Genomic DNA, 208,965 nt, shown 5'->3' on the forward strand with positions numbered 1-208,965 from the left:
GCGCTTGAGAAAGTACTGAGTACAACAGGAGTAGATGCTTATAACCTGGGCACAGGCATGGGCTATAGTGTACTAGAGATGGTTGAAGCGTTTGAAAAAGTTTCGGGCAAGAAAGTTCCTTATAAAATTACAGAGCGTCGCCCAGGTGATGTGGCAGTATGTTTTGCTGATGCATCGAAAGCAAAGCGTGAATTAGGCTGGGAGGCAAAACGTGGATTAGAAGAAATGTGTGCAGATTCTTGGAGATGGCAATCAAATAATAAAAGTGGCTATATGGATAGTGAAGTATAAAGAGTTTTGAGCTAAATGATTATGGTTTAATCTACTAGAGTTAATGATTCTTAATTTACAAGACTAGATGTATAGAAAGTAGGGGCAAAATGAATTCAATCTTAATCTGTGGCGGAGCTGGCTACATCGGTTCTCACGCTGTGAAAAAATTAGTAGACGAAGGTTTATCGGTAGTAGTGGTAGATAACTTACAAACTGGTCACGAAGATGCAATTACGGAAGGCGCGAAGTTTTATAATGGCGATCTTCGTGATAAATCATTTTTAAGGGATGTTTTTACACAAGAAAATATTGAGGCAGTTATGCATTTTGCAGCTGATTCTTTAGTTGGAGTTAGTATGGAAAAGCCCCTTCAATATTATAATAACAATGTGTATGGTGCACTTTGTTTATTAGAGGTAATGGATGAGTTTAAGGTAGATAAGTTCATTTTCTCTTCTACTGCGGCAACGTATGGTGAGGTAGATGTGGATCTTATTACTGAGGAAACGATGACAAATCCTACGAATACGTATGGAGAAACGAAGTTAGCAATCGAGAAGATGCTTCATTGGTATAGCGAAGCTTCTAATTTACGTTATAAGATTTTCAGATACTTTAACGTGGCTGGTGCAACTCCAAATGGTATTATTGGGGAAGATCACCGTCCAGAGACGCATTTAATTCCTCTTGTGCTGCAAGTAGCTTTAGGTCAACGTGAGAAGATTATGATGTTTGGTGATGATTATAATACACCAGATGGTACTTGTATCCGTGATTATATTCATGTTGAAGATTTAGTAGCAGCTCATTTCTTAGGGCTTAAAGACTTGCAGAACGGCGGAGAGAGTGATTTTTATAACTTAGGAAATGGTAATGGTTTCAGTGTAAAAGAAATTGTTGATGCAGTTCGTGAGGTTACAAATCATGAAATTCCTGCTGAGGTAGCACCGCGCCGTGCGGGCGATCCAGCACGTTTAGTTGCTTCTTCTAAGAAAGCGAAAGAGAAGCTAGGATGGGATCCTAAGTATGTAAATGTGAAAACAATTATTGAGCATGCTTGGAATTGGCATCAAAAGCAACCGAATGGATATGCTAAATAAATATAATAAGTGAAAGAGAGGGTATCGTCGACAAAATATGTTCGACAATACCCTCTCTTTTTTTATAAGATTTTTGCTATACTAAACTGTACTATAATACATGATGGAAGGAGGAGAATGATGAAAATACTTGTGGTTGATGATGAATCGAGTATTCGTAATTTGATTCGGATGCAGTTGGAGATGGAAGGTTATGAAGTGTTGGCAGCGGCTGATGGGAGAGAAGCTTTAGAGAGATGGAATGAAGGGCCAGATGTATTGATTTTGGATGTTATGCTTCCGGATACGGATGGGTATGAGTTGCTTCGTTTGTTCCGTGAGAGGGATAGGGATATTCCGGTGCTTATGTTAACGGCAAAGAGTCAGATGAATGATAAGTTGCTTGGCTTGCAGCTTGGTGCTGATGATTATGTGACGAAGCCGTTTAATTATGCGGAGCTTATTCTTCGGGTTAAGAATATGGCGCGGCGTGTAAAGAAGACGGAGGCGGCTGTAAGTCATGAAGTAATTGAGGCTGGAGAGATTGTGATTTGTCCTAAGGAAAGAAAGGTACATGTGAGTGGACAAGTGATTCAGTTAACGTACCGAGAGTTTAATTTATGTCAGTTATTTGTTTCAAATCCACAACGTGTGTTTATGAGGGATGAGTTACTTGAGAAAGTATGGGGATTTGAGTATATCGGAAATACGAGAGCAGTTGATATTATGGTGCAGAGACTTCGCAAGAAGCTTGGGACGAGCGGAGAATATATTAAGACAATTTATGGCGTTGGCTATAAACTGGATTGTTAAGTGGTGATGGTATGTCTTTAAAACGAAATATGGTGTTTGGAATAGTTGGGCTGTTAATTCCGATTTTTGTTCTTTTATATGCAGTTGTTTATATTACGTTAGAAAAGAATATGTATCATAACGCAGCAGATTCTTTAGAAAAGTTAAGTGTAGAAGCACAAATTTATACGATGAATTATTTAGAGAAGGAAGCAGAAGTGGATACGCTTGGTCCGAATTCACTTTTAATTGCGTCGTATTTAGCGAAGCGTATGGATGTCCGTGTGCAGATGATCGGGAAGAATGGCGATGTTGTTGCAGATACACAAAAAGGAGCATTGCTTCACCGTAACATCGACATTGAGAGTTCTTTGAAGGGGAAGAAGTCTTATGTTTTTGAGGAGGCGGATCCCGCTCCCATTCTTTTGTTTTCAAGCCCGGTTTATTATGGAAACGATGTCATTGGAAGTATTCGTTTTATAAATGAGTTAACGGGTGAGAAGGAAGTTTTAACAAATGTGAGCTGGACTTTCTTAATGACGTCTCTTTGCCTAGTAGCTACCGGTATTTTCTTTGCGATTCGTTTGGCGAAGTCTCTTCATAAACCAATTGATCAGTTGAGACAAATGGCACAGAGGCTCGCGAATGGTGATTATAAGAGTAAGATTGAGTTAAATGAGTACGTGGAAATCGCTCAGCTTTCAGCATCTTTTAACGCGATGGCTGATGGAATTGAACTGCATATTAAGCAGTTGCAGGAGGAGAAGGAGAAGCAGAAAGATTTCCTAGACCGCATTACGCATGAGCTAAAAACACCGCTAACGGCAATTATCGGTTATGTGGATTTAATTCCGAAGTTACAATCGAAAGAAGATGTACAGGAAAGTCTTCGTTATGTGGCTGTGGAAAGTGAGCGTTTATTATCACTTGTAGAGGAACTGCTTAAGTCTTCGAAATATGGGACGAGTACGTTTGAAGTGTCTCCTACAGTTGTGAACATAAAGGAATTGGCAGAAGAAGCAGTTTCAATTGTGAAACCTCGCCTAAATCAGTTTGAAATTGAAGTGATAAATGAGTTAACGGATGTACATGTTGTTGCGGATTTTGATAAGACGAAGCAAATTTTCTTAAATGTGCTTGATAATGCAATTAAGTATAGTGATGCTTCGCACATTCGTATGAATGTAATTGTAAATGAGCATGAGGCGAAGGTTTTTGTTCATGATGATGGGATCGGTATAGATGAAGGGGTGCTTGCAGAGTGGAATGAGTCTCCGAAAGGAAAGGCACTTCCGTCTAGTTACGGGAATGGTTATGGTTTGTATATTTGTCAGGAGATTATGAATAAGCAGGGCGGAAGCATGCGGATTGAGAGTAGTGAAGAAATAGGTACTACAATATTCATTACATTTTTGCTTCCGAGAAGGATGGAAGACATAAAAAACTTGAAAGCGGTTAAATGATACATTTATGAAACAATTATGCGGTATTTTCGAAACAACGTTTTTTTATCTTGGAGGTAGGCAGAAATGAAAAGGCTATCATTTCAAATTCTTATGTTTGTCATTTGTATGATTGTTTCTCTTGTTTTGTTTTATGTTATGGAGAAGCAAATCTATAATCGAATTAACATTGTAAATGATAAACAAGCCGTTTTACAAAGGGTGAATGAATCTCTTCCAATTGAAGTGAAAGTAAGACATGAAAAGTGGGGAGAAATTGTTGTAACGGATGAAGTTCGTTTGCATACGATTGTTTCATTCTTTGACCGAATTCGAATAGAGCCTGAGGGCGTTAAGAGCCAAGAACAAGTATTTACTGGAGAAGTAACGTACTTGAATGGACATAAGCGTACTTTTGCAGTAGGTGACTTGTTCCAGTATGGGGAAAATGTATACGGAAAGAATGGCATGGATCCGATGATTTCAGCACTTCAAACGTATTTATTAAGCCTGTATTACACGCCAGAGCGTATTAGTGATTTCTTTGCTTCAGCAAAGGATGTCGTAGTACGTCAAGGCGATGTGGTACGTACTATCAATCTTACGCACATACTTGATTCTATTCGATACGCAAAGCAAATTACAGATTACGGAGAGATTCAGAAGTTATTACAATCGCAGAATGAACCGATTGCTTATATTACAGCTTATAAAACAGGTAAGCGTGTAAAGAATGATCGTGAAGATATTCTTACGATTTCTGTGTATCCATCGTACTTTGTTGTGCAATATCTCGGTGATAATAACGGGAATGTCATGTATATGAAAGGCTCTCTAGCAGAGTTATTCGTAAAGGAGAATGCGTCATGAGAAAGATAGCCTTTTTCTTCTTTTTGCTAGTAATTGGAGGAGCGATGTCTAGTTGCTCTCGAGATACAACCTCTATTAAATATAGTAAAAATGGTCTCCCTATTTTGGATGATCGTCATATTGTTGCGTATGTGGCGGCTCGTGAGGAAGTTGGTGAAGCGTTACTTTCATCATTTTGTAAACCACGTGGATGTACGTATGAATTTATTCGTCTTTCAACAGAAGAACTTCTTCGTAGAGTGGAAGAAGAAGCTGGAAATCCGAAGGCGGATATTATTATTGGCGGTACAGTAGATGCGCATCAAATGATGAAGCAAAAAAATCTTTCTATTCCTGTGATAAGCCAACACGCAAATCGTATTTCAAAAACTGTTAAAGATAAAGATGGTTATTGGTACGGTTATGAAGTGGAGAAGCTGGCAATTGCGATTAATAAAGAGCGGTGGAATGAGGAAATAGCGCCGCTCGGTCTCTCGTATCCATTAAGATGGAAAGATTTATTGAATCCAATATATAAAGGAAAGATTGTCATGCCCGATCCAAATGTTTCAGGTACAGCATATACGTTTTTCCAATCACTGATTGATACGTTAGGTGAAGAGGAAGCGAAGGGATATGTGAAGAATCTGGCAGAACAAGTTGGAGAAGTAACAGTGAATGGTTACATCCCAGCAGAACTTGTTGCGAGCGGTGAATATATGATAGGCATCAACTTTATGGGAGATCAGAGAATGCTTCAAAAACAAGGCTTTCCGATTTTAAGTAACGAACCTGAGCAAACAGGGTTATCTGTTAATGCGATTTCGAAACTAAAACGTGCACCGAGTGGTATTATTGCGGATTTATTTATTGATTATTGTTTATCAGAAGAAGCGGGGCATATTTTAGAAAAAGTGTCGTTTGGCGTACCAACGATGTTTGCGAAGAATGAGAAAGAAATAGAAGGACAGCCGGTTAGAAGGACGAACCAAAATATATCAAATAGCGGAATAATCGAGATATGGAATAGACAGCGTCTCTCTCTGAAGTGAGAAAAGGAGACGAAAATATATGTTTAAATGGCTCAAGCCAGCACCTGCAATTGAAAGATTGCCAGCGGATATGATCGATCGTGTATATCGATTACTACGTATTCGTGTGTTAATCGGGATTTCAGTTGGATATGCTGCTTATTATTTAGTTCGTAGTAACTTTACGTTATCAAGTACGTATTTAGTACAAGAATATGGTTTTAGTACAGCTGAAATTGGTCTACTAGGCTCAGTAATGGCAATTGTTTATGGATTTAGTAAGTTCTTTATGGGTAATTTATCAGATAAAGCTTTCGCCCAGCGCTTTATCGCAGTCGGTTTATTCTTATCAGGGCTTGTAAATATTTGTTTCGGTTTTGCATCATCATTTGGGATGATTGTTACATTACTCGTTGTTAACGGTATTGTACAAGGTATGGGAGCACCACCTTGTAGTATTGTTATGACGAAATGGTTCTCGAAGAAAGAACGTGGTACGAAAACAGGCCTTTGGAATATTTCACATAACGTTGGTGGAATGCTTGTGCCACCACTTGTCGGAATTGGTGTAGGTATTTTCGGTGAAAATCATTGGCAAGGCGGCGTGTTTATTTTCCCTGCGATTATCGCAATGGTAATTGCAGTACTTGTTTGGATCAACGCGAAGGATACACCAGAATCTGAAGGTCTTCCTCCAATTGATGAGTATCGTAATGACTATGAAAATCTTGAAAAAGCAGATAATGCTAACAAGATGTCACCAAAAGAAATTTTAATGAAGTATGTAGTGAAAAATAAATTTGTATGGTTCTTATGTATTGCGAATGCTTTTGTTTATTTAATTCGTTTCGGTGTTATTAACTGGGTTCCACTTTATTTAACGACAGTTAAAGGGTTTTCAAAAGCAGAAGCGCATGCGGCATATGCAATCTTTGAAGGTATGGCAATTCCAAGTTCATTAATCGTTGGCTTTTTAAGTGATAAATTATTTAAAGGAAAACGTATGCCATTATGTATTATTAGTATGGTTGGAGTTGTTATTGGTACGTTTATATATTGGCAAGCAACTAGCGTACTTGTTGTAAGTATTGCAGTTTCTATTATCGGTTGTTTAATTTATGTACCACAGTTCTTAATCGGTTTAAGTGCGATGGAATTAGTACCGAAATTTGCAGTAGGTACGACAGTTGGTATGTGTGGTCTATTCGGTTATGTAGGCGGAAGTCTTGTAGCTAACGCAGCAATTGGTGTTATTGTTGATAGTTCTGGCTGGGATGGTTGTTTCATCTTACTATTAACAGGTGCGGTTTTATCAACAATCTTCTTATTTATTGTTCAACGTGGACATGAGAGAAAAGATCCTAAAGTAGCGTAATATTTTGTTTGAAAAGCTATCCAATTATTATTTGGATGGCTTTTTCTATATAATATAATCTTTCCTTAAATCTATCTTAAAAGATATAATGTCATATTTCTAATCATTGGAATTTTTGTTACAATATAAATGGATGTGTAAAACTTTGTAAAAACAATGTAATAATATGTAATCTATTTTCAGAAAGTTTTATACAATTTTTATATTAAACTATTAAGTTATAAAAAGGAGCGAGAATATGTTACCAAATACGGTTCGTACTCCAAACAAGAAGAAGAAATGGATTATTATTGGGGTTATTGCACTAATTGTTATTGTAGCGGCAATTAATATTTTTGTTATGCAAGGTAAGAAGAAGGGTGCATCAACAAATGCTGATGCTGTAAGTTTTGAGAAAGTGACAGAGCGTAAGCTGAATAATACGAAGTTAATTTCTGGTCAGGTGAAGCCTGGTAATATTGAAAGCTTCTATGCAGATCCGGCCAAAGGGAAAGTGAAAGATATTGAGGTAAAAGAAGGGCAAGAGGTAGAAAAAGGTACGAAGTTATTCTCTTATGATAATGAAGAGATTAATCTTCAAATGAAGCAAGCTGAGCTTGATCAGAAGATGGCAGATATGCGTTATGATCAAGGGAAAAAGAAGATTGATTCGTTGAAGAAAGAAATTAAGAAGGCGAAAGATAGCGGAGCTGGGAAAGAAGTAACAGATCCGATGGACGAGCAAGTAAATGAGTTAGAGATAGGGCAAAAAACAATTGACCTTGAGAAAGAAAAAGGAAAGTTGCAGAAAGAAGAGTTAAGTAAAAAGCAGAAAGAGCTTACGATTTATAGTAATTTCGCTGGTGTTGTTCAAAAGTTAGATAAAGATGCGGCACAAAGCTCATCTCAAGCGTTAGGTGGTCAAGGAAAAGCGTTTTTACAAGTAGCTTCTAAAGATCCATTCCAAGTTCAAGGTACGTTAACTGAGCTTCAGAAGTCACAAATTCAAAAAGATCAAACATTCACTGTAACGGCGAAAGCAAATAATAAGAAGAAGTGGACAGGTAAGATTACAGAGGTAAGTGAGTTCCCAACAAGTGCAGAGATGGCGCAAGCTGGCGGCATGGGTGAAGCAACTCAAAATATGTCTCAATATACATATAAAGCAAGTCTTGATAGCCAAGACGGTTTATCTCCAGGTTACCACGTTTCTCTGCAAGTAAACTTAGAGAATAAGAAGATGATTGCTGTCCCAAGTAAGAGCATTGTAGCAAAAGGCGATGATGCATTTGTTTATGTTGAGGATAAAGGTAAGCTTCGTAAACAAAATGTGAAAAAAGGTTCTACTGATGGGGACTGGACAGAGGTTGTAGAAGGCGTAACAGTGGGGCAAAAGGTGGTTAAAAATCCTTCCGACGATGTGTATGACGGAATGGAAGTGAAAGAGAAATGATTACGTTAAATAATATTGCTAAAACGTATTATCAAGGAAAGTTGGCAGTGCCGATTTTGCACGGTATTAGTTTAACGATTCAGAGCGGTGAGTTCGTTTCGATTATGGGACCGTCTGGCTCTGGTAAGTCGACGCTTATGAATATTATCGGTTGTTTAGATCGTCCAACAGAAGGCGAATATATGCTGAATGACGTGAATATCTTAACAGCAGACGAGTCAAAGCTTGCTTTAATTCGTAATGAATATATTGGCTTTGTATTCCAGCATTTTAATTTACTGCCTCGTCTTTCAGCAGTGGAAAATGTTGAGCTTCCGCTCGTATATGGTGGCGTGAAGAAAGCAGAGCGTCGCAAGCGTGCTTTGGAGGCGCTAGGTAAAGTTGGATTGGCAGATCGCGTGCATCATTTACCAAATGAGTTATCAGGTGGACAGAAGCAGCGTGTAGCGATTGCAAGAGCGATTGCAAATAATCCAACGTTTATTATGGCCGATGAACCGACTGGTGCACTTGATACGAAGTCTGGTGAGCAAGTTATGAATATTTTCACGAAGCTTAATGCAGAAGGTACGACGATTGTTATGGTTACGCATGAAGAGGAAGTGGCAGCGTATTCTTCCCGCCGCATTGTACTGCGAGACGGGAAAGTTACAGAAGATAGAAGGTGTGCGGTATGAGTTTACTAGATAGTATAAAAATTGCCTTATCTTCTATTTTAGCTCATAAACTGCGTTCAGCTCTTACGATGCTCGGTATTATTATCGGGGTAGGTTCAATTATTACTGTCGTTGCAATTGGGCAAGGCGGGGAAGCGATGTTGAAATCAAAATTCGCAGGTTCTGGTGGTAATAACCTTATGCCAATTCAATTTAAAGCAGATATTAATGATGAATTTGCTATAGGTGGATTTGAAATACCGAAGTTAACGGAAGAGGATATTTTGGAAGTAAAACAAGTGAAAGATGTTTCACACGTTATTACAACAAATTCGACAACAGAGACACTTGATGTAAATGATAAAAAAGCAAGGCTGAATGTTATTGGACTTGATAATGAATATTTTGCGGTTAATAAAGTAAAGGTTGTAAAGGGCCGCTCCTTAAATGAATCAGATATTTCTCACGCGAATAACGTTGTGATGATTAGCACAAAAACAGAGGAAACGTTATTTAAGGACGTAAACCCAGTTGGACAAATTATTGAGATGAAGGGACAGCCAATGCAAATTATTGGTGTGTATACATCAGATAATGAATTTATGGGATTTGAAATGGAAGAAGCGTTAATTCCTCTTACGTTATGGCCTGTTTTATATGGGACAGATGATATTCAAAATATCGCAATTCAAGCTAAAAATGTAGACAATTTAGAAGCAGCAGGGAAACGAGCTGTTGATGTATTAAATAGTCGTAAGCCAAGTGAAATCCCAGGTAAATATGAACTGGTGAATTTAAAAGAACTCCAAGAAAATGTTTCTAAAGTAACTAGCATCATGACGATGATTATCGGTGGTATCGCTGGTATTTCATTAGTCGTTGGTGGTATTGGTGTTATGAATATCATGCTCGTATCTGTAACGGAGCGTACGCGCGAAATTGGGATACGTAAAGCGCTTGGAGCAACGCGTAGTAAAATTTTATTACAGTTTTTAATTGAAGCTGTTATGTTAACACTTTTAGGTGGTTTAATCGGAATTGGTCTTGGGTATGGCGGAGCATATATCGTTTCTACATTCGCAAAATGGCCACCGCTCGTTTCGTGGGAAGTTGTCGTTGGAGGCGTACTGTTCTCGATGACACTCGGTATTATTTTCGGATTAATTCCAGCAAATAAAGCTGCGAAATTAGATCCAATTGAAGCATTGCGTTATGAGTAATTAATAGTGTAGTAGAACTACACATTACCGTTCTAGTGGGCGGTTCGTAGCCTCTATATGAGGAAGTGAACCGCCCGTTAGAACGGGTTATATAAATAGAAGGAGGCGTTATAATGGAAGCTAATATTAATACGCAAGATGTAGGTGCGAAGAAGCCATCATTATTAGGAATGATTACTTCTCCAAGTGAGCAGTTTGAGAGAATGAAGACGAGTAATGCAGTTTGGGGTGCATTTTGGTTACTTGTTTTAATAGCTGGGCTTGTTGGGGGATTTGCTGCTTATGTATATTCTCTAACACCTGAAGCAATTAAGCTTAATAAGGAATTAGGTGTTACTGTTTCAGCTGCAATGACATATGGTATGGGATTTGGGGTAATTGCTATTAGTATGGCATTTGTCTTTCTACTTAGTGCCGTGGTGTATAAAGTGTTAATGGTATTTATAAGCAATGATACTTCTTATAAAAAATTATTAGCGATTACTGTATATTCAAGTGTTATTTCATTACTAGGTTTATTAATAAATACGATTTTAGCATATATTTTAGGTGGATCAGGTCAAGAAATGTACACTGGCCTAGAGCCAATTTTTGCTTCAAGTAGTGGTGTTGTAAAAGGCATTGTAAGTAAATTTGAAGTGTTTACAATTTGGGGATATGCAGTTACATGGCTAGGTCTTCAAATTACAGCAGGTTTAACTAAAAAGCAGGCAACAATTATTACTATTGTTTTCTTTGTTTTAACTCTTGGAATGGGCGCTTTACAAGGTATGTTCCAATAAAGAAATAAAATAGAAAGGTGGCTCTTTCAAGAGTCACCTTTTTTTATTTTTACCCCTATTTCAAATACCACCAACAAAATTTCAAATACTAGCTGGTGTAATTTCAAATTCCGTCGGTAGTATTTGAAATTACTCACAGTGAAATCTTTTCTTTATTTTTATATTGTGAAGGTACCGCGGAATACTAGAAAGGTATACCTTTTAGAAACGGGTACTGTGTGAAGCCAGCCACTTTTAAAGAGGCAGTTGTTTTGTATGAAGGGATGATTGTAAATCAAATAAAGAAATTAGGTATTCGTCAAGATTATGAAGAGTATTATCAATGTGGTTTAATTGGTCTTTGGCATGCGTATGAAAGATTTGATGCAAAGAAGGGGTATTTCCCTGCATATGCACTTGTAACGGTGCGTGGTTATATATTAGAAAGATTGAAGAAAGAATCTACTTTGCAAGAAAGATGTGTATGTGTAGGTGAGTATGAGGAAATCTTTCATTTTGAAGATGTTGAAATAAGAGTGAAGGATTTTATGAGTGTGTTAGACGAGAAGGAGAAGTATATTATTTTTGAACGTTTTTTTGTAGGGAAGACGATGGGAGAAATCGCTTTAGAGACGGAAATGACATATTATCAAGTAAGGTGGATGTATCGGCAAGCACTCGAGAAAATGCGCGATAGTGTAAAAGGATAAAAATAGCAAATAGAATGGAAGGTGAGGAAATACTACCTTCCATTCTATTTGTTATTAAGGTGATGAATCTTGCATGTTCATTTGGGATAATACATATCCAGCTTTCCATAATTGCTGACTTAGCTTATGGGAACTAATTTGTATCGTTACGGTAGCTCCGTTTGAAAAATGAATTTTAGCTCGTTTAGCTTTTTTGAAAAACTCTATTGTATGAACATGTTTGAAGAAAAGCCAAATACAATTTGGAGAAGCAGGAGATTCTGTTGGGAAAGCACAAATATATTCTCTATGATTGATCGGAATTGGAACGTTTTGTTTGAATTTAAATTTTGTTTTTACAGCATTACGTCTCCCTTGATAAGTAGAATGAATATTTGTTAGACAAGATTTCTGTATAAGTTGGAGAGCAGTTTGACAGGAGTAAAGATGGTTTCCGCTACTGTCGATAATTTTTGTACGGTAATAAGGGTGTTTACATGGTTCAAGCATCATTGTAGAACTAGAAATAAAAATGTTGTTTTCATTATCCATAATTCTATAGCCTCCCTTATAATTTTCATTCCGAATATAATTATATATAAATTAAGTAAATTTACTGTTAATATTCTATTTCATATTGTAAATTTTGGCTATTCGTTTACAATCAATAGGTGATAGTCTTTCTAATTTGCATCGCTTGTACATATATATGAAAATAGAAAAGAGTAGGCGGTGATATAGTATGAAGAAAAAGTATATTATTATGGCTTTAGTTGTCGTTCTCCTAGTATATTTAGCAAACAGTAATCCGAGTAAGGGAGAATATACAGAATGGGCAGCGAAGCAGTTTATGAAGCGTAATGATGTGAGTAAGAAGCTAGATGAAGTTCAAAAAGAGAATGAAGAGGGTCTTCTTGGCGACTTGGCATCGGCCGGTAAAAAGTTAGCCAAAAAGTATGTTGAGCCACAAGTTGGGTTATTAATTGATCATTATACGAAGCGAAATGATTATATATTCTTCTCAACATATACGACTGAGTTTGATATAGGTGAAGAACATTATAAGTACGTATGCGTCGGTTTTTCAAAGATTTTTATCCCGATTGAAATGCCGAAGAAAAAAGACGAATCTGCAAAATGATGCAGATTCGTCTTTTTCATTTTATAGAGTAATGGGAACTTCAGATACATTTTTTTCTACAAGGCGAGCTCCCTTTTTTCTTGTATTTTCATCAATGGATGAAAATACAGATGAGGCAAGGATTGTATCCATTACTTGATTTACGACTTGTGCATCGATTGGTGTGATGGGCGTATCGATAGAAAAAACGACTGTTTTTCCATCTTCCTTCGCGAAAATCAACTCTAGTACTTGCATGTGTTATTCCCTCCTTTGTATTTATCCCGCTATTTACGGGATTTGGGTCTGCCGTTTAAATTGCGGGCTAATAATCAGCGGGGATGAATAAAATCCCCACTGATCCGAGTTTTACTTTATAGTTTAGAAAGATCTGATGTGCTTACAAGTTGTACAGCGTGAAGCGGTGATGCTTGTAAGGAAGCTAGAGCATGAGCTACATTGTGTACTTGATCTAAGCTCGCATTTGTTTTAACACGTTTAAATTGTTTGCTCTTGAAAACTGTTTTGCCGTTCTTATCTAATCCGTTGTTTAAGACAAGACGTAAAGTTAAATCCATTACGATTGTTTCAATTGCCATGTGTATCACCTCCTTTCACTTTATAAATAGGATGCAAATGTCATGTTTTGGCGTGAAATTTTTTCTTTTTTTTGGTACCCTTAAAAGATTAAGAGAGGAGAATTCTGGATAATGAATCGTAAATGGTTATTTTGGATTCCTGTATTACTATGGATGGGGCTGATTTTCTATTCTTCGGCACAACCATATAAAAAGCAGGATATGCGTTCAGATATTGAACAATATGTAAATGTTGAATTTGTGAAAGAGCATTTTTCATGGGTATCTATCGATTATGGTGGAGGAACCCCTGTTAGTATTGCGAATAAAGGTGTAGGCGGATTTATTGAGTTTTTCCTTCGTAAAGGTGCTCATTTTATGGTGTTCTTTATGCTAGGTTCATTGATTTATTACGCTTTTCATCGATCAGGTCATTCGAGGAAAAGATGTTTTATATATGCCCTTCTTTTCGTTGCGGGTTATGCAACATTTGATGAAATTCACCAATGGTATACGGGAGACCGTACACCAATGTGGCAAGATTCATTGCTTGATACGTGCGGCGGGTTAACGGGGATTATAATAAGTAATTGGTTTTGGAATAGAAAAAAGCGCTAATCTCATTTTGAGATTAGCGCTTTTTTTGCGGGTAGTAAAACTCTACGTGATTGGCCTAATTAAAGTTTCACTTTATACACCAAGTAATTCTTTTAGTTCGTCTGTTGATAGTTCAGTCATCCAACTATCGCTTGTGATGACCGCATTGTTTAGAGATTGTTTTCTTTCTAGCATTTCATCAATTTTTTCTTCTAATGTTCCTGTTGTAATGAGTTTGTGAACATGAACAAATCGTTTTTGACCAATGCGATATGCGCGGTCTGTTGCTTGATTTTCCACAGCTGGATTCCACCAACGATCGTAGTGAATGACATGGTTGGCAGCGGTTAAGTTTAATCCTGTTCCGCCAGCTTTTAAGGATAAGATGAAAATGTCATACGTTCCGTTTTGGAACTCCTCAATCATCTTGTCGCGATCTTTTTTCGGTACACTACCGTTTAAGAAGAGGACACGCTGGCCGAATTTTTCTTCTAGCACACGTTTTAGCATGTTCCCCATGCCGATATATTGAGTGAAGATGAGGCAACTTTCATTTTGATCTTTTATATTTTCTATGAGCTCCATTAACGTTTTTGTTTTCATAGAGCGTTCAACGACATTTTGTGGCTCTTCTTCTTTTAAATAAAGAGCTGGATGATTACAAATTTGTTTTAGCTTGTTCAGCATAAGTAATATAAAGCCGCGTCTTTCAATTCCACTTAATCCTTCGACATTTTGCAGTGTATCTTGAACAAGTTGTTCATATAAGGAAGCTTGTTCACCAGTAAGAGGACAGTAAGCTTTTTGTTCTTGTTTATCTGGTAAATTTAATGCGACTGTTTGATCTTTCTTCGTTCGGCGCAGTAAAAATGGTGAGATAAACCGTTGAACTTGCTGGATTTTTCCTTCATCACGATCTTTTTCAATCGGTGTGACGAAGCGGCGCTGGAATTGCCCTAAGCTTCCGAGATATCCATGATTAATAAAGTCGAAAATGGACCAAAGTTCAGCGAGGCGATTTTCCATCGGTGTACCAGTTAAAGCAATTTTGTGATTTGCTTGCAAGTTTCGTACTGCTTTCGACTGTTTCGTATGTGGGTTCTTAATATTTTGTGCTTCATCCAAAATAACAGCATCCCAGCATAATGAAGTTAGTTCTTCCTCATCGAGTTGAGCCAATGCATAAGATGTTAATACAACATCTGCCGATTGAAGGAAATCTTCAAAAGAATTGCCCTTATCTCTATTACTTCCATAATGTAATTGAACACGTAAATTCGGTGCGAAACGCTCAAATTCTTTTTGCCAATTTCCAAGAACAGATGTCGGCGCTACGATTAATGCAGGGCCTGTTTTGAGATTGTTTTCTTTTATATATAGTAAGTAAGAGATTGTTTGAATACTTTTCCCGAGTCCCATATCGTCAGCTAGCAATGCTCCAAATCCAAGCTTTCGTAAATATAATAACCATTCAATGCCGTGTTGTTGATACGGACGAAGTGTTGCGTTTAGTGAAGTAGGGACATCTACTTTTGGAATATCTCCAATATGAAGCAGCTTTTGGAATAGTTCTTCATAATATCCATCTAGTTCGATTTCAATATCAGTAAACGGACTATCATCTTCTACAATTTCTGTTTCAGCCGTATTTGATAAATGTTGCTGCAGGACATCTTTCATCTCTAGTCCGTATTTATCGGCACGGTTCATGAGTTTCCTTACTTCTTCGATAAAGGCTGGATCTAGTCGCATCCATTGACCATTTATATTAAATAGACGTTTATTTTGTTCAACGAGTTCAAAAAATTCGCTTTCTGATAAATCAATGCCGTTCGTCGAAATGCGCCAATCAAAATTAACGAGCGTATTCATACCGAAGAACGATTGTGTTTGTGCTGTATTTTGCTTCAGCTGGACACGTAATTTCGGTTTTGTTGCTTTTAAATTTTGCCACCATGATGGTAGTAAAATTGTAATGCCGGCTGCAAGTAACTCGTCGCTTGCTTCTGTTAAGAAGTTCCACGCTTCTGTTTCAAAGAGCTCATTTCGGAACGTATCTCCTTCTTTTAACCACGGTATGAGTTTACTAAAACCTTCTTGTGTTTCTGTAATCCGTTCTTCGTAATCGTGCCATCTTTTCGGTAAGGAATCGATGTTTTCATATACATATATGCGATGCGCCCCGCGCTTTGGTGTCACAATTGTTTCAAGCTTCCACATTTCAAATTCTTCTTGTGGTTCTTGTAGTCTTAGTCCGATTGTAAACGGAAGATCATCTTCAATATAACCAATTTTCCGAAGCCAATCTTCTTCATGTAGTGCTGTTTCCAGTTGTCTTTTCGTAAAGTCATAATGTTCATATAGTCTTTTAGCATCTTCCCAGCCGTCATTTGAGCGGTTGTCTTGTAATATGCTTTCATTTACTGCTGCTGAGAAAAGCGATGCTAATGTGTCATCTTCAATTGGTGTATTTTGAACTTTCCAAGATGGTTGTTTAGGCCAATGATTCATATCTGGTACGAAACTACCACTCGTAAAGGCATCCCATAGTTCATTTGCATCTTTCGTAAGTGCTGTAATCGTGCCGTTTATTTGAATATGTGCAAAGGAATTCATCGGTTTGTTTGCAATGTATTCAAAGGCTTGTGCATTTGTTAGCAGCACACCTTGTTTTCCTTCGAAGGTTGCTTCTTTTAGAAACGTACCGTAGAAAGAAGTGGAGTGCCATGTGAATGCATTTCGTTTCCAACTTGTTACGGATAATGGAGTACCGCTGTCATCTTCTCCCCAAAGGAACCAACCTTGACTAACATGCTGGAGCCTAATTGTTACTTCAGTTTGATTGATCATCGATTAATTTTCCTTTCCGTAATTCCTCTTGTAGTGCACGCAGACGTGAATGGAGATTGGCGATGTGAATAATGAAAGCATCCCATTCATCGGTGCGTTTTAATCGTTTATATAATGTACGTAATTTCTTTAAGTAACGAACTGCACGTTTATATGATTTACGATTTCGTTCTTCAATCGCCTCTACAGCAGCAAGATGGTAAAGAGGAAGTGCCACTTCTGGCGCTTCTTTTTCAATATCTTTCAGTGGCTCTTTCAACAGTTCGATTGCCTCAAATCCATATAAGAGATGAAGCTCTGCCCATGTGCGATACTGTTTTTTCGCGAGTACGTACTGTTCGTAGTTTGTGAAACTATACGGTAATAGTTCTTGTAAAATCATTTCAAAACCAGCTTGTTCATTTGTATGTGTTGCGTATGTTTCATACATGATTACAAATAGCCGAACGATATCTTTTATGAAAATCGTATTTTCGTGATCTTGGATCGTTTTCTTTACTTGTTTATACGTAAAGGAAAGCCAGTTTTTTGCACGATCCCATTGCATGGCACTTAATAGTTCTTCTAACCAATAGAAGTATAGACTCACAACAGAAGCAGGTTGTTTCTTTAGTAAGTCCATCGCTAGTAAATCTTCATCATTTAAAAAGAGAAGATGAGAAGACGCTAATGCTTTGGATAGTGGATTGATTTTCGTATCGATTCGTTTTTCTTCCTCTTGTATGTTCTCTTTATTGTTTAAAAGTTCACTCCATATGTGACGATAAATGAAAAATCGCTCTTGCGTATAAGCGTCGGTAGAGAAGAATACTTCATGAACGAGACGAGCTGTTTCTTGCAAAATTATTTCAGACTCTGAAGGAATCGCTTCTGATTGTAAGTCCCGAACGATGGATTCCACTTTATCGACAAATAGGCGAATAACATTAACAGGTTGGTGATAAGAATACGTTTTGTTTGCTTCGAATGCCTGAATTTCTTCTAATAATTTTTGAAAGCAGTAAATTGCTGCATGTAACCTGAATAATTCATGTATGGCGATGACGCGCGGAGCTTTCCGCTCAAGCTTCGTATAGAAATCTGTAAAGATACTCATAAGAAAATACATTTGTTTATAAGTAAGGCGAGCTTGTTCTTTTTTAAATGAATCATATTCTTTTTCAAAATATGATTCCCAACTTTTATAATCCGTTTCTTCAAAAGCTGATGATTGCAATACTTGTCTTGCAGTTCTAATAGGAGGAAGGGAAGGTTTCGTATTATTTTTAAATAAAGTTAATACATCTCCTACTTGCCCGAAACTAGACGCTGCAGATAGTAATACAGCGAGCATATGCTCACATTGTGTTGGTGCGAAGCAATCACAATAACTTTCAGCGACATTACGAATCGGAATATGAACGCTATATACGTTGCCTTCCGCATCTACAGTTCCTGACAGTGTATAACCATCAAAGTCAACGTTGTAGACAACACCACTACGATATAGGTGCCGAGCTGTAGCGACATGTTCCTGATCAGCTGTTTGCTGCGGATCTAGTCCTTGAACGAACTCATTCGCAATCATCATAATTTCATCTTTCGTAATTGAGTGTTGCAGCATAATATTCCTCCGTACACATATTTCTTTCCTTTACCATTATAAACAAAAAATGCTCAAAACAGAAAAAATGAAATTTGGATTACATAACTTGAAAATCATGGTAATATATAAAATGTTAATTTCATATATTAATATATACGTATAGGGGGAGAAATAATTTGTCAGATTTACAGACGAAGTTAGGTAGTGGAATGAATAAGTTACAAGAAGGAATAGAACAAGGGAAAATGAAGTTGCAAGTTGCACAAGAAATTGCTCAATTGAAAAAGGGAATGCAAGTGCAAATGCAGAAAAAAGCAGAGGTTCTATTAGAGGTTGGGCAGCAAGTGTATGTTCAATTAAGAGGAAGTGGAGTAAATGAAGCGAGCTTAAAAGAAATGATTGCTCCAGTTCAAGAATTTGATGTAGCTATTTATCAAGCAAGAAAGCGCATTGTTGAATTGCAAAAACAACAAGGTGAAAAAGCTACATGTGAATGTGGTGGACCTTTATCAATAAATGATAAGTTTTGTGGTTCGTGTGGAAAACCTAACCCGATGTTAGCAGTAGAAAATGAAGGTGAAACGGTAAATTGTATTTCATGTAATGAGCATATCGATAAAAACTCTACTTACTGTCCAGTTTGTGGAATTAAGCAAAGTGGGGAGTGAATTAAATGTATTGTCGCACATGTGGAAAACAACATGGTGAAGAAGTAAATTATTGCCCAAATGAAGGTAGTATGGAGATTGCAGGAGCTATAGATGCAGTAACATTAGAAAAAGATACTGCAAAATACTGCAAAGGTTGTGGCAGTGAAAATGCTCAAAAAAATTTATATTGTCAAAAGTGTGGGTATTCTTTATCTGTTGTGAAGAAAAAAGAACAATCTGTAAAATTGCCTACAATGGATGGTGCTCCTAAAGTTGAATTTAAAGCAGATAAAGCCGTTTTACAAAAAGGTTTTATTGGTGGGGCTGTTGCAAGTATTCTCATGTTAATTGCTGGTTGGATTGGTAGTTTATTATTTGCTTCTATGTTAAGTGAGATGTTTAGCAAATTTGCAAAAGAATTAGAAATGTTGCCAAGTTTTTATTCGAGTGCAACTTCTACGATGTTAAGTTACCATTTACTTGGTTTTACAGCTAACGATGATAGTGGATTGATATTTTCTTTATCTTGGCATACTCCATTTACATTATTATTAATCATTCCATTTATTATTTTCGCTGGTACAGGAATTTGGTTAGGGAAACAGCATGTTGCGAAAACGATTAAAGATCAAATCTTTATGGCAGCAACAGTTGGTATTATTTATGGCGTCTTTTTATTCATTATAAGTTTTATAGCATCACAATCTTTTGCAATTCCATTCTCAGAAGCAGGTAAGATTACGGTTGGCTATTCAGCGATTAAGAGTTTATTGAGTGGTTTTGTATGTGGGACATTATTTACCTTATTAGGATTTATTGCTCATACAAGCAAAAACAATATGGCAGTAGCATTTCAAGAGTTAATGCCATATGGAGCGTCTGTGTATTACGGTGTTTCAGCTATGATAAAAGGACTTTTAGTAACAGCGGTAGCGGTTTGTATTATGGCGTTAGTAAGTAAGGAAGACGGTATTGAGCCATTAAAAGAAATAACAACTTTAAAATCTGAAAGTACATTATTAGCATTAGAGTTAACACCTCAATTATGGAGTATGGCTCATTTTGCGCCGTTAGAAGTATCAAGTCCAGCACTTAGTAAAGAATTTACTAGAATTGGTAAGAAATCAAATACATATGAGAGCACACTATCGTTTTCATTTATATCAGGCGTCTCTGTAAATGGCGTAGAGCTTAGAGAGATATTGATTTCAAAAGGAGCAAATGAGGAAAGCCTTGCAGAATTCGATAAAGTGAATAATGTATTCCATTATGGTTTATTACTGCTTATTATTCCATTGTTCTTTATGTTTAGAGCGGGAAGAAAGTTAGCTAAATTACCGACTGCCAATATATATATTACATTAGCGGTATGTAGTGGTTCTTACACAATTATGATGATTGTAATGAATATGATTTCTAAGTTCCAAATTAATGTTTCAGGAACGGTAACAGGTTTATTTGGAACAAGTGGAACGGTATTATCTATGCAAAATTCATTTATATATTTAACTTTGTTTAGCTTGATTGTGACATATGTAGCGGCATTTGCTGGAATGAAATTAGCTAAAAAATAGGAGGAGAGCACGTTGAAGTTTTGTGGAACATGTAAAAAGAACGTTGCAGACCATTTGAACTTTTGTCCGGAGTGTGGGAGTAAAGTAGAAGTAATCGTTGATAACACTGCTGCTTCATATACAGAATTACAAAGCGAGACAAAATCAGTGAAAAGTAAGAAGAATTTATTTTTGATCATTGGTTTTGCTGTTATTGCTGCATTATTATTTGGGGCATATAAATTTGGAGCATATAAGTTTTCAAAAGAAAAGCAAGTAAATGTAATGATTGAAGCATTCCAAAAGAAAGATATTAATGCAATTGATGAGTTTGTAAAAGCGAATGATTCAAGCTTAAAGATTAAGACAGAGGATATTAAAGCGTACATGCGTTATTTAAAAGAGAATCCTTCTTACAACAAACAATTACTGTCTTATTTACAGAAAGAGACAGTAGATCAAAAGTTAAATAAAGATAAATCTTCATTTAAGGACGGGGAAATAGTAGAAGAGGGAAAAGAGTGGTTCTTATATCCAAAGTATAAGTTTAGCATGAAATCTTATTATATGAGCATTAGTACAACTGCAAAAAATGCAGAAATACATGTGAATGACAAAAAAGAAACAGAGCTTTCTAGTGATAAAACTTCGAAAGAGTTGGGGCCATACTTCCCAGGTACATATGTTGTAAAGGCAACGGCGAAGACAGAACTGACTGAATTAGAAACAGAGAAAGAAGTAGATTTAGCGGATGAACAGAGCGAGAAGGTGAAAGTGGATTTATCGCTTGAAGGTAAGTATGTAAGCATTTCTTCTGATGAAAGTGATGCAACTGTATTTGTGAATGGGAAAAAACGTGGAAAATTAAATTATGGAAGTTATAAGCTTGGCCCTGTATCCACAGATGAAACAGTAGAAGTACATTTAGAGAAAACTACTGATTTTGGTGTGATGAAATCTGAAAGTGTTAAAATTGGAGACCAAAGCACGTATTACTTAAAATTCCCGAAAGAAACATCAAGTTCAGCAGTGGGCGAATTTGTAAGAAATCATATTTATGATAACGTACGTGCAATTTCATTAAATGATTTTAGTTTAATTGAAAAGAATTATGATAAGAGCGGGAAATCGTATAAGGAAGACCGTGATTATATACAGTATTTACACAAAAAAGGAATTACAGAAGACTTATTAACGATGGAAGTTCGTAATGTAGAGCGTCAAAGTGATACGAAATATAAAGTAACGACATATGAAGAGTATCATATTCGTTACGGTGATGGATCTGTGAAGTTCAAAAGTTTTAATAACGAACATATTGTAACTGTGAATGGAAATGGAAAGATGTTGTATCATTCTCTTGGTGCAAATAATACGTTGAAATCAGAAGATGTATCTGGTCCAACTCGTTAATATGAGAGAAGCTGTTCAATATTTGAACAGCTTCTTTTTTGTAGCTAAATCGATATTTCGTGTCGAACCGTTGATATATCGTAAGTTATGATAGATATAATTGAAAAATCGTTGATATATTTTTTTACAATTATGAGTGTGTTTCCTTTAATATTTCTTGTACATATGGATCATGTAATATCTGCTCTATAATTGGTAACATGTTTTGTTCAAATGGAATGTCGATAGGAAATGGCTTTTGAGAGCCTGGTTTTACTCCGTATTGCACAATTTTGTAATGTGTATTGTTTTCAGACTTGAGCACAATTAACTTATAGCGGTTATCATCGCCAGCGAGTGAGAAATCAATAGACGTAGCGTTATATGTTACTTCATCTTTATATATGTACGGTTTTGGCGTACCGATCCAGTCTACTTTTGCTTGTACATTCATGGGCATAGCCTCCTTATATGTATTATAAATAAATAAAAGCCAGCTCTCAATAAAGAGAACCGGCTTGTAATTTAGCAGTCATTGGTTATTTTAAAATTTTCACTTTAACAGTTTTACGTCCCCATTTTTGAGCAGCGCTATCTGATCCAAGTAAGATATCGATACGGTTACCTTTAATTGCACCACCAGTATCTCCAGCGATAGCTTCTCCGTAACCTTCTACCCATACTTTAGATCCTAATGGGATTACTTTCGGGTCAACAGCGATCATTTTCATGTTTGGATTCGCAGTTAAATCATGACCCATTGCAGTTAATACACGGCCGCCATATGTGCCACCGTTTTCGCTCGGGTGAGCTGTATATGCTGTAGCTACAACTGTTAACTCACGACCACCAGATGGTTCGCTAGTTTCAGCAGCTTTCACAGCAGGCTTAGCAGCTGGTTTTGCTTGCGCTACAGTTGTTTGAGCCTTAGCTGGTGCTTCAGCTTTAGCGGGAGCCGTTGTTTCTTGTTTCTCAATTACAGGTGCTGTACCTGTTAAGAAAGGAACATGAACATAAGCTGTTTTCCCGTTATATTCAAATTGTAACCACTCATTTTGTACTTGGTTCGTTGTTTCGATTACATCGTCTTTCTTCAACTTTCCAAGAACCTCTGAGTTTGTGTTCGCTTCAGCACGTACGTTTAATACGTTAGCTGTTACGTAGTAGATGCTTTTTGTGAACTCTGCACTTACGAATGCGTCTTTACCGTCTAAAGTAACTTTTGACCATCCGTTCTCTGTATTTTGTACATCTATTTTATTACCGTTTAGTAATTTACCGACAACTTTTGATTCCGTAGTAGGGTTTTCGCGTACGTTTAGTACATCTGTTGTTACAACAGTTTCTGCATTAGCAGATGATGTGAAAATCCCAAGACCAAAAACTGCTGCTGTTGCTATACCAATTAATTTTTTCATGATAGCCTCCATTGCGTTTGTTTTCGTGTCCTCATTATAGCAACAGATTTTTTCGGATTTGGGGAAAACACACAATTACAAACCATTCGTAATAAGTCGTTAATATCCTGTAATATAACAAAAAATATAAGAAAGCGTTTTTCATTCTATATGAATCATAGGTTTCTAGTTATATTCAAAATATTTAATACAACATGTTTTTTTCGACGTAAATAAAAATGTTACAGTAATGTTACATGATGTTTACTAAACGATTACATTCCTTGAGTATTTTACCGTTTTATGGGTAATATAGTTATATAAACATAAACATTTTGTTTGTGAAGCTATAAACACGTGCTATATACTAGCAAAAAAACCGCATAATTGTTACAAAACGAAAGGGTTGCAAGGAAGAAATTTGCCCTTTTTTACATATGTAACACATCCTTTTTTAGGAAAATACATTCCTATCCGCGTTTTTCTCACACAATTTGACAGCAGTATTTCTAACTTGTAGCTCTTGCAGAGTGAAAAGGTTATACGAAAGGTAAGGCTGTCCATAAGAATTCGAATTGGTGAAGGTGAAAGTAAGAAAATCACCGCAAAATTATAGTTTTCTATCCGATTTTACATATCGGAATTTATGTTATTTACAAAAGCGAAACCTACGAAGGGGGATTTGATGAGGAAACTGACAAAAACATTCATCGTTTCATTAACATTATGTATTGCATTTACAATTTGGGGGATTATTCCCGAATCTATTATTGGAAAAGGTAGTTTAGGAAATGTAACAACCGCAATTCAAACTGCATTAGTTAGTAAGTTCGGCTGGTTTTATATTATTTCCGTTTCTATTATTTTAGGTGTGTCTATCTTTTTAATTGTTTCGAAATACGGTTCTATTCGTTTAGGTAAAGATGATGACGAACCTGATTATAGTTATATGACATGGTTTGCTATGCTATTTAGTGCTGGTATGGGTATCGGCTTAGTTTTCTGGGGCGTTGCCGAACCATTAAACCATTTATACGCACCTCCGTTTGGAGAAGGTGCAACTGAGGAAAGTGCGCGTCTTGCACTGCGTTTTTCATTTTTCCATTGGGGATTACATCCTTGGGGACTATATGCGTTTGTAGCGTTATGTATTGCTTACTTTACCTTTAGAAAAGGAAAAGCAAGTACGATTAGTGCGACAGTAGGTCCGTTATTTAAGGGCGGGGAACACGGGCGTATTGCTCATTCATTTGATGTGTTAGCTGTTTTTGCAACTGTGTTTGGTGTTGCAACGTCATTAGGTCTCGGTGCAAAACAAATTGCGGGTGGTGTTAGTTATTTAACATCTATCCCGAACTCATTAACGACACAGTTAGTTATTATTGCAATCGTAACGGTTCTTTTCATGTTATCTGCACAAACAGGTCTTGATAAGGGAATTAAATATTTAAGTAATACGAATATTATTTTTGCGTTTGCACTTATGATCATTGTATTATTTGCGGGTCCAACAAACTTTATTATGAATTACTTCACTTCAACAATCGGTTCTTATATTCAGGAATTACCAAGCATGAGCTTCCGTTTAAGTCCATTAGACGAAGGTGGAAACCAATGGATTCAATCGTGGACAATTTTCTATTGGGCATGGTGGATTGCATGGTCACCATTCGTAGGTACGTTTATTGCTCGTGTTTCACGAGGCCGTACAATTCGTGAGTTTGTTATCGGTGTGTTACTCGTACCGACCGTAATTGGTGCACTGTGGTTCTCCGTTTTCGGCGGAACAGGTATTCATATGGAGCTGTTTGGTGATGCACATATCTTCGAAAAAGTGAAAGAGATGGGAACAGAAGTAGGATTATTCGCTATGTTCGATCAGATGGGCAGCTTTGGATCAGCTTTATCAGTTTTAGGTATTTTACTTATTGCAACATTCTTTATTACATCTGCAGACTCTGCAACATTCGTTTTAGGGATGTTAACGACACATGGTAGTTTAAACCCACCAAATCGTATTAAAATGATTTGGGGTATCGTTCTAGCCGCGATAGCTTCTACGCTATTATATATTGGCGGATTAGAAGCATTACAAACGGCAGCTATCATTGCAGCATTCCCGTTCGTCTTTGTTATTTTCTTTATGATGGCAGCATTATTTAAAGAGTTACAAAAAGAAGGACGTATGAAGCGTCATTAATAATAGAAGGAAAAGAGCTGATTTCATATCAGCTCTTTTTTTATCCCTCTATTTGCTGAGCAGTAAGAACCCCACCTCAAAATTCAGCAAACGCAAATAAATCGAGCTGCTTGTAAAAGCCCGATTGGTGATGGCTAATGAAAGTTTCACTTTATATAGAAGGAATTTGAAATGCGGGTAGGGGAAATAAAATACTTTACCATATAAGTAGTATGCCTTTTATACGAAGAAAAAACGATAGGTTTCGACAATATTCGATCCCTTACGAATTCTATTCATATTTTTGACAAAAAATTGTCGGAAATGTGTTGTCACGTTTATATATATGTGCTATATTATTTCCTGTAAGCGATTTCAAATAGTTTTAAAGCGCATTCAAGGGGGACATCTAGAATAATGAAACGTTACGAAAGAAAGTGGAAGCATATTTGTTTGAAACGTGTGGCACATCGTAGTGTCCAAGAAAGCACGGAACCTAAGACTGAAACGCGCAAAGAACAGCAAGAGAAGCAATTGGTTCTACAAAAATAGCAATCACTTTTTCGTATATAAATGAAGGTCGATCGTTCGTTGGGGGATGGACGTGAAATTACTTTCAGCTAAGGGGTATTGTCTGATATATAATTTATACGGCAATAAATAAGCACAGAGCATACGGCGCTCTGTGCTTATTTTTATTATTTATCTTTTTTGAATCGAACTGTTTTATCCCAGCCAATGACTTGTTTCTTGCTCTTTGCACGTAAGTATAAGATTAAGCTACGAATAAATAAGTACGTAAAGAGCTGTGCGTACGTAAAGTACATAATAACGCTAATAAAAATATTAGTCGGTGTAAAGGTTCGTTCGACACTCTGGGCACTAAATAATTGAGAAACATATGTAATATATGCGACATACCACATAAATAGTAGCGGAATGCTATATTGAATTTGGAATATCCCGAGTAGCCCAATTACAAACCAAACGTTCGAAATGATTAGGAATAGCCAAAATACAACATACACTAGAACTTGTTGTAAGGAATGAACAAGCAGCTTTCCTTTAAAGAAACTTAATGATGAGAACATTTTTTCTAAAATATATAAATTTCCCTGGAGCCAACGTGTACGTTGTTTAATAAGAATTTTTAAATGCTCTGGTTCTTGTTCCCAAGTAACTGATTCTGGGACGATTGGTAAGAGATAACCTTTTTGTGTAATTCGTAATGTTAATTCAGCATCTTCTGCAATTGCGTAAGGGTCATAGCCACCAAGCTCTTCTAGTGCGGAGCGACGAAGAAGCATGTTTGTTCCTGTCAGCGAGCCCGTTTGGAATAGTAACCAGCGTCCAGATTGCATAAGGAGCTGGAAGATTTGGAATTCTAGCGAAATCATTCGCGTTAACCAGTTTCTGTTTTCGTTTACTGTACGAACGTGTCCAACAGCTCCAACAGCATCTTCAGTTGTTTCAGCGTGTTCTACAAGCATTCGCAGTGCGTGTGGTTCAGGTTGGTTATCTGCATCGTAAACACAGAAGTACTCACCATCTGAAATACTAAGCCCATAGTTTAGTACACGTGATTTACCCTTCGGTTCACCGGGAGGAACACGAATATGACGAATATGAGCATAAGCTTTGTCGAAATCATCTCCGATTTCAGGTGTTTCATCTTGAGAGTTATCATTTAATAAATAAATAGTTAGCTTTCCTGGATATTCAATCTTTGCCATCGCCTCTAAAGTATCTTTAATAACGACGCCTTCATTATGGGCAGGTATGAAAATATCGACGCTCGGATAATGTTCTAGCGTACGATCTTTTCGTTTACTATTTCGGTGAATTAAGCCCGCGATTGTTAAGAAAGAGTAGTAAACGAGTAAGCCAGAGAATAGAAAGGCCGTAAAAATAAGTACATATTTAATTGAAAATGTGATACTAATCCAAAAAACGAGTACGCAAAACAGAAGGAATAAAAGAAGTATAACGAGAGTCATCATAACAGTGTCTGTCCTTTGTTTCCAATTTGCTCGCGTGAAATTTTTATATCTTTGATTGCTTCAGCAGCAAGCCATTGCTCCATTTTTGGTTTTAGGCGGTTCATTACAATGTCAGCACCAGTTTCATTTGTGTTTTGTAATAAAATAACTAGCGTATTATTATCATATTCAGCAGCAAGGTCAAAATCATTCCTTACCGTTTCAACTAATAAAGAAGCTACACGGTCCATAACACTTTCCTTTGTATATTTACTAAAGGAAGTGAAATCAAAGTAAACAATAATGCCTGTTTCATTACGACGATTCATTGCAGTCGTTAATAACGCTTGGCGTCTCTCGAATTCTTGTCTTGTTAGTAATTTGGATTCTCCAATATATTGTTCCAATGTTCTCACACGCTCAGTTAAAGCTTTATTTTCATGAATCACTTTTTTCAATAGGTGAGTTGTTATATATACAATGAAGAAGTTAGCTGCCATCAGGAAGTGGGTAATCATATATTGCCATTGATCTGATGTACTCCATAAGTGAAGCCATGCTTGATAGAACAAATAAAATACGGAAATAATGGTTCCTAGTATGAAGAAAACAAATGCTGTTTTGTCAGCTAAAAATAAGAATAGTACATTTACGATTACGTATATTATTGTAAAAATGAGAGCATGCTCATATTTCGTCACATATACAGTAGTAAAATAAAATACAATTTGTAAAATCCACATAGAGAGGATTTTATAGAACTTATCTTTCACAAAACTTTCCTCCTTAAAGCTATTTCATCAATAGATACTTGTAGTATGCGCAATTATTAAGAAATTGACCATGTCGTTAAACTCTTTTGAAGGGCAACAACAAGTAGTATCTCTATTTTCATAAGAAAAATAAAAAGACTTAAACATTATTGTATCATAATGTGCTTATATTTAGGATAAATTGATTAATAGATACATAAAAGACGTTTGGATTGCATAAAAAAAGTCTCCTCTTGTAGAAAGAGAAGACTCTATATAAGTTTATAGGAACATCATACCTGCAACTGCTGCGTTTAAGAAGTTCGCTAATGTACCAGCGATAACGGCTTTAATCCCTAATTGTGCAATTTGTTTACGGCGAGTAGGAGCTAACGTTCCTGTTACACCTAATTGAATTGCGATAGAAGAGAAGTTTGCAAATCCACAGATTGCAAATGTTAAAATTAGATTTGTTTTGTCAGAGAACTCTGCCATGTGTGGTCCTAAGTTTGCGTATGCAACGAATTCGTTGATTGCAAGTTTTTGACCGATAAAGCTTGCTGCTTGTATCGCTTCACCAGGAGAAACCCCGATTAAGATTGCGAATGGTGATAATAAGTAACCAAAGATTAAATCAAGACTAAGTTTAATATCGAACAGAGAACCAACCCATCCTAATAATCCATTTAATAAAGCGATTAATGCGATGAAAGCCATTAACATTGCTGCTACGTTAATAACAAGTTGCATACCTTCAGATGCGCCGCGTGCAGCTGCATCAATAACATTTGCATCTTCACGTTCTGTAGAAAGTTCAACGTTATTATCTACTTTTTCTGTCTCTGGCATGATTAGTTTCGCAATTAATAAGCTCGATGGAGCCGCCATAATTGCAGCTGCTAATAAGTGCTCTAACGGAATACCCATTGCTGCATAACCGACAAGAACGGATCCAGCAACAGCTGTCATACCGCTTACCATAATAGTGAAGAATTCACTATTTGTTAAGCGTGCTAAGTAAGGTTTAATTAAGATTGGAGCTTCAGTTTGTCCTAAAAATACAGTCGTTACTGAGTTTAAGCTTTCTGCTTTAGAAGTTCCAAGAAGTTTACTTAATGCACCACCAACGATGCTAACAAATTTCTGCATAATACCGAAATAATATAAGATTGCTACTAATGAACTAATAAATACGATTGGAAGTAGTGCTTGAATAAAGAATACAAATCCCCAAGGTCCTTTTGCGTTGACTAAATCCCCAGTAACGAACTTAATTCCCTCGTAAGAAAAATTAATTAATCCTTGAACACCGTCAGCAGCGTGTTTTAAACCTGCTTTACCAGCATCCCATCGTAATACGATAAATGAAAATGACATTTGTAATGCTAGCGCGATTAAAATTGTGCGCCAATTAATAGCTTTGCGGTTGGAAGATAGTAGAAAAGCAATTGCTAATACTCCAATCACGCCGCCAATTCCCCATAAAAGATTCATGCAGTGTATGCTCCTTCCTCATAGTAAAAACAGTGTATAAACCAGTTGTCTATACGTTTACGAATATAACATCTTAAGTAACTTATCATAATGGACATCGGAGGTCAAACGTCTAATGAAAAGTTTAAATAAAAAGAAAATTCTTCAAAAAAACACATATAAAATAAATAGATATGAAATAGGTTATGTTTTTTATGGAAATATATACATTATGATAACGTTATGCATTGTTTTTGCAGAATAAAGTGTATGAAATGGAAGAATGGATACATTATTTTTATAGAGGGAAGCTAGGGGAAAGGGAGTAATGTGTTGAAATCGTACAAAAAAGCCTTCTAGTAAACTAGAAGGCTTTGAAACTATTAATTAAGGTGCTTTCGTGTATCCTAAGAAGTGGCTCTTCCAATAAGAGTTACTTAATGAAGCGATTGCGACACCTTTATCTCCAGCTTGGATAAATGATCCGCCCCCAAGGTAAATACCCATGTGAGAAGGACCAGATTTATAAGTGTTTTGGAAATAAATTAAGTCACCAGGTTGTGGACTTGAAGTTTGTGGTAGGCTACTCCAATATCCTGCAACACTTTGGCGGCTAATGTTATGACCAAATTTCTTAAATACGTGGTAGATGTAGCCACTGCAGTCAACACCGTTAGCAGAAGTTCCGCCCCAAACGTACGGTACACCTTGCATTGATTTTGCGTATGCAAGTACGGAAGAACTGTCGCCGCTATTGTTGCTTGTATTATTATTGTTGCTATTGTTTTGATTGTTATTTTGGTTATTGTTAGGCTTATTATCTACTGCGCCTCCAACTGGTGTTTTAGAAAGGTAACGTGTTCCGATATAACCAGTTTGACCGTTGTAGTTAATTTTGCTCCATCCAGAGTTTTCAGAGATTACTTGAACCTTCTGTCCTTGTGGAAGTGCGCCTATGATTCTATAATTTGTACCTTCGCCGCTACGTACATTTAGTGCAGAAGCATTAATGTAGTAGTCGCCAATTGCACCTTGGTTAGGTTTTTCAGGTTGTTTTGGTTGCTCAGGAGTAGTAGTGCCACCTTTAACGAATTTTACAAATTCGCTACTAACAAAGCCTGTTTTTCCTTGGTAATTTACTTTAAACCAACCGTTTTCAGATCCAACTACGTTTAATGTTGTACCGTTTAAAACGCCACCAATTACACTATGGTAAGCGGCAGGGCCTGTACGAACACGTAAAGACGTAGCGTTAACTACGTAAGAACCGCCAGTTTGAATAGTTCCATTATTATTGTTTTGCTCTTGTTTGTTGCCTTCTGTAACGTTTTCGTTAGAACCGCCTTTTGTTACATAGTCTTTGCTTACATAAGCAGTTTGTCCTGCGTAATTGATTTTGAACCAATCTTGAACTTCTCCAACAACTTGTACTACTTGTCCTTTTGTCACAGAACCTACAGTTGTGTGAGAAGTGCTAGGACCTGTACGAACGCGAAGGGAAGATACATTTACTGTATAGTTTCCGCTTGCTGGTTTTACTTCTTGGTTGTTATTATTCGTATTGTTGTTTGAAGAACCTGCATTAGAAGAAACGCCAGATACGAATTCGCCACTTACATAACCTACTTGTCCATTATGGTTAATTTTCACCCAACCATTTTCTTGTCCAATTACGTTTAATGTTTGTCCTTCATATACACGCCCAGAAACAGAACTAGATGTGTTAGGAGCTGTACGTACACGTAATACATCAGCGGTAACTTTATTGTTTCCACCTGTACTTACATTGTTGTTTGCTACGCCACTTTTTGATACAAATTCGCCACTAACAAAGCCTGTTTGTCCATTAATGTTAATTTTGAACCAACCGTTTTCTTCGCCAATCACGTTTAGTGATTGACCGTTATAAACGCGTGAGATGATGTCGTGAGAAGTGCTTGATCCCGCACGAACATGTAATACGCTCGCGTTTACCTTATAAGATGAGCTGTTTGATGCAGAAGCTTGGACAGTTGTAGCAGCTTTTTGTGTATTTTGTTCAGGTGCAGCTTGAACACTATCAAGTGTAGGTGCTGCTCCTCCTGCTACAGACACTGCCGCAAGACCGGCAAGATACTTTTTCATAATTTGTCGATTCCTTTCTGTCTGTAATGTAGTGAAGAAATATTTACCAACTGTTAAAAATTCTAAAGAGCATGTCGATTACTGTCAAGACTTATATAGGAATCTGAATATGACAAAAAGATTACAAGAAAAAAATCAAGGCATAAAATTACACCTTGATTTCCATTTAAATGCATATATTGAATATGAAAGGACAGAAATTATTCGTGTTTAAGAAGATGCCATATTGGATTGTAATAAGATTTGATTAAAAGATTTTTGCAGTTTTTTGGTGATAGGCCCAACTTGCCCATCTTGAATCGCGGTCCCATCAAGGTGGGTCATTGGTAAAATTTCAATCGTTGTGCCTGTAAAAAAGCATTCATCTGCTTGATAAACGTCACGAACGCTGAAAAGTTCTTCCTGCACAGGAATGTGAAGAGTATTCGCTAAAGAAAGGACATATTGACGAATAATGCCATTTAAAATAAGGTGATTGGCTGGATGTGTGTAAAGCGTTCCGTTTTTAATTAAAAAGAAGTTGGAATGGCTTCCTTCCGTTACAATACCGTTCCTTACGAGAAGTGCCTCTTTACAGCCTTTCCGTTCAGCTTTCGTAGCAGCTAGTACGTTTGGTAATAAATTTAATGATTTAATGTCACAGCGTAGCCATCGAGTATCGGGTTCTGATATAGCGCGTATACCATATTCAATCCATAAAGCTGGTCGTTCTTTTTTTGTAATATAGGCATAAATTGTCGGAGGGTTGTCATATGAAAATACATGTGTGCGAGCTTGTACACCACGAGATACTTGCAAATAAATGGTGCCATCTTCGTGGAAATGGTTTCGTTCAATTAATTTGTAAAGTAAAGTGATGAGCTCAGCTTTTGAGAAAGGGAGCGATAATTCTACTTCTTCCATGGATCGATATAATCTCGTTATGTGCGGATCTAATAAATGAAAGTTCCCTTTATATAGGCGAATAACCTCATAGACACCATCTCCGAACTGCGAACCTCTCTCTTCAAGTTCTATGTACGTTTGTTGTTTTGTTGTATCAATAACTTCATCATTCCAAAGTACAAATTTTTCGTATGCCAATTTCCGTCCCATCCTTTCGTAAGTACGTAAGTAACGTGAAACTTTCATTCATGCGAGATAAAAATCACTATAGTAATTTTTATGTGAGCAATTCTCTACATATGACCATATATGTATTTGTAAATCATAGAGAAATAAGGATGATCTACCCCGCATTAACGGCAGTAAAGCCCCTACTTACAAATTCGGGTAGAGCAAAGAAGTGAAGTGGGCGAATCACTGCCCGTAAATGCCCGATTGATGAGGGCTGATTAAAGTTTCACTTTACAGCATTTTGTATATACAAATTCGAAAATAAGAAATGAGAATCCTGCTTTTAAATAAAAAAAAGCAACATTCTTATGGAATGCTGCACAAGGAGGGTAGCTATCTTTCATAGGGACATTGTCTCGTTGAATGCTTTGTGTATGGAAACAAAACAAGTTGAAAGACAATTATAAGAAAGTAGAAACAAAAGATTTACACATTTCTTTAAGGGATCTTACGAAAGATGAGAGATAAGAAATATGTAGAACCTCGTTTACATATTTTATTATAGAGATTCTTCATTAACACTATGTGAATATTTGGTAAAGGTTATGTAATTTTAAAGTTAATGAATATAAGTAGTTGTATGGAAGAAAATAAAAAAGAGGCTGAGATTACTCAGCGCTCTTCTTTTCTTCTTTAATAACTGTTTTTACTTCACCAGTTTTGATCTTATTACTTTCAGAGAAGCGAAGTAAGTCACCTTCAATGATTTTATCAGACATGTTCAATTCATTTTGGGCACGATCAATTAGTGGCTGGGATTCTTCTTTCGGTAATTGTACAACTTCGCCAGTAGCACGGTCATAGAATGTACTGTTTGTGTACATGTATTTATCTGTAACGAAGCTACCGTCACGAAGAACAACGAATCCTTTATTATCAGGTGAGAATACATCATGACCGAATCGAACGTCATTTGTAGAATCTACACCAAGTAAGTTTAGAATAGTTGGTTTAATGTCAATTTCACCAGTTGGTTTCGAAATTGTTTTACCTTCTTTTTGACCTGGAACGTGAATAAACATCGGTGTTTTTTGTAAGTTCATATGGTCAAATGCAGTGATTTCTTCTTTTCCTAAGAACTGTGCCATTGCACGGTTATGGTTTTCAGAAATACCGTAGTGGTCACCGTAGAATACGATTACTGAGTTGTCGTAAATACCTTCTGCTTTTAGACGCTCAATAAAGTGTTTCATTGCTTCGTCTAAGTAACGAGCAGTTACCATGTAACGGTCAAATACTCCATCACCAGAATTGTATTCATCAATTAATTTTGTACTGTCATCGTAAGTGAATGGGTAATGATTCGTTAAAGTAAGGAAGCGAGTATAGAATGGTTGCTTCACTTGTTTTAACATATCAATAGATTGATCGAAGTACTCGATATCTTTTAATCCCCAGTTTAATTTTGTTTCTGGCGTAATCTTGTAGTCAAGCTCGTTGTAGTAACGATCATAACCAAGTGCTGGATACATAATGTTACGGTTCCAGAATGTTGCGTTGTTTGCGTGGAATACCGACGTGTGATACCCTTGCTGACGTAAAATTTCTGGAGTTGCTGTATATTCATTGTTACCGTGTGTGAAGAATACAGCACCGCGGTCTAGTGGATATAACGAAGTATCTACTAGGAATTCAGCATCAGATGTTTTACCTTGACCAGTTTGATGGAAGAAGTTATCAAAGTAATAACTTTCTTTCGTAAATTGGTTTAAGAATGGTGTAACTTCTTGTCCATTAACTGTTGCACCAATTAAGAATGTTTGTAATGACTCAAGAGAGACAACAATTACGTTTTTCCCTTTTGCAGTACCGAACATATTTGGATCTGGTTTACTTTGTGTTGTTTTTACGTAGTTTTCTGTTTCTTGTAATTTACTACCGTCAGCGAACGCTTTTTGTGAACTTGATTTTGCTTGTAAGCCAAGATCGTATACTTGATGTACATATAATCCTAAGTTTTTAACAAGCATAACGCGGTCGAATGAACGTGTTAATAGTTCTGGGCGTTCAGCTTCTGCAAGTCCTAAGTTTGCGAAGAAAATAGCAACTGTTGATACGAAGTATAGAGAACGCATCGGGCGTGCTACACGCTCTGTAGGTGCAAAGTTCTTCATTTTCTTTAATAGAACGAAGAAAACGATAATGTCTGCAAATGCAAGAATAATTTTGTAGTTAAATAATTCTTTCACACTAGAACCTAAACTTCCGAAGTTAGATGTTTGTCCTAGCACCGGTAATGTAACGAAGTCATTGTAGAATCCGTAGAACATTACGTTACCAACAAGAACGATTGTTAAGACAAAATTAATTCCAAGTGCTATATAGTTACGTTTTTTCCCTTTTGCAAATAATGCAAGACCAACAAGCAGTAATGATGCTGCTAATGGGCTAAGGAATAAAATGAATTCTTGCATGAAAGATTCAAGTTTTAAATCAAAGCTTGTGCGTGTAATAAGGTAAGTTTTCAGCCATAAGGCTAAAGCTACGAATACAGTGAAACGCACATTTTGAAATTGTGATTTCAAGGTTTCTTTCATTCATTTCCACCCTTTCTCTATCAGGCTTGGTCGATTTTGGAGCGAAAAATGCTAAAATAAAAAATACATAGTTTTCTTGGCCATAATTAAAGGTTCTATATTCACCCATATACGACTATAACTATGCATACCCTTTTGGTTTCTTTTGTTGCTCATAAGCATAACGTCATTTCTGTATTATACAACAAAATTCATTTCTGAGAAACACTATAACATTTTACATTTTTTGTATAAGATTTGTCACTACCAGAGAAAACTTTAACATTCGTTTATATGTCCGTCAACTAGAAAATATAACAAAGGTAGAGCAGAATGTTAAGTGGAAGTGAAAATTTTCTTTGTTGAGAAATAAGAAATGAAGATGGGTAAGGGTTATCTAGAAATCTATTATATGAAGGAAATAGTGTGAAAATTAACGAACACTTGTTCTTTTTTGGTTTGTTTGTTACAATAAAAGTTCATTGATAGGTTTTGTGTAATTTCCATGAACTTTTACTGATAACATATTGTAGCTTATTTCTTTTTAAAAATAGGGAGGCTTTTTACATGAAACAAAAATTTTCAGTTGAAGCGTTTTGGAAGAAAGTAAAACATGTTGCAAAGCAAGCAGGGCAATCGGTCATTTATGCAAGTTTATTACTGTTTTACGTTTTGCAAAGACCCGATGTTCCAAAACGAGTGAAAATTATTGTAATTGGAGCACTTGCTTATTTTATTGCACCGATTGATGCGATTCCAGATTTCATTGCTGGAATTGGCTATACGGATGATTTGGGGGCGTTAACGGCCGCACTAATACAGGTGTCGTTATACGTCAATGAAGATGTGAAAGATAAGGCACGAGTGAAGTTGGCAGAATGGTTTGGTTCGGATATAGACACAACATTTATCGATCAGAAATTAGGTCAATAGGTGAAACCTGTCATAAGGTGACAGGACGAACGTAAGCGAGGAAGTGCATTATGCCATCAGGAAGAACGCATACGAAAATAAACTTAATATCCCTTCCGGTTGTTTTGTTTTTGCTCTTTTCGTATGGATTAACAAATTTTGATTTTTTATTAACTTTTGCGATTGGTTTTTTAGTAGGTACTTCATTTTTAACACCAGATTTAGATACGTACAGTAATGCTTATAACAAATGGGGTTTCTTACGTATATTTTGGTATCCTTATAAGAAAGTAATGCCGCATCGATCTTTCTTTACACATACGATTATACTTGGTGATGTAATTCGTATTGCGTACATGTTAATCGTCTTTTCTCCATTTTTATTACTATTAAATGTAATCGCACTGGATGGTAATTTAATAGAAATTGCGAAGAAGCATGAGGTTGAAATTGTAACGTTCTTAATGGGAATTGTTGTGGCAAGTACGCTCCACATTATAGCGGATAAAGTGAATACGCGCCGAAAGAAAATGATGAGAAAAAAGAAGAAACGCAGAAGATAAAGTGAACGAATTAGGAAAAAGGGCCCCTTGCAAATTGCAAGGGGCCCTTTTTAAACAAACATTTGTTTAAAATTAAGCTTTCAGCACTTTAATTCCTTTTACAATGTTCCAGATGAAGTAGTATAAGCTGATGATTCCGCAAATAGCTAAGACAATCATTGATCCAATTCCAAGTGTTACATCTGGTTGATCAGATCCAAGGCCCATAATTCCTAGAATAGTTACGCCAATGAATGTAGCGATACTTGGAATGATGTGTGTCCATAGAGCACGTTTTGCATGTGGCTTTGTTTCAGCGTCTCCCACAATCCAAACGATAATAGGGAATAAGATAGGGGCAAATAGTACACTAAAGTATGATAACGCAGCTAATATTTTATTTCCGTTCATATATATCACCTCATGAATAATTTCTGTTGTTATACTATTATTATGCAATAATTTTGGCAAACTTCCTATCGATGAACATTACAAGAACGTGACGATTTTGTAAGATTTTCTGTTAAATAATAAAATTTTCAAAAAAATCTTTTTTAATAGAAATTGTTATGGTACAGTATAAATGAAAGTTGTTGAAAACGTTTTCTTAAACGTTTTTTTATTTTAGGCTTAAAGGTATGATGACCTGATAGTCTATTGATGAGGTTATTCTATTTAAAAGGGGATTCTTTAGGGGGAGAGAACAATGAACACATGGACACAAGTTTATGATCCATTCGGAAACATTTGGATTTCGGCAGCGGTCGCACTTATTCCGATTATCTTTTTTTTCTTAGCTTTAGCAGTTTTCCGCATGAAGGGGTATGTGGCAGGATTTATTACAGTTGTACTTACAGTTTTAGTAGCGTTATTCGCTTATAAAATGCCGTTCACGATGGCAATGGCAGCAACCGGGTACGGTTTTTTGTACGGGTTATGGCCAATTGCTTGGATTATCATTATGTCCGTATTTTTATATAAAATTTCTGTAAAAACAGGTCAATTTGATGTGATTCGTGCATCGGTATTATCGATTACGAACGATCATCGTCTACTCGTTATTTTAATTGGATTTTCATTTGGAGCATTTTTAGAAGGAGCAGCAGGATTTGGGGCACCAGTAGCGATTACAGCAGCGCTTCTTGCGGGTCTTGGGTTAAATCCTTTATACGCAGCAGGTCTTTGTTTGATTGCAAATACTGCACCAGTGGCGTTCGGAGCGATGGGAATTCCGATTACAGTTGCTGGACAAGTAACAGGTATTGATCCACATAAAATTGGACAAATGGCTGGGCATCAATTACCGTTCCTATCATTATTTGTTCCATTCTTTATCGTATTTTTAATGGATGGATTTAAAGGTATAAGACAAACGTGGCCTGCGTTACTTGTAGCGGGTAGTTCATTTGCGATTACGCAGTTCATTACAGCGACATTTTTAGGACCGGAACTTCCGGATATTACATCGGCACTTGTAAGTTTAATTAGTTTAGCGCTGTTCTTAAAAGTTTGGCAGCCGAAAGAAATTTATCAATCTGGGCAAGCAAATAGTGAAGTAGCAGTAACAACGACAGCGGCATCGATGCCGAAATTAACGTTTGGAAAAGTAGTGAAAGCATGGTCTCCATTTATCGTATTAACGGTTATGGTAGTCATTTGGAGCCAAAGTTTCTTTAAGGCATTATTCGCTCCAGGAGGGGCTTTAGAAAGTCTTGTATTTAAGTTTGAAATTCCAGGTCTGCATAATCTAGTAATGAAAGCAGAGCCAATTGTAAATAAACCAACGCCTTACGAGGCAATTTTGAAGTTTGATGTATTATCGGCAACTGGAACAGCGATTTTAATTGCTTGTATCATTTCCATGTTTATTTTGAAAATGAATGTAAAAGATGCAGTAGTGACATTTAAAGAAACGTTAAGCGAATTAAAAATGCCAATTCTATCTATCGGATTCGTACTAGGGTTTGCATTTATCGCAAACTATTCTGGTCTATCTTCTACGTTAGCGTTAGCATTGGCCGGAACTGGCGGACTATTTCCGTTCTTCTCACCATTCTTAGGCTGGATTGGCGTATTCCTAACAGGGTCTGATACGTCTGCGAATGCACTGTTCTCAAATTTACAAGCCATTACAGCGCAGCAAGTCGGCGTATCTGAAGTGCTTCTCGTTGCAGCAAATACAACAGGCGGTGTAACAGGTAAAATGATTTCCCCACAGTCGATTGCGATCGCTTGTGCGGCGGTTGGTCTTGCCGGAAAAGAATCAGATTTGTTCCGTTTCACAGTGAAGCATAGTTTGTTCTTCGTAATTATTGTTGGTATTATGACGTATGTGCAGGCGTATTATTTAACGTGGATGATTCCGTAAATAGCAAAAGAAATAAACTTTTCATTTTTCAGATTATCGTGTATGATGGGAAAGTATTGAAAATTAAATCAGTGATAAACTAGGGGTGCCTAACGTATGCGTAGGCTGAGAGAGAAGCGCGTGAACTTCTTAACCCTTTGGACCTGATCTGGCTCGTACCAGCGTAGGGAAGTTAACGGCTTTACATAATGATGTCTTTATGAGCCAGGTCCTTATTTTTTTATGGACCTGGCTCTTTTTATTTTGGCATGCGCTGGCCATATCTCGTCCTTGTCACGAACAGGGGGGCAACAAAATTTATGAAACAATCTGTTTCAGCTGAGCAAATTGAATTGAAATCGAGTTTACCAGGGAGTAAGAAAGTATATGTGGATGGACCACGAGAAGGTATGAAAGTGCCGATGCGTGAGATTGAACAAAGCGAAACGAATGGTGTCCCAAATCCACCAATCCGTGTGTATGATACGAGCGGTCCTTATACAGATCCTGCGTATAAGGTCGAGTTGGAAAAAGGAATTCCAACGCCGCGCCACTCTTGGATTATGGGGCGTGGTGATGTAGAAGCATACGAAGGGCGTGAAATGAAACCAGAGGATGACGGTGTGAAAGTAGCTTCGAAGCATACACCTGTTTTCCCGCAAATGGATCGCCAGCCACTTAGAGCAAAGCAAGGTGCAAATGTTACGCAAATGCACTATGCACGTAATGGCATTATTACGTCTGAGATGGAATACGTTGCGATTCGTGAAGGGGTAGAGCCGGAGTTTGTTCGTAAGGAAATCGCAGAAGGCCGCGCTATTTTACCAGCGAATATTAATCATCCAGAAGCTGAACCGATGATCATCGGGCGTAATTTCCATGTGAAGGTAAACGCCAATATCGGAAACTCAGCTGTATCTTCTTCGATTGCAGAAGAAGTAGAGAAGATGACGTGGGCAACGCGCTGGGGTGCAGATACGATTATGGATTTATCTACAGGTAAAAATATTCATACGACGCGTGAGTGGATTATTCGTAACGCGCCTGTACCAGTTGGAACTGTACCGATCTATCAAGCGCTGGAAAAAGTAAACGGAATTGCAGAAGATTTAACGTGGGAAGTATATCGTGATACGTTAATTGAGCAGGCGGAGCAAGGCGTTGATTACTTTACGATTCACGCTGGTGTATTGCTTCGTTACATTCCAATCACGGCAAAGCGTACGACAGGTATCGTTTCGCGCGGTGGTTCGATTATGGCGCAGTGGTGTTTATTCCATCATAAAGAAAACTTCCTATATACTCACTTTGAAGAGATTTGTGAAATTATGAAGCAGTACGATGTTTCGTTCTCTCTTGGAGATGGATTACGCCCAGGGTCTATTGCAGATGCCAATGACGAAGCACAGTTTTCTGAGCTTGAAACACTTGGTGAATTAACAAAAATTGCTTGGAAACATGATGTGCAAGTTATGATTGAAGGACCTGGACACGTACCGATGCACTTAATTAAAGAGAATATGGAGAAAGAGCTTGATATTTGTCAGGGCGCGCCGTTTTACACACTTGGGCCGCTAACGACAGATATTGCACCAGGTTACGACCATATTACATCTGCAATTGGAGCTGCGATGATTGGCTGGTTTGGAACAGCGATGCTTTGTTATGTAACGCCGAAAGAACATTTAGGTTTGCCAAACAAAGATGATGTACGCACGGGTGTTATTACGTACAAAATTGCAGCGCATGCGGCTGATCTTGCGAAAGGACATAAAACGGCTCATCAGCGTGATGATGCACTTTCAAAAGCACGCTTCGAATTCCGTTGGCGCGATCAATTTAATTTATCTTTAGATCCTGAACGTGCGATGGAATATCATGATGAAACGTTGCCTGCAGAAGGGGCAAAGACAGCTCACTTCTGTTCAATGTGTGGACCGAAGTTTTGTAGTATGAGAATTTCACATGATATTCGTGAGTATGCAAAAGAAAATGATTTAGAAACGACAGAAGCAATTGAAAAAGGAATGAAAGAGAAAGCAGAAGAATTTAAAGAAGCTGGTAGTCATTTATATCAATAACATGTTACACCTCTTTACTTAATTGATCACACTGTAGTACCTAACTTTATTATAGAAGAAGCCCCATTTGCTAAGACGGTAGCAAATGGGGCTTCTGTTGTTTATAAGGCGAAGAAGAGATGTACCCAGTAGAATAAGAGGAATAGTGTGACGACTGTTGTGAGCGGGATAACGATAAGGGATACACTTAAATAGTCTTTCCATTTTACTTTAATTTTGTTTTGTTTCAGAATATACATCCAAATGAGTGAAGCTAGCGTACCAATTGGTAGTAATAGTGAACCGATGTCACTACCAATGATGTTTGCAAGATAGATAGTTTTTAATGTGACTGGATCTAGTCCCATTTCTGTTAATGTGATTGTACCAATCATAAGGGCAGGATGGTTATTGAAGACGTTAGAGAGGATGGATACAAGTCCGCCCATCGCAAAGCTAGCATAGAGTAGATGCTGATTCACAACTGGCTCGAGCCATTGTACAAGTGCAGCTGTTAATCCTGCGTTGTGTAGTCCGTAAATAATGACGTACATAGAGAAGGCGAAAATTAAAATGTGCCACGGTGTCTTTTTCAAAATGTCGACAGGATTTGTTCGTAAGTAGTACCATCTCCAAATGAGCAGAACGAGTGAACCAAGTACCGCAACGATTTCAATTGGGATGGATAAGAAGGATGCAACGAATAGAAGACAGCGCATAAGGAAGACGAAACCTAATACTTTTAACATGAATCTTGTCCGTTTTTGTTTCGTATCAACAGAATTATTTCCTTTTAATGGATGGAAGTTTTTCGTGAAGAAAATTTCTTCAATATCATATGAAGAAACAGGTAATTTTTTCGGAAGTTTTTTCTTCAAAACTGTATACATGAGCCATGACATAAATAACAAGCCTAATGTTGCAGGTACAAACATCATAGCAGTATGCATATAAAGAGTCATATGGACGATGTTTAATGCAATTAAATTTACGATATTACTTACACCAATTGGTGCACTAGATGCCGTAGCGATTAAAGCACCACTTAATAAATAAGGAATTTGTTGATGTGGTTTTAATTGAAGGTTTTTTAGAAGAAGAATTAAAATGGGAGTTGTAATTAAAATACTACCGTCGTTATTAAATAAAAGAGTCATAAGAAAACATAATAATTGAATATACCAGTATAGACGGCGTCCAGAACCTTTCGCTAGATTTGCCAGTTTCGCTGCGGACCAATGGAAGAAGCCGAAGCTTTCTAATATAACTGCCATAACAATAGTTGCTAATATTGTTATGGAGGCACCGCCAATTTTACTTATAATATCCATGATGTCTGGTTTTGATACAAGTCCAGTAATTATGATGATACCAGCTCCGATTGCTGCTGGCCAAGCCTCATTTAAGCCGCGAGGTCGCCAAAAGATAACGATCATCGTTAAGAAAAATACAATAATAGTAATCCATATTTCAATGCTCATATTTTGCCTACCTTTCTATTTTCCCTTGAACAGATGTAGCTTGTCTCAAGTTTATATTGGTAGTATATTCAGCAAAAAATAAGAAGAACTAGACGTATAACGAGATGAACCGAATATGTGTTTTTCATGCTAAAGGACAAGTGTCACGAATAGTGAAATAACTATTATGAGAGGAGTCTATAAATTATTGGGCAGTAAGATAGTAAATGAAATTTATATGGGCGATTATTGAGATGTATTGGCGCAAGTTAAAATATATCAGCGATTATTGAGATATATCGGCGCAAGTTAAAATATATCTGCGATTATTGAAATATATCGGCGCAACTCAAAATATATCAGCGATTTTTAAAATATATCGACTTATCGACAAAACACGACAAAAGGAGTCTATCCCAAAATGCCTTTTGGAACAGACTCCAATGCTATATTATTTTTCCTTCAAAAAAGTACGATCCTTCAAGAATAAGTTCCAGAAGAAAATAAATCCTGGTAATAAAATTGCAATCCCAATTGCGTATAGAATGAGCAGTGCATAGAACGTTTCTTTCGTTGTAAAGCTTGTAAATACAGTTACGTCAGGATAAATAATATACGGTAAATGCGCGACCCCGTAAGCATAGCTTGCAAATGCATATTGAGCGACGACAGCTAAAACGGCAATGCGAGGGTATCCTAGTGTATTGTACTTTTTGTTTGTCCACCAAAGGGACGAGTATCCGATAACGAATAAAACAATAGAAACTGTAAACCACGGGAATTGCTTTATTAATCCTTGCATAACCCAATGTGTTTCTGGATCCATTACAACGAGGGCAATAATTGCCGTAACGAGCGTTGCAGGACCAAGGATGATAGCATTTCTTCTATAAATTCTATACGTATCTTCTGAACTTTGTTCTCTCGAAAAATCAGCAAGAAAGAGAGAGGAGAGAAATAGTTCAGAAGTTAGTCCGAAGAGCATATAACAGTAGATAACTGGGCTAGAAAGAAGTTTTCCATATAGGAGTACTTCCTTTCCTTCAGACATTGTAATATAGGCTCCCTCTGTAACGGGTAAAACGGTAATTAATAGTGCTGGAATTAATAGACCAGTAATACCTGAAATAACCCGAAGAAGGTATTGGTATTTTGGCAAGGAGTAAGCAAATACCATAAATGTACTACGTACTGCAATGAGCACTAAAATTAACATAACTGGTACGAACATTACTGTCGCAAGAGTAAAGGCCGCTTTCGGAAAGAAGCCGAGAAATGCGACAACGACGAAAACGAGAAACGTATTTGTTACTTCCCAAGTTGGTGATAAGTACCGATTCGCAAGTTTAGCAGCGAGCGTCGGATGTTTTGCGTATACCATGCCCCAAAAACCAGCGCCAAAATCAATGGACCCTAGTATACTGTATACGAAAATAAGGGCCCATAAGATGATGATTGCAATACTTTCCTCATACATGAGAATCGCCTCCTTGGTGTTGTAAATCATTCTTTAATGGATGTCTTCTAAAGAATGTCCGTAGAACAATGACTGTTAAAATAGCGAGTCCAATATACAAAATGATGAACAAAACAAATAAAGGACCGACGAAATCAGCGCGTGTAGATGCATCGACGGTACGTTGCATACCATAAATTGTCCATGGTTGACGACCGCTACAACTGAAAATCCATCCGAATTCAATACCGAGCATCATAATTGGTCCGCATGCGGCAGCCCCCCAAAGTAGCCACTTCGGTAGTTCTGTTCCCTTTTTTCGGTACACGAAATACCAATATAAGAGTGCAATTGTTGCAACAGCAAAGGTAAACGCAGCAGTTCCTACCATTAAGTTGAATAGTGTATGTGTATAAAATGGTGGCCATGTTTCTTGTGGGAATTCGTTTAGTCCTTTTACGACAGTGCTAGGGTCTAGTCCCACTAATAAGCTAAGCATGTTTGGAATTTCAAGTGCATAGTTTAGTTCAAGTGTATTAGGATCCACAACTCCGCCAATGGATAGCGGTGCGTGTGATGTCGTTTCAAATAAAGCTTCAGCAGATGCAAGTTTTTCAGGTGAGTGTTTATGTAAGGCAATCGCTGATTCATGTCCTGAAAGCCACATCGTAGCGCCTGTAATAAATGTAACGACAAGCCCTAATAGCAGCCCTTTTTTATGATAAGCAATTTCACGTGTACTTAAATTTTTCTTCAATAATTTAAATCCAGCAATAGAAGCAATGACAGCCGCACCGGTTGCATAAGCCGTAATAACGACATGAAATGCACTTGTGCCAAAACTTGGATTAAAGAAAGCTTTCCACGGATCAACGTTAAAAACAGATCCATCTGGATTCATTGAAAAGCCTGCTGGTGTATTCATCCATGTATTTGCTGATGTAATAAGCACGGCGGATGCCGTGGCACCAAGCATGACGAAAAATAGCGAGATTAATCTCATAAATGGAGGAAGTTTATCAGCTGCATATACGTAAATCGACATGAATAAAGCCTCCAAAAAGAAGGCGAAAATCTCAATTTGGAAGGGAACAGAAATAACTTGCCCAACAATTTTGGCGAAACCAGGCCAAAGAAGTGAGATTTGCACACCAACAATTGTTCCAGTTGGAATTGCTACACCGAGAAGAATAGCAAACGCCTTTGTCCATCTTTTCGCCATAATGGCATAGTCGGAGTCTTTCTTCCAGTGATAGAGTATTTCGCTTATAAAAATCATCAATGAAAGTCCGACGCCAAGTGTTGCAAAAATAATGTGGAATGCTAATGAAGAACCAAAAAATGCTCTTGCTAATGTTACCGTATCCATATGTAAACTCCTCTTCTTTTTTGCCATTATTTTCTGATTGAATTGGAAGATTTATTCAAAAAAACTACCAAAAATATATATGTATTTAAAAAGTGAATATGATAATATAATGTTGTAATATTTTGAATAGAAAGAAATAAATAGTTTCTCATGTTTTGTTTGTTTTTTTTACAGGAATCTTTTATAATCTTTTATGCGAACATAAGTTCTGTTTTTCGGAAAGAAGAAGTTTATGTGAAATGGAGAGGGTGTTTTATGTATCCTGAAGTCATTAAAAAGATGGCATTTTCAAAAGAGCATAGAGATTTATTATTGAAGCTATATAATAAAGAGATTACACGTCGTGAATATGATCGGCTTGTACAATCGCTATATAAACCTTCTAAAGAGGTTTACGAGGGATAGAAATGGGGGAGACAATCTAGTGGATTGTCTTTTTTAAATTTATGTATGTTCTGATAAAATTAAGGTTAGCCTTACTAGGGAGGTGAAAAGATTGCGGAAACGTTTATATATAGGGATTGGAATTATCTTCTTGATCGCTTTAGGTGGAATTGTATTTTGGTCAGCTTTACAAGGAAACCGTACAGAAAATTTTATTTTAAGACATATGGTGAATGACAATGGAACGCTTGCCACGTACCGTTTAGTAGATACTAAGGCAGGTACGGGTGAAGCAAAGGGACGTGAAGCTTTATCAGAATCAGCGGGATTATGGTTACAATATACACTTGATAAAGATGATCAGGCGTTATTTGATGAGCAAGTAAAGGTTATTCAAGATAATTTCGTATATAAGAATCATATCGTTTTATGGAAACTCTCTGAAAAGGGAGAGAGGCAGTCAGCTACAAATGCACTTATAGATGATCTTCGTATTATAGAACAATTATATCGTGCTTATGAAATGTATAAGGAAGAGCGTTATAAAAACCTTGCCGATCAATTAAGTGATGCTGTACTTCGTTATAATAAAAAAGATAATTATTATGTTGATTATTATGATGCAGATGCAGGGAAACAAAATAATTTTGTAACAACATCATACATAAATCCACGTGCATTCTCCTATATGAAGAAGTACGACAAAGTTTCTGCTCAGCAATATCAGGAAGTCGTTCAATTTTTAGCGGACTATCCAAGGCATGGCTGGGCATTCCCGAAAGAGTATAAAGAAGATGGTACATTTACGTACGATAAAGAAGTGAATCTTATTGACCAATCATACGTTGCATATCATCGAAGTTTAGGTGGTCTTTCATCAACTGCTTATTTGGAATTTATAAAGAAGAAATTCCAGGAGGATGGAAAGCTATACGGTCGTTACAATTTAGAAACGGGAAAACAAACTGTGAATTATGAATCGCCAGCCGCATCCGGATTAACGATTTTGTACGTACTACAAACAGGTGATAAAAAGTTTGCGAAAGAATTGTATGATCATATGGCCACATTCCGAAATGATAACGTATTTAGTAGATATTATGGTGGATATGTAACAGGTGAAAATAATAATACGCATATTTTTGATAATGTACTACCACTTTTAGCTGAAATGGAATTAAAAAAGAGTGAACAATAAAAGTTGCCACCATATGAGGGTGGCAACTTTTATTTGTTGATATAATTTTACGTCCTAATGTTGGAGAAGTAATCAATCACGAATTCACGGAATTGCTGAGCTGTTTTTGATAAGTAGCGTTTTTTTGACCAACTTAATCCGATGGTTCGCTGACAATTGGGTTCAATAATACGCAACTTGCTTGATGCTAAAGTAGAGTTTTTTAATAAAGTTAAACTTGGAACAAAAGCGATGCCGAGACCTTGCTTAATGAGGTCGCTAATCACGGTCGGTTCATCTACTTCAAAAGCAATATGCGGAGTGAAACCAGCTTCTTTGCAAAATTCATCCGTTAAGTGTCGAAATCCATAGCCAGTGTTCATACTAATAAACGGTTCGTTTTTTACTTCATGCAGGTGGATATTTTTTCGGCCTGATAAACGATGGCCTGAAGGGACGACTAAGAAAATTTCTTCTGTAATAAGTGGTTCCCAAACAATCTCCTCACCTTCAATTGGCACAGAGGAGATACAAAAGTCAATTTCTATATTATCTAGTTGTCGTTTCATAGAAGGAGTGGATGCAAGAAATTGTTGGAATCGAACGTTAGGATGTTCTAGTAAAAAAGAGCCAAGTAGTTCTGGTAATATTCTTGGAATAGAAACGGCCAGTGTAATAGAGCTTTGTTGTAATTCGGCTAAATCTTTAATTTCTCGTTCTCCTTCACTTAATTCATGAAAAATACGTTCTACTCGTTTTAAAAATACTTTTCCGAAAGAATTTAAAGTAATCTGTCGGCCTTGGCGATCAAATAAAGGGACTCCTAAATCCTTTTCGAGTCTAGCAATTGTTTTGCTGAGTGAAGGTTGCGCGATATGCAATTCTTCAGCTGCCTTTGTCATGTGTTCTAGTCGTGCAACTGTCTGAAAGTATTTTAACTGGAGCAGTTCCATTTCGAGTCTCCTTTCTATAGACCAAAAGGAATGAATTAATAATTAAAGATGTATTATACAGTATGTAAAGTGACGTGTATAGTAAATCTGTTAAACCATTCGAAGGGTGTTAAATTAGAAGAGGAGTATGTTTCATGAAGGGAATTAAACTTATATTTAAAGATTGGAAAGCGATGTGGCACCATAAACATGGACGTATCGCTTTAATTTTTTTATTAATCGTTCCGTTAATTTATTCAGGATTCTTTTTAGCTGGATATTGGGATCCGTACGGAAAATTAGATAAATTACCTGTTGCGGTTGTGAATTTAGATAAGGGTGCTGCGATGGATGAAAAAACAATTCATGCAGGAGACGATTTTGTTAAAAATTTAAAAGAGAATAAGGAATTGGCTTTTCATTTCGTATCAGAAAAAAGTGCGGATGAAGGGTTAAAAGAAGATAAATATTATATGGTTGTTACGATTCCGGAAGATTTCTCTAAAAAGGTAAGTACACTTATGGATGAGAAACCAGAGCCAGCAAAGTTGCAGTACAAAGTAAATCCAGGTAAAAACTTTGTAGCGGCTCAAATTGGAACGACAGCTGTTGAAAATATGAAAACAAAAATCTCAAACAGTATTACGAAATCATATACAGAAGGTGTTTTTTCAAAGTTTCAAGATTTGGCACAAGGGTTGAGTGATGCAAGTAATGGTGCTGAGAAGTTACATGAAGGAACGACCGATGCAAAAAATGGAGCGAATCAGCTTGCGAATGGTATTGATCGTTTAAGTGACGGGACATCGAAATTGAAAGAAGGAAGTGACAAGCTTGCGTCTAGCCAATCTGCCTTAACGGGGGGAGCAAATGAGCTGAGTCAAGGAGCGACATCACTTCATAGTGGTATGGAGTTATTAGCACAAGGTGAAAAAACGTTACAATCAGGAGTTAGTGAATTAAGTGCTGGTACAAATGAATGGGTGAGCGGAAGTGAGAAGCTTGCTGAAGGGCAAGTAAAAGCGGATGGGGCGGCCAATAGTGTGAAACAACAATTAGAAGAGTACGTGAAAAATCATCCAGAAGTGCAGCAAGATCCCGCTTTTCAAAAAATTGTTGCTACGTCTAATGGACTAGCTAAAGCAACAAGTACTTTAAATAATAGCCAACAACAATTGACACAAGGTGCGAAGAAGCTAACTGATGGTCAACATAAGATTGAAGAAGGCATGAATACATTCGGATTTAAGTTAAATGAAGCTACTGCTGGAACGAAAAAGATAGCAGATGGTGCATCGAATTTGGCTGATGGATTTATGAAGTGGGGAAATGGATTTACATCCCTGCAAGAAGGTGTAAATCAGCTTGCGAGTGGTGGAACGGAGCTGAATAACGGTGCTAGTAAATTAACAAATGGACTTGTTAAACTTGATGATGGTGCGAAAGAACTTTCTACGAAATTAGGAGAGGGCGCAGAGAAGATAGCGGATGTTCGTAATGATGATGCACGCAATACGATGTTCTCAGAGCCAGTTCAGTTAGTGAAGTCAACAGTTTCTGACGTTCCTAACTACGGTTCAGGCATTGCACCATATTTCTTATCACTTGCATTTTATGTTGGCGGAATTATGGCATCGAATATTTTACCTCTTGGCCGCAGACAAAACATGAAGGTAAGCGGAACGGTACATTTTATTAATAAACTAGGATTGGTATATTTAATTGGACTCATTCAAGCGCTACTCGTAGATGTAGTTGTGCTAGGTGTTATGAAATTAGAAGTCGCAAGTGTGCCACTCTTTGTTTTATCAAGTATTGTTATTTCCTTTACGTTTATGACATTTATTCTTATGCTAGTAACAGTATTTGGTCTTGTTGGAAAGTTCTTAGCGGTAACGCTTCTTGTCCTGCAATTAGCGACGAGCGGAGGTACTTTCCCAGGAGAATTAAACATAGCTGTTCTTAGCAAAATTGGACAGTTTCTCCCAATGTCTCATTCTCTTAGAGGATTACAAGATGTTATTTCTTTAGGAGATTGGTCGCAATTACAAATGCAAATTTTAATATTGTTATGTTATCTCGTTGTTGCCGGTGGAATTGCTTGGATCACGAGTCATATACAGCATAGAGAAACGAATGTAGAACAAGTTTCTTAAAATGAAATAAGCTATCCGATTTTTTCGGATAGCTTATTTTTTATTTGCGTTCCATTACTGCAAAGTAATTATTTTCATTATCAGCAAAGTTGAATGCTCTACCAGTAGGTAAATCTACAACCTGTCCAACTGTGACATTTTTCTCAGAAAGATCTTTATATAGACGGTCTAAGTCATTTGAGAAGAACATAAGTGAAGGTGTATTTAGGTTTAGTTCAGGTTGCATCTTCGCGATTAACGCTTTATCGTGAAGGACGATGCTTGTTCCTGCTTCTTTCGCCGGTGCAATTTCAATCCAGCGGAATCCGTTTCCGTTATTTTCTTCCGCAATGATTTGGAACCCTACTTTTTCTGTCCAAAATTGTACTGTTTCGTCTTGGTTATTTACATATAGCATAATTTGTCCAACTTGATTAATCATAGGTGTCTCTCGCTTTCTTTTTATATGCGTATTATTATATCAAATATATGGCTTGAATAGTTTTTTATGATTTTTTCGTAATACAACCTTCGTCCATTTCATCTTTGTTGTAGGAGAAGGACCTGTAATCCAAGTATGAAATGGTATTGTGCTACAAATGACCATTGTTGAAATAGAGATAATAGCCGTTAACACAAATAGTAATAGGCTATATAATATAGTATTTTCTTGCAGCGTGAATAAGGAAAGAAGTTTTGTGCATAGTTGCAAGAAGAATAAATGAGCTAAATAAGCACCATACGTGTAATTTCCAATGAAACGTAACGTTTTATATAAGAAACCACGACGCTGTACTATCATAATAGATAACACATACAGTATGATAATTTCGCATACGATATATAAAAACATAGATGGTTTTAAATAGGTAGAAACAGTTAAATGAATAGAGTTTGCTCCGTAAAAACTAAACAACTCATAATTGATGAATAAAAATAAGATGAAAAATAATATTGTTATAAGCGGGATATGTTTCATGACGAATAGACGCCAAGTTTTTAGTGCTACAGCGGCAATGCCGCCCATAACGAAATAGAATGAGTAGAATAGAAATGATCGATCTGTATAATGTAAAATTGTTGAACTTGTTAATTTTTCTCCATTAAAAATATAGTGAGAAAAGAACCACATTAATAGAAAATATAGGCAAGCGAAAAAGGTCATATATTTATATATGTCTTTTTTATTTTCTGTTCGTTTTTGAAACCAATAAAAAAGTGTGCATAGTAAAGGGAACAATAAGTGAATTTGGAACATCATAATAACGTACCAAAGATGGGGAGCGGCTGTTCCGAGTAATAAACTTTTTATTCCACTTTGTAACGTAATAAGATTATTTGTTGTTAATAAGTAAAGAATAGACCAAAAGAAATAAGGAATGAGTAAGTGTATCGCTTTTTCGGAAATATATTCTTTATATACTAATTGCTTTGTATAGTGACGAATTAAGTGAAATCCAACGATAAATATGAATGCTGGTGCTGAGAATTTTGCAAGATTAAATAGCATGCCCATAATGAGGGATTGCTCAAGTAAGACATTTCCTTGATTCATTGTATATAATAAAGAACTTTGCAAAACGACAGCGAGAAATGCAATGCTTTGCAAAACTTTAAATTCTGGTGCGCTTTGTGTCATTGTGTCCATCTCCTTTTCCATACATGATTATAGTACGGAGAATGGATAAGAGGTGTGGAATATTTGTGAAGGTTTTAACAAATTTGTGGCGGAATGGATTAACAACAAAGAAAGAGGATGCTCAAAACGAGCATCCTCTTTCTATTTATTAAGCAAATTTGTTTTTGATCCAGTTCTTACCTTCTACAAGGCGAGCTGTCATTACGGCACAAGCGTTATCTGCTGTTACGTTTAACATCGTTGCAGGAGGATCAATGATTGTACTGATTGCTGCGATAATTGGCAATGCTTCTGGCGGGAAGCCATATAAAGAAACGATTAACATTTCACCAATCATACCGCCGCCTGGAATAGCGCCCATTACTGTTCCTACTAATAGAGAAACAACAAGTGCGATTGCTAATGTTTTCGGTCCTTCGAATTCCATGTTGAAAATACCGAATAAGAAAGCAATTTTTAATACGCCGCCTAAAACAGAGCCATCTTTATGAAGAGTAGAACCAAGAAGGACAACTGTTTCACGAACGTCTGAAGAAATACCCATTTTCTTTGTTGCTTCTAAGTTTGCTGGAATACTTGCGGCACTACTACAAGTTGCAAGTGATGTAACTGTAGGAGAGACCATGTTCTTCCAAAATACTTGTACACCTTGTTTGCGACCTGCAAGGTATGCATAGAATGTGAAGAATACAAAGAAATAAATGAGAGAAGCAGGATAGTATACCATTGCTGCTCGGAAGTAAGTTCCAAGAAGTTGTGGTCCGAATTCGCCAACTAATGCTGCGAAGTAAGCAGCAAGTCCGATTGGAGCGTAGTACATAATGAAAGATACAACCTTCATTGAAATCTCTGCACCAGCTTGTAGGAATGTAGCAAATGGCTTTCCTTTTTCGCCAACTGCTGAAGTTGCAATCCCCATTAAGATAGAGAAGAAAATAAGAGCTAACATATTTTCACGAGATAGTAACTTCGAGAAGTCAGATACTGTTAAAATACCGACGATTTGATCTGCAACACTAACAGCTTTGCCGGCTTTGTCAGGTTGTGTTAGTTCTAGTACAACACCTTGTGCTGGCGGGAATACTTTCACGACAATAATCATAAAAATAGCAGCTAAAATACTTGTAAATAAGAAAGTCCCAGCCATACTAGACATAATTTTACCGAAACGTTTTAATCCATCCATATTAGCAATAGACGATGCGATGCTAAAGAACACTAGAGGTACAACAATCGTAAACATTAAGTTTAAGAAAATGTCACCAAGCGGCTTTAAAGCAACTGCATCGGCACCCATGAAATAACCAATGAAACCACCAATTAGGATAGAAGATAACAAAATAAGTGGAAAGCGATATGCCTTCATAAATATATCCTCCTATCAATTAAAAAAATCATACTGAATTATTATAGCGAGTTAGCGTCCTCTTTACTAGGAGAATACGGATAAATGGAATAGCGTGAAAACGAAGAAATTTTTGTTTTTAAGCTCGGCATACAGCAGGAAATCTAGACATATATATTTGTAACCTAGTGGTGGCAAGGGATGCACCATAACTTAGGTAGAGAAAAAGGGGGAGGGAAGCGGGATGAATATTTTACTTTGCTGTGCAGCGGGAATGTCTTCCAGTTTGATTGTTACAAAGATGGAGAAAGCAGCAGAGGCAAGAGGGATAGAAGTAACAATCTGGGCAGTATCAGGTTCTGAAGTGAATAGTCATATTGATAAAGCTGATGTCCTTTTACTTGGACCGCAAGTACGTTATTTATTACCGAAAATGAAAGAACTATGTAAGGATAAAGGGATACCTGTTGATGTCATTCAATCTGTTCATTACGGACTTTGTAATGGAGAAGCTATCTTGCAAGCAGCTTTGTTAATGAAACCATGAGGAGAGTGGGATAGATGATACGGTTTTTAGAGAAGTATGTGATGCCGGTAGCAGGGAAGGTTGCAGAGCAGAGGCATTTACAAGCAATTCGAGATGGAATTATTTTAACGATGCCTTTCTTAATTATTGGATCGTTTTTCCTCATTATTAGTGCACTGCCGATACCGGGATATAACGATTTTATGGCAGGTTTGTTTGGGGAGAATTGGCAGCGAGCTTTAGGGTATCCAGTTAGTGCAACTTTTAATATAATGGCTTTAATAGCTGTTTTTGGAATCGCTTACAGACTTGGAGAGTATTATAAAGTAGATGCTTTAGCATCCGGGGCATTGTCGCTTGTGACGTTTTTACTTGCGACTCCATTTCAAGTTGCATATATTATACCAAGTACAAAAGAAAGTGTACTTGTAGAAGGCGCTATCCCAGCTGCATTAATGGGAAGCCAAGGGTTATTTGTAGCAATGATTATTGCACTTATATCTACTGAACTTTATCGGTTTATTGTACAAAAAAAGATAATTATAAAGATGCCAGAGACAGTTCCACCAGCTGTCACGCGTTCATTTGCAGCACTTGTTCCAGGATTTATTGTTGTAACAGTTATTTGGATTTTACGCTTAATTATAGAAAATACTTCTTTTGGCAGTATCCATAATATTGTAGGACAAATTTTACAGGAACCGCTTAGTGTACTTGGTGCTAGTCTTTGGGGCGCGATAATAGCAGTTATTCTCGTTCATGTTCTTTGGTCTTGTGGAATTCATGGTGCTACTATTGTTGGTGGTGTAATGAGCCCCGTTTGGTTGTCGTTAATGGATCAAAACCGAGTTGCTTTTCAAGCTGGGCAAGATGTACCAAATACGATTACGGCACAGTTTTTTGACTTATGGATTTATATGGGCGGTTCTGGTGCAACGCTTGCTCTAGTTGTCGGAATGTTACTATTTGCACGAAGTCAACAATTAAAAAGTTTAGGGAGATTGTCAATTGCACCTGGTATATTTAATATTAATGAGATGGTAACTTTTGGTATGCCGATTGTGATGAACCCACTTTTACTAATTCCATTTATATTAGTTCCAGTCGTGCTAACAATTGTTTCTTACTTTGCAATGGAATGGGGATGGGTTGCACGTCCGAGTGGGGCCGCTGTACCTTGGACGACACCTATTCTTTTTAGTGGATATTTAGGATCGGGCGGGAAAATTTCAGGTGTTATTTTGCAACTTGTTAACTTTGCGCTAGCATTCTTCATTTATTTACCGTTCTTAAAAATATGGGATAAACAAAAACTGGCGGAAGAAAAGGGGGAGTAAAGAACTACAATGGATACGATAGAGACGAAAGCTTTTCATTTAATCTTGCATGGGGGAAACGCGAGAAGTTGTTCAATGGAAGCAATTGATTGTGCGAAGCGTGGGGAGTTTACAGAAGCTGAAGCTAAATTACAAGAAGCACTAGAGGAATTAAAGGAGGCGCACCGCGTACAAACGGAGCTTATCCAGAAAGAGGCTGGTGGCGAAAAGACCGAAGTTACTCTTTTAATGGTACACGCGCAAGACCATTTAATGAATGCAATTACGGTGAAGGAATTAGCGAGTGAGTTTGTAGAGTTATATAGGAAGATGTCGGTGGATGAATGAACCTTGCTTATGCAAGGTTTTTTTATTTCACTAAATAGTGGGTTAAAATAATGAATTATTTTTCATTGAAAAAGTTTTTTTAGTGTTTTTTCATATTAAACACAACTAGACGACTAAACACTAATCTATTTTCATACAGTTATGTGTTAAAAGCGTGTTGTTTTATAACACACTGTGTATTTTTTGGACGACACACTAATTGAAAGCGTTAACACACAAAGAAAATGCTCGAAAAAGCACTGATTTTAGTGGTTTTAAAAAGTTGGCACGCTAATTGCATTAATAAATAGCGTAAAGAAAAATAAATAAACATAAATTTTTTATACTACACAAGGGGGATTTTCAAATGAATATTTTATTATGTTGTTCAGCAGGGATGTCTACAAGTTTACTAGTTACAAAAATGGAAGCGGCTGCAAAAGCTCGCGGTCTAGAAGGCAAGATTTGGGCTGTATCTGGGGATGCAGTAAAAACGAATATCGATCAAGCAGATGTGTTATTACTAGGACCACAAGTTCGTTACATGCTCTCTTCAATGAAAACGCTTGCTGACGAGAAAAATGTTGGAATCGACGTTATCAATCCAATGCACTACGGCATGATGAATGGAGAAGCAGTTTTAGATCACGCATTAACACTTAAAAAATAATTAGGGGGGAAGCGAAATGCAAAAGTTTATTGCATTTATGGAGAAATATTTAGTTCCAGTCGCAGGTAGAATTGGATCGCAGCGCCACTTAGTTGCAATCCGTGACGGATTTATCGCAGTTATGCCTCTTATTTTAGTTGGATCATTTGCAGTACTTATAAATAACTTACCAATTGATGCTTTCCAAAACTTTATGAAGGGCACATTTGGTGACGCTTGGAAAGATGTCGGTGGCGGTATGTGGACTGGTTCCTTTGCTATACTCGCCCTCATAGTCGCAGTTGGGATAAGTTACAATTTAGCGAAATCTTACGGCGTCGATGCGTTGTCAGCAGCAATCATTACATTCGGTGCATTAATTATTATTTCTCCGACAACGCCAAAAGAAGGCGGTATTGATTTAGCGTGGACAGGGGCACAAGGTCTATTCGTTTCCATTATAGTGGCTCTTCTTGTAACAGAAGTGTTTAGATTCTTTGTTCAAAGGGATATTACAATTAAAATGCCAGATGGTGTTCCACCGGCAGTAATGAAATCATTCGCAGCGTTAGTTCCAGCATTCGTTATTTTGATTGTAACAGCAGGTATTCAATTAGCTGTGAAACTTGCGGGAACAAGCATTCATAAAATGGTATTTGAAACAATTCAATTACCATTACAAGGTTTAGCGGGTACATTACCAAGTGCAATTATTATTGCTCTACTTATTCACGTATTATGGTTCTTCGGATTACATGGTCCAAATATTATTGGGGGGATTATTGACCCAATCTATTTACCAGCATTAGAGAAAAATATGAAATTATTTAATGATGGTATGTCTGCATATGACGTACCGCATATCTTCACAAAACCATTCTTTGATGTATACGTATATATCGGGGGATCGGGTGCAACGTTAGCATTCTTAGTGGCAGTAATGCTTGTAGCGAAAAGTGCGCAGCTTCGCGGTGTAGGCCGTGTATCTATCGGTCCTGGTTTCTTTAATATTAACGAACCAGTTATTTTCGGTACGCCAATTGTATTAAACCCAACGTTAATTATCCCGTTCGTACTTACACCAGTTGTATTAGTTATTACTTCTTATACAGCAATCACTTTAGGATGGGTACCAAAAACAGTTGCGTTAGTTCCATGGACAATGCCACCAATCTTTAGTGGTTATCTTGTATCGGGCGGAAGCATCGCTGGTGCAGCACTACAAGTGGTGAACTTTGCTATTGCGGTAGTAATTTACTATCCATTCGTATTAATGTGTGACCGTACTTATGTACAGGCTGCAAAAGCTGAAACAAAAGGAAGCGACAATTCAGTATCACTTTAAAAAATATTATTCTGGCGAGTTCCTATAGCTCGTCAGAATAATTACCTTTATATCATGTTCAAAAAGATGATACTCATCTACAAGAACACCAAACTATCATTCATAAAATAATAATTTAATAGACATGTTCAAACTGAAGGGGTATTTAAATCGGTTGAACCTTATAGAGAGGGCGGTAATTATGATGACTACAGCAGAACAAATTCCATTCCAATTGATTTTAAATAGTGGTAACGCACGAAGCTTTGCGATGGAGGCACTTCAATTTGCCAAACAGGGGAAAATGGTAGAAGCAGATGAAGCGATGGTAAAGGCGAAAGAAGCGATTAATGAAGCGCATCATTTCCAAACAGAGCTCATACAATCAGAAGCAAGAGGAGAAAAAACAGAGGTTAGTGTTCTTTTAATTCACGCACAAGATCATTTAATGAATGCGATTACAGTGAAAGAATTAGCAGCAGAGTTTATCGATCTTTATAAAAAGCTTGAAGCGAAAGGGGAATAAAGCATGACTGGAATTAAAATTGCTACAATCGGCGGTGGATCTAGTTATACACCAGAGTTAATTGAAGGATTTATTAAGCGTTATGATGAGCTTCCTGTTCGTGAAATTTGGTTAGTAGATATTGAGGCAGGAAAAGAAAAGTTGGAAATAGTTGGTAACTTAGCGAAACGTATGGTGAAAAAATCAGGTTTACCAATCGAGGTACATTTAACACTTGATCGCCGTGAGGCATTAAAAGATGCAGACTTCGTAACAACACAACTTCGCGTTGGTTTATTAGAAGCACGTGCAAAAGATGAAGCAATCCCATTAAAATATGATGTAATCGGTCAGGAAACAAATGGTCCTGGTGGTTTATTTAAAGCGTTGAGAACGATTCCTGTTATTTTAGATATTTGTAAAGATATGGAGGAGCTCTGTCCGAATGCATGGTTAATTAACTTTGCAAATCCAGCTGGTATGGTAACAGAGGCAGTTCTTCGTTATACAAATATTCAAAGAGTAGTTGGTCTATGTAACGTTCCAATCGGAATTCGTATGGGTCTTGCAAGATTACTTGAAGTAGATGCGAGTCGTGTTCACGTTGATTTCGCAGGTTTAAATCATATGGTATACGGACTAGATGTATACTTAGATGGCGTAAGTGTAATGGACCGTGTGTTAGAGCTTGTGACAGATCCAGAAAAACAAATTACGATGGAAAATATCGCAGCGCTTAACTGGGAGCCAGACTTTATTCGAGGACTTCGTGCGATTCCATGTCCATACCATCGTTACTACTACAAAACACGTGAAATGTTAGAAGAAGAAAAAGAAGCTTCTGTTGAAAAAGGTACACGTGCAGAAGTAGTAAAACAATTAGAAAATGATTTATTTGAGTTATATAAAGACCCGAATTTAGATATTAAACCACCACAATTAGAAAAACGTGGCGGAGCTTATTATAGTGATGCAGCATGTAGCTTAATTACGTCTATTTACAATAATAAAGGTGATATCCAGCCTGTTAATACACGAAACAACGGAACAATTGCAAGCTTACCACATGATTCAGCTGTTGAAGTGAACTGTATTATTACGAAAGAAGGCCCAAAACCAATTGCAGTTGGAGATCTTCCAGTACCAGTTCGCGGTTTAGTACAACAAATTAAATCATTCGAGCGCACAACAATTGAAGCTGCTGTTACAGGGGATTATCATAAGGCGCTGCTTGCTATGACAATCAATCCGCTTGTACCATCAGATAAAGTTGCAAAACAAATTTTAGATGAAATGTTGGAAGCACATAAAGAGTATCTTCCACAGTTCTTTAAAAAGGTAGAGAAGTAAAAGCGGCGCTATTTAGCCCGCTTTTTTTATTCTATTAGGAGGTATTATGATGATTAAGTTAATTGTAAATGCAGATGATTTCGGTCTTACAGAAGGTACAAATTACGGCATTATTGATGGTCATATAAATGGACTTGTAAATTCAACGACGATGATGATGAATATGCCAGGAACAGAGCATGCGGTACGCTTAGCGAAAGAGTATAACCTACTCGGAGTAGGCGTACATCTCGTATTAACAGCAGGGGAGCCACTTCTTGGAGACGTACCATCACTTGTAGGTAGCGACGGATCGTTTCATAAACAAAGTGTTGTAAGGGAAGGGAATATAAATCCAGAAGAAGTTGAGAGAGAGTGGACTGCTCAAATTGAGAAATTCCTATCTTACGGATTAACACCAACTCATTTAGATAGTCATCATCATGTACACGGATTACCGATCTTACACGATGTTCTTGAGAGATTAGCAGCTAAATATAATGTTCCAATTCGTCGTTGTGGGGAAGATAGAGCGGTGCATCCATTTTCTGATGTATTTTACAGTGACTTTTATGCGGATGGTGTGACGGAAGATTACTTTGTGAAGTTAAAAGAAAGAGTACAAGGTGAACAAACGGTAGAAATTATGGTTCATCCAGCTTATATTGATCCAGAGCTTGTGAAGCGTTCTTCTTACGTAATGGATCGTGTGAAGGAATTGCGTATTTTAACAGAGAGTGAGTTGCCTGAAGGGATAGAACTTGTGAAGTTTTAATAGAAAAACGACGGCTACATCATGCCGTCGTTTTTTATTTACAAAATGGATAGAATATATCCGCCAAAAGCTCCAAGTATAACGATAACCCAAGGCGGTGCTTTCCAAAAAGCTAGTAAGCAAAAAAGAAGCGAAGCGAAAACGAAATCTGAAGCATTTATAATTGTACTCGTCCAAATGGGATCGTAAAAAGCGGCAATTAAAATACCAACAACTGCGGCGTTAACACCAAGTAGTGCGCCTTGTATGAATGATATTTTTCTCACATTGTTCCAAAATGGTAAAACACCAATAACGAGTAAGAAAGCAGGGAGGAAAATCGCAATTGTTGCGATTATTGCCCCAAGCGTCCCGTTTAACACTGCTCCTATATAAGAGGCGAATGTAAATAGTGGTCCTGGTACTGCTTGTGTTAATCCGTATCCAGCTAGGAACTGTTCTTTCGTCATCATTCCGTTTTGTACGAACTCACCTTCAAGAAGGGGCAGCACGACGTGTCCTCCTCCAAATACAAGTGCGCCAGAGCGATAGAAACTGTCAAATAAAGCGATGTAATAAGAGAACGGTCTTAATATTGGTAGCAGTAGTAATAGTCCAAAGAATAAGACGAGGCAAGAAACTGCTATCTTTTTTGAAATAGGTACTCTTATATTTTGAGATTGGCTAATTGGTTGGTTGCGATATAAAAACCAACCGATAAAGCCACATATTATAATAAGGATGACTTGTGTCCAACTACTTGGCCATAATAAGGCGATTGCGGCAGTTACAATCGCAATCGTTGCACGATTTCGATCTGGAGTTAACTTTCGCGCCATTCCCCATATGGCATGAGCGACAATAGCGACTGCTACAAGTTTTAGTCCATGAATCCAGCCAGCACTTCCAAGATCGAACTGATTAAGGAATGAGGCGAAGAAAACCAAAACAAGCACAGACGGTAAAGTGAATCCAATCCATGAAATAATAGCTCCTAATAGACCGCCCCGTAATAATCCAACCCCCATACCGACTTGACTGCTGGCAGGACCGGGAAGGAATTGACATAGTGCTACTAAATCTCCATAGCTTCGTTCATCCATCCATTTTCTTTTTTGCACGTATTCGTGGTGGAAATAGCCGAGATGAGCGACAGGACCGCCGAATGAAGTAAGTCCTAATTTAAATGAGACGAGAAAAATCTCTAATAATGTATGAAAAGTGTATTTGTTAGTTTTCAATGGAACCTCCTATAATGTTTTTCTATGTGCATTATACAAGAGACTTTCAATCTACAGGAACAATCACAATGTAAAGATTTTGTGAATCTTTTCTTTGTAATTAAAATTGAAAAAGTCATAAATGATTATGTCTAAACCATAAAGTAGTAGAAGTAGTGCTGGGAAATTTATATAAGGAGAATGCCTTATGACAACACATTTCTTTGCCAGGTTAACAGGTAAGAGGGAAGTGCCTCCTGTAAATACAGAAGCTTTTGGGGTAGCAGAGTTTATTTTTAGTGATGATTTAACGAAATTGCATTACAGAGTAATACTAAAAAATATAGAAAAGGTTACATCGTGTCAAATTCATTTAGGGAAGTCTACTCAAATTGGTCCTGTTGTTTTATATTTGTATGGTCCACTGGAGCAAGGGATTAGCTTGAACGAGGGAAGTATTACTGGTGTAGTGAATGTGGAGGATTTTGAGGGACCTTTACAAGGGAAATCATTTGTACATTTACTTCAAGAAATTATTCAGGCAAATGTATATGTTAATGTCCATACGAAATCACAAAAAAGAGGAGAAATAAGAGGGCGAGTTAGAAAAGTAAAGAAATAGAGGAAAAGGCTGTCCATATGTTGGAACAGCCTTTTCTCATTATATAAGGTGCTAGTTTTAGCGATTATTGTCGGTAAATCGATATATTTTGAAAATCGCTGATATAATCTGGGTTGCGCCGATATATTTTGAAAATCGCTGATATAATCTGAGTTACGCCGATATATTTTGAAAATCGCTGATATAATCTGAGTTGCGCCGATATATTTTGAAAATCGCTGATATAATCTGAGTTACGCCGATATATTTTGAAAATCGCTGATATAACTCACGTTACGGTCGATATTTTTAAAAACGGCCTCGATTAATTTTTCACAGGCTGATTTTTAATAAAGAAGTCCATAACATAAAATACTTCGTCATCAGGTATTTGTATTTCAAATGTATTTTCAATTGGTTGCAACGCTTTTTTTACTTTCATATACATCCAGTACTCATCTTGTCTTCTTTTCTCTTTATCAGGGTGAGGAAGAAGGCTTTCTCCTTTTTGAAGACGGTCAACCATACAGCTCATATGCAGAATAACACCCATTAAGCTATCAGGAGTTAGCTGTAAGGAAATTAATTCCTGAATTGTATTTAATGCGTAACGAATTGTTTTGATAAGTAATGCTCCATCGTTACGCTGCATTTGTTGTTCAAGAATATCCGCCATTTTTGCATATGTTTCTTCATACGTAATTAATTCTTGAATTGGCTGAATCGCTGTGTAGTTTACGATGTCTTGGAAATGATATGTTAAGCATGGTACTTGCACATCGAAATTCGTGACAATACAAATGATGTTACGCTCTTTTTTTATGTTCTCAATCATTTTCGTTAAATCTTTTTCATGGACGATACTAATTGGTATAATTTCAATTAAGTCTTTATCAAATCGTAAATAGTTCTCTAACATTTTTTGAATAGCTAAAGCACTTCCTTCACCAGTTAAGCAAGCTGTTAAAATAACAGATTTCATTGGAGAGAGAGGTTTTTTCTTTTCTTCTTGTACGTTTAAGTAAAATGGTGTTAAATTTTTTACTGTTTCATACAGCGCATCTAATGAATAACCGAGCTGAGCTTTTCGAGCTGCTTCTAGTGCGTGTGGTGTGCTCGTCATCGAGAGAACACGTACAGGGATTTTAAACTCCGTTTCTAATATGTCACCGATATAAGCAAGTGACCCCATATCGACAAGTAAGAGAAGCCCATTTACATTTTGTAGTGTTTTCATATACACTTTCACACGTTCCAAGAAATCTTTCGGTGATTCGTGTAACGGCATATCAATACCGGTTACTTCCTCAATGCCGAGAAGTTCGTTTGCGACGTTTGCCATTTCAGTTGCGATGCCATTACCGTGTGCTAATATTAATACTTTTACTTCTGTTTGTGAGGCAGGAATTGGATCAACAACGAAGAACATTGTTAAAAAGCCAGCTTCATCAATAGGCATTGTTATTTGTAATTCTTCCTCCAGTAGTTGAATGCATTGCATAGCTACGGAAAAAGCTTCTTTATATTTCGTACGAATTTGATTTAATTGTGGGTGATGTATTTGTTTTCCGCTTTGTAAACGTTGTAGAGTTGTCTGTACATGTAAACTTAAAGCGAGAAATACTTTTTCATCAAACGTCTTAGATAAATGCTTTTCAGCAAGTTCCGCTATTTTTTCACATACGGAAACGATATTACGATCCACAATTTTAAAAACATTTTCATGGCTTGTTTTTTTTGATATTTGGTTAAAATATTGTACGAAAAAGCTTTGAACATCATTTTCTATTAGTAATTCTAATTCTTCCTCTTCAATACCACGTGCTTGAAGTTCTTCGTATTTATAATCAATATAATCGTAAATAGAAGAGCGTTTTTCATCTTCTGTTTTATGATTACTCCAACCTTCCTCACCTGTAAATACAAATGTTTCATTTGGTATTTGGTATAAGTGACGGCTCTTCCTTTCAATGAACAACCCTTCTTTCATATACCAAGGTAAATCTGAACTTGAAACATAGACAGAATCACGTTTCTTTGTGACCAAATCAGAATAGGCTTTCGCACAGGCAATTTGAACATCTGTTTTTAATTGACCAATGTTATTGGGACAATTGTAAAAGACGAAAGCACGCATTGCATTTGGGCTAACGTGAATGTCTTTTCGCAGACGAATTGCTTCATTTGTGAAAAATCGCTGTAGTAAAGCAAAGCGCTCTTTATGTGTACGCTCACGAAGTGGTGGCAGCGTAACAGTCATTGGTATACGTCTTGTAAATGTTTTTAATAAAAATGAATTTGGTTCTTCTGTTGTTGCAGTAATGATTAATACTTGTGCTTTACGTTCGTTCTCTGTTTCTCCAAGGCGGCGGTATACTCCGCGGTCAATAAAGGTGAAAAGCATTTCTTGTCCCTCTGGAGGAAGGCGATGTACTTCATCTAAGAAAAGAATTCCTTCATGTGCTTTTTCAATTAACCCTTTTTGATCACTTGCTCCTGTATAAGCTCCTTTTTTAATCCCAAATAATTGCCCGAGTAGTAACTGTGGATTATTTGCATAATCAGCACAGTTAAATACGATAAATGGTGCATCTTTTGGAAGCTGTTCAACTTCAATTGCATATTCGTGCATTAAAGAAGCAAACATAGACTTTCCGACCCCTGTTTCTCCCAGTAGTAAAGTATGCATACCGTTTGGAGGATAGAGAATAGAAGCTTTCGCTTTTTCAATTGCAATTTTAAGGCTCGTATTTTCAATTGCAAATGTATCTAATGAAGTTATGTCTTTTGAATGCGTTTCCAACGACCTGTTCGTTTCTATGTAAAAACGAACAGGTCGCGTATTTGTTTTTAATAAACGTTTATCTTTTACAAGTTTGTTTAAATCGCTACTTACATTGGCGCGATCTAGTTGCAGAAATGTAGCGAGTTCTGATGCGGTTACACCTTCTGTATAATTGCCTTTTTGTATTGCGTTAAAAATGAGATCTATTCGTTTCATTTCTATTCACCTCGAAACTTCATCACTATTTAAAATTTTACACAAAAATGGGAAGGGTGGGAAGAGAAAAATAAAACAGCTTTAGCACATAGGCACTAAAGCTGTTACAATCTTGTGTCTTTCCAAAAATTTACCTTGAGATGAGAAGAAGGATTATAGGGAAGAAGTTTGTATCCTTGTGACTGTAAATAATCAATTACTTTTGGCAGTATTTGTACGGTTACACTCGAATCATGCATTAAAATGACTTCGACTTGTTCATCACTTTGATTACGTACTCTTTCGAGTATGGCAGAAGGATTGTCATAGCTTTTCCAGTCGTATGTATCGATCGTCCAATCCCACATTTTATACTGGGCCGATACAAGTGCGTCACGGTAATTCTTTTTTAAATAAGGCATACTACCATATGGAACGCGAACGAGATGTGTATTTAATTTCGTAACTTGCTGGACAATGCTTTGTGTTTGCTCCATTTCTGCAATTAAAGTGGAAGGGTCACCAGTGTAAAGGCGTTTTACATCATGTGACATGCTGTGGAGCCCGATATAATGTCCTTCTTTAATTAATCGTTGCATCGTTTTTGTGTAATGTGGCACTTTTCCGCCAATAACAAAGAAAGTTGCTTTTCCGTTCTTTTCTTTTAAGATGTTTAAAATTTGTGTAGTATATTTGTTTGGCCCGTCATCAAATGTTAAGTACGCAATTTTTTGTGTAGGAGAAGTTGTTTCAGTATTTGGATGATATTCAGCAGGAATAACAGTTGTTGCTTCAGTATTAGATGATACGTACATAGTAATCGTTAAAAATAAAATAATACATTGAAATACTCGCTTGATCATAACATTCACCCTCAGTTTGACAATCAAGATGTAAAAAGAAAACTTGATACTTTTCTTATTATGTATATCTTTCTCCAATAGAGGAACTCTCAAACAATCTATATTTTGGAAATATAAAATGAGAATAAAAAATAGCATCCTCTTATAAGAAAGAGGATGCTATTTGAATATTTCATAATTGAAAAGGCTATACTACAATTAGTCTTCGCGTTTTTTCACTTTTTTATAAAAGGAAATGATTGGTTTGTAGCGTTCATGTACAAGCCCGATTATTTCAGCGATGATTTCTGTGAAGAAAATCAAAGCGAAAAGAAGAATAATGGATAACCATAACGTTGCACTAGTGAAAATAATGGCATTTACACTAAAGAAAATACCGAATGCGTATATAATTAGTACCGTTTTGCGATGAGAGAATCCCATTGCAAGTAAGCGGTGATGTAAATGTGATTTATCTGGTGCTGAAATAGGTTTTTTATTTACGATACGACGGATGATTGCAAATATCGTATCAAATATAGGTACACCTAAAATGATAATTGGAACGATAAAACTGAATAACGTTACACTTTTGTATAATCCAAGTAACGATATAACAGAAATACAGTATCCTAAAAATAGTGCTCCTGTATCTCCCATGAAAATTTTTGCTGGATGGAAGTTGTAGAATAAAAATCCAATTGTACTTGCTAATATAATTAATGCAAGTGGCAAGATAATAGCTGTTCCAGTACCCCATGGGCTAGTGAAGGCCATATATGCTAGCGTTGCAAGTACGATAGATGAAATCCCAGCAGATAATCCATCTAAGCCGTCAATTAAGTTGATTGCATTCGTAATACCTACAAGCCAAAATACTGTAATTGGATAAGCAAGCCATCCAAGTTCAGTATCCCCAAGGAATGGGATATATAATACTTGCACTAATAATCCACTTTTTACAATCATAATGGCAACTAACAGTTGTCCACCGAATTTTACTCTCGCAGATAACTCGTACATATCATCTAAAATTCCGATGATTACAATGATAATCGCACCTAGCGTTATCGATAACATTCTTTGTTCATATAAGCCGCCGACAACAAATCCTACAGCTACACCAATAAATATTGCCAACCCGCCAAGACGTGGCATAATCTTTTGGTGCACTTTACGTGCGTTTGGCTTATCTGTCGCTCCTATTTTAAAAGCTAATTTAATAACTAAAGGAGTAACGACGAGTACAGTGATGAAAGATGCCAAAATGGCATAAATCACTTGTGAGTCCATTAATACCCCACCCTTTATAGTCTAACGTAATTTTTTTTTTGAAAATATATTTATCTGAAAATTATGATGTTTATTTACAGGCTCATAACATATGGTATCACAAAAAGATTAGAATTCAATCTTTTTTTCTTTTTACGGTTAATGGAAGCGGATAGAATATATGACAATTGTATATAGAATGTTGAATCATATAAGAAGGTTAATCGTACTGGGCTTTGGAATGTAACATTTCCTCTTTTTCTTCAATAGTGAATACTTTTATTTCAGTATTATAAGTGTTGCACGTAGAAATGAGTAAGTTTCGTGTTAAAATGTGGGAATTTATCACGCGTGAACTGGCAGCCTGATTCTCACTGATTAAGTTTTACTTTATAGTGCATTTAATTTTACAAAAACTTTAAAAAAAATAAGGGAAGTAATTCATATAATGAAGAAGGAAAAGGGTTTTCTCATTTTTAATATGAGAGGGGGAAGCACAGGAAGAGTTCTATATTTCATATCTTTTCTATTGTAAATTCCTGTGCGAAAAGGAAATGAAAATTACGATAGTAGGTACTGGATATGTTGGATTGATTACAGGAGTAGGATTGGCAAAATTAGGGCATTCAGTTACATGTTTTGATATAGATGATGAAAAAATTGAACGGATAAAACAAGGGGATTTACCTATTTATGAGGCCAGATTACATGAATTAATAAATTATGCATATGAGAATAATGCTTTAACTTTTACATCAAATAAAGAAGAGGCATTTGATGATGTAGAGTTTATATTTATTGCAGTTGGAACACCACCTTTATTAGATGGGACGGCAGATTTAACGTATATTCAGAGTGCTTGTAACGATATTGGATTATATGCGACGAACGATATTATTGTTGTTACGAAAAGTACAGTTCCAGTAGGCACAAATGATGTAATGAAGGGATGGATTGAGGAGAAGTTAAAAGGGAGGCATACAGTACATATCGTATCGAATCCAGAGTTTTTGCGTGAGGGTTCAGGTATTTATGATTTCTTTCATGGAGATCGTATTGTAATTGGAGCGGATAGTAAGGAAGTAGCAAGAAGAGTAGAGAGTTTGTATAGTCAATTATGCTTAGAAACGTATGTTACAGATATTAAAAGTGCGGAGATGATTAAATACGCGTCGAACGCCTTTTTAGCTACAAAGATTAGTTTCATTAATGAAATTTCAAATATATGTGAGAAGGTAGGCGCGAATGTATTGGATGTTGCCAAAGGGATGGGAATGGATAAGAGAATCGGTGCATCTTTTTTAAATGCGGGCATTGGCTACGGAGGGTCGTGTTTTCCGAAAGATACGAAAGCACTGGTACAAATTGCGGGAAATGTTGCTCATGATTTTCGTTTGTTAAAAGCAGTTATTGAAGTAAATAATAAGCAACAGCTGCTATTGATTGAAAAAGCGAAAAAAGTTATGAACATGAATAAAAAGCGGATTGCAGTTCTTGGCGCATCCTTTAAACCCAATACGGATGATATTAGAGAGGCATCATCTCTTATTATAATAGAAGCATTAATTAATATAGGTGCAGATATTGTTCTTTATGACCCAAAAGCAATTCAATATGTAAAGAATATATTTGGAGATGCTATACAATATAGTAGATGTATAGATGAATCGATTAGAGATGCGAGTGCGGTTTTTATCGTAACAGAATGGGGAGATATTCAAACTTATCCGTTAGAAAAGTACGTACAACTTATGAGGGAGCCTATTTTATTTGATGGGAGAAATTGTTATACTGATGAAGATGTTAAGAAACAAAAGATAGATTATTACTCGGTGGGAAGAAAAAGTATTTGTAATAGAAAAGTTTCTGTTATGCGTTAAAAAGGGATGTACTCATGCATATTTTTATATGTCATAATAGAAGCTGTAATTAGTGAAAGAAAAGAGGCAATCACATGACTGAACGTTTAAAAGTAATGACAATTTTCGGGACACGTCCAGAAGCAATTAAAATGGCACCTCTTGTATTAGAGTTGCAAAAACACCCAGAAAAAATTGAATCGATTGTGACTGTAACAGCACAACATCGCCAAATGTTAGATCAAGTATTAAGTATCTTTGGAATTACGCCAGATTTCGATTTAAATATTATGAAAGACCGCCAAACTTTAATTGATGTTACAACGCGTGGTTTAGAAGGTTTGGATAAAGTAATGAAAGAAGCGAAGCCGGATATTGTACTTGTACATGGTGATACAACAACAACATTTATTGCAAGTTTAGCTGCTTTTTATAATCAAATTCCAGTAGGTCATGTTGAGGCGGGCCTTCGTACGTGGGATAAGTATTCTCCATACCCAGAAGAGATGAATCGTCAATTAACAGGTGTAATGGCGGATCTTCATTTCTCACCGACAGCAAAATCAGCAACGAACTTACAGAAGGAAAATAAAGATGAGTCACGTATTTTCATCACAGGAAATACAGCGATTGACGCGCTACAAACGACTGTAAAAGAAACATATAGTCATCCTGTACTAGAGAAACTTGGAAATGATCGTCTTGTACTTATGACAGCTCACCGCCGTGAAAACTTAGGTGAACCGATGCGTAATATGTTCCGTGCAATTAAGCGTCTTGTTGACAAACATGAAGATGTACAAGTTGTGTACCCTGTTCATATGAACCCTGTTGTTCGTGAAATAGCAAATGAAATTTTAGGTGAACATAACCGTATTCATTTAATTGAGCCGCTAGATGTAATTGATTTCCACAATGTTGCAGCTCGTTCATACTTAATGTTAACGGATTCTGGTGGTGTACAAGAAGAAGCTCCATCACTTGGTGTACCAGTTCTTGTTCTTCGTGATACAACAGAGCGCCCTGAAGGTATTGAAGCAGGTACGCTGAAATTAGCAGGAACAGACGAAGAGACAATCTTTGGTCTTGCTGATGAGCTGTTATCAGATAAAGAAGCTCATGATAAGATGGCGAAAGCATCTAACCCTTACGGTGATGGTCGTGCATCAGAGCGTATTGTAGAAGCAATTTTACAGCACTTTAATAAGTAAATAAAAAAGGCCCAATCGCATAGATTGGGCCTTTTTGTTACGGCTGATTGCGCATAATCCACTCTGCATGAGCATTTGTAGAAGGTGGCGGATCAGTTGGTGTTTTATTTTGGTTTGTTGCTTTTTTTGTTTGTTCGTTAGAATTAGAATTTGAATCAGGACTTGAGTTGTTTTTTGTAGTTGGTTTTTTTGCTTTTTCTCCTAATTCTTTTTCAATTTCGTTACGCACCGTTTCTACACTGATTGGATCTGGAAGGAAGTAATAAATACCGCCTATCTTTTTGTCTTCGCCTTCAAGCTTTAACGTTTGCATTGTAGAAGGATCAAATCCAGAAAGTTTATTGTAAAGAGCAAGTCCGTCTGAAATAGGAATGTCGGTTTTTATATATTTTCCAACGACAGCTGTTAAATCTTTAATTTTAAATACAGTAGAGGTGGAGTTTAGCTTTTGGGCAACAGCGGCCAGTAATTGTCTTTGTCTAGCAGCTCGACCATAATCGCCATTTGGATCTTGCTTTCGCATACGGACATAAGCAAGTGCTTCTTCACCGTTTAAGTTTTGCTGTCCTTGCTTAAATTGAATTTTTTTGTAGTAATCCACGTCAGAGCGCTCCCAGAAATCGAAGGGTACGTCAACGGTAACACCGCCAACAGCATCAACGATACCTTTAAAGCCTTGGAAATCAATTTTAATATAATGGTCTACAGGAACTTTTAGAAAACCTTCTACAGTTTTGATTGCCATTTCCTCTCCGCCGTAAGCATGGGCGGCATTAATTTTGTCTTCTTTTCCCTTTCCGACAATCGGAACGCGGCTATCACGAGGAATGCTCATAAGCGAAATCTTTTTAGTTTTCGGATTGACTGTTGCAAACATTAATGAGTCTGTACGACCATTTTGACCATCTGTCGCATAATCTTCTATACCCATAATGAGAATTGTAAAAGGTTCCTTTGTAATTTCTACATCTTCGTTTCTTAAATCCGATTTTTCACGAGTAAAACCACTATACATCCCCATAAGAGAAGAGTAAGAATTTAACACATAAACTCCTATGCTGCCAAATAAAAATGCGAAAATAAGGAAGAAGAAAAGTTTCCTTCTTCGCTTCTTTTTTATTCTGCTATTTTGGAGATGATAATAACGTTCTTCCATATATAATCTCCTTAGTTCGTTAGTTCATTTGTAGGGAAGTAATTCACTACATTAATCTTTGAAGGTGATAAATGGGTTATTCTTAGATAACATCTTGTTCTAAGTACAACATATCTCCTTCTGTAATTGTACATTTCCCGTTTGTTAATTCAATCATCCAATCTGTAAATGCTTGTTTGCCGTCTTCTTCTACATACGTATCAAATGTGACATTTTCTAGATAATGAATATCTTTAATGGCATATTTTGAATTGCGTAATTCATTTTCCACTTTGCCAAGTAATGTGTAATCAATCTCGGTTTGCATCACACGCATTAGTTTTCGCTGGACAACACCGACATGATTAATGCCTTCGCTTGTACACTTTCCATATGCACGAATTAATCCACCTGCGCCAAGTTTAATGCCACCAAAATAGCGTGTTACGACGACGACGGTATCTTTTAGTCCGCGTTTTTTTAGTACCTCTAACATTGGTACGCCAGCTGTACCGCTAGGCTCACCGTCATCATTTGCCTTTTGAATATGATCTTGTTCGCCAATTAAATAAGCGGAACAATTATGTGTTGCATTCCAATGTTGTTTTTTTATTTTTTGTATAAATTCTTGAGCCTCTTCCTCAGTTGTTGCTCGGCTAATATAACAAATAAATCTTGATTTTTGAATGACGATTTCGTGTTCGCCGTAGTCTTTGATTGTAAAATATTGTAATAGCACTTGTGTACGCCCCTATCTATCAAAATGACTAGTACTTTCCATTTTAAAAGCGAGCCTTTTTATATTCAAACATTTTTTCTAAATATGCTGAAGTTTTTGGTGAGTATTTTATCTTTTTGTTGTAATTTGTCGAGATGGTAGGTATAATTTCAACCGGCATTTTCATGTATGGATGCACCATTTGTAGTTTTCGTGTAAAATTAGGAAATAAAACTTTTTATAAGGCAGGTACGAAAATGAAAATAGCTATTGTTACTGATAGTACGGCATATATACCGAAGCAAATTCGTGATGAACTCAATATATATATGATTCCATTAAACGTTGTGTTTGGAACAGAATCTTATCAAGAAGAAGCTGAAATTTCAGCAGATGATTTTTATGTGAAAGTACGTGAACAAGAGGAACTTCCAAAAACTTCTCAACCAGCAATCGGAAAGTTTGTTGAGCTATATGAAGAACTAGCTAAAGATTATGATGCAGTTATTAGTATTCACCTATCAAGTGGAATTAGTGGTACATATCAAACATCAACAACAGCTGGACAGATGGTAGAAGGTATTGATGTATACACGTATGACTCTGAAATTAGTTGTGAAGTACAAGGATTTTATGTGCGTGAAGGTGCAAAGTTAGCAAGTGAAGGAAAGAATCCAAAAGAGATTATCGCTCGTTTTGATGAAATGAAGAAAACGATGGACGCCTATTTTGTAGTTGATGATTTACATCATTTACAACGTGGTGGTCGATTAAATAGCGCGCAAGCTTTCATCGGCAGTCTGTTACAAGTGAAGCCAGTTTTATATTTTAGAGATAAAATCATTATTCCGTTTGAAAAGATTCGTACACGTAAAAAAGCATTAAAACGTATCATTGAAATTTTTGATGAGCAAGCAAGTAAAGGTGTACCTATGGAAGCAGTTATCATTCATGCGCAACGTGAAGAGGAAGCGCATGAATGGAAGAAAGAATTAGAAGCAAAATATCCTCACGTCACAATTCGTACAGGTTATTTTGGAGCTGTAATTGGTACGCACTTAGGTGAAGGTGCATTAGGTCTTGGATGGTATACGAAGTAATAAAGATATAAAAAACTCTCTTTTTAAGAGGGTTTTTTTACGGGTATGTTACGTTTAGTTGACAAGTTAATATTTGGAAATGGTAAAATGTACGTAAAATAAAATAATGAGGAAAGTTTTATAACTTACTTTTTACAAGAAACTATATTATAATGGAAGAGAGGTGAAACATATGGAGCATAATTCTTGTTTATGTCCAAAGTTTGAGTCAGCTTTTACTCTGCTTAGTAAGAAGTGGACTGGCTTAATTATTAAATCTTTGCTTGAAGAGTCGAAACGTTTTAGAGAAATCGCAGATATTATCCCAAATATGAGCGATCGTATGTTGTCAGAGCGTTTGAAGGAATTGGAAAGCGAGGGCATTGTAGTTCGTAATGTCTATCCAGAAGTACCAGTTCGAATCGAGTATGGCTTAACTGACAAGGGAAAAGCGTTAGAAAGTGTTATGGATGAGGTCCAAAATTGGGCTGAGAAATGGATGAAGTAGCATTTCATCTGTATTCGTATATTTAATAAAACGTAAGGAATTCCTTACGTTTTTTCTTTGTTTATAGAAGTGAGAAAAGTATATAAATTTCTACACATACATACAAAAATATACGCATTTTGCGCTAGAGCTACATATAATATTACATTTGTTTTACAAAAACGTAACATTAGCAAAAAAAATCCCGAATTATGGTATAAATTTTATAGGTTATATACGGAAAAAGAAAAAAGAAAGCGGTGTAAAAAATAAAATGAAAAAGCTAAAAATGGCATCTTGTGCATTAGTTGCAGGATTAATGTTTTCTGGGCTAACACCAAATGTATTTGCAGAAGATAAAATTTCTGACGTGAAATCACAAATTAACACACAAAATGACACTTTACATAAACAACAACAAGAACGTGATGAATTACAAAAGCAAATGAATGACTTAAACAAAACAATTCAAGGTTTAGATAAATCTGTTCAAGAGAATGCTGCAAAGCTTGATGAAACAATGAAAAAAGTTGCTGATACTGAGCAATTAATTGAAAAGAAAAATAAAGATATTGCAGAATTACAAACAAAGATTGCAAAACGTGAAGAGCTATTAAGAAAGCGTTTAGTCGCACTTCAAGAACAACCAAATACAAACGTTGTAACAGAAGTTCTTGTAAACTCTAAAAACGTTGCAGATTTAGTTGATCGTTTAACTTCTGTTTCTAAAATTCTTGAGTCTGATGAAGATATCATGAAAACACAACAAGAAGACCAAGCTAGTGTGAAAAAAGATGTTGCAACGGTAAAAGAAAAACAAAAAGAATTAAAAGAAGCACAAGCTCAAATTGAAACTGCTAAGAAAGAACTTGACGCTGAAAAAGAGAAAAAAGCAACAGCGGTAAACGATTTAAGCGGTAAAATGGATACAGTTGTAACTTCAATGACAAGTACGGAAGGTCAATTGAAAGAGCTTGAGAAACAAGCATTACAATTACAACGCATTGCCGAAGAAGAAGCACAAGCAAAAGCTGCACAAGAAGCTGCTGCTCAAAAACAAGCAGAGCAAGCTGCTAAAGCTGCGCAAGCTCAACCAGCACAAGCACCTGCAGAGCAAGCTGCACCAGCAAACAATGGTGGACAAGCTCAAAAAGAAGAACCTAAAAAAGAGGAACCAAAAAAAGAAGAGCCTAAGAAAGAAGCACCTAAACAAGAAGAGAAAAAGCCAGCTCCAACACCAGATTCAAATCCGACTCCGGGCGTAATTGGTAAGGCAAAGCAATACTTAGGTATGCCATATGTTTGGGGAAGTGCATCTCCATCAAACGGTGGTTTTGATTGTAGTGGATTCATTTCTTACATCTTTGGTGTAGGTCGTCAAGACGTTAATGGTTACTGGAATTCTGTTTCAAAAGTAAGTAGCCCACAACCAGGAGATTTAGTATTCTTCCAAGGTACTTATAAAGCAGGTCCATCTCACATCGGTATTTACGTTGGTAATGGCCAAATGATTCATGCTAGTGATAAAGGAATTGCGTACGGTGATATTAACAGTTCGTATAACCAAAAACATTTCTTAGGATACGGTCGATTCTAGGATTTATAAAAGAATAAAACATGTGTATAAAGTCGATAGCTTACTATTTTATAAGTAGGTTATCGGCTTTTTTGAGTTTTTACGAGATGATGAGAAAGGTTTATAGTAGTGCTGGAGGTGATTGTTGATGCTAGCGGGGAAACAGTTGCTATTAGAAGAACTTTCTTCAGATTTACAGAGGGAATTAAACGATTTGAAAAAGAAGGGAGAGATCGTATGTGTACAAGGTGTAAAAAAGAAGAATTCTAAATATATGTGCCAACGCTGCGGAAATGTAGATCGGCGGCTATTTGCGTCGTTTTTATGTAAAAGGTGCAGTAAAGTGTGCACATATTGCCGGAAGTGTATAACGATGGGGAGGGTAAGTGAATGTGCTGTACTTGTTCGCGGGATTGCTGAAAGAAAGAGAGAAAAGAATTTAAACTTGTTACAGTGGAACGGGACGTTGTCTACTGGCCAGAATTTGGCGGCGCAAGGAGTTATAGAGGCTATTAAGCAAAAAGAATCATTTTTTATTTGGGCTGTATGCGGGGCTGGGAAAACAGAGATGTTGTTTTACGGAATTAACGAAGCGCTTCAAAAAGGAGAAAGAGTTTGTATCGCAACGCCGAGAACGGATGTTGTTCTGGAATTAGCACCGAGATTGCAAGAAGTATTTCCATATATACAGATAGCGGCTTTATATGGAGGGAGTGTGGATAAAGAAAAAGATGCAGTACTAGTCGTTGCGACTACGCATCAATTATTACGTTATTATAGGGCGTTTCATGTCATGGTTGTAGATGAGATAGATGCTTTTCCATATTGTGCAGATCGAATGTTACAGTACGCGGTAAAACAAGCGATGAAAGAAAAAGCGGCGCGTATTTATTTAACTGCGACTCCAGATGAAACTTGGAAGCGAAAACTTAAACAAGGTAAACAAAAAGGTGTTATTATTTCTGGACGATATCATCGTCATCCTTTGCCAGTTCCTTTATTTTGTTGGTGTGGGAATTGGAAAAAAAACCTCATGCATAAAAGAATTCCTCGAGTTTTACTACAGTGGTTACAAACATACTTAAATAAAAATTTCCCTATTTTTTTATTCGTCCCCCATGTGCGATATATAGAAGAAATAAGCTTGTTGTTAAAACTATTAAATAATCGAATTGAAGGTGTACATGCAGAAGATCCGGGGAGAAAAGAAAAAGTAGCGGCTTTCAGAAAGGGAGAAATCCCATTATTAGTTACAACGACAATTTTAGAGCGAGGCGTAACGGTGAAAAATTTGCAAGTCGCAGTTTTAGGGGCGGAAGAAGAAATATTTTCAGAAAGTGCGCTCGTACAAATTGCGGGCCGAGCAGGGCGGAGCTTTGAAGCGCCGTATGGAGAGGTCATTTATTTTCACTATGGTAAGACAGAGGCGATGGTGCGCGCGAAAAAACATATTCAAGGTATGAATAAAAATGCGAAAGAACAAGGATTGATTGATTAATGCATTGTTTACTTTGTGATGAGTATTTTGTAGAAAAGATTAGTTGGTACACTTTTTTTGTAAAGTGTCATAGAAAATATATATGTGATAGATGTGAGCAGAAACTTTCCTATATTATAGGAGAAATTTGCATGGAATGTGGGCGGCCTTTAGAATTTGTTCCTGCCTCATTTCAAGAAGACGGTATTTGTATAGATTGTATAAGGTGGATGAAAGAGGAGGAGTATCGTTCTTTTAAAAACCGTTCGTTATATATGTATGATGATGAGATGAAAGAAATAGTAGCGCAGTTTAAGTTTCGGGGGGATGCAGAGTTAGTGCACATTTTTTATCGTCCTTTTCGAAATTTATTTCAAAAGCATTTTGCCAATGTTTCAACCGTTATCGCTGTTCCGCTTAGTAAGGAAAGGGAAATTGAACGTGGTTTTAATCAAGCTGAGTTATTAGCAACTTGTTTGCCTGTCAAAATTTCTTATCCATCATTAAGAAGAAGGGAAACAGAAAAGCAAAGTAAGAAGACACGTAAAGAAAGGGTGTCAGGAAGCAATCCTTTTTATTTTCAGGGAGAAGAGATGTTTTCTGGGCAACATATTTTACTCGTTGATGACGTGTATACGACAGGGATTACAGTTAGGCAAATCGGAAGTTTGTTATATGAAAGAGGGGCAAGAGAAGTATCTAGTTTGACACTTTGTAGAAGTTAATATGGCATTGTCGAAAGGGATAATAAAAAGGCGATAAGTCTTCTTTGACTTCATATGTTGTCATTCGTTATAGTCAAAATATGGGGCGAATGCCCTGATTTTTAGAGTGAAGGGAATGGAATGAACATGCAAGGAAGAGTGAAATGGTTCAATGCAGAAAAGGGATTTGGGTTTATTGAGCGTGAAGATGGTGACGATGTATTTGTCCATTTTTCTGCTATTCAACAAGATGGATATAAGTCATTAGAAGAAGGGCAACAAGTAGAGTTTGACATTGTAGATGGAGCGCGTGGACCACAAGCAGCTAATGTTGTGAAACTGTAGGGTATATTGTTTTTGGAAGAGAAAGCTGCGTTTGTGGCAACGTTATATATATGTAGTAGAACCTCTTGTTTTTCGCAAGGGGTTTTTGTTGTAGGGTAAGTTGTCAAAAAGTTGTTTCTTTTCTGTAACGAATTGTCCACAGAAACATTCGTTATTCACGATGTTAATAGGATAAAATAAAGATAGAAACGATGCATCTTTTCATTTCAACAAAAAACGATAAAAAAATTGCAATTCCACTAATTTTTTTAAAAAAGTTAGAAGGAGTTTTTAAGCCAATGTCGAAATTATAATACATAGGCTTGAAAGGAGGAATTCATCTATGAAATTCAACATTCGTGGTGAAAATATTGAAGTAACTCCAGCATTAAAGGAATATGTAGAGAAAAAACTAAGTAAGTTAGAGCGTTATTTTGATACATTCCCAGAGATTAAAGTTAATTTAAAAGTATACTCTGACAAGCAACGTGTCGAGGTAACAATACCATTTACTGATTTATTACTTCGTGCAGAAGAAACTAATAGCGATATGTACGCTGCTATCGATTTAGTAGTTGATAAAATTGAGCGACAAATTCGTAAACATAAAACAAAAGTAAATCGTAAGTTACGTGAGAAAGGTTCTATGAAAACGAACTTTATCCTTCCAGAAGCAGTAGCTGTTTTGGATGAGGTAGAAGAAGATGAATTAGAACTTGTACGTACAAAACGATTCGATTTAAAACCGATGGACGTTGAAGAGGCAATCCTACAAATGGATATGCTAGGACATAATTTCTTCGTCTTCACAAATGCTGATACAAACGAAACTAATGTTGTATATGGCCGTAAAGATGGGAAATACGGTTTAATCGAAACTAAATAATAATTCGAAAGCGCAGCCGAAATGGCTGCGCTTTTTTTGTATTTTTCGCAGCAAGGTTAAAAAAGTTTTATAAGTAGCCGATTTCATTAAGAAGTGATTTTTAGGCGGTATTTCCTCAAAACAGCAGGAGAAAATTCGAAACTTAGAGAGGTGAGTTACTCTTTATTATTTGGAACAAGCATAGGAATGTAGCTACCTTTACAAGTAATTCTTTGCTAGGGATATAGTATTGTTTTTAAAAATTTAACGAAATGTTCACAAGTGTAAAAGTAATATTAAATATTCTGAAATCCATTGAAGGTGTGTTGAGGTGTTGTTACCATAATATTGTATTATATTGATTTTGTTCCTTCAGTGGAAAAATACAATCAATATAATGCTACAAATTATCGGAGGTGCTTTTAGTGGGCATTAAGAAAAAAAGTCGTTTTATGTTTGGATCTGTTTTATCGTTAGGTATTTTAGCTAGTACTTTCGCTTTAACCGAACCGGCTAAGGCTAGTACAAGGGATGACCATGTGAATTTTACCTTTAGACTTTGGAGTCCATATGATTATACTAATGCACGTCCTAAAGAGACGCCTACCTCTATGTATATGCGTGTGAAGAGCAGTGAGAAGGGCGGAGGTTCTTTCAATGTTTGGACAGAAGCAGATAAAAATAAAAATGCAGAAGATAGAAAATGGGTAAATGTTTCAGGTAAGCATGAAGGAACAGTGATACCAGGTAGAACATATCTTTTTCAAAATTATGCATATGAAAACCATGGGAAAAATGTGCCTGTGAGATTTGGTGGTTATTCTAGAGAAAATAATGCTTATCCTACTGCTTGGAGTCCTGATAGTGTAAGACCTAGTGGACCTTACATTGAATATTGATTTAGAAATTATAAATTGAAATTATTTATTTTATAGTGCTAGAAAAAGTCGTATAGTTTCAAATCCGGATTATACGACTTTTCCTGCTATTTCATTTTTAAAATAGGAGGAGCTGTAATGAGGTTTATTTCAAAATATATTTTAGTTTGTTTTTTTATATTGAGTATTAGTTTCTTAGTTTCTTGTCAAAAGAAAGTAGATGAACCTATTGTACATATTGAAGATACTTTAACGGAAAAAGATAATTTGAAAAGTATTGAATTAAAAGGAATTAACAAAAATACTATTTTTGAACAAGTGTTTTTGGAAAGTGAAAATGGTGATGATTTCTTTCAAGGACAAATAGAAAAAAATGATAGTTTAATAGAGGATAAGCTTTCAAATGAAAAATTGAAATTAGGAGTTATACCAGAAAATTATTATGTTTTTTTGACGGGTGTTACGAATAAGAAAAAACCAACGTATCTCTTGGGACGGATTGAACAAACTGATGGAGAAGTAATTCAGTGGAAACAAGAAGTTAAGAGTGTAAAAAGAAAAGGTGCAAATGATGTTTATCAGTATGAAGTTGAGTTTCCTAAATTTGAAGGAGAGAGAGCAAATGTTTCTTTTCGTTACATTTGGTTAAATAAAGAAAAGAAATGTTATGGTGTTGCGGATCAATTGTTCATATTAAAAAAGATTTAAATTTAATGGTTTATGGAGGAGCTATAGATGAGTTACTTTTTAGGAAGGATTTTAAAAGGTAGGATGTTTTGGTTGTCTTTATTTATTATGTTAGTAATTGTTATTGCTCAATATATTGCTATGTTTGTGACAACTAAAGGATTTAACGATGCTGGGATTATAAAGGTATCCCCATATTTATCTAATATTTTATATTTTAATAGATTATCGTTTTATAGTGAGTTTTATTTACTTATATTTCCTATGCTTTCCGCAATGGCTGTAGCAGGGATTTATAGAATTGATAAAAATTATGGATTTATTTATCCTGTTATTTCTAAGATGGGAACATGTTATTATTTTAAGCTGCTTTATTTTATTAATTTTATTGTATCTTTTTTTATTATAAGTGTCCCTTTACTATTTAATTTTTATTTATATGTGATGACTTATCCAACAGTTGCTCCGCATCCAATATTAAATTATATGGCTTCTACTGTTTCGCCAACAGCTCAATTTCATATAGTTTATTATAAGTACCCTACTTTATATTTTCTAATGTATGTATTTTTAAATGGTTTATACGGTGCGGTTTTTTCGAGTTTAGCTTTATCAGTTTCGTTTTTTATAAAACGAGTTTATTTTATTTATTTAGTTCCATTTATTTTACATATTTTTTGGCTTGGTATTGGAAAAGGGATTCTCAATCCTAAAGATTATTTAATTAAAGATTTTGGCTTTTTTGAATTACAAATTTTTCTTAGTGTACTGTTATGTATTTGGTTTTGTTCTGTAGTTCTTTATTTACGGGGGAGTAGGAAGCATGTTCTTTTATAATGTTATGAAAGAAACTATAAGGATGAAATATGTTTGGTTAAGTATTCTTTTTGTACTTAATGTTAGTATCATTGGTTGCTTGTTCAATTATTTTGAACCCGGAATTGTAAAAGAGAAAATGAACGAATTGGAAGCTTTGTATAAGGTTATGTCGTTGTATAATTTGTCGACTATATTTATTCCTTTAACAATTGTTTTTTCTGTATATTCTATGTCGAACTTTTTTAGTATTTATGTTGTTTACAGAGTGAATAATGTATTGAAATTAGTTTCTATATATTATTTAAAATTATTCGTTTTTGTTTACTTTTTTGCTGGGAGTATGATTTTACATTTGTTTTTGATGTCAACTATGATGGCTGTAACTAGTGTTGATGTAAATTATCCATTATTATTTTGCATTCAATTATTTGCGAGTGTTTTTATATGTATGATAAGTGCTTTATTGCAATTATTTTTACCTAGTTTACTTGTAATAATATATATGATTACTGCTGTTTTATTAGATAGATTTATATTACATGGATTTTTATTTACAAATGCTTTTTATATAAATGTCTTTGAAGATGCTACTGGTTTATTTATACGCTTATTTGGCTGTTTTTTTATCTTTTTTATAAGTGTATGGATTTTATCTAAAAAAAGTTATATTTCTATGAATGATGAGACAGAGGTGGTCTAGTTTACATTATGATCTTATATTATTTGTTAAAAAGAGATTTATATGTAAGGTTTCGAGATTCCATCAAGATACTGGTTTTTTTATTCTTAATTTACGCTATTATTGCAATTGCCTTTTTATACAATCAGCCTCTTAGTAATGGTAAAGAATCTGTATTAGTAGATGTTACCTTTTATCGATTTTTTCATGGAGTAGATTTTGTGGATTTATCTTATTTTTATAAGGAGGGGCGATTTTCTATCCCTTTTTATTGGATATTCTTTCAAATCACTCCTTTGTTGCTTGTAGGGAATTTTGCTTTTTCAGATATTCAACAGAATGGTGTTTATTTATTTCCTCGTGTTAAGAAGAAGCATTTTCTGTGGTTAACGAAAATATTATCTTTGTTTTTTTATATAATTATTATTTGGATTGGTATGTATTTTATTTGGTTTAGCGCTTACTATTTGCTTTCTTTAGGCGAGTATAATTTTTTAAATTTATATAGTCAATTTCCTTATAAGATATTAGGTACTATGCTAATTCAAATAATTATAAGCTTTTTATTAGCTTTGATTTTTGAGTTTTTAACTTTTTATATACCGATAACTATTGTTTTTGTACTAATGTTGTTGTACCTATTTTTGTCTATTTTCTTTCATAGTATTTATTTTTTAGGCTCTTTTGTTATGCCAAATCGTTGGTATTTTGTTGATCACAGTTCAATTCAATTGACTTTAGGTAATAATCAATCTATTCAATATAATGATTTACTTTTAATAGGAGTAGTAATTGTTGTTGTAATGATTTTATTAGGTAGTTTTTGTTTTAAAAAACTAGATGTGATAGGTGAATAATTTATGGACAATTATATTAAATGTGAATGTATGACGAAAAGATTAAAAGGAAATATTGTGTTAGATAATATTAGTTTGTCAGTAAAAAAAGGCGAATTTTTAGTTTTGAAGGGGCATAATGGCTCTGGTAAAACGATGATTTTACGCGCTATATCAGGGTTAATGCGCTTGAATTCTGGAGTTGTTTATATAGATAATGAAATAATTGGAAAACAAAAGCAATTTCCTGATTCTATGGGAATATTGATTGAATATCCAAGTTTTATTCCAGGGTATACTGGTTTTCAGAATTTGAAATTTTTATCATCGATTAACAATAAAATCTCCGATGAGGAGATTTATAATATTATTCAAAGGGTTGGACTTGATAAAACAGATAAGAGAAAGTATAAAAGATACTCTTTAGGTATGAAACAACGTTTAGGGATAGCGCAAGCTTTAATGGAACAACCAAAATTACTGTTATTAGACGAGCCAACTAATGCTTTAGATAGTGATGGGATAAAAGATGTTTTAGATATTTTGAAAGTAGAAAAAGCCAAGGGAACGACTATTGTTGTAGCCAGTCATGATGTGCATGTTCTAGATAATGAAATGGTAGATCGTATTGTACATGTTAATAATGGAAAGTTGGTAGATTAAGAGTGACGAGAAAACATATCTTAATAAGTATTGGATTGTGTCTGTTGCTATGTATATTTGCTAGTTTATTAAGATTTAAAACATTAAATCTTAATAATGAATCTTATAAAGTGGTAAAAGATGAGTTTTTATCTAATAGAACTTTTGAAGATGGGCAAGGAGTTACGTTTCATGCACTCAATCCTCTTGATCCTACAAAAGTTTATGATCCCTATGAAGACCGTGAAGTAGTGACGTATGTTTTACCTTTAGATATTACAAATACAACAAATCGAGATATTAACTTGCTTAGTAATAAGTCTATTTCCGATACAATGTTTTATTCTAAAATAGGTGAGTTTTATAATTTAATCCCTTATTCAATGGAATTACCTAAAAAATATCAGTTTGATCCTGTAATACCTGCTGGTAAAACAGTACGAGGGTATATAGGGACAAATTATTTTATAGGAGATGACCCTTATAAAAATTATAAAAACTTTTCAAATGAATCAACTAAAGTGAAATTCATTTCTTGTATAAAGGATAAAAAAGGGAAATATCATGAATTAGAAATACCGATAAATTAATAAAATTTATGATTGATACAGCTATATTTTAATGGTGTTTGTAGATCTTGCAACATAACAATATCTTTTAAAGTCGGAGTTTTTTTGTAGGTGTAAGTATCTATGGATGCTGCACCTGCAAAGTTTCCGGCTTTTTGTAATTGTCGATTTAGATTTTATTAAGGAATTTCTGGTAGTCATATTCTTTAAAAGGAAACTTGAAAGAATATGACTTAGATTTAATACGAAATTTGTAACGTGAAATTGAAATAGCGAGACAGAGAAAAGGAACGTAACAAATGAAATAAAAACTTTTTTTGAATATAAGGCCCGACATCTTGCCGATTGTTGTCATAGTTATAAGACAAGTGTTACAATTATCATTAGGTATATACATTTTAGTTTTTTTAATTAGGAGAAAAATTGGCATAACATACATTTGATTTTTATAACGACTGATTGTAATAGAGAAAAAGAAAAACAATCGGAAGTTTTATTTTAATAAAAAGAGGAGCGTATTTCCTATGATCGGTATTTTAAAAAAGGTGTTTGATGTAAATCAACGCCAAATTAAACGTATGCAAAAGACAGTTGAGCAAATTGATGCATTAGAGTCATCTATTAAGCCACTAACTGATGAACAATTAAAAGGAAAGACGCTTGAATTTAAAGAACGTCTAACAAAAGGTGAAACAGTAGATGATCTACTACCTGAAGCTTTCGCGGTTGTTCGCGAAGCGGCAACTCGTGTTCTTGGAATGCGTCCATATGGCGTACAGTTAATGGGTGGTATTGCCTTACATGAAGGGAATATTTCTGAGATGAAAACGGGTGAAGGTAAAACGTTAACATCTACATTACCTGTATATTTAAATGCTTTAACAGGAAAAGGTGTTCATGTTGTTACAGTCAATGAATATTTAGCACAACGTGATGCGAGCGAAATGGGACAACTTCATGAGTTCCTTGGCTTAACGGTAGGAATTAACTTAAATAGTATGTCACGCGAAGAGAAACAAGAGGCTTATGCTGCTGATATTACGTATAGCACAAATAATGAGCTTGGATTCGATTACTTACGTGATAACATGGTTTTATATAAAGAGCAGTGCGTTCAACGTCCACTTCACTTTGCTATTATCGATGAAGTCGATTCTATTTTAGTCGATGAAGCACGTACGCCGCTTATTATTTCAGGACAAGCTCAAAAATCAACAGAGCTATACATGTTTGCAAATGCATTTGTTCGTACGTTAGAAAATGAAAAAGATTATTCATTTGATGTGAAAACGAAAAATGTAATGCTAACAGAAGATGGTATTACGAAAGCGGAGAAAGCTTTCCATATTGAAAACTTATTCGATTTAAAACATGTAGCACTTCTTCACCATATTAATCAGGGACTTCGTGCACACGTTGTTATGCACCGTGATACAGATTATGTTGTACAAGAAGGCGAAATCGTAATTGTAGACCAATTCACTGGTCGTCTTATGAAAGGTCGTCGTTATAGCGAAGGATTACACCAAGCGATTGAAGCAAAAGAAGGTGTAGAAATTCAAAATGAAAGCATGACGCTTGCAACAATTACATTCCAGAACTACTTCCGTATGTATGAAAAATTATCTGGTATGACTGGTACAGCGAAAACAGAGGAAGAGGAATTCCGTAACATTTACAATATGAACGTTATTGTAATTCCGACAAACAAACCGATTATTCGTGATGATCGTGCCGATTTAATCTTTAAATCAATGGAAGGTAAGTTCAATGCTGTTGTTGAGGATATTGTAAATCGTCATAAACAAGGGCAACCTGTTCTTGTAGGTACAGTTGCAATTGAAACTTCAGAGCTTATTTCAAAAATGTTAACGCGTAAAGGTGTACGTCATAACATCTTAAATGCGAAAAACCATGCTCGTGAAGCAGATATCATTGCAGAGGCTGGTATGAAAGGTGCTGTAACAATCGCGACGAACATGGCAGGTCGTGGTACAGATATTAAGCTTGGAGACGATGTGAAAAACGTTGGTTTAGCAGTTATCGGTACAGAGCGTCACGAAAGTCGTCGTATTGATAATCAGTTACGTGGTCGTGCTGGTCGTCAAGGGGACCCTGGTGTTACGCAGTTCTACTTATCGATGGAAGATGAATTAATGCGCCGATTTGGTTCAGATAATATGAAAGCAATGATGGACCGCCTTGGTATGGATGATTCTCAGCCGATTGAAAGTAAAATGGTTTCTCGTGCGGTAGAATCTGCACAAAAACGTGTTGAAGGAAATAACTATGATGCACGTAAGCAGTTACTGCAATATGATGATGTACTTCGTCAACAACGTGAAGTTATTTACAAACAGCGTCAAGAGGTAATGGAGTCTGACAACTTACGCGGCATTATTGAAGGTATGATGAAATCTACAGTAGAACGTGCTGTTGCCCTTCATACGCAAGAGGAAATTGAAGAAGATTGGAACATTAAAGGTCTTGTTGACTACTTAAATACAAACCTTCTTCAAGACGGAGATGTAAAAGAAGAAGAATTACGTCGCCTTGCTCCTGAGGAAATGAGCGAACCGATTATCGCGAAATTAATAGAGCGATACAATGAAAAAGAAAAGCTTATGCCAGAAGAGCAAATGCGTGAGTTTGAGAAGGTTGTTGTATTCCGCGTTGTAGATACGAAATGGACAGAGCATATTGATGCAATGGATCACCTTCGTGAAGGTATTCATTTACGTGCTTACGGTCAAATCGATCCACTTCGTGAGTACCAAATGGAAGGGTTCGCGATGTTCGAGTCAATGGTTGCTTCTATTGAAGAGGAAATTTCTCGTTACATTATGAAAGCTGAAATTGAACAAAACTTAGAACGTCAAGAAGTTGTTCAAGGTGAAGCTGTTCATCCTTCTAGCGATGGCGAAGAAGCAAAGAAAAAGCCAGTTGTAAAAGGTGACCAAGTGGGCCGCAACGATTTATGTAAATGTGGTAGCGGTAAAAAATATAAAAACTGCTGTGGTATCGTTCAGTAATATAGGACGGTAGCTTTGGCTGTTTTGCAAACTTTTATATCAAAAATGTATAATTAAGAAGGATTAAACTCTCTCCGTAATAAGTGGAGAGAGTTTCCCTTGTTTTCATACGAAAGTAACAGCAATTACATAGAGGTGAAGGAAATGGAATTAGTAGAAATTAGACAGGAATTAGAGAAAATGGCTAAGCGATTAGCGGCTTTTAGGGGGTCTCTTTGACCTCCCTACTAAGGAGAAACAAATTGCAGAATTAGAAGAAAAAATGATGGGCGCAGGATTTTGGGATGACCAACAAGGCGCACAAGCTGTAATTAATGAAGCGAATGCGTTAAAAGATATGGTTGGAAAGTTCCGTCAGTTAGATGAGACGTTTGAAAATTTAGAAATCACGCATGAGCTTTTAAAAGAAGAGTATGATGAAGATTTACATGAGGAATTAGAATCAGAAGTAAAAGGCTTAATTCAAGAAATGAATGAGTATGAGCTTCAGTTACTATTAAGTGATCCTTATGATAAAAATAATGCGATTTTAGAATTACATCCAGGTGCAGGTGGAACTGAGTCACAAGACTGGGGTTCTATGTTATTACGTATGTACACACGCTGGGCTGAAAAACGCGGATTCAAAGTAGAAACGGTTGATTATTTACCAGGTGATGAAGCTGGTATTAAGAGTGTAACTTTATTAATTAAAGGTCATAACGCTTACGGTTACTTAAAAGCAGAGAAAGGTGTACATCGTCTTGTACGTATTTCACCATTCGATTCTTCAGGGCGCCGTCATACATCGTTCGTATCTTGTGAAGTTGTACCAGAGTTCAATGATGAAGTTGAAATCGAAGTACGTACAGAAGATTTAAAAATTGATACGTACCGAGCAAGTGGAGCTGGTGGGCAGCACGTAAATACGACAGATTCAGCAGTTCGTATTACACATACACCGACAAATACGGTTGTAACATGTCAGTCGGAGCGTTCTCAAATTAAAAACCGTGAGCATGCGATGAAAATGTTAAAAGCGAAATTATATCAAAAGAAACTAGAAGAGCAACAAGCAGAATTAGATGAAATTCGCGGAGAGCAAAAAGAAATCGGATGGGGTAGCCAAATCCGTTCTTATGTATTCCACCCGTATTCTCTTGTAAAAGACCATCGTACAAATACGGAGGTTGGTAACGTACAAGCTGTTATGGATGGAGAGATTGATCCATTTATTGATGCTTACTTACGTTCTCGCATCTAATAAGCGAAAAAAAGCCAACGAAATTGTTGGCGCATGCTGAGGACAATAGAGGATATAAAGAATTTGATTTTATTTTTATAGATGAAGTAAAGAGGAAGAGAAGTTGGAAACGACAACTTCTCTTTTTGATGGGATTATATGTAGATTACAATGCTGTATATTGTTTTGTAAAAAGTAGAGAATAGTAAAATAGAGCGGTAATAGGGTAAAGATTTATATAGAACTTTTCTAATTTTCCTTTTAAAAAGGATACTTTATAGAAGTTTTTTAAGTTGTTCACAGAATTGAAACAACTTATGAAAGCTTTATTTTATCAAGGTTCTCACTGTATTTTTGAGGAATATAAAATACACCTTAGTTTTTCTATATAAAGATAATGCTTATAATGAAAATGAGTGTGTTAGGAATAAAAAGAATATCAACAATAGGGAGCGATAGAAGTGAAAAAGAAATTGTTGGCTATTGCGCTAGGGACATCGGTTGTTTTTGCTTTAGGAGCATGCGGAAATAAAGAAGAGAGTAAGTCTTCGAAACAGTCTGCAAGCACAGACAGCGCAGAACAAATTTTCCAAAGAAGTTGTGCGGGATGTCACGCAACAGATTTATCAGGGGCAACTGGACCTGATTTAAGAAAAGTAGGCGGTAAGTACGACGCTGCAGATATCGAAGAGATTATTAAAAAAGGCCGTGGTTCAATGTCACCAGGACTTATTCAAGGTGAAGATGCGAAAAAAGTATCTGAATGGTTAGCTGAACATAAATAAAAAAGGTGAAATGGGCGAGTTGATAATATAGTCAACTCGTTTTCCTTTTTTCTGGTATGTAACATAACTGTAACAAAAATGTATCCAAATTGGAAACCGTTTGATGTTACAATGAGGTTTGTAGAATTTTGCTGAAATATATTACATAGAGTGGTATTGCTTATGAGAAAGCATAAGTAAACTACCTTCAACAAGGATGACTAAATGAAAATGAAGGATGTCTTTTATTTTCAGATGTACAGAAAAGTATTTCGAAAAAAATCATTAAGTATTGGGTGATAAATAATGATAAAAATGACGAATGTTTATAAGGAGTACCCGAATGGTATGAAAGCCATTGCTGGTCTTACAGTTAACATTAAACAAGGTGAATTCGTATACGTAGTTGGACCGAGTGGAGCCGGGAAATCTACATTTATTAAAATGATGTATCGTGAAGAGAAACCATCTACAGGATCTATTAATGTAAATGGACTTACTATCGAAACATTGGCAGAAAGAGACGTTCCGTATTTTCGTCGTCAATTAGGCGTAATTTTCCAAGATTTTAAATTGCTACCTAAATTAACGGTATATGAGAATGTTTCGTTTGCTTTAGAAGTAATTGAAGAAGAACCGGATGCAATTCGTGAGCGTGTAACAGAAGTTCTAGGTCTTGTAGGCCTTGAAGATCGTGCAGACGCACTTCCAAGTGAGCTTTCAGGTGGGGAGCAACAACGTGTGGCTATTGCAAGAGCAATTGTAAATAGACCAAAGGTTGTAATTGCCGATGAGCCAACAGGTAACTTAGATATTGAAACAGCTCTTGATATTATGAATATTTTTACTCGCATTAATGAGCGCGGCACAACGATCGTTATGGCGACGCATAATGCAGATATCGTAAATACAATCCGTCATCGTGTAATCGCGATTGAAGGCGGAAAAATTGTTCGAGATGAGATTGAGGGAGGATACGGATATGAAGGCTAAGACCCTTAGTCGACATTTGCGAGAAGGTGTAAAGAATCTATCACGTAACGGATGGATGACATTTGCTTCTGTTAGTGCAGTAACAGTTACATTATTACTTGTAGGTGTCTTTTTAACAGCGATTATGAATATGAACCATTTTGCGACGAAAGTAGAGCAAGATGTAGAGATTCGTGTACACATTGATCCAGCTGCAAAAGAAGCGGATCAAAAGAAATTAGAAGAAGATATGAGTAAGATTGCAAAAGTAGATTCTATTAAATATTCTTCTAAAGAAGAAGAGTTAAAACGTTTAATTAAAAGCTTAGGTGATAGTGGAAAAACGTTTGAGTTATTTGAACAAGATAACCCACTTAAAAACGTATTCGTTGTAAAAGCAAAAGAACCAACCGATACAGCGACAATCGCGAAGAAGGTTGAAAAAATGCAGTTTGTTAGTAATGTTCAGTACGGAAAAGGGCAAGTTGAACGATTATTTGATACTGTAAAAACTGGTCGTAACATTGGGATTGCGTTAATTGCTGGTCTTTTATTCACAGCGATGTTCTTAATCTCTAATACAATTAAAATTACAATTTATGCTCGTAGTACAGAAATTGAAATTATGAAACTTGTTGGTGCAACAAACTGGTTTATTCGTTGGCCATTCTTGCTAGAGGGATTATTCTTAGGAGTATTAGGATCAATTATTCCAATTGGCCTAATTCTAATTACGTATAATTCGTTGCAAGGTGTGTTTAATGAAAAACTTGGCGGAACAATTTTCGAGCTTCTACCATACAGTCCGTTCGTATTCCAATTAGCTGGTTTACTAGTGTTAATCGGTGCTTTAATCGGTATGTGGGGAAGTGTAATGTCAATTCGTCGCTTCTTAAAAGTATAAAAAGTTGCAAACATAATTCGTACAAGCTTATCATATAGTAGAAATAGGTAAAGGCATCACACACTGTGTGATGCCTTTTGCTACACCACCTGTGTGTTTTGGAAAGGGGAATTCCGCATTGAAACGTAGAGTTGCAATTATTGGAATGGTTGTTGCATTTTTAATTGGTGCTGGCGGAATGTTTGCAGGCATGTCTGTATTTGGGGTTAACCCATCAGAAGTAACGCAAACAATTTCGAGTGGGAATGCTAGCACTGCGCAAGGGAATTTGGCAAAAATTAATGAGGCGTATGCACTAATTGATTCACGTTATGTGGAAGACGTGAAAGATGAAAAGTTAGTTGAAGGTGCAATACAAGGTATGTTGTCTACGCTGAAGGACCCTTATTCCACGTATATGGATAAAGAAACAGCCAAACAGTTTAGTGAATCGCTTGATCCCGAATTAGAGGGGATTGGGGCTGAGGTGAACAAGACGGACGGTAAGCTTATTATCGTATCGCCAATTAAAGGTTCACCAGCAGAAAAGATAGGAATTAAACCGAATGACCAAATTTTATCTGTAGATGGAAACAGTGTGAAAGACTTATCACGTGAAGAAGCAGTATTAAAAATTCGTGGTAAAAAGGGAACGACTGTCGCAATTGAAATTAAACGTGCGGGAGTAACTGATCCGATCGTATTTAAAATTAAGCGTGAAAAGATTCCAATCTTTACAGTATTTAGTTCTGTGAAGCAAGAGAGTGGAAAAGATATCGGTTATATGCAAATCACTTCTTTTGCTGAAAATACAGCGAAAGAATTTAAGGATCAGTTAAAAGAGTTAGAGAAGAAAAATATAAAAGGCTTAGTTATTGACGTACGTGGTAATCCTGGTGGCTATTTAAATAGTGTAGAAGATATACTAGGGGAAATTATGACGAATAAAAAGCCGATGCTACAAGTAGAGCAGCGAAATGGTGAGAAGAAGAAATTCTCTACGGAACTGAAAGAGAGAAAACCATATCCAATTTCAGTATTAATTGATAATGGAAGTGCTTCTGCTTCAGAGATTTTAGCGGGTGCGCTAAAAGAAGGAGAAGGATACGATTTAATTGGTGAAAAGACATTTGGTAAAGGTACTGTCCAGCAAGCTGTTCCATTTAAAGACGGCAGTAACATTAAATTAACGATGTTTAAATGGTTAACACCGGATGGGAACTGGATTCATAAAAAAGGAATCGCGCCAACAGTAGAAGTGAAGCAACCAAATTATTATCATGCGACACCAATTCAAATTGAAAAAACACTTTCATACAATTCAAATGATGTACAAGTAAAACATGCTCAAGAAATGCTTAAGAGCTTAGGGTATGTACCAGGTCGTGAAGATGGATACTTTAGTAAAGAGACAGAATCGGCTCTGAAAGCATTCCAAAATGCAAATGAGATGGAAGCGACAGGACAGCTTGATAAAAAGACAGCTGAAGCGATTCAAACTAAAATTATCGAAAAAATTCGTTCTGGAGAAAATGATCTACAATTACAGTCAGCATTAAAATTAATGGCAAAATAAGAAGAAATACAGGCAGTTTGCTGCCTGTATTTTTTTGTGTTAAACAAACGTTTGTTTAGTTATGATAATATAAAAAGAAAGAATGATATAAATGGTGGTGAATGAGTTCATGGAGGCGTGGATTTTTGAAATAATGCGGGCAGTTGGACGTTTTTTCTTACACCCTGCTGTCTATATATTTGTAATAAGTAGTATCTTCGTTGGATACTTACGTATGTTAAGAGAACGAAAAGATTTTTCTTTTAAAGTTTATGATATTTGGTTTGAACTGCGAACCTCTCTATTTGCAGGGATTGGATACGGATTAGTAGTATCTATTGTTACGATTGGGCTTGGACTTGTTGTTTCTAAAGCGAGCTTATGGGCCATTTTAATTTGGACGTTACTATTTGGATTAACGGCTATGTATCGATATTTATCGGCGGCTTATACATTTAGCATTGCGATTGTATGTGTTCTATTATCTTCTAAGCTACCAGTTTCCTTTTTACAGCTTCGAGAAGGTGAAGAGAGTACCATTGTATCCCTTGTTATTTTACTAGGCGTTATGCTTATTGTAGAAGGCTTATTGATTTCTAAAAACGCAGTAGGATATTCGACGCCGAGGATTAGGAAGGGGAAGCGTGGATTAAAGATTGGTTTACACGAATCAAAGCGTTTATGGATCGTTCCTATTTTTATTCTTGTACCGGGTGATGCGGTAACGCAGTTTATTTCATGGTGGCCTGTCGTTTCAATCGGTTCAAATACATATTCTCTATTCCTCGTTCCATTTTTAATTGGATTTATGAGAAAGATTAAAAGTTATGAGCCGACGGAAGCCTTATTATTTACAGGAAGACGTGTTTATGGATTAGCAGGACTTGTGCTCGTTTTAGGAGTCGCAAGTTACTGGTGGCACGTACTTGCAATTATCGCGATGGGAGTCGCAATGCTTGGGCGTTTCACAATCTCGATGCAAGAGAAAATTGCCGATGAAACAAGACCAGCATATTTTGCTGCACGCAATGATGGGCTCGTTGTACTAGATACAATTCCAAATACAATTGGAGCAGAGCTAAAATTACTGCCTGGAGAAATTATTACGAAAGTAAATGGAGTCATTCCAAAAAGCGCCGAGGAATTTTATGATGCGCTTCAAACGAAGACGACAGGAGCATTTTGTAAATTAGAAGTATTAGATACAAATGGTGAGCTTCGTTTTGCACAAACTGCATTATATGCTGGTGGACATCACGAATTAGGTATTGTATTCGTTGAGCAGGAGCACGAGTGGGATTCAGAAGCGATGTAATAGAAGGAATGGTATCACCTTGTGGTGGTACCTTTTTTGTTTTTGGGGGAGGGGAGAGTAGTTAGTAAATGAAATTTATATCGGCGATTATCCGAATATATCAGCGTAACTTGAAATATATCGGCGATTTTGCAAATATATCAGCGCAACTCGAAATATATCGACTTTCCAGCAAAAAACGACAACTATCGCAAAGCTTATTTTCAGTTTCATAGACGGATAACTTGAATAATTATTTGATAATGGTTATCATTTAGGGAGTCTTTTTAATTTTGGAAAATGGAGGTAAGATATGCTGCGTAAATTTTTCTCGTACTATAAACCGTATAAAGGTTTATTTATACTCGACTTTTCTTGTGCGGTTGTCGCAGGATTATTAGAACTCGGCTTCCCGCTTATCGTAAATCAATTTATTGATAAGTTATTGCCAGGGCAAAACTGGACGCTTATTTTATGGGCTTGTTTCGGTTTACTCGCAGTTTATATGTTAAATGCAGGCTTACAATATGTCGTTACATATTGGGGACATATGCTTGGTGTTAACATTGAAACAGATATGAGGCAGAAATTATTTGATCATATTCAAAAGCTATCATTCAGATTTTTTGATAATAATAAAACAGGTCATTTAATTTCACGCCTTACAAACGATTTAATGGAAATTGGGGAAATTGCTCACCATGGACCAGAAGATCTATTTATCGCCGTAATGACTTTAGTTGGGGCATTCGCATTTATGATGATGATCAACTGGAAGTTAGCGTTATTAACGTTCTTCGTCATTCCATTCCTATTATGGTTAGCACTTTACTTTAATAAAAAAATGACAGGTACATTTAGACGTTTATTTTCAGACGTTGCTGATTTTAATGCATGCATTGAGAACAATGTTGGGGGAATTCGTGTTGTACAAGCATTCGGAAATGAAAAGTTTGAGAAAGAGCAATTTGCTGTCAACAACGCTCGTTTCCGTACAACGAAATTAATGGCGTATAAAATTATGGCGTTAAATTCATCGATTAGTTATATGCTCATGCGGCTCGTAACGCTCTTCGTCTTAATATGCGGTACATGGTTTGTTCTGCAAGGAGAATTAACGTACGGTGGATTTATCGGATTCGTTCTATTAACGAATATTTTCTTCCGCCCAATTGAAAAAATTAACGCGGTAATCGAAAGCTATCCGAAGGGAATCGCCGGTTTTAAAAGATATGTAGAGCTTCTTGAAACAGAGCCTGACATTGTAGACTCTAAAGATGCAATGGAAGTTAAACATGTACATGGTGATATTCAATATAACAACATTACGTTCGGATATGAAAATAAAGAACCAATTTTAAATGACATTAGTTTGAAAATACATGCAGGTGAAACGGTTGCGTTCGTTGGACCATCAGGAGCTGGGAAAACGACGTTATGTAGCCTATTACCACGTTTTTATGAGCAATCATCTGGATCAATTCAAATTGATGGGATTGATACGAAAGATATGACATTATCTTCACTTCGTAAGCAAATTGGAATTGTGCAGCAAGACGTGTTCTTATTTTCAGGAACAATTCGTGAAAATATCGCTTACGGAAATTTAAAGGCATCAGAGCCTGAAATTTGGCAGGCAGTAAAACGTGCGCAGTTAGAAGATTTAATTTACTCACAGCCGGAAGGTTTAGATACTGTTATCGGTGAGCGCGGCGTGAAACTTTCAGGTGGACAAAAGCAGCGTCTAGCTATTGCTCGTATGTTCTTGAAAAACCCGCCAATTTTAATATTGGATGAAGCAACTTCTGCACTAGATACAGAGACAGAACTTGCGATTCAAAAATCGCTTGCTGAATTAGCTGTCGGTCGCACAACGCTAGTTATCGCTCACAGACTTGCAACGATTAAAAATGCAGATCGCATCGTCGTTGTAAATAAAGATGGCATTGCAGAACAAGGTTCACATAATGAATTAATTGAGCAAGGCGGAGGATACAGTAGGTTATACGAAGCTCAGTTTAGTTCGTAAATATAATTTGTACTGAATTAGTGCACCATAAGTAGGTAAAAATCTCATATGGGAGGCTATAAAGTATGATCGTAACAACAACGTCTACAATTCAAGGAAAAGAAATTATTGAGTATATCGATATCGTCAATGGAGAAGCGATTATGGGTGCGAATATCGTTCGTGACCTTTTCGCTTCTGTTCGTGACGTTGTCGGTGGTCGTGCTGGCGCTTATGAAAGTAAATTAAAAGAAGCACGCGACATCGCAATGGAAGAGATGAAAACTTTCGCAAGACAAAAAAATGCAAATGCAATTGTTGGTATCGACGTGGATTACGAAGTAGTTCGCGAAGGTATGTTAATGGTTGCGGTGAGCGGGACTGCTGTCCGCATATAAAGTAAAAAGCCGTGCTGATGCACGGCTTTTTACTTTGTATGTCGAAGTTTCAATATTTCTTGGGAAATGTGGAAGGCCCCGTCGATATATAGGGAAGACATTAGAGCGCTTCTTTACATTTTTGAATTTGAGTTAATAATTTTGCGTATTCTTGTTCGAGAGATGTGATGTCATCGTGATGATTTGGAATGGAAATCCGGCCGATGACTTCTGTTAATTTTGTTTGTAATCGTAACAATTCTTGCTCAGTAACGTTTACAGAAGCTCCGGTGGTTCTTTTTGTGTATTGCTCGTAATTACCGTGGAAGATTCTTGGTTCACTCTCATCTACTTGTAGAATATGGTCTGCAACAGAGCGAATAAAGGCACGGTCATGGCTAATGAAAAGTATTGTGCCAGGATATTCTTGTAACATGGTTTCTAATTCTTCTTGCGTTGCTAAGTCTAAATAGTTTGTCGGTTCATCTAGCAGAAGCATATTATAGTTTCCTAAAAATACTTTTGCGAGTGCAACCTTCATTCGTTCACCCCCGCTTAGAACGTGCACAGGTTTATGAACATCCTCACGGCGGAATAGAAGTCGTGCAAGTATTGTGCGAACGAATGCTTCTGTATAGTTTGTTTCTTCTAGAACATTTTCTAAAATCGTTTTATCTGTTTTTAAAATAGATAATGTTTGTTCGAAGTATCCAATTTTACAACTTTTCGATAGCTGCATGCCACGCTCGTTTGTGAGAAGCATGTTGAACAAAGTGGTTTTGCCGCTTCCATTTGCCCCTAAAACGGCAAGCTTTGCACCAGGGGCAATAGTTCCATTCATATTTTTAAATAGTGTGCGGTCGCCTATTTTCTTTGTTGCTTTATTGAATTGTACTGCCACCTTACTATGAATGGGAGTATGGTATTGCACGTCAAATTGAGCTTGAGAAAGATCCTTTGGCTTTTCCTTCTTTTCTAGTTTTTCGAGACGTGTCTCTAATGCCTTCGCTGCTTTGCTAACCTGTTCTTGGCCATGAGCCCCACTTAACCTATAAAGTCTAGATTCAGATGAACTGAACCGCGTTGGGATTTTTGTCATGTTAGAAGCACGTTGCTTTCTTTGTAGAATGGACTGTTCTAAACGATTTTTTTCTTGTACATATTGCTCATATTCTGCTTGTTTTTGTATTCGTTCACGTTCTTTTTGTTTTCGATAGTTTGAATAATTCCCTTTGTACTCTTGAATAGTACCGTCTTCAATTTCAATAATTTTGGTACATATATTATCTAGAAATTCACGATCATGCGATATTAAAACAAGTGCTCCTTTATAAGATGAAAGTGCCTTTTCTAATTGCTCTGTACCGACCATATCTAAGTGGCTTGTTGGTTCATCAGCGAATAAAATGCCTGCATTTTGTTCGAGAGCATGGGCGATCTTTAGCCGCATTCGTTCACCGCCGCTCATTGCGTCGGTAACGTTTGAAATACTCCATTTTCCTTTTGCAAGAGAAGAAGCAGTTTCCGGTAGTTCTTCGCTAAGCTGAGGAATGATGCTGATAGAACTATGATGAGTTACTATGCCTCTGTCAGCTTCTATTTCTTTACTTAATATTTGTAATAACGTAGATTTACCAGCTCCGTTGACTCCGACAATTCCTATGCGATCCTGTGCTTGAATTTCCAGTGATGGTAATGTAAATAGTGTGCGATCACCAAAGCTCTTTTCAATATTACTTGCGAATAAAATAGTCATAAAAAAACCTCCCTAGTTTCACTAGAGAGGATAAACGTCGCCCTTGTATGTAAAAAATCGTACATAAATAAACGATTTTTTACATGATCGTTTCGAAAGAAAGTATCGACAAATGGACAGACTAATCCCCTGCTAGTTTTCATCATTTTTATTCACTATTTGTGATGGATGAAATAAATAAGAGAATTAGAACTTCATTGGTCAAAGTACCTTCCTTTCATAATATTACTTTTATTGTATGCGCATACAAAAGGGTTTGTCAAACTTATTTCTGTTCGCTATTTTTGAATGTATCATTATACAATTGTGCTTTTGTCAGCGCCTCAGCATCGTTTTTAATTTCATCCAGTCCATTCGCATTCCCAATAACATAACCTTCAAATGAAGAGCCAACAAAATCAAAGATATATTGGAATTGAGCAATAAGCGGTAATGCTTTTACCTTTGGGTTGTCCCCGCCAACGATGACAACATACATTTTTTTGCCTTTCATTTTTTCTTTGAAATGAAGGGATGTATCGCGCAAGCTTTGTGACCAGCGATCAACAAAATTTTTCATATGTCCACTCATTCCGTACCAATATAATGGTGTAGCAAAGATAATCGTGTCGTGTTCTAGCATGCGTTTCGTTAACTGCTCATAGTCATCATTTACGGATTGGAATCCTTCTGCATCATGACGTTGGTCTGTAATAGGATAGACGGTATGATCACGCAAATAAATTTGTTCTGTTTCAATGTCCTCTATCATCATATGTGTTAAAGCTTCTGTATTTCCGTTTTGTCTTGAACTGCCATGTATAACAAACATGTAATCATCCCTTTTCTTTTGCATGTTTTAGGAGTGAAACGTGTTTTTGCAAATTCGTTTGGATGTTGGAAAGCAATGAGATTTGCTTTGTTACTTCATTGAGTTTATCTTCGTAAAGCGTAAGGATACTGCTGCACGGATTGTCGTACAGGTGCGGTTCAATTTCAAGGCAGCGCAGCATCCTTGCCGTCTCTTCTAAATTTAAGCCAATTTGTAAGTACATTTGAATAAGCTCCACTTTTTCGATGGCACTTTCATCAAAATCACGGTAACCATTTGCAAGGCGCTTAGAAGGGAGTAAGCCCTTTTCTTCGTAATGTCTTAGTGATCTTTCACTAACGCCAGTTTCTTTTGATAATTCTCCAATTCGCAATGTATTTCACTCCTTTTACATGTATTGTAAACCTTCACACTAATGTGAAGGTCAATGCTGTTTTTTCGCAAAGGAATCTACATGATTTAAAAACACTTGAATAGCTTTAGACGGAATAAAATATTTGCCGCGCACGATGGAGAATGGACGGATGAGTTGTTCATTTGGAACTTCGACGTGGAATAGTTCTTTTGCTAGTAGCTCTTTCCGTACAGTCCAATCAGAAAGGATAGCGATGCCAAGCCCAGCACTAACAGCTTCCTTTACGCTTTGGATACTGCTGAATGTAAAGAATCGTTTCATTTTTAAATGGTGTTGATGAATAAAGCGGTCACTATAAGCGCGTGTACCAGAACCACTTTCTCTTAATACCCATACTTGATCTTGGAGTGAGCTTTCATTTATTTCATTTGTGCGGAGCAATGGATGATTTGGCGGGACGACGAGCTTCATTTCATCTTGCATAAATGTTTCAACGTCAACGTCAGCGTATACGACTTGCCCTTCTACTAAGCCGATATCAATTTGATTAGAACGAAGGCTTTGCAAAACGTCTTCTGTATTTGAGATAAAGGTATGAACTTCGACGTGTGGATTTTCATTTGCATAGTTAGCCAGTATTTTTGGAAGTAAGTATTCGCCAATTGTAAAACTAGCACCAATGCGCAGTGTTCCTGTTACAACGTTATGTAGTTCATTAATTTCTTGTTTCGCATCTTCGTAAAGAGAGAGCATTTGCTTTGCATGTATATATAATATGTTTCCAGCTTCCGTAACTTGGACGTGCTTCGGGGAGCGTTGAATAAGTGTAGTACCAAATTCGTTTTCTAAGTTGCGTATATGCATACTTACTCCAGGCTGTGAAAGGTTTAATAATTCTGCTGCACGAGAGAAGTGTTTCTGCTCAACGACAGTAACAAAAATTTTTAAAATGTCTACGTTCATATAATGGGCTCCTTTCTTTTTCTATTATCTTATCATAAGTATTTCTAATGATAGAGATTTGGTATTGGTATTAAACTTATTATAGAAACTCTCTTATAATGTAAGTAGAAAGAACATGCATGTTCCAATACGATTATTGGAGTGGTTCAAAATGGAACAAACACTTGTTATACAAAAGAAGAAGCGTTTTGGATTTTCGCAAGGAATTGGGATTACATTATTAATCGCAATTGCCGCGAAATATTTAGCAGAGCTTCCATTTTTAAATATTATGGGACAATTAGTAATTGCTATTCTAATTGGGATGGTTTGGCGTGCGGCAATTGGAGTCCCTCAAGATGCGATTGCAGGGACGAACTTTGCGAGTAAGAAGTTGCTGCGCTTTGGAATCATCTTACTTGGAATGCGATTAAATCTTGTTGATATTGCGAAGGCAGGGCCGAAAGTATTGGTCATCGCAGCGGTTGTTATTACATTTACGATTTTCGTTGTATATGGACTAACGAAAGTATTTAAGGTAGAAAAGAAACTTGGGATTTTAACAGCATGTGGTACAGCAATTTGCGGGGCGGCAGCGGTCGTGGCAATTGCGCCGCAAGTGAAAGCAAAAGATGATGAAACGGCAGTTGGGGCTGCAATTATTGCTATTTTAGGTACGATATTTACGCTTATTTATACGTTATTATATCCAGTGCTTGGCCTATCTCCATATGGTTACGGTGTATTCTCAGGGGCCACGCTGCATGAAATTGCTCATGTTATCGCAGCTGCGGCGCCAGGAGGAAGTACAGCTGTAGACATCGCAGTTATCGTGAAGTTAACGCGCGTTGCAATGCTCGTACCAGTAGCAATTTTAATTGGATTATGGTTTGGAAAGAGTGAAGGAAGCAAGGAAAAAAGATCGTGGCGCGACCTTCCAATTCCATGGTTCATTTTCGGATTTTTAGCGATGAGTGCAGTGCATTCGCTCGGGATTATTCCAGAAGTTGTTGCGGGATACATTGTTGTCATTGCTTATATGCTAATCGCAATGGCGATGGCAGGACTTGGTTTAAATGTAGAGTTTAAAACGTTCCGTAAGTTAGGAAGCAAAGCGTTCGTGGCGGGGCTGATTGGCTCGGTTTGCTTATCGGTTCTTGGATACGTTCTTGTATATGCGCTAGGATTTATGTAGTAGAGGAGAAAGCTGTTCCCGAAGGTATTTGGGGACAGCTTTTTCTTATGATTATAGTAGCGCTACGGATGTCGATATTTGTCGGTAAGTCGATATATTTGAAAAATCGCCGATATAAATGGAGTTGCGCTGATATATTTGGGAAATCGCCGATATAATTTAAGTTGCGCTGATATAAATTGAATTACTCTTGTACTTTATTAGAGTAGGTGTTCAGTGAAACATTTTTCTAAAATTTGTAAAGATATCTTTACTTATAACTGGAAAATATTTATAATTTAAGTAAAGATATCTTTACTTTTGAAGGTGGAGCCTATGGGTGTGAAAAATAAAATAAAAGAGTTAAGAAAGCAAAATCATATAACGCAAGTTGAAATGGCAAAGGCGATGCAAGTGACGCGGCAGACGATAGTGGCGATTGAAAACCATCATTACAATCCGAGTCTAGAGTTATCTTTAAAAATCGCCAAGTATTTTGGAGTGAAGGTGGAGGAAATCTTTACGCTGGAGTAAGGGGAGAGAAAATGAACGATAAGTTTGAGAGATTTCAATTAGAGTAAACGTTTAAATATATAAGGATTGGTTTTGATTTATTAATTAGTATCGCATCAACGAGCGTGTTAGCAACAAGGAATAATAGATAGAAAAAGGGGAACTGGGATGGGATTACCGGTGTTATGTGTCGCTACAGCTATATTTTCGCTTCTTTGGGGAATGCAAAACTTTTCTCGTAATCCAGTGCCGAGCATTTGTATTATGATTGGTACTGTAGGTTTATCGTATTATTTATTATTATTAGCCCATTATCATAAAACGGCAACGAGTGTTGTTGTTGGAGCAGTTATTTTATTTTGTGGGCGCGCCATACAAAAGGGGTCATTTCCATAAAAGCTGTTTATACACTTTGTATAAACAGCTTTTTGTATTTTTTTTACAAAACGCTTGAAAGTTACGTAACGTCATCTTTTATAATGAGAGGGAAGAGGTGATGGTAGTGATTTCAATACAAGAATTGACGAAAGAAACAGGGGTTACAGTACGTACACTACGTTATTATGATCAAATAGATTTATTAAAGCCGAGCGGAAAAACAGAGGGTGGACATCGGTTATATAGTGAAAATGACGTTATTCGTTTGCAACAAATTTTATTTTTGAAAGAAATGGGATTTTCATTAAAAGAAGCTGCGAATATGTTAGTAAAAGGTGAGCTGGATTTAAAAAATTCGCTTGAAAAACAACTTCGGTTTGTACAGGAAGAACAAAAGAAATTTAATCGAATGGAGCGTATTTTACAAGCAGTTGTTTATTCGGTAGATGTAGAGGGAGAACTTGATTGGAAAGTTATGTTTGAACTTATTCAGCTTTCAAAACAGTCTCCTCGTATACGTGAAATATTTCAAAATGAAGTATTTTCAAAGGAAGAACAAAAATTGCTTCAGAATTTGCCAAATATGAGTGAGGAAGATCCGAATGTTTTAGAATGGGTAGATTTATTAAAGCAATTACGTACTTTTATGAAAGACGGTAAAGAAGTCGCGAGTGATGAAGTACAAGAGGCAACGAAGAAATTACTGCAGAAATGTTTAGAAATGGCTAATGGTGACGAAGCGTTTTTAGATAAGTTATGGGAAGTTAGAAAATCGAAGGAAGATTCACAGAAAATGAGCATGTATCCAATTGAAGAAGAACTTTTAGTATATATGGATGAGGCTTTTCGTATTTATGATGAAAGGGAGAAGGATAAATGAGTATACTCGCAGAATATCGTTGGTATTTTTTAATTGGGGCAGAAATTGTATTTTGGTTATCAGCTATCGGTTTCTTTTTACTTCGCTACGGATTCCGTTTGAAAAGGGCGAGTTTTATTATGGGGATTGTACTCCTCGTAAATGAAGTATTTATTTTAACTTTAGGGGTAGTGGACTATTATCAAACAGGAAAGTTCTCTAACTTTCAGATTATTACTGTAATCATTTTATTATATGCAGTTTTCTACGGGAAAAAGGATTTAAAGAAGCTTGATATATTTGTACAAAAATCAGTTGCGAAATGGCGTAATGAACCGGCGCCTATTATTGAAGAACAGGTAGAATTAACAGGTATGGCCTATGCAAAGCAGGAAATAAAAAATTGGGTATTACATCTTGTTTTATTCGTTGGTGTGCACATATTCTTTTTCTTCGCGTATGGATTTATTCCATTTGAACAATGGGGTAATTGGTTAGAATCGGGAATCGTTTTAAATAAAGCTGCAAGTCGCGTGAGTCAAGTGTGGGCGATTATATTTTTAGTTGATACAGCGATTTCATTTTCATATGTGATTTTTCCGAAGAAGGAGAAAGGAAAAGAAAAGCTACTTTCATAGTTGAAAGTAGCTTTTCTGGTATACAAATAATTTTTATAGGAGAGGATGACAATAGGAAAAAGAACCAGTTTTATAAGTCTATTTCTCTTTAGTTTAGTAGCATGTTCACCATCTAGCACTACAATTGATAAGAAGAATGATGTCATTGTAAAGGGAGCAGGAATTCTCAATCTAGATAAATTTGAAAAGTTCGTTTTGAATGTCGAGCAAAGGGAAGTTGATAAAATAAGAATTGTACAGTATACCCTTGAAGGGGACCCGATTTTTCAAACGTTAGAGTATAGTGGGAACGATATATTTTATGTGTCAGATAATAGAAAAGACAAATTTGCTGGGAAGGATAAAGGGTTACATAAAGATAGTTGTAAAGGTATTGTTAAAGAGCAGCGCGAATCAGAAAGTACTTATCGGTTAATAGATTGTATGAATGAAGCTGGGCGCAATGGATATGACTTAGTATATGTACCTAAAAAATAGAATTAGTAGAGGAAGGAGGTATTTACTCCTTCCTTTTTCTATGTGTATATTGTCGAAAACTTTACCGAATATCTGTTCGTTTTTTTAGGTTTTTTATAGGTATTCGTGGTAAAATAATAATACAGATTTTTATGAGGAGGTCGGATTTTCTTGGAACGTCAATTTGAAATTGTCTCAGCGTATTCCCCGCAAGGTGATCAGCCGGTAGCTATAGAGAAGCTTGTAGAGGGAATTAATAGTGGAAAGAAAAAGCAAGTGTTGCTTGGAGCGACAGGAACGGGTAAGACATTTACGATTTCAAATGTCATTAAAGAAGTGCAAAAGCCAACACTTGTTATGGCTCATAATAAAACGTTAGCAGGGCAGTTATATAGTGAGTTGAAAGACTTTTTCCCGAATAATGCAGTTGAATATTTTGTTAGTTACTACGATTATTATCAGCCAGAAGCGTATGTACCACAAACAGATACGTTTATTGAAAAAGATGCGCAGATTAATGATGAAATTGATAAATTGCGTCACTCGGCAACGTCTGCATTATTTGAACGGGACGATGTAATTATCGTTGCGAGTGTTTCGTGTATATATGGCTTAGGTTCTCCAGAAGAATACCGCGAGCTAGTTGTTTCGCTTCGAGTTGGTATGGAAAAAGACCGTAATCAATTGCTTCGTGAACTTGTTGATGTACAGTATGGACGTAATGATATTGATTTCAAGCGTGGTACATTCCGTGTACGCGGAGATGTAGTTGAAATCTTCCCAGCATCACTTGATGAGCATTGTATTCGAATTGAGTTTTTCGGTGATGAAATCGATCGTATTCGTGAAGTAAATGCGTTAACAGGTGAAGTATTAGCAGAACGTGATCATGTAGCAATTTTCCCAGCATCTCACTTCGTTACACGTGAAGAGAAAATGAAGGTCGCTATTGAAAATATCGAAAAAGAATTAGAAGAACGTTTAAAGGAGTTAAATGATAACGGTAAGTTGTTAGAAGCGCAGCGTATAGAGCAACGTACACGTTATGATTTAGAAATGATGCGCGAGATGGGCTTTTGTTCAGGTATTGAAAACTACTCCCGTCATTTAACACTTCGTCCAGCGGGGGCAACGCCGTATACGTTATTAGACTATTTCCCGAAAGATTTCTTAATTGTTATGGATGAGTCGCACGTATCAGTACCACAAGTAAGAGCGATGTATAACGGTGACCAAGCACGTAAACAAGTGCTTGTGGATCATGGATTCCGTCTGCCATCGGCTCTAGATAATAGACCGCTTATGTTTGATGAGTTTGAAGAGAAAACAAATCAAGTTATTTACGTTTCAGCAACGCCAGGACCGTACGAGTTAGAGCAGTCACCAGAAGTAATAGAACAAATTATTCGTCCAACAGGGCTTTTAGATCCACCAATTGATATACGACCAATTGAAGGGCAAATTGACGATTTATTAGGAGAGATTCAAGATCGTATTGCAAAAAATGAACGTGTATTAATTACGACTTTAACGAAGAAAATGTCAGAGGATTTAACGGATTACTTAAAAGATGTAGGAATTAAAGTTAACTATCTTCACTCTGAAATTAAAACGTTAGAACGTATTGAAATTATCCGTGATCTTCGCCTCGGTAAATTTGATGTACTTGTCGGCATTAACTTATTGCGAGAAGGATTAGATATTCCGGAAGTATCACTTGTAGCTATTTTAGATGCTGATAAGGAAGGATTTTTGCGTTCAGAACGTTCATTAATTCAAACAATTGGTCGTGCCGCGCGTAATGAAAACGGCCGCGTTATTATGTATGCAGATCGTATAACGAAATCTATGGGGATTGCGATTGAAGAAACGAAGCGTCGTCGTAGTATACAAGAAGCTTACAATGAAGAGCATGGTATTACACCGAAAACGATTCAAAAAGGCGTTCGTGATGTTATCCGTGCAACGACAGCTGCTGAAGAGACAGAAACATACGAAGCAACTCCTTCTAAGAAAATGACGAAAAAAGAGCGCGAAAAGACAATTGCGAAGATGGAAGCAGAGATGAAAGAAGCAGCAAAAGCGTTAGACTTCGAGCGTGCAGCTGAACTAAGAGATTTACTATTAGAATTAAAAGCGGAAGGGTGAAAAAAGTGAGTAAGAGCAAGGATTTTATCGTTGTAAAAGGTGCTAGAGCACATAACTTAAAAAATATTGATGTAACCATTCCGAGAAATCAGCTTGTCGTTGTAACGGGATTGTCTGGTTCGGGGAAATCATCATTAGCATTTGATACGATTTATGCAGAAGGGCAGCGCAGATACGTAGAATCATTATCTGCGTATGCGCGCCAGTTTTTAGGACAAATGGATAAGCCAGATGTGGACACGATTGAAGGATTGTCACCAGCGATTTCAATCGATCAAAAAACGACGAGTCGTAATCCACGTTCAACTGTCGGAACGGTAACGGAGATTTATGATTATTTACGTTTATTATTTGCGCGAATTGGTACGCCAATTTGTCCAAATCATGGAATTGAAATTACATCACAAACAGTAGAGCAGATGGTAGACCGTGTTCTTGAATATCCTGAACGTACGAAATTACAAGTGTTAGCTCCTATCGTGTCTGGGCGTAAAGGTGCACATGTGAAAGTACTTGAAGATATTAAGAAGCAAGGATATGTTCGTGTACGTGTTGATGGTGAAATGCTTGATGTATCTGAAGATATTACGTTAGATAAAAATAAGAAGCATTCCATTGAAGTTGTAATTGACCGTATTGTTGTAAAAGAAGGAATCGCAAGCCGTCTTGCTGATTCACTTGAAAGTGCATTAAAGCTTGGCGGAGGCCGAGTGTTAATTGATGTAATGGGAGAAGAGGAACTTCTATTTAGTGAACATCATGCTTGTCCGCATTGTGGTTTTTCAATCGGAGAATTAGAGCCGCGTATGTTCTCATTCAACAGTCCGTTCGGAGCATGTCCTTCTTGTGATGGACTTGGTTCAAAGCTAGAGGTAGATTTAGAGCTTGTTATCCCGAACTGGGATTTATCGTTAAAGGAACATGCGATTGCGCCTTGGGAACCGACAAGCTCACAATATTACCCGCAACTTTTACAATCTGTATGTAATCATTATGGCGTTGATATGGATGTGCCTGTGAAAAATATACCGAAAGATTTATTTGATAAAGTGTTATACGGAAGCGGTGAAGAGAAGGTTTATTTCCGCTATGTAAATGAATTTGGTCAAGTAAAGGAAAATGAGATTTTATTTGAAGGTGTTATTCCAAATATTGAACGTCGTTATCGTGAAACGAGTTCTGATTATGTTCGTGAGCAAATGGAAAAGTATATGGCAGAACAAGCTTGTCCGAAGTGTAAAGGTGGACGCTTAAAGCCTGAGAGCTTAGCTGTATTTGTTGGCAATAAAACGATTGCTGACGTAACGAAGTATTCAGTTCAAGAAGTACAAGAATTCTTCTCGAATGTAGAGCTAACGGAGAAGCAACAAAAAATAGCTCATTTAATTTTAAGAGAAATTCAGGAGCGCGTTGGGTTCTTAGTGAACGTTGGTTTAGATTATTTAACGTTAAGTCGTGCCGCAGGAACTTTATCAGGTGGTGAGGCGCAGCGTATTCGTTTAGCGACGCAAATTGGTTCTCGTCTAACTGGCGTACTTTATATTCTTGATGAACCTTCAATTGGTTTACACCAGCGTGATAACGATCGTCTTATTCGTACATTGCAAGAAATGCGCGATTTAGGTAATACGTTAATTGTTGTTGAACATGATGAAGATACGATGATGGCTGCTGACTATTTACTTGATATAGGGCCTGGTGCAGGTATTCACGGTGGACAGGTCGTTTCAGCAGGGACGCCGGCTGAAGTGATGCAAGATGATAATTCATTAACAGGGAAGTATTTAAGCGGTAAAGAGTTTATTCCAGTTCCACTTGAAAGACGTAAAGGTGATGGACGTAAAGTAGAGATTGTCGGCGCAAAAGAGAATAACTTAAAGAATGCGAAAATGTCATTCCCGCTTGGTACGTTTGTAGCGGTAACAGGGGTATCTGGTTCTGGTAAAAGTACGATGATTAATGAAGTACTATATAAATCGCTAGCTCAAAAGTTATATAAAGCGAAAGCGAAGCCAGGTACTCATAAAGAGATTAAAGGTCTTGAACATTTAGATAAGGTAATTGATATTGATCAATCACCAATCGGTCGTACACCACGTTCTAATCCAGCGACGTATACAGGTGTATTCGATGATATTCGTGATGTGTTTGCACAAACGAATGAAGCGAAAGTGCGCGGATATCAAAAAGGACGTTTCAGCTTTAATGTAAAAGGTGGACGTTGTGAAGCGTGCCGTGGTGATGGAATTATTAAAATCGAAATGCACTTCTTACCAGACGTATACGTTCCGTGTGAAGTTTGTCATGGTAAACGTTACAACCGTGAAACGTTAGAAGTGAAATATAAAGATAAGAATATTTCTGAAGTGTTAGGGATGACAATTGAAGATGGAGTAGAGTTCTTCGCTAATATCCCAAAAATTAAGCGTAAACTTCAAACGCTTGTAGACGTTGGGCTTGGTTATATGAAATTAGGTCAACCAGCAACAACATTATCTGGTGGGGAAGCACAGCGTGTGAAATTAGCCTCTGAATTACACCGTCGTTCTACAGGACGTACGTTATACATTTTAGATGAACCAACGACTGGTTTGCATGCGCATGATATTGCACGTCTTCTAGAAGTGCTGCAACGTCTTGTTGAGAGCGGTGAGACGGTACTTGTAATTGAACATAATTTAGATGTGATAAAAACAGCTGATTATATAGTTGACCTTGGACCAGAGGGTGGAGATAAAGGTGGACAAATCGTTGCTTCCGGAACGCCAGAGCAAGTAGTGAAAGAAGAGCGCTCGTACACAGGTAAATATTTAAAAGAGATTTTAAATCGTGATAAAGCAAGAATGAAAGAGAAAATAAAAGAAGTAGAATTATCGCAATAAGTTTATTGATGAAAACCGGGTGGAAATGACGCTCGGTTTTTATTGTATAGGGGGAGAAGATGAAGTTTTTAGAGGTGTTAAGGAAGAAAAATATGAAAGTAAGAGAGTTTCAAAGTTGGGGTGTATATTTTCGAAAGCGCTGGGAGGATCACTTTGCAAATCATTTAAGTGATGAAGAAAAAGAAGACATTTTTCTTTATGGAGATAAGTATGGATGTGGGTATCTTTGGCACATATTTAGTTATGAGAAAAAGAAGTGTTTAGAGGGTAAAGAAGCAAAGAACACGTTTCATAATGAAGTGAAAAAGGATTGCTACATTTTCTACCAACACTGTGATGAGGTACTGTTAATAAAGGATGCGAGTTTGTTACATATGGATGATATATTGTGTGAGAGGGACGATGCGTATAAAGGTGATATCTATATTGTAGATAAAGAGTTCACTTGGACTTTTGTAAAAACTCATGAACATAGATGGTGCGGCCCTTATTTTACTAAGAAATGTTAGTAGGTATACAAGCATGAAAGATAGAATAAGTTGATATAAGTGTTCGTATCATACTTGCGTTTATTATCTATTAGCGTATGATGAAATATATATGTTTAAAAGGATGTGTAACGAAATGAGATGGATTGTATCACTTCTTGTAAATAGCGTTGTGTTAATCGCTGTATCGGGACTTTTAAAAGGGATTGCACCAGATGCATTTTACGTAGCAAATATACAAACTGCAATTATTGCGAGTATTATATTGGCGGTTTTAAATGTGTTCGTAAAGCCGTTTTTAATTTTAATTACGCTACCAATTACTGTTGTAACTTTCGGCTTCTTCTTAATTGTTATTAATGCGATTACGTTAAAAATAGCAGATTCATTATTAGGAGATGCTTTTAATATATCAGGATTTGGTGTAGCGATTGTTGCGGCAATTTGTATTTCAATTTTTAATATGATAATTGAAAAGGCAATTGTTGAGCCTCTATATGAAAAAAAGAGAAAGTGACAAAAAGAAAAACATTTCATTATTCGTATGAAATGTTTTTTTCTATTTATTAGAAACCGTATTTCTTGTTTTCAGAAAAAAATGGTACAATATCCGATAGAATGGAATTTTACATCAAACGAGACTGAACCCGCAGCGGAGTGGAGGTTTATACATATGCCGAAAGTAAGGACAAAAGATTTAATTGAACAATTTCAATTGGAGTTAATCAGTGGTGAAGAAGGTATTCATCGTCCAATTGATACAAGTGATTTATCACGACCTGGAATTGAAATGGCAGGATTTTTTACATACTATCCAGCAGATCGTGTGCAGCTTCTTGGTAAAACGGAGCTTACTTTCTTTGACACGTTAACGTCAGAGCAAAAACAAGAGAGAATGAAAGCGCTTTGTACTGAGGAGACGCCATGTATTATTGTAACTCGTAATCAAGATGTACCAGATGAGTTATTACAAGCATCACGTGAATCAGGTATGCCTTTATTACGTTCTTCTCAAACGACAACGAGATTATCAAGTCGTTTAACAAACTATTTAGAAGGTAAGTTAGCACCAACAACAGCTGTGCATGGTGTGTTAGTAGATATTTACGGCGTTGGTGTTTTAATTACAGGTCAAAGTGGTGTTGGTAAAAGTGAGACAGCTCTTGAGCTTGTAAAGCGTGGTCACCGTCTTGTTGCGGATGATAGTGTAGAAATTCGTCAAGAAGATGAAGATATGTTAGTCGGAAGTTCACCAGATTTAATCGAGCATTTATTAGAAATTCGTGGTCTAGGTATTATTAACGTTATGACGTTATTCGGTGCAGGGGCAGTACGAAATTATAAGCGTATTACACTTGTTATTAATCTTGAAATTTGGGATCAAAAGAAAAATTACGATCGCTTAGGTCTTGATGAAGAGAAGATGAAAATTATTGATACAGAGCTTACGAAGATTACACTTCCAGTTCGTCCTGGTCGAAACTTGGCTGTTATTATTGAAGTAGCAGCGATGAACTTCCGTTTAAAACGTATGGGAGTCAATGCAGCACAGCAGTTCTCTGAACGATTAATGAGTGCAATTGAGTTAGGAAATCAGGAGTAAACTTTGGAGAGGGAGGTCATATACATATGCTGTTAGCTTCTGTACCACAGCTTGACCGTGTAGCTATCCAACTTGGGCCGTTTCCTGTGTATTGGTACGGGATTATTATCGGTACAGGTGTGCTATTAGGTCTTTGGCTGGCAACTCGCGAGGGAGAAAGGCTAGGTATTCCAAAAGATACATTTGTTGACCTTGTATTAATTGCAGTACCGATCGCTATTCTTTTTGCGAGAATGTACTATGTTATTTTTGAATGGGAATATTACGCACAAAATCCGAGTCAAATTATTAATATTCGTCAAGGCGGTTTGGCGATTCATGGTGGTTTAATCGGAGCTGTTATTACCGGAATTCTTTTTGCGAAGCGACGCGGGGTTTCCTTCTGGAAGTTGGCTGATATTGCTGCACCAAGTATTTTACTAGGACAAGCAATTGGCCGATGGGGAAACTTTATGAACCAAGAGGCGCATGGTGATGAAGTAACGAGACAGTTTTTAGAAGGTCTTCATTTACCGGATTTCATTATTAATCAAATGTATATTGAGGGTGTGTACTATCATCCGACGTTTTTATATGAATCATTATGGAATTTTGCAGGCGTAATTTTACTACTTGCATTAAGAAAAGTGAATTTACGTCGCGGGGAGTTATTCTTCACATATTTAATTTGGTATTCAGTAGGACGCTTCTTCGTAGAAGGCTTACGTACAGATAGTTTAATGCTAGGACCACTTCGTATTGCACAAGTAATGTCAATTGGACTTGTTGTTATTTCTATTATTTTCATTATTGTGAGACGAAAAATGGGGCAAGCTGATAAAAGGTATTTAGAAAATTAGAGACAAGTAGCATCTTATTATAAGATGCTGCTTCTTTCATATTCAGGAAGGCGAAAGGACTAAGGCGATGAGAATAAATACCGTGTTATTTGATTTAGATGGAACTTTAATTAATACAAATGAACTTATTATTTCTTCGTTTTTACATACTTTAAATACATATTATCCAAATCAATATAAGCGTGAAGATGTGTTGCCATTTATCGGTCCATCTTTGCATGATACTTTCAGCAAGATTGATGAAAGTAAGGTTGAAGAGATGATTACTAGCTATCGCAAATTTAACCATGATCATCATGATGAATTAGTAGAAGAATATGAAACTGTATATGAAACAGTTCGAGAGTTGAAGAAGCAAGGTTATAAAGTTGGTATTGTTACAACGAAAGCGAGACAAACCGTTGAGATGGGATTACAGTTGTCAAAGCTTGATGAATTTTTTGATGTTGTCGTGACAATTGATGATGTAGAGCATGTGAAACCACATCCGGAGCCACTTCAAAAAGCGCTTGAAATATTAGATGCAAAACCAGAAGAGGCATTGATGGTTGGGGATAATCATCATGATATTGTCGGTGGTCAAAATGCGGGGACGAAAACAGCTGCGGTTTCATGGACGTTGAAAGGTAGAGCGTATTTAGAGGCTTACAAGCCGGACTTTATGCTAGATAAAATGAGTGATTTGCTACCGATTTTGTCTAATATGAACCGTTCATAAAGGTCCAAGTAAGTTAGTAGAGGAGCGAGCTAAGTGCGACGGACAACGCGCTATCCTGTTTCAGGAGAAAATTCGTTATGGAATGTGTATAAAACAGTGTCTTTTTGGAAGGTAATGAAAAACTTTATTATTATCCAAATTGCGCGTTACACGCCATTTTTATCCGTAAAAAATTGGTTGTACCGCACTTTTTTACGGATGAAAGTAGGAAAGAAAACATCATTTGCGCTTATGGTAATGCCGGATATTATGTTCCCAGAAAAGATAACTGTGGGAGAGAATTCGATTATTGGCTATAACACAACGCTTTTAGCACATGAATATTTAATTCGTGAATATCGACTTGGCGAAATCGTCATTGGAAATGAAGTAATGATTGGAGCGAATGTAACAATATTACCAGGTGTGAAAATTGGAGACGGTGCGACTGTCTCAGCTGGCACACTTGTTCATAGAGATGTACCGAGCGGTGCTTTCGTAGGTGGAAATCCAATGCGTATTATTTATACGAAAGAGCAAATGACCGCAAGAGAAGGTTCATGGTGAAAATGTAACATTTCTCCTCTTTTTTTATGAATAAAAAGGAAATAATTGAGTATAATATACTGTTTTGTTTTTTACGGAATCGTTTATACTTATAGATAGAAGAATGTGTGAACGAAGAAAACAAAAAACTGGAGGATATATGGGGAAAAATCAAAGGATATATAAGGAGAACGGACAAGTTATCTCTTTTAATCAATTAGCGGACTTCTTTTATAAAAAAGGGATGAGAGCTTACAAAGGACAAAAATTGCAAGATGCAATTAAATATTTTCGAAGAGCGGCACAAAGTGAGAAGGAGCCGTTTATTTTATGTCAATTAGCATCAGTATTATCTGAGGCTGGTGAATATCAAGAATCGAATCAAATCTTCTTAAAGTTAGTTAGATCTAATCCAGAACTTGAACAGTGCTATTATTTTATTGCAAATAATTATGCATATATGGGGTTATTTCAACAGGCGAAGAAATATGCAGATCGTTATTTAGAAGTTGCAAAAGAGAAGGAATTCGTAGAAGATACATTAGAACTTCTTGAGATTATGGAAGAAGAAGCAATGGGTGCGGAAGAGATTGAAGATGAAGATGATTTAATTGTTATGCAGGAAGAAGCGAATCGCTATATTCGTAATGGACAATTGGAAGAAGCAATTGCTACATTAGAAATTGTTACGAAAGATTATCCGGAATTTTGGTCAGGTCATAATAATTTAGCCATTGCACATTTTCAATCTGGTAATGTAGACAAAGCACTGAAGTTAACAGAAATGATTTTAGAGAAAAACCCTGGTAATATACATGCGCTTTGTAATACGCTTATTTTTCTATATTCAATTGGAGAGCATAAACAAGTAGAGGCATTAGCGGGACAGCTAGTTTCGGTATATCCGATTTCATTTGAACATCGTTTGAAACTGGGAACTACACTCGCAACAATTGGTTATTTCGAGCATGCATATAAGTGGTTCAAACTATTAAAGCGTCAAGGATATGAGGGAGACGTTAGTTTTTATTATTGGTTTGCATATTCTGCGTATATGGTGAAAGACCAGCAACTAGCTGAAAAAATGTGGCAATATGTCGTGGAATTACATCCTGATAAAAAGGGAAAAGAACCGTGGAATGCGCTGAATTTAGCAGATGAAGGGCAAAATGTGTTATTTGAAGAATTACGAAAATCATTTCAGCAAAGTGCGACGCTAGAAGAACAAATGCTAGCTTTATATTTAATGAATGAATTGTCAACGCCGGAGAAGGTTGGATTCTTCTTTGATATAACGCAAGCGAAGAACGGTGTTCCCATCGTATCGCAACTTGCAAAGTACTTCTTTTTACTTAATAGTCATAAGAGTATTCCAGCTGATTTACAGCAATTTGAGCAGTGCGCGAGAATTGCGGATGCATTATACAATTATACGAAAAAAGATGATGAATTAATCGAAGAGTGTTTACACTTTTGGTTTTGTACGTTCATACGTTTATATACATCTGGAGACATATTTACAAATGTGTACGGCTGGTCAGCTGCGATTGAATACATTGTACGCGGCGAACAAGGAAATAAAATGACACAGTCGGAGCTTGGAGATGTATATAATGTATCTGTAGCGACTGTCCGAAAGTATGTGCAAGCTGTTAAGCGTACGCACACATAAGATAAGCAAATCATTGGGAAAAAAATGATGCTAACAGTATAATGAGGGTAACTTAATTGTGTAGGAATGGATAGGAGTGAATAGTGTGTCAGAAGAAAAAATTTATGATGTCGTTATTATTGGTGCAGGACCAGCTGGTATGACAGCTGCAGTATATACATCTCGTGCAAATTTAAGCACATTAATGCTTGAGCGAGGTATTCCAGGTGGCCAAATGGCAAACACGGAAGATGTAGAAAACTACCCAGGTTATGAGTCTATTTTAGGACCAGATTTATCAAATAAAATGTTTGAGCATGCGAAGAAATTTGGTGCTGAATATGCATACGGTGATGTGAAAAAAGTCATCGATGGTAAAGAATACAAAACAATTATTGCTGGTAAAAAAGAATATAAAGCACGTGCAATTATCGTTGCAAGCGGTGCAGAGTATAAAAAAATTGGTGTACCGGGTGAAACAGAACTTGGCGGCCGCGGTGTATCATATTGTGCAGTATGTGACGGAGCATTCTTTAAAGGAAAAGAGCTTATCGTAATTGGTGGCGGAGATTCTGCTGTTGAAGAGGGTGTGTTCTTAACACGCTTCGCATCAAAAGTAACGATCGTTCACCGTCGTGACACGCTTCGTGCACAGAAAATTTTACAAGACCGTGCTTTCCAAAACGAAAAAGTAGATTTCATTTGGAATCACACTATAAAAGAAATCAACGAAGCAAGTGGTAAAGTAGGAAGTGTAACACTTGTGGACGTAAATAGTGGAGAAGAGAAAGAAGTCAAAACTGACGGCGTATTTGTATACATCGGTATGTTACCTTTATCAAAACCATTTGTTGAACTAGGTATTACAAATGAAAATGGTTACCTTGAAACGAACGAGCGTATGGAAACGAAAATCCCTGGTATTTTCGCAGCTGGTGATGTTCGTGAAAAAATGCTTCGTCAAATTGTAACTGCAACAGGTGACGGTAGTATTGCAGCGCAAAGTGCACAACATTACGTAGAAGAATTATTAGAGGAATTAAAAACTGTATCAGAAAAATAAGGGATAATATACCTTGTGAGAAGAAAGCTACCGACAGGAGCTTTCTTCTTTTTTTGTGTGAAAATGTCAAAGTTTTGTCAAAAAATATAAGGATTATAAGCTTTCTTATTGATATACTGGACTTTACGGAAAAAATCACTATAAGAAATGAGGAATTTATTCAGTATGGAATGGCGTAATATATATCGTGGATTTTGTATGGGCGTTAGTGATTTAATTCCTGGTGTGAGCGGCGGTACAATCGCTGTTGTGTTAGGGATTTATGAACAATTGCTTGCGGCAATTAGTGGATTCTTTAGTCGTGAATGGAAAAAACATTTAGGATTTTTAATTCCCCTTGCAGCTGGTGTGGCAGCGGCATTTTTAACGTTAAGTCACGTTATTAAATATTTACTTGCAAATCATTATGAACCGACTCAATTTTTCTTCCTCGGTTTAATTATTAGTATATTACCGATGTTAATGAGGGAAGCTGATGCAAAGTCGTCGTTTAAAGGTAAGCACATCGTTTTATTAATAGTTGCAGCAATTCTTGTTGCGATTACAGCTTTCTTTAAACCAGATAAGGCAGCAGATCCAATTACGACTTTAACAATTTTAAATGCAATTGGTTTATTTTTCGCAGGATGGATGGCTAGTATGGCAATGCTGCTTCCTGGGATTAGTGGATCGTTTATTTTATTAATTATTGGTGTGTATCCAACAGCAATTAACGCTTTAACTACACTTAACTTACCTTTAATCGTGGTTATCGGTGCTGGTGTTATGGTTGGATTTGTTGTAAGTAGTAAAGGCATTAGTTTTTTATTAGATCGTTATAAAAGTATGACATTTGCGGCAATTATTGGACTTGTAATCGGTTCGATTGTAATTGTATTCCCTGGGATTCCGACTGGTGGATTTTCAATTATAAGTTCAATCATTACCTTTATTTTAGGATTTGCGATTGTTACTTATTTCGGTAAGAAATAAGTACTTTAATCCCCTTGGCGATAAAAAGCGTTAAGGGGATTTTTCATGCTATTCATTAAAAGTCTAAGCATTTACATTGCTTGTTATAGAAAGCTTTTTTAAAATTGCTGAGTAGCATATGCTTAGCGAAAGAGGACTGGCTCCTTCGTTGTAGCAAACTGTTTTTGATAGTATAATGAAAGAAGTATGCAGTGAGGAATTTTACTGCAAGTAGCTGAGGTGAAGAAACATGCAAAGAGTGACAAACTGTGTGTTAATTAGAGATAATGAAGTACTCTTACTCCAAAAACCTCGCCGGAATTGGTGGGTTGCACCAGGCGGGAAAATGGAGCGTGGTGAGACTGTAAGAGATTCCGTTGTTCGCGAATATCGCGAAGAAACAGGTATTTATTTGAAAAACCCAGCGTTAAAGGGGGTCTTCACCTTTGTCATCCAAGAAGGTGATAAAGTTGTTTCTGAATGGATGATGTTCTCCTTTTTAGCGACAGATTTTGCAGGAGAAAACAAACTAGAGAGCGAAGAAGGCATCATTGGTTGGCATACATTTGATAAAATTGATGATTTAGCAATGGCGCCAGGAGATTATCACATTATTGATTATTTAATTAAAGGAAATGGCATAATCTACGGTACATTTGTATATACCCCAGATTTTGAGTTGCTTTCATATCGATTAGATCCGAGTTAAACCGTCAAGGAGAGGATACGATGACAGAGAATAATGATATAAAAATGGTAATTATTACAGGGATGTCTGGAGCTGGAAAAACAGTAGCTTTACAAAGTTTTGAAGATTTAGGATATTTTTGTGTAGATAATTTACCACCGATGTTATTGCCAAAGTTTATTGAGCTTATGGCGGATTCAAAAGGGAAAATGAATAAAGTGGCACTTGGTATTGATTTACGTGGCCGAGAGTTTTTCGAACATTTATGGGGAGCACTTGATGATTTATCAGAACGTACATGGATTATTCCTCATATTTTATTTTTAGATGCGAAAGATAGTACGCTTGTAACTCGTTATAAAGAAACGAGACGTTCGCATCCACTTGCACCAACTGGTTTGCCGTTAAAGGGAATCGAAGCAGAGCGCAATTTATTAACAGATATGAAGGCACGAGCGAATATTGTGCTTGATACATCGGATTTAAAACCGAAAGAATTACGTGAAAAAATTGTTCACTTGTTCTCAACAGAAACTGAGCAAGCATTTCGTGTAAATGTTATGTCATTTGGATTTAAGTACGGTATTCCAATTGATGCAGATTTAGTATTTGATGTTCGTTTTTTACCAAATCCATATTACATTCCACACATGAAGCCATTAACAGGACTAGATGAAGAAGTTTCTTCGTATGTACTGAAATTTAATGAGACACATAAGTTTTTAGAGAAGTTGACGGATCTGATTACTTTCATGCTGCCTCATTATAAAAGAGAAGGCAAAAGTCAACTTGTAATTGCAATTGGATGTACAGGTGGACAGCATCGTTCTGTTACGCTTACAGAATACCTTGGGAAACATTTGAAACCAGAGTATAGTGTTCATGTATCTCATCGTGATGTGGAGAAGAGAAAGGGCCATTAAGGGATGAAAAAAGAGAGAAAACCTAAAATTGTCATCATGGGAGGCGGAACTGGACTCTCTGTTTTATTAAGAGGATTAAAGCAATATCCTGTTGATATTACAGCAGTTGTTACAATCGCTGATGATGGTGGTAGTTCGGGTAGATTACGTGATGAGCTAGAAATTCCACCTCCAGGTGACATCCGTAACGTACTTGTTGCGTTATCGGATGTAGAGCCACTGGTGGAAGCTTTATTTCAGCACCGTTTCACAACAGGAGACGGACTGAAAGGTCATGCGTTAGGAAATCTATTATTGGCAGGTATGACCTCGATTACAGGAGACTTTTTCCATGCAATTACGGAAACAAGTAAAGTATTAAATGTCAGAGGACGTGTATTACCAGCAGCGAATCAAAGTGCGGTACTTCATGCGGAACTTGAAGATGGAGAAATTGTAACAGGTGAATCAAAGATTCCCTATTACGGAAAGAAGATTAATCGCGTCTTTTTAACTCCAGAAGATGTAGAGCCATTGCATGAAACGTTGGCTGAGATTAAACGAGCTGATTTACTTGTTTTCGGCCCAGGAAGTTTGTATACGAGTATATTACCCAATTTAGTTGTTAACAAAATTGGAGACGCAGTTCTTGCTGCAAAGGCGAAGAAGGTATATGTATGTAACGTTATGACACAAGCGGGTGAAACGATGGGATATACTGCTTTTGATCATGTGCAGGCGTTACACGATCATTTAGGGCAACCATTTATCAATACTGCAATTGTAAATAACCGTGAGATTCCTTGTGAATTACGTAAGTTATATGATGAAGAAATGTCTACACCAGTTGTAGTGGATGAAGAACGTTTTGTTGAAAATAATATTGATGTTATTCAAGAGGGATTAGCGAAGTATGATGATCATGTTGTAAGGCATGATACGTTAAAGTTAGCTTCCATTTTATATTCATTGTTATAAATATGCGTTGCCTCGTTTGAGGTAGCGCTCCTCATTCATATAGGACAAGAATTTTGTTCCATAATAATCGTATAAGGAGGTGTTGACTGTGTCATTTGCATCAGAAACAAAGAAAGAGTTGACGAATCTTGAGATGAAGGAATGCTGTGAGAAAGCAGAATTATCAGCGTTACTTCGAATGAACGGGTCGCTTTCTTTTTCAAACCGTCGTCTATCTATCGATATTCAAACGGAAAATGCGGCAATTGCAAGAAGGATTTATACGCTTTTGAAAAAAGGATATGACGTGACGGTAGAATTACTTGTTCGTAAAAAAATGCGATTGAAGAAAAATAATGTATATATTGTGCGGCTTGTTGAGAAGTCTCGCGAAATATTAGCTGATCTTCATATTGTTCGAGATGACTTTTCATTTATTCGAAATATATCACAAGAATTGATTGAGAAGAAGTGTTGTAAACGATCGTATTTACGCGGAGCATTTTTAGCAGGTGGTTCAGTAAATAACCCAGAAACATCATCTTATCATTTAGAAATCTTTTCGTTATATAAGGAACATAATGATGCTATATGTGAACTGATGAACGGATTTGATTTAAATAGTAAGACGCTGGAGAGAAGAAAAGGGTACATTACGTATTTGAAAGAAGCAGAAAAAATTACAGAGTTTTTAAATATTATAGGTGCTCATAATGCACTTTTAAGATTTGAAGATATTCGAATCGTACGTGATATGCGTAATTCTGTAAATCGTTTAGTGAACTGCGAAACAGCTAATTTAAATAAAACAATTGGTGCAGCACTAAGGCAGATTGAAAATATTCGTTACATTGATGAGACAGTTGGTCTTGATATATTGCCGGATAAACTACAAGAGATTGCACAATTACGAAGAGATTATCAAGATGTAACATTGAAAGAGTTAGGTGAGATGGTATCCGGGGGGAAGATTAGTAAGTCGGGTATTAATCATCGTTTGCGTAAAATCGATGAAATTGCAGAGAAATTACGCGCGGGGGAAACGGTAGCAAAAAAATAAGAGGTTAAAGGGGAAATGGAGCTGTGGTTCAAAAACGAGTTCAGGTTTCATTAAAAAACGGTTTACAAGCACGTCCGGCTGCGTTGTTTGTACAAGAGGCAAATCGCTTTCATGCAGATATCTTCATCGAGAAAGATGGAAAGACAGTAAATGCAAAGAGCATAATGGGGATTATGAGCTTAGCAATTGGAACTGGAAGCATGATAACAATTACAACAGAAGGTTCAGATGCAGAAGAGGCTTTAGAAGCATTAGCTGCATATGTACAATAAAAAGCTATCGCGTATATGCGATAGCTTTTTTGTTGTCTGTGCGAATTAGCGAGGAGGGGTATTTAAGGGGTACGTGCTTGTCGAGAATTGTCGGTAAGTCGATAAGTTATGTCGAAACGTCGATATATTAAAATAATCGCCGATATAATCGGAGTTGCGGTCGATATATTTGAAAAATCGCTGATATATTTAGAGAGATACTGGATGGGGTATGTGAGCGGGGAACAATATATAAAAGAAGCGCCCAATTATAGGGCGCTTCCACTTTTAGTTGTATCCAGCTCCAGCGACCTGCGATTCTAAACGAGCCGCTTTCGCTTTTAGTTATTAACGATTTGTAAAGATTTTATCGATTAAACCGTATTCTAAAGCTTTTTCTGCTGTCATGAAGTTGTCGCGGTCTGTGTCGCGTTGTAGTACTTCAAGTGGTTGACCAGTGCGGTCAGCAAGAATTTGGTTTAGTTTTTCACGTAAGAATAGGATACGTTTTGCAGCGATTTCGATTTCAGTCGCTTGACCTTGTGCTCCGCCAAGTGGTTGGTGAATCATTACTTCACTGTTTGGAAGTGCATAACGTTTTCCTTTTTCACCTGCTGCAAGTAAGAATGCACCCATAGATGCTGCCATACCGATACAGATTGTTGATACTTGTGGTTTAATAAACTGCATTGTATCATAGATTGCCATACCTGCTGTGATAGAACCACCAGGGCTGTTGATGTAGATGTGAATATCTTTTTCTGGATCTTGAGATTCCAAGAATAAAAGCTGGGAAACGATTGAGTTAGCTACGTTGTCATCAATTGCACTACCAAGCATAATGATGCGGTCTTTTAATAGTCGAGAGTAAATATCGTAAGCGCGTTCTCCACGATTTGTTTGTTCAATTACTGTAGGAATTAAATTCATCTGTTATTTCCTCCTTATAAAGCTTTCTTAGTCTTATAATACAATTATGGTCAATAAAGGTCAAACGAAACCACTTTAAATCAAAAAAATATGTAGTTGTACCATGAAATATTCGCTATGTTTTCGAAATTCCCTGCTTATGTATCTTCAACATCATAACCGAATTACATAAATTTAAACGTTATGAAAACTGGAGAAAAAAGAAAAGAACGCCTTTTAACTGAAGCGTTCTTTCGATAATTAGTCTTTTAAAAGATAGGTTACTTTATTTAAAATCTTTTCGATTTGTTTCGCGTTTTTACTATACATTTCGCTTGCTGATTTCGACTTTGTTTCTAGGGAAAATAGTTCAAGATCAGCATGACATTTTTTTAAAGATGCTAATAATAAAGGTTTATTTTGAGGAGAAGGCATTTGGAGTTTGTCATTGTAAATGTCGATAGTAAGTTGTCCGTATGAATCCACTTGACCGAGGAAGACATTTTCAATAACAACACCGAGTTTTTCTAATTCTGAATGTAGCCAAGCGCGGTTATGTCCGCTTGCTGAAAGAGGTTCATCTAGTACATTTCCATCCATAATAACAGTTTGTGGTTCTTTCTCGTTTGGTACTTTTAAACCGATATCTTTTGCTGTAAGTGGCTGGGAATCTTTCTTTAATAATACATTTAATTCTCCGCTCGGTTCTAAGACAGCAAATTCGACTTCAGCTACGCTGAACGCACTTTTTCCACGGAGAAGTTCCAGTAATTCGTCACTCGTATATTTTTCTTTCTTTAAGTTATCTTCGAGTATCTTTCCGTCTTTTATTAATACGGTAGATTTCCCTTCAAAGAAGTCCCGAGCTGTTTTGTTCTTTAAAGAGAGGATTCCTGTTAAAAAAGGTACCACAGCGAAAATGAGTATCGCAAAGACGCCGTGAAAAAATTTTGAATCGAGCCCTGTAGATACTTGGGCAGCGATGTCACCAATCGTCATTCCGGCTATGTATTCAAAAAAGGAAAGCTGAGAGATTTGTCTTTTCCCTAACCATTTCGTAATAGCGAATAAAATAATTAATATGAATACAGAGCGAAGAATGACAAGTGTCCATTCCGGCAGGTGAGACATAGTCGTTTCCTCCAGTCTACTTAAAACCCTTTATATTGAGGTTCTTCACGTTCTAATACTGAAATTCTATCCTTTAAATCAGCGATGACGCTGTCCATTTCTAACATACATTCATGAAATACGCGTTTTGATTCTTCGTCTTGTGAATTTAATGAAAGGGAGCTTAAACTTGCTTGAGCGCCCCTTACACTAGCAAGGCAAGTTTTTACGCTAGCGATAACAGTCATATAAACACCTCTTATCCTTTCGGTTTGAATAACAATGCTCCAATGAAGCCGAAAATAATAGCCGCTGATACACCGGCGCTCGTTACTTTAAACATGCCGGTAATAACGCCAACGATGCCATGTTTTGCAGCTTCTTCCATTGCGCCATGAACGAGGGCATTACCAAAGCTTGTAATAGGTACGGTTGCCCCGGCTCCAGCGAAATCAATTAATGGCTCATACAAATTAAATCCATCTAATATAGCTCCAGCAACAACGAGTGTTGCCATTGTATGAGCAGGTGTTAGTTTGCCGACATCAAACATAAGTTGGCCGATTACACATATAAGTCCGCCAATGACGAAAGCCCAGAAAAAAATCATTGCGTTGCACCTCCAAATTCAATCGAAACGGCGTGAGCGATACACGGAATTGTTTCTTCTTGTTGGAATGTAAGTGGAGATAGTAAAGCGCCTGTCGCAACGACAAGTATTTTTTTGAACTCTCCTCTTTTCATTCGGTTTAATAAATGACCGTATACGACTGTTGCGGAACATCCAGGTCCGCTAGCACCAGCTATGACAGGTTGTCCTTCTCTATAAATGATAATTCCGCAATCTTGAAATTGTTCGCTCGTTACTTTCGTTCCGTGTTTATGTAGTAAGTCATAAGCAATTTCGCGTCCTACATGTCCGAGATCACCTGTTACGATTAAATCGTAGTAAGAGGCATCAATTTGACGTTCACGTAAATGGGCTTCAATTGTATCAACTGCAGCTGGAGCCATTGCGCCTCCCATATTAAACGGATCCGTTAATCCCATATCAACCACTCGGCCGATTGTTGCAGAGGTTACTCTTGGACCGTGTCCAGTATCGCTTAAAATAGCGGCTCCTGCTCCGGTTACTGTCCACTGTGCAGTAGGCGGCTTTTGTCCACCGTATTCGGTAGGGTAGCGGAACTGTTTTTCTACAGCTGTATTATGGCTTGAAGCTCCAGTTAATAAATATTTTGCACCTTTTGCATTTACGATACTTGCCCCAAGTGCTAAACCTTCCATAGAAGTAGAGCAAGCCCCGAATAATCCGAGATAAGGAGTCCCAAGTGTGCGGCAAGCAAAGCTTGTTGGAGTAATTTGATTAATTAAATCTCCTGCGAGTACGAATTGAATATCATCTTTACGAAGCTCTGCTTTTTCAGTAGCGCGACTACAAGCTTCTTCGAATAAAATCTTATGTGCTTTTTCATAGGAATCTTGTCCGAGCCATAAATCTTCATGAAGGATATCGAAGTCTTCTGGGATGTTCCCCTTTGCTTCAAATGGTCCACCGACAACCCCTGTTGAAATAATGACTGGTTTGTTTTCAAATACCCACGTTCGGTGTCCTTGTAACATTTATAGCCCTCCCCATTGAACGAGAATAGTTTTAATAAGTGCGATGACGAAAGCGGAAAATACACCAAATAAAATAACAGAACCAGCTAGTTTAAACATATTACCGCCGACACCAAGTACAAAACCTTCCGTTCGGTGTTCAATACACGCGGAGATAACAGAGTTACCAAATCCAGTGACAGGTACAGCTGTTCCAGCACCTGCAAACTGACCGAGACGATCGTATACACCGAATCCGGTTAGCAACATTGAGATAAAAATGAGAGTTGCGACTGTTGGATTTCCTGCTGAACGTTCGGTAAAATCGAAATACGTAATATAAAAAGTTGATATCAGTTGCCCGATTAGGCAGATAAAACCACCAACGAAAAAGGCCTTTAAACAATTTTTTAGAACAGGGCGTTTCGGTTCGCGTTCTTGCTCAAATTTTTTGTATTCCTGTTGTACAGGGGTTAAGTTTTTATCTTTACTTGACATTGCAATCCTTCCTTTTCTATTCGAAAGCGTTAAGTGTTAGATTCCATTTCTGATCCGATTAGCTTTAACTGTTTTTTGATCTCATCTTTAGATACTTCTTTTTTCTTAATTTTGTTTGCAAGCTTTTCGAGTAACATAAAGATTTTTTTATCTGTACTAACACGAACATCGAAAGTAGGATATTCATCACTTAGTTGCTTTTGAAGTTTCTTGCGCAAAGGTTTTAATCCAAACCTTTCATGATGCTCAGGTATAACCGCTATGTAGAGATCTAAATTTGAATTCACTGCTGCGCTTTTTATAATTTCATCCATAGCGAGGGCCTTTTTCTTAGCTCCTTGCGATATAGATTGATTAAAGGATTCTGTACTCATCTTTGTTAATTTTGGACCCTTTTCTTTTTCTGTTCGTTTTGTTTCTTCTTTCTTTACCTTTTTATCTAATGGGCTATGATCACAACCGGTAAAAGAACTAAATAGAAGTATAAATAACGCGGTTATAAGTCCAATCTTTCGCATAATCATCATTCCATTTCTATTGCAATATGTAATGTGATAGAAAAAGGATGACTGCATATCATCCTTTTTCTATTTCACAGCAAGATTGGTTCGTTATTGCTGTGAGTATTGTGGTTCTTCTTGTTGGACTTCTTCAACACGTGGGTTTAAAGAATCGATAATCGTTTGTGTTTGCTGCGCAGCTGTTTGGAAAAGTTGCTTAGCTTGTTGGTTATCCGTATCAAGAGCGAATCCCTCTAAGCTAGCTTGTGCACTTTTTAATCCAGAAACAGTCTGCTTTAATTTTGTAATTACAGTCATTGAATGAAGCCCCCTTTGGAATATCAATTCAAAGATTATAATTTGTGAGTTGGGGAGAATTTATGATTGGAAAATTTAGGGGTGGAATGGATTTTATATGCTTTTAGCTAAGATGCATAAGGTATTACAGGGATATTTTTATTGATTTAGATGGATTTTATTGCTATTATTATGAGAAGAAAATGAAGTGTTTTCTATAATCATGCGCCCATAGCTCAGTCGGATAGAGCGGTGGTTTCCGGTACCACGTCTGCCGGGGGTTCGAATCCCTCTGGGCGCGTCAAAAAGTCCTAACTTACGTTTTGTAGGTTAGGACTTTTTTTATTTACCTCTTGTTATATCTAGTAATAAGATTTACTATTAGTACTTGATAATAATTTTTAACTTTATTATTTTCTTTCAATATTATTCAAATTTCGGTTGTAAGTTGTAAATCTCATTAATACATATAAATTAATAATATTTTGGAATGGGTGTCTGCGTGAGGATTCTCCTTTTACCAAACTTATTGTACAATAGAAACAAGGGGGAGATTAGTTTGAAGGCAAGTCTTTTACAAGAACAAAGCTTACGTTTGGCAATGACACAAGAGTTAAGGCAAGCGATTACAATGCTCCAGTATAATGTACAAGAATTATCGGAGTTTTTGTATGAGCAATCGTTAGAGAATCCCCTTATTGAGTTAGGTGGTTTTGAGAGGGAGAAGAAAAAGAGCTCTAACAACAGTAAAAGTACCAGCAAACAAGTCGAGAATCAGATGGAGATCTACAGTGTGGATTCTACAACGATTCAGCAACATTTATTAAATCAAATACAGTATTATAAAATAGATGAAGAAGAGCGAAAAGTAGCTTCTTTCATTATTATGAACATGGATGGAAATGGATATTTACAAGAAACGAATGAAGAGTTAGCAGAGCTCCTTTCTGCACATATTCATGTAGTCGACCGTTCTGTAGAGCTTGTCCAATCACTGGAGCCAGCAGGGGTAGGGGCGCGTAATATTCAGGAATGTTTAACCTTACAATTGAAGCGCTTACAAAGACGTAATGGATTAGCAGAAGAGGTTGTAGAAGATCATTTCGCTTATTTTGTGAAGAAAGATTGGCGAAAGCTCGTTCAAGTGTTGAAATGTAGTAATGAGGAATTGCAGAGTGCGGTAAATTGTATAACGTCATTACAACCAAAACCAGGTCTTGCGTTTTCTTCAGATAAACCACTTTACATTGTACCTGATATGGCGGTGAAAAAAGATGGCGATCGCCTCGTTTTACAAATGAATGAGAGAAATATGCCGAGAATTGAAATTCATTCTGAATATAGTGCGCTTCTTAATAATAGTGAAAGTGAAGTAGCATCTTACGTATCAGAAAAGTATCAGCATGTGCAGTGGATTATGCGCAGTTTGAAGCAGAGAAAACAGACATTGCTGCAAGTAATGACTATTATTATGGAAAAACAACGTGATTTCTTCTGGAAAGGTCCAGAGTATTTAAGACCTCTCGCTTTAAAAGAGGTAGCGGAAGAGTTAAGTGTGCATGAATCGACAATTAGTCGTGCGACGCGAAATAAATATGTGCAAACACCACACGGTTTATTTGAGATGAAATCGTTCTTTAGCAATGCCGTTTCGACGACTGAAGATGAAGCAGTTTCTACAAAACGTGTAAAACAATTTATTCAAACGCTAATTGGGGCAGAGGATAAGAAAAAGCCACTTTCAGATCAAAAGATTTCAAAATTATTAGAAGAAGAGCATGAAATTGTTATTTCTCGAAGAACAGTGGCGAAGTATAGAGAACAAATGCATATCCCAGCTTCGTCATTACGAAAAACGATCGGATAGGTGAAGAAGATGAAAGTTGTACTGTATACTAAAAAAGATTGTGGCCTTTGCGTGAAGGCGAAACAAGTTTTACAGGAAGTACAATGTGAATATTCTTTTCAAATCGAGGAAATAGATATATATGAAGATAATGACCTTTTAGAAAAATATCACTTAATGATTCCGGTTGTAGAAATGGACGGAAAACAAGTAGAATATGGTAACATTCACAAAGGTGTCATAATAAACTATATAAAGAATGCAGTTAAGAGTTGAATAAGTTTCTATCTCCTGTTACAATAATACACGTAGCAGGGATTATTTTTTTAACCTATGTGGGACACAAAATGTCACTACGGGACGTAAAGTGACCACAAGGGAAAATGAACCGATGTAGTGAGGAGAAAAGATATGCGCTCATGGATTCAGAATACAAAAAAATTATTACCTGATCTGCTACCTGTTATGCAAACGAGAATGCAAATTCTTCAATACATTAGGCTCATGCAGCCGATTGGAAGAAGAAACTTATCAGCAAGTCTCGGTATGACAGAACGAGTATTGCGAAGTGAAGTTCAAGTTTTGAAAGAACAAAACTTAGTTCACGTCGCTTCTTCTGGAATGACTTTGACAGAAGAAGGAACAGCTTTAGTTCTTGCTTTGGAAGACTTTATGAAAGAAATTTCCGGGTTAAAGGTTTTAGAAAAGCAACTTAAGGAAACATTAGACTTGGATGAAGTTTTCGTTGTCCCTGGTGATAGTGATGAATCACCTTGGGTCAAACTGGAGATGGGCCGTGCTTGTGTGACTTGTATAAAAGACCGTCTGACAGCGAATAATATCGTTGCTGTGGCTGGAGGAACTACGCTAGCTGCTGCTGCGGACATGATGCAACTTGATTGCAAAGATTTACATATGCTGTTTGTCCCAGCACGTGGTGGAATTGGAGAAGGTGTTGAATTAGAAGCCAATACCATTTGTGCCAAGATGGCGCAAAATACGATGAGTAATTATCGCTTATTGTATGTTCCAGACCATGTTAGTAGCGAAGCATATGCGTCTATTGTGACAGAGCCTTCCGTGAAAGAAGTTCTTGAGTTGATTCGATCTTCCAATATCGTCATTCATGGAATAGGTGATGCGTTAACAATGGCACGTCGCAGAAGTACTTCAGAAGCAGATTGGTTAAAGATTCAGGCAAGCGAAGCAGTTGGCGAAGCTTTCGGTTACTACTTTAATGAAGAAGGAAATGTTGTTCATAAAGTAAGAACAGTTGGTATGCAACTAGAGGACTTACAAAATGTATCTCATGTTGTTGCAGTCGCTGGAGGTTCTTCAAAGGCAAAAGCAATACAGGCTGTAATTAAACAAGGGCACACTTCAATTCTAATTACAGATGAAGGTGCAGCAAAACAGTTAACAAAGGGTTTTACCCTTTAATATAATCCCCCAAGGAGGAAATTCAAATGACTAAAATTGGTATTAATGGATTTGGACGTATCGGACGTAACGTATTCCGCGCAGCTCTTAACAACTCTGAGGTAGAAGTAGTAGCAATCAACGACTTAACAGATGCTAAAACATTAGCTCACCTTTTAAAATATGACACAGTTCACGGAACTTTAAATGCAGAAGTATCTGCTAACGAAAACAGCATCGTTGTTAACGGTAAAGAAATTAAAGTTATCGCTGAGCGTGACCCAGCTCAATTACCATGGAGCGACTACGGAGTAGAAGTAGTAGTAGAATCTACTGGCCGTTTCACTAAAAAATCAGATGCTGAGAAACACTTAGGTGGATCAGTTAAGAAAGTTATCATCTCAGCTCCAGCTTCTGACGAAGATATCACTGTAGTTATGGGTGTTAACCACGAACAATACGATGCAGCTAACCACAACGTAGTATCTAACGCTTCTTGTACTACAAACTGTCTAGCTCCATTCGCTAAAGTATTAAACGAAAAATTCGGCGTAAAACGCGGAATGATGACAACAATTCACTCTTACACTAACGACCAACAAATCTTAGACTTACCACACAAAGATTTACGTCGTGCTCGTGCAGCAGCTGAAAACATGATCCCAACATCTACTGGTGCAGCTAAAGCTGTAGCATTAGTATTACCAGAACTTAAAGGTAAATTAAACGGTGGCGCTGTACGTGTTCCAACTGCTAACGTTTCTCTAGTTGACTTAGTTGTTGAACTTGACAAAGAAGTAACAGTTGAAGAAGTAAATGCAGCATTCAAAGCAGCAGCTGAAGGCGAATTAAAAGGTATCCTTGGATACAGCGAAGAGCCATTAGTATCTATCGACTATAACGGATGTACAGCTTCTTCTACAATCGATGCATTATCTACAATGGTAATGGAAGGTAACATGGTTAAAGTACTTTCTTGGTACGATAACGAAACTGGTTACTCTAACCGCGTAGTAGACCTAGCAGCTTACATGACTTCAAAAGGTCTTTAATTCTTAATTATATAAGTTATCAATGACAAAACGAGGGAGAGGGTTTGTTCCCTCTCTCTCTTCTTTCGTTTTAAAAGCAAATGTGTTAAGCTTTTGAGTGGGTTTTGTCAATCCTAACTAGTAGTCGGAGGGAAATCCAATGAACAAAAAATCAATTCGTGACGTAGATTTAAAAGGTAAGCGTGTATTTTGCCGCGTTGATTTCAACGTACCTATGAAAGAAGGTAAAATTACAGATGAAACTCGTATCCGTGCAGCTCTTCCTACAATTCAATATTTAGTAGAGCAAGGTGCGAAAGTTATTTTAGCAAGTCACTTAGGCCGTCCAAAAGGTCAAGTAGTAGAAGAAATGCGTTTAACTCCAGTAGCAGCACGTTTAGGCGAGCTTCTTGGTAAAGACGTTAAAAAAGCGGACGAAGCATTCGGACCAGTTGCACAAGAAATGGTTGCAGCAATGAACGAAGGCGACGTATTAGTTCTTGAAAACGTACGTTTCTATGCGGGCGAAGAAAAGAACGATGCAGAACTTGCGAAAGAATTTGCAGCACTTGCTGACATCTTCGTAAACGATGCATTCGGTGCAGCTCACCGTGCTCACGCTTCTACAGCAGGTATCGCAGACTACCTACCAGCAGTATCTGGTCTATTAATGGAAAAAGAGTTAGATGTACTTGGTAAAGCACTTTCTAACCCAGAACGTCCATTTACAGCTATCATCGGTGGTGCGAAAGTAAAAGATAAAATCGGTGTAATTCGTCATCTATTAGACAAAGTAGATAACTTAATCATCGGTGGTGGACTTGCTTACACATTCGTTAAAGCTTTAGGTCATGAAATTGGTCTATCTCTATGTGAAGACGACAAGATCGAACTAGCTAAAGAATTTATGCAACTTGCAAAAGAAAAAGGCGTAAACTTCTACATGCCAGTTGATGTTGTAATCACTGAGGAATTCTCTGAAACTGCAACAACTAAAATCGTTGGTATCGACTCTATCCCTTCTAACTGGGAAGGCGTGGACATCGGTCCTAAAACACGTGAAATTTATGCAGATGTAATTAAAAATTCTAAGCTTGTTGTATGGAATGGACCAATGGGTGTATTCGAAATGACTCCATTCGCAGAAGGTACAAAAGCAGTAGGACAAGCATTAGCAGATGCAGAAGATACATACTCTGTTATCGGCGGTGGTGACTCTGCAGCAGCTGTTGAAAAATTCGGTATGGCTGATAAAATGAGCCACATTTCTACTGGCGGCGGTGCGTCATTAGAATTCATGGAAGGTAAAGAGCTTCCAGGTGTAGTTTGTCTTAACGACAAATAAGTAGCAGCCAAAGAAAAAGGACGGTGCAAAGCATGCGTAAACCAATTATCGCAGGTAACTGGAAAATGAATAAAACTCTATCTGAAGCAGTTAGCTTCGTAGAGGAAGTTAAAGGTCAAATCCCAGCAGCTTCAGCTGTTGATGCAGTAGTTTGCTCTCCAGCTCTATTCTTAGAGCGCCTTGTAGCAGCAACTGAAGGAACTGACTTACAAGTAGGTGCACAAAACATGCACTTCGAAAAAAATGGTGCATTCACTGGCGAAATTAGCCCAGTAGCACTTAGCGACTTAAAAGTTGGCTATGTAGTACTTGGCCACTCTGAGCGTCGTGAAATGTTTGCTGAAACAGATGAGTCAGTAAACAAAAAGACTATCGCAGCATTTGAACATGGTTTAACACCAATCGTATGTTGTGGTGAGACTTTAGAAGAGCGCGAAAGCGGAAAAACATTTGATCTAGTAGCAGGTCAAGTGACAAAAGCACTTGCAGGTTTAACAGAAGAGCAAGTTAAAGCAACTGTTATCGCTTATGAGCCAATCTGGGCTATCGGTACAGGTAAATCTTCTTCTTCTGCAGATGCAAACGAAGTATGTGCGCACATCCGTAAAGTTGTTGCAGAAGCTGTTTCTCCAGAAGCTGCAGAAGCTGTTCGTATCCAATACGGCGGTAGCGTAAAACCAGAAAACATTAAAGAGTATATGGCACAATCTGACATCGACGGCGCTTTAGTTGGCGGTGCTAGCTTAGAGCCTGCTTCGTTCTTAGGTCTTCTGGGGGCGGTAAAATGAGAAAGCCAACAGCTTTAATCATTCTTGACGGTTTCGGACTTCGTGAAGAAACTTACGGGAATGCTGTAGCACAAGCTAAGAAACCTAATTTTGATGGTTACTGGAACAAATTCCCTCACACAACGCTTACAGCTTGTGGCGAGGCAGTAGGTCTTCCAGAAGGTCAAATGGGTAACTCTGAGGTTGGTCACTTAAATATCGGTGCTGGCCGCGTAGTATATCAAAGCTTAACACGCGTTAACGTTGCAATTCGTGAAGGCGAGTTCGATAAGAACGAAACTTTTCAAAATGCAATTAAAAGCGTAAAAGAAAAAGGTACTGCACTTCATTTATTCGGTTTACTTTCTGACGGTGGTGTGCACAGTCACATGAACCATATGTTTGCTCTTCTTCGCTTAGCAGCAAAAGAAGGCGTGGAGAAAGTTTATATCCATGCATTCTTAGACGGCCGCGATGTTGGACCACAAACAGCAAAAGGTTATATCGATGCAACGAATGAAGTAATTAAAGAAACAGGAGTAGGACAATTCGCGACTATCTCTGGTCGTTATTACTCTATGGACCGTGACAAGCGTTGGGATCGCGTAGAAAAATGTTACAGTGCTATGGTGAATGGTGAAGGACCTACTTATAAATCAGCAGAAGAGTGTGTAGAAGACTCTTATGCTAACGGTATCTATGATGAATTCGTATTGCCGTCTGTAATTGTTAACGAAGATAACACGCCAGTTGCAACAATCAATGATGATGATGCAGTTATCTTCTATAACTTCCGTCCAGACCGTGCAATTCAAATTGCTCGTGTATTTACAAACGAAGACTTCCGTGAGTTCGATCGTGGTGAAAAAGTACCTCACATTCCAGAATTCGTATGTATGACACACTTCAGTGAAACTGTAGATGGATACGTGGCATTCAAGCCAATGAACCTTGATAACACTTTAGGTGAAGTTGTTGCGCAAGCGGGATTAAAGCAACTTCGCATCGCGGAAACTGAAAAGTATCCGCACGTTACATTCTTCTTTAGCGGTGGTCGTGAGGCTGAATTCCCAGGAGAAGAACGTATCTTAATTAACTCACCAAAGGTTGCAACGTATGACTTGAAACCTGAAATGAGCATTTACGAAGTAACGGACGCTTTAGTAAATGAAATCGAAAATGATAAACATGATGTTATCATTCTTAACTTTGCGAACTGTGATATGGTTGGCCATTCTGGGATGATGGAACCAACAATTAAAGCAGTAGAAGCAACTGACGAATGTTTAGGAAAAGTTGTAGAAGCGATTCTTGCAAAAGATGGTGTAGCACTTATTACTGCTGACCATGGTAATGCTGATCAGGAGTTAACTGCTGATGGTGGTCCTATGACAGCTCATACAACTAACCCGGTTCCTTTCATCGTTACAAAAAATGATGTAGAGCTTCGTGAAGGTGGTATTTTAGGAGATATCGCTCCAACAATGCTTACACTTTTAAATGTGGAACAACCGAAAGAAATGACAGGTAAAACAATTATTAAATAATTTGCTTATATAAAAAGGAGAGAATTTATTATGTCAACAATTATTGATGTTTATGCTCGCGAAGTCCTTGACTCTCGTGGTAACCCAACTGTAGAAGTAGAAGTTTACACAGAAAGCGGCGCTTTCGGACGCGCTATCGTACCAAGTGGTGCATCTACTGGTGAGCACGAAGCAGTAGAATTACGTGACGGTGACAAATCTCGTTACCTTGGTAAAGGTGTTGTTAACGCAGTAAACAACGTTAACGAAATTATCGCTCCAGAAATCGCTGGTTTCGATGTAACTGACCAAGCTGGTATCGACCGTGCTATGATCGAATTAGATGGCACTCCAAACAAAGGTAAACTAGGCGCTAACGCTATCCTTGGTGTATCTATGGCTGTAGCTCACGCAGCAGCTGACTTCGTAGGTCTTCCATTATACCGTTACCTTGGTGGATTCAATGCAAAACAATTACCAACTCCAATGATGAACATCATCAACGGTGGTTCTCACGCTGATAACAACGTTGACTTCCAAGAGTTCATGATCTTACCAGTTGGTGCTCCAACATTCAAAGAATCAATCCGTATGGGTGCTGAAGTATTCCATGCACTTAAAGCTGTATTACATGACAAAGGTCTTAACACTGCAGTAGGTGACGAAGGTGGATTCGCTCCAAACCTTGGTTCTAACCGTGAAGCTTTAGAAGTAATCATCGAAGCTATCGAAAAAGCTGGTTACAAAGCTGGCGAGAACGTATTCTTAGGAATGGACGTTGCTTCTTCTGAGTTCTACAACAAAGAAACTGGTAAATATGACCTTGCAGGCGAAGGCCGTACTGGCTTAACTTCTGCAGAAATGGTTGATTTCTATGAAGAGCTTTGCAAAGACTTCCCAATCATCTCTATCGAAGATGGTTTAGACGAAAACGACTGGGATGGTCACAAATTATTAACTGAGCGTATCGGTGATAAAGTACAATTAGTTGGTGACGATTTATTCGTAACTAACACTCAAAAACTTGCTGAAGGTATCGAAAAAGGTATCTCTAACTCAATCTTAATTAAAGTTAACCAAATCGGTACTTTAACTGAGACTTTCGAAGCTATCGAAATGGCTAAACGTGCTGGTTACACAGCAGTTGTATCTCACCGTTCTGGTGAAACTGAAGATGCTACAATCGCTGACATCGCAGTTGCAACTAACGCTGGCCAAATCAAAACTGGTTCTATGAGCCGTACTGACCGTATTGCTAAGTACAACCAATTATTACGCATCGAAGACGAACTAGGCGAAATCGCTGTTTACGATGGTATCAAATCTTTCTATAACATCAAACGATAATTGTAGAAAATAAACGACAGACCGTGAGAAATCATGGTCTGTTTTTTTATGCTAAAATTGTTCACCCGTCATAAGTGACATGAAATGTTTGAAGAAGCGGTTATAGTCAAAATCAATTGCGATTTGATGAACCGGCCAATCAATAAATGGCTTCTGGTTCACTAGAGAGCGAAATTCCCCTATGCTTGCTCCTTGTGCAGAGGATTCTGTCATGACAACAATAGGTGATTTATGATACGTGAACATAGAGTTATCAAATAAAGCGAGTATTGGCATTGTGTCATGGAAGGGGCTGCCTTTTAAATGTGGTAGGGCGTCTTTATAATATCCGTAGTAATAATGATCAAATAACGGTTTGACAAGTGGAGCTTTTCCTTTTGCCTCAATGTATTCTGCCATTTCTGGTGTAATGATGGAGTATTGAGTGACGTTTAATGGGTATATGTACATGTTAACTGCGGATTGAAGGACTATATTAGCAGCAGTAGGATCGCCATAAAAGTTTGCTTCGGAAATAGGGGTAACATTACCAGGATGTAAAAAGGCACCGCCCATTACGTAGTAAGATTTAATTTGTTTCATTAACTGTTTGCACATGATAAACAAAATTGCTAGGGAGGTAAGTCTTCCTAAACTCACAATGATTAATTCATCTTTATACTGTTCAATAAGAGGAATGACTTCAAAAAAATTCTCCATTTCTCCGTTAGTCACATTCACCTTTGGAATAATTGGACCGAGCCCCTGTTTCCCATGTACATCCGTAAAAAACGCAGGTGGGGCACCAGTAAGGGGACGTTCTGAACCACCGAATATCTTGATATTTCTATTCTTTGTTTCGTTATTAAAAAAATGAGCATTTTCTACGGCCATTTTTTTTGGAACATTGCCGTAATCAGCAACGATACCGACGATTTCTATTTCATCGATAAAGAATGCTAAGAGGAGAGCCATCGTATCATCAATCCCAGGATCACAAAAAATGAGAACTTTTTTGGGCATATGTTCACCACCTATCTTGTTTATCCGGTACAAATCCGCTTGGTGAGGGCTAATAATTAATGGGGATGAGGAAAACCTCAATGATTAAAGTTTCACTTTATATATATGTAAGTTTAAGGATAAAAAGATTATTTTATTGAAATAATAGTCTTTTAAATTCAGAAAATAAAAACTTTTTATATTAGGTCAAGGTTTTTGACGTAATTTTTGTTTAGAAATGCAGTCATATCAAGGTTGTAAGCGTATAACATAGGCTGTTTTTGCTGTCAAGTTGATAAATTGCAGCTTTTTACAATTTATACTATGATAAAGATATTAACAGAAGATCGTATAAACATGAGGGATGATGAACATGAAATTTACAAAGATTCTTGTCCAAATTGCTGCTCTTTACGTGTTTTATATGGTTGGAACTTGGGTGCAAGAAATGTTAAACATTCCAATTCCAGGAAGTTTGATTGGAATGTTCCTCTTACTTGTTTTACTTAGCCTAAAAGTTCTTCCAGTGAAATGGTTCGATTTAGGAGCAGAAACACTCGTTGCTATTATGCCGTTTTTATTAATTCCGCCAACGCTTGGCCTAATGAATTACGGTGCTTTTTTTATGAGTAAAGGAATTTCTCTTTTCATTACAGTTGTAGCGAGTACATTTTTAATTATTATTGTCGCAGGACATACAGGACAATATCTTGCGAATAGGAAGGAAAGAGAGTCGCGATGAGCCAAATATTAATCGGAGTCGGTTGGGTTCTTTTTACGGTGCTATTATATCAATTATCTAAAAAAATCTATAAATTATTTCCAACACCATTCACCATTCCAATGCTTGTAGCAACTGGATTAATGGCTTTCCTATTTATCGTGCTTGATATACCATATCAACATTATATGGAAAGTGGTGGTGGCTGGATTGCAAAGCTACTTGGACCCGGTGTTGTAGCATTTGCAATTCCTCTTTATAAACAACGTCATGTTCTGCAAAAATATGTTGTACCGATTGCTGGCGGGGTATTAGTAGGTACAACAGTTGCAATCGCTAGTGATTTTGCGATTGCTTCACTTATGGGAACGGATAAAAGCTTAATCTTATCGTCATTACCAAAATCGGTGACAATGCCAGTTGCGATGAGTGTTTCTGAACAAGTTGGTGGTGTACCTTCCTTAACAGCAGCTTTCGTTGTTATCGCAGGTATTACTGGAACGATTACAGGCCCACTTTTATTAAAATGGAGCCGTGTTACAAACTCAGTTGGTAAAGGTATCGGATTTGGATGTGCTTCTCATATTATGGGCGTGATGAGAGCAATGAAAAATAATGAGCATGAAGGTGTTATTGGATCGGTAACAATGACATTAACAGCAATTTTGACATGTTTACTTGGACCGTTATTTGCGATGATGTTTATGTAATAGAAGAAAAGCGAGAGCGCCCCTATAGCTCTCGCTTTTCTATAGAATTTATGCTACAGTTACAATAACTGAATCTTTGTAGGAGGTACGCCAAGTGCATACGTTATTATCAGTTTTACTTATTATTGTATCGATTTTAATGATTGTTATGGTACTTATGCAATCTAGTAATAGCTCAGGCCTTTCAGGTGCAATTTCAGGCGGTGCGGAGCAATTATTTGGTAAGCAAAAGGCACGTGGAATTGAAGCGGTATTAAACCGTATTACAATTGTTTTAGCTGTATTGTTCTTTGTATTAACAATTGGTGTTACGTACTTCAATTTATAAAATTGAAAGAAGAAGCGTTAGTGAATGGTACTAATGGTTCTTCTTTTTTTGTTTTGCTATTTGAAAGATGTTTCTAATTAGATTATAGAAATACAAATATGGTACACTAGATATAGAAAGAATACGACTAGATTACAGAAGAGAAAGAGGAGAAATACATGATGAAATTAGCATCTCCGAAACCATTTACATTTGAGGGTGGAGACCGCGCTGTTTTATTACTACATGGATTCACAGGGAACTCAGCTGATGTACGTATGTTAGGGCGTTTCTTAGAAAAGAAGGGCTATACTTGTCATGCGCCAATTTATAAAGGGCACGGTGTACCACCAGAAGAGCTTGTTCATACAGGGCCTACAGATTGGTGGCAAGATGTAACGGAGGCATATCAGCTTTTAAAAGATAAAGGTTTTGAGAAAATTGCTGTTGTTGGATTGTCACTTGGCGGCGTATTTTCTTTAAAATTAGGTTATACAGTACCGGTTTTAGGTGTAGTACCAATGTGTGCACCGATGTATATTAAGAGCGAAGAAACGATGTACCAAGGTATATTGGCATATGCCCGCGAATATAAAAAACGTGAGCAAAAATCACCTGAACAAATTGAACAAGAAATGTTGGAATTCCAAAAGACACCGATGAATACATTAAAAGCATTACAACAATTAATTGCTGACGTACGTAACAATGTGGATATGATTTATGCGCCAACATTTGTTGTACAAGCACGTCATGACGAAATGATTAATACAGATAGTGCTAACATTATTTATAACGGTGTAGAATCTACGTTAAAAGACATTAAATGGTATGAAGACTCTACGCATGTCATTACACTTGATAAACAACGTGACGAGCTACATGAGGATGTATATAACTTCTTGGAGCAACTAGATTGGTAAGATCTAGTTGCCTCTTTTTTTCATAAGGAATTTTTTGTGAAAACTGTAAAAATCATAAGGGGAGTATTGAAGTTTCACTTTATACATCCCCTATCTTTCGGATACACTAAATAATATAAGGTTTTAAAGGAGGTATTTTTGCTTGGAAGAAATCATACAAGAACATATTGATAAGTTGTTATTATTTATGAGAGAAGAAGCGTATAAACCGCTAACGATACAAGAGTTAGAAGAGGCATTTGGGATTGAAGGTTCTGAGGGCTTTAAAGATTTCGTAAAGGCACTTGTAACGATGGAAGAAAAGGGACTTGTTATTCGTACTCGTAGCAACCGTTACGGTCTTCCTGAAAAGATGAATTTAGTAAGAGGTAAGTTAATTGGACATGCACGTGGTTTTGCATTCGTTGTACCAGACGAGAAGAAAACAGGAGACGATGATCTTTTCATCCCGCCTACAGAATTAAACGGTGCACTTCATGGCGATACAGTATTAGCACGCCTTAGTTCTCAATCGAGCGGTTCGCGTCAAGAAGGTTCAATTGTACGCATTTTAGAGCGTGGAACGAAAGAACTAGTTGGTACATATACAGAATCGAAAAACTTTGGATTCGTTATACCTGACAATAAGCGCTGGACGAGTGATATCTTTATCTTGAAAAGCGCATCGATGGGTGCTGTAGAAGGTCATAAAGTAGTTGTGAAAATTACGAGCTATCCAGAGAATCGTTTAAGTGCAGAAGGTGAAGTTATTCAAATTCTAGGTCATAAAAATGATCCAGGAGTAGATATTTTATCTGTCATTCATAAACATCATTTACCTTTAGCATTCCCTGAGGAAGTGATGGAGCATGCAAACAGTGTACCAGAAACGATTTCAGAAGAAGATTTAAAAGATCGCCGCGACCTGCGCGATCAAATGATCGTAACGATTGATGGTGCAGATGCGAAAGACTTAGATGATGCTGTTACAGTAACGAAGCTTGAGAACGGTAACTACAAGCTAGGCGTTCACATTGCGGATGTAAGTCATTACGTTCAAGAAGGCTCTCCAATTGATGTTGAAGCAGCGGAAAGAGCGACGAGTGTATATCTTGTTGACCGTGTAATCCCGATGATTCCGCATCGTCTATCTAACGGTATTTGTTCATTAAATCCGAAAGTAGACCGTCTGACGTTATCTTGTGAAATGGAAATCAACAATTTAGGTGATGTTGTTAAACACGAGATTTTCCAAAGTGTGATTAAAACGACAGAGCGTATGACGTATGCTGACGTAAGAAGCATTTTAGAAGATGAGGACGAAGAGTTAATTAAGCGTTATGAGCCGCTCGTACCGATGTTTAAAGAGATGGGTCAATTGGCACAAATTTTACGTGAAAAACGTATGCGCCGTGGTGCAATTGACTTTGACTTTAAAGAAGCGAAAGTATTAGTGGATGAAGAAGGAAAACCGACTGATGTTGTTATGCGTGATCGTTCTGTTTCAGAGAAGTTAATTGAAGAATTTATGCTTGTTGCGAATGAAACAGTAGCAGAGCACTTCCACTGGATGAACGTACCGTTTATGTACCGTGTCCATGAAGATCCGAAAGAAGATAAGCTTGAGCGTTTCTTCGAGTTTGTAACGAACTTCGGATATGCGGTAAAAGGACGTGCGAATGAAGTGCACCCTCGTGCGCTGCAACAAATTCTTGAAATGGTTCAAGGACAGCCAGAAGAAGTAGTTATTTCAACAGTTATGCTTCGTTCTATGAAGCAAGCTCGTTACGATGCGGATAGTTTAGGACATTTCGGTTTATCAACTGAGTTCTACACACATTTCACATCACCAATTCGTCGTTACCCAGATACAATCGTTCATAGATTAATTCGTGAATACATTATTAATGGTAAAGTCGACAACGAAACGCAAGCAAAATGGCGTGAAAAATTACCTGAGATTGCAGAGCACTCTTCTAATATGGAACGCCGTGCTGTTGAAGCAGAGCGTGAAACAGATGAGATGAAAAAAGCAGAGTATATGGTTGATAAGATCGGTGAAGAGTATGACGGTATGATTAGTTCTGTAACAAACTTCGGTTTATTCGTAGAGCTTCCAAATACAATTGAAGGTCTTGTACACGTTAGCTACTTAACGGATGATTACTACCGTTATGACGAGCAACATTTCGCTATGATCGGAGAACGTACAGGAAACGTATTCCGCATCGGTGATGAAATTACAATTCGCGTTATTAACGTAAACAAAGACGAGCGTGCAATCGACTTTGAAATCGTTGGCATGAAAGGCACACCTCGCCGTAAGTTCAAAGATCGTCCAGTCGTTATTGAACAGCCAAGAACAGGCAGAAAGAAACGCGGTGGACGTAGCGAGCGCAGTAATGAGCGCGGCGGTGAACGTGGCACAGGTAGAAAATTTGACCGTGGTGGCAAAGGAAAAGGAAGAGGATCCGCATCTGCATCCGCTTCTGCTAGCCAGCCAGGAAAAAAAGATGGTAACGGTAAGAAGAAAAAAGCATTCTTCGAAAACGTACCAGGATTCAAGAAGAAAAAGAAAAAGCGTAAGTAAGAAAAGAGTGGCTTCGCTTTGATGAAAAGCGGGGCCGTTTTCTTTTTTCTTCGTGGCTTGAGAGCGAGCCACTTTCGCTTTTTATATAATCCAGCTACAGTGGCTAGAATGTTCGGCGGCTTCACTTCTTCCCGAGAGGCAAAGAGCGCCTCAAGGTCAGAAGCTCCAGCTACCTCACATTCTGAGCGAGCCACTTTCGCTTTTAATGGAATCCAGCTACAGTGGCTAGAATCTGTTGGCCATTTCACTCCCTCGGACGAAGCAAAAAGCGCTTCTCTGTCGGGAGTTCCAATGTCCAAAGATTCTGAGCGAGCCACTTTCGCTTTTTATTAACATTTGTTACAATAGTAAAAATAGAGGAGGGACGTTATATGCCAAAGGGTACAGGTAAGGTTATTGCACAGAATAAAAAAGCATTTCATGATTATTTCATTGAAGAAACATACGAAGCAGGGCTTGTCCTTCAAGGAACGGAAATTAAGTCAATTCGCGCTGGACGCGTAAACTTGAAAGATGCGTTTGCACGTGTACATAATGGTGAAGTATGGGTTCATAATATGCACATTAATACGTACGAACAAGGGAATCGTTTCAACCATGATCCACTTCGTACGAGAAAATTACTTCTGCATAAAAAAGAAATTGATAAACTAGCGGGCGCTGCGAAAGAAACAGGTTACGCATTAGTTCCACTTAGAATTTATTTAAAAAATGGATTTGCAAAGATGGCACTTGGTTTAGCAAAAGGTAAAAAGCAATACGATAAACGTCACGATTTAAAAGAGAAAGAAGCTAAACGTGAAATTGCACGCGCGTTCCGTGATCGCCAAAAGATGTAATACAGATATTTACATTTGTAAAATGGAGCGCGTATGTTATAATAACTTATGTAAGATTGTTGCACATTGAAAAACAGCTCTTAGTAGCTATCACGATATTTTCTTCGTATGCTCCATTTTTATCATGGGGACGTTACGGATTCGACAGGGATAGTTCGAGCTTAGGTTGCGAGTCGAGGGGATCGGCCTCGTTAAAACGTCAAAGCCTATAATTGGCAAACAAAACAATCTTTCTTTAGCTGCTTAATTGCACTAAAGGTTCCTCCCTCCATCGTCCATGTGGTAGGGTAAGGGACTCAAACTAAGTGGACTACGCCGGAGTTCGCCGTCTGAGGACAAAGGAAGAGAACAACCAGACTAGCAACTTGGAAGCCTGTCGATAGGCCGAAGAGTTCGCGAAATGCTAATATATCGACTACACTCGTAGAAGCTTAAGTGCCGATATTTTTGGACGTGGGTTCGACTCCCACCGTCTCCACCAATACATATTTGGTGGTTTTTTATTTTTGTGATTTGAACCATAACTTTGCCATTTTGGCAAGGTTATGGTTCTTTTTGTTTGTGGCAAATTTATGGTTCCAAAAATAGATCCTATCTAGTTTATCTATATAAAATTTGCTTAATGGATAATGAAAGAGCTTTTAGTTCTTTTGCTTGGAAGTAATCATTTATAAAATGACTTAATTTAGTATCTATACTGTTAGTGCATAATAGGGTTCAGATTGCATTGAAATACGACAGAGGATATATACGAGCTTATAGATACTAGTATTATGAAAGAGGATTTTTTAGTAATTAGGTGTATGAAAACGAAATAAGTTGGTGCTTTGATTCATTTCTGAATAAGCATCAGTTAATTTAGAGTTTTGAGGTGAAAATAGTCTAAAGTGTTTTACCACAAGCTAAACAGTATAAAATATTGTTATGTTTTAATTTATTAATGTAAAATTGAAGATGAGTCGTTATTTATAATAAAAAGAGGTGTAAATAGTTGCTACAAAAATTAACAATCAATTCCAATAATATTTCAGAATTCCAATCTATTTTTCAAATAGAGTTAAAAGAAGATGATGAAATCTCTATACACCAAGGTAAGGCCAATTCAAAAATATATGTTATTCAAAAAGAACAAGATGTAAATGTTATTTTAGTAAAAGGAAGTGTTTATTCAATCTCTTATAGGTATAAATTTCCTGATCTATTTAGACAATATGCAAGGTGGAATGCATCAAAAAAAATTGCTCAATATGATCAAAAACATATAAAAGCCTATGGTGAAATTCAGATAACACCTGCAAAGGCAGGACTATATATTTTATATGATAGAAATGGTGTAGTCATATATGTAGGAATGGCAGAAAATCTTAATACACGTCTTTATAGCCATTTAAATTCCAGTGAATTTAAGGATCATATTTATCTTATTGACACTTATCTTATTGAAGATTATTTCGATAAAGAAAACCTAGAAACCTGTATAATAAATACATTATTTCCTGTATTTAATATAGATAAAACTCTTTATCCATCTCAGAAAGAAAGGTATTCTAACAGTCGCCCGTATAAATATTCTGACAGTGAGTTAACTAGTTTAGAAGAAGGAGCAGAAGATCGTAAAATAACACCTGTTGATAATCTTTTGATATCGTTATGGGAAAAAAATAATACAAATGTCCCTGTAGGTAGTGAATACAATTGGATTAAAGATCAACGCACATATTGGATTGAAGAAATTGGAAGTGAATTTGGTATGGCTAAAAAAGCTGTACTCCAAGACGCTCTTACTTTTACTCGAAGAGCTAGTGAGTTAGGAGAAGAAGATATACTCGACAAGGATTTAAAGAATAATATTTTCACATCTAGTGTTTGGATAGGCAAATTTCAATGGTGATATTGATTCAAAATAAAAAGGAGATGTGGCCTAAGTACTAGGTCACATCTCTTTTTTATTTTAAATGTTTAATTAAGTCATGCATATTATCGTTTAAAATAAATTTTAGTTTTTCGTTGTTTAAATTGTCAATTGCATTTTCTAATTTAAATAAATCCAGTACTCTATATAGAAATGATTTTCTATATAATTGGTTTTCTGCAATGTCTAAGTCGCTGTGAGTAAAATGACTATAAACAATGTTAAATAACATTAATAACACCCAGGCAAACGCTTTATTTTGGGGATTTAATGTAAAGTCATTGAGTTTAGAATACTCGTCTAATAAAATAATAGGTTGAAAAATATTAAAATCCATTCTTCTCAAGAAAATTGCGGGTATTTCATGATTTATTAATTCAATCGGTATTTCCATAATATTTTCGCTGAAAATAGATTGATTAATAACATGAATTGAAAGATTTTCTTCCTTATAAGATTTTATGCACTTATTAAATATATCTTCGTTTGCTTTTAATATAATTGCAATAGCAATTCCTACCTTTAATTCCTGCAAGCAATTTTTATGAGCCCTTATTTGAAACATTTTTTGAGATGTCCATGATAATGTAACTAATAAATCCTCATCTGTTAATTCACGAAAATATATTCCCTGAAGATTATCGGTTAAACGTTTAAATAAATGCAACAATTCAGTATGATTCAATAAAATACTGGATTGCTCAATACAATGTGCAAGCAGGTTTTGATACCTTTTAACATCAATATGATCTATTAATTGTTCACAGAATTTATTGAAATGTATTTTACCTTGTTGTATATGCCTTTTGCAAATTGAAATGAAATTTATTACCAATGAAGAAGTTATATAAATTTGCTTCTCTATTGTTTTTTCAAACAACAAGGTATAAAAATTAAGCACCTTTTCAACAGGAATATAATTTAATAATTCTTCTACACCTTCAATATTAGCAGTTAAAACTCCATTCTCAAATAAGCAGTAAATCTTTTGAATTTGATCATTTAGCTTTTCGTAACAATTTAATTTTTCATACAATCTAATAACGTTGATTATGGGTACCATCATTTCATCGTATGTATTAGATTGGTAATAATAGTTTATTGCTTCTTGATAGGAACCTATTGAAACGTTATATTGTTTCTTTTCTTCCTCACTAATTGCTTTTTCAATAAATGCTTCTGCAACTCTAAACTTATCACCTGCTGCTTTACTATTATCAATGGCCAATGTAGCATAGCTGATAGATTCATCATATCTTTCTTGTTCCCTGAATATATTCGCTAATAGCTCATATGCACGACCCTGTTCTTTTAAAGATTTAACTTCAATAGCTAATGCTAAACCTTCTCTATAATACTTTTCAGCATTTTGAAAGTCACGTTCATCTCTATATACATTACCTAAATTAAGAATATTCATGGCCAATTTTTGTTTTTGATTTTGTCTACCCCAGATCCTTATACATTGGTTGCAGTATTCCTTAGCCTGATTAGTATTTCCAAGCTTTCTGTGACAGATAGTCATTGTATTTAACACTGTCGCACTAAGTATTTCATCACCGTTATTATTAGCAACTTCTAGCAGGGAATTACAATACTCTAAAGCAACCTCAAGCTGATCTAGTTTAACTAAACAGACAGATAAATTAACTAAGCTTGATATTAACCCTTTTGAATCATTATATTTTTTAAATAAGCCAAAGGCTTCTTTAGATACTTCAGCTCCTTTTTCAAATTCTAAAGTATCTATATATAATTTAGACATATTAATTAATAAAGTCGCCTCAATGTGTTCATTTGATGGCTTTTGTGAAAATATTTCTGAAGATAAATTATGTGCCTCTTCAATTTTACCTTCATCAGCTAAATCTAAAGCCTTCCAAATGAGTGAGACTGATAGCCAATCTTGTTCATTAATCTCATGAAAAATATTTATTGCGTTATCAATATGCACCCTCATTAAATCGGTATAACCTAGGTTTCTATAGCAATTACTTAAATGATAGTTTGCATATCCCACCTCTATAGACATTTTATTCTCACTAAGGGTTATAAATTTCTGAAGAACACTAATTGTAAGATCAAAGTACCCCCATTCCACATAGTAAGGCGCCACACTAAGTAGTTCGTCAAAAACCTTGTCAGCATTAATGTTTATTAAGAGAGGTATAGCTTCTATATAGTTTTGTTTTTCAAAAAATATTTCGCCTATTTCATTTTGATACCATGTGCTAAGTCCGGATGCTTCCAATTTTGCTTTAATAAAATCAGAAAAAAATGGATGGAACAGCTCGTAAGCGCCCTCATTTATATAAAGTAAGGTATCTACATTTGATATTTCCTTATTTAATTCAATTGGATTTAATTCCAGTTTATGTAACTTATTGATTGTCAAATTTAAAATCTCAAATTTAAGTGGAAATAAACATAAGGAAACTGAACTCAAAATACTTTTTTGAATGTCGTTAAGGCTATTCCAAATTGCTTCTTGATAAGCTTGAAGTCCCTTTGGTATAGGGAAAACTTGGTGTTTCACAAAATAATATAAATATAAAGGGTTACCATTTGAAGAATCGATTACTTCAATTAGCACAGTAGTAGGTAGTTCCAAACCGTGTAATTTTAAAAAATTCCCAACTTCCTCCTCATTCAATGGATGGATACGGATGCTTTGAATGGGTAACTTAGAAAGTATATTATTAGTTCTTGAAACAAATATAAAATTATTCCGGAATTTCTCTAAATCAATTAAACGAGCTACGAATTCTTTATTAATTTCACAATCATCAATGAGAAATAAGATTGTAGTTTCAGCTAATAGCTCTTCAAATTGTACTATCGAATTCTCAATACTGGGGTCATTATATTGCTCTAAGCCTTTTTGTAACAAAATCTCATTAATTAGGTAATGTAAAACCCTAAGTGCGGACATACTTTTCATCGAAACGTAAATAGATTCTTTTTGCAAAGATAACTGGTTCAATATTGCTGTTTTACCTACACCAGGTTCACCAAAAATAAGAACTTGGTTATCTTCATTTAATGCGCATTCCAATTCTTGATAGTAGGATTTTCGATCAAGAATTCTCTTATCTTTAAATGAATCATTTAAATTATCAACATATTTTATAAATTTAGTTGAGCTATTAAAAGCATTTTGCGGGAGTATTTTTTTCTGAGAATCTAAATAGTAATTATTAACAGTAAGGTTCCCCGCTACATTATAAATGTCTCTTTGGGCTTCTTGGTGTCTAATATCAATTTGATCCATTATTACCACCATAATTATTTATGGTTTGATGACCTTGTACATTTATTACATCTCTTCCGGCAGTTTGCGATCCTATATTTAGAGTGTTATTATTTTTTGTAGCAATTTTATTTAGTTCTTCTTTATTTTCTAATATCCATTCTTTTAGAAGAGGGATAAAAGAATCAGGGAGCTCCTTCTTAACGATTAATTCATATGAATCCTCAACATCTCTAAAGGGCTTATTAATATTTCTGGAAGGTGTATCACCGATACATTTAAGGTATTCTTCCGCTTGTTCTTCATTATTAAAAAATCCACTGAATTTATTAATAAATTTTGCTTTAAAATGTTTCATTGTATCGTATGTTAAGTTTGCTGTAACGCCTGCCACAACTCCGTTAATTACCCAGCCGGTAAAAGCAGCAATTATTGTCGGTTCCATAAAATTATTCCTCCTTCAATGAAGCCTTATGGCTTTCTACATCTAGTTTTATTTGTGCCTCAATTTGTACTTTATCTATCTGATTAAAATCAGGGAAGGGACTATCAAACTCCTCATAGTTTTCTAATATATATTCTAAAATATTAATTTGGAATTGTTCTGGATTCTTAGTGATTTCTTTGATCCCTTCTTCTTCAAGCCGAAAATTTAAAACTATATTGCATATTGCTTGAAGAATTTGTGAATAAGAGTAAATTTCACTTAGATGTTTAATAGCATCTGATAAATTTGAACTATTCTTTACTTTTTCAAATGTAATTGGAAAGAAATACTTTATTTTTTTTAGCCTTTTTTCCTCCAATTTTTCTAATTCCTCTGATTTGATTTTTTTAAAATAATCATTATTTATTTCAAATTGATTATCAGGATGTTTATTTTTATTGTTGAAAAAATCATAAACAAGGGAATTTTCAGGTACATTCTCTTCAGTAAAAAAATTGACTTTATTTTTTATAAAAAATAATTTCTCTATGGGTCTTCCATCTTTTATTAAATGAACTTTTAAATTTGAAAACTTTGAAGCATTTTTTAATCTAGAATAATTTTCACTGACATGATCAATCTGTTTAAAATATGTTGAAAAAGTAACTAATGGTTTTATCCAATCCTTTAGACTTTTAGGTACGCACCTATCGATTAACCTATCTGGATCAGGATAAATACATAGTGTATATCCATTGTTTTTTGATTCTACAAAATCTAATGCTACTGCATCGCCATCTCCTCCAGAAGCATCTACCCATGTCATTAAATCTTCAAAAGCTTGTTCTGCATATTTATTATTTCTAAAAATCAAACCAATTTCTAAAGGAATATTTTCTAAAGCATGATTTGGGATACTTAAATATCCTATCCCATGAAATTCAGCAATTTTAAAATCATTAATGAAATTTAAATCTCCTGCAACTAGTATTGTTGGATCAATTCCAAATTCATAGCCTATAATGATAAACCCTCCAATAAACAGTATTAGATTTTACTATAACAATAGATTTAATAACCATTTTACACCCAGTAGAAACATTTGCAAATATTTAATTTATTATAACTAATAAAGGTGAATAGTGGTAAAAGGATTAGAGTTGTCATTTTTTATTTTTTTAAATTACATTAGGTTTTACGTGTTTTTGAACAGTTTAAAGAAGGTGAGTGTGGTTTAAACGGAAAGCTAAGAAATCAAAAAGAGTTACAGCTACAGTTGGATAAAATGAATAAACAACTCAATGTGTTAGTTGATGACTTCAAAGATGAGTGTAGATAACAATAAAAATATTGATTAACTATTTGAATGAAAAAATAAGCCAGGATTTTTTAAGTGGTTTAAAAAAATAACATGAAGTTTAACAATATAAAAAGAAGTTTATAATAGTAAGAATATTCTAACTTAAAGAAAAAATTGAGGAGGAAATATGGAATTTCCTAATGAGAGTGTTAGTCCACTTTATGCAGTATCTCCCAAATCAGCTGGGACAAGTATGTGTGAAAGCTTAACAAGCTATATTATACGCTTATCAAGAGAACATAATATTATGCTAGGGACATTAATTAATAAAATAATGGCCCCTATGATAGATAACAACTATATCTTGAATGGCAGTATTTATGGAGGAAACCGTTTTTATGACGGCGCGAAAAGTCTAAATGGTTTTGATAAAAATGCATCAGAATTTACTCGTATTTTAGATTTATTAACAAGTAGAAATGATATAAAAAAGACAACAAATTTAGAAATTAAAGGGTTAGTCTCATCAAGGAACTTACTGAGAAGTAAATTAGCTTGGTGTTCAATATGCTTAAAACAATGGGGGGAGGATGCAGCTTATTATCCCTTAATTTGGTTTTTTAAAGATGTGAAAGTTTGTTTACAGCATAATTGTAAATTGGAGGAAGTTTGTTCTTCATGTGGAAAGACTCTTCCGATTTTACATAGAAAAAGTATGATTGGCTATTGCCCTTATTGTAATAAATGGCTAGGAGTGAGTATAGCCAGAGAATTAAGAGACAAACTGGAGATATTTAAGGCTCAAGAAATAAGTACATTAGTTGCCAGTAGATTTTTTTTAACTCAAAAGTACAGTAGGAAATCAATTGTTGCAGCTTTTCTTCGATTGATTAATTGTCATACCAATGGAAATTTGTCAGAATTTTCAAGGGGGATTAATATTTCAAAAGTAACTCTATGGGATTGGGTTTATGGTGGAAGATTACCGTCACTAGGTAAAATTTTAGATATCTGTTTTACGCTCAAAATATCTTTAATAGGATTTTTAAATGTAGATTTCTCAATAGATCCTCAATTGAATTTAGAAACGAAGCAAAAAAAAGAGGAGCACGTTTTAGTAAGGAGAAAAATTAATAAACAAGAATTGCAAGAAAGGTTAGAGATATTGCTTTTAAAAAATCCCTCTGTGTCTCTATCTGAAATGGCAAAAATAATGGAATATGATAGAAAGGTATTAATGGCCAATTGTCCAGAGATTTGTCATCTTATTGTAAAACAATATAAAGAATATCGCATTCGAAAAAAAGATAATAGATATTTTGAATTAATTAGGAGTATGGACATTGTAATTAATCAACTCTATAAGAATGAAGTTTATCCTAGTCGAAGAGAAGTTGAAAAGTTTTTAAATAAACCTGCCCTTCTACATGAAAGGCGAATACGTGAAGAGTGGTTAAAGAAGATATTAGAATGAGAAGATGAGAGGAGTCTATTTATGTTAAGTGATTTTGAATTTGAACAACTTTGTTTAAGATTACATATACCCCAAAAGACAAAAGACTTCATAAATTGTATACGTACATCTGAACCTGTTCGTCGTGTTGGTGGAGGTGGTCATAATGTTTGTGGTACGTATCCTAGTAAAAAGATGGGGTGCACAATTCAATATGAATCTTCAAAAGTTGAATTACCAGCTATTTTTATGATGGAGAATAATCCAAATGTTTTAGAGTATTATGATCAACCAACTAAAATTAAACTGGAATATCAAAAGTCCAATGGCAAAAAAGTGGCGCCGATTTATACTCCGGATTTTTTAGTAATTGCAAAGGATGCTATTTATTTCGAAGAATGGAAAACTGAAACAGACCTCATAAAACTATTTGAAAAAGAGCCGGTCAGATATAAGAAAAATGAAATGGGTCAATGGTGTTCTCCACCAGCTGAAAAATGGGCAATGGAACGTGCTTTAAAATTTAGGGTTAGATCAGATAGTGAAATCAATTGGATATTGTCTCGTAATTTTGAGTTTTTGGATGATTATTTAAGAGCTGGTCAACAAAATGTATCAAGTGATATTAAAAATGTTATCTTCAATATAATTAAAACTTCTCCAGGAATCTCTCTTCAAGACTTAATTCAATCTTCTAATTTATATTCAGCTGATTATGTATACGATTTAATAATATGTAATGAAATTTATGTTGATTTAAATATTTATTTACTTAGTGAACCCGATAGAAATCCTGTATATATAAGCGTTGAACAGCATCATTCTTTTATAAATAGTGTTATTAATGAGCAACAACAAGAAAATTGTAAACCTGAAATAGTGAGAACTGATATAGGTACTAATGTAATGTGGGATGGTAATCAGTATCTAATTATTAATAATGGTAATGAACAGATAACTCTATTGTCTTCAGAAGAACAAGTTGTTAAAGTTCCGGAAAATGTATTTGTGGATTTATTTGTAGAGGGAAGTATTAGAGGAATTAATACAATGAGTCGTGATAAAGAAAAAATAAGAAGGGAGATACTTATACAAGCCAAACAAGCTGATTATGAAATTGCGAATAAAAGATATGAGTTGGTAAGGAAAAAGCTAAACGGAGAATTAAATGAGAATAATGATGTACCTTTCAGAACGATTAGAGACTGGACTAAAAAATTTAAAGAAGCGCAACTTTTATATGGAAATGGTTATTTAGGTTTAATTCCTAAAAACAAAGATCGGGGTAATAGAATTAGTAAATTGCCAATAGAATCCATCGAACTTATGAACGAATACATTGAAAAAGATTATGAGACAAATAAGCAAAAGTCAATGAGAGTTGTTTATGGTTCGTTAATTAATGCTTGTGAGGAAAAAGGAATTATTGCCCCAAGCTATAAAACATTTACAAACTATATTAAAGTACGCCCAAAAGCACTAAAGATAGAAAAGAGAAAAGGGAAAAGAGCAGCATACAATTACAATCAATTTTATTGGGAGCTAGAATTAAAAACACCTAGACATGGGGAACGAGTCTTTCATGTTTGTCATATTGATCATACAGAATTAGATATTGAGCTCGTTGATTCAAAAACAAACAAATCCTTGGGAAGACCATGGCTTACCCTTATGACGGATGCTTACTCAAGAAAAATTTTGTCTTTTTTTTTAACGTTTGATCCACCTAGTTATCGCTCAGTCATGATGGTGATGAGGGATTGTGTTAGAAGACATTCGAGAGTGCCTCAAATAGTTGTTGTAGATAATGGAAAAGAATTTAGTAGTGTGTATTTTGAAACATTATTAGCATACTTTGAAATCACAAAAAAATCTAGACCGCCTGCTAAGTCTAGATTTGGTTCTGTAATTGAAAGGATGTTTGGGACGACTAATACAATGTTTATTTATAATTTAAAAGGCAATACATTGATTATGAAAGATGTTCGTCAAGTTACGAAAAGCGTAAATCCAAAAACTCATGCGGTATGGACGATTAAAGATTTATATGGATATTTAAATAAATGGTTTGAAGATGTATATCATAAGCTTTCTCATCCTGCATTGGGACAAACTCCTTTAGAATGTTTCGAGCAGAGTTTTGCGATTAGTGGCTCCAGAGAATTTAAGTTAATTCGTTATGATGATGAATTTAAGGTTTTAACTCTGCCTTCAACTTCTAAAGGTACAGCAAAGGTGCATGTAGGGCGTGGTGTGAAAATTGATTATAAATATTACTGGTGTAATGAATTTAGTAATCCAAAAGTGGAAAATACAAATGTAGCTGTTAGATACGATCCTTATGATATCAGTATCGCTTATGCATATGTAAATAATAAATGGATTAAATGTATATCTGAGTACTATTCAATTTTTAGAAATCGAACAGAGAGAGAGTTAAAACATATTACGGCAGAGCTCAAAAAAAGGTTTAAGAATCATAATAAATCGTTTAATATTTCTGCAAAAATGATAGCCGACTTTATTAACAAGAGCGAAAAAAGTGAAAGAGCATTTGAACAGGCAATTAAAGATCGAGAAATGCAATCAATTGCTAGAGACAAAAATGAGGATAGCTTATTTAGTGAAGGGCAACAAGAAAATCAGCAATCACTTTCTAATCGGGAAAAAATTGATTTATTGAATTTTGAATTCAAACAATTAAAGCGCTTTGGTGAAGGAGGTTAATGATGTCTTTAGAAAGAAATTTTCCAAAAGAGATTCTATTGGATTCTGCTGAGAAAAGAGGCGTATGGTTTGAACAATATGTAAAAGTAGAACATCCTATTATGGAAAGTATAGTAGAAGATTTAGTGGAACGTATAAAAAATCCAGCAGGAAGTAATTTGATTATGGTAGTCGGCCCAACAGGGGTGGGAAAGACTACTGTACAGGAATTGGTCGTACGTAAAATTTATCAATGGGCTCTTAAGCGGGAAGACATGGATAATAGAATACCTATTACAGGAGTGGAATTACCTTCCCCGGAATTAGGGAGATTTAATTGGAAGGATTATTACAAAAGGGTTTTAGAAGCTTTAAACGAGCCGTTAATTGATTTTAAGGTCGATTACGATACGTTAAAACAGAGTGATAAAATCACAAAAATAAGTCCTTATGATAAAAGAACGTCTCCTGAACTAAGGCGCTCTTTAGAAAAGGCCTTTTATTATAGAAAACCGCTAGCTTTTCTCGTTGATGAAGCGCAACATTTTTCTAATATTACAAATGGAAAGACGTTGCATTTGCAATTGGATGTTATTAAATCATTAGCAAATATATCAGGTGTATTACATATTCTTGTTGGCCATTATGATTTAGCCGATTTTATTAACTTAAGTGGGCAACTAAGTAGACGGGTTACTGACATTCATTTTGCAAGATATAATGCCAATAATATGGATGAATTAAAGCATTTTATAAATGTTATAGCAAATCTACAAAAACAACTGCCTTTAGAGAAAGAACCTGATTTAATAAATCATTATGATTTTATATATGAGCGCACACTGGGCTGTATTGGGATTTTAAAGGATTGGCTTAGCCGGTGTTTGGTCAGTAGTGTGAACAATGGTGAAACTACCATTAATTTTCAGTCTTTAAAAAAGTATGCTCTGCCTATTAGTAAAATAGAGGTCATGATGGAAGAGATTGAAAAGGGTGAAGATAAATTCAATGAAAATAAAGATAAAGTTAGTGAATTACGAATAAAAATGGGATTAAATAAATTTAATGTAGATTCAGTAAATCAAGTATCAAAAAATAAATCGCGAAAAAATGTAGGTGTTAGAAAAGCTAAACGTGATGCAGTAGGGAGGTGAAATAATGAGAATTCAAAGTATAGATCAAGAAATACAAAATGAGTATCAAGTAAATATTAGTACCCTTTATTCTATTGAGCCTATGGGCTTAGGTACTCCACATGTAGAGAGCCTAACAAGTTATATAGCAAGGTTAGCATATGAACATTCCATTACACCAGGAACTTTAATTAGAAGGTTGATAACAAGTTACTTAACGGTAAAACATTTAAAAGATAATTATATGAAAGGTAGTATTTCCAAGTATACATCTACATTATGTTCAATAGGAACCGGTAGTGAGGATATTATAAGTGTCTTAGAAATGTTAACAGGAAGAAAAGATATTATTTTTACTACGCTTATGTCTTTAAAGGGTTTGTTATATGGAGAGAATATTGTATCTAAGTATAAGAAATGGTGTCCAAAATGTTTACAAGAATTTAGAGATGAAAATGGTATTGTTTATGAACTATTGATTTGGCAAATAATATCTATAAATCACTGTTCTAAGCATTGTTGTAAACTAAGAACTGAATGTCATAATTGTAATAAAAAATTACCATCAATGTATAACAAATACATTGTAGGTTTTTGTCAGTATTGTAATGCTTGGCTTGGAGAAAAAAATAAAGATGGGAATGTTTGTTCAATAAGTTCGGAGGAAAAAATTATGCACGAGATATTTTGCGGAGTGTATAAATATGACTATTGTTTATTATCTTTTCATATTAATAATACAATAAAAAAATTGGATGAATTCTTAAATTTAAAGAGGCGTGATTTTATCGATTTGTTTGGTTTAAAAAGAGAATGTACTATTGGTAGATGGCTAAAGTATAAGAGTTCGCCACCAAAATGGGCATTAATTAATTTTTGTGTTAATACAAAGTCTTCCTTTACAAATGTTTTTATAAAGGAAGACTTTAAAGAAATTGAATATCTTGTTAACAAAAAAATTATTAGTTTGGACGAAAAAACTTTTGATATAAGAAAAGATGTAGCATCAACGCGATTAAATTTGAAAGAATTGCATGATATGTTAACAGATAATCTTATGAAAGAATTACCATTAAATTTAGCTCAAATAGAGAGAAAATATAAGGTAAATAGCTTAACGATAAGAAAGAAATTTCCCGAATTGTATAATGAGACAAAAGAAAGATGTTCATATAGAATTCCAGCAGAAAAAATAGAAAAAATTACATGTGACTTAAAGAGTTCTGATTTGAGTCTCGTTACTGTGTGTACAAGAAACAAAGTAAACTATAGGCAATTTAGAAAAGTTTATCCTGAAATATTTAATGAGCTGAATGAATATTCGAGAAAAAGAAGAGAGGAACAAAGAAAGTCTAAACATGATTTGTTGCTAGAGATTGTAACAAAAGAATTGGATATTGAATTACCGATAACTCAAATAGAAAAAAAGTATGGTTTTAAACGAGGGCAGATTGCAAGACTGTGTCCTAATTCATTTAAACTAATAAGGGAGAGGCGTATTAGGTATTCTGAAAATGAGAAGAACTACAAAAAAACGAAGTTGTTTGAGTTAATACATAATTCGATTATTGAATTACATGAGCAAGGATTATTCCCTTCACATAATAGGGTTGAAGCACACCTTAAAGATAAAATTAAAATAAATTTTCTATTCGCAAGAAAGGAAATTTCAGAGTATCGTAAAGAAGTATTAAGGGGATTAGGTTATATTTTAAAATGAGATTCTGTTTTAGCGGAGGGAGCTATATAAAGTTAGTGGCAAATTTATGGGTTAATAAAAGGTGTTTGGCAATGTTATGCTTCAAAACTAATAAGAAGATGTTCTTACAAAGCTGCGATTTACGGCAATAATATGGTTCAAACTGAGGCAGCTTTATGGTTCTTTTTATTTGTGGCAAACTTATGCTTTCAGATTTGAAAATTACTTTTATATAACATTTCATTTATTTTATATGGAGATATTAACCGTGAAAAAAGAATTTATTATATATAAATTAGCATAGGGATAAAAGAATTAAATTAGAAGAAAATAGGGGTATTTGTTTTGGAAATTAGTTCTAAGTCACAAATGAAAATACCAGAAGAAATAAAAGGGTTTATTTTTAAATATAGATTTAAAGATTTTTTAAAAGAAAATCAAAACAACATAGTGGAGATGTGATGTCTAGAATACAGCAAGCGATCTCATCTAATGAAGAACTTAGTAGAAAATTTGAGGAGTTTATTGTAAATGAAATAAGTAATGGGAAAAACATCAAGTATTTTTATGTGGATCAAGACATTCGAAATAATGAAGAGGTAAATTCACTACATAAGATCTATAAAAATCGAACGTAATATTTCTCAACGTAGAAAGAAGAATATGTAAAAAAATTCTTGGAATAATTTTTTCATGAAATAGACTAGAAAGTGAAGAACGTCCCGATGATTAAAGTGCAAAGTAATGAGTATCAATGACAACAGCATTGTGAATCTCAGCCCACGATTGCTAAAAAGAATTAGGACACAGTTAAATAAAAAAAGAGAAGGTTAAACATTCTCTTTTTTTACATCATCTATGCTTAGATACTCTTCTTTTACATAATTATTATTATATAAAGTGGCATGTTAAATCAGCACGAAACTCTCCGTAATTTCTACCCTCAAAATCGAGTGAAAAGCCAAGGTAGTTTGAGTAAAAAGCTAAGTGTCTTTTAAAGACCCCTGGCACTCGTAGTAATGGAAAGTTGCCTCGTTCATATTCTGCATAGGTTCCAAGAAGTGCGCCATATGTCTTAATTTTAGCATTTACTGCAATTTGAAATGAATAACTTGCTTGTATGGCTATACAGAAAAAGTATTTTAAGTATTTAAAGGGTAGTTCGATTTTTTTATAATTTGAAAATCTACCTATTGAAGGCTCAAGATAATATTGTAATACATTGGCCTCTTCTTTATTGAAATTAGTGAAAAACAACAAATCGTCATCACCAAGTCCCTGTTCCTTATAAGCCGGGTTTTTTTCAACTTTTGTAAGAATCTGGTGAATTAAGTTTGGGAATGCGCAACCCCAAATCCAAATAAAACCCTTAGGATGAAAAGCTTTCTGAAGGTTTTGCTTAGCTTTGCTGCTCATCGTCGGAGGAATAAAATCAAGTTGACCTCTTGGATCTTTGTCATCAGGATCTCTTAGTGATTCTTGGAAAGCATCTCTATTATGAAAACTGTTTACAAGAATGGGTCCACCCATCCATCCATGTGAAAAAAAACTAAGCTCTTTTAAAGTCTTAGGAGAATGAGCTCCTATGTTTTTCACAGCCTCATATACATCTAAAATGGATAACACTTCATGTTGTCCCCTTCTAAAGGAATAATACGGGGTACCATTTTTTAAAGATACATCGTAATTCTTCTTTGAAATCGGCTTAAAAGTACGTCTAACCACTCTCTTTTCACTTTTCGTACCATTATTATAAGTTATTTGATGTGTCACAATTTCTCCTTTACGAAAGTCAAAAACTTGAAACTGAATATCTTTTTTCTCAAGATTTTGTGCAAGAAGCCGACTAATTCGATTATTACAAAACACACGGAAATCTACACCCTTGAACTCATAATCTACGCCTGCTACAAAAATGTAATTTTCCATACTTACCTCAAGCCATTATCAGTATCTGACATACTATCTTCAATATCAGGGACTTCACCTGAATCTTGAAGTAAAACTAAAGATGTAGGGATAGTAACTTTCCAAGGTTCAGCACCCTCCGGATATGGAATACCCACATCAAACTTCCCTAAATTTTCACTAATTTCATCAACAATAGGAACATACAAGTCATCATCACGCAAAGGAATATCGTTCCCTTCCCATATTTGATTAAATTGACAGAAATGAGCAATCGCACGTTCATAACCTGGCCGAACAGGAACTTGAACTCGGGCTGCTCCAGCTTTTAAAAACGCTGTAAAATCAGGATCAGGGTCTTTCAGGTGTAACGCAGATGACCATTTAGATTCTCTTCCCCAATAATAAGGATAAAATACATAAACCAAGTTATTCCATTCAAACGCATTTTCAAAAAACTGGAGATAAGCTCCATTTTTACATGCAGCCTCGATATTAATTTCCGTCGGCGAACCCGCCTCGAAAGAATCCAAGGCTATGCTTGTTTTACCTGTTAACATCATAATAATAGTCTTTTTTAATTCTTCACGTTCAATTTTACGATTCTCTAAAGGATTGTTGCCAAGAATTTTTATGCCTTTTTGAATAGTGGCTTCCTCAAGCTTGGTTTCATACTCTTTTTTTTGTATTTGATAAGTCTCTATAATTACTTTATACATAGCTTGCTGCCATTCTTCAAACATTCTAGAAGTACGTTTACAAACAACATCAATCCCAATACTAAAGCTTTCAAGGTATATTGTTTGAACAACGACCGATATTTCCTTTTCATACAACCGACCAAAAGTCTTATAACTAACCAATTCATCAACAGTTTCAAACTTTCGACCACCAATAATAACTACAAATGCTGCTGTATTAATATCTCGCCACGCTCCTAGTTTTTGGATGCATGCTGCAATAGCTACATAACCCTCAGGAATTTCTAATTTACTTGATCTGCCATACGCTGCTTCAGGATCACCGTTCTGAACTCGATCTTGATGCTCACAAAAAGAAACTATTATATACTGAGCAGGCGGTACTGGTGCATCAGTAATTCCATATTGACTCACATAATCCTGATAGTTTGTTTGGGTAAGATTCTCTGGTTTAAGTGGATTGCTTCCTCCTGTTTGAGGATAAGTAGGGGGTTCAGGTTTTATAAGTATATCTTCCTCGGAGGGATTCTGAATGATTTCATGTAAATAATAAGTTGCGGGTTCAGGTACAACGAACTCGTACATCATTCTTTGCCCATAGTTTAATACTTGTGCATCATATATTTTATTAAGCCAGCGATAAACTCCGGTAATATTACCTGCATTGCCCATACCTGTGTTTTGAATCTGGTGCTTATTAATTTCCTCAATTTCTTCTAATATTCGACGCTGTCTTACTTTTTTTACACGATTTAAAATTCGTTCAGAACTTTTTATGGTTATATCCTGTCCAAAACTCCTAGCCTGCCTTTGAGCTTCATCAACTGTGGTAGAAGAACTAGCATTTAAACTCGAAGTAAAGTTTACAGAAGGACCATATGATCCACTAATCTTTAACCCTGTCTCTAATTTCAACTGATTGTTAATAGTTCTTTCAGCTTCGGTTTGGAGCTCATTTCGCTCCGTACTTTGTAAATCACGCTCCTTAATGGTTTCATTTTCTTCTTCAGTAATCTCAATTTCCTCTAACAAATTATGGCGTCTATGTTCTCTCTCCTTTGATTCTCCTGCAAGTATATTTTCCACATGTGCAAATTCTGTTAATTCGTAAGCCTTAAGTGTTTGTTTAACTAATAATAAATCGCCAATACCTGCTTTGAAGCTACAAGATGAAGGCGCTACTAAATCTTTACTTATACCCTCTTTTTTTAATATTGATTGAAACTGCGTAGCGTCAATGATACCACTACCTATATGAATAATTTTCTTTGGTGTATATTTTGAAGGGAGCTGAGATGAAATATTACGCATCTCTGTTTCAATAAGCTCCAAAATATAAAAAGGGCTTACCTCGCTCGAGTTAATTTCTAAATCGTGAAGTACGCTTTTACTCTCTACACTTATTAAATCAATTGGCGGTAAAGTTGTATCTATGCGCCCATGTATTTTGTTTTTATACCATAATTTTTGGTCGTTGTGAGAAACATTTGACTTTGAGTTATCTGCTTCAGTTTTAGTTACTGTGTGCTCTGTTAATTGAAGAAAATGAATAATTTCATTATAAACTTTCGTTAAAAGTCCTAGCTTTTTCTTAATTCTATCTACTTCAATTTCAGAATCAGTAGGTTCTAACTGTTTAATAATTACGTTAGATTTCGAAGGTAAATCACTAAGATCCGTTAAATCGGGAAGTATTAAAGTCGTTTGGGATAAGAGTTCACCAATTTTTTCAACTTCAGGTAACTGTACGTTATCTGCCATAGTAGATATAATCTTCATTAATTTAAATCTAATTATTAATCTATCTCTCCGATTAGGAGGTGTAGGAATTGCTATACAGTCAGATAGTATACTATCCGCTAAAGAAATAAAGGTTTCTTGGAAGCTTTGAAGTTCAACAATTTCAGTTATAACATCTCCGTACAACTTCTCTATTTTCCGTTTCAATTTTTCTAGTTGCAATTCTGTACTTGAATGTTCATTAACGTATTCAAGAAAAAGTTTAATATTAAATTTCAATTCATTAATATCTTGTACATATCCATCTGTACTTTTAAAATTTTGGGCAATTGAAATATATTCATTTTTACTAACTTTTCGATTTTTAGCATCCTCTAAAATTTCATAAAAGCTCGTTTTAAATCCTGAAGGAAAAAGATAAAAATTTCTATTATTATTTGTAAACTGATTTTCATTATACTTAGCTGGACGAACTGAAAAAAATCTCATAATTCCTTCTGTTGACATAAAAAATCCCCTCCCATTATTTAATTAAGATCAGTTATATAATTCACAAACATATCTTTTTTATTCATAAGTGCTTTTTTACAAATGAACATATAAGTATACGTAGTGATGAACAGCTATTACGTACAAACGCAAGGAAAATGTGATCCTTATCGAATTAACCTTGTCATCAATCACTTGCCATTTAATGTGAAGGTAAACTCTATCTTTCACCGTGAGCTCAAAAGCTCATAATCGAAAAAAGATGCGTATTTGAGGAAACAGGGATCTAAAGTCATGCTGATCAGTGGCAGCAGCATTGTAAATCCTATACGTCAGGTTTAAAAAAAGTGAAAACAATATTACCTTAAATAAAGAAAGGGTGAAATAAGTAATTTAGCTGAATTCACACATGAATCTCTTTTTTTCTTTTTACACCGATATAATATTAGTTGTCATGTTATATGTGTAGAAATAATAAGTTATTTGATTTCTTTTTTAATGTTATTAATTTTCTGCCTATTTAAAATTAAGTTTGATCATTTCGACCTATGTTGTTCCACAAAGGCTACACTTTAATTGAATAATTAAAGTGTAGCCTTTGTCCTAAAATTAAATAATTGTACTTAAGCTAATGTACTCGTGGAAAAGGAAACCTTATTTAAGTAACATTTTCAAGGCTTCTTCAATATCCGTTGGTAAGTCATTTTGTAATAACTTATATAATGTTCCTCAACCTTTAAAATAATCGCCAAAGTAATATCACACAATTTTGCGCTGTTCCATATGGGGCGGAGCTTTTTTACAAATCTTTTTACCCTAATATTTTGTCAATTCAAACCGTTTATGGCATGAAAATGAATTAAATTGCTTTTATTCAATGTATCGAGGATTATGGTATTCAAAGAGAATTTGGTAGAGAATATTTTGATGATTAAAAAGATTACTTCTAATTAAAGGGAATATATATAGAGGTAAATTTCGAACACTTTTGATTATTCCTTTTCCTCCGTATATGACCATTAAAACGGCCAATGAACGAGTTGTTCATGTCATTCAGCCTTCCGAAGATTGATCACAGGAACTATATACACGGGGGTTAGCGTTTATATAGAATACATAACCCAATCTTCGGTTCGAAGATATTTATTTTCTACCTAATCAGGTTATGAGTTACTTAATTAATGAAGATGGCTCCTTTAAGCAACTGACGAAGCATATCATTAAAAAATTTAAATTGAAACAGAGTTTGTGTAATCAAACTCTGTTTTTTCCTTAGTTCCATTTTACAAAGAAGTTATCCGAAGAAGACAATTTTTCGCCAGGTTCCGTTACTTGACGTGGTAGCTTATCGGATCGATATAAGTAAAGTTATCATTTTCCGTAATCACTTTCACCGTCCTGTACAGTTCCTTCCACTCATCTGGTGGCATAAAGCATGTTATTCATATGAAATTTTTAATGTCCTTCTTGCTCAACGAAGGCACCTGTTTGTTGAAAAAGTGCCTTCATCGATATTAAGTTTATATGTAATAAAAATAATATTTTTTACGGTATTTAAAGAAATAATTTCAATATAAATAAACATCATATTTCACCACAAATTTGGAAAACTTTATACTATGGAGAAGCATTCACTTTAATTTTTTCATTAATTGTAAAACCTAGCCTTACGCTTAAAGAACCGTTGATTTTTCTGTCCTGCCAAGAAGAAAAACAATAAAAAACTTCAGCTCTTCATCTTCTAAGCAATTCTCCTGTAGTTATAAAACGTTTTAGTAGGCAGTATAAACTTTTAATAAGCTACAAATATGTTCTCTCGCTAGATACTCCTTAGTTACATTAAGATATGGGAAGGGATAATAAAATGGGCAAAAAATCCAATACACTAATTGTAGTAAAATTCCGTGATGAAATTGATTTACCATACACGGACGGTGTGGAAAGATATATACAGAAAGATTTAGAAACATTTAACTTTAAAGTAGAGACTGGGATTGAAACCTTAACACTAAAAAAGGTATTTAATTCACTACCGCCAGATAAAATCAAAGGTTTGACTACAAAAGCAAAAGAAAGAAATCCTAATGTTCCAACCCCTAATTTGTTATCATACTTCAAACTAGAGTGTCCTGAAAGAGTTAATCCACAAAAGTTGGTAAATCACTTTTCTCGGTTGGCAATTGTACAAACTGCCTATATTGATACACCAGAAACAGAACCAGGCACAGTGAACCCTTCGGATGACTCGTTATATATAAACCAGCGTTACTTAGCCGCTTCTCCAGAAGGTATAGATGCAAAATATGCGTGGGGGTTTCCTGGAGGAGATGGAGCTGGTCAAAGCGTTATTGATTTAGAACGTGGGTGGACATTAAATCACGAAGATTTACTTCAACAACAAGTAAAACTCTTATATGGGAATATTAGAAATGAATCTAGGTGGCATGGAACAGCCGTTTTAGGTGAGCTTGCTGCAAAAGATAATGAGATAGGTTGTATAGGTATTGTTCCTAATTTAAAATCAATTAACGTCGTTTCATATTATAATGTTGGAGTAGATAATGCCATTCTTGCTGCAATTCCTTATTTAGAGCCTGGTAACGTATTAATTTTAGAAGTTCAAACAAATAACCTACCAATAGAGGTAAAACCAGCGGTATTTGACGCTATTCAGTTGGCTATTCAAAACGGGATTGTAGTTTTTGAAGCCGCAGGTAACGGTGGAGTTAATTTAGATTTATATAAAATAGATGGTAAAAATATTTTCAATCGTTCATCTTCTGATTTCCGTGATTCTGGTGCAATTATGGTTGGAGCTTCTACTGGAATACCCCCTCATAAAAGGATTAGTTCTTCTAATTATGGTAGTCGAATTGACTGTTATAGTTGGGGTGTACATGTGGTCACGGCTTATTCAGATTCTCAAGGAGCTACTAAAAAATACACTCATAATTTTAACCGTACATCTAGTGCTACACCAATTGTTGCTGGTGCAGCATTAGCTATTCAAGGAATTATTGAAGTTTCACATGGTTACCGTTTAAGTCCGAGTGAAATTCAAAACATCCTTGCTGACCCAACTTTTGGGACAGCTTCTGAGAACCCTCCAATAGATCGAATCGGTGTTATGCCTAACTTACGTACAATTATAGATTCTCTTCTACAATAATAAGTACATTTAAATTTAGTGTTTGTGGATTAAAGATCCCTGAAACGAATTCTGTTTCATCCTAATTTTTTAATACGGTCATCTGTGAAGTTATCAATGTAAAACACTAAATGATTTTATAATCTGTATATAATTATTTTTTATTTAATCTATAGTTAAAATTTTCATCAAAATAAACATCTTTCTCACTTAGTATTGATGTTAGTTCTAGATTTGTCGTTGATAATTATTCTGAGTTATTAGGAAAGATGCAAGAGGATGAAACTATTTTTAATCGAGAAAAGGGGATTTTTATTCTTAATCAGATTAAAGATACATTAAATTTTAATAATATTGAAATGGCTAATTTGTTTAATGTTAACCCTAGAATTTTTGGGGGCGGGCTTAAGGGAAGAGGACATCCTAATATTGATAAATACCTTGAATTTGCTTGTAAAACAAATTCCTCCGTTTACAAAATTTTTATTAAACAGGAGGTGATTTAATGTCGTTAACAAGTATTTTTAAAAGTTCTAAAGAACGTGATAAAGAATTTCAATCTATATTGAGAGAAAAAATTCCTAAGAAAAAAGAGTTTTACACGTTGTCTGGTAAATCTGCTTTTACTAAAGAATATGAGATGGTAGTACCGTATACTTTGAGCAATCCATATCAAGCTTCATTGATTGCCTAAATAGTTATTGGTAATTCAGCAAATTGCTTTTAAAAAATAAATGCAGAAAATGGTTTACACATAATGAAAGGTTTCTTTAAAAAGTCTGTTTATAACTCATTTAGGTTGAATTATAAATATAAGAAATTCATTAAGCAATTTAAATCATTTGTTAAAGGAAAGAACGAGATTGGCTCATTAATTACTGCAGCATGCTATTTAGCTAAATTGGAACAAATCTTTCGTAGTGGATTGCCCTCGATGGATACTAAAAAAAGTCTCTTTTCTGATCCAGCAGAAGAAATAAAAAAAGAATTAGAATATATGTGCAGAATGTTTCAAGAAGAGTTTCTTATTATTAAAATTATCTCGCAAAAAAGCAAAGTAATATATAACCCAAACTTTAGTATTACTTCTTTAATGGTGGGTGGAGCAGATGGTGATATAATTATTGATGGAGTTTTGTGTGACTTCAAAAGCGGAAAAGAATTAGGATATTATTGGAAAAAAGTAGCGCGATTGATTGGGTATTATTTTTTAAATGAAGTTTCAGTAACTTTAAATAGTAGTGATTGGCTAGATATTTATAAAGGTTTGGAGATAAAAAAAGTAGCATTTTATAAAGCGCGATATGGTGAAATAGAATGATTCTCCATCTAAGAAAAAGATAAAAAACTTTCAATTGTACAAGGTATTCCCGATGAAAAATATTTGATTTTAAATGTTGGAGATGTACTGCTACTATTTTTTGAGGCAAGTTTATGAGTTAATAAAAGATTTATGGCAATATTATGCTTCAAATATTACAAGAATGTTCTCTGAAAACTATACTTTCTGGCAATATTATGGTTCAAATTGTGGCGGACTTATAATTCAAATCACAATTTTGTATAATATGAACCATAATTTTGCCAGGTTGGTGAGGTTATGGTTCTTTTTGTTTGTGGTTTTATAGAATGCTGAAGTTGATGGGACGGTATCCCTGAAAGAGAGAATAAAAAATGGTTATTGATGATAAGCGGGTAGATACTATAGCAGATTGTAAACGCTCAATTGTTAAGTGGTTATTATTTTTTTACTTTATTCGAATCTTCATATGTTTTGTGTTTTTATCCATACCTATTGTAAGATTATATAGAGTTCTCCTAATAAACTGTTTTAATGGATTATTTAGGGGTTTTAAATTTATAAATCTTAAATTATTTTTTCGGGATAATTTTTTTATCTAAATAATTTATATTGAAGTAGAGGTGAACCATCGGTGAAGCAGGTGTTGGTGATTAAAAATGAACGGTCTTCAGCAAAGAAAATCGTAAGCGGTTTAACGCAAGAGGGCCATTTCATTTTAAAACTTCACAATGAAAACCAAGGTTTAAATATAGCATATGAGCAAGATTGGGATATTATCATATTGGATTGGGATTCATTAAGTATATCGGGACCAGAAATTTGTAGACAAATACGACTTGTTAAAATGACACCAATCATTATTGTGACCAACAATATTTCTAGCGAGGATTGCATAGCAGGGTTACAAGCAGGAGCAGATGATTATATTAGAAAACCATTTGTGAAGGAAGAATTAGTAGCGAGAGTTCAAGCTATTTTAAGAAGAAGTGACTATAACCAGCAAAATGAGACAAACTTTTTTCAGTTTAAAGATCTCTTTGTTGATGCATCTAGCAATATTGTGAAAAAAGGTGGCAAAAATCTCTCGCTTACGAAGCGCGAGTACGATTTACTTGTATTTTTAATTAAGAATAAAAATACGATATTAAGCCGTGAAATGCTTTTGAATCAAGTTTGGGGATATGACGTAGTAGTAAATCCGAATGTAGTAGACTTATATATTGGGTATGTAAGAAAAAAGCTAAAGTGCGAGAAGAAAGATAGATATATTCAAACGATACATGGCAGAGGCTATTCAATGGTTGAATGATAAAAATAAGATAATAAAGTAGTTTCTGTGAAATATTAGCTATTACTGCGCGTATTTTGTAAGGGAAGGTCTCTGTCCCGTATTTGTTGAGAAAGTATTTAATGAAGGTTAATCAACAGTCCTGACCGCACATATTACTTTTTATGCTTGATTTTATGAATTCATACGATTCACAAGATTTTCACAGAATTAATGACTATACTAATTAACAGGATGTTCAAATGAAAATGATTATCAATAGCGATTCAATTGAATAAAAGTTATCTTCTAATTCAATCTATGGATGTCATCATTTTCGAAATAAATCACACTATAAGGAGTATACATATGAAAAAATCTATGCTTTTAAAATTAGTGAGTATTCTAGCAATTTTTACTTTAATGTTAGTGGCTTGCTCAGATTCAAGTAAAGAAACTTCGAAGGCTAATAATAAAGATAATGGTAGTGATAAGCCAAAAACGGTTGAAATCACTGATGCTCATGGAACTGTTAAAGTACCTGTAAACCCAAAGAATGTAGTTGCTTTGGATAACAGAACTTTTGAAACTTTATCTGATTGGGGAATTAAATTAGCGGCTGCTCCAAAGGATATCATGCCTGCTGATTCAGCATATAAAAAGGATGAAAAAGTTCAAAATATTGGGAATCACCGTGAACCAAATCTAGAAATTATTGCAGCGGCAAACCCTGATCTTGTAATCGTTGGTCAAAGATTTGCTGATCATTATGAAGAAATCAAAAAATTAGTGCCAAATGCAGCTGTTATTGATCTTAATTTTGATGTTTCTGAGAAGGCTACTAAGCCTGGAGAAAACTTAGTAAAAGGACTTAAAGATTCTACAACTACTTTAGGTAAAATCTTTGCTAAAGATAAAGAAGCTAAACAATTAGTAGCTGATTTCGATAAATCTATTGAAAAGGCAAAATCTGCTTATAACGGAAAAGATAAAGTTATGAGTGTTATCGTTACTGGTGGAAATATTGGCTTTGCTGCGCCGCACTCTGGTCGCGTTTGGGGACCTATGTATGAAATTTTCGGTTGGACTCCAGCATTAGAAGTTTCGAATTCTACTGCAGGTCATAAAGGTGATGATGTTTCTGTTGAAGCTATCGCACAAACAAATCCTGATTGGCTTTTCGTATTAGATCGTGATGCTGCAACATCTGATGCAGCTAAGTCAACACCTGCTAAGGATGTTATTTCTAAATCACCAGCTCTTCAAAACACAACTGCTGTTTCTAAACAACAAGTTGTTTATGCACCAGAAGATACTTACACAAATGAATCAATTCAAACTTATATAGAGTTATTTGGAAATCTTGCAAAAACTTTAGCTAAGTAGTGTAAAGGGGTACGAAACAGTGTCAAAAAATATGATTTCTAGGGTTGAGAATATTTCTCAACCCCAGTTTTATAATCACAATAAAATATGGACAAAACCTTTTATAATAGCGGTTATAGTTGTTATAATTTTAGGGATTATATCACTGTTTACTGGAGTTTATGATATACGTGGACAAGAGGACGGAATGGAGATGTTTTTCATCACTCGTGTTCCGAGAACAGTTGCATTAATGCTTACTGGAGCTGCAATGGCGATGGCAGGACTCGTAATGCAATTAATTACACAGAATCGTTTTGTTGAACCTACTACAACGGGGACGATTGAATGGTCAGGCTTAGGCCTGCTTTTTGTGTATTTATTATTTCCTGCCCCGACTTTAGTTCAAAGAATGACTGGTGCAATCATTTTTTCTTTTATAGGAACTATGATTTTCTTTCTATTTTTAAGAAGAGTTAAGCTTCGTTCGTCTTTAATTGTTCCGATTATCGGATTGATGCTTGGAGCAGTAATTTCTGCAGTGTCTACTTTTTTAGGACTCCTTTTTCAAAAGACGCAAAGTATTGAAACTTGGTTTGTAGGTTCATTTGCTAACATTCAGGTGGGAAGATATGAATATTTATGGCTGATTGTTATCATTACTTTTCTTATTTTTATGTATGCTAATAGATTGACTTTAGCTGGACTAGGAGAAGATGTCGCAACAAGTCTTGGAGTTAATTACAATAGAATTGTTCTTTTTGGGACTGCTCTTATCTCTGTTGCAGTTGGAATTGTTGCAGCTGTTATTGGACACTTACCTTTCTTAGGATTAATTGTGCCAAATATCGTTTCAATGTTTAGAGGTGATGATCTTAGGAGTAATTTACCTTGGGTTTGTGTGATCGGAATGGGATCAATAACTGCCTGTGACATCATTTCTCGAACAATTATACAGCCTTTTGAATTACCTGTTTCTTTAATACTTGCAACAGTGGGAGCAGTCGTGTTTATTACTATTTTATTGAGACAAAGAAAACCAAGGAGGCTACGATGATCACATTAGAATATAGAAAAAAAGAAAATGTCGAAATCGATTCTAGCCTTCATAATGAAAGTAGATCAGCTAGCGCTTTTCGGTCTAAGAAGGAAGCAAGACGTTATTGGATTTTACTCATAACATTGATTGCTTTAGGTCTTCTTTCTTCATATGGACTTTTAGTTTATAACAATCCAGTTCCGATAGATTCACCTTCTTTTATCCCAGTCGTTAAGAGAAGGATAGTAGCTATTGTTGCAATGATTATTGCTGCGGTTTGCCATAGCTTGTCGACAGTTGCTTTCCAATCTATTACGAATAATAAAATTATTACTCCTTCACTTTTAGGTTTCGAATCACTTTATTCAGCAATTCAAACGAGTACAGTATTCTTCTTTGGTGCTAGTGCGTTAATAAATTTTAATGGAATTGGATCATTTTTATTCCAAGTTGTTGTTATGGTCTTCATGAGTTTGATACTTTATGGATGGTTACTTTCCGGTAAATACGGGAATTTACAACTTATGCTTTTAGTTGGAATTATTATTGGTACCGGGTTAAATTCTGTGTCAACTTTCATGAGAAAACTACTTGCGCCTTCAGAATTTGATATTTTACAAGCAAGATTATTTGGTTCTGTTAATCATGCAGATCCTGCATATTTTCCTATTGTAATTCCGATGATCATAATTGTAGCAGTATTAATTTTTGCTCATTCTAAGAATTTGAATGTTTTGTCACTAGGAAAGGATGTTGCTACTTCTTTTGGAGTTAAATATCAACCTAGTGTAATTTATACGCTTGTATTAGTTGCTATTCTGATGTCCATTTCAACCGCTCTAATTGGGCCACTTACTTTCTACGGCTTTTTAGTAGCAACTTTGAGTTATCAGGCAGCGGCAACTTATGATCATAGATATATTTTTCCGATGGCTTTTGCTATAGGATTTTTAATAATGACGAGCGCATACTTTTTAATGTATCATGTATTCCATGCTCAAGGTGTAGTTTCAGTTATTATTGAATTATTTGGTGGAATTATATTCTTAACTATAGTTTTAAGGAAGAGGGCTTTATGATAAAAATTGATAATGTTAAAAAGTTCTATACTGATAAGGTAAAAATAGGACCTTTGGATATTGAAATACCAAAAGCAGGCTTTACTTCTTTAATTGGACCAAATGGCGCTGGAAAGTCCACGACACTTTTGATGATTGGCAGACTTTTAGATATGGATGAAGGCCAAATTCAGGTAGCAAATATGGATGTTTCTGAATCCAAATCAAAAGACTTAGCAAAAGTTTTGACTATATTGCGACAAGAAAATCATTTTGTAACTAGGCTTACAGTTAGACAATTAGTTGGATTTGGGCGCTTTCCGTATTCAAAGGGAAGATTGACTAAAGAAGATGAGGTTATTATTTCTAAATATATCGATTTCTTAGATTTAACTAGTTTAGAGAATAGATATTTAGATGAGCTTTCTGGTGGTCAAAGACAAAGGGCATATGTAGCGATGGTATTGTGCCAAGAGACGGAATATGTACTTTTGGACGAACCTTTAAACAACCTTGATGTTGCTCGTTCTGTTCAAATGATGGAGCATTTAAGACGTGCAGCTAATGAATTTGGAAGAACAATTTTGACTGTCATGCATGACATAAATTTTGCAGCTAAATACTCGGATAAAATTTGTGCTATGAAAGATGGACAAATTGCTGCTTTTGGAACAGTAGAAGAGGTTATGGACTCAACACTTTTGACAGATATTTTTGAAACAAAAATAGAAATTATTAATGGTCCTTATGGGCCAATCGCAGTTTATTAGTTATAAAATGTCTTGCGTAGATTATGCAAGCTACTCTAGTTGAAGTTGCTGTCTATATTTTATAGGCAGCAACTTTTTTTATGTGATTACTCATAAAATGCAAAAGAATGCTTCACCTTTTCAAGTATGTACCAAACGAAAAAATATCTCTGTATAATTTTTCAAAAGAATTCAGCTTGTTTTTTGTATATGTAATATTGCATATCAGAGTGTATTGATAAAAGTGTAAGGGGTCACTATAATGAGGGCATAAAGATAAATCACATTTTCGTAGCAATAAAAAGGAGGAAATAATATGGAAATCGCAATGGCAGTTTTAAAATTTGTAGGTGGCGTAATCCCGTTAATTCAAGAACTTTTAAAAGCATTTATGTAAGTTTATCAGTTAGCTATCATTTATCAATCATTATCATATTTTACTAAAAAAAGAACGGGGTGATTTTTCTGAATATTAAGAAAAACACTAAAAGAAGAAAGTTCCTTACATGTTTATTAGTTAGTTTATGCACTATTAATTATTCATCTATTTCCTTCGCAGAAACACAAGCAAGTAATGTAACTGATGTAACCAAAAATGCTAGTGGCATTAATACTGGTATAGCAAATCTTAAATATAATAATCAAGAGGTTTTAGCTGTAAATGGTGATAAAGTAGAAAGTTTTGTTCCGAAAGAAAGTATCAATTCAAATGGTAAATTTGTAGTAGTGGAACGCGAGAAAAAATCACTTACAACGTCACCAGTCGATATTTCAATTATTGATTCTGTAGTGAATCGCACGTATCCAGGAGCTGTACAACTTGCAAATAAAGCTTTTGCAGACAATCAACCAAGTTTATTAGTGGCTAAGAGAAAGCCTTTGAATATTAGTATAGACTTACCGGGCATGAGAAAAGAAAATACAATCACTGTCCAAAATCCGACATATGGTAATGTAGCTGGAGCAGTAGACGATTTAGTATCTACTTGGAATGAAAAGTATTCTACAACACATACGTTACCTGCAAGAATGCAGTATACGGAATCTATGGTTTATAGTAAATCACAAATAGCAAGTGCTCTTAATGTTAACGCTAAATATCTTGATAACAGTCTAAACATTGATTTTAATGCGGTTGCAAACGGAGAGAAAAAAGTGATGGTTGCCGCATATAAGCAAATATTTTATACGGTAAGTGCTGAACTACCTAACAATCCATCCGACCTTTTTGATAATAGTGTTACTTTTGATGAGTTAACTCGAAAAGGCGTAAGTAATTCGGCTCCACCTGTTATGGTTTCAAATGTAGCTTATGGTAGAACGATTTATGTAAAATTAGAAACAACATCTAAGAGCAAAGATGTACAAGCTGCTTTTAAAGCCTTACTTAAGGATAACAGCGTTGAAACAAGTGGACAGTATAAAGATATTTTTGAAGAAAGTACCTTTACTGCTGTAGTATTAGGCGGAGATGCGAAAGAGCATAACAAGGTTGTTACTAAAGATTTCAATGAAATCCGAAATATCATTAAAGATAATGCTGAATTAAGTCTTAAAAATCCAGCATACCCAATTTCATATACAAGTACTTTCTTAAAAGATAATGCAACTGCTGCTGTTCATAACAATACAGATTATATTGAGACGACAACTACAGAATATTCAAGTGCTAAAATGACACTTGATCATTACGGTGCTTACGTTGCTCAATTTGATGTATCTTGGGATGAATTCACATTTGACCAAAAGGGTAACGAAGTATTAACACATAAAACATGGGATGGTAGCGGAAAAGACAAAACGGCTCATTACTCTACAGTTATCCCACTCCCACCAAATTCAAAAAATATAAAAATTGTAGCAAGAGAATGTACAGGTCTTGCATGGGAATGGTGGAGAACAATTATTAATGAACAAAATGTTCCATTAACAAATGAAATAAAAGTTTCAATTGGAGGAACAACATTATACCCAACAGCTAGTATTAGTCATTAAGTATAAAAAAGCGCCCTATAAGTAGGGCGCTTTTTACTTGGTCACAAATTTTATTTTGTATCGGTATGTTTTTAAGTTTTGTAAATCATCAACTATAAGGTGGGAATATTGTGCAGACGAAAAGCTACATGTTTTTCGTCTTTTTGTTCTCTTGCTTAATAAGAAAGATCCTGTATCTCAGTACAGGATCTTTAATCAAACGTTTTTAAAAGCTAAATTGTGGTTTCATATCACCTTTATAAGGTTCATGTTCAACGAATATAGTTATATCGTTACCAGCTTGGTTTTTACCAGTTCTTTTATACGTAAATTTATTTTTATTTAGTTCAGTAAGTTCAAGAGCAGCACCGTATTTATTATTTCCAATTGAAACATGGGCTCTTATTTTATTTTCGTGTACAACATCGAAGTAGCCATAATCACCGCGGCTTTGACCTGTTTCGCTATTGAAGAACTCATATTTATTAGATTTGTCATCAAATTTTGCTAGACTTATAAAATTCGAATTAAACTGTGTTACATCGTTACCAGTTTCGTCTAATACCTTTGTTCCGTGCCAAAGGGTACCGCCTAAAATTTTATCTCCATCAACGTTTTTAACAATATCTCCTGTAGTCGTGTTCAGCTGCTTGTCCGGATCAGTGAAAGAAAGTTCTTTTTCTTTATATGGAACATGTTCAACGAAAACTTCTACATCTTTACCGTTAGCGTCTTTCCCTATTCGTTTATAAGTAAATACATTTTTATTTAGTTTTGTCATGTCAACGACAGCTTGATACTTCATTGATTCTGAAATTAATATTCTCTTTTTCCCATCATTTGTGATAAAGAAAGTTCCTTTATCGCCACGACTTGCACCTGTTTTAGCATCAAAAAATTCATATCTGCCGGACTTCGCATCATATTTTGCAAGACCAATGAAGTTTGCATTCTCTTTTGTTAAGTCATTCTTATCTTTGTCATACACTCGTGTACCTTGCCAATTTGTCTCGCTAAGAATATTAGCCATTTTTTGCCCTTTAGTTAATTTATTTTCCTTTTTTGTTTCTTTAGCAACTTGTTCTTGCTTTTGTTTCCCATGATTTTCTTCAGCTTTAGTACCAGCACACCCTGTTAATGCTAATGTGAATCCGAGCAGTATGGATGATAGTGTTTTTGTTTTTTTGTTCATGTTTTATCGTCTCCTTATTTTATGATTTTAGGTAGTACGGTTAGCGATTATAGTAGCAGTGCGTCATATACGAGCTTAGTTGCTACGTTTCTTATGTTAATACTCGACTATAAACTGCCTCTAAATAAAACATTAAAAAAAGATAAACTAATTCCTAAAATTTTTTCATACTTATAAAAAGGTTTTTTACATGGGGTGAATGTGAATTTCTTATTTTGAAACTGGCGTAATCACATTGGGGTATACACATTATGCTTACATTGCGATTTTAGATGTGATGTTATACTGTGTATAAGATTTTATGTGTGTATGTTGTGTCGGTTTTTGTCGATAAGTCGATATATTTCGAAAATCGCTGATATATTTGGAGTTGCGCCGATATATTTCGAAAATCGCCGATATATTTGGAGTTGCGCTGATATATTTGAAAAATCGCTGATATATTTTGGAGGGGGATAAAAATGATTGTGAAAGAGCGGAAAATGCCCGTATATTTGCTGCAATTAGAAGCTTTACTTAGAAGATTGCCTGCTCATCATCCAAAAAGGAATGTGGTGGTTGAAAGTCTAGCGAAATTTATGGCCGGCTATAAAGGAGAGCAGGCGATTGAGTATCCACTTAGTTTTTTACCCGAAACAGAATACAGTATTTTACATGATATTAGGTTATTTGATCAAAAACATTATTTCCAAATTGATACCCTCATAGTTTCATCTTATTTTCTTCTTTTTCTTGAAATAAAAAATATTATTGGTACATTAATTTTTGATACAAAGTTCAATCAACTTATTCGAATAGTAGATGGTAATACGGAAGAAGGATTCCCAGATCCGCTTTTACAACTGAAACGGCAAGAGATGCAACTGAGAAAATGGCTGAATCTACATGATTTACATAATATTCCGATTGAAGCCCTCGTTGTAATTAGTTCCCCTCGTACAATTATTAAAACTTCAGATGAAATACTGTCTAGTAAAATTATCCACAGTGCAAATTTACCTAATAGAATAAAACAGATTAAAAATCAATATAAAGAAAAAGTGATTGATAATATAAATGGACTTATAGGCCAGATTATGAATGAGCACATTCCGCAACGTCAAAATGTTCTTGCACAATATAAAATTAAAAAAGAGGAGTTGCTAAAGGGTGTACAGTGTGAGGAATGTTTTACAATGGCAATGTTAAAAGAAAGACAGGGATGGCGTTGTTCAAATTGCAATAGTATGTCTAAACATGCTCATTTACGTGCTGTACAAGATTACACACTTCTGTTTAGTGTGATAACTACTAATAGCGAATTGAGGGAATTTCTTAATATGGAATCTAGTTCTGCGGTTAAAAGACTCCTCCAAACAATGAACATCACCTTCACTGGCAATAAAAAAGGACGAATATATGATTTAACTTCTTTCCAATCGTAATTTTGCTATAATAAATAAGTACTTATACGAAGGGGAGTCTAAAGAGAGTATGAAGTCATTTAATATCGATCATGTTATAGCTAGTGTTTTGCAATGGATATTAAATATAGCCTTAATTATATTATCCATTGTGTTATCAATTTTCTTAGTGAATGAGACAATTACGTTCGTGCAGTATATTTTTTCGGCAAAAGAGTATACGTCTTATAAATTGGTTGAAAGTATCATCGTCTATTTCTTATACTTCGAGTTCATTGCATTAATTATTAAGTATTTTAAATCGAATTATCATTTCCCGTTACGCTATTTTATTTATATCGGAATTACGGCCTTAATTCGATTAATTATTGTGTCTCATGAGGAACCGATGGAGACGTTATTATACGCAGGAGCAATTCTTGTTTTAGTTATTGCTTTATACATATCAAATATGAGAGATTTGAGAAAAGAGTAGTAGTGCAGACATAAGTCAGCACTACTTTTTTACATCTTGACCTTCAAGTTGCTTGAAAGTTTACAATGAAATTAGGGCGTTTGAAATCGAAAAAAATTGAGAAATTAAGTGAAGAGGTTTCTTTTACTTGGAGGTTATAGGAATGAATCAGGAATTGAAGTTACGTCCATTAGAACGAGAAGATTTAAAGTTTGTACACGAACTGAATAATAATGCGCATATTATGTCGTATTGGTTTGAAGAGCCGTATGAGGCATTTGTGGAGCTGCAAGACTTATATGATAAACATATACATGATCAAAGCGAACGCCGATTTATCGTTGAGAAAGACAATGAAATGGTTGGATTAGTTGAGTTAGTAGAAATCGATTATATTCACCGTAGAACAGAATTCCAAATTATTATTGATCCGAATTATCAAGGATATGGTTATGCAGTGGATGCGACGCGTTTAGCAATGGATTACGCTTTTTCCGTACTAAATATGCATAAGATTTATTTAGTTGTGGATAAGGAAAATGAAAAGGCAGTACATGTTTATAAAAAAGTTGGGTTTATGGTAGAAGGTGAGCTTATCGATGAGTTTTTCGTTGATGGTAACTATCATAATGCAATAAGAATGTGTATGTTTCAGAAGCAATATTTTGAAAACAAGTAGTTGAAAGATTCGGAAGTAATGTTGACGCTTCGTAAAACCGTATGCTAAAATCCTTTTTAAGTATTAAGGAAGGTGCATAATATGCTTTATATAAAATTTGTAAAACTCATTAGAAAACTTTGCTCCGCACAAATGTATACGGTGAAGCGTTGTACGGAGCTTAATCAAGGGGTATAAATCCCCTATATTCATCGGCTGAATAACTTTTCTAAAAAAGTATAGTGTATCTATGCTTATTTCGTTATGGTTTTTCAGCTGGTGTATAAAATAGATTAAGGGGCCATAGACAATGCTTTGTCTATGGCCCTTTGTGTATATTATTCCGATGAGTCTTTACTATAAATTGGAGTAGTATAGGAAAAACCACGAAGCAGAGGGCTAGTGTCGAATGACGCTATCTCTCTGCTTTTTTTAATTTCAGGAAAAGAGGAATAAAAATGAGTTTACTTAAAGTGGAAAGTTTATCACATAGTTTTATAGATAAAGTATTATACGAAAATGCTTCTTTTGATTTGCATAAAGGGGAGCATATGGGAATTGTTGGACAGAATGGTGCAGGAAAAAGCACATTAATGAAAATATTGGTGGGGGAAATTATTCCTGATAAGGGAGACATAAAGTGGCAACCTAATATTCAAATTGGACATCTTGATCAATACGCAGAAATTGATGAGGGTTATACCATTTCACAATATTTAAAGAGAGCCTTTTATGATTTGTATGAAATGGAAAAGAGAATGAACAAGTTATATGAAGAAAGTGCGATGACTGGAGATGAAAATCAACTATTGAAAGCGGCAGAAATTCAAGGACTGCTCGAGGCTCGTGATTTTTATTCAGTAGATAGTATTACGAATAAGGTGGCAGCCGGTTTAGGTATTGATGTGATTGGGATGAATCGTGTGATTGGTGAATTAAGCGGAGGGCAGCGTGCAAAGGTAATTTTAGCGAAGCTCTTATTAGAAGAGCCTAATATTTTATTGCTAGATGAACCGACGAATTTTCTCGATAAGGAGCATGTGGAGTGGCTTGCTAATTATTTAATGAATTTTGAAGGAGCGTTTATTGTCGTATCACATGATTTTGATTTTCTGGAAAAGGTAACTTCTTGCATATGTGATGTAGAGTTCGGAACAGTTAAGAAGTATTACGGCAAATACTCAGATTTTGTAAGACAAAAGGAGCATTTGCGAAAAGATTATATTCGCCAATATTATGCACAGCAAAAGAAAATTGAAAAAACGGAAGAGTATATTCGTAGAAATATTGCTGGGGTGAATTCAAAAATAGCGCAAGGTCGTAGAAAACAATTACAGCGTATGGAAAGAATTGCGCCACCAAGTTTTACTCATAAACCGTCTATTCATTTTCAGGAACTTCCCATTTCAGTTCAGACAGTTCTTGAAGTAAATAATCTTGAAGTTGGTTACGACTTCGCTCTCTTACCAAAGTTGAATTTTTCAGTAATGGGTGGGCAAAAACTTGTCATTACAGGTTTCAATGGAGTAGGGAAATCTACTTTATTAAAAACAATCGTTGGAAATATTGCTAGTATTTCTGGAGAGTTTCACTTTTCAGAGCAAATAAAGATTGGATATTATGAGCAAGATTTAAATTGGAGCAATGATTCTTTAACGCCGCTTCAAATTATTTCAGAACAGTTTCCTAAACTGAATATGAAGGAAATACGCCATCATTTAGCTGCGTGTGGAGTGAAGGATACGCACGTTTCGCAAGAAATTCGTACGTTAAGTGGTGGTGAACAATCGAAGGTGAAACTGTGTGGATTATTACTATCACCTTGTAACTTCTTAATTTTAGATGAGCCGACAAATCATTTGGATGCAGAAGCGAAGGAAGCTTTGCAAAAGGCGTTAATTAAGTTTAAGGGCAGCATTATACTCGTATCTCACGAAGCAAGTTTTTATCTTGATTGGGCAGATAGCATCTTTCATATAGAGACGGGATTAGTTAAGGGGGTGTGAAACATATGAGTGAAAACAATTGGAAAACGAAAATTATATTATTTTTGACCGCTCAAACTATTTCGTTGTTCGGTTCCTCTCTCGTGCAATACGCGATTATATGGTATATCACCCTTACAACATCATCAGGAGTGATGTTGACTATTTCAACTGTTTGCGGTTTTCTACCACAAATTGCGATATCTTTGTTTGCAGGTGTTTGGATTGATCGTTATGACCGTAAAAAGATGATTATGTTATCGGATGGAATTATAGCGATTGCGACGTTAGTCTTAGCAATTTTATTTTTAACAGGATATAAAAGTATTTGGTTACTTTTTATTGTGTTACTCATTCGTTCAGCTGGAACAGGAGTACAAACGCCAGCTGTGAATGCATTAATTCCGCAAATCGTTCCGAAAGAGTATCTTATGAAAGTAAATGGAATAAATAGCAGTATTACATCTTTAATTATGTTTCTTTCTCCAGCAGCAAGTGCTGCGATTCTTTCTATTGCCAGCATTGAAACAACATTTTTTATTGATGTTATTACAGCTATGATTGGAATTAGTATTATGTTTGTCATTCATGTGGAAGGACATGTGAATGTAGAAAGTAAGCAAAAATCTAATCTACAAGGAATTAAAGAAGGGTTCACTTATTTAAAAGAAAATGTATTTATTAAAAGGCTAATCGTTTTATTGATTATCGTCATGATTTTAATAAGTCCAGCTGCTTTTTTAACACCTTTAATGGTAACTCGTTCTTTCGGGGCCGAAATGTGGAGACTTACTGCTAGTGAGATGACCTTTAGTGCGGGTGCGGCAGCTGGTGGCGTATTGATTGCAGCGTGGGGTGGTTTTCGTAATCGTATGCATACAACAGCGCTAGCTTGTGCATTATATGGACTGCTTATGATTGGACTCGGAATAGCACCGATATTTATTATGTATTTAGTCTTTAATTTTTTAATTGGTATAACAATGCCGTGCTTCAATACACCAGTTACTGTGTTATTGCAGGAGAAAGTAGAACCATCAATGCACGGACGGATGTTTAGCCTTGTACAAATTGCGAATTCATGCGCGCTTCCTTTAGGAATGATAATATTTGGTCCGTTGTCGGATATGTTTAGTGTAGAGATTTTGTTAATTTATGCTGGGATATTCGTGCTATTTTGCGCAATGTATATTGTATTAAGCAAGAGGTTTGAAGTGTAAATATTTATAATTTAGAAGGTTTGCGAAGTGATTTAAGATGCTTTGCAAACCTTTTTGTTGTTTGTTTAGTCAATAATTATTTATTGTTTAACAATAAATAATTATTGACTGTTAATTCTTTTTTAGATAATATGATGGTAAGAATCTAAGGGGAATTACATAAGTAGAGGAGAATGTGAAATGAAAAATAAATACGTAGTAGCTATTTCTTTCATGATTTTAGCGATTATTTCTTTAACGATACATGCTTCAAACAGTAAAGTAGGAGCGGATGGATTTCTTGAAGAACCTTTCTTTTTCCTAGTACCGATAAGTTATATATTGTTCCTTAGTGGTATTGGTGTATTGCTATTTGGATTTATTACTTCAAAGCTGAAAAAGGGCAATAGATAGGGACAAAACACTCACTATGAAATAGAAACATACCATATGGAAGAAAAAGAATAAGTGAGATGAATCATGATGAATCATTATTTTTATAATGGTAGACAAGTAGGAGCTGCTATTACGCTGGCTGGGGCACAAGGGACAATTCATGCTGTGAATCAAGCTATTCAAATGCAGCAACAAGCATATTTTGCACAAATGATGCAAAGTCAATATATGCCGTATTCACAACTTCCGATGCAAATTATACATTACGATGTACATCCAGCTGGTTTATTTTCCATTCCATATGGCGGGACATATTTCTTATGAAAAAAAGCGACTCAATAGAGTCGCTTTTTTATATTCCGCCTAACTTCATTCCAAGGAAGGCAAAGGCGATACCAATTATGTAAGTAGCACTTAAATATAAAAGGAAGATGTATAGTTTTTTACGAGTGAGAAGCTGAACAGATTCTAATTTAAACGTAGAAAATGTAGTGAATGCGCCCATAAATCCAGTACCTAATAATAGTTGCCAGCCTGTAGTGACTCCGTTGCCAATTATATACCCAAGTAAAAATGCCCCTGTTATATTAATAAGGAATGTAGCAATTGGAAATTGTGTTTTATTTCTTTTCTTAAACCAATTGCTAATTGCAAATCGTGTAATCGCACCGAAAAATCCTCCTGTTGCGACTAATAAAGCTTCTATCATGAGTAATCACCTTCTGTAAGAGATTTCTTAATTAAGAAATCTCCAAGTGTATAGCCAAGGCCAGACATAATGAGGCCACCAAGTATGCTGCATGATACATATAAGAAGGCTATGCTCCACTCAGAATGATTGATCAATTGCACAGTTTCTACACTAAATGTTGAAAAAGTCGTAAAGGAACCGATGAATCCAGTTCCGATGCCTGTGATAACCTCTGAAGGTAAGATGTTTAGCCGAGCGATATAAGTAGTTAGCCACGCTAAGAAAAAGCAACCGATTAAGTTAATGAGTAATGTTGCCAATGGAAATGAATGATGCCAAAATGTGTTGATATTAAGACCTAAATAATAACGAGAAAGAGCTCCTAATATACCAGCAATGCCAACGATAATATAAATCAATTTTCTCACCTCTTTAAATAGCTTGCTCAAAAAAATAGACTCCTACCAGTATCCATACTGGTAGGAGTCATTAGCTAAGCAGCGTTTATGGCGAACTCCATCGCCTATGATTATTACATATAGTGTACTAAATATACCGTTTAATTTCCAGTGAGGAGGAGGGTGTAACTTTTCTTTTTTTGATGTCTGAAGGCTTTTTAAGTAATTAAAATGGGATCGATTACTTATCAACTAAATATAGTGATATACGGTTTTAATTATGATAAAATGTTTCTTATGTGTGTCGTTTTGTTTTATTTGACTGAAAATAAAGAAAAATAAATTTGCGTGAAAAGGAGTCATTTATTTGAAGAAATTTTTAAAAATCGTATTTACATGTGTTTTAGTAGTAGCGGGCATTGTAGGAGGATTTCTAGCTTATATAACACTTACTAAAGAACAGCCTGCTGATGTTATAAGCTTGAAGGTAGAGAATAATAAGGAGCGCGTATTAGCGACTGGAAATGAGTTTAAAGTTACAACATTTAATATTGGATATGCTGGGTTAGATAAGGATCAAGATTTCTTTATGGATGGTGGAAAGGGATCTGGTTCAAGTAGTAAAGAGCAAACGGAAACTAATTTAAAGAATATGCTTTCGTTTTTACAAAATGAGAATAGTGATTTTGCACTATTACAAGAAGTTGATATAAAGTCACTTCGTTCATTTGATGTAAATGAACATGAATTTTTGAAAAAAGGATTACCTGATTATGTTTCGTCATTTGGCAAGAACTACGATACGAAATGGGTTCCAGTGCCAATAACAAATCCAATGGGATATGCGGAGGCTGGATTAAGTACGTTTTCTAAATACACTGTTCAAGAAGCGAAGAGGTTCCAGCTGCCTGGAATGGAGCCTTGGCCAAAGCGTTTGTTTGATTTAGATCGAGCAATTGTGGAATATAAAATTCCTGTTAATAATGGAAAACATGTTAGACTCGTAAATTTACATTTGTCTGCTTATGATGAAGGCGGGAAAATTAGAAAACAGCAAGTAGAGTATTTAAAAGAATATATGAACAAGCATTATGAAAATGGTGATTACGTAATAATGGGTGGAGATTGGAATCAATTGGTTTCGAACGCTCAATTAAGTGATCCGAAGTTCGTGAAAGAGCGTCCTGAGTGGTTAGTAGAGTTACCGAAGGACTTTACAGACGGTGGCTTTAAATGGGCTGTAGATCCGTCTGTTATGACTGTAAGAGATGATGTAAAGAAATATGTAGAAGGTGAAAATTTCGTCACTATTATTGATGGCTTTATCGTTTCACCGAATGTAGAGATTGTAAATGTACAAGGGAAAGATTTAAAGTTTGAAAATAGCGATCATAACCCAGTAAGTGCGGTATTTAAACTGAAGTAATTGATATGTATAAGTAGAAGGTGGGGCTTCATATGGAGTGGTTAAAGAGGACTTGTTTTTCTAACCTTGAGAAAGAATCACAGAAAAATCATTTATTACTGTTTATAACGATTTGTAGTTTCTTCCTTGGGATAATCGCAATTGGGTATTATGGATATATTTTTACAGAGAGAGCCATAGCATTTTGGATTTGTGGTATTTCTGTCGTTGCATTTGGAACGCTTTTTACTTTTATAAAAAGTATGGAATCAGCGTATAAATATATCATGACATTTATGTTGCTTACAATGTCTTACATTATGGTACAAGCTTTTAATGAAAGCCCGGCTGTATTTCAAATGGTCTATTTTACATTAGCTGTTTCACTTATTTATTTAAGCGAGCGCCTCATTTTAATTATTGGCGGGGTAGCTGTTGTGATCACATTTATCCTTTGTAGCTATTGGCCGGAGCAATTTTTTGCTTATACAGCCTCATCTGAAGCTGCTAATTTCGCAAGTTTGTTAGCGATTGTAACAATCGCTATGTGGGGCGTCACGAAAATCGGTTCTAATCTGCTCCTTCGTTTAAGTGATGAGAAGCAAGAAGTAATGAGAAAAGCTCAGGAGTTAGAAGAGACGCAAAGACTTATTGAAGAAACAGTTGTGAAACTAGATAGTAATTTCAATCATTTAAGACAAAATATGAACACGTCGATGGAATCGATGAGTGAAATTAATTTTGCCTTTGAAGAGGTGGCAGTTGGTACGCAATCACAATCAGAGATGATGTATCGTTCGGTAGAAGTATTGAATGATATGGAGGGAAATATTGAGCAAATCATCTCTCAAGTAAGAACTGCATCGGCTCATGTGGATGAAAGCTTAGAAATTTCAAAAGGTAGTGTACATACTCTAAGAAATTTTGAAACTAACATGAGAAGTTTAAATGATGTTGTTTCACAGTCTGGAATTATATTTAGAGATTTAATGATGCAATCGAAACAAATTAATGAAATTGTAGATGTAATAACGAATATTTCAAGTCAGACGAGTTTGCTAGCTTTAAATGCAAATATTGAAGCTGCGAGGGCAGGCGAGCATGGAAAAGGTTTTGCTATTGTAGCGAGTGAAGTGTTAAAGCTTGCTGAAGAATCAAATCGTTCTGCGGGAAGAATTCAAGGGATTTTGAAGGAGTTTAGTAATCAAGCAAGTAAGGTAGAAGTGCAAGTAGAGAAGTCAGAAAGAGTACAAGAAGAATGTAACGAGATGTTAGCAAGCGTTTTAACAAATGTAACTGATTTAGGGAAGTTTATTGATGCGATTAATGAAGTAATGCGAGAGGTTGTTGTTCAACAAGAAAGTTTCCAAGTTAAAACGACGAATATCGTAAAGGATGTTACGCATGCTTCTAACGTAATTCAGCAAACTTCTACAGCTACAGAAGAAGTGCTAGCGAGTGTGGAAGAAGAAAAACATCGAAATGATACGTCAGTGAAGACGTTACAAACTGTTAGCGAGCAAGTGAAGTTGTTAGAAGATATTTTAGAAAAGTAATATTGCTTGGAAAGAGCACGAATGATGTGCTCTTTTTTCATTGAAACGAATACTTGATAGGAATTTAATTGCTTTTCTGCGCGTTTTCTGCCAAGCTTAAGGAGATAAAGTGAGACTAGTACATACTTATTATTAGTCCTCACCAATCAAGCTATCCGCAAATAGCGGAATAAAATACTTCAAAGAAAGAATTATATAGGTGACGCATATGATCGAAGTTAAGACTTCTGAACTTAGTGATGGAGAATTTAATAGAGGTGTATTTGCAACTCGTGATATTAAAAAGGGTGAGTTGATACACGCAGCACCAGTTATCTCTTATCCGAATGAACAGCATGAACATATTGAGAAAACGTTACTTGCTGATTACGCATTTGAGTATGGAATCAATCATACGGCAATCCTTTTAGGATATGGTATGTTATTTAATCATTCATATACACCGAATGCAACGTATGACATCGTTTTTGAGAATCATACATTTAACTTCTATGCTTATAAAGATATAAAAGCAGGAGAAGAAATTTTAATCAATTATAATGGTGAAGTTGATAACGATGAGCTGTTATGGTTTGATAAAGAAAAAGAAGAGAACGAAAAGTAATATAAAGAGTATAGAAAGAGCACATTCTGTGGGATGTGCTCTTTTTTATTGATGTAAATAAAGTAAAAAGTACAAAAAAATACCACTTTCTTTTTGTGTGGTATAGTAAGATACTGAGGGATAGTGTTTTGAAAAAGTCATATATTTTACAAATTGTTGTCTTTCTGATGACATGTCAAGTTTAGTAGTCCATTTGGGTTGCTTTATTATGCAATATATATTTTAATATGAGTGGCACCTCTTATAAATTAAGAGGTTTATAGGTGTCTCGAATTGATTTTGGGTACACTGTATCCACCACTTTAGGTTCTTTCATGTACGTGGGGATATTATGGGCCCGTATAACGGGATAAAATGAATATAGAAATAGAGGAATCGTAAAATGAATATGCAAGAGGTTTATAAATATTTAAGTACGGTATTGCCTGAAGGACATGTTAAACAAGATGAAATGTTAAAGAATCATACGCATATTAAAGTTGGCGGAAAAGCAGATGTTTTTGTTGCGCCTACAAATTATGATGAAATTCAAGAAGTTATTAAATATGCGAACGAATATAATATTCCAGTTACGTTTTTAGGAAATGGATCGAATGTCATTATTAAAGATGGTGGAATTCGCGGGATTACAGTAAGTTTAATTCATATTACAGGTGTTACTGTAACAGGAACGACGATTGTAGCACAGTGTGGTGCAGCAATTATTGACGTATCACGTATTGCCTTAGACCATAACTTAACGGGTCTTGAGTTTGCTTGTGGTATTCCAGGTTCAGTTGGCGGAGCATTATATATGAATGCTGGTGCATACGGCGGTGAAATTTCGTTTGTATTAACAGAAGCTGTCGTAATGACAGGTGATGGAGAGCTACGTACTTTGACGAAAGAAGCATTTGAATTTGGATATCGTAAGAGTGTATTTGCGAACAACCATTACATTATTCTTGAAGCGAGATTTGAACTTGAAGAAGGTGTACATGAAGAAATTAAAGCCAAAATGGATGATTTAACGTTTAAACGTGAGTCAAAACAGCCTCTAGAATATCCTTCATGTGGTAGCGTATTTAAGCGCCCACCAAATAACTTTGCTGGTAAGTTAATTCAAGACTCAGGACTACAAGGTAAGCGAATTGGTGGAGTAGAAGTTTCTTTAAAACACGCTGGATTTATGGTGAATGTTGATAACGGAACAGCACAAGATTACATCGATTTAATTCACTTCGTACAAAAGACAGTTGAAGAGAAATTTGGCGTGAAGTTGGAGCGAGAAGTAAGGATTATTGGAGAAGATAAAGAATAACGAAATACGTATGAAGATATGAATTATTTTAAAATAACATTTGGGTATTGTTGACAATTTGTTTTCAATTCAATATAATGGCTAATAATTTAACAAATAACATACGTTGAAAGAGCCCAGTAGCAGTTTGTCACTGTTAACGAGAGAGCTAGGGGTTGCTGGAACCTAGCACAAACAAACTTGCGAATTACACTCTGGAGTATCTTAGGTAATGCTAAGCGGACTAGCAATCGATATTATTGCTAAGAGTGGTATGAGTAGCTATGCTATTTATGCAAACTGGGTGGTAACACGGTGAATAATCGTCCCTATGTCTATCGTAGACATAGGGGCTTTTTTGTTTTTAAAAAATAAAGGGGATGACAAAAGATGAATATTATTGATGAATTAGAATGGCGCGGCGCCGTTAATCAGCAGACTGACGAAGAAGGCTTACGTAAGCTAGTAGAAGAGAAAAAGATTTCACTATACTGCGGAGTTGATCCAACTGGTGATAGTATGCATATCGGACATTTGATTCCGTTTATGATGATGAAGAGATTCCAATTAGCTGGCCATCATCCTGTTATTTTAATTGGCGGGGCAACAGGAACAATTGGTGATCCGAGTGGACGACAATCAGAGCGTCAACTTCAAACGTTAGAAGTGGTTCAGCATAATGTAGATGCGTTAACAGCACAAATGAAAAAGCTATTTGATTTTGGTGGAAATAGCGAAGTGAAGATGGTAAATAACTATGATTGGACACATGAAATAAATATTATTGAGTTTTTACGTGATTACGGGAAAAACTTTAGCATCAATAGCATGTTAGCGAAGGATATTGTAGCAAGCCGTTTAGATACAGGTATTTCTTTCACAGAATTCACGTACCAAATTTTGCAAGCGATGGACTTTCACCATTTATACACGAAAGAGGATGTTCAACTTCAAATTGGTGGCAGTGACCAATGGGGAAATATTACGAGTGGTTTAGATTTAATTCGTAAGTTAGAAGGTCATGAGGCGAAAGTATTCGGATTAACGATTCCGTTATTATTAAAATCGGACGGTACGAAGTTTGGTAAATCAGCGGGTGGTGCGGTTTGGCTTGATCCTGAAAAAACGACACCGTTTGAATTTTACCAGTTCTGGGTAAATACAGATGACCGTGACGTAATTAAATACTTGAAATACTTTACGTTCTTAACGAAAGAGCGTATTGATGAATTAGCAACGAAGGTAGAAACAGAGCCTCATAAACGTGAAGCGCAAAAAGTGTTAGCGGAAGAAATGACGAAATTTGTTCATGGAGAAGAGGCGTTCCTGCAAGCTGAGAAAATTACAGCAGCGTTATTTAGCGGAGATATTAAATCGTTAACAGCTGATGAAATTGAACAAGGCTTTAAAGAAATGCCAACATTCCAGTCTTCAAAAGAGACGAAAAACATCGTAGAGTGGCTAGTCGATTTAGGGATTGAACCATCTAGACGACAAGCACGCGAGGACATTAATAATGGTGCGATTTCTATGAATGGTGAGAAAGTAACAGATGTGGGTACAGATGTTACTGTAGAAAATTCATTTGATGGAAGATTTATTATTATTCGTAAAGGGAAGAAGAACTACAGTCTTGTGAAATTAGGATAATAAGTAAGGCTGGAAAATATATCGGCGATTTTTCGAATATATCGACCGTAACTCAAATTATATCGGCGATTTTCGAAATATATCAGCGCAAATCCGAATATATCAGCGATTTTCCCAATATATCGATTTACCGACAAAAAGCGACAATAAGAGCTGTTCCGAACGGGACAGCTTTTATTGTAAAAAGTCAGTATATTTAGATAAATTTAAAGGGTATATAATTTTTTTGACGAATAAATAAGTTAGAGAAAATTACGGATAAAAAATAGCCCGAACCATGCAGGGCATGATTCGGGCTTATATTCAGATTAGTAAGCTAAGCTGAATAGACCTTTAATGTGTGATAAGTAACGAACGTTACTTGCTTCTTTCATTAATGATGCTGGTAAGCCTTTAAGTGGAGTATTGCTTGCTCCAATTGTAGCAACCGCATCTTTACGTCCTAGACTAGCAAGTGTTCCAGAGTTTACAGGTGCGAACTCTTCTAATGCTTTGCCTTCTAGTGCTGCGTATAAGTTGTATCCAATTAACTCACCCATTTGCCAAGCGATTTGTGCAGTTGGTGGGTATGGACGTCCGTCTGGAGCGAAGACAACAGCGCTGTCTCCAGCAACGAATACGTCTTTGTGAGAAGTAGATTGTAGGTATGCATCAACTGTTGCACGTCCACGGTTAACTTCAAGACCTGATTCACCGATTAATGGGTTACCTTGTACGCCGCCTGTCCAAACGAATGTGTTAGCAACAAGTTTTTGACCGTCTTTTAAGTCGATTTCATTGCCAGCAACGTTTGTTACAGGAAGACCAGTTAAGAATGTAACACCGCGTGCTTCTAGGCTAGTAGTTGCACGTTCGATTAAGTGGTCTGGTAATACTGGAAGGATTTTTGGACCTGCTTCAACAAGAAGAAGTTTCACTTCTTTTGGATTTACGCCGTGGCTTTTTGCAAGTTTAGGCATAATGTCAGCAAGCTCACCAACTAGCTCAACGCCAGTTAATCCGCCACCACCGATTACGATTGTAGCATCAGCTTCGTTTTTCGTTTTCGCGTATTCACGAATACGGTCTTCAACGTGTTTGTAGATTTTGTTTGCATCAGCAGCAGATTTTAATACCATGCTGTTTTCTTCTAGTCCTGGAATACCGAAGTAAGCAGTTTTACTTCCTAAAGCAACTACAAGTGCATCGTAAGATAAAGTAGTGCCACCAGCTAGTTTGATTTCTTTGCTATCAACTGAGAATGACTCAACTGTTGCGATTTTAAGATCGATGTCTTTGCCTTTGAAAAGCTTTGTAAGTGGCATTGCAACTGCTTGCTCAGACACGTTACCAGCTGCAAGGCGGTGTAGTTCAGTGATGATTTGGTGTGTTGGGTATTGGTTAATCACTGTAACTTGTGCTTCTGATTTGCTGTAATATTTACGTACGTTTAAAGCGGCAAGAAGACCGCCATAACCAGCGCCTAAGATGACAATTTGTTTTGACATAGTATGATATCCCCCGTCTTTACTAATTGTTGTTATAAGTTAAATTATTTATTGTTACGTTCTGCACTAATTTGAAGATATGCGTTCACAAAGCGGAACATTTTTTGTGCTTGTGGATCTTTTAGTAATTTTAACAGACCGAATAGGCCGATAACTTCGTTGCTTTCTTCAGCACGATCTTTCGCTTCGATTGCAGTTGCAGCCATGCTTTTCACTGTATCTTTTACAGGTTCTACAAGCTCTGTAATTGCACCAACAGTGTCGCTTTTTAATACTTCATCAGTAGCAACAGTTTGAGCGAAGTCATAAGACTTAGTTAAAATGTTAACAAGCTCAGTTAATTTTGGAAGCTGTTCTACTAGTGTTGTTAATGATTCTTGTACCTCAGGTTTTAACAACTGATCAAGTACATCAAGTTGTCCTTGGCTAGCAGAAATTTGTACAGTTTCTTGTTCTGGCTTTGTTTGAGTCATAGTTTCTGGCATCTCCAATTCTCCTTTACGATAGCAATACTCTTATTTTTTATAAGTAAGATAGTAAACGTTTACGAAACTTTATACAAAGTTTCACAAAACACAATAAAATGCCTTTAAATTTATGACAGCAAGTAAGCTGCAAACATAAATCTAAAACCATAACGTCTTACTTATTATTTATGAACTGTCCGATACATGGCTTGTCCGCATAATGGAAAAGCTCCGTTACCGGAAAGTGTATATAATATATATCCTATATTATATACTATATACACCTATGTTAACATAAAAATGATTCCTAATTATTTGATATTAAGTGTATAACGTAGTGCTGACAAGGTATGAAAGCGTATAAAATATTTTGTTCCAGTTAGAAATGTATATACATATAAAGAAAAAAAGGAAAAAATGAACAAATTCATGTTCGTTTTTTCCTTTTTCCTATTATTCACCTTCTACAATTAGCATGGATGTGTTACCGCTTTTTTCAAGATGGCATTCGCCCCAAGTACAAAGAGAATCAAGAATGGACTCTAAAGACCAACCGTATTCTGTAAGTGAATATTCTACTTTTGGTGGTACTTGATTGTATACCTTTCTTTGAATAACCCCATCGTCTTCTAATTCACGTAATTGCTGAGTTAACATTTTTTGTGTAATCCCAGGCATTAAACGTTTTAGTTCACTCGTTCTTTTTGTGCCTTTCGTTAGATGACAAAGGATAACAACCTTCCATTTTCCACCGATAACCTCTAAAGTCGCTTCAACGGGAATATTGTATTTCTTCATATAAAAATCTCCTTTGATGAATGTAGATTTAAGTTCTCCAACAAAAGAAGCTAAATAATTAAATGTTACTAAAAAGTGCCTATAGCACTTTAAAGTACGTACTTTTTATCATGTTGAATATGTTCCATAATAGCATACGTAAGAGGGAAATGAGTAGTACGGTACTAAAAAGTGCCTATGTTACTTTTAGGTACCTATCGTACTTTTAAGTGCGTTCTTCAAAAAAAGAGTAAAGCCATTCATAATAGCGTATATCAACAGTAAAGTTATTTTTGTAGAAGATAAAAAGGCCTTTTTATCATACTATTATGATTGGATTTCTCGCATTAAGGAGGAGTTCAATTGAATTCATATACAGTATCTTCTTCGGTTATGCAGACGAATCGGAGAAGTATGTTTGCTTTATTAGCACTAGCAATTAGTGCGTTTGGAATTGGTACAACTGAATTTATTAGTGTCGGCTTATTACCATCTATCTCAGAGGATTTACATGTTTCTGTTACAACAGCGGGGTTAACTGTTTCTTTATATGCATTAGGAGTAGCGTTTGGTGCTCCAGTATTAACGTCATTAACAGCTAGTATGTCGCGAAAGACGTTATTAATGTGGATTATGATTATTTTCATTATTGGTAATGGAATTGCGGCGGTAGCAACAAGTTTTACTGTGTTACTTATTGCGAGGGTTGTATCTGCATTTGCGCATGGTGTTTTTATGTCAATTGGATCTACAATTGCGGCTGCGCTTGTACCTGAGAATAAACGTGCAAGTGCAATAGCATTTATGTTTACTGGTTTAACTGTTGCGACTATTACAGGTGTACCAATTGGAACATTTATCGGTCAACAATTTGGCTGGAGGGCCTCGTTTATTGTTATTGTGGCCATTGGAATCGTTGCTTTAATCGCCAATAGTATGCTAATTCCTTCTAATTTAAAAAAAGGTACGTCTGTATCATTTCGCGATCAATTTAAGCTGATTACGAATGGAAGACTGTTACTTGTATTTATTATTACTGCATTAGGATACGGGGGAACGTTCGTAACATTTACGTATTTATCTCCGTTATTACAAGAAGTAACAGGATTTAAAGCAAGTACCGTTACAATTATTTTGTTAGTATACGGAATTGCAATTGCGATTGGGAATATGGTCGGGGGAAAATTATCAAATCATAATCCGATTCGAGCGTTATTTTACATGTTCTTTATTCAAGCGATTGTATTATTTGTTTTAACATTTACAGCGCCATTTAAAGTCGCTGGATTCATCACAATTATTTTCATGGGACTATTCGCATTTATGAATGTTCCAGGGCTACAAGTGTATGTTGTTATATTAGCTGAGAGGTTTGTACCTAGCGCTGTTGATGTAGCATCGGCGATTAACATTGCAGCATTTAACGCAGGAATTGCTCTTGGTGCTTACTTGGGTGGTATTGTAACGAACTCGTTAGGATTAATTCATACGGCTTGGGTAGGTGGAATTATGGTAGTAGGTGCTGTTGTTTTAACTGCGTGGAGTATGACATTAGAAAAAAGAGATCAAGTAAAATAAAAGGAGAGAAAATAAAATGAAAAACTTACAAAGTAAAACAGTATTAAATAATGGTGTAGAAATGCCTTGGTTCGGTTTAGGTGTATTTAAAGTAGAGGATGGACCAGAACTTGTAGAAGCAGTGAAATCGGCGATTAAAGCAGGATACCGCAGCATTGATACAGCTGCAATTTACGGAAATGAAAAAGCTGTAGGTGAAGGAATTCGCGCGGGTATAAAAGAAGCAGGCATTTCTCGTGAAGATTTATTCATTACTTCAAAAGTGTGGAATTCGGATCAAGGATATGAAACGACACTTGCTGCATATGAAGAAAGCTTAAAAAAATTAGAGCTGGATTATTTAGATTTATACCTTGTTCATTGGCCTGTAGAAGGGAAATATAAAGATACGTGGAGAGCGTTAGAAACACTTTATAAAGAAAAACGCGTACGTGCAATTGGGGTAAGTAATTTCCAAATTCATCACTTACAAGATGTAATGAAAGATGCAGAAATTAAACCAATGATTAACCAAGTAGAATACCACCCTCGTTTAACACAAAAAGAATTACAAGCTTTCTGTAAAGAACAAGGTATTCAAATGGAAGCATGGTCACCACTTATGCAAGGTCAATTATTAGATAATGAAACATTACAAGAAATTGCTGAGAAACACGGTAAAACAACAGCGCAAGTTATTTTACGTTGGGATCTTCAAAATGGAGTAATCACTATTCCAAAATCAACGAAAGAACACCGCATTATTGCAAATGCCGATATATTTAATTTCGAATTAACGAAAGAAGATATGGAAAAAATCGATGCGTTAAATCAAAATCACCGCGTTGGTCCGGATCCTGATAACTTCGATTTCTAAGATTAAAGTAAGAAAGAAGAGTGCGTAAAAGCACTCTTTTTTTGTGCATAAAAATAGTTTCTAAATAAATACTACTTAGTATTAAGTTTGTGATAAGGGGCTGTAAACATGAATATAAAGCAATCGTTCAAGATTTTAGCTATGTTTTTAAGTGTTTTATTTGTGTTATTCCCGCTTCAAAAAGCATTTGCAGAAGTTATGGACCATACAAAGTATGAAATGAATTGGAGTTATAGTAAGTCAAAGAAGAAACCAATTCGAACAGAGCTTATTAAAACGGCAGATGGCAAAATTGCTTTTTGCTTAAATGTAGATTTGAAATCTCCAAGCGGTCAAGATTTACCGGAAATGGGGAAAGTGGATATTAACGTATACCGTGTACTATTGAATGGATATCCACAAAAGAGTCCACAAGAATTAGGTGTTTCTGATTGGAGAGAAGCACATTACGCAACGCAGCTTGCAGTGTGGAATGCGTTAAAACAAATCGATATTAATGATTTAGATTTCCGCAATAAAAATGTAGAGAAAGTAACGAAAGACATCGTTGCAAAAGCAAGCGCTAGTGAAGAGTTACAAGAAATTACGATGAGTGTAACTCCTACAGAAGAACAAGAAGCAGTATTAAAAAATGATTTCTTTGAAACAGGTTTATATACAGTAGAAACAAATGCAAAAAGCGGAACGTATAAAGTGCAAGCAACAGGTGCGCCAGCGGGCGTGAAATTTGCAAATGAAAAAGGCGAAACAAAAACAGAATTTAATGTAGGAGAAAAGTTCCGCATTTTAATTCCGAAACAAACACCAGCTGGTGGATTTAGCTTTAAAGTATCAGGAAATTTAACGAAATTACAAGGGATTGCGCATAAAGGTACATCGACTATTCAAAATGCAGTAGTATTACTTGAGCGTAGTGAAGAAAAAACAAGTCCAGAGTTAGCGGTAAGTTGGAAAAAGGCTGAGGCTCCAAATAAACCAAATAAGCCATATACTCCAAATGAACCGCATAAACCGAATCAAAAGAGATAATGAAAAAGCATTGGCGTATGCCAATGCTTTTTCATATGAATTCTTTAAAGGTATATCAAGATAATAATTAATCGAGTGAAACACTATTTTAACGTTTTAAAAAGTATTTGAAAATAATAAAATGTGACAAAATCTAAACGTTACAATAAATAGATTTTATTCACGAAATTGTAACATTATTCTAATTAGAGAGGCTATCAAACAAAGTGTAAAGCGTGTAAAATTCATTTGGAAAAACTACCTATAGATGGTCATATATGAAGAAAATGTAAGTTTTTGTTGTTATTTTTATTTTTAGATGTATAGATGACAATACTGAAAAATATCTTTTACTATTCTCTTTTTTATGTAGCAAGAGAACTCATCACAAATAGAGAGAAGTGAGGAGGGCATATTACATATAAATTTTACAATGTAAGAAAGCGAATGCATGGAGAGAAATGCGGTAGTAATAGATACAGGTGCGCGAGGTGTTAGTCCATTCATTAAATTTTTTTATAGAAATAATAGGATTACTTATTAGATGAATATATAGGGTAGTTTATCTAAATAAAGGAACAGGGGACACAGATTATGTCGAAGAAAAAGACGAGTAGGGTATTAGTAGCTGGAATATGTATATCTACATTATTATCGCCAGTAGCTTTCGAAGCATCGAAAGGATATGCAGCACCTTTGGAAGAAAATAAAGGTGGGAAATTAGAAGAGGTAAAAGAGAATAATTTTGAGCAGAGAGTATTTCAGTTGCCGGGGAAAGGTAGCGTAGAAGAAGAAAATAATCGTTTAAGAGTTACTTGGAAACTTTCCGCTAATGAACCGACTGGAATTTATGCAGAGCCAAATGAAGAGATTACAATTGACATAAAAGGAACGCAGTCTATCCAAGCTTTTATTGGAACGAGATCTTATGATGAAAAGGACCCAGAGGAGTTTGATTTAAAACCAGGGAAAAATGTTATTTCATCTTCAAGAGGCGGTATTTTATATTTTTATAATATGAATAACGAAGGAGAAGTAACAGCTTCCGTTACAAATGGTGGTAGTCACTTTCCTTTATTTATTTTAGGTAAGCATACAAAAAAAGATTGGGATGAAATGTTAAAAAAATATAAGGATCCTTATGCAGTTGAATTAAAAGGTGAGAGAAGCTTAATTACTACTACTTACGATTCTGTGCAGAAATATATGAAGAATACGGATCCAACAGATTTAATGAAATTGCATGATAAGATTATCCGTTTAGAAAACGCGGTGGCAGGGTTATCTGAGGACAGTGTTGGGTTTGCAAAATCTCCAACTCATTATGTTCAGTTTGTTGAAAAACGGAAGCCTGCTAAAGGGGACTTTATGTTTGCAAAACATTATCATACAGGATATATTCCAACTGCAATGAATAGAGTTTTAGATATAGAGGTACTTGAGAAGGATGGATGGGGACCGTGGCATGAAGTTGGTCATTTACATCAGCAAGAACCGTGGAAGTGGTCTAAAGTAAGGGAAGTAACAGTAAATATTTACTCATTAGCTGTTCAAAAGGCGTTAGGGAATCAATTAGAAATGGATGAGCACTATAAAAACTCATTTGAGTATTTAGAGAAGCCTAAAGCAGAAAGATTCATTGATGACATTAATCCTCTTACAATGTTTTGGCAATTAAATGTAGTGTATGGAGAACATTTTTATCCTAGGTTACATCAAGCTTATCGTTTGTTACCTCAGAGTGAAATGCCTCATTCTGATGAAGAGAAAAAGCAGCTATTTATTTATATGACATCGCAAGTGGCAGGGCAAAATTTAATTCCTTTCTTTGAGGAATGGGGATTAACACCAAATGATGATATTAGAGAGAAAATAGAAAAATCAAAGTTACCTAAATTAGAAAAGGAAATCTGGAAAGCTACAGATAGTAATGATATTCGTGAGAAGCAAGTTGAACCGTATAAGGTTCCATATGGTGAACCTGCTAATGAAGTACAAAATCTTTTAGTTGGTACAGATTCTGACGAGAATGAAGCAAGTAAACTTGTTCGAAATTTAGGTGAGAATGTAAAAGTAACAGGAAAGATTGTATGGCCTAAACTAGAGAATGGTAAACAGGAAGTGTTAGTAGAAATTGGGGATGAGAAAAGAAATAAAAATTCAATTCCTGTCCAAGTTAACGGATTTTATGATGACAGTATAGTTTTTCAAGGACTTTCAGATGATGTAATGTCGACAGTGACACTTCACCACAATAAGAAGAAATTAAATGTAAACTTTACTAATAATGAAATACATTACCGTTTTGAAAAAGAAGAATATATGGGCTTAACGCTATATGATCGAAATGGGATTGACAAGAAACGTGTATCTGCAGAAGGACAAGAAACGGGAAAAAGATTTGCGATGGAACTAAATGAATTGGATTTTGAATATGGTGATGTAGTAAAAGTATTCCATGCAGAACCGGATCGTCTGAAGTGGTACCAAAATAATACACTTGTAGATCAAGGGAAGGCTAAAAATAAAAAAGAGAAATTATTCCAAATCACTGAGCAAGGGTTCGAATTAAAAGATAGTTTACAAGAAGTGACGGCGAAACCGCAAAAAGTAGTAGTCGGAATGGATGTAGACAAACTAGATCCGAAAGAATTTGTACAAGTAAAAGATGGAGAAGTGGTTGGTTTTGCAGAAAAACCAAATACATCAAAAATCGGAGAACAAAAAGTAAAAGTAGGAACGAAAGATCGATTTGGAAATAAGAAAGTGACAGAAGTTCCTCTAATAGTAACATATGGAGATAGCCTACTTGTATATGGGCTAAGCTATAGAGATGGTGACTTAAAATCAATTGTAACTTTGCATCATGATACGAAAAAACTGAGTGCGACAGATACAAAGAACCTAATTCATGATTACTTTAAAGATGAAAAGTATTTTGAATTCACATTGTACGATAAAGAAGGAAGAGTGAAGAAAAATATAGCAGTAAAAGGTTTAGAGAATACGCAAGAATTTGCTAAGGAAGTAAATGGAATTGCATTTGAGTATGGAGATGTAGTGAAAGTATATCATGCGGAATCTTCTCGTTTACATTGGTATCAAAAAGATGTATATGTGGGCGAAGGAAAAAGTAAAGAGATAAAGGAATTAGTCTTCAAAATAACTGAAAATGGATTTGAAAGATTAGACGGTGAGCAAACAGTAAAAGCAAATCCGCAGCAAGTAGTAATCGGAACAAATAGCGAAACGCTAGACGCGAAGAACTTTGTTGAAGTACAGGGTGGAGAAGTAGTAGGTTTTGTAGGGGAAATAGATACGACAAAAATTGGTCAGCAAAAAGTGAAAGTAGAAACGAAAGATCGATTTGGAAATAAGAAAGTGACGGAAGTTCCTGTAGAAGTGACATATGGGGATAGTCTAGTCTATCAAGGTGTGTCCGATGTTACACGTTCAATTATTACGTTAAACCACGCTGAAAAGAAATTACATGCAACATTTACAAATGATGAGATTCATTATCGCTTTGTAAATGAACAGTATATAGGCCTTACGATTTATGATCAAAATGGAACTGAGAAAAAGCATGTAACCGCAGAAGGACAAGAAACTTCGCAGAATTTTGCAGAACAAGTAAATGGTATGGCGTTCGAGTATGGTGACGTATTGAAAGTGTATCATGCCGAGTCAGATCGTTTAAGTTGGTATAAAAAGAGTGAGTTAGTTGGAAAAGGAGATAAGAAAAAGTTTAAAGAAATTTCCTTTAAGGTTACTCCAAATGGTTTAGAACAAGTGTAATAATAAAAAAAGCTCGTAAAACATTATGTTTTACGAGCTTTTTCTATTATTCAGCTTCAGAAACTACTGTGAAGCGTTCGTTTACATGTTTTGGGTTTTCAATCTCATCAAGTGCTGCAACTGCGAAGTCTTCGTAACTTACGTAGCTATCACCTTTTGAGTTAACAAGAAGATTGTCTTTGCCAGCTTTGTAAGAACCAGTGCGTTTTCCTAATGCGAATAGTGCAGAAGGGCTGATGAATGTCCAAGTGATATCATTTGTTTGTTGTAAAATTTCTAAGTTTTTACCTTGGTTTTGAGCTGTTGCAAGATATTCTTTCGGGAAACCTGGTGTCTCAAATACACGTGTTGTTTTCTCTTCGTCTACAAATAAGCTTCCAGCGCCTCCAACTACAAGTAATTTTGTATTTGGTGCGCCTTTCATAGCTTCAATAAGTACGTTTCCTGCATCTACGTGAAGATGTTCTTCGCCTGCTGGAGCACCGAATGCATTTACAACTACGTCAAATGCCTGCAGGTCGTTAGATGTAAGAGAGAATACATCTTTCTCTAAAACTTTTACGTTTTCTTCTGTAATTTTTGCAGCGTTTCTTACGATTGCAGTTACTTCATGTCCGCGATCCAATGCTTCTTTTAAAATACGACTTCCTGCTTTACCAGTTGCTCCGATAATTCCGATTTTCATAATAAATCCCTCCAAAGTGTTTTGTTAAAGTGTATATCTGAAAGTAAATGAATTTGTTGTAATTATGTTTGTTACAACCTGTTGTAATCATTATAGTTACAGGTTGGTATTTTTGTCAATAGGGTTGTTTGTGAATTTATTTTTTGTTTTAGTATGCACAGTTAGAGGGAGGGTAGTCAGTCATAAAGATATTGTTACTGTGAACCTGGCTAATATTTGGAAATTGCAAATTGTCGAAAAATGTTGATTTTTGAATGTTTTTTAAATATAATTCGTTTTATGGAGAAAAGGAGGGGTTAATTGTATGAATATTTTAGAGCAATTTATTTCATCAACAAATACAATTCTTTGGTCATATATTCTTATTGCAATGTTAATTGGTTTAGGGCTTTATTTTTCTATTAAATTGAAATTCGTACAAATTACTCATTTAGGGGAAATGGTTCGTTTAATGAGTGATGGACTAACTGGAAAGACACGTAAAAAGGGCAGCGTATCATCGTTCCAAGCATTTTGTATGAGTTCTGCAGCTCGTATTGGTATCGGGAACTTAGCTGGTGTAGCGTTAGCTATTTCTATGGGAGGACCTGGAGCTGTATTTTGGATGTGGGTTATTGCGATTATCGGGGCTTCTTCAAGTTTCGTCGAAAGTACGCTTGCACAAATTTATAAAATAAAAGATGGCAGTGGCTTCCGTGGTGGTCCTGCTTATTATATGGAAAAAGGTTTAAATAAACGTTGGATGGGGATTTGGTTCTCTATTCTGATTACAATTAGTTACGGTTTAATTTTCAACTCAGTACAAGCAAACACAGTTACATTAGCGTTTAAAAATGCATTTGGTATTGAGCGTTACGTTGTTGGGATTGTATTAGCAGTATTAGTTGCGGTTATTATTTTTGGTGGTGTAAAAAGTATCGCGCGTATGTCGGAAATGATTGTTCCGCCAATGGCAATTCTTTATATTGCAGTAGCGATTTTCGTTGTTATTAAAAACTTCTATTTACTACCAGATGTGTTTACAGAAATCTTTAAAGGTGCATTCGGTTTAGATTCAGCTGTAGGCGGTGGTATCGGTGCTGCGATGAAATATGGTATTCAGCGCGGATTATTTGCGAATGAAGCAGGTATGGGTAGTGCACCAAACGCGGCAGCGACGGCTGATGTAACGCATCCAGCTAAACAAGGTTTTATTCAAACAATTGGTGTTTTAGTAGATACATTCTTAGTATGTACATCAACAGCATTTATCGTACTATGTTCTGGTGCATATAAAGCAACGAACTTAGAAGGTATTGAATTAACGCAAAATGCATTAAGTTCACAAATTGGTCCATGGGCGAGCAGTTTCTTAGCGATTATTATTTTCTTATTCGCTTTCAGTTCACTTCTAGGAAACTACTACTATGGTGAAACAAATATTGAATTTATTAAGCAAAGCAAAACGTGGTTAACGATTTATCGTGTTGCGGTAGTTGGAATGGTATTATTCGGTTCTGTTGCGACGCTTCAAGTTGTATGGAATATGGCAGACTTATTTATGGGTCTAATGGTAATAACGAACTTAATTGCGATTACACTTCTTGGCCGATTTGCGTACGCGGCATTAACAGACTATGTAAGGCAAAAGAAACAAGGGAAAGATCCAGTCTTCAGTGCAGATTCTATTCCTGGTTTAACGAATACAGAGTGCTGGGATAAGCCAGTGGTAACAGATAAAGAAAAAGCAGTGTAATTGAAAAGGCGAGCATCGAGGTAAATTTGATGCTCGCCTTTTTTGTTGTAGTAAATGATGAAAAGGGTGAGGGGTAATTATTAATATAACTTTTTTGTTTGTTCCTCTCGTTATTTGTGGGGAACGTACTGTTTTAAAAGTATGGCTGGTCGAAGAGGATAAGAGATTGAGTATTGGATAAATGCATGTAATAGCTATATTTTTATGAAAAAAACACGTATGTTAAGATAGTTAACGTATTCATGTCATAAAACCTAACATAAAGTTCTTGATTACTAAAAGTTTTTAGAATATAATTTTCTTATTGTTAGGAAGAGGGGGCAATGCAAATATGGATTTTTTAGCTAGGGTAATTGGGGATGTAAATAATATCCTTTGGTCATATGTCATTATTGCGATGTTAATTGGGTTAGGGCTCTATTTTTCATTTCGTGTGAAATTTGTCCAAGTTCGTTACTTCGGTGAAATGATTCGATTACTTGGGGATGGAGCAAGCTCGAAAACGAGAAAAGCGCAAAAAGAGAAGAGTGGCGTATCATCATTCCAAGCATTTTGTATGAGTACAGCTTCTCGTGTAGGTACTGGTAACTTAGCTGGTGTAGCTATCGCAATCTCAGCGGGTGGTCCAGGAGCAGTATTTTGGATGTGGTTAATCGCGGTAATTGGGGGTGCTTCTGCATTTGTAGAGAGCACATTAGCGCAAATTTATAAAGTGAAAGATGGGAATGCATTCCGTGGGGGCCCAGCGTATTATATGGAAAAGGGTTTAAATAAACGCTGGTTAGGTGTTGTGTTCTCTGTTCTAATAACAGTAAGTTTCGGATTGATTTTTAATGCTGTACAGTCTAATACTGTAGCGGCAGCTTTTGATGGGGCATTCAAAACAGATAGTAGATTAGTAGGTCTTGTTATGGCTGGTTTACTTGCCGTTATCATTTTCGGCGGAGTAAAACGAATTGCTCGCGCGGTTGAAATGATTGTTCCAGTAATGGCAATTATTTATGTAGCAGTGGCATTATTCGTTGTCGTAACAAACATTACGTCAATTCCATATGTATTTAAAGAAATTTTCTTACATGCTTTCGGAATTAAAGAAGTAGTAGGCGGAGGATTAGGAGCTGCGATTTTATTAGGAGTAAAACGTGGGTTATTCTCAAATGAAGCAGGTATGGGTAGTGCGCCGAACGCAGCAGCGACTGCAAACGTAACGCATCCAGTTAAACAAGGTTTTATTCAAACTTTAGGGGTATTTACAGATACATTATTAATTTGTAGTTGTACAGCATTTATTATTCTTTTATCAGATGTGCATAATGCAGCTGATTTAAATGGAATTCAATTAACGCAGCAGGCGTTAAGTCAACATATCGGTCCATGGGCTTCTATATTTGTAGCAGTTGCAATCTTCTTGTTTGCATTCAGTTCATTAGTAGGTAACTACTACTATGGTGAAACAAATATTGAATTCTTAAATGGAAGTAAAGTGCTATTAACAGCGTACCGCATTGCTGTACTTGGTATGGTTATGTTAGGATCTGTAGCGACAATTCAAATCGTTTGGGATGTAGCAGATTTATTCATGGGTATTATGGCTGTTATTAACTTAGTGGCGATTGTATTCCTCTCTAAGTATGCTTTTGCGGCATTATCAGATTACGTAAAGCAAAAGAAACAAGGGAAAGATCCGGTATTCTATGTGGATTCTATTCCAGGTTTGAAAAATACAGAGTGCTGGGATAAGTCAGCAGTAGCTGATAAAGAAAAAGCAGTATAATGAGGTGAGCATCAAGTGAAACTTGATGCTCATTTTTTGTTTTATCCAGCTGTTTATAGATGGTAAAAGACGAACATTTATGAGCATTTCATAATTAAATGTAATTTTTTAAAGAAAAGTGCGGATATGAGTTGTGATTTATGTTAGAATGGAAAATGCCTTTGAAACAAGAGTTTTTATGACATTTCCTATCCAATCGAAGGTTACGGAGGAGAAATGGAAAGTTCGGATTATTTCTTGTTTTGAATGGTCAGACGTTCAACGTTAATGAAGAGTTAAATGGAGGATTTTATTAATGAAGTTTGTTATGTTCCTTGTAGGATTACTCGTTGTATTTGTACTCGGTTTTCTTATAAGTGCCGATCGAAAGAAGATTAAGTATAAACCAATCGCAATTATGCTTATTATTCAGCTAGCATTATCTTATTTCTTATTAAATACGCAAGTTGGTTATATTTTAGTAAAAGGAATTTCAGATGGATTTGGCGCACTTCTTGGATATGCGGAAGCTGGAATCGTTTTCGTATTTGGTGGTCTTGTTAATAAAGGAGAGGTTTCATTCTTCTTAACAGCGCTATTACCAATCGTATTCTTTGCGGTTTTAATCGGAATTCTGCAACACTTTAAAATTTTACCGATATTTATTCGTGCTATTGGTACGTTGTTAAGTAAAGTAAATGGTCTAGGAAAACTAGAATCATATAATGCAGTAGCAGCTGCCATTGTTGGACAAGCAGAAGTATTTATTACAGTAAAAGATCAATTAAGTAAAATCCCAAAACATCGTTTATATACATTATGTGCATCTTCTATGTCGACAGTGTCGATGTCAATCGTTGGTTCTTATATGAAAATGATCGAACCGAAATATGTAGTAACAGCACTTGTATTAAATTTATTTAGTGGTTTCATTATCATTCATATTATTAACCCGTACGATATTACAGAAGAAGAAGATACACTGAAATTAGAAAATAAGAAAAAACAATCATTCTTTGAAATGCTAAGCGAGTACATTATGCTTGGTTTCACGATTGCGATTACAGTAGCGGCTATGTTACTTGGTTTCGTAGCATTAATTACAGCAATTAATAGCTTGTTTGATTCAATGTTCGGTATTACATTCCAAGCTATTTTAGGATATATTTTCTCACCATTAGCATTCGTAATGGGTATCCCGCAAGCTGAGATGGTAACAGCGGGACAAATTATGGCAACAAAATTAGTATCAAACGAGTTTGTTGCGATGCTTGATCTTGGAAAAGTAGCTGGTGATTTATCGGCTCGTACAGTTGGTATCCTTTCTGTATTCCTTGTATCATTTGCGAACTTCTCATCTATCGGAATTATCGCAGGTGCAACGAAAGGTATCGATGAAAATCAATCAAATGTTGTATCATCATTTGGTCTACGCCTTGTGTACGGTGCGACATTAGTAAGTATTCTATCAGCGATTATCGTTGGTGTTATGTTATAAAAAAGATGGCTCTAGCTCATAGCTAGGGCTATTTTTATGGTAAATTTGCATGAAAAAACCAATTAATTAGGAATATATTAACATATAAAAATCTTTTAAAATTTATATTGCATTTCGTCTAGATAACGCTTACAATTTGATTTGTAGGTGGTATCAATTTCAGACTTTCAATTATGGTAGGAGAGAAGAAGCTACCTTTTATAAATTGCAATTTATGTAAACGCTTACTGATTTTAGATGACAGTTGAATAGTTTTAGGGGTTTTAAATTTTTTTAACAACAATGGTCAGACGTCATTCGTTATACGTTATACGACCAATAACTCGTGGGAGAAGTGGAGGATTCACATATGAAGTTCGTAATGTTTCTAGTCGGTTTACTTGTAGTGTTTGTACTAGGTTTCCTTATCAGTTCAGATCGTAAGAAAATTAAATATAAACCAATTGCACTTATGCTTGTCATTCAATTGGTACTTGCGTATTTCTTACTAAATACAAAGGTCGGATTCGTATTAGTAAAAGGAATCGCAGATGGATTTGGCGCTATTTTAAAATTTGCGGAAGCTGGGGTTAATTTCGTATTTGGTGGTCTAGCAAACGATGGACAAGCACCATTCTTCTTAACAGTATTATTACCGATTATTTTCTTAGCAGTATTAATCGGGATTCTGCAACATATTAAAGTTTTACCGATTATCATTCGTGCAGTCGGTTTTCTATTAAGTAAAGTTAACGGTTTAGGAAAACTAGAATCATATAATGCGGTAGCAGCTGCAATCGTTGGTCAAGGGGAAGTATTCATTACAGTAAAAGATCAACTAAGCAAATTACCGAAAAATCGCTTATACACACTTTGTGCATCTTCAATGTCTACAGTATCGATGTCAATCGTCGGTTCTTATATGAAAATGATTGATCCAAAATATGTAGTAACGGCACTTGTATTAAACTTATTCAGTGGATTCATTATCGTTCATATCATTAATCCATATGAAGTAAAAGAAGAAGACGATATTTTAGAATTACAAGAAGACAAGAAACAAACATTCTTTGAAATGTTAGGCGAATATATTATGCTTGGTTTCTCAATCGCTGTAACAGTAGCGGCGATGTTAATCGGTTTCGTAGCATTAATTACAGCAATTAACGGTGTATTCGATTCAATTTTCGGAATCACATTCCAAAGCATTTTAGGATACATCTTCTCACCATTAGCATTCGTAATGGGTATTCCAACATCAGAGATGCTACAAGCAGGACAAATTATGGCAACAAAATTAGTAACGAACGAATTCGTTGCAATGCTTGACCTTGGAAAAGTAGCTGGTGATTTATCAGCTCGTACAGTAGGTATTTTATCTATCTTCCTTGTATCATTTGCGAACTTCTCGTCTATCGGAATTATCGCAGGTGCAACGAAGAGTATCGATGGCAAACAAGCAAACGTTGTATCATCATTCGGTTTAAAACTTGTATACGGTGCAACATTAGTAAGTATATTATCAGCGATTATCGTTGGGGTTATGCTTTAATAAATTAAGAAAAGCAATGAGCGTAGGCTCATTGCTTTTTTTGTTTAACTTGCTTTATCCAAGTCTCTTTTAAAACGTGGTTTCTCTAAATAAGTTCCCAGTCTCCACACATATTCCACTGGCCCCATTCGGTATTTCTGGAGCCAATAGGTGCTAACGAATAATTGAATCGTATAAATTCCGATGGTTAAAAGAATACCGAAGAAATAGCCGATTTTCCCGTATAAGCCAAATCCATATGCGTAAAAAATGGTTGTTGCGATAATAGATTGAGCTAAGTAATTACTAACGGACATTTTCCCCATGTTCGCCATGTATGTTAGTAGACGGGTTGCTTTTTTGTAATGGAATAATAAAATGATTGTGCTTCCGTAAAAGAAGGTCATAGTTACTGGTGTAAGGCCATCTTGTAACATAATTAAAAGCGGGTGCTTTACGAACATAGCTAAGATTTTAATTGTAAAAGAGAAGAGACCGGTGGCAAACCATATTTTTTTGACAGCAGGTATATGTTTACTGACCTCAAATAGCCAGCCTTTTTTCCCTACATACATTCCGAGTAGGAACAGTGGAGACATAAAAATTATTGCGAAAACTGATATGAAAAATAATCCGAATGCACCGTCAATTCCCATGTAATCAAAAGGATTTTCAGTCAATCTAAAGTTGACGTGATCCATATAGCTTCCAGTTTGATGGACTTTATGTTCTTTTTCAGTATAAGGTGCAAAATCATTTATATTTGTAGATGGATCAGTTTGATAAGACATAAGTGTAATAAGTGCGAGTAGAATAATCGCCCAAATGAGCAAAGTTTTCGGTTTTCGATTGATGAACATCATTAAGAAAATCCCGATTATTCCGTATGCAAATAAAATATCGCCCTCCCAAACAAAAGTGCCGTGAATGTAGCCTAGTAGTAAAAGAATGATAATACGTCTTATGTATGTGGGGAAGAATTTTTTTCCTTTTGCGATAATACTTTTTTGTAACAAAATAATGCTAAGCCCAAATAGAAAAGAAAATAGGGATATAAAGTTATGTGTACCGAAGAATTGAATAAACCAATTAGCGCCTTTATCAAGATCGCCGAATAGATAAGTTGGTTTTTCACTGGTGAAGAACCCGAATTGAATTAATGTCATATTGACTAGTAAAATGCCAAACAAAGCGAAACCACGAATTGCATCAACAGATTCTACACGTTGATTCATTTTTCCTCTCCTCGTATATTCGTTTTTATATTGAAAATAATACCATTTTATAGCTGGCACTATGTCAAATATGAGGAAATTTAAGGTGATTTTAAGATAGAGAGCAAACAAAAAAATCACCTTAATTCATGTATTAAGGTGATTGAAATATTATTCAGCTGGAGGCGTAAATGTACGTTTCTCTAATTCAGCATCTAGCATAAACAGTGCGTTTGAATCGCTTGTAATACGTTTTAATTTTTGAATGATGCTATCAAATGAAGCTTCTTCTTCAACTTGTTCGTCAACGAACCATTTTAAGAATGTAATTGTTGCATGTTCACGCTCGTCCCAAGCGATATCAGATAAGTTGTAAATACGTTTCGTTACTTCACGCTCGTGCTCAAGTGCGACTTCAAAAGCGTTTAATACAGATTCGTATTCGTTATTCGGATTATCAAATCCAGTAATAATAGCGCGCTCTCCGCGGTCATTAATATAGTTGTAAAGCTTCATTGCGTGGAAACGTTCTTCTTCAGCTTGTACAAGGAAAAAGTTAGCGAATCCATCATAGCTCTCAGCTGTACAGTAAGCAGCCATTGCCATATAAGCATGGGCAGAGTAAAATTCAAAGTTCATTTGTTCATTTAATGCGTCGTGCAATTTTTTTGATAACATAAAATCCCCCTTAGTATTGTGACAAGAATATTATACCATAATTGATAATATTCTCATTTAGATGCTTCGAACCTTTTCGAAAGCTTTGTGACGTGTGCGTCCATAATATCTTGTAAGTCTAAATCATATTTTTGCGAAAGAATAATAAGGTTAGATAGTACATCGCCAAGTTCTTCTTTTAGTTCTTGTTTTAGCTCTTCTTCTGTTTTCGCATCTTCATCAGGGCGATCGCGCCCGATTTCAATAGCACGAACGACTCGTGAAACTTCCCCAACTTCCTCGGTTAAGAAATTTAAGCGAATAAAGGCATTATACTGTGACCAGCTTCGTTTTTCGTAAAATTCCTCAACCCATCTTTGAAATGCAACGATATCCATTTCTTCCTCATCTCCTCAATATGTTGTACAATGTTCATTGTATCATAACAATATATAGTTTCGGGGTGTAGGAATGAGAAAGATTTGTGTGTTTGCAGGTTCTAATTTAGGGGAGAGACCAGAATTCAAAGAGCAGGCAATTCAGTTAGGTAAAATGTTTGTTGAGAACGACTATGAGCTCGTATACGGTGGTTCATGTGTCGGATTAATGGGAGAAGTAGCAAACGAAGTTCTTCGTTTAGGTGGACGTGTAACAGGTGTTATGCCGCGCGGTCTATTCCGAGGAGAAATTGTGCATACAGGATTAACAGAATTAATTGAAGTAGAGACGATGCACGAACGTAAAGCGAAAATGGCAGAGCTTGCAGATGCTTTTATTGCGCTTCCAGGTGGATACGGAACGTTTGAAGAACTATTTGAAGTTGTATGTTGGTCACAAATTGGTATACATAATAAGCCGGTTGGTTTATTAAACATAAAAGGTTTTTACGGACCAATTTTGCAAATGGTTGAACGTGCAGCAGAAGAAGGATTTATGAATCCATCAAATAAAGAATTGATCGTTTCAGCAGAGACAGCAGATAAACTAATTCATGCAATCCAAAATTATGAGCGTCCTGTTTTGGGAACGAAGTGGAAGCAACTATCATAGCAAATACGGAAACACATGTCGTTTTAATTTAAGATGGCATGTGTTTTTAATTTGGTTAAATATGTTAATTTTTAGGTGTAATGTTTTTGGAAAAGGAGAAAGAGATGGAGGAGTTTGTGTATTTAAGACCGGTTTTTAAAAGTATTTTAGCAGCATCTATTCTTGTTATGCTAATTGTTTTGAGACAGAAGAAAGAGTTGATTAATGAATTTTCGCTTTGGTTTATCTCGGTATTGTGTATCGGTGTTTCCGCGATAACGTTGTTTATGTCTGGGTTTATCGTTGATGAGTATAATCTAGGTGGAGATCCACAATCGTTTTGTATGTTTATTGCGATTGGTTGTATTAGTGGTCTGAATTTCATTATTTATTACAGAAGGCAATAAAAAGAGGCATTCCGTATTACTTTGGAATGCCTTTATTATTTTGATTGCTTTGTTTTTTATACAGGTACCAGCCACCCCAGCCGCCACCAATTGCTACGACAACGAGGAAAGCATAGTCCTTAACCTCGACACGTATATTGAAAATATTAGCTATAAGTAAGAGAATCCCAACTGTTATTAACGCAAAAAATGCTCTAATTAAGTAGTCTTTCAACTGAACCACTCCCGTCATTTAAGTAGTAAATGATGAATTTGGAAAAGCTAAAGGGTGTTTCCTATATTTTAACATAGATGAGATTGTAATATATTGATAAAAGTAGGGGAGAGGTGTTTGTTAATATTGTCGTGATTTGTCGATAAGTCGATATAATTGAAAAATCGCTGATATATTGGAGGGAATCGCCGATATAATTGGAAAATCGCTGATATGTTGGGGGGAATCGCCGATATATTGGAAAAATCGCTGATATAAATTTCATGTACCAGCATGCGCGATCAATCTATAGAAAAAAGCGACTCTGAACGAGCCGCTTCCGCTTTAAAGTAATATCTAGCTCCGGTAGCTAGAATGTTCGGTGGCTTCGCTTTTTCCTGCGAGGCAAAGAGCGCCTCTACGTCGAAAGCTCCATCCCCCTCACATTCTGAGCAAGCTACCTCCGCTTTTAGGTGATATCCAGCTCCAGCGGCTAGAATCTCCGGTCATTTCACTCTCTCGCTCGAAGCAAAAAGCGCTTCAAGGTCGAGAGCTCCAATGCCCTGCGATTCTGAGCAAGCCGCTTCCGCTTTTAATTATTATTGATTCAAGAACGCACGTAGCATCCAAGCGTGTTTTTCTAGTTCTGTGTAGATGCCTAGTAGTAGGTCAGATGTCATTTCATCGTCAGAGTCTTGAGCGATTTCCATGCCTTTTTTCAGTTCGACTAGCATCATTTCGTAGTCTTTCATGATTGCTTCGACCATCCCTTCTGCAGTTTCTCCGTATGCTGCTTCTTGAATAGAAGATAGTTCTAAGTATTCTTTCATTGTTGCTACTGGTTTGCCGCCAATTGCTAAAATACGTTCTGCAATTTCATCGATGTGAGTAGCTGATTCTGTGTAAAGTTCTTCGAATTTCTCGTGTAATGTGAAGAATTGAGGTCCTTTTACGTACCAATGGAAGTTGTGAAGTTTTGTGAATAAAACGCTCCAGTCTGCTACTTGTTTGTTTAATACTTCGATTACTTGTTTGTTCATTATGATCAATCTCCTTTTGAGTTGTTATGTGATATCAATTACTAATTTGTAATAATTATAATCTAGTAATCTCTATAAATCAACCCTTTTGCTGGAATTAATTTGAACAAATTATGAACTGTTGTAAATAAAAGGCCCTATTACGGTGAAGTAATAGGGCCTTTGTTTGAGATATGGCTCTTGTTCTAAACGAGCCGCTTGTGCTTTTAATGATATCCAGCTCCGGTGACTAGACCAGTCGGTCATTTCGCGCCTTCCTGTGAGGCAAAGAACGCCTCTTCGTCAGGAGCTCCAATGCCCTCCTGTTCTGAGCAAGTCACCTCCGCTTTTAATTGATATCCAGCTCCGGTGACTAGACCAGTCGGTCATTTCGCGCCTTCCTGTGAGGCAAAGAACGCCTCTTCGTCAGGAG

At 35.9% G+C, this 208,965-nt stretch carries 189 protein-coding genes, 1 tRNA gene, 1 other RNA gene, 1 pseudogene, 2 riboswitches and 1 other annotated feature; of the genes and pseudogenes, 134 read left to right on the forward strand and 58 right to left on the reverse strand.

What is annotated here, in order from left to right; genetic code table 11:
• The 12 genes from HFD78_RS09180 to HFD78_RS09235 form a co-directional block, all read left to right on the forward strand.
• Positions 1 to 291, forward strand: a 291-nt coding sequence (locus tag HFD78_RS09180; protein WP_191968065.1) for a GDP-mannose 4,6-dehydratase, incomplete at its 5' end; no start/stop codon positions are given.
• Positions 292 to 380: 89 nt separating this feature from the next.
• Positions 381 to 1,373, forward strand: a complete 993-nt coding sequence (gene galE, locus HFD78_RS09185; protein WP_098794395.1) for a UDP-glucose 4-epimerase GalE — start codon at positions 381 to 383, stop codon at positions 1,371 to 1,373.
• Positions 1,374 to 1,493: 120 nt separating this feature from the next.
• Positions 1,494 to 2,165: a response regulator transcription factor gene (locus HFD78_RS09190; protein ID WP_098794396.1), complete on the forward strand. Its 672-nt coding sequence runs from the start codon at positions 1,494 to 1,496 to the stop codon at positions 2,163 to 2,165.
• Positions 2,166 to 2,176: 11 nt separating this feature from the next.
• Positions 2,177 to 3,607 carry a HAMP domain-containing sensor histidine kinase gene (locus tag HFD78_RS09195; protein ID WP_070184484.1) on the forward strand — a complete coding sequence of 477 codons (1,431 nt, stop codon included), beginning with the start codon at positions 2,177 to 2,179 and terminating at the stop codon, positions 3,605 to 3,607.
• A gap of 66 nt (positions 3,608 to 3,673) precedes the next feature.
• Positions 3,674 to 4,456 (forward strand): DUF3919 family protein, encoded by a 783-nt coding sequence (locus HFD78_RS09200; protein ID WP_000826618.1) that lies wholly within the window; start codon positions 3,674 to 3,676, stop codon positions 4,454 to 4,456.
• Positions 4,453 to 5,487 carry an ABC transporter substrate-binding protein gene (locus tag HFD78_RS09205; protein ID WP_001225639.1) on the forward strand — a complete coding sequence of 345 codons (1,035 nt, stop codon included), beginning with the start codon at positions 4,453 to 4,455 and terminating at the stop codon, positions 5,485 to 5,487. The genes HFD78_RS09200 and HFD78_RS09205 overlap by 4 nt, the downstream gene beginning before the upstream one ends.
• A 19-nt stretch (positions 5,488 to 5,506) precedes the next feature.
• Positions 5,507 to 6,841: an MFS transporter gene (gene pgtP / locus HFD78_RS09210; RefSeq protein WP_000477602.1), complete on the forward strand. Its 1,335-nt coding sequence runs from the start codon at positions 5,507 to 5,509 to the stop codon at positions 6,839 to 6,841.
• A gap of 238 nt (positions 6,842 to 7,079) precedes the next feature.
• Entirely contained in the window at positions 7,080 to 8,273 is a 1,194-nt protein-coding gene (locus tag HFD78_RS09215) for an efflux RND transporter periplasmic adaptor subunit (protein ID WP_000937316.1), read from the forward strand.
• The gene (locus tag HFD78_RS09220; protein ID WP_000631626.1) at positions 8,270 to 8,950 is read left to right on the forward strand and encodes an ABC transporter ATP-binding protein; all 681 of its coding nucleotides are present in this window, start codon (positions 8,270 to 8,272) and stop codon (positions 8,948 to 8,950) included. The genes HFD78_RS09215 and HFD78_RS09220 overlap by 4 nt, the downstream gene beginning before the upstream one ends.
• Positions 8,947 to 10,149, forward strand: a complete 1,203-nt coding sequence (locus HFD78_RS09225) for an ABC transporter permease (protein WP_000054354.1) — start codon at positions 8,947 to 8,949, stop codon at positions 10,147 to 10,149. The genes HFD78_RS09220 and HFD78_RS09225 overlap by 4 nt, the downstream gene beginning before the upstream one ends.
• A gap of 113 nt (positions 10,150 to 10,262) precedes the next feature.
• Positions 10,263 to 10,931 carry a YknW family membrane protein gene (gene yknW, locus HFD78_RS09230; protein ID WP_044584993.1) on the forward strand — a complete coding sequence of 223 codons (669 nt, stop codon included), beginning with the start codon at positions 10,263 to 10,265 and terminating at the stop codon, positions 10,929 to 10,931.
• 218 nt (positions 10,932 to 11,149) lie between these two features.
• A complete protein-coding gene (locus HFD78_RS09235) occupies positions 11,150 to 11,620 on the forward strand; it encodes a sigma-70 family RNA polymerase sigma factor (protein WP_033694298.1) in 471 nt (156 codons plus the stop codon).
• Positions 11,621 to 11,674: 54 nt separating this feature from the next.
• Here HFD78_RS09235 and HFD78_RS09240 read toward each other — a convergent pair whose 3' ends face one another.
• A complete protein-coding gene (locus HFD78_RS09240; protein ID WP_000368313.1) occupies positions 11,675 to 12,151 on the reverse strand; it encodes a competence protein ComK in 477 nt (158 codons plus the stop codon).
• A 190-nt stretch (positions 12,152 to 12,341) separates the two neighbouring features.
• On the opposite strand from HFD78_RS09240, the gene HFD78_RS09245 reads away from it, so the two are divergent.
• A complete protein-coding gene (locus HFD78_RS09245) occupies positions 12,342 to 12,740 on the forward strand; it encodes a DUF4359 domain-containing protein (protein WP_000731405.1) in 399 nt (132 codons plus the stop codon).
• A 21-nt stretch (positions 12,741 to 12,761) separates the two neighbouring features.
• Here the strand turns inward: HFD78_RS09245 and HFD78_RS09250 are convergent, their stop codons facing one another.
• The gene (locus tag HFD78_RS09250) at positions 12,762 to 12,977 is read right to left on the reverse strand and encodes a DUF2922 domain-containing protein (RefSeq protein ID WP_001197593.1); all 216 of its coding nucleotides are present in this window, start codon (positions 12,975 to 12,977) and stop codon (positions 12,762 to 12,764) included.
• Between the two features lie 116 nt (positions 12,978 to 13,093).
• Complete coding sequence (locus tag HFD78_RS09255) at positions 13,094 to 13,318, reverse strand: DUF1659 domain-containing protein (RefSeq protein ID WP_000963861.1); 225 nt, start codon at positions 13,316 to 13,318, stop codon at positions 13,094 to 13,096.
• A 111-nt stretch (positions 13,319 to 13,429) separates the two neighbouring features.
• Between HFD78_RS09255 and HFD78_RS09260 the strand changes: the two genes are divergently transcribed.
• Positions 13,430 to 13,915: a VanZ family protein gene (locus HFD78_RS09260; RefSeq protein ID WP_001080707.1), complete on the forward strand. Its 486-nt coding sequence runs from the start codon at positions 13,430 to 13,432 to the stop codon at positions 13,913 to 13,915.
• A gap of 72 nt (positions 13,916 to 13,987) precedes the next feature.
• Here the strand turns inward: HFD78_RS09260 and HFD78_RS09265 are convergent, their stop codons facing one another.
• On the reverse strand, positions 13,988 to 16,744 hold the full coding sequence (locus tag HFD78_RS09265; RefSeq protein ID WP_000610110.1) for a DEAD/DEAH box helicase: 2,757 nt from the start codon (positions 16,742 to 16,744) through the stop codon (positions 13,988 to 13,990).
• A complete protein-coding gene (locus tag HFD78_RS09270) occupies positions 16,728 to 18,347 on the reverse strand; it encodes an SWIM zinc finger family protein (protein WP_000939131.1) in 1,620 nt (539 codons plus the stop codon). Before HFD78_RS09270 ends, HFD78_RS09265 begins: the two co-directional genes overlap by 17 nt.
• A 158-nt stretch (positions 18,348 to 18,505) precedes the next feature.
• Between HFD78_RS09270 and HFD78_RS09275 the strand changes: the two genes are divergently transcribed.
• From HFD78_RS09275 to HFD78_RS09285, 3 genes are read left to right on the forward strand one after another with little or no spacing between them, the layout of a single operon-like run.
• Positions 18,506 to 18,997: a zinc ribbon domain-containing protein gene (locus HFD78_RS09275; protein ID WP_001281753.1), complete on the forward strand. Its 492-nt coding sequence runs from the start codon at positions 18,506 to 18,508 to the stop codon at positions 18,995 to 18,997.
• 5 nt (positions 18,998 to 19,002) lie between these two features.
• A complete protein-coding gene (locus HFD78_RS09280; protein ID WP_000271640.1) occupies positions 19,003 to 20,553 on the forward strand; it encodes a zinc ribbon domain-containing protein in 1,551 nt (516 codons plus the stop codon).
• Between the two features lie 12 nt (positions 20,554 to 20,565).
• Positions 20,566 to 21,945 (forward strand): zinc ribbon domain-containing protein, encoded by a 1,380-nt coding sequence (locus HFD78_RS09285; protein ID WP_098794397.1) that lies wholly within the window; start codon positions 20,566 to 20,568, stop codon positions 21,943 to 21,945.
• A gap of 130 nt (positions 21,946 to 22,075) precedes the next feature.
• Here the strand turns inward: HFD78_RS09285 and HFD78_RS09290 are convergent, their stop codons facing one another.
• Positions 22,076 to 22,378 carry a DUF3910 family protein gene (locus tag HFD78_RS09290; RefSeq protein WP_001102542.1) on the reverse strand — a complete coding sequence of 101 codons (303 nt, stop codon included), beginning with the start codon at positions 22,376 to 22,378 and terminating at the stop codon, positions 22,076 to 22,078.
• Between the two features lie 85 nt (positions 22,379 to 22,463).
• Positions 22,464 to 23,342, reverse strand: a complete 879-nt coding sequence (locus tag HFD78_RS09295; protein WP_098522231.1) for a cell wall-binding protein EntA — start codon at positions 23,340 to 23,342, stop codon at positions 22,464 to 22,466.
• A 664-nt stretch (positions 23,343 to 24,006) separates the two neighbouring features.
• On the opposite strand from HFD78_RS09295, the gene opuD reads away from it, so the two are divergent.
• A complete protein-coding gene (gene opuD, locus HFD78_RS09300) occupies positions 24,007 to 25,521 on the forward strand; it encodes a glycine betaine transporter OpuD (RefSeq protein ID WP_001230117.1) in 1,515 nt (504 codons plus the stop codon).
• 677 nt (positions 25,522 to 26,198) lie between these two features.
• Here the strand turns inward: opuD and HFD78_RS09305 are convergent.
• The 6 genes from HFD78_RS09305 to HFD78_RS09330 all read right to left on the reverse strand — a co-directional run bounded on the left by HFD78_RS09305 (position 26,199) and on the right by HFD78_RS09330 (position 35,481).
• The gene (locus tag HFD78_RS09305; protein WP_065702823.1) at positions 26,199 to 27,500 is read right to left on the reverse strand and encodes a glycosyltransferase family 2 protein; all 1,302 of its coding nucleotides are present in this window, start codon (positions 27,498 to 27,500) and stop codon (positions 26,199 to 26,201) included.
• Positions 27,497 to 28,252 (reverse strand): nucleotidyl cyclase domain-containing protein, encoded by a 756-nt coding sequence (locus HFD78_RS09310; RefSeq protein WP_098794398.1) that lies wholly within the window; start codon positions 28,250 to 28,252, stop codon positions 27,497 to 27,499. Before HFD78_RS09310 ends, HFD78_RS09305 begins: the two co-directional genes overlap by 4 nt.
• A gap of 261 nt (positions 28,253 to 28,513) precedes the next feature.
• Positions 28,514 to 29,725: a NupC/NupG family nucleoside CNT transporter gene (locus tag HFD78_RS09315; protein WP_001051029.1), complete on the reverse strand. Its 1,212-nt coding sequence runs from the start codon at positions 29,723 to 29,725 to the stop codon at positions 28,514 to 28,516.
• Positions 29,726 to 30,091: 366 nt separating this feature from the next.
• On the reverse strand, positions 30,092 to 31,828 hold the full coding sequence (locus HFD78_RS09320; protein WP_065702825.1) for a C40 family peptidase: 1,737 nt from the start codon (positions 31,826 to 31,828) through the stop codon (positions 30,092 to 30,094).
• 210 nt (positions 31,829 to 32,038) lie between these two features.
• A complete protein-coding gene (locus HFD78_RS09325) occupies positions 32,039 to 32,923 on the reverse strand; it encodes a D-amino-acid transaminase (RefSeq protein ID WP_074595267.1) in 885 nt (294 codons plus the stop codon).
• 629 nt (positions 32,924 to 33,552) lie between these two features.
• Positions 33,553 to 35,481: an LTA synthase family protein gene (locus tag HFD78_RS09330; protein WP_000665358.1), complete on the reverse strand. Its 1,929-nt coding sequence runs from the start codon at positions 35,479 to 35,481 to the stop codon at positions 33,553 to 33,555.
• Between the two features lie 546 nt (positions 35,482 to 36,027).
• Here HFD78_RS09330 and HFD78_RS09335 point away from each other — a divergent pair.
• A complete protein-coding gene (locus HFD78_RS09335; RefSeq protein ID WP_000810369.1) occupies positions 36,028 to 36,393 on the forward strand; it encodes a YkvA family protein in 366 nt (121 codons plus the stop codon).
• 50 nt (positions 36,394 to 36,443) lie between these two features.
• The gene (locus HFD78_RS09340; protein ID WP_001139060.1) at positions 36,444 to 36,935 is read left to right on the forward strand and encodes a metal-binding protein; all 492 of its coding nucleotides are present in this window, start codon (positions 36,444 to 36,446) and stop codon (positions 36,933 to 36,935) included.
• A 72-nt stretch (positions 36,936 to 37,007) separates the two neighbouring features.
• Here HFD78_RS09340 and HFD78_RS09345 read toward each other — a convergent pair whose 3' ends face one another.
• The gene (locus tag HFD78_RS09345; RefSeq protein ID WP_001014099.1) at positions 37,008 to 37,325 is read right to left on the reverse strand and encodes a magnetosome magnetite crystal formation protein family; all 318 of its coding nucleotides are present in this window, start codon (positions 37,323 to 37,325) and stop codon (positions 37,008 to 37,010) included.
• A 295-nt stretch (positions 37,326 to 37,620) separates the two neighbouring features.
• Here HFD78_RS09345 and lldP point away from each other — a divergent pair, with 295 nt between their 5' ends.
• Both lldP and thiC read left to right on the forward strand, forming a co-directional pair.
• On the forward strand, positions 37,621 to 39,282 hold the full coding sequence (gene lldP / locus HFD78_RS09350) for an L-lactate permease (RefSeq protein WP_001099339.1): 1,662 nt from the start codon (positions 37,621 to 37,623) through the stop codon (positions 39,280 to 39,282).
• A gap of 71 nt (positions 39,283 to 39,353) precedes the next feature.
• Positions 39,354 to 39,469, forward strand: a riboswitch (TPP riboswitch).
• 112 nt (positions 39,470 to 39,581) lie between these two features.
• The gene (thiC, locus tag HFD78_RS09355; protein WP_000814476.1) at positions 39,582 to 41,342 is read left to right on the forward strand and encodes a phosphomethylpyrimidine synthase ThiC; all 1,761 of its coding nucleotides are present in this window, start codon (positions 39,582 to 39,584) and stop codon (positions 41,340 to 41,342) included.
• A gap of 101 nt (positions 41,343 to 41,443) precedes the next feature.
• Here thiC and HFD78_RS09360 read toward each other — a convergent pair whose 3' ends face one another.
• The 3 genes from HFD78_RS09360 to cydA all read right to left on the reverse strand — a co-directional run bounded on the left by HFD78_RS09360 (position 41,444) and on the right by cydA (position 45,606).
• Positions 41,444 to 42,802, reverse strand: a complete 1,359-nt coding sequence (locus HFD78_RS09360) for an arsenic transporter (protein ID WP_000021120.1) — start codon at positions 42,800 to 42,802, stop codon at positions 41,444 to 41,446.
• A 430-nt stretch (positions 42,803 to 43,232) separates the two neighbouring features.
• Positions 43,233 to 44,258, reverse strand: a complete 1,026-nt coding sequence (locus HFD78_RS09365; RefSeq protein ID WP_000272788.1) for a cytochrome d ubiquinol oxidase subunit II — start codon at positions 44,256 to 44,258, stop codon at positions 43,233 to 43,235.
• Positions 44,251 to 45,606 carry a cytochrome ubiquinol oxidase subunit I gene (gene cydA, locus HFD78_RS09370; protein WP_000381987.1) on the reverse strand — a complete coding sequence of 452 codons (1,356 nt, stop codon included), beginning with the start codon at positions 45,604 to 45,606 and terminating at the stop codon, positions 44,251 to 44,253. The genes HFD78_RS09365 and cydA overlap by 8 nt, the downstream gene beginning before the upstream one ends.
• 255 nt (positions 45,607 to 45,861) lie before the next feature.
• On the opposite strand from cydA, the gene HFD78_RS09375 reads away from it, so the two are divergent.
• Both HFD78_RS09375 and HFD78_RS09380 read left to right on the forward strand, forming a co-directional pair.
• On the forward strand, positions 45,862 to 46,011 hold the full coding sequence (locus HFD78_RS09375) for a hypothetical protein (RefSeq protein WP_000283181.1): 150 nt from the start codon (positions 45,862 to 45,864) through the stop codon (positions 46,009 to 46,011).
• A gap of 91 nt (positions 46,012 to 46,102) precedes the next feature.
• Positions 46,103 to 47,188 (forward strand): transcriptional regulator, encoded by a 1,086-nt coding sequence (locus HFD78_RS09380; protein WP_191968066.1) that lies wholly within the window; start codon positions 46,103 to 46,105, stop codon positions 47,186 to 47,188.
• Positions 47,189 to 47,235: 47 nt separating this feature from the next.
• On the opposite strand, the gene HFD78_RS09385 is transcribed toward HFD78_RS09380, so the two are convergent.
• Complete coding sequence (locus tag HFD78_RS09385; RefSeq protein ID WP_000421928.1) at positions 47,236 to 48,120, reverse strand: LysR family transcriptional regulator; 885 nt, start codon at positions 48,118 to 48,120, stop codon at positions 47,236 to 47,238.
• 134 nt (positions 48,121 to 48,254) lie between these two features.
• On the opposite strand from HFD78_RS09385, the gene HFD78_RS09390 reads away from it, so the two are divergent.
• Entirely contained in the window at positions 48,255 to 50,255 is a 2,001-nt protein-coding gene (locus HFD78_RS09390; protein WP_000676213.1) for a YhgE/Pip domain-containing protein, read from the forward strand.
• Between the two features lie 40 nt (positions 50,256 to 50,295).
• On the opposite strand, the gene HFD78_RS09395 is transcribed toward HFD78_RS09390, so the two are convergent.
• The 3 genes from HFD78_RS09395 to HFD78_RS09405 all read right to left on the reverse strand — a co-directional run bounded on the left by HFD78_RS09395 (position 50,296) and on the right by HFD78_RS09405 (position 53,239).
• Positions 50,296 to 50,676, reverse strand: coding sequence for a VOC family protein (locus HFD78_RS09395; protein ID WP_000610162.1), 381 nt, complete (start codon positions 50,674 to 50,676; stop codon positions 50,296 to 50,298).
• 39 nt (positions 50,677 to 50,715) lie between these two features.
• Positions 50,716 to 51,873, reverse strand: coding sequence for an acyltransferase (locus HFD78_RS09400; RefSeq protein WP_000194319.1), 1,158 nt, complete (start codon positions 51,871 to 51,873; stop codon positions 50,716 to 50,718).
• 148 nt (positions 51,874 to 52,021) lie between these two features.
• The gene (locus tag HFD78_RS09405; RefSeq protein WP_000649376.1) at positions 52,022 to 53,239 is read right to left on the reverse strand and encodes a dicarboxylate/amino acid:cation symporter; all 1,218 of its coding nucleotides are present in this window, start codon (positions 53,237 to 53,239) and stop codon (positions 52,022 to 52,024) included.
• A gap of 223 nt (positions 53,240 to 53,462) precedes the next feature.
• On the opposite strand from HFD78_RS09405, the gene HFD78_RS09410 reads away from it, so the two are divergent.
• The 8 genes from HFD78_RS09410 (at position 53,463) to chbG (ending at position 59,969) form a co-directional block, all read left to right on the forward strand.
• Complete coding sequence (locus HFD78_RS09410; RefSeq protein WP_001023554.1) at positions 53,463 to 53,765, forward strand: PTS sugar transporter subunit IIB; 303 nt, start codon at positions 53,463 to 53,465, stop codon at positions 53,763 to 53,765.
• Between the two features lie 14 nt (positions 53,766 to 53,779).
• Positions 53,780 to 55,081, forward strand: coding sequence for a PTS cellobiose transporter subunit IIC (gene celB, locus HFD78_RS09415; protein WP_000617782.1), 1,302 nt, complete (start codon positions 53,780 to 53,782; stop codon positions 55,079 to 55,081).
• A 9-nt stretch (positions 55,082 to 55,090) separates the two neighbouring features.
• Entirely contained in the window at positions 55,091 to 55,408 is a 318-nt protein-coding gene (locus tag HFD78_RS09420; RefSeq protein WP_000379645.1) for a PTS sugar transporter subunit IIA, read from the forward strand.
• A gap of 346 nt (positions 55,409 to 55,754) precedes the next feature.
• A complete protein-coding gene (locus HFD78_RS09425) occupies positions 55,755 to 56,057 on the forward strand; it encodes a PTS sugar transporter subunit IIB (RefSeq protein ID WP_001023567.1) in 303 nt (100 codons plus the stop codon).
• A gap of 16 nt (positions 56,058 to 56,073) precedes the next feature.
• Entirely contained in the window at positions 56,074 to 57,381 is a 1,308-nt protein-coding gene (celB, locus tag HFD78_RS09430; protein ID WP_001168848.1) for a PTS cellobiose transporter subunit IIC, read from the forward strand.
• A 181-nt stretch (positions 57,382 to 57,562) separates the two neighbouring features.
• Positions 57,563 to 57,886: a PTS lactose/cellobiose transporter subunit IIA gene (locus tag HFD78_RS09435; RefSeq protein ID WP_000989059.1), complete on the forward strand. Its 324-nt coding sequence runs from the start codon at positions 57,563 to 57,565 to the stop codon at positions 57,884 to 57,886.
• 3 nt (positions 57,887 to 57,889) lie between these two features.
• Positions 57,890 to 59,215 (forward strand): 6-phospho-beta-glucosidase, encoded by a 1,326-nt coding sequence (celF, locus tag HFD78_RS09440; RefSeq protein WP_000145762.1) that lies wholly within the window; start codon positions 57,890 to 57,892, stop codon positions 59,213 to 59,215.
• Positions 59,216 to 59,264: 49 nt separating this feature from the next.
• Positions 59,265 to 59,969: a chitin disaccharide deacetylase gene (chbG, locus tag HFD78_RS09445; RefSeq protein WP_000593488.1), complete on the forward strand. Its 705-nt coding sequence runs from the start codon at positions 59,265 to 59,267 to the stop codon at positions 59,967 to 59,969.
• Between the two features lie 38 nt (positions 59,970 to 60,007).
• On the opposite strand, the gene HFD78_RS09450 is transcribed toward chbG, so the two are convergent.
• On the reverse strand, positions 60,008 to 61,189 hold the full coding sequence (locus tag HFD78_RS09450; protein ID WP_000856213.1) for a chromate transporter: 1,182 nt from the start codon (positions 61,187 to 61,189) through the stop codon (positions 60,008 to 60,010).
• A gap of 187 nt (positions 61,190 to 61,376) precedes the next feature.
• On the opposite strand from HFD78_RS09450, the gene exsM reads away from it, so the two are divergent.
• Positions 61,377 to 61,790: an exosporium regulatory protein ExsM gene (gene exsM, locus HFD78_RS09455; protein WP_000207046.1), complete on the forward strand. Its 414-nt coding sequence runs from the start codon at positions 61,377 to 61,379 to the stop codon at positions 61,788 to 61,790.
• Positions 61,791 to 62,094: 304 nt separating this feature from the next.
• Here exsM and HFD78_RS09460 read toward each other — a convergent pair whose 3' ends face one another.
• The 3 genes from HFD78_RS09460 to HFD78_RS09470 form a co-directional block, all read right to left on the reverse strand.
• Positions 62,095 to 64,770, reverse strand: coding sequence for a sigma-54-dependent transcriptional regulator (locus HFD78_RS09460; protein WP_098005517.1), 2,676 nt, complete (start codon positions 64,768 to 64,770; stop codon positions 62,095 to 62,097).
• Between the two features lie 104 nt (positions 64,771 to 64,874).
• Positions 64,875 to 65,612 carry a polysaccharide deacetylase family protein gene (locus HFD78_RS09465; protein WP_000597152.1) on the reverse strand — a complete coding sequence of 246 codons (738 nt, stop codon included), beginning with the start codon at positions 65,610 to 65,612 and terminating at the stop codon, positions 64,875 to 64,877.
• A 198-nt stretch (positions 65,613 to 65,810) separates the two neighbouring features.
• Positions 65,811 to 66,884: a glycosyltransferase family 4 protein gene (locus tag HFD78_RS09470; RefSeq protein WP_000378319.1), complete on the reverse strand. Its 1,074-nt coding sequence runs from the start codon at positions 66,882 to 66,884 to the stop codon at positions 65,811 to 65,813.
• A gap of 533 nt (positions 66,885 to 67,417) precedes the next feature.
• On the opposite strand from HFD78_RS09470, the gene HFD78_RS09475 reads away from it, so the two are divergent.
• Positions 67,418 to 68,743, forward strand: coding sequence for a UDP-glucose dehydrogenase family protein (locus tag HFD78_RS09475; protein ID WP_000704920.1), 1,326 nt, complete (start codon positions 67,418 to 67,420; stop codon positions 68,741 to 68,743).
• A gap of 74 nt (positions 68,744 to 68,817) precedes the next feature.
• Positions 68,818 to 69,933, forward strand: coding sequence for a non-hydrolyzing UDP-N-acetylglucosamine 2-epimerase (gene wecB / locus HFD78_RS09480; protein ID WP_000140145.1), 1,116 nt, complete (start codon positions 68,818 to 68,820; stop codon positions 69,931 to 69,933).
• A 37-nt stretch (positions 69,934 to 69,970) separates the two neighbouring features.
• Here wecB and HFD78_RS09485 read toward each other — a convergent pair whose 3' ends face one another.
• Positions 69,971 to 71,089, reverse strand: a complete 1,119-nt coding sequence (locus HFD78_RS09485) for an LCP family protein (RefSeq protein WP_000392785.1) — start codon at positions 71,087 to 71,089, stop codon at positions 69,971 to 69,973.
• 82 nt (positions 71,090 to 71,171) lie between these two features.
• Entirely contained in the window at positions 71,172 to 71,807 is a 636-nt protein-coding gene (locus HFD78_RS09490; RefSeq protein WP_000926665.1) for a YigZ family protein, read from the reverse strand.
• A 236-nt stretch (positions 71,808 to 72,043) separates the two neighbouring features.
• Here HFD78_RS09490 and HFD78_RS09495 point away from each other — a divergent pair, with 236 nt between their 5' ends.
• The 14 genes from HFD78_RS09495 to HFD78_RS09560 all read left to right on the forward strand — a co-directional run bounded on the left by HFD78_RS09495 (position 72,044) and on the right by HFD78_RS09560 (position 83,429).
• Positions 72,044 to 72,886: a DegV family protein gene (locus tag HFD78_RS09495; protein WP_002103834.1), complete on the forward strand. Its 843-nt coding sequence runs from the start codon at positions 72,044 to 72,046 to the stop codon at positions 72,884 to 72,886.
• A 172-nt stretch (positions 72,887 to 73,058) separates the two neighbouring features.
• Positions 73,059 to 73,373, forward strand: a complete 315-nt coding sequence (locus HFD78_RS09500; RefSeq protein WP_000400857.1) for a winged helix-turn-helix transcriptional regulator — start codon at positions 73,059 to 73,061, stop codon at positions 73,371 to 73,373.
• A 148-nt stretch (positions 73,374 to 73,521) separates the two neighbouring features.
• The gene (locus HFD78_RS09505) at positions 73,522 to 74,949 is read left to right on the forward strand and encodes a C40 family peptidase (protein WP_044584985.1); all 1,428 of its coding nucleotides are present in this window, start codon (positions 73,522 to 73,524) and stop codon (positions 74,947 to 74,949) included.
• A gap of 127 nt (positions 74,950 to 75,076) precedes the next feature.
• Positions 75,077 to 76,426: an ATP-dependent helicase ComFA gene (gene comFA / locus HFD78_RS09510; protein WP_044584984.1), complete on the forward strand. Its 1,350-nt coding sequence runs from the start codon at positions 75,077 to 75,079 to the stop codon at positions 76,424 to 76,426.
• Positions 76,426 to 77,130, forward strand: a complete 705-nt coding sequence (locus HFD78_RS09515) for a ComF family protein (protein ID WP_044584983.1) — start codon at positions 76,426 to 76,428, stop codon at positions 77,128 to 77,130. The genes comFA and HFD78_RS09515 overlap by 1 nt, the downstream gene beginning before the upstream one ends.
• A gap of 126 nt (positions 77,131 to 77,256) precedes the next feature.
• A complete protein-coding gene (gene cspC / locus HFD78_RS09520) occupies positions 77,257 to 77,454 on the forward strand; it encodes a cold shock protein CspC (RefSeq protein ID WP_001990088.1) in 198 nt (65 codons plus the stop codon).
• Between the two features lie 322 nt (positions 77,455 to 77,776).
• Positions 77,777 to 78,319 (forward strand): ribosome hibernation-promoting factor, HPF/YfiA family, encoded by a 543-nt coding sequence (gene hpf / locus HFD78_RS09525; protein WP_000671186.1) that lies wholly within the window; start codon positions 77,777 to 77,779, stop codon positions 78,317 to 78,319.
• Between the two features lie 404 nt (positions 78,320 to 78,723).
• The gene (locus HFD78_RS09530; RefSeq protein WP_000511548.1) at positions 78,724 to 79,197 is read left to right on the forward strand and encodes a hypothetical protein; all 474 of its coding nucleotides are present in this window, start codon (positions 78,724 to 78,726) and stop codon (positions 79,195 to 79,197) included.
• A 117-nt stretch (positions 79,198 to 79,314) separates the two neighbouring features.
• Positions 79,315 to 79,884 carry a hypothetical protein gene (locus HFD78_RS09535; RefSeq protein ID WP_044584982.1) on the forward strand — a complete coding sequence of 190 codons (570 nt, stop codon included), beginning with the start codon at positions 79,315 to 79,317 and terminating at the stop codon, positions 79,882 to 79,884.
• Positions 79,885 to 79,911: 27 nt separating this feature from the next.
• Entirely contained in the window at positions 79,912 to 80,700 is a 789-nt protein-coding gene (locus tag HFD78_RS09540; RefSeq protein ID WP_000120044.1) for a hypothetical protein, read from the forward strand.
• On the forward strand, positions 80,687 to 81,382 hold the full coding sequence (locus HFD78_RS09545) for a hypothetical protein (RefSeq protein WP_191968067.1): 696 nt from the start codon (positions 80,687 to 80,689) through the stop codon (positions 81,380 to 81,382). Before HFD78_RS09540 ends, HFD78_RS09545 begins: the two co-directional genes overlap by 14 nt.
• Positions 81,383 to 81,453: 71 nt before the next feature.
• A complete protein-coding gene (locus tag HFD78_RS09550) occupies positions 81,454 to 82,218 on the forward strand; it encodes a hypothetical protein (RefSeq protein WP_033667451.1) in 765 nt (254 codons plus the stop codon).
• A 3-nt stretch (positions 82,219 to 82,221) separates the two neighbouring features.
• Positions 82,222 to 82,860 carry an ATP-binding cassette domain-containing protein gene (locus HFD78_RS09555; protein ID WP_000371027.1) on the forward strand — a complete coding sequence of 213 codons (639 nt, stop codon included), beginning with the start codon at positions 82,222 to 82,224 and terminating at the stop codon, positions 82,858 to 82,860.
• A gap of 41 nt (positions 82,861 to 82,901) precedes the next feature.
• Positions 82,902 to 83,429 (forward strand): hypothetical protein, encoded by a 528-nt coding sequence (locus tag HFD78_RS09560; RefSeq protein ID WP_033668381.1) that lies wholly within the window; start codon positions 82,902 to 82,904, stop codon positions 83,427 to 83,429.
• Here the strand turns inward: HFD78_RS09560 and HFD78_RS30065 are convergent.
• Positions 83,426 to 83,575, reverse strand: a pseudogene (locus HFD78_RS30065) (tyrosine-type recombinase/integrase); the annotation flags it as partial. The gene HFD78_RS09560 and the pseudogene HFD78_RS30065 overlap by 4 nt on opposite strands.
• A gap of 357 nt (positions 83,576 to 83,932) precedes the next feature.
• Here HFD78_RS30065 and secA point away from each other — a divergent pair.
• From secA to HFD78_RS09605, 9 genes are all read left to right on the forward strand, one after another.
• On the forward strand, positions 83,933 to 86,440 hold the full coding sequence (gene secA, locus HFD78_RS09565) for a preprotein translocase subunit SecA (protein WP_000579388.1): 2,508 nt from the start codon (positions 83,933 to 83,935) through the stop codon (positions 86,438 to 86,440).
• A 144-nt stretch (positions 86,441 to 86,584) separates the two neighbouring features.
• Positions 86,585 to 87,683 (forward strand): peptide chain release factor 2 gene (gene prfB, locus HFD78_RS09570; RefSeq protein WP_096001716.1). Its coding sequence is split into 2 segments (ribosomal slippage): positions 86,585 to 86,656 and positions 86,658 to 87,683, totalling 1,098 coding nucleotides; the frame shifts between segments, so codons are not numbered across the junction.
• A gap of 440 nt (positions 87,684 to 88,123) precedes the next feature.
• Positions 88,124 to 88,447 carry a cytochrome c551 gene (gene cccB, locus HFD78_RS09575; protein WP_000727971.1) on the forward strand — a complete coding sequence of 108 codons (324 nt, stop codon included), beginning with the start codon at positions 88,124 to 88,126 and terminating at the stop codon, positions 88,445 to 88,447.
• Positions 88,448 to 88,732: 285 nt separating this feature from the next.
• Positions 88,733 to 89,419: a cell division ATP-binding protein FtsE gene (gene ftsE / locus HFD78_RS09580; protein WP_000594321.1), complete on the forward strand. Its 687-nt coding sequence runs from the start codon at positions 88,733 to 88,735 to the stop codon at positions 89,417 to 89,419.
• Entirely contained in the window at positions 89,409 to 90,302 is an 894-nt protein-coding gene (ftsX, locus tag HFD78_RS09585) for a permease-like cell division protein FtsX (protein WP_000645027.1), read from the forward strand. The genes ftsE and ftsX overlap by 11 nt, the downstream gene beginning before the upstream one ends.
• Positions 90,303 to 90,420: 118 nt before the next feature.
• Positions 90,421 to 91,857, forward strand: coding sequence for a S41 family peptidase (locus HFD78_RS09590; RefSeq protein WP_000830313.1), 1,437 nt, complete (start codon positions 90,421 to 90,423; stop codon positions 91,855 to 91,857).
• A 109-nt stretch (positions 91,858 to 91,966) separates the two neighbouring features.
• Positions 91,967 to 93,151 (forward strand): PDZ domain-containing protein, encoded by a 1,185-nt coding sequence (locus tag HFD78_RS09595; RefSeq protein ID WP_000388616.1) that lies wholly within the window; start codon positions 91,967 to 91,969, stop codon positions 93,149 to 93,151.
• Between the two features lie 292 nt (positions 93,152 to 93,443).
• Entirely contained in the window at positions 93,444 to 95,159 is a 1,716-nt protein-coding gene (locus HFD78_RS09600) for an ABC transporter ATP-binding protein (protein WP_000944614.1), read from the forward strand.
• Positions 95,160 to 95,224: 65 nt separating this feature from the next.
• A complete protein-coding gene (locus tag HFD78_RS09605; protein WP_000637523.1) occupies positions 95,225 to 95,536 on the forward strand; it encodes a heavy metal-binding domain-containing protein in 312 nt (103 codons plus the stop codon).
• Positions 95,537 to 95,636: 100 nt separating this feature from the next.
• On the opposite strand, the gene abc-f is transcribed toward HFD78_RS09605, so the two are convergent.
• The 4 genes from abc-f to HFD78_RS09625 all read right to left on the reverse strand — a co-directional run bounded on the left by abc-f (position 95,637) and on the right by HFD78_RS09625 (position 99,400).
• Entirely contained in the window at positions 95,637 to 97,271 is a 1,635-nt protein-coding gene (gene abc-f, locus HFD78_RS09610; protein ID WP_000153779.1) for a ribosomal protection-like ABC-F family protein, read from the reverse strand.
• 265 nt (positions 97,272 to 97,536) lie between these two features.
• Positions 97,537 to 98,082: a flavodoxin family protein gene (locus HFD78_RS09615; protein WP_000497613.1), complete on the reverse strand. Its 546-nt coding sequence runs from the start codon at positions 98,080 to 98,082 to the stop codon at positions 97,537 to 97,539.
• Between the two features lie 4 nt (positions 98,083 to 98,086).
• The gene (locus HFD78_RS09620; RefSeq protein WP_001219199.1) at positions 98,087 to 98,455 is read right to left on the reverse strand and encodes a MerR family transcriptional regulator; all 369 of its coding nucleotides are present in this window, start codon (positions 98,453 to 98,455) and stop codon (positions 98,087 to 98,089) included.
• A gap of 51 nt (positions 98,456 to 98,506) precedes the next feature.
• Positions 98,507 to 99,400 carry a LysR family transcriptional regulator gene (locus HFD78_RS09625; protein WP_001099982.1) on the reverse strand — a complete coding sequence of 298 codons (894 nt, stop codon included), beginning with the start codon at positions 99,398 to 99,400 and terminating at the stop codon, positions 98,507 to 98,509.
• 151 nt (positions 99,401 to 99,551) lie between these two features.
• On the opposite strand from HFD78_RS09625, the gene HFD78_RS09630 reads away from it, so the two are divergent.
• The 22 genes from HFD78_RS09630 to HFD78_RS09735 all read left to right on the forward strand — a co-directional run bounded on the left by HFD78_RS09630 (position 99,552) and on the right by HFD78_RS09735 (position 120,144).
• Positions 99,552 to 100,574 carry a YeiH family protein gene (locus HFD78_RS09630; protein ID WP_000438439.1) on the forward strand — a complete coding sequence of 341 codons (1,023 nt, stop codon included), beginning with the start codon at positions 99,552 to 99,554 and terminating at the stop codon, positions 100,572 to 100,574.
• A 315-nt stretch (positions 100,575 to 100,889) separates the two neighbouring features.
• Positions 100,890 to 101,087, forward strand: coding sequence for a helix-turn-helix transcriptional regulator (locus tag HFD78_RS09635; RefSeq protein WP_000538364.1), 198 nt, complete (start codon positions 100,890 to 100,892; stop codon positions 101,085 to 101,087).
• A 147-nt stretch (positions 101,088 to 101,234) separates the two neighbouring features.
• Entirely contained in the window at positions 101,235 to 101,462 is a 228-nt protein-coding gene (locus tag HFD78_RS09640) for a hypothetical protein (protein ID WP_097814102.1), read from the forward strand.
• Between the two features lie 100 nt (positions 101,463 to 101,562).
• Complete coding sequence (locus HFD78_RS09645) at positions 101,563 to 102,324, forward strand: MerR family transcriptional regulator (RefSeq protein WP_000260336.1); 762 nt, start codon at positions 101,563 to 101,565, stop codon at positions 102,322 to 102,324.
• Positions 102,321 to 102,941, forward strand: coding sequence for a hypothetical protein (locus tag HFD78_RS09650; protein WP_000025225.1), 621 nt, complete (start codon positions 102,321 to 102,323; stop codon positions 102,939 to 102,941). The genes HFD78_RS09645 and HFD78_RS09650 overlap by 4 nt, the downstream gene beginning before the upstream one ends.
• Positions 102,942 to 102,986: 45 nt before the next feature.
• Positions 102,987 to 103,418, forward strand: a complete 432-nt coding sequence (locus HFD78_RS09655; protein WP_000152001.1) for a DUF4362 domain-containing protein — start codon at positions 102,987 to 102,989, stop codon at positions 103,416 to 103,418.
• Between the two features lie 150 nt (positions 103,419 to 103,568).
• Positions 103,569 to 105,545, forward strand: a complete 1,977-nt coding sequence (gene uvrB / locus HFD78_RS09660; protein WP_000441055.1) for an excinuclease ABC subunit B — start codon at positions 103,569 to 103,571, stop codon at positions 105,543 to 105,545.
• A 5-nt stretch (positions 105,546 to 105,550) separates the two neighbouring features.
• On the forward strand, positions 105,551 to 108,427 hold the full coding sequence (gene uvrA / locus HFD78_RS09665) for an excinuclease ABC subunit UvrA (protein WP_000045576.1): 2,877 nt from the start codon (positions 105,551 to 105,553) through the stop codon (positions 108,425 to 108,427).
• A 59-nt stretch (positions 108,428 to 108,486) separates the two neighbouring features.
• Positions 108,487 to 108,936 (forward strand): DUF4275 family protein, encoded by a 450-nt coding sequence (locus HFD78_RS09670; RefSeq protein WP_000670207.1) that lies wholly within the window; start codon positions 108,487 to 108,489, stop codon positions 108,934 to 108,936.
• 115 nt (positions 108,937 to 109,051) lie between these two features.
• A complete protein-coding gene (locus tag HFD78_RS09675; protein ID WP_001267308.1) occupies positions 109,052 to 109,432 on the forward strand; it encodes a phage holin family protein in 381 nt (126 codons plus the stop codon).
• A gap of 156 nt (positions 109,433 to 109,588) precedes the next feature.
• A complete protein-coding gene (hprK, locus tag HFD78_RS09680; protein WP_001127250.1) occupies positions 109,589 to 110,518 on the forward strand; it encodes an HPr(Ser) kinase/phosphatase in 930 nt (309 codons plus the stop codon).
• A gap of 26 nt (positions 110,519 to 110,544) precedes the next feature.
• Positions 110,545 to 111,357: a prolipoprotein diacylglyceryl transferase gene (lgt, locus tag HFD78_RS09685; RefSeq protein ID WP_000922848.1), complete on the forward strand. Its 813-nt coding sequence runs from the start codon at positions 110,545 to 110,547 to the stop codon at positions 111,355 to 111,357.
• A 67-nt stretch (positions 111,358 to 111,424) separates the two neighbouring features.
• On the forward strand, positions 111,425 to 112,075 hold the full coding sequence (gene ppaX / locus HFD78_RS09690; RefSeq protein ID WP_033667189.1) for a pyrophosphatase PpaX: 651 nt from the start codon (positions 111,425 to 111,427) through the stop codon (positions 112,073 to 112,075).
• A gap of 33 nt (positions 112,076 to 112,108) precedes the next feature.
• On the forward strand, positions 112,109 to 112,621 hold the full coding sequence (locus HFD78_RS09695) for an acyltransferase (protein ID WP_001255070.1): 513 nt from the start codon (positions 112,109 to 112,111) through the stop codon (positions 112,619 to 112,621).
• Positions 112,622 to 112,760: 139 nt separating this feature from the next.
• The gene (locus tag HFD78_RS09700) at positions 112,761 to 114,272 is read left to right on the forward strand and encodes a tetratricopeptide repeat protein (RefSeq protein WP_000517720.1); all 1,512 of its coding nucleotides are present in this window, start codon (positions 112,761 to 112,763) and stop codon (positions 114,270 to 114,272) included.
• 85 nt (positions 114,273 to 114,357) lie between these two features.
• The gene (gene trxB, locus HFD78_RS09705; protein ID WP_001288079.1) at positions 114,358 to 115,314 is read left to right on the forward strand and encodes a thioredoxin-disulfide reductase; all 957 of its coding nucleotides are present in this window, start codon (positions 114,358 to 114,360) and stop codon (positions 115,312 to 115,314) included.
• 165 nt (positions 115,315 to 115,479) lie between these two features.
• Positions 115,480 to 116,286, forward strand: coding sequence for a DUF368 domain-containing protein (locus HFD78_RS09710; protein ID WP_000455196.1), 807 nt, complete (start codon positions 115,480 to 115,482; stop codon positions 116,284 to 116,286).
• Between the two features lie 229 nt (positions 116,287 to 116,515).
• Positions 116,516 to 116,974: an NUDIX hydrolase gene (locus tag HFD78_RS09715; protein WP_001190080.1), complete on the forward strand. Its 459-nt coding sequence runs from the start codon at positions 116,516 to 116,518 to the stop codon at positions 116,972 to 116,974.
• Between the two features lie 20 nt (positions 116,975 to 116,994).
• Complete coding sequence (gene rapZ / locus HFD78_RS09720) at positions 116,995 to 117,876, forward strand: RNase adapter RapZ (protein WP_000138459.1); 882 nt, start codon at positions 116,995 to 116,997, stop codon at positions 117,874 to 117,876.
• 3 nt (positions 117,877 to 117,879) lie between these two features.
• On the forward strand, positions 117,880 to 118,833 hold the full coding sequence (locus HFD78_RS09725; RefSeq protein WP_000712186.1) for a gluconeogenesis factor YvcK family protein: 954 nt from the start codon (positions 117,880 to 117,882) through the stop codon (positions 118,831 to 118,833).
• 88 nt (positions 118,834 to 118,921) lie between these two features.
• Positions 118,922 to 119,872 carry a DNA-binding protein WhiA gene (gene whiA / locus HFD78_RS09730; protein WP_000006560.1) on the forward strand — a complete coding sequence of 317 codons (951 nt, stop codon included), beginning with the start codon at positions 118,922 to 118,924 and terminating at the stop codon, positions 119,870 to 119,872.
• A 23-nt stretch (positions 119,873 to 119,895) separates the two neighbouring features.
• Positions 119,896 to 120,144 carry an HPr family phosphocarrier protein gene (locus tag HFD78_RS09735; protein ID WP_000250307.1) on the forward strand — a complete coding sequence of 83 codons (249 nt, stop codon included), beginning with the start codon at positions 119,896 to 119,898 and terminating at the stop codon, positions 120,142 to 120,144.
• 327 nt (positions 120,145 to 120,471) lie between these two features.
• On the opposite strand, the gene clpP is transcribed toward HFD78_RS09735, so the two are convergent.
• The 8 genes from clpP to HFD78_RS09775 all read right to left on the reverse strand — a co-directional run bounded on the left by clpP (position 120,472) and on the right by HFD78_RS09775 (position 125,060).
• Positions 120,472 to 121,053: an ATP-dependent Clp endopeptidase proteolytic subunit ClpP gene (gene clpP / locus HFD78_RS09740; protein WP_001049162.1), complete on the reverse strand. Its 582-nt coding sequence runs from the start codon at positions 121,051 to 121,053 to the stop codon at positions 120,472 to 120,474.
• Between the two features lie 240 nt (positions 121,054 to 121,293).
• Positions 121,294 to 122,163, reverse strand: coding sequence for a DUF421 domain-containing protein (locus HFD78_RS09745; protein WP_000018924.1), 870 nt, complete (start codon positions 122,161 to 122,163; stop codon positions 121,294 to 121,296).
• Positions 122,164 to 122,183: 20 nt separating this feature from the next.
• On the reverse strand, positions 122,184 to 122,390 hold the full coding sequence (locus HFD78_RS09750; protein WP_000215909.1) for a DUF1657 domain-containing protein: 207 nt from the start codon (positions 122,388 to 122,390) through the stop codon (positions 122,184 to 122,186).
• Positions 122,391 to 122,401: 11 nt separating this feature from the next.
• Positions 122,402 to 122,752 carry a stage V sporulation protein AE gene (gene spoVAE, locus HFD78_RS09755; RefSeq protein WP_000575919.1) on the reverse strand — a complete coding sequence of 117 codons (351 nt, stop codon included), beginning with the start codon at positions 122,750 to 122,752 and terminating at the stop codon, positions 122,402 to 122,404.
• Complete coding sequence (gene spoVAD / locus HFD78_RS09760) at positions 122,749 to 123,765, reverse strand: stage V sporulation protein AD (RefSeq protein ID WP_000938972.1); 1,017 nt, start codon at positions 123,763 to 123,765, stop codon at positions 122,749 to 122,751. The genes spoVAE and spoVAD overlap by 4 nt, the downstream gene beginning before the upstream one ends.
• A complete protein-coding gene (spoVAC, locus tag HFD78_RS09765) occupies positions 123,766 to 124,242 on the reverse strand; it encodes a stage V sporulation protein AC (protein WP_000095408.1) in 477 nt (158 codons plus the stop codon).
• A gap of 29 nt (positions 124,243 to 124,271) precedes the next feature.
• Positions 124,272 to 124,760 (reverse strand): YhcN/YlaJ family sporulation lipoprotein, encoded by a 489-nt coding sequence (locus HFD78_RS09770; protein WP_001226064.1) that lies wholly within the window; start codon positions 124,758 to 124,760, stop codon positions 124,272 to 124,274.
• Positions 124,761 to 124,853: 93 nt separating this feature from the next.
• A complete protein-coding gene (locus tag HFD78_RS09775) occupies positions 124,854 to 125,060 on the reverse strand; it encodes a DUF1657 domain-containing protein (RefSeq protein WP_000216166.1) in 207 nt (68 codons plus the stop codon).
• 204 nt (positions 125,061 to 125,264) lie between these two features.
• Here HFD78_RS09775 and HFD78_RS09780 point away from each other — a divergent pair.
• From HFD78_RS09780 to eno, 9 genes are all read left to right on the forward strand, one after another.
• Positions 125,265 to 125,340, forward strand: a tRNA-Arg gene (locus HFD78_RS09780).
• A gap of 258 nt (positions 125,341 to 125,598) precedes the next feature.
• Positions 125,599 to 126,906, forward strand: a complete 1,308-nt coding sequence (gene rpoN, locus HFD78_RS09785) for an RNA polymerase factor sigma-54 (protein ID WP_000647955.1) — start codon at positions 125,599 to 125,601, stop codon at positions 126,904 to 126,906.
• Between the two features lie 9 nt (positions 126,907 to 126,915).
• The gene (locus HFD78_RS09790) at positions 126,916 to 127,161 is read left to right on the forward strand and encodes a glutaredoxin family protein (RefSeq protein ID WP_000869730.1); all 246 of its coding nucleotides are present in this window, start codon (positions 126,916 to 126,918) and stop codon (positions 127,159 to 127,161) included.
• A gap of 135 nt (positions 127,162 to 127,296) precedes the next feature.
• Positions 127,297 to 128,325 (forward strand): gapA transcriptional regulator CggR, encoded by a 1,029-nt coding sequence (gene cggR, locus HFD78_RS09795; protein ID WP_001258185.1) that lies wholly within the window; start codon positions 127,297 to 127,299, stop codon positions 128,323 to 128,325.
• A 26-nt stretch (positions 128,326 to 128,351) separates the two neighbouring features.
• Entirely contained in the window at positions 128,352 to 129,356 is a 1,005-nt protein-coding gene (gap, locus tag HFD78_RS09800) for a type I glyceraldehyde-3-phosphate dehydrogenase (protein ID WP_000161236.1), read from the forward strand.
• 139 nt (positions 129,357 to 129,495) lie between these two features.
• Positions 129,496 to 130,680 carry a phosphoglycerate kinase gene (locus HFD78_RS09805; RefSeq protein ID WP_001036350.1) on the forward strand — a complete coding sequence of 395 codons (1,185 nt, stop codon included), beginning with the start codon at positions 129,496 to 129,498 and terminating at the stop codon, positions 130,678 to 130,680.
• Between the two features lie 32 nt (positions 130,681 to 130,712).
• Positions 130,713 to 131,468: a triose-phosphate isomerase gene (gene tpiA / locus HFD78_RS09810; protein WP_001231038.1), complete on the forward strand. Its 756-nt coding sequence runs from the start codon at positions 130,713 to 130,715 to the stop codon at positions 131,466 to 131,468.
• The gene (gene gpmI, locus HFD78_RS09815) at positions 131,465 to 132,994 is read left to right on the forward strand and encodes a 2,3-bisphosphoglycerate-independent phosphoglycerate mutase (protein WP_001231158.1); all 1,530 of its coding nucleotides are present in this window, start codon (positions 131,465 to 131,467) and stop codon (positions 132,992 to 132,994) included. The genes tpiA and gpmI overlap by 4 nt, the downstream gene beginning before the upstream one ends.
• 30 nt (positions 132,995 to 133,024) lie before the next feature.
• Entirely contained in the window at positions 133,025 to 134,320 is a 1,296-nt protein-coding gene (eno, locus tag HFD78_RS09820; protein ID WP_000103951.1) for a phosphopyruvate hydratase, read from the forward strand.
• Positions 134,321 to 134,371: 51 nt separating this feature from the next.
• On the opposite strand, the gene HFD78_RS09825 is transcribed toward eno, so the two are convergent.
• Positions 134,372 to 135,322: a nucleoside hydrolase gene (locus HFD78_RS09825; protein ID WP_001125050.1), complete on the reverse strand. Its 951-nt coding sequence runs from the start codon at positions 135,320 to 135,322 to the stop codon at positions 134,372 to 134,374.
• 352 nt (positions 135,323 to 135,674) lie between these two features.
• Here HFD78_RS09825 and HFD78_RS09830 point away from each other — a divergent pair, with 352 nt between their 5' ends.
• The 8 genes from HFD78_RS09830 (at position 135,675) to HFD78_RS09865 (ending at position 143,261) form a co-directional block, all read left to right on the forward strand.
• Positions 135,675 to 136,043, forward strand: coding sequence for a CidA/LrgA family holin-like protein (locus HFD78_RS09830; protein WP_000673222.1), 369 nt, complete (start codon positions 135,675 to 135,677; stop codon positions 136,041 to 136,043).
• Entirely contained in the window at positions 136,040 to 136,732 is a 693-nt protein-coding gene (locus tag HFD78_RS09835; RefSeq protein ID WP_000078309.1) for an LrgB family protein, read from the forward strand. The genes HFD78_RS09830 and HFD78_RS09835 overlap by 4 nt, the downstream gene beginning before the upstream one ends.
• A 94-nt stretch (positions 136,733 to 136,826) precedes the next feature.
• Positions 136,827 to 137,060: a preprotein translocase subunit SecG gene (gene secG / locus HFD78_RS09840; RefSeq protein ID WP_000557264.1), complete on the forward strand. Its 234-nt coding sequence runs from the start codon at positions 136,827 to 136,829 to the stop codon at positions 137,058 to 137,060.
• Between the two features lie 161 nt (positions 137,061 to 137,221).
• A complete protein-coding gene (gene estA, locus HFD78_RS09845) occupies positions 137,222 to 137,962 on the forward strand; it encodes a carboxylesterase (RefSeq protein ID WP_000761986.1) in 741 nt (246 codons plus the stop codon).
• Between the two features lie 142 nt (positions 137,963 to 138,104).
• Positions 138,105 to 140,531 carry a ribonuclease R gene (gene rnr / locus HFD78_RS09850; protein ID WP_000391096.1) on the forward strand — a complete coding sequence of 809 codons (2,427 nt, stop codon included), beginning with the start codon at positions 138,105 to 138,107 and terminating at the stop codon, positions 140,529 to 140,531.
• Between the two features lie 371 nt (positions 140,532 to 140,902).
• A complete protein-coding gene (smpB, locus tag HFD78_RS09855; protein ID WP_001123919.1) occupies positions 140,903 to 141,370 on the forward strand; it encodes an SsrA-binding protein in 468 nt (155 codons plus the stop codon).
• A gap of 126 nt (positions 141,371 to 141,496) precedes the next feature.
• Positions 141,497 to 141,851: a transfer-messenger RNA gene (gene ssrA, locus HFD78_RS09860) on the forward strand.
• Positions 141,852 to 142,361: 510 nt separating this feature from the next.
• Entirely contained in the window at positions 142,362 to 143,261 is a 900-nt protein-coding gene (locus tag HFD78_RS09865) for a GIY-YIG nuclease family protein (protein WP_098628425.1), read from the forward strand.
• A 55-nt stretch (positions 143,262 to 143,316) separates the two neighbouring features.
• Here the strand turns inward: HFD78_RS09865 and HFD78_RS09870 are convergent, their stop codons facing one another.
• From HFD78_RS09870 to HFD78_RS09880, 3 genes are read right to left on the reverse strand one after another with little or no spacing between them, the layout of a single operon-like run.
• Positions 143,317 to 146,553, reverse strand: a complete 3,237-nt coding sequence (locus tag HFD78_RS09870; protein WP_176543936.1) for a tetratricopeptide repeat protein — start codon at positions 146,551 to 146,553, stop codon at positions 143,317 to 143,319.
• Positions 146,540 to 146,977, reverse strand: a complete 438-nt coding sequence (locus HFD78_RS09875) for a hypothetical protein (protein ID WP_098628423.1) — start codon at positions 146,975 to 146,977, stop codon at positions 146,540 to 146,542. The genes HFD78_RS09870 and HFD78_RS09875 overlap by 14 nt, the downstream gene beginning before the upstream one ends.
• 4 nt (positions 146,978 to 146,981) lie before the next feature.
• Positions 146,982 to 147,785, reverse strand: coding sequence for a hypothetical protein (locus tag HFD78_RS09880; protein WP_191968068.1), 804 nt, complete (start codon positions 147,783 to 147,785; stop codon positions 146,982 to 146,984).
• A 661-nt stretch (positions 147,786 to 148,446) separates the two neighbouring features.
• Here HFD78_RS09880 and HFD78_RS09885 point away from each other — a divergent pair.
• From HFD78_RS09885 to HFD78_RS09900, 4 genes are read left to right on the forward strand one after another with little or no spacing between them, the layout of a single operon-like run.
• Complete coding sequence (locus tag HFD78_RS09885; protein WP_191968069.1) at positions 148,447 to 149,733, forward strand: TniQ family protein; 1,287 nt, start codon at positions 148,447 to 148,449, stop codon at positions 149,731 to 149,733.
• A gap of 21 nt (positions 149,734 to 149,754) precedes the next feature.
• The gene (locus tag HFD78_RS09890) at positions 149,755 to 152,439 is read left to right on the forward strand and encodes a TnsA endonuclease N-terminal domain-containing protein (protein WP_098628420.1); all 2,685 of its coding nucleotides are present in this window, start codon (positions 149,755 to 149,757) and stop codon (positions 152,437 to 152,439) included.
• A gap of 2 nt (positions 152,440 to 152,441) precedes the next feature.
• Complete coding sequence (locus HFD78_RS09895; protein ID WP_176543935.1) at positions 152,442 to 153,572, forward strand: ATP-binding protein; 1,131 nt, start codon at positions 152,442 to 152,444, stop codon at positions 153,570 to 153,572.
• Positions 153,573 to 153,576: 4 nt separating this feature from the next.
• Complete coding sequence (locus tag HFD78_RS09900) at positions 153,577 to 155,271, forward strand: TniQ family protein (protein ID WP_098628418.1); 1,695 nt, start codon at positions 153,577 to 153,579, stop codon at positions 155,269 to 155,271.
• Between the two features lie 870 nt (positions 155,272 to 156,141).
• Here HFD78_RS09900 and HFD78_RS09905 read toward each other — a convergent pair.
• The gene (locus HFD78_RS09905) at positions 156,142 to 157,179 is read right to left on the reverse strand and encodes a hypothetical protein (protein ID WP_098628417.1); all 1,038 of its coding nucleotides are present in this window, start codon (positions 157,177 to 157,179) and stop codon (positions 156,142 to 156,144) included.
• 2 nt (positions 157,180 to 157,181) lie between these two features.
• Positions 157,182 to 160,106, reverse strand: coding sequence for a hypothetical protein (locus HFD78_RS09910; RefSeq protein ID WP_098628416.1), 2,925 nt, complete (start codon positions 160,104 to 160,106; stop codon positions 157,182 to 157,184).
• A gap of 1,846 nt (positions 160,107 to 161,952) precedes the next feature.
• On the opposite strand from HFD78_RS09910, the gene HFD78_RS09915 reads away from it, so the two are divergent.
• From HFD78_RS09915 to alo, 10 genes are all read left to right on the forward strand, one after another.
• Positions 161,953 to 163,257 (forward strand): S8 family peptidase, encoded by a 1,305-nt coding sequence (locus tag HFD78_RS09915; RefSeq protein ID WP_176543933.1) that lies wholly within the window; start codon positions 161,953 to 161,955, stop codon positions 163,255 to 163,257.
• 248 nt (positions 163,258 to 163,505) lie between these two features.
• On the forward strand, positions 163,506 to 163,742 hold the full coding sequence (locus HFD78_RS09920; RefSeq protein WP_098628414.1) for a hypothetical protein: 237 nt from the start codon (positions 163,506 to 163,508) through the stop codon (positions 163,740 to 163,742).
• Entirely contained in the window at positions 163,742 to 163,930 is a 189-nt protein-coding gene (locus HFD78_RS09925; protein WP_098628413.1) for a hypothetical protein, read from the forward strand. The genes HFD78_RS09920 and HFD78_RS09925 overlap by 1 nt, the downstream gene beginning before the upstream one ends.
• A 240-nt stretch (positions 163,931 to 164,170) precedes the next feature.
• A complete protein-coding gene (locus HFD78_RS09930) occupies positions 164,171 to 164,557 on the forward strand; it encodes a hypothetical protein (protein WP_141542024.1) in 387 nt (128 codons plus the stop codon).
• 613 nt (positions 164,558 to 165,170) lie between these two features.
• Positions 165,171 to 165,848 (forward strand): response regulator transcription factor, encoded by a 678-nt coding sequence (locus HFD78_RS09935; protein ID WP_191968070.1) that lies wholly within the window; start codon positions 165,171 to 165,173, stop codon positions 165,846 to 165,848.
• A gap of 327 nt (positions 165,849 to 166,175) precedes the next feature.
• On the forward strand, positions 166,176 to 167,192 hold the full coding sequence (locus HFD78_RS09940; protein ID WP_000749436.1) for a siderophore ABC transporter substrate-binding protein: 1,017 nt from the start codon (positions 166,176 to 166,178) through the stop codon (positions 167,190 to 167,192).
• A gap of 19 nt (positions 167,193 to 167,211) precedes the next feature.
• Positions 167,212 to 168,228, forward strand: coding sequence for an ABC transporter permease (locus tag HFD78_RS09945; RefSeq protein WP_000042063.1), 1,017 nt, complete (start codon positions 167,212 to 167,214; stop codon positions 168,226 to 168,228).
• Positions 168,225 to 169,289 (forward strand): iron chelate uptake ABC transporter family permease subunit, encoded by a 1,065-nt coding sequence (locus HFD78_RS09950; RefSeq protein WP_000631244.1) that lies wholly within the window; start codon positions 168,225 to 168,227, stop codon positions 169,287 to 169,289. The genes HFD78_RS09945 and HFD78_RS09950 overlap by 4 nt, the downstream gene beginning before the upstream one ends.
• Positions 169,286 to 170,038 (forward strand): iron ABC transporter ATP-binding protein, encoded by a 753-nt coding sequence (locus HFD78_RS09955; RefSeq protein ID WP_000590071.1) that lies wholly within the window; start codon positions 169,286 to 169,288, stop codon positions 170,036 to 170,038. The genes HFD78_RS09950 and HFD78_RS09955 overlap by 4 nt, the downstream gene beginning before the upstream one ends.
• 435 nt (positions 170,039 to 170,473) lie before the next feature.
• A complete protein-coding gene (alo, locus tag HFD78_RS09960) occupies positions 170,474 to 172,012 on the forward strand; it encodes an anthrolysin O/cereolysin O family cholesterol-dependent cytolysin Alo (protein WP_000576744.1) in 1,539 nt (512 codons plus the stop codon).
• Between the two features lie 205 nt (positions 172,013 to 172,217).
• On the opposite strand, the gene HFD78_RS09965 is transcribed toward alo, so the two are convergent.
• Entirely contained in the window at positions 172,218 to 173,183 is a 966-nt protein-coding gene (locus HFD78_RS09965; RefSeq protein WP_001036738.1) for a DUF4822 domain-containing protein, read from the reverse strand.
• Between the two features lie 461 nt (positions 173,184 to 173,644).
• Here HFD78_RS09965 and HFD78_RS09970 point away from each other — a divergent pair, with 461 nt between their 5' ends.
• From HFD78_RS09970 to HFD78_RS10000, 7 genes are all read left to right on the forward strand, one after another.
• Positions 173,645 to 174,607 (forward strand): nuclease-related domain-containing protein, encoded by a 963-nt coding sequence (locus tag HFD78_RS09970; RefSeq protein WP_000635743.1) that lies wholly within the window; start codon positions 173,645 to 173,647, stop codon positions 174,605 to 174,607.
• A gap of 49 nt (positions 174,608 to 174,656) precedes the next feature.
• Positions 174,657 to 175,061 (forward strand): phosphate-starvation-inducible protein PsiE, encoded by a 405-nt coding sequence (gene psiE, locus HFD78_RS09975; protein ID WP_000834708.1) that lies wholly within the window; start codon positions 174,657 to 174,659, stop codon positions 175,059 to 175,061.
• A 142-nt stretch (positions 175,062 to 175,203) separates the two neighbouring features.
• Positions 175,204 to 175,719: a spermidine N1-acetyltransferase gene (gene speG / locus HFD78_RS09980; protein WP_001071092.1), complete on the forward strand. Its 516-nt coding sequence runs from the start codon at positions 175,204 to 175,206 to the stop codon at positions 175,717 to 175,719.
• Between the two features lie 437 nt (positions 175,720 to 176,156).
• Positions 176,157 to 177,704, forward strand: a complete 1,548-nt coding sequence (locus HFD78_RS09985; protein WP_000054865.1) for an ABC-F family ATP-binding cassette domain-containing protein — start codon at positions 176,157 to 176,159, stop codon at positions 177,702 to 177,704.
• 5 nt (positions 177,705 to 177,709) lie between these two features.
• Positions 177,710 to 178,903, forward strand: a complete 1,194-nt coding sequence (locus HFD78_RS09990) for an MFS transporter (RefSeq protein WP_001293750.1) — start codon at positions 177,710 to 177,712, stop codon at positions 178,901 to 178,903.
• A 180-nt stretch (positions 178,904 to 179,083) separates the two neighbouring features.
• Positions 179,084 to 179,296 (forward strand): DUF3955 domain-containing protein, encoded by a 213-nt coding sequence (locus tag HFD78_RS09995; RefSeq protein ID WP_000792611.1) that lies wholly within the window; start codon positions 179,084 to 179,086, stop codon positions 179,294 to 179,296.
• A gap of 66 nt (positions 179,297 to 179,362) precedes the next feature.
• Entirely contained in the window at positions 179,363 to 179,602 is a 240-nt protein-coding gene (locus HFD78_RS10000; protein ID WP_000980955.1) for a DUF3947 family protein, read from the forward strand.
• A 28-nt stretch (positions 179,603 to 179,630) separates the two neighbouring features.
• Here the strand turns inward: HFD78_RS10000 and crcB (HFD78_RS10005) are convergent, their stop codons facing one another.
• Together crcB (HFD78_RS10005) and crcB (HFD78_RS10010) are read right to left on the reverse strand one after the other, a co-directional pair.
• Positions 179,631 to 179,987, reverse strand: coding sequence for a fluoride efflux transporter CrcB (gene crcB / locus HFD78_RS10005; RefSeq protein ID WP_000568582.1), 357 nt, complete (start codon positions 179,985 to 179,987; stop codon positions 179,631 to 179,633).
• Positions 179,984 to 180,388, reverse strand: coding sequence for a fluoride efflux transporter CrcB (crcB, locus tag HFD78_RS10010; protein ID WP_000639312.1), 405 nt, complete (start codon positions 180,386 to 180,388; stop codon positions 179,984 to 179,986). Before crcB (HFD78_RS10010) ends, crcB (HFD78_RS10005) begins: the two co-directional genes overlap by 4 nt.
• Before the next feature lie 54 nt (positions 180,389 to 180,442).
• Positions 180,443 to 180,502: riboswitch (Fluoride riboswitch) on the reverse strand.
• A gap of 232 nt (positions 180,503 to 180,734) precedes the next feature.
• Here crcB (HFD78_RS10010) and HFD78_RS10015 point away from each other — a divergent pair.
• The 5 genes from HFD78_RS10015 to tyrS all read left to right on the forward strand — a co-directional run bounded on the left by HFD78_RS10015 (position 180,735) and on the right by tyrS (position 186,861).
• Positions 180,735 to 181,793: an endonuclease/exonuclease/phosphatase family protein gene (locus HFD78_RS10015; protein WP_000714047.1), complete on the forward strand. Its 1,059-nt coding sequence runs from the start codon at positions 180,735 to 180,737 to the stop codon at positions 181,791 to 181,793.
• Between the two features lie 32 nt (positions 181,794 to 181,825).
• Positions 181,826 to 183,328, forward strand: coding sequence for a DUF4077 domain-containing protein (locus tag HFD78_RS10020; RefSeq protein WP_000455077.1), 1,503 nt, complete (start codon positions 181,826 to 181,828; stop codon positions 183,326 to 183,328).
• Between the two features lie 208 nt (positions 183,329 to 183,536).
• Complete coding sequence (locus HFD78_RS10025) at positions 183,537 to 183,932, forward strand: SET domain-containing protein (RefSeq protein ID WP_000573649.1); 396 nt, start codon at positions 183,537 to 183,539, stop codon at positions 183,930 to 183,932.
• Positions 183,933 to 184,314: 382 nt separating this feature from the next.
• A complete protein-coding gene (murB, locus tag HFD78_RS10030; protein ID WP_001057102.1) occupies positions 184,315 to 185,232 on the forward strand; it encodes a UDP-N-acetylmuramate dehydrogenase in 918 nt (305 codons plus the stop codon).
• A gap of 97 nt (positions 185,233 to 185,329) precedes the next feature.
• Positions 185,330 to 185,545 (forward strand) — a binding site (T-box leader).
• Positions 185,546 to 185,601: 56 nt separating this feature from the next.
• A complete protein-coding gene (tyrS, locus tag HFD78_RS10035; RefSeq protein ID WP_001021098.1) occupies positions 185,602 to 186,861 on the forward strand; it encodes a tyrosine--tRNA ligase in 1,260 nt (419 codons plus the stop codon).
• Between the two features lie 308 nt (positions 186,862 to 187,169).
• Here the strand turns inward: tyrS and HFD78_RS10040 are convergent, their stop codons facing one another.
• The 3 genes from HFD78_RS10040 to HFD78_RS10050 form a co-directional block, all read right to left on the reverse strand.
• A complete protein-coding gene (locus HFD78_RS10040) occupies positions 187,170 to 188,348 on the reverse strand; it encodes an NAD(P)/FAD-dependent oxidoreductase (RefSeq protein ID WP_000043203.1) in 1,179 nt (392 codons plus the stop codon).
• Between the two features lie 44 nt (positions 188,349 to 188,392).
• Positions 188,393 to 188,833: a DUF1641 domain-containing protein gene (locus HFD78_RS10045; RefSeq protein WP_001115311.1), complete on the reverse strand. Its 441-nt coding sequence runs from the start codon at positions 188,831 to 188,833 to the stop codon at positions 188,393 to 188,395.
• 435 nt (positions 188,834 to 189,268) lie between these two features.
• Entirely contained in the window at positions 189,269 to 189,613 is a 345-nt protein-coding gene (locus HFD78_RS10050; protein ID WP_000760475.1) for a winged helix-turn-helix transcriptional regulator, read from the reverse strand.
• A 372-nt stretch (positions 189,614 to 189,985) separates the two neighbouring features.
• Between HFD78_RS10050 and HFD78_RS10055 the strand changes: the two genes are divergently transcribed.
• From HFD78_RS10055 to HFD78_RS10070, 4 genes are all read left to right on the forward strand, one after another.
• On the forward strand, positions 189,986 to 191,170 hold the full coding sequence (locus HFD78_RS10055) for an MFS transporter (RefSeq protein WP_162840098.1): 1,185 nt from the start codon (positions 189,986 to 189,988) through the stop codon (positions 191,168 to 191,170).
• Positions 191,171 to 191,186: 16 nt separating this feature from the next.
• Positions 191,187 to 192,026, forward strand: coding sequence for an aldo/keto reductase (locus HFD78_RS10060; protein ID WP_000793550.1), 840 nt, complete (start codon positions 191,187 to 191,189; stop codon positions 192,024 to 192,026).
• 108 nt (positions 192,027 to 192,134) lie between these two features.
• Entirely contained in the window at positions 192,135 to 193,055 is a 921-nt protein-coding gene (locus HFD78_RS10065; RefSeq protein WP_001022515.1) for a thioester domain-containing protein, read from the forward strand.
• A 573-nt stretch (positions 193,056 to 193,628) separates the two neighbouring features.
• Positions 193,629 to 196,832, forward strand: a complete 3,204-nt coding sequence (locus HFD78_RS10070; protein ID WP_000038386.1) for a putative mucin/carbohydrate-binding domain-containing protein — start codon at positions 193,629 to 193,631, stop codon at positions 196,830 to 196,832.
• 46 nt (positions 196,833 to 196,878) lie between these two features.
• On the opposite strand, the gene HFD78_RS10075 is transcribed toward HFD78_RS10070, so the two are convergent.
• On the reverse strand, positions 196,879 to 197,517 hold the full coding sequence (locus tag HFD78_RS10075) for an NAD(P)-dependent oxidoreductase (protein WP_000689896.1): 639 nt from the start codon (positions 197,515 to 197,517) through the stop codon (positions 196,879 to 196,881).
• A 304-nt stretch (positions 197,518 to 197,821) separates the two neighbouring features.
• Between HFD78_RS10075 and HFD78_RS10080 the strand changes: the two genes are divergently transcribed.
• The 4 genes from HFD78_RS10080 to HFD78_RS10095 all read left to right on the forward strand — a co-directional run bounded on the left by HFD78_RS10080 (position 197,822) and on the right by HFD78_RS10095 (position 204,034).
• The gene (locus tag HFD78_RS10080; RefSeq protein WP_001022923.1) at positions 197,822 to 199,252 is read left to right on the forward strand and encodes an alanine/glycine:cation symporter family protein; all 1,431 of its coding nucleotides are present in this window, start codon (positions 197,822 to 197,824) and stop codon (positions 199,250 to 199,252) included.
• A gap of 331 nt (positions 199,253 to 199,583) precedes the next feature.
• Positions 199,584 to 201,026, forward strand: a complete 1,443-nt coding sequence (locus tag HFD78_RS10085; protein WP_000346418.1) for an alanine/glycine:cation symporter family protein — start codon at positions 199,584 to 199,586, stop codon at positions 201,024 to 201,026.
• A 295-nt stretch (positions 201,027 to 201,321) separates the two neighbouring features.
• On the forward strand, positions 201,322 to 202,503 hold the full coding sequence (locus HFD78_RS10090; RefSeq protein WP_000673839.1) for a NupC/NupG family nucleoside CNT transporter: 1,182 nt from the start codon (positions 201,322 to 201,324) through the stop codon (positions 202,501 to 202,503).
• A 349-nt stretch (positions 202,504 to 202,852) separates the two neighbouring features.
• Positions 202,853 to 204,034 (forward strand): NupC/NupG family nucleoside CNT transporter, encoded by a 1,182-nt coding sequence (locus HFD78_RS10095; RefSeq protein WP_000673874.1) that lies wholly within the window; start codon positions 202,853 to 202,855, stop codon positions 204,032 to 204,034.
• Between the two features lie 44 nt (positions 204,035 to 204,078).
• Here the strand turns inward: HFD78_RS10095 and HFD78_RS10100 are convergent, their stop codons facing one another.
• From HFD78_RS10100 to HFD78_RS10110, 3 genes are all read right to left on the reverse strand, one after another.
• Positions 204,079 to 205,248, reverse strand: a complete 1,170-nt coding sequence (locus HFD78_RS10100) for a DUF418 domain-containing protein (protein ID WP_098255157.1) — start codon at positions 205,246 to 205,248, stop codon at positions 204,079 to 204,081.
• A 150-nt stretch (positions 205,249 to 205,398) separates the two neighbouring features.
• Entirely contained in the window at positions 205,399 to 205,905 is a 507-nt protein-coding gene (locus tag HFD78_RS10105; RefSeq protein WP_000949403.1) for a ferritin, read from the reverse strand.
• A gap of 53 nt (positions 205,906 to 205,958) precedes the next feature.
• A complete protein-coding gene (locus HFD78_RS10110; protein WP_000355746.1) occupies positions 205,959 to 206,282 on the reverse strand; it encodes a MazG nucleotide pyrophosphohydrolase domain-containing protein in 324 nt (107 codons plus the stop codon).
• A 73-nt stretch (positions 206,283 to 206,355) separates the two neighbouring features.
• On the opposite strand from HFD78_RS10110, the gene HFD78_RS10115 reads away from it, so the two are divergent.
• The gene (locus tag HFD78_RS10115; RefSeq protein WP_001225751.1) at positions 206,356 to 206,934 is read left to right on the forward strand and encodes an LOG family protein; all 579 of its coding nucleotides are present in this window, start codon (positions 206,356 to 206,358) and stop codon (positions 206,932 to 206,934) included.
• 104 nt (positions 206,935 to 207,038) lie between these two features.
• Positions 207,039 to 207,320: a hypothetical protein gene (locus HFD78_RS10120; protein WP_000390910.1), complete on the forward strand. Its 282-nt coding sequence runs from the start codon at positions 207,039 to 207,041 to the stop codon at positions 207,318 to 207,320.
• 16 nt (positions 207,321 to 207,336) lie between these two features.
• On the opposite strand, the gene HFD78_RS10125 is transcribed toward HFD78_RS10120, so the two are convergent.
• Positions 207,337 to 207,534 carry a hypothetical protein gene (locus HFD78_RS10125; protein ID WP_000656313.1) on the reverse strand — a complete coding sequence of 66 codons (198 nt, stop codon included), beginning with the start codon at positions 207,532 to 207,534 and terminating at the stop codon, positions 207,337 to 207,339.
• Positions 207,535 to 208,112: 578 nt separating this feature from the next.
• A complete protein-coding gene (locus HFD78_RS10130) occupies positions 208,113 to 208,553 on the reverse strand; it encodes a Dps family protein (RefSeq protein ID WP_001041895.1) in 441 nt (146 codons plus the stop codon).
• Positions 208,554 to 208,965 lie beyond the last annotated feature (412 nt).

This window comes from Bacillus sp. EKM501B (assembly GCF_011800505.1).
Taxonomy (GTDB): domain Bacteria; phylum Bacillota; class Bacilli; order Bacillales; family Bacillaceae_G; genus Bacillus_A; species Bacillus_A cereus.

What these genes read in the sequence shown, in the direction of transcription:
- HFD78_RS10085 (WP_000346418.1), top strand. Translation starts at nt 199,584, where the DNA reads ATGGATTTTTTAGCTAGGGTAATTGGGGATGTAAATAATATCCTTTGG.
- HFD78_RS10090 (WP_000673839.1), top strand. Translation starts at nt 201,322, where the DNA reads ATGAAGTTTGTTATGTTCCTTGTAGGATTACTCGTTGTATTTGTACTC.
- HFD78_RS09605 (WP_000637523.1), top strand. Translation starts at nt 95,225, where the DNA reads ATGATCGTAACAACAACGTCTACAATTCAAGGAAAAGAAATTATTGAG.
- HFD78_RS09365 (WP_000272788.1), bottom strand. Translation starts at nt 44,258, where the DNA reads ATGTATGAGGAAAGTATTGCAATCATCATCTTATGGGCCCTTATTTTC.
- HFD78_RS10075 (WP_000689896.1), bottom strand. Translation starts at nt 197,517, where the DNA reads ATGAAAATCGGAATTATCGGAGCAACTGGTAAAGCAGGAAGTCGTATT.
- celB (WP_001168848.1), top strand. Translation starts at nt 56,074, where the DNA reads ATGCAAAAGTTTATTGCATTTATGGAGAAATATTTAGTTCCAGTCGCA.
- HFD78_RS09425 (WP_001023567.1), top strand. Translation starts at nt 55,755, where the DNA reads ATGAATATTTTATTATGTTGTTCAGCAGGGATGTCTACAAGTTTACTA.
- HFD78_RS09270 (WP_000939131.1), bottom strand. Translation starts at nt 18,347, where the DNA reads ATGCTGCAACACTCAATTACGAAAGATGAAATTATGATGATTGCGAAT.
- HFD78_RS10045 (WP_001115311.1), bottom strand. Translation starts at nt 188,833, where the DNA reads ATGCCAGAAACTATGACTCAAACAAAGCCAGAACAAGAAACTGTACAA.
- lgt (WP_000922848.1), top strand. Translation starts at nt 110,545, where the DNA reads ATGCTGTTAGCTTCTGTACCACAGCTTGACCGTGTAGCTATCCAACTT.
- tpiA (WP_001231038.1), top strand. Translation starts at nt 130,713, where the DNA reads ATGCGTAAACCAATTATCGCAGGTAACTGGAAAATGAATAAAACTCTA.
- HFD78_RS10105 (WP_000949403.1), bottom strand. Translation starts at nt 205,905, where the DNA reads ATGTTATCAAAAAAATTGCACGACGCATTAAATGAACAAATGAACTTT.
- HFD78_RS09940 (WP_000749436.1), top strand. Translation starts at nt 166,176, where the DNA reads ATGAAAAAATCTATGCTTTTAAAATTAGTGAGTATTCTAGCAATTTTT.
- spoVAC (WP_000095408.1), bottom strand. Translation starts at nt 124,242, where the DNA reads ATGTCAAGTAAAGATAAAAACTTAACCCCTGTACAACAGGAATACAAA.
- gpmI (WP_001231158.1), top strand. Translation starts at nt 131,465, where the DNA reads ATGAGAAAGCCAACAGCTTTAATCATTCTTGACGGTTTCGGACTTCGT.
- HFD78_RS09345 (WP_001014099.1), bottom strand. Translation starts at nt 37,325, where the DNA reads ATGAACGGAAATAAAATATTAGCTGCGTTATCATACTTTAGTGTACTA.
- HFD78_RS09240 (WP_000368313.1), bottom strand. Translation starts at nt 12,151, where the DNA reads ATGGATAATGAAAACAACATTTTTATTTCTAGTTCTACAATGATGCTT.
- HFD78_RS09640 (WP_097814102.1), top strand. Translation starts at nt 101,235, where the DNA reads ATGGGATTACCGGTGTTATGTGTCGCTACAGCTATATTTTCGCTTCTT.
- HFD78_RS09775 (WP_000216166.1), bottom strand. Translation starts at nt 125,060, where the DNA reads ATGACTGTAATTACAAAATTAAAGCAGACTGTTTCTGGATTAAAAAGT.
- HFD78_RS09195 (WP_070184484.1), top strand. Translation starts at nt 2,177, where the DNA reads ATGTCTTTAAAACGAAATATGGTGTTTGGAATAGTTGGGCTGTTAATT.
- celF (WP_000145762.1), top strand. Translation starts at nt 57,890, where the DNA reads ATGACTGGAATTAAAATTGCTACAATCGGCGGTGGATCTAGTTATACA.
- HFD78_RS09320 (WP_065702825.1), bottom strand. Translation starts at nt 31,828, where the DNA reads ATGAAAAAGTATCTTGCCGGTCTTGCGGCAGTGTCTGTAGCAGGAGGA.
- HFD78_RS09250 (WP_001197593.1), bottom strand. Translation starts at nt 12,977, where the DNA reads ATGCAAGTACTAGAGTTGATTTTCGCGAAGGAAGATGGAAAAACAGTC.
- HFD78_RS09670 (WP_000670207.1), top strand. Translation starts at nt 108,487, where the DNA reads ATGAAGTTTTTAGAGGTGTTAAGGAAGAAAAATATGAAAGTAAGAGAG.
- HFD78_RS10130 (WP_001041895.1), bottom strand. Translation starts at nt 208,553, where the DNA reads ATGAACAAACAAGTAATCGAAGTATTAAACAAACAAGTAGCAGACTGG.
- HFD78_RS10040 (WP_000043203.1), bottom strand. Translation starts at nt 188,348, where the DNA reads ATGTCAAAACAAATTGTCATCTTAGGCGCTGGTTATGGCGGTCTTCTT.
- HFD78_RS09465 (WP_000597152.1), bottom strand. Translation starts at nt 65,612, where the DNA reads ATGATCAAGCGAGTATTTCAATGTATTATTTTATTTTTAACGATTACT.
- HFD78_RS09265 (WP_000610110.1), bottom strand. Translation starts at nt 16,744, where the DNA reads ATGATCAATCAAACTGAAGTAACAATTAGGCTCCAGCATGTTAGTCAA.
- HFD78_RS09390 (WP_000676213.1), top strand. Translation starts at nt 48,255, where the DNA reads ATGAAGGGAATTAAACTTATATTTAAAGATTGGAAAGCGATGTGGCAC.
- HFD78_RS10070 (WP_000038386.1), top strand. Translation starts at nt 193,629, where the DNA reads ATGTCGAAGAAAAAGACGAGTAGGGTATTAGTAGCTGGAATATGTATA.
- HFD78_RS09475 (WP_000704920.1), top strand. Translation starts at nt 67,418, where the DNA reads ATGAAAATTACGATAGTAGGTACTGGATATGTTGGATTGATTACAGGA.
- HFD78_RS10120 (WP_000390910.1), top strand. Translation starts at nt 207,039, where the DNA reads ATGGAGGAGTTTGTGTATTTAAGACCGGTTTTTAAAAGTATTTTAGCA.
- HFD78_RS09925 (WP_098628413.1), top strand. Translation starts at nt 163,742, where the DNA reads ATGTCGTTAACAAGTATTTTTAAAAGTTCTAAAGAACGTGATAAAGAA.
- crcB (WP_000568582.1), bottom strand. Translation starts at nt 179,987, where the DNA reads ATGATAGAAGCTTTATTAGTCGCAACAGGAGGATTTTTCGGTGCGATT.
- HFD78_RS09200 (WP_000826618.1), top strand. Translation starts at nt 3,674, where the DNA reads ATGAAAAGGCTATCATTTCAAATTCTTATGTTTGTCATTTGTATGATT.
- HFD78_RS09920 (WP_098628414.1), top strand. Translation starts at nt 163,506, where the DNA reads ATGCAAGAGGATGAAACTATTTTTAATCGAGAAAAGGGGATTTTTATT.
- wecB (WP_000140145.1), top strand. Translation starts at nt 68,818, where the DNA reads ATGACTGAACGTTTAAAAGTAATGACAATTTTCGGGACACGTCCAGAA.
- HFD78_RS09635 (WP_000538364.1), top strand. Translation starts at nt 100,890, where the DNA reads ATGGGTGTGAAAAATAAAATAAAAGAGTTAAGAAAGCAAAATCATATA.
- HFD78_RS09295 (WP_098522231.1), bottom strand. Translation starts at nt 23,342, where the DNA reads ATGAAAAAATTAATTGGTATAGCAACAGCAGCAGTTTTTGGTCTTGGG.
- HFD78_RS09470 (WP_000378319.1), bottom strand. Translation starts at nt 66,884, where the DNA reads ATGGACTCACAAGTGATTTATGCCATTTTGGCATCTTTCATCACTGTA.
- HFD78_RS09625 (WP_001099982.1), bottom strand. Translation starts at nt 99,400, where the DNA reads ATGAACGTAGACATTTTAAAAATTTTTGTTACTGTCGTTGAGCAGAAA.
- HFD78_RS09675 (WP_001267308.1), top strand. Translation starts at nt 109,052, where the DNA reads ATGAGATGGATTGTATCACTTCTTGTAAATAGCGTTGTGTTAATCGCT.
- gap (WP_000161236.1), top strand. Translation starts at nt 128,352, where the DNA reads ATGACTAAAATTGGTATTAATGGATTTGGACGTATCGGACGTAACGTA.
- HFD78_RS09715 (WP_001190080.1), top strand. Translation starts at nt 116,516, where the DNA reads ATGCAAAGAGTGACAAACTGTGTGTTAATTAGAGATAATGAAGTACTC.
- HFD78_RS09880 (WP_191968068.1), bottom strand. Translation starts at nt 147,785, where the DNA reads ATGACATGGGTAGATGCTTCTGGAGGAGATGGCGATGCAGTAGCATTA.
- rapZ (WP_000138459.1), top strand. Translation starts at nt 116,995, where the DNA reads ATGACAGAGAATAATGATATAAAAATGGTAATTATTACAGGGATGTCT.
- HFD78_RS09190 (WP_098794396.1), top strand. Translation starts at nt 1,494, where the DNA reads ATGAAAATACTTGTGGTTGATGATGAATCGAGTATTCGTAATTTGATT.
- HFD78_RS10115 (WP_001225751.1), top strand. Translation starts at nt 206,356, where the DNA reads ATGAGAAAGATTTGTGTGTTTGCAGGTTCTAATTTAGGGGAGAGACCA.
- HFD78_RS10100 (WP_098255157.1), bottom strand. Translation starts at nt 205,248, where the DNA reads ATGAATCAACGTGTAGAATCTGTTGATGCAATTCGTGGTTTCGCTTTG.
- thiC (WP_000814476.1), top strand. Translation starts at nt 39,582, where the DNA reads ATGAAACAATCTGTTTCAGCTGAGCAAATTGAATTGAAATCGAGTTTA.
- spoVAE (WP_000575919.1), bottom strand. Translation starts at nt 122,752, where the DNA reads ATGATTTTTTTCTGGGCTTTCGTCATTGGCGGACTTATATGTGTAATC.
- cydA (WP_000381987.1), bottom strand. Translation starts at nt 45,606, where the DNA reads ATGGATACGGTAACATTAGCAAGAGCATTTTTTGGTTCTTCATTAGCA.
- exsM (WP_000207046.1), top strand. Translation starts at nt 61,377, where the DNA reads ATGACAACACATTTCTTTGCCAGGTTAACAGGTAAGAGGGAAGTGCCT.
- HFD78_RS09360 (WP_000021120.1), bottom strand. Translation starts at nt 42,802, where the DNA reads ATGAGCATTGAAATATGGATTACTATTATTGTATTTTTCTTAACGATG.
- HFD78_RS10080 (WP_001022923.1), top strand. Translation starts at nt 197,822, where the DNA reads ATGAATATTTTAGAGCAATTTATTTCATCAACAAATACAATTCTTTGG.
- HFD78_RS09225 (WP_000054354.1), top strand. Translation starts at nt 8,947, where the DNA reads ATGAGTTTACTAGATAGTATAAAAATTGCCTTATCTTCTATTTTAGCT.
- abc-f (WP_000153779.1), bottom strand. Translation starts at nt 97,271, where the DNA reads ATGACTATTTTATTCGCAAGTAATATTGAAAAGAGCTTTGGTGATCGC.
- HFD78_RS09725 (WP_000712186.1), top strand. Translation starts at nt 117,880, where the DNA reads ATGAAAAAAGAGAGAAAACCTAAAATTGTCATCATGGGAGGCGGAACT.
- ppaX (WP_033667189.1), top strand. Translation starts at nt 111,425, where the DNA reads ATGAGAATAAATACCGTGTTATTTGATTTAGATGGAACTTTAATTAAT.
- HFD78_RS09545 (WP_191968067.1), top strand. Translation starts at nt 80,687, where the DNA reads ATGTTCTTTTATAATGTTATGAAAGAAACTATAAGGATGAAATATGTT.
- HFD78_RS10065 (WP_001022515.1), top strand. Translation starts at nt 192,135, where the DNA reads ATGAATATAAAGCAATCGTTCAAGATTTTAGCTATGTTTTTAAGTGTT.
- HFD78_RS09335 (WP_000810369.1), top strand. Translation starts at nt 36,028, where the DNA reads ATGAAACAAAAATTTTCAGTTGAAGCGTTTTGGAAGAAAGTAAAACAT.
- HFD78_RS09830 (WP_000673222.1), top strand. Translation starts at nt 135,675, where the DNA reads ATGAAATTTACAAAGATTCTTGTCCAAATTGCTGCTCTTTACGTGTTT.
- HFD78_RS09700 (WP_000517720.1), top strand. Translation starts at nt 112,761, where the DNA reads ATGGGGAAAAATCAAAGGATATATAAGGAGAACGGACAAGTTATCTCT.
- HFD78_RS09395 (WP_000610162.1), bottom strand. Translation starts at nt 50,676, where the DNA reads ATGATTAATCAAGTTGGACAAATTATGCTATATGTAAATAACCAAGAC.
- HFD78_RS09385 (WP_000421928.1), bottom strand. Translation starts at nt 48,120, where the DNA reads ATGGAACTGCTCCAGTTAAAATACTTTCAGACAGTTGCACGACTAGAA.
- HFD78_RS10060 (WP_000793550.1), top strand. Translation starts at nt 191,187, where the DNA reads ATGAAAAACTTACAAAGTAAAACAGTATTAAATAATGGTGTAGAAATG.
- HFD78_RS09985 (WP_000054865.1), top strand. Translation starts at nt 176,157, where the DNA reads ATGAGTTTACTTAAAGTGGAAAGTTTATCACATAGTTTTATAGATAAA.
- HFD78_RS09460 (WP_098005517.1), bottom strand. Translation starts at nt 64,770, where the DNA reads ATGAAACGAATAGATCTCATTTTTAACGCAATACAAAAAGGCAATTAT.
- HFD78_RS09290 (WP_001102542.1), bottom strand. Translation starts at nt 22,378, where the DNA reads ATGAATGTACAAGCAAAAGTAGACTGGATCGGTACGCCAAAACCGTAC.
- HFD78_RS10095 (WP_000673874.1), top strand. Translation starts at nt 202,853, where the DNA reads ATGAAGTTCGTAATGTTTCTAGTCGGTTTACTTGTAGTGTTTGTACTA.
- HFD78_RS10055 (WP_162840098.1), top strand. Translation starts at nt 189,986, where the DNA reads ATGCAGACGAATCGGAGAAGTATGTTTGCTTTATTAGCACTAGCAATT.
- celB (WP_000617782.1), top strand. Translation starts at nt 53,780, where the DNA reads ATGATACGGTTTTTAGAGAAGTATGTGATGCCGGTAGCAGGGAAGGTT.
- hprK (WP_001127250.1), top strand. Translation starts at nt 109,589, where the DNA reads ATGCCGAAAGTAAGGACAAAAGATTTAATTGAACAATTTCAATTGGAG.
- hpf (WP_000671186.1), top strand. Translation starts at nt 77,777, where the DNA reads ATGAAATTCAACATTCGTGGTGAAAATATTGAAGTAACTCCAGCATTA.
- HFD78_RS09770 (WP_001226064.1), bottom strand. Translation starts at nt 124,760, where the DNA reads ATGCGAAAGATTGGACTTATAACCGCGTTATTTATACTTCTATTTAGT.
- HFD78_RS09710 (WP_000455196.1), top strand. Translation starts at nt 115,480, where the DNA reads ATGGAATGGCGTAATATATATCGTGGATTTTGTATGGGCGTTAGTGAT.
- HFD78_RS09825 (WP_001125050.1), bottom strand. Translation starts at nt 135,322, where the DNA reads ATGCCCAAAAAAGTTCTCATTTTTTGTGATCCTGGGATTGATGATACG.
- HFD78_RS09305 (WP_065702823.1), bottom strand. Translation starts at nt 27,500, where the DNA reads ATGATGACTCTCGTTATACTTCTTTTATTCCTTCTGTTTTGCGTACTC.
- HFD78_RS10020 (WP_000455077.1), top strand. Translation starts at nt 181,826, where the DNA reads ATGGAGTGGTTAAAGAGGACTTGTTTTTCTAACCTTGAGAAAGAATCA.
- lldP (WP_001099339.1), top strand. Translation starts at nt 37,621, where the DNA reads ATGAACACATGGACACAAGTTTATGATCCATTCGGAAACATTTGGATT.
- ftsE (WP_000594321.1), top strand. Translation starts at nt 88,733, where the DNA reads ATGATAAAAATGACGAATGTTTATAAGGAGTACCCGAATGGTATGAAA.
- HFD78_RS09245 (WP_000731405.1), top strand. Translation starts at nt 12,342, where the DNA reads ATGAAGAAAAAGTATATTATTATGGCTTTAGTTGTCGTTCTCCTAGTA.
- HFD78_RS09900 (WP_098628418.1), top strand. Translation starts at nt 153,577, where the DNA reads ATGAGAATTCAAAGTATAGATCAAGAAATACAAAATGAGTATCAAGTA.
- HFD78_RS09595 (WP_000388616.1), top strand. Translation starts at nt 91,967, where the DNA reads ATGGAGGCGTGGATTTTTGAAATAATGCGGGCAGTTGGACGTTTTTTC.
- HFD78_RS09400 (WP_000194319.1), bottom strand. Translation starts at nt 51,873, where the DNA reads ATGACACAAAGCGCACCAGAATTTAAAGTTTTGCAAAGCATTGCATTT.
- HFD78_RS09745 (WP_000018924.1), bottom strand. Translation starts at nt 122,163, where the DNA reads ATGTCTCACCTGCCGGAATGGACACTTGTCATTCTTCGCTCTGTATTC.
- HFD78_RS09435 (WP_000989059.1), top strand. Translation starts at nt 57,563, where the DNA reads ATGATGACTACAGCAGAACAAATTCCATTCCAATTGATTTTAAATAGT.
- ftsX (WP_000645027.1), top strand. Translation starts at nt 89,409, where the DNA reads ATGAAGGCTAAGACCCTTAGTCGACATTTGCGAGAAGGTGTAAAGAAT.
- secA (WP_000579388.1), top strand. Translation starts at nt 83,933, where the DNA reads ATGATCGGTATTTTAAAAAAGGTGTTTGATGTAAATCAACGCCAAATT.
- HFD78_RS09915 (WP_176543933.1), top strand. Translation starts at nt 161,953, where the DNA reads ATGGGCAAAAAATCCAATACACTAATTGTAGTAAAATTCCGTGATGAA.
- chbG (WP_000593488.1), top strand. Translation starts at nt 59,265, where the DNA reads ATGATTAAGTTAATTGTAAATGCAGATGATTTCGGTCTTACAGAAGGT.
- HFD78_RS09890 (WP_098628420.1), top strand. Translation starts at nt 149,755, where the DNA reads ATGTTAAGTGATTTTGAATTTGAACAACTTTGTTTAAGATTACATATA.
- HFD78_RS09650 (WP_000025225.1), top strand. Translation starts at nt 102,321, where the DNA reads ATGAGTATACTCGCAGAATATCGTTGGTATTTTTTAATTGGGGCAGAA.
- HFD78_RS09205 (WP_001225639.1), top strand. Translation starts at nt 4,453, where the DNA reads ATGAGAAAGATAGCCTTTTTCTTCTTTTTGCTAGTAATTGGAGGAGCG.
- HFD78_RS09930 (WP_141542024.1), top strand. Translation starts at nt 164,171, where the DNA reads ATGGATACTAAAAAAAGTCTCTTTTCTGATCCAGCAGAAGAAATAAAA.
- HFD78_RS09280 (WP_000271640.1), top strand. Translation starts at nt 19,003, where the DNA reads ATGTATTGTCGCACATGTGGAAAACAACATGGTGAAGAAGTAAATTAT.
- HFD78_RS09535 (WP_044584982.1), top strand. Translation starts at nt 79,315, where the DNA reads ATGAGGTTTATTTCAAAATATATTTTAGTTTGTTTTTTTATATTGAGT.
- HFD78_RS09515 (WP_044584983.1), top strand. Translation starts at nt 76,426, where the DNA reads ATGCATTGTTTACTTTGTGATGAGTATTTTGTAGAAAAGATTAGTTGG.
- HFD78_RS09905 (WP_098628417.1), bottom strand. Translation starts at nt 157,179, where the DNA reads ATGGAAAATTACATTTTTGTAGCAGGCGTAGATTATGAGTTCAAGGGT.
- HFD78_RS10050 (WP_000760475.1), bottom strand. Translation starts at nt 189,613, where the DNA reads ATGAAGAAATACAATATTCCCGTTGAAGCGACTTTAGAGGTTATCGGT.
- HFD78_RS09835 (WP_000078309.1), top strand. Translation starts at nt 136,040, where the DNA reads ATGAGCCAAATATTAATCGGAGTCGGTTGGGTTCTTTTTACGGTGCTA.
- HFD78_RS09875 (WP_098628423.1), bottom strand. Translation starts at nt 146,977, where the DNA reads ATGGAACCGACAATAATTGCTGCTTTTACCGGCTGGGTAATTAACGGA.
- HFD78_RS10025 (WP_000573649.1), top strand. Translation starts at nt 183,537, where the DNA reads ATGATCGAAGTTAAGACTTCTGAACTTAGTGATGGAGAATTTAATAGA.
- HFD78_RS09655 (WP_000152001.1), top strand. Translation starts at nt 102,987, where the DNA reads ATGACAATAGGAAAAAGAACCAGTTTTATAAGTCTATTTCTCTTTAGT.
- HFD78_RS09615 (WP_000497613.1), bottom strand. Translation starts at nt 98,082, where the DNA reads ATGTTTGTTATACATGGCAGTTCAAGACAAAACGGAAATACAGAAGCT.
- smpB (WP_001123919.1), top strand. Translation starts at nt 140,903, where the DNA reads ATGCCAAAGGGTACAGGTAAGGTTATTGCACAGAATAAAAAAGCATTT.
- murB (WP_001057102.1), top strand. Translation starts at nt 184,315, where the DNA reads ATGAATATGCAAGAGGTTTATAAATATTTAAGTACGGTATTGCCTGAA.
- HFD78_RS09555 (WP_000371027.1), top strand. Translation starts at nt 82,222, where the DNA reads ATGGACAATTATATTAAATGTGAATGTATGACGAAAAGATTAAAAGGA.
- HFD78_RS09375 (WP_000283181.1), top strand. Translation starts at nt 45,862, where the DNA reads ATGTATCCTGAAGTCATTAAAAAGATGGCATTTTCAAAAGAGCATAGA.
- HFD78_RS09325 (WP_074595267.1), bottom strand. Translation starts at nt 32,923, where the DNA reads ATGGGACGGAAATTGGCATACGAAAAATTTGTACTTTGGAATGATGAA.
- HFD78_RS10110 (WP_000355746.1), bottom strand. Translation starts at nt 206,282, where the DNA reads ATGGATATCGTTGCATTTCAAAGATGGGTTGAGGAATTTTACGAAAAA.
- HFD78_RS09955 (WP_000590071.1), top strand. Translation starts at nt 169,286, where the DNA reads ATGATAAAAATTGATAATGTTAAAAAGTTCTATACTGATAAGGTAAAA.
- cspC (WP_001990088.1), top strand. Translation starts at nt 77,257, where the DNA reads ATGCAAGGAAGAGTGAAATGGTTCAATGCAGAAAAGGGATTTGGGTTT.
- eno (WP_000103951.1), top strand. Translation starts at nt 133,025, where the DNA reads ATGTCAACAATTATTGATGTTTATGCTCGCGAAGTCCTTGACTCTCGT.
- HFD78_RS09495 (WP_002103834.1), top strand. Translation starts at nt 72,044, where the DNA reads ATGAAAATAGCTATTGTTACTGATAGTACGGCATATATACCGAAGCAA.
- HFD78_RS09965 (WP_001036738.1), bottom strand. Translation starts at nt 173,183, where the DNA reads ATGAACAAAAAAACAAAAACACTATCATCCATACTGCTCGGATTCACA.
- HFD78_RS09330 (WP_000665358.1), bottom strand. Translation starts at nt 35,481, where the DNA reads ATGAAAGAAACCTTGAAATCACAATTTCAAAATGTGCGTTTCACTGTA.
- HFD78_RS09315 (WP_001051029.1), bottom strand. Translation starts at nt 29,725, where the DNA reads ATGAATCTTTTATGGGGAATTGGCGGCGTGATTGGAGTATTAGCAATT.
- HFD78_RS09420 (WP_000379645.1), top strand. Translation starts at nt 55,091, where the DNA reads ATGGATACGATAGAGACGAAAGCTTTTCATTTAATCTTGCATGGGGGA.
- HFD78_RS09895 (WP_176543935.1), top strand. Translation starts at nt 152,442, where the DNA reads ATGTCTTTAGAAAGAAATTTTCCAAAAGAGATTCTATTGGATTCTGCT.
- HFD78_RS09630 (WP_000438439.1), top strand. Translation starts at nt 99,552, where the DNA reads ATGGAACAAACACTTGTTATACAAAAGAAGAAGCGTTTTGGATTTTCG.
- HFD78_RS09255 (WP_000963861.1), bottom strand. Translation starts at nt 13,318, where the DNA reads ATGGCAATTGAAACAATCGTAATGGATTTAACTTTACGTCTTGTCTTA.
- HFD78_RS09485 (WP_000392785.1), bottom strand. Translation starts at nt 71,089, where the DNA reads ATGGAAGAACGTTATTATCATCTCCAAAATAGCAGAATAAAAAAGAAG.
- speG (WP_001071092.1), top strand. Translation starts at nt 175,204, where the DNA reads ATGAATCAGGAATTGAAGTTACGTCCATTAGAACGAGAAGATTTAAAG.
- HFD78_RS09995 (WP_000792611.1), top strand. Translation starts at nt 179,084, where the DNA reads ATGAAAAATAAATACGTAGTAGCTATTTCTTTCATGATTTTAGCGATT.
- HFD78_RS09410 (WP_001023554.1), top strand. Translation starts at nt 53,463, where the DNA reads ATGAATATTTTACTTTGCTGTGCAGCGGGAATGTCTTCCAGTTTGATT.
- galE (WP_098794395.1), top strand. Translation starts at nt 381, where the DNA reads ATGAATTCAATCTTAATCTGTGGCGGAGCTGGCTACATCGGTTCTCAC.
- HFD78_RS09215 (WP_000937316.1), top strand. Translation starts at nt 7,080, where the DNA reads ATGTTACCAAATACGGTTCGTACTCCAAACAAGAAGAAGAAATGGATT.
- HFD78_RS09790 (WP_000869730.1), top strand. Translation starts at nt 126,916, where the DNA reads ATGAAAGTTGTACTGTATACTAAAAAAGATTGTGGCCTTTGCGTGAAG.
- estA (WP_000761986.1), top strand. Translation starts at nt 137,222, where the DNA reads ATGAAATTAGCATCTCCGAAACCATTTACATTTGAGGGTGGAGACCGC.
- psiE (WP_000834708.1), top strand. Translation starts at nt 174,657, where the DNA reads ATGAAGTCATTTAATATCGATCATGTTATAGCTAGTGTTTTGCAATGG.
- opuD (WP_001230117.1), top strand. Translation starts at nt 24,007, where the DNA reads ATGAGGAAACTGACAAAAACATTCATCGTTTCATTAACATTATGTATT.
- HFD78_RS09645 (WP_000260336.1), top strand. Translation starts at nt 101,563, where the DNA reads ATGGTAGTGATTTCAATACAAGAATTGACGAAAGAAACAGGGGTTACA.
- HFD78_RS09805 (WP_001036350.1), top strand. Translation starts at nt 129,496, where the DNA reads ATGAACAAAAAATCAATTCGTGACGTAGATTTAAAAGGTAAGCGTGTA.
- HFD78_RS09870 (WP_176543936.1), bottom strand. Translation starts at nt 146,553, where the DNA reads ATGGATCAAATTGATATTAGACACCAAGAAGCCCAAAGAGACATTTAT.
- HFD78_RS09910 (WP_098628416.1), bottom strand. Translation starts at nt 160,106, where the DNA reads ATGTCAACAGAAGGAATTATGAGATTTTTTTCAGTTCGTCCAGCTAAG.
- HFD78_RS09885 (WP_191968069.1), top strand. Translation starts at nt 148,447, where the DNA reads ATGGAATTTCCTAATGAGAGTGTTAGTCCACTTTATGCAGTATCTCCC.
- cggR (WP_001258185.1), top strand. Translation starts at nt 127,297, where the DNA reads ATGCGCTCATGGATTCAGAATACAAAAAAATTATTACCTGATCTGCTA.
- spoVAD (WP_000938972.1), bottom strand. Translation starts at nt 123,765, where the DNA reads ATGTTACAAGGACACCGAACGTGGGTATTTGAAAACAAACCAGTCATT.
- HFD78_RS09340 (WP_001139060.1), top strand. Translation starts at nt 36,444, where the DNA reads ATGCCATCAGGAAGAACGCATACGAAAATAAACTTAATATCCCTTCCG.
- tyrS (WP_001021098.1), top strand. Translation starts at nt 185,602, where the DNA reads ATGAATATTATTGATGAATTAGAATGGCGCGGCGCCGTTAATCAGCAG.
- HFD78_RS09970 (WP_000635743.1), top strand. Translation starts at nt 173,645, where the DNA reads ATGATTGTGAAAGAGCGGAAAATGCCCGTATATTTGCTGCAATTAGAA.
- comFA (WP_044584984.1), top strand. Translation starts at nt 75,077, where the DNA reads ATGCTAGCGGGGAAACAGTTGCTATTAGAAGAACTTTCTTCAGATTTA.
- HFD78_RS09950 (WP_000631244.1), top strand. Translation starts at nt 168,225, where the DNA reads ATGATCACATTAGAATATAGAAAAAAAGAAAATGTCGAAATCGATTCT.
- HFD78_RS09600 (WP_000944614.1), top strand. Translation starts at nt 93,444, where the DNA reads ATGCTGCGTAAATTTTTCTCGTACTATAAACCGTATAAAGGTTTATTT.
- HFD78_RS09540 (WP_000120044.1), top strand. Translation starts at nt 79,912, where the DNA reads ATGAGTTACTTTTTAGGAAGGATTTTAAAAGGTAGGATGTTTTGGTTG.
- HFD78_RS09405 (WP_000649376.1), bottom strand. Translation starts at nt 53,239, where the DNA reads ATGAAGGCATATCGCTTTCCACTTATTTTGTTATCTTCTATCCTAATT.
- clpP (WP_001049162.1), bottom strand. Translation starts at nt 121,053, where the DNA reads ATGAATTTAATTCCTACAGTAATTGAACAAACAAATCGTGGAGAACGC.
- HFD78_RS09750 (WP_000215909.1), bottom strand. Translation starts at nt 122,390, where the DNA reads ATGACTGTTATCGCTAGCGTAAAAACTTGCCTTGCTAGTGTAAGGGGC.
- HFD78_RS09500 (WP_000400857.1), top strand. Translation starts at nt 73,059, where the DNA reads ATGGAGCATAATTCTTGTTTATGTCCAAAGTTTGAGTCAGCTTTTACT.
- yknW (WP_044584993.1), top strand. Translation starts at nt 10,263, where the DNA reads ATGGAAGCTAATATTAATACGCAAGATGTAGGTGCGAAGAAGCCATCA.
- HFD78_RS09220 (WP_000631626.1), top strand. Translation starts at nt 8,270, where the DNA reads ATGATTACGTTAAATAATATTGCTAAAACGTATTATCAAGGAAAGTTG.
- HFD78_RS09990 (WP_001293750.1), top strand. Translation starts at nt 177,710, where the DNA reads ATGAGTGAAAACAATTGGAAAACGAAAATTATATTATTTTTGACCGCT.
- HFD78_RS10000 (WP_000980955.1), top strand. Translation starts at nt 179,363, where the DNA reads ATGATGAATCATTATTTTTATAATGGTAGACAAGTAGGAGCTGCTATT.
- pgtP (WP_000477602.1), top strand. Translation starts at nt 5,507, where the DNA reads ATGTTTAAATGGCTCAAGCCAGCACCTGCAATTGAAAGATTGCCAGCG.
- HFD78_RS09260 (WP_001080707.1), top strand. Translation starts at nt 13,430, where the DNA reads ATGAATCGTAAATGGTTATTTTGGATTCCTGTATTACTATGGATGGGG.